Origin of the sequence: Streptomyces sp. NBC_00259 (assembly GCF_036181745.1) — a bacterium.
GTDB classification, from domain to species: domain Bacteria; phylum Actinomycetota; class Actinomycetes; order Streptomycetales; family Streptomycetaceae; genus Streptomyces; species Streptomyces pratisoli.
On the sequence record NZ_CP108080.1, the window covers coordinates 3490269 to 3682500 of the forward strand.

Consider the following 192232-nt stretch of genomic DNA (forward strand, 5'->3'; position numbering starts at 1 on the left):
CCGGCCGCGCATCGCCGGATCCGTGGCCATCTGGACGGACGAGTTCGCCGTGACGTTGACCGTCAGGCCCATCATGCCGATCGGGACGAGCAGCGCCGCGAAGAGCCAGAAGGACGGCGAGAGCGCGGCCGTGATCTCCAGCGCGCCGAACAGCGCCGCCGCGCCGACCAGCATCCGCAGCCGGGACGAGCCACGGCGGGCGGACAGCAGGGCGCCCGCGAGCGAGCCGACCGCCATCAGCGTGTTGAACATGCCGTACGTACCGGCCCCCGCGTGGAAGACCTTGTCGGCGAACGCGGTCAGCCAGATCGGGAAGTTGAACGCGAACGTACCGATGAAGCCGACGAGCACGATCGGCCAGATCAGCTCGGGCCGCCCGGCGACGTACGTGAGCCCCTCCCGGAGCTGGCCCTTGCCGCGCGGCGCCCGCTCGGTCCTGTGCAGCTCGCTCGTGCGCATCAGCAGCAGTCCGGCGATGGGCGCGAGGAAGGACAGTCCGTTCAGCAGGAACGCCCAGCCGCTGCCGACGGCCGTGATCAGCACACCGGCGACGGCGGGGCCGATCAGTCGCGCCGACTGGAAGTTCGCGGAGTTCAGGCTGACGGCGTTGCGCAGGTGCCGGGGGCCGACCATCTCGGAGACGAAGGCCTGCCGGGTCGGGTTGTCGACGACCGTGACCATGCCGAGCAGGAACGCGATCAGGTAGACGTGCCAGACCTGGATCTGGCCGGAGAGCGTGAGGACGGCGAGCGCGAGCCCGCACATGCCGAGGGCTGCCTGGCTGAAAAGCAGCAGGCGCCGCTTGGGGTAGCGGTCGGCGATGACTCCGCCGTACAGACCGAACAGCAGCATGGGCAGGAACTGCAGGGCGGTGGTGATGCCGACGGCCGCGGAGGAGCCCGTGAGGGACAGGACGAGCCAGTCCTGGGTGATCCGGGCCATCCAGGTGCCCGTGTTGGAGACGATCGCTCCGGTGAAGAACAGACGGTAGTTGCGGACCTTGAGCGAGGAGAACGTCGCCTTGCTCCCGGAGGCCGCGCCGCTCGTCCTGTCGTGGTCGTGGTTGGTGTCGTTGTCGTTGTCGTTGTCGTCAGGTGCGGGTGCGGAGTCTGCTCCGGGTCCCGAACTCAAAAGTGTCGCCTCCTCGGCCGGTCGGTTACAGGTGCGCGAGCTTCTCCAGTACGGGGGCGGCTGCGCGCAGCTTGGCCCAGTCGTCCTCGTCCAGACCCTCGGCGAGGGACGCCAGCCATGCGTTCCGCTTGCGGCGGCTCTCTTCGAGCATGACCTCAGCCTGCTCGGTCTGGCTGACCACCTTCTGCCGGCGGTCGTCGGGATGCGGCTCCAGCCGGACCAGGCCCTTGGCCTCCAGCAGGGCCACGATGCGGGTCATCGACGGCGGCTGGACATGCTCCTTGCGGGCCAGCTCACCGGGGGTGGCGGAGCCGCATCGGGCGAGGGTGCCGAGCACCGACATCTCGGTGGGGCTCAGCGATTCGTCGACGCGCTGGTGCTTCAGGCGTCGGCCCAGCCGCATGACGGCCGAGCGCAGTGCGTTCACGGCGGCGACGTCGTCGCCGTGGGACAGGTCAGGCATGTCTTTAGCGTAACTCATTACCCAGTCTAATTACCACCGGGTTACGGCCGACACGGACGGCTCACCCATATGAGTGAGACGGGCCGGGAAAGTGACGCACCGATCGGTTCCGGCCAGCGACCCTGGCCGACATGGCATCGACAGCATCAGGCGCATCGACAGTGCTCAGCCTGCGCATAGACGGCGAGCTGCTCGACCGGCTCCGGCAGCATGCCGCCAAACGCGGAATGAGCGTCCAGGACTATGTGGTCCGGACGCTCATTCGCGACGACTTCGACGAGCGCTTCAAGGCGGCCGTCGACGAGACGGAGAAGTTCTACGGGCTGACGTGAGCCCGGTGGTCCGCCGCCTCAGGTGAGGCCGAGCGCCGGCATCAGGTGAGGCCCAGCGCCGGCATCAGGTAGTAGAAGACGAAGACCGCCGACACGACGTACATCGCCACGGGCACCTCGCGGCCGCGCCCCGCCGCCAGGCGCAGCGCGCTGAAGGCGATGAAGCCGATACCGATGCCGTTGGTGATCGAGTACGTGAACGGCATCGTCACCATCGCCAGGAACGCCGGAACGGCGATCGTGAAGTCGCTCCAGTCGATGTCCCTGACCGACCCGGCCATGATCAGGAAGCCGACCGCCAGCAGTGCGGGCGTCGCGGCCTGGGACGGCACCATCGTGGCGAGCGGCGTCAGGAACAGCGCCAGCGCGAAGAGCCCGCCCGTGACGACGGAGGCGAGGCCGGTACGGGCTCCCTCGCCGACGCCCGCCGTGGACTCCACGAAGCAGGTGTTGGCGGAGGCCGAGGCGGCACCACCGGCGGCGACCGCGACACCGTCGACGATCAGCACCTTGTTGATGCCGGGGAAGTTGCCCTTGTCGTCCATCAGCTTCGCCTCGTCGCCGACGCCGAGGATCGTGCCCATCGCGTCGAAGAAGCAGGACAGCAGCACGGTGAAGACGAACAGCGAGCCGGCGAGGACACCGACCTTCTCGAAGCCGCCGAAGAGGCTCACCTGGCCCACCAGACCGAAGTCGGGCGTCGCCAGCGGGTTGCCCGGCCACTGCGGGACGGTCAGGCCCCATGCCTGGCCGGGAAGGTTCGCGACCAGCTGGATGACGACGGCCACGACCGTCATCACGACGATCGAGATCAGGATCGCGCCGGGCACCTTGCGGACGATCAGCGCGAGGGTGAGCAGCGTGCCGAGGACGAAGACCAGGACCGGCCAGCCGGAGAGATGGCCGGTGAGGCCGAGCTGGAGCGGGACGGTGGTGTGGGCGGCGTCCGGGATGCGGGAGACGAAGCCGGAGTCGACGAGGCCGATCAGCATGATGAAGAGGCCGATGCCGATCGCGATGCCCTTGCGCAGGCCGAGCGGCACGGCGTTCATGACGCGTTCGCGCAGGCCCGTCGCGACGAGCAGCATCACGACGAAGCCGGCGAGGACCACCATGCCCATCGCGTCCGGCCAGCTCATCCGCGGGGCGAGCTGGAGGGCGACGACGGTGTTCACGCCGAGGCCGGCCGCCAGGGCGATCGGGACGTTGCCGATGACGCCCATGAGCAGGGTCGAGAAGGCGGCGGTGAGCACGGTCGCGGTGACCAGCTGGCCGCCGTCGAGCTGGTGCCCGTACATGTCCTTCGCGCTGCCGAGGATGATCGGGTTCAGCACGATGATGTACGCCATCGCGAAGAAGGTGGCGAAGCCGCCGCGGATCTCCCGGGCGAGCGAGGAGCCGCGCTCGGAGATCTTGAAGTAGCGGTCGAGCCGGTCGAAGGCGCGAGGACCGGAGTCCGGCTGCTGCGGCTTCTGGGCGTCCGCAGGAGCGGCGGCCGTGGGGGGCATGCGAGACCTCGTCGGAGTGGTTCGGGGTGATTTGTCCCCGGCTTCTTGGACGTTCATACGACGGAAACCGGACGGACGCAAACCGCTTCAGTATGAACGTATGACCGGAAGATCGGTATCTCCGCGCGTAGATGCCCGTGACGGAGGGGGCGCGGGAGGCGTGTGGGCCCCCGCCTACACTGACCGCATGGCGAAGTGGACCCCCAAGCACGAGGCACCCGAGCCCCTGGAGGGGCCGGTCGTCGGCACCATCGTCGGCGGCACGATCCTCTGGTTCGTCCTCTTCCTGGTCCAGATCCCCTTCTACGCCTGGTTCACCGAGCGCGGGCTGGGCTGGTGGGTGTGGACGTGCCTGGCCGGTGCGGGCCTGGGTCTGCTGGGCATCTGGTACGTCCGTAAGCGGGACGCGGCGATCAAGCGCGCGCAGGCGGAACCCGGCGCGGAGTAGCTGGAGCAGCCGGACAGTCGCTCAGCCGGACGGGCGAGCAGCCGGACAGCCGGGCAGGCGAGCCGCCGGACAGCCGGACAGCCGCCGACGAGGTTCCGACCCGGAGGTCTCCCCGACGTTCACCCGGCTCGGGGGGTGGACGACCCGCGTCCGCCGTACCGTCGAAGTCATGACTCAGCGGTCGGAGATGGGCAGCGACGGACCCGAGCACCGCGGCGGGGCGACCATCGACGCGGGCGCGGAGCTCGATCCCGTCCATCCCGTGGCGCCGCCCGTACGGCACCGGCCCGCAGGGCTCAGCGCCGCGGAGGTCGCCGAGCGGATCGCGCGGGGCGAGGTCAACGACGTGCCCCTGCGCAGCAGCCGGTCGACCGTCGACATCGTCCGGGGCAACGTCTTCACCCGCTTCAACGCGATCATCGGCGTGCTGTGGGTGATCATGTTCTTCGTCGCGCCGTTCCAGGACACCTTGTTCGGCTTCGTGATCCTCGCGAACACCGGCATCGGCATCATCCAGGAGCTCCGCGCCAAGAAGACGCTCGACGGACTCGCCGTCATCGGCGAGGCGAAACCCACCGTCCGGCGCGACGGGGCCTCCGGCGAGGTTTCGACATCCGAGATCGTGCTGGGTGATCTGATCGAGCTCGGGCCGGGCGACAAGGTCGTCGTCGACGGCGAGGTCGCCGAGGCGGACAGCCTGGAGGTCGACGAGTCGCTGCTGACCGGTGAGGCCGACCCGGTGGTGAAGAAGCGCGGCGACAGGATGATGTCCGGCAGCTTCGTCGTCGCGGGCGGCGGCGCGTTCACGGCCACCAAGGTCGGCCGGGAGGCGTACGCGGCGCAGCTCGCCGAGGAGGCCTCCCGTTTCACGCTCGTCCACTCCGAGCTGCGCTCCGGCATCTCCACGATCCTCAAGTACGTGACGTGGATGATGATCCCGACCGCCCTCGGCCTGATCATCAGCCAGCTGGTGGTGAAGGGCGACAACTTCAAGGACTCGGTCGCCCGCACCGTCGGCGGCATCGTGCCGATGATCCCCGAGGGCCTCGTCCTGCTCACCTCCGTCGCCTTCGCGATCGGTGTCATCCGGCTCGGCCGCCAGCAGTGCCTCGTCCAGGAGCTGCCCGCGATCGAGGGCCTGGCCCGGGTCGACGTCGTCTGTCTCGACAAGACCGGAACGCTCACCGAGGGCGGCATGGACGTCACCGAGCTGCGCATGGTCGACGGCAGCGACGAGTCGTACGTACGCAAGGTGCTCGGCGCGCTCGGCGAGTCCGACCCCCGGCCGAACGCCTCATTGCAGGCGATCATCGAGGCCTACCCGGACAGCGAGGAGTGGCGCTGCACCGAGTCGCTGCCGTTCTCGTCGGCCCGCAAGTACAGCGGCGCCGCCTTCAGCGAGGGCGACGGGCAGAGCTCGACCTGGCTGCTCGGCGCGCCGGACGTGCTGCTGCCGCCCGGCGACACCGCCCTCGGCGAGGTCGACCGCCTCAACGAGCAGGGGCTGCGGGTGCTGCTGCTCGCCAGGGCCGCGGCCGAGCTCGACGCCCCCGACGTGGCCGCGGGTGCCCGGCCCGCCGCTCTGGTCGTCCTGGAGCAGCGGCTGCGCCCGGACGCCTCGGACACCCTGCGCTACTTCGAGGAGCAGGACGTCGCGGCGAAGGTCATCTCGGGCGACAACGCGGTGTCGGTGAGCGCGGTGGCCGGGAAGCTGGGCCTGCCCGGCGCGGCGGACACCGTGGACGCCCGCAAGCTCCCCACGGAGCGGGAGGCGATGGCCGCGGAGCTGGACGCCAACGCGGTGTTCGGCAGGGTCAGCCCACAGCAGAAGCGGGACATGGTCGGCGCGCTCCAGTCACGTGGCCACACGGTCGCGATGACGGGCGACGGCGTCAACGACGTGCTCGCTCTCAAGGACGCCGACATCGGTGTCTCCATGGGCTCGGGCTCCGAGGCGACCAAGGCCGTCGCCCAGATCGTGCTGCTCAACAACAGCTTCGCCACCCTGCCGTCGGTGGTGGGCGAAGGCCGCCGGGTCATCGGCAACATCACGCGCGTCGCGACGCTGTTCCTGACGAAGACGGTCTACTCGGTACTGCTGGCGGTCCTGGTCGTCTGCGCGCAGGTCGAGTACCCGTTCCTGCCGCGTCATCTGACCCTGCTGTCGACGCTGACCATCGGTATCCCGGCCTTCTTCCTGGCGCTCGCCCCCAACAAGGAGCGCGCCAAGCCCCACTTCGTACGCCGTGTCATGCGGTACGCGATCCCCGGCGGGATCGTCGCGTCGGCGGGCACCTTCCTGACGTACATGCTGGCCCGCTCCCACTACAGCGGCGCCGGCGCCCTGGCCGCCGAGACCAGCGCGGCGACGCTGACCCTCTTCCTGGTCGCCATGTGGGTCCTGGCGATCGTCGCCCGGCCCTACACGTGGTGGCGGGTCGGGCTGGTCGCGGCGATGGGTCTGGCCTTCCTGGTGGTGCTGGTCGTGCCGTGGCTGCAGGACTTCTTCGCGCTGAAGCTGGTGGGTACGACGATGCCGTGGGCGGCGGTCGCGATCGCCGCGGTGGCGGCGGCGGTGCTGGAGTTCGCGTGGCGGTGGGTGGACCGCAAGTTCCCCGCATGACTCCCCTGTTCGAGGGGAACACGTGAAGGTTTACTCTTCACCGAAACAGCGGTCGCTGTGACCCGTGGCGCGGCGAGCGCCCGGGGTGGGGAGGGGAGTTCCACACAGCATGCGGCACAACTGGACAGGGCGAAGAACCACAGGGGGAATGCTGACGGCAGCGCTCATGGCTGCCGCCGTCCTCCTGGCACCGGGCGAGAGCCTGGCGGCGGACGGTGCGGCGACCACGCCGCCCGCGCCGACGGCCGGAGCGCCGGCGGACCAGCCGGCTCAGGGGGTGGCGCTCGCGACCGGTGAGCGGGTCGAACTGGTCAAGGGCAAGGGCGCCGGAGCGCCCGGCTTCCGCGTCGTACCGAAGCGGGCCGGCGAGCAGCCCGGACGTTACGCGTTCAGCAAGGTGGACGGCAGGCTCCAGGTGCGGCCCGTCGGCCTGAAGAAGCCGGTGGGGGCCACGACGGTCACCACGGGAGCGGCACCGAAGTCCGCCCCGGCGCGGTCCGCGCGGGCGGCCTCCGCCGCGTACTCCGTGCGGATCCAGCTCGCCGGCACGGACCACTTCGGGCCCATCATCCACGTCTGGGACCGTAAGACGTGGACGTACCACGACGTCGCCGAGGAGCAGTGGGACTCCTTCGGAACGGTGTCGCTGCCGCCGGGCGACTACGTCACGATCGGGATGTTCAGCAACTGGCGGCAGCCGACCCACCTGCTCACCAAGACCTTCACCGTGAAGGACCGCGGCCTGACGGTGTCGCTCGACGCGAGCACCGCCAAGGAGACGGGCATCACCACCGACGACCCCACCGCCCGGCGGGCGAGCGCCGCCGTGTGGATCCGGGTCCCGAACGGGGGCATCGCCGGCTTCATGGGCGGTTGGGGCGAGAAGGTGTACGTGACGCCGATCTCGCTGCCCGGCGTCTCCCTGCGGGTGCACGACGTGCTGGTGAAGGACGGCACTTCGGAGAACAACCCGAGCCCGTACCGCTACGACCTCTTCCACAGCTTCGACGGCACCGTGCCGGCGAACCCCACGCGCCTCGTGCGGACGGCCGACCTGGCCAAGACGGTCACCACGGTGCGTTCCCAGGGCAGGGACACCCTCGGCCACCTCTCCACCACCGTGGACACGGGCCAGCCCGATGACGGCGTCTACGTGGGCTCCCCGATCCGGGTGCCGGCCACCGTCACCGAGTACGTGACCCCGGGCCGCCCGTTCTCCCGGCTGGTGGCGACCGGCAGGCACCAGCTGTTCGCCCCGACCCGCACCCTGGCCAAGGGCACCCAGGCCGGGGAGACGCTGGGCATCGCCCCGTTCGCGGGCAGGGGGGACGAGTTGTCCTCGATCCACCGCCTGGGCTCCACGTTCCAGATCTACGATCCCCGCGCCTTCAGCGACGGGGCGGGCAACCACGGCTCGGACCACACGTCGGCCACCCAGGACATGGTGCTGAGCGCGAACGGCACGATCCTCGCCGAGGTGAAGGGCCTGGGCTACCCGGAGGTCTGGCACGCGACCACCGGCGCCCCCACCCAGCGGGCCGGCTACCGGCTGGTGCAGACGGTCCACCGCACCGCGGACTACGCACGGCTGAGCCACCGCCAGACCACCGAGTGGACGTTCTTCTCCAGCGGGTCCCAGTCGCGCTGGGAGGAAGTGCCCCTGGTGGACGCCGCTGTGCGCGTCGACGGCCTCGACACGCGCAACGCCGCGGGCGCCTCGCCCGTCACCGTGACGGCGACCGCCGACTCACGACTCGTCTCGGCGACGGCGACCGTCACCGGCCTGGAGTACTCGGCCGACGACGGCGGAACATGGACGGCGCTGCCCGTTCCCGGCACCGGCGACACGGCCTCGGCCGAAGTCACCGTGCCGCAGGGCGCCCGGTTCGTCTCCCTCCGGGTGACCGCGAAGGACACCGAGGGCTCGACCGTCCGGCGCACGGTGGAGCGTGCCTTCGCCGGCCCCGTCCCCACCGCCGACGAGACCGTCGGCGCCGTCACCGTCACCGACGTGTCGGTCAACGGCGGACGGGTCGTCGCTCCCCCGGTGGGCGACTACGCCGACTACCCGGCCCGGTTCACCGTCTCCGACCCGTCGGGCATCGCGGACACCTTCCTGTACCTGTACCGCGGCTCGTACGCCCGGCCGGACGGTGTCATCACCGGGTGGAAGCCGCAGTGCACCCAGGTGAACGCGACCACCTCCACCTGCGAGACGACCATCAGCATCGACGCACGCCGGACCCTCGGCCGCAACGATCTGTCCGGTGAGTGGAAGGTCGCGATCGGGGCCCGCTCCCTCGACGGCCGCAGCTTCACCGAGCGCAGCGCCGTCGGCTCCGCGCTCGTCCTGCGCCAGAGCCGCGTCACGATGACCGCACCGGCCCAGGCCACCAAGGGCAAGCTGTTCGCCGTCCAGGGCATCGCGGGCCTCGTCGACTGGTCGACCGGCCGCTGGAACGCGCTGAAGGGCCGGCCGGTGCAGCTCGAGTACCGCAAGCCGGGCGTCACGGCCTGGACCGTGGCCGCGAAGGTGACCGCCGACGCGTCCGGCATCGTCAAGGCCACTCCCAAGGCCGAGTTCGACGCCAACTGGCGGTGGCTGATGCCGCGCACGGGCGAGATCGGGGCCGCGGCCTCACCGGTCTTCTTCGTCGACGTGCGCTAGCACCCGCCGGCACCGTGCGAGAGGGGCGCCGGTCTTCGTGACCGGCGCCCCTCTTCGTCTGCCGTGCCTCAGTCGAACCAGCGGTCCCGCGCCAGTTCCTCCGTACGGGACGGGTCCTCCAGCAGTGCCGCGACCTCGAAGCGCCGTGGCCACTGGCCCGCCGCCCAGGCGAGTCCGGCGGCGACGCCTTCGACCGTGGCGGCGTGGATGACTCCGTCGGGGGTGCGGCGCCAGTCGAGTTCGACGCCGCCGGCGAGGAGTTCCTCGTGCTCGACGTACGAGGCCGGGGTCGCCGGGCCCAGCAGGGCGTGCACCGAGGAGGGCACCTCGTGCTCCTCGCCGACCGTCGTCACCTCCGCCTGGACCGCCTCGCTCAGCCGCCCGACCTGGAGCAGGTCGGCCAGGTCCGCCGCCCGAACCGGGGAGACCGGCAGCAGCGGACGGTCCGCGGTCAGCGGGAGCAGGTCGGGGGCGTCCGCGACGAGCGCGTCCGAGGCGTCCACGACCCGCACCTCGCCGTCGACGACCGCGCGCAGTTCGTCCGGGAGCGTCACCTGCTCCGGGTCCAGGTCGGCCAGCGCGGTGTAGAGGGCGTGCAGCTGGGATGCGGTGACCGGGCGCTCCGGGTCGGCGAGCCGGCCCAGCAGCTCGGCCGCGCCGCCGGGCTCGTCGAGGAGCGCGGCGACGGAGGTCCGTACGCCGAGCGCGTGGAGCACCTGCTCGTCCTCGAAGCCGGTCGCGTCGGCCGAGTCGTACAGGCCGACCAGCAGCGGATCCCCGCCGGAGGCCCGCAGCCCCGCCGGCCGGCGGCCGCCCAGCACGGGGTGGTCGCGCAGCCACCACGCCGTGTAGGGGCGCACGGTGTCGGTCGTGCCGTCGGGCAGCAGCACCCGTACGGTCTGGGTGAGGGCGTCCCGCAGCGGCGGCTGCGCCAGCAGCGCGAGCGCCTGCGGCCACGCCTCGTCGTCGACGAGGTCCAGATCGCGTACGGCGACGATCTCCGTCGCCACCGGCGGCACCGGGGTGTCCGGCAGCCGGTCCAGGACGTCCTCGCACCACACGTCGACCGCGTCCAGCAGTCCGGCGTCGTCGGGTTCGGCGAAGTCCCCGTCGCGGGGATCCAGTTCGTCGGGGTCGAGGACGACGTCGGTGGCGCGGACGAGGGCGAAGTTCGCCAGCACGCCGCAGGCGGCGAGCGGCTGCTCGCCCCAGCGCTCGGCCAGTTCCGCGTCGACGAGGGCGAGCTCACCCTCACGCATGACCGACGCGAAGGGGCTGCCGGGCAGCACGAGTTCGCCGGCGGGCGCGGGCTCGCCGTCCTCGTCGGGCAGCGCGAGCGCGCCCAGCCACGGCTCGTCGCCCGGCTCCAGACCCGCGTCGCGGACCAGGGCGAGGACGATCTCCGCCAGCTCCTCGCTGTCGGGCGCGTCCTCCTCCCACAGCATGTCGCCGTCCTCCATCGACGCGGCGACGGCGGCCCGCACCTGCGGGGTCGTCAGCACCGCGCGGGGGGTCGCGGGCAGCGCGCCCAGCTTCTCCAGCAGCGGGTGGGCGGCGTCCGGGTGGGCGACCTTCAGCCCGAACCGGGCGAGCCCGTCCGGGGTTTCCGAGGTCGGCAGCAGCACCTGGCGCGGGCCGATGGTGGTACGGGCCGCGCCGCGGCGGGGCCGGAGCTCCTCGTCGTCCTCCGCGGCCGGCGCCTCGGCGGCCTCGGCGCCCCTGCCCGCGAGCGGGACCGGCAGACCGGACAGCCGCTCGGGGTCCACGCCCGCGAGGCTGTCGTAGAGCCGCCACCACCACGCCGGGTCGCGCTCGATCCCGGCGAGCCGGTCGATCGCCTCGGTCAGCGGAACCCGTGCGACACCGAGCGTCCGCAGCTCCACCCGGCGCTCCAGACCCGCGGGCAGCAGCGTCGGCAGGACGTCCGCGAGGACGCGTACGGTCTCGGCGCCCGCGCCCTCGACGACCTCGGCCTCCAGAGGCCGCAGCGCCACCAGGTCCTCCGAGGGGGCGGCCGGGGCGAGGAACGCGATGCGCGGCAGCAGCTCCAGGATCGCCGCGCGCAGCGCGCCGTCCAGTTCGCCCTTGCCGAGCGGCCCCGGGACCAGGTCGATGGTGCCGGTGCTGACCGGGTGCCAGTCACGGAGCAGTTCGGCGTACGCCTCGGCCGCGCGCCGCACCAGGAAGTCGGTGAGCGGGCCGGGCGCGGGGTGGCGGCGGGCGGTGTCCAGCGGCAGCGACGCGATCAGCAGCGCGGGCACGCCGAGGGGTTCGTCCGTCGGGGTGGGCGCGTGGACGACGGGCGCGGTCGCCGGGTACACGGGCAGGCCCTCGGTGTCGACGGGCACGGCCCAGGTCACGGTCCAGTGCGGCCGCAGCCGCTCCTCGACCGGGCGGTCGGCGAGCAGCGCGGGCTCGACGGGCCCGTGGTGGGTGACGGTGCGCCAGCGGCTCAGGCCACGGGCGGTGTCGTCGACGTGGACGTGGTCGCCGTGCTGCGAGCGGCGCAGGGTCCGTACCCCGTCCGGGGTCTCCACGACGATCTCGCTGATTCCCGGCAGGGTCAGCAGCAGGGCGTCGTCGATGCCGGCGAGCAGCCGCTCGACCAGGTCCTGGGCGGTGCCGTCGCGCAGCGGCAGGATCACCACGGTGTCGTAGCCGTCGGGTGCGGTGCCCTCGGCGGGCAGCGGCAGCCGCAGCAGCGGTACGTGGCCGTCGCGGCGGCGCAGCTCGTCGCCGAGGCCGGGGCCGGCCTGCGCGGCCTGCTCGGCGAGTCCGCGTGCCTCGGCCAGCGACCACCGGACGCCGCCGTGCCGGCCGACCACGGCGGGCTCGTCGCTCACGGCGAGCACCGCGGCGAATCCGACGCCGAACCGGCCGACGGCGCCCTGGTCGTGATCGCGCTTGGCGGAGGCCCGCAGCGTCGACAGCGACTCGACGCCGGCGGCGTCGAGCGGGGCGCCGGTGTTGGCGGCGACGAAGGTGCCCTGCTGGAGGGTGAGACGCAGCCGGCCGGGGACACCGGCGCGCGCGGCGGCGTCGGCGGCGTTCTGGGCGAGCTCGACGATCACGCGGTCGCGGTAGCCGCCGAGGGCGAGGTCCTCCTCGGCGTTGGCGTCCTCCCGGAAGCGGGCGGGGCTGGCGCCCCAGGCGTCGAGCACTCCACGCCGCAGCCGCGCCGTCCCGAACGGGTCGGCCCCCTCGGTCGTCCTGACGCTCACGCCTGTCTCCGCTCTGAAGTCCCTGTTACCGGTGTACCGCTGAACGGCGGTCCGCGCCGCCCGCCGCCGCCCCGTCGAGCGCCGCGCGCGGTCGCTCACCGTGCGGCCCGAAGGTACCGCGTACGGCGGCGGTGGCTGCTCCCCGCCTCCCCCGCACGGGCTGGAAAAAGCCCTCCGGTATCAAGGTGCGGGCTCGCCTAGGGGACCCGGCGGCAGGCGACCGGTGGGCGGCACCGGAGGCCCGGTTCTCGCTGCGCAGCGCCCTGTCCCACGAAGGAAGACGGGCGTACGAAGGCCCGCGTCCGAAGGCCCGCGTCCGAAGAGCGGCGTACGAAGAGCGGCGTACGAAGAGCGGCGTACGAAGACCGGCGCACGAAAGCGGGCCCGCACCCCAGGGGCGCGGGCCCTGCCGCCTGCTACGAATGTCCGAGGTCGTCCGACGACGCCGTGTCCACATGGTCCGGGACCGAGCCGCTGTCCGGCGCGGGCCGGAGCGGGAACTCGTCCGGCCGCATCGAGTCGAGCACCGGCGGCGCCGGCCGGGGCGGCTTCGGCATGACCGCCGCCTCCGAGTGCCCTCCGCACCCGTACGCCAGCGACACCACGTTCCCGTCCGCGGGCGAGAACTCGTTCGCGCACACCCCGAAGGCCTGCTTCAGCGAGCCCGCGAGCGGCACCAGGAACCCGCACGTCACGCACGAGGCGGGCGCCGCCTGCGCCATCGGGGTCTTCGCCCCGTACGACTCCTCCCAGCGGTCCGCCGCGACATGCAGCCCGTACCGGGACAGGACCCGCGCCCTGCGCATCCCCAGTTCCTCCGCCAGCGACGCGATCGCGCCCCGCGACGGCGCGCGCGTCACGATCTCCGCGTCCTCCGCGTCGACGCGGTCGGCCATCTCCTCCGACACCGCGGAGTTCGGCGGCGGGGCGTCCTCGCCCGTGTAGCCGGGCTCCAGACGCAGGTCCTCCGCCTCCGTGGGCAGCAGGTCACCGGGGCCCATGTCGCCCGGACGCAGCCGCTCGCTCCACGGCACCCACTCCGGCGCCAGCAGCGCGTCGGGGCCCGGCAGCAGCACGGTCTCGTCGACGGTGATCACCTTCGCGCGGGACGCGCGAGCGACGGTGACCGCCCAGCGCCAGCCCCGGTACCCGGGCTCCTGGCACTCGAAGAAGTGGGTGACGACCCGGTCGCCCTCGGACACGAGCGAGACATGCTCGCCCACCACCCCCGGCGCCGCCGCCTCTTCGGCGGCCGCGCGCGCGAGGTCTACCGCCTCGGCGCACTGACGGTCAGGGGTACGGCTTCGCGTCGTCGCAGCACTCACAGGTCTCGCTTCTCTCCTACGCCGTCTCACGGGTGCGCCGGCCGATTCGCGATGTAACGGGCGGCGGGCGGAGCGGACCAGAGGGCCGCATCGACGTCCGCGCCCGGGCAATCCGTCTCGGGCACACCTAACATCACCCATTCTGCGGGATGACGAAGAGGCGCGCGGCCGAGAACTACCGCCGGTGGCGCGCTACGCACGCTACCCCCTCCGTGGCGCCCCGCCCACCTGCCCGTCCGAATCCCGGTTCGGGTCGGAGGTCCGTAGGGCACTATGACGACGTGACAGCCGCGAGGTCGTCCGGCGTTTCCGGGCCGCTGAGCAGGGCGTGGCGCGCGACCGGCCGCGCCCTGCACCTGCCGTTCACCGGCGCGGCACGAGGCATTCGCCGGGCGACCCACGCACACGGCGCCGGCGAATCCGGGCTCGGAAAACTCATCGAGCTGCACGCCGTCAACGGCGCCGGCGACGTGATGATCACCGTCGCGCTCGCATCCACCGTCTTCTTCTCCGTCCCCACCGACGAGGCGCGCGGGCGGGTCGCGCTCTACCTCGCGATCACGATGGCCCCGTTCGCTCTTCTGGCCCCCGTGATCGGGCCGCTCCTGGACCACATCCCGCACGGCCGCCGCGCCGCGATGGCGGGCACGATGACGGCCCGCGCGGTGCTGGCGCTGACCATGTCGGGCGCGGTCGCGACGGGCGGCCTCGAGCTGTATCCGGCCGCGCTCGGCGTACTGGTGTGCTCGAAGGCGTACGGGGTGATCCGCAGCGCGGTCGTCCCGCGTCTGCTCCCCCCGCGCTTCGCCCTCGTGAAGGCGAACTCCCGGGTGACGCTCGCCGGGCTGGTCGCCACCGGGATCGCCGCGCCGGTCGGCGCCGCGCTGCAGCAGATCGGTCCCGAGTGGCCGCTGTACGGGGCGTGCGCGATCTTCACGGCCGGCACGTTCCTGGCGCTCAGCATGCCGCACAAGGTCGACTCGGCGAAGGGCGAGCGCAAGGCGCACATGCTGACCCACGGCGAGCGCAGGCCGAGCCTGCGCACGGTGGGCCCGTCGGTCCTGCACGGGCTGCAGGCGAACGCGGCGCACCGCATGCTCTCCGGGTTCCTGATCTTCTTCCTGGCGTTCCTGCTGCGGGTCCATCCCCTGGCCGGGCAGAGCGCCGCCGCGTCGCTGGTGATGGTGGGCGTCGCCGCGGGCATCGGCAACGCGTGCGGCACGGCGATCGGGGCGTGGGTACGGCACCGCCCGCCGGAGGTGATCGTGGCCACGGGTCTGACGCTCGCCCTGTCGGCCGCGGTGCTCGCGGCCGTGTTCTTCAGCCCGCTGATGGTGGCGGTGCTGGGCGCGGTCGCCGGACTGTCGCAGGCCCTGTCCAAGCTGTCCCTGGACGCGATGATCCAGCGGGACGTCCCCGAGGCGGTGCGGACGTCGGCGTTCGCCCGTTCGGAGACGCTGCTCCAGATGTCGTGGGTGGTGGGCGGCGCGATCGGGATCGCCCTGCCGCTGAACGGCGTCCTGGGCATGTCGGTCGCGGCGGTCATCCTCGCGACGGGCGCCGTGCTGGCCCTTCGCGGCCTCCTGGTGGCCTCGCGCCGCAGCACGACGACCACGGAGCGGACGACCGTGGCGCCCCGGGTCCGCTGATCGGGGCCCGGGCCGGGACCGGTGCGGTGGTGTGCGGGGCCATCGGGGCGCCACGCCGCACCCCCGCGATGCGGGATCGCGGGGGCCCGATAGCCTTCGGGCCATGACCGTTGCGTTCCTCACCGGCAAGCACCGCCGGGCCGCCGCCGCCCTCGGTGCCGTGTCCGCCGGCCTCCTCGTACTCTCCGCCTGCGACAAGCCGACCCCGCTCGCGACCGTGACGGTCGGGACGACCTCGGTGCACACCGAAGCCGCCTGCTACAACGACGGCGCCGCGATCAGGGAGTCGCTGATCCAGGGCTGCCTCAACGAGAAGGCCGAGAAGTCCATCACGGTCGCGGCCGACGACAAGGTCCGCTTCGGTGTCGACCCCGAGATCGCCGAGAACGGCTGGACGATCTTCATCGGCGGCCAGCGCGCCGAGCAGGAGCCGTACCACAAGACGTACCGGACGATCCCGGCCAGCGCGTTCTTCACCAGCCCGACGACCGGGGAGCCCTCCAGCTCCGCGCAGGTCTCCGTCGTGGAGACGACGGGCAAGAAGCTGACCGGCATCTGGCACTTCAAGCTGCTGAAGGACTGACCGGACCGAACCGGGCCCAGCCATGCGCGTACTCGTCGTGACCGCGGTGCCGGCGGAGGCCGACTCCGTCGTCGCCGGTCTCTCCGCCGACGGCCCGTCCCCCGCGCACTCCCTTCCGGGCGGCCTCACCCTGCGCCGCTGTGCGGGCGCGGAGGTGACGGTGGACGTCCTGGCGGGGGGCGTGGGCCCGGCCGCGGCGGCCGCGGCGACAGCGACGGCGCTGACGGCCTCGGCGACGGCGACGGGCCCCGCCTACGACCTCGTCGTCTCCGCCGGGATCGGCGGGGGCTTCGCGGGGACCGCCCCGCTCGGCTCGCTCGTCGTCGCGGACGCGATCGTCGCCGCCGACCTGGGCGCGCAGACCCCCGACGGCCATCTCGCCGTCGAACAGCTCGGCTTCGGGCGCTCCACGCACGTCCCCGCTCCCCTCTCGGAGCGGATCGCCAAGGCTCTGGACGCGGTGCACGGTCCTGTCCTGACCGTGTCCACCGTCACCGGCACCGCCTCCCGCGCCGCCGAGCTGACCGCTCGTCACCCACGGGCCGCCGCCGAGGCGATGGAGGGCTTCGGGGTCGCCGAGGCCGCCACCGCGCACGGCGTGCCCGTCGTCGAGATCCGTGCCGTGTCCAACGCCGTCGGCCCGCGCGACCGGGCCGCCTGGCGCATCGGCGAGGCCCTGGACGCACTGCGGAACGCGTTCCGGCTGCTGAGCCCCGTACTCGAGGAGGAGGCCCGATGACCAAGGTCAAGATCGCCTACTCGCCCTGCCCCAACGACACGTTCGTCTTCGACGCCTGGGCGCACGACCGGGTCCCGGGCGCGCCCCGTCTCGATGTCACGTTCGCGGACATCGACATCACCAACGGCATGGCGGAGCGCGGCGAGTTCGACGTGCTGAAGGTGTCGTACGCCGTCCTGCCGTACGTCCTCGACCGCTACACGCTGCTGCCCTGCGGCGGGGCGCTGGGGCGCGGCTGCGGCCCGCTCGTGCTCACGCGCGAGCCGGGCGTGGACCTGACGGGCGCGACGGTCGCCGTGCCGAGCGAGAAGTCGACCGCGTATCTGCTGTTCCGGCTGTGGGCGGCGGACGTGCTGCCGGACGGGGTGGGCCGGATCGTCGTGCTCCCGTTCCACGAGATCATGCCGGCGGTCCGGGACGGCAAGGTGGACGCCGGACTCGTCATCCACGAGGCGCGATTCACGTATCAGAACTACGGGCTGCACTGCCTCGCGGACATGGGCGAGCACTGGGAGTCGACGACGGGCCTGCCGATCCCGCTCGGCGCCATCATCGCCAGGCGCTCGCTGGGCGAGGAGGTGCTGACCCGTCTCGCCGAGTCCGCACGGACGTCCGTGCGCATGGCCTGGGACGACCCGGCGGCGTCCCGCCCGTACGTGATGGAACACGCCCAGGAGATGGACCCGGCGGTGGCCGACCAGCACATCGGGCTCTACGTCAACGAGTTCACGGCCGCCCTCGGTGAGGACGGCTACGCGGCGGTGCGCGGACTGCTCACGCGCGCCGCGGCGGAGGGTCTGGTCCCGGCGCTCGGACCGGAAGCGCTGAAGTTCCCCTGAAGAGTTCGCTGAAGCCGCAGGATTCCCCGGACTCCCCGGACTCCCCGGACTCCCCGGACCTCCTGACTGCCTGACTCCCTGACACACGTCGCGGCCGGGGGCGGATGCCGCCCCCGGCCGCGACGTACGTCGAGCCTGCGCCCTGCCGGGCTAGACGTCGAGCTGGTCGGCGACCGCGCGCAGCAGGCCCGCGATCTTCTTGCCGTGGACCTTGTCCGGGTAGCGACCGCGCTCCAGCTGCGGCGTGATGTTCTCCAGGAGCGTCGTCAGATCCTGCACGATCGACGCCAGCTCGTCCGGCTTACGACGCTGCGCGGCGGCCACGGAGGGGGTCGGGTCGAGGACCGTCACCGAAAGTGCCTGGTCACCGCGCTGGCCCGCTACGACGCCGAACTCGACCCGCTGGCCGGGCTTCAGGCTGTCGACTCCGTCAGGAAGCACCGACGAGTGGACGAAGACGTCGCCGCCGTCGTCGCGGGAGAGAAAGCCGAAGCCCTTCTCGCTGTTGAACCACTTGACCTTGCCGGTAGGCACGTCTGTCCTCGTCCTCGTACTCGTCGGGAATTGCGAAAAAAACTGGTCCGGAAAGCAAAAACTGCTCTGGATAGCACTGCAGCGGGTCCACCGACCCGCCACCACCCAAGGCTAATGGTCCAAGGGCCCCTGACAAGACGTCCCCGGTGGTTCCTACGCGCTGGGAACTACCCTGGTCGGGTGACTCATGAAACCCAAGCGAATTCGGCCGCTCCCGGCGACGGGCTCGTCCGCGTCGGCGCGATCGTCTTCATCATCGGCGCCGTGGCCACTCTGGTCACCGTGGCCCCACTGTTCCTCGGTACGGAGCCGTTCCCGACCGTCGCCTATCTCGTCAGCATGCTCATGGGCGTCGGCTTCCTGATCGCGGGAGCGGGGGTGCTCCGGTCGATCGCGGCGCAGCGCCGTCAGGCGCGCTCCTCGGCGGCCCCGTCGGCCTAGCCGGCGGCGTTCGCGTCGGCGTACTCGGCGAGCCAGGCCGGGAACGCGGTGAGGTCCGGCAGGACCACGTCCGCCCCCGCCTCACGCAGCTCCCGCTCGTCGCACGGCCCGGTCGGTACGGCGACGGACAGCGCCCCGGCGGTACGGGCCCCGCGCACATCGCCGATGTGGTCGCCGACGTACACCCGCGCGTCGTGCTCGCGCAGCGCCTCCGCCTTGGCCTCGGCCCACAGCCAGCCGATGACCTCGTCCGGCTCCAGGCCGAGGTGGACGAGGTGCATCTTGGCGTTCGGCTCGTGCTTGGCCGTGACGACGACGGCGCGGCCGCCGAGCGCGTGGACGGCGGCGATGGCCTCACGGGCGCCGGGCATCGCGGGCGTCGGCGGGATCGCGTACGCGGGGTACAGCTCGCGGTAGCGGTCGGCGACCTCCTGGATCCGGTCGTCAGGGAACCAGTGCGCGAGCTCCTGCTCCAGCGGCGGCCCGAGCCGGGTGACCGCGAGGTCGGCGTCTATCCGGACACCGGTCTCGGCGGCGAGGGCCTGGTAGGCGGCCCGGATGCCGGGACGCGAGTCGATCAGGGTCATGTCGAGGTCGAAGCCGACCGTGAACGGTCGCGGGAGCGGTCGCGTCAGGGGTTCCGGAGCCATGCAGGCCATTGTGCCTGTGGGCGGACGGCGGCCGGAGGGAGGCCGGAGAAGGGCCGGAAGGTGCCGAGGAGCACCGGAAGGGGTGCCGGAGGAGCAGCGGAAGGTGCCGGAGGAGGACCGGAAAGGGGCCGGTAGGGGGCCGGGTGGGTGCCGTCGGGCGTACCGGAACCGGTGCTTACACTTAGCCGAGCCTTACCAACCTCCTGATGGGTTTCGATGTCAGCCGCCGCTCCCAGAACCAGACGCGTGCTCGCGGTCGCGGCGGCCGCCGTGGCGCTGCTCGTCGCGGTGCTGCTCAGTCTCGCCGTCGGGGCGCGCCCCATCGCGCCGTCCGCGGTGTTCGACGCCCTGCTGCACGGCGGAACAAGTGATTCCGCCGAGGTCGTGCGTCAGCTGCGGCTGCCGCGCACGCTCATCGGCCTGATGGTCGGCGCCTCGCTGGCACTCGCCGGCACGGTGCTGCAGGGCCTGACCCGCAACCCGATCGCCGATCCCGGGATCCTCGGCATCAGCCAGGGCGCGTCGGTGGGGGTGGTCCTCGCGATCGCCTTCGCAGGTGTGCACACCCTCCTGGGCCATGTCTGGTTCGCCTTCGCGGGCGCGGCGCTCGCGTCGGTCGCGGTGTACGCGATCGGCTCCAGCGGCCGGGGCGGGGCGACGCCGGTGAAGCTGGCGCTGGGCGGCGCGGCGATCAACGCGCTGCTGGTGTCGGTGACCATGGCCGTACTGACGACGAAGGCCGCCGCGCTCGACGAGTTCCGCTTCTGGCAGGTCGGCGCCCTCGGCGGCCGTGACGCGGAGATCGCCGTTCAACTCCTGCCCTTCCTGCTGCTCGGCACGGTGCTCGTGGTGTCCGTCGCCCGCGGACTCGACGCGCTGGCCCTCGGCGAGGACGTGGCGAAGGGCCTCGGCCGGCGCGTCGCGGCGGTACGCGTCGTCGGCGGCATCGGCGCCACGATCCTCACCGGCGCGGGCGTCGCCGCGGCCGGCCCGATCGCCTTCATCGGTCTGGCGGTCCCGCACATCGCCCGCGCGATCGTCGGCACCGACCACCGCTGGGTGCTTCCGCTCGCCGCGCTCATCGGGCCCGTGATGCTCCTCGTGTCCGACGTCGCCGGACGCGTCCTGTTCCCCCCGAGCGAGGTCCCGGCGGGTGTGATGACCGCCCTGATCGGTGTCCCGTTCCTGGTCGCCCTGATCCGCCGGAAGACGGTCCCCGCGTGAGCCCGGCCACGGTGCGGCGACGACGAGGAGAGCATGCGATGACCGTCGAGGCAGTGGCCCGGCGCGGTGTGCGGCCGGCCGGGTACAGCCGGGTGCGGGCCGGGCGGGGCACGTTCCTCGTGCACCGGCGGGCCGCCGGTGTCGCCGTGGCGCTGACCGTGGTGCTCGCGGGCGTGTGTGTCGCGTACCTCTGCTTCGGCGAGAGCTTCGTCGCGCCCACCGAGGTCGTGAAGGTGCTCCTCGGGCAGCCGTCCGCCGAGGAGTTGGTCGTCGGCACGCTGCGGCTGCCGCGCCTGGTCGTCGGGCTGCTCGTCGGCGCGGCCTTCGGGGTCGCCGGGGCGCTCATCCAGACCGTCGCCCGCAATCCCCTCGCCAGCCCGGACATCATCGGCATCAGCCAGGGTGCGAGCGCGGTCACCGTCGCCGCGCTGACCTTCGGCGTCACCTCGTACGCCGTCCTGCCGTACCTGTCCGTCGCGGGCGGCATCGCGGCCGCCGCGCTCGTGTACGTGTTCGCCTGGCGCGGCGGACTCCACGCGACCCGCTTCGTCCTCGTCGGCATCGGCTTCGCCATCGCCCTGCGCTCGGTCACGAGCCTTTTCATGACCAAGGGCGACTATCTCGTGGCCCAGCAGGCCCAGATCTGGATGACCGGATCCCTCAACGGCCGCGGCTGGGACGAGGCCGCGCCCCTCGGCTGGACGCTCCTCGTCCTGGTCCCGGGCGTGCTGTGGGCCTCGCGGGCCATGCGGAACGTGGCCCTCGACGACCACACCGCCACCGCGCTGGGCGTACGGCTCGGGCGGGTACGTCTCGGCCTCGTCCTCCTCGGCGTCCTCCTCGCCTCCGTCGCGACGGGCGCCGCGGGCCCGGTCGACTTCGTCGCGCTGCTGGCGCCGCAGCTCGCCCGCCGGACGACCCGTACCGCGCAGATCCCGCTGCTCTGTTCCGCGCTGCTGGGCGCGGTCATCGTCGTACTCGCCGATCTGCTGGCGCGGCGCCTGCTGGCACCGACCGAACTGCCCGTGGGCGTGCTGACGGCCGCCGTCGGCGCCCCCTACCTGGTCTGGCTGATCGTCCGCGGCCGCACCGGCCGTACCGCTGGAGGGAACGCATGAGCAGGCTGACGGCCCGTGAGCTGACGCTCGCCTACGAGGACCGCACGGTCGTCCACGAGCTCGACCTGGCCGTTCCCGACGGCCGGGTGACCGTCATCGTCGGCCCGAACGCCTGCGGTAAGTCGACGACCCTGCGCGCCCTCGGCCGGCTGCTGAAGCCGAAGGGCGGCGCGGTGCTGCTGGACGGCACGGAGCTGGCCCGTATCCCGACGAAGCGGATCGCGCAGCGGATCGGGCTGCTGCCGCAGTCGCCGGTCGCACCCGAGGCGATCACCGTCGCCGACCTGGTCTCGCGCGGCCGGCAGCCGCACCAGGCCTGGTGGAAGCAGTGGTCGGACGAGGACGAGCGGGCCGTCACGGACGCGATGGAGCGCACGGACGTCACCGCGCTCGCGGACCGGCCGGTGGACGAGCTGTCGGGTGGTCAGCGGCAGCGCGTGTGGATCGCGATGGCGCTGGCGCAGGAGACGGATCTGCTGCTGCTCGACGAGCCGACGACGTTCCTGGACATCGCGCACCAGGTGGAGGTCCTCGATCTGGTGCGCCAGCTCAACCACGAGCGCGGCCGGACGGTCGTCGCCGTGCTGCACGACCTCAACCAGGCCGCCCGGTACGCCGATCACCTCGTCGCCATGAAGGAAGGCCGCATCGTCGCCGAGGGTCACCCGTCGGACGTCGTCACCGCCGAACTGGTCCGGGAGGTCTTCGGCCTCGCGTCGGTCGTCGTCCCCGACCCGGTGACGGGGTCACCACTGGTGGTTCCCGGAGCGCCCTGGCAGGCGCCGGCAGCCGGCCCGGCCGCCGTGCCCGCCCAGGCGGACGGGGCCCGCGCCGCGGGCACCGTGTGATCCTGCGGGCCCCGCCGCACGACGCCGCGCAGCCCCTGCCCGACTCCGGACGTCACTGACCGACGCCAGGCATTCCTGCCCGACTCCGGACGTCCTGAGCCCCTCCGGGTGCCCCTGCCCGACTCCGGACGTCCCTGAGCGACTCCGGGTGTTCCTGGCGACCGGATGGTCCTGGCCGACGCCGGGTGCCCCTGCCCGACTGCGGACCTCCTGAGCGACTCCGGACGTCCCTGACCGACTCCGGGTGTTCCTGGCGACCGGATGGTCCTGGCCGACGCCGGGTGCCCCTGCCCGACTGCGGACCTCCTGAGCGACTCCGGACGTCCCTGACCGACGCCGGGTGTTGCTGGCGGCCGGATGGTCCTGACGAGGTGGTCACCAGCGTGGTGGCCGCCTTCGCCATGGGTCACCTCCGGCGCGCGCGCCAGATCAGGAACAGCGCCGACGCCACCGCCGCCGCCCGCACCGCCCACGGCCATGTCCCCGCCAGCGCCTCGCCCATCGCTTCCCCGCCCGGCGCGATCGGGTCGCCCCAGCGGCCGTCGAGGCGGCCCCAGAGCCAGACCGCGGCGGTCAGGGCGACGAGGCCGGGGAGGCCGAGGACCGCCCATTTCGCTTCGGTGCGCGAGAGCGCCCGGGTGGCGTAGGCGAGGAGCCAGCCGCCGGCCAGGGCGATCAGTGAGCCGAGGATCGCGCCGACGGCCAGGAGCGTGGCGGCGAACAGCGGCATCGGATGGCCGAGCGACACGCGGGCGGCCGCTTTCCCGGCCGCAGGATCCGGAGCCGTCCCGGCCGCGGGGTCGGGGGCCGCGGGCCCACCGCGACGGGACCGCAGGCGCCACCGGCGCCGTGAACCGTCAGGCTCTCCCCCGGCCTTCGCCGCCTTGTCGGCGTCCTTGGCCGCGGCGTCACCCGGCCGCGGAGGCGTCAGCAGGTCCGGGATCTCCACCCCGCCGACGAACCCGCCGACGGACCCGCCGACGAATCCTCCGACGCGCTCGCCCGGCTCCTGGCCGGTCCGCTCGATCCGCCACCAGTCCGGCTCCGGTGCCGTGTCGCCCAGGAGGTCGTCGCCGGCGGCGGCACCGGACCGCTGCTCCGGGACGGACGCGGCCGTCGCGTCGGAGCCGAAACCGGAGCCGGAACCGGAGCCTGAGCCGGAAGCGCCCTCGGGGCCGGTGGCCGCGTCGTCCACCACCTCGTCCGGCGACCCCAGCCGGCCCAGGATGCGCTGGACGGCCGCGGGGCTGTCGGTGCCGTACTTGGCGCGCTGCCGGTCGATCTCGTTCCGCAGCGACGACACGAGCTGCATCCTGGTCCCGGAGGGCAGCTGGCGTTGCTGGGCCAGGTCGCCGACCCGGCTCAGGTAGTCGAAGACAAGCTGATCGCTCTCGATCCCCACGGTGCCCCTCCACAGCGCGCCCGTACCGCCGCCCGGTCCTGACGTTAGCGCCTGGGCAGGGGCTAACGTGGGGCGGATGGGGACCGGTGAGCTCGATCGGGAGGCGCACGTGCCCGCAGGACCATCCGCGGAGACGTCCGCGCGTACGGACGCACATGCCTCCGCCAGTACGGCCGAAGGCACGGGCGGCCGCGCGGCCGGCGCGTCGCCCCGCACACTGGCCGAGGCGCTGCGCTCACGCGGCGACGAAGGTCTCGCCGCGCTGCTGCGCGCCCGCCCCGATCTGCTGTCCCCGGTCCCGAACGACCTGACGCAGCTCGCCACCCGCGCCGGCACCCGCGCCTCCGTCGTACGGGCGCTGGAACGGCTCGACCGGTTCACGCTGCAGACCGCCCAGGCAGTGGCCGTGGCGGTCGAGCCGGCGTCGTACGGGACGGTCCTCGCCCTGCTGGGCGGCGACGACGGCGACCCGGCGGTCGAGGCCGCGCTGCCCCGTGCGCTCGGCGTGCTGCGCGAGCAGGCGCTGATCTGGGGCGACGACGACCGGCTGCGGCTGGTGCGCACGGCGCGCGAGCTGCTCGCCCCTTCTCCCCAGCATCCGTCGGCGACCGGGCTCGGGCCGACGGTGGCGGAGACGACGTCCGGGATGTCGCCGGGCCGGCTGCAGGAGATCCTCGGCGCGGTGGGGCTGACGTCCACCCATGACCCCGTGTCCGCGGTGGCGGCGCTGACCTCGCTGTTCACCGACCGGGAGCGGATGACGGCGCTGCTGGACACGGCTCCGCCGGACGCTCTGGCGGTGCTGGACCGGCTGGTGTGGGGGCCGCCGTACGGAGAGGTCACGGCGGATCCCGCGCCGCCGGTGCGATGGCTCCGGGACCACGGGCTGCTGCTGCCCACGTCGCTGCGCACGGTCGTGCTGCCGCGCGAGGCCGCGCTGCATCTGCGCGGTGGGCGTGCGCACCGCGAGACGGAGCCGGTGCCGCCGGAGGTCCGGGTCGCGGCCGAATACCGTCCACAGGTTGTGGACAGTACGGCGGCGGGTCAGGCGCACACCGCGCTCGCGACCGTCGAGGAGCTGCTGAAGGGCTGGCAGACGGGCGGGCCCGCGGTGCTGAGGGCGGGCGGGCTCAGCGTCCGCGACCTCAAGCGCACGGCGGCGGCGCTGAACGTCTCCGAGGAGATCGCCGCGTTCTGGATCGAACTGGCCTACGCGGCCGGGCTGCTGGCCTCGGACGGCGAGGCGGACGAACGGTTCGCGCCGACGCCCGCGTACGACGAGTGGCTCGACCTGCCCGCGCCCGCGCGCTGGACGGCGCTGGTCACGGCGTGGCTGACCGCGACGCGGACGGCGGGTCTGGTCGGCGGCCAGGACACCAAGGGCCGTACGCTCGCGGCGCTCGGCCCGGACCTGGACCGCGGCGCCGCGCCCGAGGTCCGTCACCGGGTGCTGACCCTGCTCGCCGATCTGCCCTGGGGCGCGGCCCCGGTCCAGGACTCCCTCCTCGCCCGCCTCCGCTGGGAACGACCCGTCCGCACCCCGTCCCCCGCCGCCCCGGGGGCGCCCGACACCCCCGACCTACGCTCCCGCATCGCCGCCTGGACCCTCACCGAGGCCGAACTCCTCGGCCTCACGGGCCGCGGCGCGCTCTGCACAGCGGCCCGCACCCTGCTGGCGGCCCCACCGGCCCCTCCGGCCCCTCCGACGCCGTCCCCGGCGGACGGGCGCGGGCGCACCGAGGCCGGCCCCGGGTCCGCCGAACCCGCGGGCCCCTCCGGCTCGCCCTCGCAGTCCCTCGCGGCGAGCACCGCCGCCGCGTCGGCGACCGGCGGCGTGGTGCCTCACAGCCCGGCCGAGCTCGCCGCGCGGGCCGCGCTCGCCGCGGCCGTGATCGCGCCGATGCTGCCCGAGCCGCTCGACCACGTCCTGCTCCAGGCCGACCTCACGGCCGTCGCGCCCGGCCCCCTGGAGCGGCCGCTGGCGGAGGCCCTCGGCGTGCTGGCGGACGTGGAGTCGAAGGGTGGCGCGACGGTGTACCGGTTTACGCCGGGGTCCGTACGGCGGGCGCTGGATGCCGGGCAGGCGGCGACGGACGTGCACGCGTTCCTGGCCAGGCACAGCCGTACCCCCGTCCCGCAGCCGCTCAGCTATCTCATCGACGACGTGGCGCGAAAGCACGGCCATCTCCGTATCGGCGCCGCCTCCGCCTACGTACGCTGCGACGACGACGCACTGCTGGACGAGATCCTCGCCGACCGGCGCTCGCACGGGCTGCGCATGCGCCGTCTCGCGCCCACCGTGCTGGCCGCCCAGGCCGACCCGGCGACGCTGCTCGACGGGCTGCGGGCCATGGGGTACGCGCCGGCCGCCGAGTCGGCCGAGGGCGATGTGCTCATCACCCGCGCCGACGCCCACCGCACCCCGCACCGCACCCCGCCCGTTCCCGTCCCCGACGGGCCGCCGCTCCCGGACGACACGCTGCTCGGCGCCGCCGTGAAGGCGATCCGGGCGGGCGACAAGGCCGCCACGGCCGTACGCAAACCCGCACCGCACACGGCCGAGGGCGCGCTGCCCCGCACCACCCCCGCCGAGACCCTCGCCACCGTGCAGGCCGCCGCCCTCACCGGCTCCGCGATCTGGATCGGCTACGTCAACGCCGACGGCGCCGCCAGCCAGCGCGTCATCGCACCGATCCGCGTCGAGGGCGGCTTCGTCACCGCGTACGACCACACGGCCGACGAGGTCCGCACGTACCCGCTCCACCGCATCACCGGCGTCGCCGAACTCGCCGAACCGGCGTAGCCCGCGTCGTAGGCGGCGTAGGCCGAAGGAGCGCCGTCAGGGCCTACGGGCGAAACATGCGGGCGCAGCCCGCTGATCTGAGCGCCCGGCCCGAACCACGGCGGTGTGGCCGAGGCCACCCGGCCACACCGCCCGATGAGGCAAACTGGACGTTTGGCTGCACGGGACGGCCCGGGGCCCGCACCCGACCCGCACGGGATCGCCCCAGGCCCGTCCGGGCCCCGCACCGGAGCCACGAGGAAAGGGCACACGCGTGAACGGACCGCTCATCGTCCAGAGCGACAAGACTCTCCTGCTCGAGGTCGACCACGAGCAGGCCGACGCGTGCCGCCGCGCCATCGCCCCGTTCGCGGAGCTGGAGCGCGCCCCCGAGCACATCCACACCTACCGCCTCACCCCCCTCGGCCTCTGGAACGCCCGGGCGGCCGGGCACGACGCCGAGCAGGTCGTGGACGCGCTCGTCGAATTCTCCCGCTACCCCGTCCCGCACGCGCTGCTCGTCGACGTCGCCGAGACGATGGCCCGCTACGGGCGCCTCAGCCTCGTCAAGCACCCCACCCACGGCCTGGTGCTGACCACGACCGACCGTCCGGTCCTGGAGGAGATCCTCCGCTCCAAGAAGGTCCAGCCCCTCGTCGGCGCCCGGCTCGACCCGGACACGGTCGCCGTGCACCCCTCCGAGCGCGGCCAGATCAAGCAGACGCTGCTGAAGCTCGGCTGGCCGGCCGAGGACCACGCCGGTTACGTCGACGGCGAGGCCCACGCCATCGACCTGGACGAGACGAACTGGGCGCTGCGCCCGTACCAGAAGCAGGCCGTGGAGGGCTTCTGGCACGGCGGCTCGGGCGTGGTCGTGCTCCCCTGCGGCGCCGGCAAGACGCTCGTCGGCGCGGGCGCGATGGCACAGGCGAAGGCGACCACCCTGATCCTCGTCACCAACACGGTCTCCGCCCGCCAGTGGAAGCACGAGCTGATCAAGCGCACCTCGCTCACCGAGGAGGAGATCGGTGAGTACAGCGGCGCGAAGAAGGAGATCCGCCCGGTCACCATCGCCACGTACCAGGTGCTGACGACGCGGCGGAAGGGCGTCTACCCGCACCTGGAGCTGTTCGACTCCCGCGACTGGGGTCTGATCGTCTACGACGAGGTGCACCTGCTGCCCGCGCCGGTCTTCAAGTTCACGGCCGATCTGCAGGCCCGCCGCCGGCTGGGCCTGACGGCGACGCTCGTGCGCGAGGACGGCCGCGAGTCGGACGTCTTCTCGCTCATCGGCCCGAAGCGCTTCGACGCGCCGTGGAAGGAGATCGAGGCGCAGGGCTACATCGCGCCCGCCGACTGTGTCGAGGTCCGGGTCAATCTGACCGAGTCCGAGCGGCTGGCGTACGCGACGGCGGAGACCGAGGAGAAGTACCGCTTCTGTGCCACCACGGACACGAAGCGGAGGGTGACGGAGGAGCTCGTACGCAAGCACGCGGGCCAGCAGACCCTGGTCATCGGCCAGTACATCGACCAGCTCGACGAACTGGGCGAGCATCTGCAGGCACCCGTCATCAAGGGCGAGACGCCGAACTCGCAGCGGGAGAAGCTCTTCGACGCGTTCCGCAACGGCGAGATCTCCGTCCTCGTCGTCTCCAAGGTCGCGAACTTCTCGATCGACCTGCCCGAGGCGACGATCGCCATCCAGGTCTCGGGCACGTTCGGCTCCCGCCAGGAGGAGGCCCAGCGCCTCGGCCGCGTCCTGCGCCCGAAGGCGGACGGCCACAAGGCCCACTTCTACTCGGTGGTGGCCCGCGACACCATCGACCAGGACTTCGCGGCACACCGCCAGCGCTTCCTCGCGGAACAGGGATACGCGTACCGGATCATGGACGCGGACGAGCTGATGGCCGACGACTAGGCGGCGACCGGGCTCCGGCCGGTGCCGATCGTGCGCGCCTGCGCGTCCTCACGCCCACACGCCCTCCCGTCCTCGCGTCCTCAGCGCGGGGCGCCCGCGCGGGTGCCGGCCGCTCCCCTGGCCGTTCGCTGGGTCGGGAGCCCGCCGTGGGAGTCCCCGCCGGCGCGGGCCCGTAGCGCCGCGATCACCAGCACCGTCAGCCCCACCGGCGGATACGGCGACGCCAACAGCTGCTGCCACCAGGACAGGTGGAGGTCCAGGTCCCCGTCGTGCGGTACGAGCCACAGACTGCGGGCCAGGAAGACCGCCGTCATCAGCACGGCGGTACGCCGGCGCCCCTCGGCGATCAGGACCGCGATCAGCGGCACGCACCACACCCAGTGGTGGGACCAGCTGATCGGCGAGACCAGCAGCGCGGTGAACGCGACGGCAAGGACACCCCAGCGCTCCGGCGCCCGGCGCGCGGCCCACAGCCCGGCGCCGACGGTGACCAGAACCGCCGCCGTCCACACCGCACCCGGCTCGGTCGTGTGCAGGAGCCGCGCGAACAGCCCCCGCAGCGACTGGTTGTCGACGATCCACGTCTTGCCGACCCGTTCGGTCTCGAAGATCCGCCGGGTCCAGAAGTCGGCGCTGGCCTCCGGGAGGACGAGCGCGCCGAGCAGCACCGTGCCGGCGAAGGAGGCGAGCGCGGTGAGCCCGGCCCGCACCCGTCCGGTGATCAGCAGCAGGACGATGAAGACGGCGGGGGTGAGCTTCACGCCCGCCGCGACGCCGAGCGCGAAGCCCTTGCCGAGCGCGCCGGCCGGCCGGGACAGGTCCCACAGCACCAGACAGACGAGCGCGAGATTGATCTGGCCGAAGACGACGGTCTGGAAGACGGGTTCGAGCCACAGCCCGAGCGCGGTGGCGGCGAGGACGTACGGTGCGGACGCGGTCAGCCCGGCGAAGCGGCAGGAGAGCCGTACGAGCAGGGCGAGCAGCAGGGCGTTCCCGGCGACGAAGACGACCTTGAGCGCGGCGACGGGCAGCCAGGTCGTCGGCACGAAGAGGATCGCGGCGAAGGGCGGATACGTGGCGGGCAGCTGCCACGCGGTGACGGTGAAGCCGTAGAGGTCGGTGCCGTTGGCGACGGCCGCTCCCTCGGCGCGGTAGACGAGGGTGTCGGCCATGGGGATGTGCTGGGCGACGCAGAGGACGGCCAGCGCCACAAAGGACAGGACGAGGGCACCTGTTGCCGCGAGTGATCGAGCGGTCACGGTCCGGTACGGATACGTCACGGCCGCGACCCTAGTCGATCAGCGGCCGCTCATCGGCCGCTCATCGGCCGGACTGCGGGGGCGGGAGCGGATTCGACGAGGCGGATGGCGCGGAGGTGGCCGGAGCCACGGCGGCGTCAGAGGTGCCGGCGGACGCCGGCCTCCTCGCTGTACTCGCCGAGGATCGCGACGCCGAACGCCGTGGTCACGAAGACCTTGACCGCGCGCAGTACGTCGCCGAACCGGTGGGTGTGGTGAGCGGTGGCACCGGTGGCGGTGGCTCCGCGCCCGGGTCCCTGCCCGGCAGCTGGGTTGAGGATGACTGTACTCATGGGTCCAGGATGGGATTGCGGCGTCCGGAACACATCGACCTGGGGGCTGAACACTGATCCGGGACGCGTACGACTTCGGATATACGGCCTCCCCTACGGGACGGACCCGCCCCGCGAGAAACCATTCGCCCGGGCCCGCCGGGCTGACTAGAATCGCCCGTCTTGCCCGCCTCCCTCGTAGGAGTGCCGCCGCCCGGCCGGAAACCGGGCGCGCAGCCATGCCGTACTTCCAACGTACCTTCGGAGGCATCACCGTGCCCGCGCCCGACGTGCCCGCATCCGACCTGTCCGCGTCCGACGCGCCCGCCCTGCGAGACGTGCCCGTGCCCGGCCCGCTCGCCCACGAGCGCGCCCATCTGACCGCCTCACGTGCCGCGCTGCGTGCGATGCGGGAGGACGTCGAGTCGCTCGACATCCGTGACGTCACGGCGAACTGGGTCAACGCCGCGGTTCTGCAGGCCCAGATCGACGAGCGGATCAAGGCCCTGGCCGACCTCGCCCACACCCCGCTGTTCTTCGGACGCCTCGACTACCTGCAGACCACCCAGGAGGGCCGGCGCTTCTACATCGGCCGCCGCCATGTGCACGACGGCGACGGGGACCCAATGGTGATCGACTGGCGGGCGCCGGTCTCGCAGCCGTTCTACCGGGCCTCCCGCAAGGACGCGATGGACGTCGCCCTGCGCCGCCGCTTCGGCTACACGGGCGGCGACCTCACGGCGTACGAGGACGAGCACCTCACCGACCCCACGGAGACGTCCCGGACCAGCAGACTCCTCCAGGCGGAGATCGAACGCCCACGCGTCGGCCCGATGCGGGACATCGTCGCGACGATCCAGCCCGAGCAGGACGAGATCGTACGGTCGGGGCTGTCCGGCACGGTGTGCGTCCAGGGCGGCCCGGGCACCGGGAAGACCGCCGTCGGCCTGCACCGGGTGGCGTACCTGCTGTACGCGCACCGCGAGCGGCTCGCCCGCACCGGCACGCTGGTCATCGGGCCGAACCGGTCCTTCCTCCAGTACATCGAGCAGGTCCTCCCGGCACTGGGCGAGTTGGAGGTCAAGCAGGCGACGGTCGGTGACCTCGTCGCGCATGTCGAGGTGCGCGGGACGGACGAGGCGCCGGCGGCGATCGTCAAGGGCGATGCCCGCATGGCGGAGGTGCTGCGGCGCGCGGTCCGCTCGCACGTGACGCTGCCGACCGAGCCGCTGATGGTCGTCCGCGGTTCGCGGCGCTGGCGGATTCCCGCGTACGAACTGGAGGAGATCGTCCAGGAGTTGCTGGACCGCGACATCCGCTACGGCGCGGCACGCGACGCGCTGCCGCAGCGCCTCGCGCACGCCGTGCTCGTACGCATGGAGCAGTCGGGCGAGGCACCCGACGACCGGGTGCAGGACGCGGTGGCGCGCAACGCGGCGGTGAAGGCGGCGGTGAAGACGATCTGGCCACAGGTCGATCCGGCGAAGCTGGTGCTGCGGCTCCTGTCGGACCCCGACTTCCTGGCCGAGCACGCGGACGGGTTGCTGACGGCCGACGAGCAGAAGGTCGTCCTGTGGGTCAAGCCGCCGCGTTCGGTCCGTACGGCGCTCTGGTCCGCCGCGGACGCGGTGCTGATCGACGAGGCGAACGACCTCGTCGAGCGCACGCACTCGCTCGGCCACGTCGTCCTCGACGAGGCGCAGGACCTGTCGCCGATGCAGTACCGGGCGGTGGGGCGCCGGTGCACGACGGGTTCCGCGACGGTCCTCGGCGACCTCGCCCAGGGGACCACCCCGTGGGCGACGGCGAGTTGGTCCGAGGCGCTGGCCCATCTCGGCAAGCCCGATGCGGCGGTCGAGGAACTGACGGCGGGCTTCCGCGTACCGCGCGAGGTCATCGCCTACGCGTCCCGGCTGCTGCCCCACATGTCACCGGGCCTGGCCGAGGTCCGCTCGGTCCGCGAGTCCCCGGGCTCCCTGGAGCTCCGCCCGTCGGCCGGAGACCACGACGTGGTCACGGCCTGCCTGTCGTCCCTGCGCCACGAGGGCTCCATCGGCCTGATCGCCGCCGACGCCCGCATCCCCGCCCTGGCGTCCGCCCTGGCCGACGCGGGCGTCCCCCACCTCTCGCCCGGCGAGGAGACCACGCCCGACAACCGTCTGACCCTCGTCCCCGCCTCCCTCGCCAAGGGCCTCGAGTACGACTACGTCGTCCTCGACGACCCCGCCTCCGTCGTCACCGCGGAACCCGACGAACGCACCGGCCTCCGCCGCCTCTACGTGGCCCTGACCCGCGCGGTCTCGGGCCTGACGGTGCTCCACTCGTCGCCGCTGCCCTGGCAGTTGGCGTGAGCAGCACCTGACCGGCCCGGCCGCGCGCCAGGACAGAGGGGCCCCGGGCCCGGGGGCCGGGGGCCGGGGGCCGGGGCCCGGTGACCTGGAGTCCCGGGGCACGGGCCTGGAGTCCCGGGGGCCGGGGGCCGGGGCCCGGTGACCTGGAGTCCCGGGGCACGGGCGTGGAGTCCCGGGGGCCGGGGCCGGGTGACCTGGAGTCCCGGGGCACGGGGACCCGGAAGACCCGGGGACCCGGAAAGCCCGCGGACCCGAAAGGCCCGGGGACCCGGAAGACCCGGGGACCCGGAAAGCCCGCGGACCCGAAAGGCCCGGGGACCCGGAAGACCCGCAGCCCGGAAGACTCGCGGGCCCTGGACCGCCGGTCCTCTAGTCGTCGATGGCCGTGCGCCAGGCCCGGACCGCGGCCGCGTCCACCGGGGCCTCCCAGCCGAGGGGGCGCGCCGCGCCGCCGATGTGGAAGGCGTCCAGGCGGGCCGCGCGCAGGGCGGGGAGGTGGTCGAGGCGGAGGCCGCCGCCGATGAGCATGCGGGGTTCGTAGCCGGGCTCGCCCCGGCGGGACGCCTCCGCGAGCAGGACGGGGAGTCCGTCGTCGACACCGGCCGGGCTGCCGGCGGTGAGGTAGGTGTCGAGGCCGGGCACGTCCGCGAGCTGCTTGCGCAGCGCGTCGCGGTCCGCCGCGCGGTCGATCGCGCGGTGGAAGGTCCAGCGGCAGCCCTCCAGCTCCGCGACCAGTCGTTCCACCGTCACGAGGTCGGGGTCGCCGTGCGCGTCGAGGAAGCCGAGGACGAATTCCTCCGCGCCCTCCGCCCGCAGCCCGCGCGCCGCCCCGACCAGCGCCTCGACGTCGCCCGCCGCGAAGCCGTCGGCGTGCCGGAGCATCACCCGCAGCGGGATGTCCACGGCCGCGCGGATGCGGCCGAAGGTCTCGCGGGACGGGGTGAGCCCGTCCGCCGCCATGTCGCTGACCAGCTCGAGGCGGTCGGCTCCGCCGGCCTGCGCGGCGATCGCGTCCTGCGCATCGAGGGCGATCACCTCCAGGAGTGCACGGTTGCTCATGGCCCATCCTTCGCCAGTAGGTCTGCGTCGATACAGGTCTAGTCCAATAACGGGTCCAGACTAGTCCGCATCCATGCCCCCCGCACCCAACCCCCTTGCACCGGATACCGAAGGGGGGTATAGACTCGATACTCGAGGGATACCCCCTGGGGGTACCATGGGATCAGGTAGGGGAACCCACGAGCGACAGGAGCGGCGATCATGACCACGACGACAACCGAACTCGTCATCGGCGGCATGACCTGCGCCTCCTGCGCCGCCCGCATCGAGAAGAAGCTCAACCGCATGGACGGCGTCGAGGCCACCGTCAACTACGCCACGGAGAAGGCCCGGGTCAGCTTTGCCCACGGCATCACCGTCCCGGACCTGATCGCCACCGTCGAGCGCACCGGCTACACCGCCGAACCGACCCCGGAACCGGCCCCGCGGATCCCCGCGCCGGCATCCCCCACGGGCCCCGCACCCGGCGCCGACGTCGACGCCGGTACCGATGTCGATGGCGGTCCCGGCTCCGGTACCGATGCCGTGACGGACACCGACCCCGCCCTCACCGCCCTCCGCCACCGCGTCCTGGTCTCCGCCGCCCTCGCCGCCCCGGTCATCGCGATGGCCATGATCCCGGCCCTGCAGTTCACCAACTGGCAGTGGCTGTCCCTCACCCTCGCCGCCCCCGTCGTCGTCTGGGGCGCGTACCCCTTCCACCGCGCCGCCTGGACCAACGCCCGGCACGGCGCCGCGACCATGGACACGCTGATCTCGCTCGGCACGTCGGCGGCGTTCCTCTGGTCGCTCTGGGCACTGTTCTTCGGCCACGCCGGGATGCCCGGGATGACGCACCCCTTCGAGCTGACCATCGCCCGCAGCGACGGCGCGAGCAACATCTATCTGGAGGCCGCGGCAGGCGTCACCGCCTTCATCCTCGCCGGGCGCTACTTCGAGGCCCGCTCCAAGCGCAAGGCCGGCGCGGCCCTCAAGGCGCTGCTGGAGCTCGGCGCCAAGGAGGTCACCGTCCTGCGCGACGGACACGAAGTCCTCATCCCCACCGGAGAGCTGAGGACCGGTGACCGCTTCCTCGTCCGTCCCGGCGAGAAGGTCGCCACCGACGGCACCGTCGTCGAGGGTTCCTCCGCCGTGGACGCCTCCATGCTCACCGGCGAGTCCGTCCCCGTCGAGGTCGGCGCGGGCGACGCGGTGACCGGTGCGACGCTCAACGCCGGCGGACGGCTCGTCGTCGAGGCCACCCGCGTCGGCGCCGACACCCAGCTCGCCCGGATGGCCCGGATGGTCGAGGACGCGCAGAACGGCAAGGCCGCCGCCCAGCGCCTCGCCGACCGTATCTCCGCCGTGTTCGTCCCGGTCGTGATCGCCCTCGCGCTCGGCACCCTCGGCATCTGGTGGGCCCTCGGCGCGGGCTGGACCGCCGCGTTCACCGCCGCCGTCGCCGTACTGATCATCGCCTGCCCCTGCGCCCTGGGGCTGGCCACGCCGACCGCGCTCATGGTCGGTACGGGCCGCGGTGCCCAGCTCGGCATCCTCATCAAGGGCCCGGAGGTCCTGGAGACGACCCGCACGGCCGACACCGTCGTCCTCGACAAGACCGGCACCGTCACCACCGGCCGGATGACCCTCCTGGCCACCCACACCACGGCCACCACCACCGAGGCCGAAGTCCTGCGTCTGGCAGGCGCCCTGGAGCACGCCTCCGAGCATCCCGTCGCCCGGGCCGTGGCCGCCGGCGCGGCCGGCCGGGTGGGAGCGCTGCCCGCTCCCGAGGACTTCACGAGCGTTCCCGGGCTCGGCGTCCGGGGCGTCGTCGAGGGCCACACCGTCGTCGTGGGCCGTGAGCAGCTGCTCGCCGAGTGGGAGATCACCCTCCCGCCCGCGCTGGAGACCGCGAAGGCCCGGGCCGAGTCCGCGGGCCGCACCGTCATCGCCGTCGCCTGGGACGGCGAGGCCCGCGCGGTCCTCGAGGTCGCCGACGCGGTGAAGGCGACCAGCCGGGAGGCGATCCGCCGGCTCCGCGCCCTCGGGCTCACCCCGATCCTGCTCACCGGCGACAACAAGGCCGTCGCGGCCTCCGTCGCCGCCGAGGTCGGCATCCCCCCGGAGAACGTGATCGCCGAGGTGCTGCCGGAGGGGAAGACCGACGTGATCAAGCACCTCCAGGCGGAGGGCCGCAGTGTCGCCATGGTCGGCGACGGCGTCAACGACGCGGCCGCGCTCGCCCAGGCCGACCTGGGTCTGGCGATGGGCACGGGCACGGACGCCGCGATCGAGGCGGGCGACCTGACGCTCGTACGGGGAGACCTGCGCGCCGCCGCGGACGCCATCCGGCTCTCCCGCCGCACGCTCGGCACGATCCGCTCGAACCTGTTCTGGGCCTTCGCCTACAACGTCGCGGCCCTGCCGCTCGCGGCGGCAGGGCTCCTGAACCCGATGATCGCGGGCGCGGCGATGGCCTTCTCCTCCGTCTTCGTCGTCGGCAACAGCCTGCGTCTGCGGCGCTTCAAGGCGCTGTGAGGCGCGGCAGAGCGCTCTGAGGCTCCGTTCGTTTCAGCCACCCAGACTGCCGCTCCCGAACGCCCCGCCGCTGCGCCTGCCGTGCTGCGGCCGGGCCTCGGGGCCCTTGCCCGTGCTGTGCGACGTGTAGGACTTCAGGTTGTACGGGAGAAGGCGGCTGCCGTCTTCGGGGAAGGCGTCGTCGTCCTCCTCCCGGACCTCCTCGATGTGGTCACGGTGGTCGGCGGCCTTCGGCTGTTCCTCGGGACTCGGCGTGCGCAGCTTGGCCCGCCGCCGCCCGTCCCACCACATCGCGCCGCCCAGGAGGACGATGAGGATGATTCCGAAGGTGAGCGGGCCGATCGCGGCGAGTATCTGGGCCGCGAGCTGGGTCTCCGACCCGCTCTGGGCGATGAGCAGTGCGTTCATGGTGTCTGCCTCCGCAAACGGGGATGACACGCAGGAGGTTTCCATTATCGCCCGCTATGCCCGCTGCGCCAGCACGCACCGGAGGCCGCCCTCTCGCCCGCCCCGCAACCGGACCGCAACCGGACCGCACGCGCGCCGCATCCCCGCCGCACCCCGCGCGCCGGCAGCCCCGCACCCACGCGGGGCATCCCCCGTGGACAATGACCGCATGGCCGACCTCGACATCGACCTCGGTGATCTCCGCGACCGCTGGTGTGCCGCGCTGCTCGCCGTCCGCGAGGACCCCTGCCGGCCGGACCCGTACCCGTACGCCGACCATCTGCTGGCCCGCTGGTCGGAGCCGCAGCGGCGCTATCACACGGTCGGCCATCTGGCCGCGGTCCTCGACCGCGTCGACACCCTCCAGGAGTACGCGGGCAACGCCGACCTCGTCCGCCTCGCGGCCTGGTTCCACGACGCCGTCTATCTCCCCGAGCGCTCCACCAACGAGGAACGCAGCGCCCGCCTCGCCGAGAAGGCGCTGCCCGAGGCCGGGCTGACCCCGCAGGACACCGACGAGGTCGCCCGCCTGGTCCGCCTCACGAAGACCCACGCCGCCGAGGACGACGACAGCAACGGCGTCGTCCTGTGCGACGCGGACCTGGCGGTCCTGGCGTCGGCGCCTGAGGCGTACGCCGCGTACGCCGCCGCCGTCCGCGAGGAGTACTCCTTCGTCCCGGACGCCGCCTTCCGCGAGGGCCGGGCCGACGTCCTCCGCCATTTGCTGGGTCTGCCGCGTCTGTTCCGTACTCCCTACGGGCAGCGGGAGTGGGAGGACGCGGCGCGGCACAACGTGTCGGCGGAGCTGGAGCGCCTCACGGACTGAGCCGCTCGGCGGGGACGGAAAGCGCACCGGGTTGCGCCGGTTGGCGGGCGCTTCGGTTGCCGGGCGGCAGCGCTGAAGCGAGGGTCGCTCGGGGGGAGGTAAAGCCCCGTCAGTCTTCCCCTGGAGCGCTCAATGAGATTCGTCGCGAGAGCGGGCGGCGCGGTCGCCCTGGCTCTGGCCGTCGTGCCGGTCGCACCGGCACAGGCCGCCTCCCCCAGCACCGATGGCAACAACAACCGGATCGCCTGCAACACCGAGGCCCTGAAGAACGCGATCGACAACGCCAACACGAAGCGTGGCGGCACGATCGACCTGGCACACGACTGCCGTTACGTCCTCACCGGCCCCGACCTCCTCGGCGGTGCCAATGGCCTGCCCTTCATCACCACCCCCATCACCCTCCACGGGGGCAAGGGCACCGTCATCGAGCGTTCGACCGCACCCGGTACCGCGCAGTTCCGCATCTTCGAGGTCGCGGGCCCGGCCGGTTTCCTCACCCTCGACGACCTGACCGTCCGCAACGGCCACACCACCGGTGACGGTGGCGCCGTCCTCGTCGACCCGGGCCGCACCCTGCTCCTCAGGTCCGTCACGCTCACGAACAACCGGGCCGACGGTTCCGGCGGCGCCGTCCAGAGCAATGACGGACGGGTCATCCTCCACTCCAGCAAGGTGGACGGAAACACGGCCGGTGACACCGGGGACGGCGGCGGCATCGCGGCGTCGGGCGGCGTCCTGTCCATCGACTCCAGCACCGTCACACGGAACAGGGCAGGCGCCGACGGAGGCGGCATCGCGGCCGGAGACGCCCTCGTCACCATCAGCCGCAGCAACGTCGACCGGAACAGGGCCGGTGCTGAAGGAGGCGGCATCGCGAGCAGCGGCCATCTGACACTTCGCTCCAGCCATGTCGACCGGAACACGGCCGCCGAAGGCGGCGGCATCAGCAACCTCGGCACCGCGAGGATCGAGCACAGCAGCGTCATCGGAAACGTCGCGAGCGGCAACGGCGGCGGCGTTCAGAACGACGGCACCATGACGATCAGCCACGGCAGCATCAACGGGAACACCTCCACGCAGGAGGAGGGCGGCGGGATCCACAACACCGGCGATGTGTGGATCGCCCGGAGTCTCATCAAGGACAACGTCGCCGACGACGAGGGCGGAGGCCTCTGGAACAACGGGTCGGCCACCGCCGAGTCGAGCGACATCATCGGAAACCGGGCCGGGACCACGGGCGGTGGCGTGCACAACGTCGACGGCACCACCGTGCTCACCGACAGCACCGTCGTCAAGAACGAGGCCGCGGACAGCGGCGGCGGCATCTTCGAGGCATCCGGCGAGGTCACGCTCAACCGGACCCGCGTCAAGGAGAACCAGCCCGACAACTGCCGGCCGGTCGGCGCCGTAGCCGGCTGCCTCGACTGACCCGCCCAGGAGGAAGTACGACGGCCCGCCCAGGACTTGTCCGCGAGCCATCCGCTCCGCCGGACAAGTCCTAGGAGGCCGTCCCCGACGGCTCGGCGCCGGCGGGCCTGCGCGTCGCGTCGGCGGGCCTGCGCGTCGCGTTGGCGGTCAGCCGGCGCAGGAGGTCCTGCGCGGTCCTGATCTCCTCGGGGGTCAGGCCCATCGCGTCCCCGATCGCGACCGGGACGTTGCTGATGCGCCGGCGCAGCGCGGCCCCCTCCGGGGTGAGGGCCACTTCCACCGCCCGCTCGTCGTCCGCCCGGCGCTGCCGCTTGAGCAGGCCGTGGGTCTCGAGGCGCTTGATCAGCGGCGTGAGCGTGCCGTAGTCCAGGCGTACGTCCGCAGCTTCCTCAAGAGCGTGGACGGGCCGATCGTGCTCGCCGGCCACTCCTACGGCGGATCCGTGATCAGTGACGCCGCCGCCGGCGACCCCGACGTCAAGGCGCTGGTCTACATCGCCGCCTTCGCCCCCGAGAAGGGCGAGACCCCGGCCGAACTGGGCGAGAAGTTCCCCGGAGCCGCCCTCCCCTCGGCCCTCGACGCCGTGCCCTTCCCGCTCCCCGGCGGCGGCACCGGCACCGACCTCTTCATCGAGGCCGACAAGTTCCACGACGTGTTCGCCGCCGACGTGCCGAGGTCGGTCACCGACCTGGCGGCCGCCACCCAGCGTCCGGTGGCGGAGTCGGTCTTCGGCGAGAAGCCCACCAAGGCCGCCTGGAAGACCATCCCGTCCTGGAACCTGATCGCCACGGAGGACCGCGCCATCACGCCGGACGCCCAGCGCTTCATGGCCGACCGCGCCGACTCGCACACCGTCGAGGTCAAGGCCTCCCACGCCGTCACCGTCTCGAAGCCGGGCGCGGTCACGCGCCTGATCGAGCAGGCGGCCCGCGCCACCGCCCACTGACGCCCGCGCCGCGCCGGAAGCAGGCCCCGGAAGCTGGCCCTACGCTCCCGGTCGGTGCGCCTGGCCGCCGTGCTTCCGCCTCCGCAGCCCCGACTCCGTGAGCCGTCGGACGAGCTCCTTGGAACCGATCTGCACCGCACCCGCGCGCACCGCCTCCTCGTAGCGGTGCGAGGGGATGTCGTAGTGGTCGCGCTCGAAGGCACGCGGCGGGCAGCCGATGGACGCGGCGAAGGTGTGCAGTTCCTCGAAGGACACGTCGCTGACCAGGTGGGACCACATGCGGCCGTGCCCCGGCCAGGTCGGCGGGTCGATGTACACCGTCACGAGAGCCCGCCGACCGGGGCGACGACCACGCCCGCCTTTCCGCACACCCAGTGCGGGTCGGGGCCCAACTCCGGCTCCACGTCCAGCGCGTGCGGCTCGCCCGAGGTGCACACGGGGCACAGGGGCCACCGCCCGTACCGCTCCAGCAGCGCGTCCTGCACGTCCTGGGCGATCAGCCCGGCCACGTATTCGGCGCCCTCCGGCCACTGCTCGACCCACCAGCGGCGCTGTGCGACCGCTTCCTCGACGAGCGAGACCACCTCGGCGTGCGCCACGTCACGGGCGGTGAGGTCCGCGAGTACGAGGGAGCGGGCGGCGTGCAGCGCCTGCTCCAGTGGGTTGACGTCCATACGGTCATTGTCACCCGGATCGGCGCACGCCCACAGGGTCGGCCCCGGTCCCCGGGACAAAGGGGGTTGACCGTTCAAGGAGGGCGAAAATATCTTTCAAGGGTGACCAATGACCTGAAGGATTCTTTCAGCGGCGCGGGTGCCGGAACCGGCGCGGGTCCTGGCCCGGGCACCGGCGGCGACGCCCCACCCGCACCCGCCGCCCTCGCGGCGAAGGTCCGCACGCTCGCGCCCTCCATGACCCGCTCCATGCAGCGGGTCGCCGAAGCCGTCGCGGGCGACCCGGCCGGCTGCGCGGCCCTCACGGTCACCGGCCTCGCCGAACTGACCGGCACCAGCGAGGCCACCGTGGTCCGCACCTCCCGTCTCCTCGGCTACCCCGGCTACCGCGATCTGCGCCTCGCGCTCGCCGGTCTCGCCGCCCAGCAGGAGTCCGGCCGCGCCCCGGCCGTCACCGCCGACATCGCGGTCGACGACCCGATAGCCGACGTCGTCACCAAGCTGGCCCACGACGAGCAGCAGACCCTCGCCGACACCGCCGCCGCCCTCGATACCGTCCAGCTCGGCGCGGCCGTCGCCGCGCTCGCCGGCGCCCGCCGTGTCGACATCTACGGAGTGGGGGCATCCGGCCTGGTCGCCCAGGACCTCGCCCAGAAGCTCCTGCGCATCGGCCTCGTCGCCCACGCCCACAGCGACCCGCATCTCGCCGTCACCAACGCCGTGCAGCTGCGCTCCGGCGATGTGGCGATAGCCATCAGCCACTCCGGCTCCACGGGCGACATCATCGAACCGCTCCGGGTCGCGTTCGACCACGGCGCGACGACCGTCGCGATCACGGGACGCCCCGACGGGCCGGTCTCCCAGTACGCGGACCACATCCTGACCACGTCCACCGCCCGCGAGAGCGAGCTGCGCCCGGCGGCCATGTCCTCGCGCACGAGCCAGCTCCTCGTCGTCGACTGCCTGTTCATCGGCGTCATGCAGCGCACGTACGAGTCCGCCGCGCCCGCCCTCGCCGCCTCGTACGAGGCCCTCGCGCACCGCCACAGCCCACGCACCCGCTGAGCCGCTTCGCCGGGCCACCCCGCTGAGCCACCAGCTGAGCCACTCCGCGGAACGCACCCGCCGAACGCACGCCGAACGAGCCCGCAGAACGCATCCGTCGAACCCACTCGCCGAGCCACCAAGAGAGCCGAGCCGCACCCCATGACATCCACCCCCCAACCCGCCGAGCCGCACCCCACCGGGCTGCGCGCGCAGCTGGAGAGTCTGACCACCGAGGCCTTCCGGCCCGAGCTCGCCGACATCGACCAGCTCCCCACCGACGACATCGCCCGCATCATGAACGGCGAGGACCACACCGTCCCCGGCGCCGTCGCCGCCCGGCTCCCGGCCATCGCCGCGGCGATCGACGCGACCGCCGACCGTATGGCCCGCGGCGGCCGGCTCGTCTACGCGGGCGCCGGCACGGCCGGCCGGCTCGGCGTGCTGGACGCCAGCGAGTGCCCGCCGACGTTCAACACCGGCCCGGACGAGGTCGTCGGCCTGATCGCGGGCGGCCCCTCGGCCATGGTCGAGGCCGTCGAGGGCGCGGAGGACTCCAGGGAACTCGCCGCCGCCGACCTCGACGGGCTCGGCATCACCGCCCTCGACACCGTGGTCGGCATCTCCGCCTCCGGACGCACCCCGTACGCGATCGGCGCCGTCGAGCACGCCCGCGCCCACGGTGCCCTCACGATCGGCCTGTCCTGCAACGCGGACAGCGCCCTCGCCGCGGCCGCGGAGCACGGCATCGAGGTCGTCGTCGGCCCCGAACTCCTCACCGGTTCCACCCGGTTGAAGGCGGGCACGGCCCAGAAGCTCGTCCTCAACATGATCTCGACCATCACGATGATCCGTCTCGGCAAGACCTACGGAAACCTGATGGTCGACGTGCGCGCCTCGAACGAGAAGCTCCGGGCCCGCTCCCACCGCATCGTGTCCCTCGCGACCGGCGCACGGGACGAGGCGATCGAGTCGGCCCTGACGTCGGCGGACGGCGAGGTCAAGACGGCGATCCTGATGCTCCTCGCCGACATCGACGCCCCCACGGCGACAGACCGCCTCAAGCGCACGAACGGCCATCTTCGCGAGGCGCTGCACGGCTGAGCCCGCACCGTCCCCGAAGCCCGGCGCACCGGAGGAACCGGAGGACGGAGGGCCGGCGCACGCGAGGACCGGCGCACGGGAGGGCCAGCGCACGCGAGGGGCCGCGTGCCGGCCGGGAACATGCCGAGGCCCGCGTCCTCGGAGGAACGCGGGCCTCGCACTCACCGTGCGTGTCAGGCGTCGGCACCGGCCTTGCGGCGACGTGCGACGACGACCGCCCCGGCACCGAGCACGAGCGCGACGCCACCCGCGAGGGCGACCTTCGGCATGACGCTGCTCGAACCGGTCGTGGCGAGCGAGCCCGAGGACTCGGAGCCGCCGTTCACCGAGGTCGAGGAGGAACCGCCCTGGGTGGTCGGGGTGTTGGAGTCGCCCTGCTGGCCCTTGGCGTCGTCGACCTTGCCCGGGTTGCTGCCCTTGGTCAGGATCTCGAACTCGTAGTAGTCGACGTCCGGCGTACCGCCGCAGGAGTCGTCCTCGTTCACGTAGTTGCCCGCGACGAAGGCGGCGCCCTGACCCGCCGGGATCTTGGCGTCGACCTTCAGCCGCAGCTTGACGTCGACCGAGGACTTGGCCTTCAGCGAACCGACGAAGAGGCCCATCTCCGGGTCGACGTCCTCCCACGCCGGGTTGGCGGCGGTGGACCACTCCAGGTCCAGGTAGGAGTCGAGCTCCTTGAGGCCCTTGGTGTCGAAGGCGTGCACGGCCGCGTACGGGTACACCTCGGCCATCGGCTTGGAGGTGCCGTTCTTGACGCGCAGCGTGAAGTCGACCGTGGTGCCGCCGACGACCTTCTCCGGCAGGCCCTGGACGACGGTGGTGAACTTGGGCTCGGGGACGCAGTCCTCGCCCTCCTCGCCCTCCTCGCCTTCCTCGGCCTCCGCGTCCGCCAGCGCCTTCTTGGCGGCGTCGAGGTTCGCCTGGGCCGTCTTCTTCGCCTCCTGGGCGAGGTGGAGCTCCCTGCCCGCGGCGACCCGCGCGTCGTCGCGGGCCTTGCCCGCCTCGGCGGCCTTGGTGTCGGCCGCCGTCTTGGCGGCGGCGGCGGTCGCGGCGGACGTCGTGGCCTCGTCGAGCGCCTTCTGCGCCTCGGCCTTCTCCTCGTCGGTGACGGCGGCGTCAAGCTTCGCCTGCGCGTCGACGACGGCCTTGTCGGCCTCGGTCTTGGCGGTGGCGGCGGCCTCGGCGGCCTTCCTCGCCTCCGCGGCGGCGACCGCGAGCGGGTGAGTGTCGCTGAGGACGGCCTCGACGGCCTTCATCGCCGCGTCGACCGCGACGACGCTGTCGTCGTACGCCTTCTGGGCGGCGGCGACGGCGAGCTTCAGCTGCTCGATCGTCGGCTTCTGGTCCTTCTGGGCCTTCTGCTTCTGCGTCTGCGCGGCCGGCTTGTCGTCGGCGAAGGCGGGCGCGGCGGAGAGGAGAACGACCGGCGTGGTCACGGCGGCGGCGACAGCGGTTGCGAGTGCGCGGCGAAGCTTCAAGGTGGACCTTTTCTCGTCGGAGAACATGGCAGAAGAAAGGGGGGTTCGTGCCTGCGGAGTGTTCACGCGGCACGACGTCCTCGGGATCGTACGACCCTGTCGGCAAAGGCCAGAGGCGTTTTTCCGAGCCCCTGACGGGGTCGGTCGAGGCACCCGGCGAACAAACCTCGCGAACAGGTGCAGTTGCCCACGGAGGCCGCACTTTTTCTGTGACCCATGTCATTCGCCGCCGACGACCACGGAACGAACCCCTCCGGGCCTCGCGACCTCGACCGCCCGCACGGCGTCCCGCACGACACGTCCCCGGCCACCGGGCCCGGGGACGTGTCGTGTGTGCAGGGCGGGCGCGCCACCGGGCCGCCCGCCCGCGCGAAGGCTGGCTAAACCGCCCTGACCGCCTGCTCCTTGATCGTCACGCGGCCCTTCCTGATCGTCGCCACCCTCGGCGCCCTCCGTGCCAGCACCGAGTCATGAGTGACCATCACGAACGTCAGCCCGTTCGCCTCCCACAGCCCCTCCAGCAGCTCCATGATCTCGTCGCGCATGGACTCGTCGAGGTTCCCGGTCGGCTCGTCGGCGAGCAGCACCGCCGGACTCTTCACCAGCGCCCGCGCGATCGCGACGCGCTGCTGCTGCCCGCCGGACAGCTCGCCCGGGAGGTGGGCCCGTCGTTCGCCCAGGCCGACCGACACCAGCGCCTCGCCCGCCCGTTCCCGCCGGTCGGCCGCCTTCAGGCCGAGCGGTACGAGCGCGGTCTCCACGTTCTCCTGGGCGGTGAGCGTCGGCACCAGGTTGAAGCTCTGGAAGACGAAGCCGATCTTCTCGGCCCGTACCCGTGTCAGCCGCGCCTCCGGCAGGCTCGCGAGATCGACGCCGTCCAGCACCACCGATCCCTCGCTCGGCCGGTCCAGCCCGCCGAGCATCTGCAGCAGCGTCGACTTGCCGCCGCCGGTCGGGCCCTGGATCACCAGCCGCCCGCCGTCCTCGATGACCAGGTCGACCCCGTCGAGTGCCTGAACGGTGTCCTTGCCGCGCCGATAGCGCTTGGTGACTCCTGAGAGCTCGTACATCGTGATTCAACTCCTGTTGTGCGTAGAGGGGTTCGGCGAAGGGCTACTCGACGCGCCGCAGCGCGTCCGCGGGCCGCAGCCGCGACGCCCGCCAGCCGCCGAACCCGCCCGCGATCAGCCCGCCCATCACCGCGAGCGCGACCGCGAGCCCGATGGTGGTGAGGGAGACGGGCGCGGTGAGCGCGATGTCGAGCGCCTTGGACGCGCTCTGCCGCAGCGGACCGCCCTGACCGGCGCCGCCGATGAAGGTCGGGCCGCCGCCCGGACCGGCACCGCCGCCGTTCGCGGAGGCACCGCCCAACTGCGCGGTGAGCGTCGGGCTGAACGCCGTGATCGCCCACGCGCCCGCCAGTCCGATCCCGATGCCGAGCGCCCCGCCGATGAGCCCGTTGACGAGCGCCTCGCCCGCCACCTGCCCCGTCACCCGGCGGCTCTTCCACCCCAGCGCCTTCAGCGTGCCGAACTCCCGCACCCGCCGGCTCACCGCCGACGACGTCAGCAGTCCGGCCACCAGGAACGCCGCCACCAGCACCACGATCGACAGCCACTTGCCGACGCCCGACGCCAGGTCGGAGGCCGTGGACAGCGACCCCGACACCGTCTGGGCGAGGTCGGCGGACGTCGTGACCGTCGTCCCGGAGATGTTCTTCTGAATCGTCTCCTTGACGGCACCGATCTGCTGCGAGTCGGTCGCCTTCACATAGACCGTCGTGATCTTGTCCTTGGCGTCGGCCAGGGTCTGCGCCTGGGCGAGCGGCAGATAGACGTTGGCGGCCGCGTCCCCGCTGTCCGCCGTCGCGATCCCGATGATGCCGAACGTCGTCCCCGAGATCGTCAGCGTCTTGCCGACCGACAGCTTCTGCTCCTTCGCGTACGCGCTGTCGACGACGGCGACCTTGGCCGCGGTCTCGTTCTCCTTGAACGTACGCCCCGACGTGATGCTCGACGAGGTCAGCGGCCCGAGCCCCTGACGGGCGACGTCCGTCCCGTACACGGAGTACGAGTTGACGTCGAAGTCCGCCCCGCCGCCACGGACCTCGCCGCGTACCTCTCCGCCCGGACCGCCGCCCTGCTTCCCCTGCCCGGGCGCCTGCTCCTCCTGCTTGAACTCGCCGCGCTTGAACTGCCCGTTGACCTTCATGACCCGTACGTTCAGCCCGCCGACGGCGTCCGCGACCCCGTCCTGCCTGCCGACCTGCGCGACCGTCGACGCCGCCAGCGTCTCGAAGCCCTGGACGACGACGATGTCCTGGCTCTGCTGGGCGTCGTCGTCGCCGTCCTTCGCGTCGAACTCGAACCGCGGCCGCTTCACCGTCCCGCCCTCCCCGGCCGGTGCGGCGGCCTTGGTGACGGTCATGTCGGTGCCGAGCCCGTACAGCGACTCCAGCACTTTGCCCTGCGCCTGATTCATCCCGGCCGAGACCGAGTTGACGACGATGACCAGGGCGATTCCGAGGGCGAGCCCCGAGGCGACGACGAGCGCCGCCTTCCTGCGGCGGCGCAGCTCGCGCCTGAGGTAGGTGAGGAACATGCCGCGAAAGCTAGAGGCGCGGTGTGAGGGCGGGTTAAGGCCCGGATGAGAGCCGCATGAGTGTTGCGCGGCACCCGGCCCCGGGCCCCGGGGCCCGGCGCGTTCAGCCGGTCGGCTTCGTCCCGATGACGACGGTGGCGTACAGCTCGTCGCAGGTCGCGACCCTCGGCTCCAGCCCGCTGCGCCCGACGGCTTCGACGGCGTCCGCCGCCTGCCGCTCGCTCGTCTCGAACAGCAGGATCCCGCCGGGGCCCAGCCACTCCCCCGCCTCGCCGGTCACCCGCCGCAGCACGTCCAGCCCGTCCGCGCCTCCGTCGAGCGCGACGCGCGGCTCGTGCACGCGCGCCTCGGCCGGCAGCAGTCCGACCTCCTCGGTCGGTACGTAGGGAACGTTCGCGGCGAGGATGCCGACGCACCCGCGCAACGCCCCGGGCAGCGCGGCGAAGAGGTCCCCTTCGTACACCCGGCCGCCTTCGGGGACGTTGCGCCGCGCGCACCGCACCGCGCCGGGATCGATGTCGGCGGCGTACAGCTCGACCGCGGGGAGCGACGCGGCCAGCGCGGCACCGACCGCCCCCGACCCGCAGCACAGATCGACGGCCACGCCCGCGTCGGGCCGCGCGGCGACGGCCCGACGGACCAGGAACTCGGTACGGCGCCGGGGCACGAACACCCCGTCGTCCACGGCGATGCGCAGCCCGCAGAACTCGGCCCACCCGAGGACGTGTTCCAGCGGATGCCCACCGGCCCGCCGCTCCACCATGGCGGCGAGTTCGTCGCGCGTCCCGGCGGTGGACAGCAGCAAGTCGGCCTCGTCCTCGGCGAAGACACAACCCGCGGCACGGAGCCGGCCGACGACGGCGGAATGATCAGAGGGAAGAAACTCGGAGGGAGAGAACGGAGAGAGCAAAGGGAGCCTTTCGGGATTCCGAACGGGGCTCCCTCGGCCGCCTACGTAAGCGACGCGGAGGCGAGCACCCGACCAGCAACAGCGGTAATGGGTCCCACCTCCTTCGTCCATCCACGCCTGGAGCGGCCACCTTACCCGGCCGGCCGCCCTGATCACGGCGCTCACGGCGCTCACGGCAGCCTTCTCTCCCGGTTCCGCTCCCGCACCCGCGCCCGCAGCAGCTCCGCCGGCGGCGCCGGACTCAGCGCCTCGGGCGGACAGTCCCACTCCCGGCCGCCGCCCGGTGGCCGCAGTTGTACGTACGGACCCTCGCGCCCCATGACGCGGCCGATGCGCCCGTCGCGCGAGTCGATCACGTACTCGCCCCGCCCCGGCTTCACCTGCGGGCCTCGTGCAGCACGGCGGCGAGCCGCAGCGCCGTGTCCAGGTTGCAGCGCCCCAGCTCGATCAGCGGGTACGCCGCCGACCCGCTCGTGAGCGACACGAGGTCCACCCGCAGGGACGGCAGCACCACCCCCATCGATTCGAGCTCGCCCCGCAGCCGGGCCACGACCTCTTCCGCGGCCCGCAGCCGGTCCGCCGATCGGACAAGCGCCATCAGGCACCTCCACTCTGAGTATGCACGTTCCGCACACAGCGTGGTCGGCGGAGCACTAGCCTGACCAGTGTCGACGGCCCAACAACCCCACTTGTGTGTACACGGAGTTGACATTGCCTGGACCGAAGGATCTTGACCCGTCCACGTCCCCCCGGGCTCTTCTCGGCGCAGAGCTGCGCCATGCCCGCGAGAACGCCGGCCTCAGCCAACGGGAGCTCGGCGAACCGCTCTTCGTGAGCGCGTCGTTCATCGGGCAACTGGAGTCGGGTACGCGCAGGATGCTGCCGGACATCGCCCGCAGGATCGACGAGATACTGGGGACGAACGGGTTCTTCGAGCGGAACTGCAAGGCGGCGAACAAGTCGAGGTACCCGGACCACTTCGCCGAGGCGGCGGAGGCGGAGGCCGTCGCGACGACGATCAGGGAGTACGCGCCGCAGCTGATTCCGGGCCTCCTGCAGACGGAGGCGTACGCACGGGCGGTGTTCCGCGCGTATCAGCCGACGGCTCCGGAGGAGACGATCGACGAGCTGGTCGAGGCGAGGCTGGAGCGGGCGCGGATTCTGGAGGATCCAACTGAGCCGTTGTTGTGGACGGTTCTGGACGAGGCGGTGTTACGCCGCGAGGTGGGCGACGGGTCCGTGATGGCGGAGAACTTACGCCACGTCGCGGCGCTGATCCGCCGCCACAGGATCATCGCGCAGGTACTGCCGTTCGGCGCGGGCGCGCACCCGTCCATGGGCGGCGCCCTGAAGCTGATGGCCTTCGCCGACGCACCCCCGCTCGCCTACTTCGAAGGCCCGGGCACGGGGCAGTTGGAGGACGCCCCGGGTGCAGTGACTCACCACGAACTGGCCTACGATCTGGTCGCGGCGAGCGCATTGTCACCGCGGGAATCCCTGGCCTTGATCGAATCGGTGACGGAGGATTACGCGCATGAAGAGCACCGACCCTGAGTGGCGCAAGTCCAGCTACAGCGACGGCAGCGGCGGCAACTGCCTCGAAGTCGCCGACGCCCACCCCGGCGTCGTCCCCGTCCGTGACTCCAAGAACCCCGCCGGCCCGAAGCTCGTGTTCCGGGCGGCCGCCTGGTCCGTGTTCGTCGAGGACGTCAAGAACAGCTGATCGCTGACGGAGTCCGAGGCTTGAGCCTCGGGCTCCGAGCGCTTTGTTCAAGGAATGGGTAACGGGCCTCAACCCACCCACCCTCCCCGTGAGTTGACTATGCGCGATGCATTTGCCACGGAGGGTCACGACGCTCTAGCGTGTCCGGAAAGCGAACAGCCCCCGTCAGGTGCGGTAACACCTGCGGGGGCTTGACCACCGAGATCGAACTAGGACCGATCTGATGGCTGACAGCCAGCTTAGTGCCACGCTCCTCCCCTCGCACGCCACGCCTCACCCAACAGCCAATCCCGGCTACGGAAAGCGGACGGCACCGGGCCAACACCCCCGCACAGCACACGACTTCACGCACCTCCCGCCCCGCGAAGCCGCCATCGCCGCGTACATCGACCGGCTCGCGGACGGGGCCGACATCTCCGTGAAGACGCTGGCCAAGGTGCTCCCGTACGGCCAGTGCGCCTTACGCACCGCGCTGAACCGCATCCAGGCGGCCGGTCATCTGCGGCGCGGACGGGAGCACTTGGCCGGCTCGGGCAGTGCGCGCTGGATCACCCGAACGTGGTGGTCCCGTACCGCGCGCGACGACGCCTGGTGGGCGGCGTTCCGGCGCGGGGACGTACCGGAGGACCGGCCGCGCCCGACCCGTTCACGGGCGATGATCCTGCTCGTCGCGCTCGGGCGCGAGGCGCCCGTGATGTCGCTGTCCGCCGTCGAATGCGCGCAGCTCGCGCCGCTGGTGGAGGAGTGGTTCGCGCGCGGCGCCGCCGAGCGGGACGTCCTGCGCGCGCTCACCACCGGTCTCCCGACCCCGGTCCACCACCCGGCCGCCCTCGCCCGCCGCCGCCTCACCGACAAACTCCCGCCCGAGCCGGCCCCACCGCCCCCACCGCTGCGCATCCTCGAATGCGGCAAGTGCGGCGCCCCTGCCCGCGCCGAGGCCCTCCGCGACGGCGACTGCGCCACCTGCCGGGGCGAACCGGCCCCCGTTCCCCCCTCCGGGCTCACCCCGGCCCAGGTCCGCGCCCGCATGTCCGAGGTCCGCGCCGCGGCGGCCCACCCCGACGAAGGGAATCGCACATGACCGTTCAGCTCATCCGCGCCGGAACCGGGGCACGATGGAGGGAAGGAGGCGACGCCATGACCCCCAGCACCGCCGACCATCCCCAGATGTCGGTCGAGGACTTCGAGCAGCTCGCTCGTCATGCCCCGGAGGGAGTGAAGCTTGAGTTCATCAAGGGAAAGCTGAAGGTCAAGCCGATGCCGGACCAGCTCCACAGGGCCATCGTCATGTGGCTGCTGAGGCAGTGCATGCAGCAACGCCCTGAACTGGATCTCTATCCGGAGATGGATCTGAGGGTGGAGACTTACCGCCAGGGCCGGGCCTACGCGGACGGCGTTCTCGCTCCGGTGGAGCACTTCGTGGGTCACGACGGCATGTGGGCGAACCCGGAAGGCGTCCTCATGGCCGTCGAAGTCACCTCGTACGACTCCGACACCCACGCCCGCGACCGCGTCGAAAAGCGCGCTGCCTACGCGGAAGCCTCGATTCCCGTCTACCTCCCCATCGACCGCGACGACAACACACTGACCGTCTTCAGCGAGCCGGAGAACGGCACCTACCGGCAGCACCCGACCTACAAGTACGGCGACGCCGTCCCCCTCCCCGCCCCCGTCGACATCACGCTCGCCACCGAGAAGCTCAAGGACTACGCCCACTGACCCCGCAGGGACCCGCTTGCCGCCGGGAGCAGGCCCGCGCCTGCCTCCAGTACCGCTTCCGCCTCCTCCGGGACCAGCGTCTCCTCGATGAAGGTGACGGCACGGCGGAGCCCTTCGCCGGTCTGGTACGGGAAGTCCGTGCCGAGCATCAGCCGGCCGGCGCCGAACGACTCGGCGGCCGCCCGCAGCGCCGGCTCGTGGCCGTGGGCGACCGTGTCGTAGTACATCCGGCGCGCGGCGAGGCTCGGCATCTCGGCGGTGTCGGGGGCCTCCCAGGGGACGTGCTGATCGGCGCGCGGCAGCAGCATGGGCAGGGCGCCGCCCAGGTGGGAGTTGACGATCCGCAGTCGCGGGAAGCGGCTGGGGACGCCTTCGAGCATCAGGTGCATCGCGCAGATGGTGTCCTCGGTCGGCGCGCCGACCATCCATCGCATCCGGTTCTCGGCGATGAGCGGCGAGCCCGCGTCCCGCCCCGCGGGGTGCAGGCTGAGCACGGAGCCCCGGTGGTCCAACTCCTCGAACAGGGGCCGGAAAGCGGGGTCCCCGAGGCTCCGCCCGAGCACCGATGTCGTCAGTCCGGCCCCGGCCATCCCGAGTTCGTCGAGCGCCCGCGCAAGCTCCTCGAGGGAGGCGTCCAGGTGCGGCAGCGGCAGCGCGGCGAAGGCGGAGAAGCGTGTGGGCCAGGCGTGTACGACGTCGGCGTAGTGGTTGTTGGCGAGGCGCGCGGCGGTGACCGCTTCGGTCTCGTCCGGGAAGTACGGCGTCTGCGGGGAGACGGACAGGATCTGGTGGTCGATGCCGGCGGCGTCGTTCATCGTGAACCGCGCGTCGAGTTCCGCCGGGCTGTCGCCCGCTCCCAGGCCCCGCTGGGTCGCCGTGTCGTCGCGCCCGTAGGACTCCAGGAGGCGGAGATAGTCCTCGCTCCACAAGTGGGCGTGCACATCGGTCCGCACCTCTTCAGCTTCACGCCGCACCGGCCGCCCCGCAAGAACAGCTCCGGTCGCGCCACAACCGCCCGCGACTAATCAAGTTTGATTAGAGTGGTGGCATGAGTGAGAAGGTCATTCCGATGCTGCCCTGCCACACCATCCAGCCCGTGCTCGACTTCTACACCGCGCTCGGGTTCGAGGTGGCCTTCGTGCAGAAGAGCCCCAACCCGTACGCGGCCGTGACGCGCGGCGACATCGAGCTGCACTTCTTCGGGATGAGGGGCTACGAGCCGGCCGCCTCGTACAGCACCTGTTACGTCCTGACCGACGACGTCGACAACCTGCACACCGCGTTCCGGACCGCGCTCAAGACGGCGTACGGGAAGATCCCCACGCGCGGGCTGCCGCGGCTCGGACCGCTGAAGGACATGTCGTACGGCACACGGCAGTTCCTGATGAGCGATCCGGGCGGCAACTGCATCCGCATCGGGCAGCCGATCAGCGAGGACCAGCACCACCGGCCCGCTCCCAAGGAGACCTTCGCCCGAGCCCTGCATCTCGCGTCGCTGTTCGCGGACTCGAAGGAGGACCTGGCGGGCGCCGCGAAGATCCTCGACCGGGCGCTGGGGCTCGACGACGAGCGGCCCACGCCGGTGGAGCTGCTCCGCCTGCTCGTCCTGCGCGCGGATGTCGCGGGGCGTCTGGACGACCAGGAGACCGCGGCCTCCTCCCTCGCCGAGGCCGGCGCCGCCGAGGCCCGTCTCACCGCCGAGGAGCGGCGGTCGGCCCGGGACGACCTGGAGCGGCTCGCGGAGCTCCGGGGCTGACGCCGGGGCCGAAAAACGCCCGAGGGCGGCACCCCCTGGGAGTGGGGGTGCCGCCCTCGGTTCAGGACGGTTGATCAACCAGCAGGTCGATCAGAAGTCCATGTCACCGCCCGGCATGCCGCCCGGAGCGGCCGCGGAGGCCTTCTCCGGCTTGTCGGCGATGACGGCCTCGGTGGTGAGGAACAGCGCGGCGATGGAGGCCGCGTTCTGCAGGGCGGAGCGGGTGACCTTCGCCGGGTCGATGATGCCCTCGGCGACCAGGTCGACGTACTCGCCGGTCGCGGCGTTCAGGCCGTGACCCGGGGTCAGGTTGCGCACCTTCTCCACCACGACGCCGCCCTCGAGGCCGGCGTTGACGGCGATCTGCTTCAGCGGGGCCTCCAGGGCCAGCTTCACAGCGGCGGCACCGGTGGCCTCGTCGCCCTCGAGCTCGAGCTTCTCGAAGACAGCGGACGCCTGGATGAGAGCCACGCCACCACCGGCGACGATGCCCTCCTCGACGGCCGCCTTCGCGTTGCGAACGGCGTCCTCGATGCGGTGCTTGCGCTCCTTGAGCTCGACCTCGGTCGCGGCGCCGGCCTTGATGACGGCCACGCCGCCGGCCAGCTTCGCGAGGCGCTCCTGGAGCTTCTCGCGGTCGTAGTCCGAGTCGGAGTTCTCGATCTCGGCGCGGATCTGGTTGACGCGACCGGCAACCTGGTCGCTCTCACCGGCACCGTCGACGATCGTGGTCTCGTCCTTGGTGATGACGACCTTGCGGGCGCGGCCGAGCAGGTCCACGCCGGCGTTCTCCAGCTTGAGACCGACCTCCTCGGAGATGACCGTGCCACCGGTGAGGATGGCGATGTCGCCGAGCATGGCCTTGCGGCGGTCACCGAAGCCCGGGGCCTTGACGGCGACGGACTTGAAGGTGCCACGGATCTTGTTGACGACCAGGGTCGACAGGGCCTCGCCCTCGACGTCCTCGGCGATGATCAGCAGCGGCTTGCCCGACTGCATGACCTTCTCCAGCAGCGGGAGCAGGTCCTTCACCGAGGAGATCTTGGAGTTGACGATCAGGATGTACGGGTCCTCGAGCGAGGCCTCCATACGCTCCATGTCGGTGGCGAAGTACGCCGAGATGTAGCCCTTGTCGAAGCGCATGCCCTCGGTGAGCTCGAGCTCCAGACCGAAGGTCTGGGACTCCTCGACGGTGATGACGCCTTCCTTGCCGACCTTGTCCATCGCCTCGGCGATGAGCTCGCCGATCTGGGTGTCGGCGGCGGAGATGGAGGCGGTGGAGGCGATCTGCTCCTTCGTCTCGACCTCCTTCGCCTGGTCGAGCAGGGCGCCGGAGACGGCCTCGACGGCCTTCTCGATGCCGCGCTTCAGGGCCATCGGGTTGGCGCCGGCCGCCACGTTGCGCAGGCCCTCGCGGACCAGCGCCTGGGCGAGGACGGTCGCGGTGGTCGTACCGTCACCGGCGACGTCGTCCGTCTTCTTGGCGACTTCCTTGACCAGCTCGGCGCCGATCTTCTCGTACGGGTCCTCGAGCTCGATCTCCTTGGCGATGGAAACACCATCGTTGGTGATCGTGGGGGCGCCCCACTTCTTCTCGAGGACGACGTTCCGGCCCTTGGGGCCAAGGGTGACCTTGACGGCGTCGGCGAGCTGGTTCATCCCGCGCTCGAGACCGCGCCGTGCCTCCTCGTCGAACGCGATGATCTTGGCCATGTGAAGTGGTCCTCCCGGACTGGGGTGGATTTCTCCGGACCGCGCTGGCGCCCGCGACGGACGGCCTGCATGCCTTGTGGTTCCTTGCCCCACCCGGCCTGCGGGCCTCACCGACCCGGTCCTTAGTTGTCACTCTCACTCGGAGAGTGCTAACGCCAATGATTAGCACTCGACCCCTTCGAGTGCAAGCGGCTTCGAGGAAGCCCCGACGGGCGGCGGGCTCGGCGATCGGACCTCCGGACGCGTCGGAGGGCCCGTACCCAGTGCGGGTACGGGCCCTCCGTCACGTTGCTGCAGTCAGTCGGCGCTCAGCCGGCTGCGCGGACCATGTCCGCCTGCGGCCCCTTCTGGCCCTGCGAGATCTCGAACTCGACTCGCTGACCCTCCTCCAGGGTGCGGTAACCGTCCATCTGGATCGCGCTGTAGTGGACGAAAACATCCGCACCACCGTCGACCGCGATGAAGCCGTACCCCTTCTCCGCGTTGAACCACTTGACGGTGCCCTGAGCCATGCCTAACTCCCCTATTACTGGCCCTTGCACAGGACCGCACCTCGCGGACCCGGGTCAGACCTCACCCACGATGTGTGGCGTGGATGTGCGCCGGAACGCGTCGACCGCGGCTGAATGTATCTGTCCAACTGCCCTCTGCAACAGGTCAATCGGACGAGAATTCCGGGCAGGACCGAAAGGACGATTTACGAGGATTACGAGCATTCCCGGGCAAGTCGGGCCGGGCAAAGCACACTTAACGTGCATCAAGCTCGAACACTTTGGCTGCTTCTTATCGCGGGCGCGCGCATTCTCATATGCGCCTGGCACAAGCAGCGGAGGAGGCTTCCCCAACTCTACCGCGCTCAACCATGCAGAATTGCCCCCTCCACGGAGCTTGCGGAGGGGGCAATTCTGCTTACGGAAAGTGAGGATCAGCCGCCGGCGACGGCCGGGATGATCGAAATGCCGGCGCCGTCCGGCGTCGCCGTCTCCAGCCCCTGCTCGAAACGCACGTCGTCGTCGTTGACGTACACGTTCACGAAGCGGCGCAGCTTGCCCTGGTCGTCCAGGACCCGGGCCGCGATGCCCGTGTGGTTCTGCTCCAGGTCGGCGATCACCTCGGCGAGGGTCGCCCCCTCGGCCGCGACCTCGGCCCGGCCACCCGTGTAGGTGCGGAGGATGGTGGGGATGCGGACGTTGACGCTCATGCGAGACCAGCCTCTCGGAAGGAGTCCAGGTTGGGGCGGATGACCGCGGACATACCCGTCGTGGGCGCCACCGCGTCGAGGGTCTTGAGGCCGTCACCCGTGTTGATGACGACCGTGGTGAGGCACGGGTCGATGGCACCGGACTCGATCAGCTTCTTCGCCACACCGAGGGTGGTGCCGCCCGCGGTCTCGGTGAAGACGCCCTCCGTGCGGGCCAGCAGCTTGATCGCGTCCACGATCTGCTCGTCGGTGACGTCCTCGACGGCGCCGCCGGTGCGGCGGCAGATGTCCAGGACGTACGGGCCGTCCGCCGGGTTGCCGATCGCCAGGGACTTGGCGATGGTGTCGGGCTTCTGCGGCCTGACCACGTCGTGGCCGGCCTTGAAGGCCACGGACACCGGGGAGCAGCCCTCGGCCTGGGCGCCGAAGATCTTGTAGGGCTTGTCCTCGACGAGGCCGATCTTGATCAGCTCCTGCAGACCCTTGTCGATCTTGGTCAGCTGGGAGCCGGAGGCGATCGGGATGACGATCTGGTCGGGGATGCGCCAGCCGAGCTGCTCGCAGATCTCGTACGCGAGCGTCTTGGATCCCTCGCCGTAGTACGGGCGGAGATTGACGTTGACGAAGCCCCAGCCCTCGCCCGCCGGGTCGCCGATGAGCTCGGAGCAGAAGCGGTTGACGTCGTCGTAGTTGCCCTCGATGCCGACGAGCTCGCCGCCGTAGACCGCGGCCATGACGACCTTGCCCTGCTCCAGGTCGTGCGGGATGAACACACAGGAGCGGAATCCGGCGCGGGCGGCCGCGGCGCCGACGGCGCCCGCCAGGTTGCCGGTGGAGGAGCAGGAGAGGGTGGTGAAGCCGAAGGCGCGGGCGGCCTCCAGGGCCTGGGCGACGACGCGGTCCTTGAAGGAATGCGTCGGGTTCCCGGAGTCGTCCTTGACGAAGAGCTTGCCCGGCTCGACGCCCAGCTCGCGGGCGAGGTTGTCGGCCTGGACGAGCTGGGTCCAGCCCGGGTTCAGGTTCGGCTTGCTCGCCACGTCGGCGGGGACGGGGAGCAGCGGGGCGTAGCGCCAGATGTTCGCCGGGCCGCTCTCGATCTGCTTGCGCAGCGTCTCGGGGTCGCCGCTCGGCAGGTCGTACGCGACTTCGAGCGGCCCGAAACAGATCTCGCAGGCGAAGATCGGGCCGAGGGCGAACCGCTCGCCGCACTCGCGGCAGGAGAGCCCGGAGGCGGGGCCCAGATCGACGGTGCCGGAGGTGTCGGCAGAATCATTGGTGGTGGCAACAGTCTGCGCAGCCATGGAGGCGAGGCCCTTTCTCCTCATCTTCCCCGCGGCGCATCTCGCCGCGAGACGGAATTGGCACCTTCCCTAGCCGTGAGCCTCGCGCGCGACGTGATGACGTGCGCCGAGAACGGCTGGAGGGTTGCCGGGGCTTCAACGGGCCGTATCCCTCTGCCCCTCTGGATGAGCGGTATTCGATTGTGTCCGCGCGACGACCCCGACATACGACGGCCGTCCGCGTTGTTCAAGACTGTAACCGAACCCCCGGACGCTTGAGATGGTCGTCCGATCCGCGAGATGGAGATCACGTGCTGGAAGAGGTGGAGCGCTGGCTCGCCCGGCGGTCCTGGTCGGTGACGGACCGGCCACTGGACCAGCTGCTCGCCGCCAAGCAGAACACCACGGTCAGCGTGGTGCTCCCGGCCCTGAACGAGGAGGCGACGGTCGGGGAGATCGTCGCCGTGATCCGCCGTGAGCTGATGACGGACGCGGTGCCGCTCGTGGACGAGCTGGTGGTGATCGACTCGGGGTCCACGGACCGCACCGCCGAGGTGGCGGCGCGCGCCGGGGCGCGGGTGGTGCACCGGGACGCGATCCTCCCCCGTGTACCGGCCGTGGCCGGCAAGGGCGAGGTGCTGTGGCGCTCACTGCTGGTGACGAGCGGCGACATCGTCTGTTACGTGGACGCGGACCTGCGGGAGTTCTCCGCGGACTTCGTCTCCGGGATCGTCGGCCCGCTGCTGACCGATCCCGGGGTGCAGTTCGTGAAGGCGATGTACGACCGGCCGCTGGCCGGGACCCCGGGCCAGGGGGGCAGGGTGACCGAGCTGGTGGCGCGGCCGCTGCTCAATCTGCACTGGCCGCAGCTGGCGGGCTTCGTCCAGCCGCTCGGCGGTGAGTACGCGGGGCGGCGCTCGCTGCTGGAGCGGCTGCCGTTCCCGGTCGGGTACGGGGTGGAGCTCGGCCTGCTGGTGGACGCGCTGCACACGGTGGGCCTGGACGCGCTGGCGCAGGTGGACGTGGGGGAGCGGCTGCACCGCCACCAGGACGGGCAGGCGCTGGGCCGGATGGCGGCGGCGATCTACCGCACCGCGCAACTGCGGCTGTCCCGCGGCCATTTGGTGCGTCCTGCGCTGACCCAGTTCGAGCGGGGCGAGGCCGGTTTCGTCCCGCGTACGCATCCGGTGGACACGGAGGAGCGGCCACCGATGGCGGAGGTCGCGGAGTACGCGGCAAGGGCCGGGCGGCGTAAGCGGCGGGACACGGGCGCGGCGTAACCGGGTACAGCCGGACACATTGTCTACATTTCGGACTTATGGGCTATGTGAGATCTACGGGCGCTCGGCGCCGGCATTCCAGGTTGCCCCGTCTCTTCGGGGCCCTGACGGTCGTCGCGGCCGTCACCACGGTCTCGACCGGTCCGGCCGTCGCCGGCACCGCGTCCCCCGCGTCCCCCGTGTCCCCCGAGTCCCCTGTCTCCACCTTCCAGAAGCGTTACGCCGCCTCGGTCTACGGTGACTTCACCACCATCGGCAACACGGTCCTGGGCTGCCCCGCGGACCCCCGCGACGCGGCGGCCCGGTGCACGACGGCGACCTCCGGGACGGGCGCCGCCGCCGGCACCGGCGGAGCACCGCTGGAAGAGTTCGAGATGCGGCGGCTCGACACCGCCCGGATGTCGTCCGGCCACGGGTCCAGCACCGGCCGGATCACCGTGCCGCCACGCGCCCGCGTCACCTACGCCCGGCTCTTCTGGGGCGGCAACGACGGCACGTACCGCGCCCCGAACGGCATCCTGCTGAACAGCTGCGACGGCTCCGGATCCGTCGCGCGCCCCTCCCCCGGCGACCCGCTGAAGTCCGTGCCCTCGATCCGTGTCGACCGGAACAAGCCGGTCGGGGTCATCGCCGAGAACCTGGTCAGGGACCCGGACTCGGCACCGGGAGCGCACTACTACACCGGCGAGGCCGATGTCACCGGCGCCTTCGCCCGCGTCGTGGGCACCGGCAAACCGCTGACCGTCGCGGTCGGCGGCGTCTGGGCCCCGGCCGGCCGGGGCTGCGCCGCGGGCTGGTCCCTCTCGGTCGTCTACGCGTACGACGCCCCGGACGCGCGCTTCGCACCCGAGCGGCGCACCGTCCAGATCTACGGCGGACACGCCCTGCAGCGCCCCGGCGCCCCCGCCACCACCGTCCCCGCCAACGGCTTCCACCGCTCCGCCGGGCAGATCCGCGCGTCCGTCACGGCCTACGGCGGCGACCGCAACCGCACGGGCGACCGCTTCCGCGTCGACGGCCGCGACATGACCGGCCCCGACACCGGCCGCGCCGACAACTTCTTCGCGGGCGTCGCCCGGGGCGCGGCCGCCCCGGGGCTGCGCGACAACCTCAGCATCGACGCCAAGGACTTCGCCCTCCCGGACGACGCGATCCGGCCCGGCGCCCGCTCCGCCACGCTCTCCTTCGAGACGGACGGCGACAGCTACGTACCGTCGGCGCTCGCCCTGTCCGTACCGGTCCCCGACCTGGAGATCACCAAGTCGGCGTCGGCGGAGTCGGTCGCCCCCGGAGGCACCGTCACCTTCACCATCACGGCGAAGAACACCGGCCGGCGGGACTACCCGGGCGTCCGGTTCACCGACGATCTCGCCGACACCCTCGACGACGCCGTCTACGACGGCAACGCCACGGCCAGCCTCGGCACGGTCGGCTACGCCGAGCCCGTGCTGTCGTACTCCGGCGACATCCCGGCCGGGAAGACGGCGACCATCACGTACTCGGTCACCGTGGACGGCTCGGACGGTGCGAGCGCCGCGGCGGGAGGCAACGGCCGGCTCGGCAGCAACCTCTCCGTGGCGTCGCCGCGTTCCAACTGCGGTACGGGCAGCGCCGACGCGCTGTGCTCGGTGGCACCCGTGGTCGAGGAGGCCGCGGAGCTGGAGGGATCGCAGGCGGACCTCGACGAGGAGAGCCACGACGACAGCCTGGAACAGGGCCGGGAGGACGAGCCGGAGCAGGGCGGCGACGCCGGCGAGGACGGTGACGACCGCGCCGCGGGCGGCAGGCACGGCAGCACGGGTGTGATGGCCGCGACGGGCCACGACAGCGAGCGCCTCTGGCTGCTCGGCGGCGTCGCCCTGGCACTCTCGGCGGCCGGCGCCATCGCGCTCGCGGCGACCCGCGACCGCGGCAACCACTGATCGGGTGAGGGTGCGGCCGGTCTCCGCCGACGGAGACCGGCCGTACGTTTGAGCGGTTCCAGGAAGGGCTAGGTTCGCGACATGGTCTCTGAGAACGCAGCCTTCGAGCACGCCGTCTCCGAGCACGCCGCACGAGTACTCGTCGCCTCCAACCGCGGCCCCGTCTCGTACGCCTTCCGCGAGGACGGCACGCTCGACGCCAGGCGCGGCGGCGGGGGCCTGGTGTCCGGGCTGTCCGCCATCGGCCCCGAAACGGACGCCCTGTGGGTGTGCTCGGCACTCGGCGAGGGGGACCGTGAGGCGGTGCGGCGCGGCATCGGCGAGCCGGGCGTGCGGATGCTCGACATCGACGCCGTCGTGCACGCGGACGCGTACAACGGCATCGCCAACTCGGTGCTGTGGTTCGTCCACCACATGCTCTACCAGACGCCGCTGGAGCCGGTCTTCGACGCCGAGTTCCGGCGCCAGTGGGTGGCGTACGAGGCGTACAACCAGGCGTTCGCACAGGCGCTGGCGGAGTCCGCGGCCCCCGAAGCGGCCGTGCTGGTGCAGGACTACCACCTGGCCCTGGTGCCGGGGATGCTCCGGGACCTCCGGCCCGACCTGCGGATCGGCCACTTCTCGCACACGCCGTGGGCGCCTCCTGAGTACTTCCGGATGCTGCCGGACGACATCGCCGAGCAGCTGCTGCTCGGGATGCTCGGGGCGAGCAGGCTGGGTTTCCTGACGCAGCGCTGGCTGGGCGCCTTCCAGAGCTGCTGCCGGCAGGTCCTCACGGACTACGACATCGACGGCCACTGGCCCAAGGACGGATCGCCCAGCCTCGACTTCCGGCTGCCCGGGCACCGCCGCAGGCGGACCGAGCTCGGGGTGCACGGGCTCGGCGCGGACGCCGACTTCCTGCGGGAGCGGTCCCGGCGGCCGGACGTGGACGAGCGGATGGCGGCCCTGCGCGAACAGATCGGCGGCGAGGAGCGCGGGCCCGGCCGGCGCCGGACGATCGTGCGGGTGGACCGTACCGAGCTGTCGAAGAACATCGTGCGCGGACTGCTGGCGTACCGGACGCTGCTCGACGAACACCCGGAGTGGCGCGAGCGGGTCGTGCACATCGCCTTCGCGTACCCGTCGCGGCAGGACCTCGCCGTCTACCGCGACTACACGGCGGAGGTCTCCAGGGTCGCGGAGGAGATCAACGCCCGGTACGGCACGCCGGGCTGGACGCCGGTGCTCCTGCACGTCAAGGACGACTTCGCGCGCTCACTGGCGGCGTACCGGCTGGCGGACGTCGCGCTCGTCAACCCCATCCGGGACGGGATGAACCTCGTCGCCAAGGAGATCCCGGTCGTCTCGGAGGCGGGCTGCGCGCTGGTGCTGTCGCGGGAGGCGGGCGCGTACGCGGAGCTGCGCGACGACGCGCTGGTGGTGAACCCGTACGACGTCTCGGGCACGGCCGACGCCCTGTACCACGCGCTCGCGATGCCGGACGCCGAACGGGCGGAGCGCAGCAAGCGCCTGTCCGCGGCGGCGACCGCGCTGCCGCCCCAGCAGTGGTTCCTGGACCAGCTGCACGCCCTGGAGTCGCTCGACGAGGGCGGGCGGCCCGGCTGACGCGCGAACGCCCTGCGGCCGGAGCGCGCGCTATTGGTCGGACACGACCTGGGAGCGGCGCTTGATCGCGGCGGCGAGGCCGGCGAGGAAGCCGACGACGCCGGCGGGGCCGGGGAGCAGCAGGTCGGCACGTTCGGCGAGGTCCGGGACCTCGGAGCTGCCGCTGCACAGGAGCAGTCCCGGCACCCCGTCCGAGCGGAGCTTGTCGACCGCGGCGAACGCGGCGAGGTCGCCGAGGTCGTCGCCCGCGTAGACGACTGCCGCGGCCTTCGTCTCGCGTACGTACTCGGCGAGCGCGATGCCCTTGTCGATGCCGGGCGGGCGCACCTCCAGGACCAGCCGGCCCGGCTCCACGATCAGGCCGTGGCGGGCGGCGAGGTCGGCGATCGGCCCGCGCAGTGCCTCGAACGCGGCCTGCGGGTCCTCGGCGCGGCGCGTGTGCACGGCGACCGCGCGGCCCTTCTCCTCGATCCAGGTGCCCTGCCAGGCGCCCATCGCGTCGAGCAGACCCGGCAGCTCGGCCCGCACGGCGGCGACGCCGGGATGCTCGGGCTGGGCGTGCACGGTGCCGCTGACGGCGTCCCACCGCTCGGCGCCGTAGTGGCCGAGTACGACGAGGTGTTCGAGCCCTGCGACACCGGCGAAGCCGCCGTACCGCACGGCGACCCCCGCGGGCCGGCCCGTCACGACGGCGACGGACGCGACGAGCGGTGCCAGTTCGGCGAGCACCGGCACGGCTGCGGGGTGTGCCCTGGCCTGCTCCGGGTCCGACACGATCTCCGCGAGTGTCCCGTCGAAGTCGAGTGCGACCACGCTGTCCCCGGGGCGATCGAGAATCGCGGTGAGACCGTCCCGGCCGGCGGCGGTGGCCGGCTCCGGCAGTGCGTCCGAGTAGCTGCCCATACCCCGACCCTATCGACGCGGCCCCGCCTCAGCCACGGCGCGCGGCGACGCCGGAACGCGCCGCGTCAGCGCCGCTCGCGCTGCGCCTCGCGGACGCGCCGCAGGCGGTTCACCGTGACCGGGTCGTGGGCGAGGGCGCGCGGATCGTCCAGGAGGGCGTTCAGGAGCTGGTAGTAGCGGGTCGGGGAGATCCCGAGGTCCTCCCGTATCGCCCGCTCCTTGGCGCCGGGACCGGGCCAGGACGCGCGCTCGACGGCGAGGACGGCGCGGTCCTGTTCGGAGAGTTGGTCGGTCATATCAGCAACATAACGGCCCACCCGGACAGCGACCGACGCCTCCACCCGGATGAACCTCCCACCGGATCGCCCGGACCCGGGCCTGCCCGGTACCGGCACGGTCCGCTCCGGCACCGTCCGGGTCCGGCACGATCCGCGTCCGGCACGGGCGGGGTCCAGCGGGGCGCGGGGCGCACCGCGCCCCGGAGCCTACTTCGACGCGTCCACCTCGATCTCGGCCTTCGCCGCGTCGTTCGCGATCCGGTTCAGCACCACCGCCGGGCTTCCGTCCGGCGCGACCGCCTTGCCTATGTTCTGCTTCACGCTCGCGCTGACCTTCGCCCACGACATCTCGCCGGACGGGTACAGCTCGGACGTCGGCAGCGCCGCGAGGAACTCCCACAGGTCCTTGTGCTTCGTGTCCGCCGCCATCGTCTCGCTCGCGCTGACGGTGACCGGCAGGATGTCGTAGCGGTCGGAGAACTCCAGGACGTTCTTGTCGCTGTACGCGAAGTCGAGGAAGCGGCCGATCTCCTTGCGGTGGCCGTGCTGCTTGAACGCCATCATCCAGTCGGCCACACCCATCGACGCCTCGGCCTGGCCCTCGGCGCCGGGCATCGGCACCATCCCGACCTTCACGCCCTTCTTCTCGGCCTGCTGCATCAGCGTGGGGTGGCCGTTGAGCATGCCGACCTCACCCCGCGTGAACGCCTCGAAGGCCTGCGCGCGGTCCAGCTTGCCCGGCGGGACCGGGCCCGTGAGGCCCGGGGTGACGAGCTTCTCCTTCAGCCAGCTGAACGTCCGGATGTTCTGCTCGGAGTCGATCTGGTACTCGCCGCCGTTGCGGTCGCGGTAGCCACCGCCTCCGCTCAGCAGCCAGATCATGGTCTCGGCCTGGGACTCCTCGGAGCCGAGCGGCAGCGCGAAGGGGTACGTCACCCCGCGCGCCTTCAGCTTCTGTGCGGCGACGCGCAGTTCCTGCCAGGTCTTCGGCGCCTCGACGCCCGCGTCGTCGAAGAGTTCCTCGTTGAAGAACAGCAGGCGCGTGCTGGCCGCGAACGGCAGACCGTACTGGGCGCTCCCGGTCTGGCCCGCCTCGATCAGCATCGGAAGGAAGTTCGCCTGCGTGGGGATCGTGACGAGCTCCTCCACGCGGTACAGCTTGTCCTGGTTCGCATAGTCGGCGTACGCACCGATCTGGGCGATGTCGGGCGCGTTGCCCGCGTCCACCATCTCGGCGACCTTCCGGTCGACGTCCTTCCAGGAGTAGACGTCGACGTCGACCTTGATGCCGGGGTTGCGCGACTCGAAGTCCCGCGCGAGATCGTCCCAGTACGTCCGCGAGGAGTCGGCCGCACCGTTGCCGTAGTCGGCGGCGACGAGCCTGAGGGTCACGCCGTCCGATCCGCCGGTGGTGCCGCAGCCCGCGAGCATCACCGTCATACCGAATGCGGCCCCCGCCGCGACCAGTCCCATGAAGCGCCGCTGCACGACCCGTCCCCAACCCTTGTTCTGTTGATCGTTAAAGGTAGAGGTCTACACCACACCGCTCCTGATTGCGAAACGAACCGGTCATCGCTTTGTATGCGACCGCAACAATCCGGAGTAGTGGACTAGACCTGTCTTGGGTCCGCGCGCGAGACTGTACGCGTGAGACACGTCATCGCCCTCGATGTGGGCGGCACCGGGATGAAGGCCGCCCTCGTCGGGGCGGACGGGACACTGCTGTACGAGGCACGCCGCGCGACCGGCCGGGAGCGCGGTCCCGACGCCGTCGTCGAGACCATCCTCGGCTTCGCCGCGGAGCTGCGCGCGTACGGCGAGGAGCGGTACGGCGAGAGCGCCGCGGCCGCCGGGGTCGCCGTACCGGGCATCGTCGACGCCGAGCAGGGCATCGCCGTGTACGCGGCGAACCTGGGCTGGCGCGACGTCCCCATGCGCGCTCTGCTCGGCGAGCGGCTCGGCGGCGTCCCCGTCGCCCTCGGCCACGACGTACGCACCGGCGGACTCGCCGAAGGCCGCATCGGGGCGGGCCGCGGCGCCGACCGGTTCCTGTTCGTCCCCCTCGGCACCGGGATCGCCGGGGCCATCGGCATCGGCGGCGCGATCGAGGCCGGCGCCCACGGGTACGCGGGCGAGATCGGCCATGTCGTCGTGCGGCCCGGCGGCCCGGAATGCGGCTGCGGACAGCGCGGCTGCCTGGAGACCCTGGCCTCGGCCTCCGCCGTCTCCCGGGCCTGGGCCGCTGCCAGCGGCGACCCCGCCGCGGACGCGGCGGACTGCGCCAAGGCCGTCGCCTCCGGGGACGAGAGCGCCGTACGGGTGTGGCAGGACGCGGTCGACGCGCTCGCCGACGGACTGGTCACCGCGCTCACCCTGCTGGACCCGCGCACCCTGATCATCGGTGGCGGGCTCGCCGAGGCAGGAGAAACCTTGTTCACGCCCCTGCGGGCCGCGGTCGAGGCACGCGTCACCTTCCAGAAACTGCCCGAGATCGTCCCGGCGGCCCTCGGGGACACCGCCGGCTGCCTGGGCGCGGGCCTCCTCGCCTGGGACCTGCTCGACACCCCCGGCAGAGCCGCGGCCCCCGCCGCATCCGAAACACTCACCACGGAGGTAACCGCCTGATGGCCGACCGGATGGTTCTCACGGGCGCCCGGGTGGTGCTGCCCACCGGCGTCGTCGAGAACGGGCGCGTGATCGTCGAAGGCACCCGGATCGCCGGGCACGCCCCCGCCGACGCGCCCTCCGTCGACCTGTCCGGCCACTGGCTGGTCCCCGGCTTCGTGGACATGCACAACCACGGCGGCGGCGGGGCCTCCTTCACCTCCGGCTCGGCCGAGGACGTGCTCACGGGCGTACGCACCCACCACGAGCACGGCACCACCACGATGGTCGCCTCCACCGTGACCGGGGACATGGACTTCCTCACCCGGCGGGCCGGGTTCCTGTCCGAACTGGTCGAGCAGGGCGATCTGGCCGGCATCCACTTCGAGGGCCCCTTCATCTCCCCCTGCCGCAAGGGCGCGCACAGCGAGGAGCTGCTCCGCGATCCCGATCCGGCGCAGGTGCGCAAGCTGATCGACGCCGCCCGCGGTACGGCGAGGATGGTCACGCTCGCCACCGAACTGCCCGGCGGCATCGAGTCCGTACGGATGCTCGCCGAGCGCGGCGTGATCGCGGCGATCGGCCACACCGACGCCACGTACGAGCAGACCGTCGAGGCCATCGACGCGGGCGCCACCGTCGCCACGCACCTGTTCAACGCCATGCCGACCCTCGGGCACCGGGCCCCGGGCCCGATCGCCGCGCTGCTGGAGGACGACCGGATCACCGTCGAGCTGATCAACGACGGAACGCATCTGCACCCGGCGGCGCTGGAGCTGGCGTTCCACCGCGCGGGGGCCGCCCGGGTCGCGTTCATCACGGACGCGATGGACGCGGCGGGCTTCGGCGACGGCGTCTACCACCTGGGTCCGCTGGAGGTCGAGGTCAAGGAAGGCGTCGCCCGGCTGGTGGAGGGCGGCTCGATCGCCGGCTCCACGCTCACCCTGGACACGGCGTTCCGGCGGGCCGCGGCCGTCGACGGGCTGCCGGTCGAGGACATCGTCCAGGCGATCTCCGCCAACCCGGCCCGGCTGCTGGGCGTCGACGACCGGGTCGGCTCGCTGGAAGTCGGCAAGGACGCGGATCTGGTCGTCCTGGACGCCGAGTTCGGGCTCAAGGGCGTGATGCGCAAGGGCGCATGGGTGGTCGAGCCGTAGGAGACCCGGCATGCGCGGGCGGTTGGCCGACGGGGGGCTGGGCCAACCGCCTTCTTTTTGGCATGATCAGGATCCGTCCGGCGAAGACAAGCGCATGTTCAGGGGGTGTCACAGGTGATCCTCACGGTCACGCTGAACGCCGCCCTCGACCTGACGTACCGGGTCCCCGCCCTCCTGCCGCACACCTCTCACCGGGTCTCCGAGGTCATCGAGCGCCCCGGCGGCAAGGGACTGAACGTCGCCCGGGTGCTCGCGGCGATCGGCCACGACACGGTCGTCACCGGCTTCGCCGGCGGCACCACCGGCGAGATCCTGCGCGCACAGCTGGCCGGGCTGCCGGTGCGGGACGCGCTCGTGCCCGTCGCGGGGACCACCCGGCGCACGCTCGCCGTGGTCGACGCGGCGAGCGGTGACACGACCCAGTTCAACGAGCCCGGCCCGACCGTCACGCCCGACGAATGGACGGCGTTCCTCACCTCGTACGAGTCGCTGCTGCGCGACGCCGAAGCCGTCGCGCTGTGCGGCAGCCTCCCGCCGGGCATCCATGTGGGCGCGTACGCGGAGCTGATCCGCCGGGCGCGGGCGGCCGGCGTCCCCGCGCTGCTGGACACCAGCGGCGAGCCGCTGCGCCGCGGTATCGCGGCCCGTCCCGACCTGGTGAAGCCGAACGCGGACGAGCTGGCCCAGCTCACCGGCTCCCGCGAGCCGCTGCGCGCCACCCATGACGCCCGCCGCCGCGGGGCCCGCACGGTGGTCTCCTCGCTCGGCCCGGACGGCATCCTCGCGGCCACCCCCGACGGCACCTGGCAGGCCACCCCGCCGGGCACAGTACTCGGCAACCCGACGGGCGCCGGCGACTCGGCCGTCGCCGGCCTGCTCTCGGGCCTCGTCGAGTCCCTGCCCTGGCCGGACCTGCTCACCCGCGCGGTGGCCCTCGCGACCGCGACGGTCCTCGCGCCGACGGCCGGCGACTTCGACCGGGCGTCCTACGAGGACCTGCTGCCGAGGATCACGGTGACGGAGCACGCCCCGGCGGCATGATCCGCTCGGGGCGTGTTCGGCACTCTCGGGCGATCAGCCGGTCTTGACCTCGAGGTAGTCGAGGATCGCGTCGCACTGGTTGCCCTGCTCGCAGGAGAGCTTGAGCTGGTTCTCCCCCTTCTTCAGGGTGACCGGCGCCCACGTGGTCTGCCAGTTCTTCTCCAGGTTCGGGTCCGAGGAACCGATGAAGTTCTTCAGGCCGATGGGGTTGGTGTTCGCCTTGCCGTTGACGGTGAGCGTCGCGTTGGCGTCCTTGGCCGGAATGGCGTACCGCACGTACAGACGGTAGTTGCCCGCCTTCTCCACGCTCGCGTTCCAGGTCACCGAGGCGCCGACCGCGTTGAAGCCGGTCACATAGGCGCCGTCGGCACCCTGCGCGCCCTTGACGTCCTTCGCCAGTGCGGCCGGCGACCCGAGCTTCAGCGTCGCCGCGTCCTGCTTCGGCAGCTCGGCCGGCTTCTCGTCGGAGCCGTTGGACGCCTCGTCGCTCGGTCCCACCTCGTCGGCGGGTGCGCTGTTGCCCGGGTTGGCCCTGGGGTCGTCCTTGTCGTCGCCGCCGCTGGTCCACAGGGCGGCGCCGATACCGATGACGACCACGGCCACCACGGCGACGGCGCCGATGAGCAGACCCTTGGTGTTGGGCCCGCCGCCACGGCCGCCTCCGCCGCCCTGGGGCAGCGGGACCTGGCGGGTCGGGGCACCGCCGGGGTACGTCTCGGGAGCCGCGTACTGGGGGCTGGGCTGCTGGCCGTAGGGCTGCTGGTGCGGGACCTGGCCGTACGGCTGCTGCGGCGCCTGCGGCTGCCCGTACTGGCGCTCGCCGACGGTTCTGACCTGGTTGTACGACGTCCTGGGCACCCCGGGCTGTGCGGCCGGGCCGGGGTAGCCGTAGCCACCGCCCTGACGGGGAGGTGTGGCGCCCGCCTGCTGCCCGTCCGCATACAGGTAGCCGAACGGATCCTCGTCCTCGGGCGTGCTCGCGCCGTTGTTCCCGGCCGTCATCCCTGGGTCACTCCTATCCATGCTCGCCAGCCGTCGCCGACCGGCCGAGCCTACCCCGTTCGAGTCACTCCAAGGACGGTCCACAGCCCCGGCCGGTTCCCCGCCGCTTCCCGGCCGCCGACTATCCCGCGCGTCTGTGGACCTTGGCCCTGGACCGCTTCTCGATGTACATGCGCTGGTCAGCGGACTGAAGTACCTCTTCTACGGACATACCGCAGACCGCCCAGCCGATTCCGAAGCTCGCTCCGACCCGGACCGCCCGCCCGTCCACCCGGATCGGCGGAATGATCGCGTTCCGCAGGCGTACCGCCAGGTCGGCGGCGTCCGCCGCGGTGAGGCCGTCGGCGAGGACGACGAATTCGTCACCTCCGAGCCGCGCGACCGTGTCCCCGTCGCGCACGCCGGTGGTGAGCCGGCGCGCGACCTCGATGAGGACGGCGTCGCCGGTGTTGTGCCCGAAGCGGTCGTTGATCGACTTGAAGCCGTCGAGGTCGCAGAAGAGGACGGCGAGGCCCTTCGTACCGTCGTCGGCCTCCCCGTCCAGGGCGGGGGCGACGGCGTGCACATGATGGTCGTACGCACTGCCCGGCGTATCGAAGTCGAATCCGTCGGCGCGGAAGCGGGGCTTGCCCTCGCCACCGTCCTCGTAGCCGGGCGGGTAGCCGTTCTCCCCGTATCCGGTGTCGCCGAATCCGTTGCCGCCGTAGCCGTTGTCCCCGTACTCGCCGAAGCCGTTCCCGTCCCCGTACGGGCTCTGGTAGTCCCGGGTGTGCAGCGTCGGGCCGATGGCCTGGCGCGCGCTCTGGGGCCGCTCGCACAGCCGGGCACTGAGCCGCGCGCGCAGCTCCGCGTTGTTGGGCAGGCCGGTCAGCGCGTCATGGCTGGCCCGGTGCGCGAGCTGCAGCTCGTGGCGCTTGCGCTCCTCGATGTCCTCGACGTGCGTGAGCAGGAAGCGGGGACCGTCGGCGGTGTCGGCGACGACGGAGTTGCGCAGCGAGACCCAGAGGTACGTCCCGTCGCGGCGGCCGAGACGCAGCTCGGCCCGGCCGCCCTCGGCGGAGGTGCGCAGCAGGGTGCCGATGTCCTCGGGGTGGACGAGATCGGAGAAGGAGTAGCGGCGCATCGCGGACGCGGGGCGGCCGAGCAGCCGGCACAGGGCGTCGTTCGTGCGCAGCAGGCGGCCGTGCTGGTCCCCGCCCATCTCGGCGATGGCCATGCCGCTCGGCGCGTACTCGAAGGCCTGCCGAAACGACTCCTCACTGGCGCGCAGGGCCTGCTGCTCGCGCTCCAGGCGGACCAGCGCGCGTTGCATGTTCGCTCGGAGCCGGGCGTTGCTGATCGCAATCGCGGACTGCGACGCGTACATCTGGAGCGCCTCCTGGCCCCAGGCGCCGGGTCGGCGGCCGTTGCGCGGCTTGTCGACCGAGATGACACCGAGGAGTTCGCGTCCGCCGCCCGATGCGTACATCGGCGCGTAGAGCCGGTCCTGGGGGTGCCACTCGTCCTCGAAGCGGGGCTCGGGGCCTTCCGTGTACCACTGCGGAACGTCGTCCTCCAGCAGCACCCAGCCCTCGGTGTGCGGTATGAAGCGCAACTCGCCCCAGGCCTCGCCCATCCCGAGGCGGCGCTCCCAGGAGGCGCGGGAGCCGACCCGGCCGGTGATCAGGGCTTCCGCCGCGGTGTTCCCGGCGAAGGCGGCGACGACGAGGTCCCCGTCGGGGCGTACGAGATTGACGCATGCCAGCTCGTACCCGAGCCCGGCCACGATGCCGTCGGCGACGGTCTGCAGCGTGTCCGCCAGGCTTCGGGCCGTGTTGAGGTCCGCCACGACCTGATGCAGCTGCCTCAGGGTCGCAAGACGGACGTACGGCTCCGACTCGGTCTCCATCGCTCGCTCTCCCCGAGACCTCGAACAGCTGACTCCAGGTTTCTCATCGGGCTCTGTCGGTGCACCGTGTTCGGCGCAGTGTTCCCGCCACTGAATCACAGCGAGCTGTCCACCCGGTACACAGGGTCAACAATTCCTCGGCTCTGTGACTCAAGTCACAACAGATGATGAAGAGAGGTACGAGGGCTGTGGGAGCCGTCCATCGCTTCTTGAACGCAAATTCGGCAGACAGCCGTACCGGTCCCGAGTCCTAGGACCTGGATGGTCCCCTGGCCCGATGTGGCCGAGCGGGGGCGCGGCTAGCGTTCCGGTCGTGCCGCAGACGACCCCCGCCCCAAGTGCCGAAGCCATCCTCCATGCTGAGGGGGTGAGCGACGAAGAGTTCCGTGCCGCGATGTCCCGGCTGGCCGCCGGAGTGGTGCTGGTGACGGCCCATGAACCGCCGCTGGCGGAGGACGGCCCGCGCGGCGAGGACGTCGGCATGACCGCGACGGCGTTCATGTCGGTCTCCCTGGACCCGCCGCTCGTCATGGTGAGTCTGCGCAACGGCTCGCGCATGGACGACCTGCTCGCGGAGCAGCCCGTGTGGGGCGCCTCGTTGCTCTCCGAGAACCAGCGGCACATCGCCGGCCGCTTCTCCATGAAGGGCCGCATCAGCGACCGGCTCCTCTTCGAGGACATCGCGTACGCCCGGGGCGAGGTGTGCGGCGCACCGCTCGTCGGCGGGGCGCTGGCGGTCCTGGAATGCCGTACGGAACAGCGCGTGGAGGCGGGCGACCACACTCTCGTGATCGCCCGAGTGCTCAGCGCGGGCCTGCCCGGCCCGGACGGTGGGCCGCTGATGTACTTCCGCGGGCGCTACCGGCACCTGGGCTGACGGACGCACGTCGGCTGGGGGCGATCCCGGCGACGAGGGGTCGGGGGTGAGGTCCGGGGCGAGGCGGCCGGGGCCGGGTCGAGGTCCGGGTGCGAGGTGGCCGGGGGTGCCCGTCCGGGGCTACCAGTCGCGGCCGGTGCGGCCGCGCTTCGTCTGCGCGCGCTGCTTCTTCTCCCGCAGACGGCGCTCGTTGATGCCGCGCGGGATCTTCGTGGGCCGCCGCGGCCGCGGCGGCGGAGCCGTGGCCTCCGCGAGGAGCGCGGCCAGCCGGACCGCCGCCGACTCCCGGTTGCGCCACTGGGAGCGGTGCTCGGACGACCGTACGCTGATCACACCGCCGTTCAGCCGGGACGCGAGGCGCTCCAGCGCACGCGCCTTCCAGACGGGTGGCAGCGACTCCGTCGCCGCGAGGTCGAAGCGGAGCTCGACCTGCGAATCGCTCGTGTTCACATGCTGACCGCCGGGACCCGACGACCGCGAGAAACGCCACATGAGCTCGGCCTCCGGCAGGGAGACCGAGCCTCGGATGAGATAGGGCCCGGACATGTGTCCCATGGTCGCGTCTGTGGGCGATCCGCGTCATGTTCTTTTAGCGGGGAAACGGGGAACCTGGCGGTCCTTCGCCCGCGTTATGCACGGTGACGGTAGCTTCGGGAATCACGAAGCCCGACCGCACTGCACTCGACCAGGAAAGGGACCTCCCCATGGCTGTAAGCCTGTCCAAGGGCGGCAACGTCTCGCTCACCAAGGAGGCACCGGGCCTGACCGCCGTCACGGTGGGCCTCGGCTGGGACGTCCGTAGCACCACCGGCACCGACTTCGACCTCGACGCCTCGGCGATCGCGGTCAACAACGGCGGGAAGGTCGTCTCCGACGGCCACTTCGTCTTCTTCAACAACAAGTCGACGCCGGACCAGTCCATCGTCCACACCGGTGACAACCGCACCGGCGAGGGCGGCGGCGACGACGAGCAGATCAACGTCAACCTGGCGGGTCTCGCTGCCGACGTCGAGAAGATCGTCTTCCCCGTGTCCATCTACGACGCGGAGAACCGCAGCCAGAACTTCGGCCAGGTTCGCAACGCGTACATCCGCATCGTCAACCAGGCCGGCGGCACCGAGATCGCCCGCTACGACCTGAGCGAGGACGCCGCCACGGAGACCGCCATGGTCTTCGGCGAGCTGTACCGCAACGGCGCGGAGTGGAAGTTCCGCGCGGTCGGCCAGGGTTACGCCTCGGGCCTGGTCGGCATCGCCCAGGACTTCGGCGTCAACGTCTGAGTCGACGTCCGGGGTCATCCGGCGTACGTACACCCCGAAGGCCCCGGCCGCCGTCCCGGCCGGGGCCTTCGGCATGGCCGGGGCACCCTGAGCACGGTCGATCGAGGCGCGAGAGCAGGGCCGGGGGCGTGCGCAGGCCGGGGCGCGTGAGCAGGGCCGGGCTATGGCGTCTCTACGGCTTCGCCGGCTTGTCCTCGCCGTACAGCCAGACGTCCCACAGGGCGGTGAGGTCCTTGCCCGACGTCTTCTCGACGAAGGCCACGAAGTCCTCGGTGGAGGCGTTGCCATGGCGATGGGTCCGCGGCCAGTCCTTCAGGAGGGCGAAGAAGGCGTCGTCACCGACGGCCTGGCGGATCTTGTGCAGGACCATCGCACCACGCTCGTACACCGGTTCGCCCAGGAGGTTGTTCACCGGCGGATCGGCGGGCGGGAAGATCCAGTTCCCCTTGTCGGCGAAGGCGTCCTCGAAGTGCTTCTGGGCGGTGACGCCCTCGAAGTCCTCGCCGTACAGCCACTCCGCGTAGGTCGCGAAGCCCTCGTTGAGCCACACGTCCTTCCACGCCTTCGGCGAGACCGAGTTGCCGTACCACTGGTGGGCCGTTTCATGGACGAGGAAGTCCACGTTGAAGGCCCCGACCGGGTACACGGGCCGGGTCTGCGTCTCCAGCGCGTAGTCCGCGTCCCCCTCGCGTTCGACGATCGCTCCGGTGGAGGAGAACGGGTACGGGCCGAAGTTCTCCTGCGCCCAGTCCAGGACTTCGGGGATGCGGGCGCGCGTCTCGTCGCTCTCCTCGGCGACGGTCTTGTCCACGGCCGTGTACACGGGAACGCCCTGCGCGGGGCGGGAGCTCTTGACGTCGTACTCGCCGATGCCGACGGTCGCGAGGTAGCTCGCCATCGGTTCGGCCGAGCGCCAGGCGAAGGAGGTGCGGCTGCCGCCGGCCGCGGGCCGCTGGGACCTCAGCTCTCCGTTGGAGACCGCCGTCAGACCCTTGGGAACGGTGACGGTGATGTCGTACGTCGCCTTGTCGCTGGGGTGGTGGTTGCCGGGGAACCACGCCATCGACCCCTGCGGCTCACCGAGCGCGAAGGCGCCGTCCGCGGTCCTCAGCCAGCCCTCCCTGGAACCGTCGGGATCGGTGAGGGTGGCCGGGCTGCCGGCGTAGCGGACGACGGCCTTGAAGACGCCGCCCTTGCCGAGGCCGTCGCGCGGGCGGACCGTCACCTCGTCACCGTCGCGCTGGACGATGGCCGGGGCACCGTCGACGGTCACGCCCTCGACGTCCAGTCCGTGGAGGTCGAGGTTGAAGGCGCTGAGGTTCTGGGTGGCACGGGCGGTGATGGTCGCGGTGCCGGAGAGCTTGTTCGGCTTCGGCTCGTAGTCGAAGGCGAGGGCGTAGTGCTGGACGTCGTAGCCGCCGTTGCCGAGCTTGGGAAAGTACGGGTCGCGCAGACCGGCCGATCCGGGCGTTCCGGCGACACCGCGGCCGAAGCCGCTTCCCCCGGCGCCGTCGCTGTTCGCCGTGCAGGCCGAGGCCGAGGCCGTGAGCACGGTGAGGGCGGCGACGGACGCCAGGGCACGGAGAAGCAGTCGCTGGTCCACACGGCGATCCTATGTGCGGAATGTCCGACTCCGCCGTGTGCCGCGGTGATCCACCACACAGCGGCAGGAAGACACGGACACCGGGCGACGGCGTGCGGACGCCTGTGACCTGCCCGAACGCCGTGGCCCTGCGCCGCTACCTGGCGAGGGCGGCGACGCCGGCCCGGGCGAACTTCTCGTCGAGGTCACCGCTCGGGGCGCCCGCGACACCGATGCCCGCGATCGGCGCGCCCTTCACCTGGACGGGAGCACCGCCGGCGAGGAACAGCGTGCCCGGGATGTCCTTCAGGTTCGGCGCCTGCTGGAGCCGCCCGGCCAGCTCGGAGGTGGGCGCGTTCCAGGAGACCGCGGTGAACGCCTTGCGCTGCGCGGACTCGTACGACTGCGGGCCCGCGCCGTCGCCGCGCAGGGTGACGACGGTGTTGCCGTTGCGGTCGACGACGGCGACCGTCACCCGCTGGTTCTCGTCCTGCGCGGCCTCCAGCACGGCCCGGGCGGCCTTGACCGCCGCATCGGCGGTCAGGTGCGTGCTCTGGTGGAGGCTGCGGTGCGCGGTGTCGGCCGCGGCCGTGGCGGATGCGGGGGCGGCCGGGGCGGCGGCGTTCGCGGAGACCGCGCCGAAGGTGCCGGCGCCGAGCGCGGCGGCGGCGACGGCGCCGGTCAGGACGCGGGCGCGCAGCGACATCTTCTTCATGGTCTTCCTGCTCTTCCTGTTGCTCGTGTCGTTCGTTTCCTTCATGGGATCGATCCTCGGGCCGAGGACGGCGCCCCACGGTCGACGGAGCGGATGCTTCCGGCATGCCTGACGGACGACGGGCAGGTCAGCCGATCGGCTGATGCGCGCATGGTTCCGCCGGGTCACCATGGGTGCATCCATGCAGGTCAGCGAGGAGTGGTAGACGGTGGAGCAGACCCCCGGGGCAGCCCCTGGGCCGGACCCCGGCGGCCGCGACACGGGCACGCGCGAGCCGGGCACGAGCGACCCCGGGGCGAGCGACCCTGGCACGCGCGACCGGGGCACGAGCGACCCGGGCAGCACGCGCGTCCTCGACGACCACGCACCGGGCAACGGCGAGCCCGGCGGCCGAGACCCCGACACCCGACGGCTCGCGTGGGTCATGCACGCGGCGTTCTTCCTCCTCCTCGGCGCCTCGCTCGTCCGCTATCTGCTGCGGCACGCCTGGGAGGGCCGCTCCCCGTGGATCATCGGCCTGTCGGCCGCGCTCGCCGCGCTGTACGTCCTCGGCCCGGCCCTCGGCTCCCGCGCCACGCCCCGCCGGCTGGTCTGGCTCGGCACCGTCGTCGCCGTCTGGATGGTTCTCGTCGTCCTCGCGCCCAGCTTCGCCTGGTGCGCGGTGCCGCTCTTCTACACCGGCCTGCGCACCCTGCCGCCGCGTGCCGCGCTGGTCCTGGTCGCGCTGCTCACCGCGTTCGTCGTGGCCGCGCAGCTCCAGCTCGCGCACGGCGGCTTCGACCCCAACCTGGTGATCGCCCCGCCCGCCGTCGCCGCCATCGCCACCGCCGTCTTCGTCCACGCCGAACGCCTCGCCGCCCGTCAGCGCGCACTGATCGACGACCTGCTCAGCACGCGACGCGAACTCGCCGCCACCGAACGCCGCGAAGGCACCCTCGCCGAACGCCAGCGGCTCTCCATGGAGATCCACGACACCCTCGCCCAGGGCCTTTCGAGCCAGCAGATGCTGCTCCAGGCCGCCGACCGCACCTGGGACGCGGATCCGGCGACCGCACGCCGCCATGTCCGTACCGCCGAATCGATCGCCGAACGCAATCTCGCCGAGGCCCGCCGCTTCGTCCACGACCTCGCACCCGCCGATCTCGCGGAGGGCGGCGGCCTGGAGCAGGCCCTGCGCGCCCTCGCCGCACGGGAGTCGGCGGGATTCCGGGTCGACGGTGCGCCGGTTCCCCTGCCCGACCGGGTGCAGTCGGCACTCCTGCGCATCGCCCAGGGCGCCCTGGCCAACGTCCGCGAGCACGCCGGAGCCACCTCCGCCGCCCTGACCCTGACCTACCTCGACGACCAGATCGTCCTGGACATCGCGGACGACGGCCGCGGCTTCGAACCCGCGCGCACCCGCGGCGGTGTACGCGGACACGGGCTGCCCGCCATGCGGGCACGCGTCCGGCAGCTCGGCGGCACCCTGACCGTCGAGTCCACGTCCGGCGAGGGCACGGTGCTCTCGGCGGCGGTCCCACTGGACACCCGGGACGCGCGGGACACCCGGGACACGCAAGACACCCGCGCCGTGCTGGACGCCCAGGACACCCGGGAGACGCCATGACCGTAAGGATCCTGCTCTGCGACGACCACGCCGTCGTACGCGCCGGACTCCTCGCCCTGCTCGGCAGCGAACCCGGCATCGAGGTGGTCGGCGAGGCGGGCAGCGGGGAGGAGGCCGTGGCCATGGCCGCGAAGCTCAAGCCGGACGTGGTGCTGATGGACCTCCAGCTGGGCCCCGGCATCGACGGCGCCGAGGCCACCCGCCGGATAGCCGCGCTCCCCGACGCGCGTGCCCATGTGCTCGTCCTCACGACGTACGACACGGACGCGGACATCACCCGCGCCATCGAGGCGGGCGCGACCGGCTATCTGCTGAAGGCCGAACGCCCCGAGGAGCTCTTCGCCGCGATCCACGCCGCCGCACAGGGCCGCACGACCCTCTCACCGCCGGTCGCCGGCCGAGTGATGGACCGCATGCGCGGCGCGGCCCGCCCGGCGCTCACCACACGCGAGCTGGACATCCTGGACCAGCTCTCCCACGGCCTGGGCAACCGCGAGATCGCCCGCGCGCTGTTCATCAGCGAGGCGACGGTGAAGACGCATCTGGGCCGTATCTACGCGAAGTTGGGCGTCGACACGCGGGCGGGCGCGGTGGCCGTGGCGAAGGAGCAGAGGCTGCTTCCGTGAGCCTCCCGGCGGCCGTGGCTCCCCTCCCCACCACATCGGCCAGGAGACCTGCCACAGCGGACGACGCGACACCGGCGCGGGACGGGGACAGCACCGGCGCGGGGCGGCGCCGGCACGGCACCCGCACGCCCGCGACGCGGGCAACGGGCACGCCTCACCACCCGACCCCTCACCACCGGCCTCTCGCCACCTCGCCCCTCACCACCGAATCCCTCGCCACCCGGCCCCTGCCCGGTCCCGTACGACCTGGGCGTACAGGACCGGGCGTACGAGACGCCGTACCGCGCATGACACCATCGACCCGTGCTCGACATCGGCTACTCCCTCTCCCGCCGCTTCCCCGACCCGCCGCAGACCGACTACCGGACCGCGGACGTCCACGCGCTGCGCCACGACCTCTTCTGCGGCGACGTCTACCTCGCGGACACCAAGGCCGACCACGAGGTGTCCACAGCCTGGGGATGGGTGCCGGTGCTCGACTTCGCCTGGGCGCTGTGCGACATCGTGGAGCAGCTCGACCGGGACCCGCTCGGCAGCCGCTCCGCGCAGCCGCAGCACGCCGAGCTGGACTTCACCGAGTCGTCCGACCGCATGCTCTTCGAGCGTCGCTTCGGCTGGGTGGACGTCGAGGCCGACTGGATGCCCGGCGACGAGCCCCCACTCACCTTCAACCACGGCGAACTGCGCCGCGAGGCACGCGACTTCCTGCACGACCTGATCGCCGACCTCACCGACATGCACGACGGCCTCGCCGACAACCCCGTCGTCTGGGACCTGCAGGCCCGCTTCCCCCGCATCCCCTGACACCCCCGGCCGCGGAACCCCGGAGGGCTCCCGGCCGCGGGACCCCGGGGGCCCCGGATCTCAGTCCTCCACCCGCACCCCCAGCTGCGCCGCGAACGCCGGTGCCAGATCCATCAGCTGGGCGGTGCTGATCACCGCCCCGGACAGCCCCTCCATCCCCCTGGCGACCTCCAGCTCCGCCACGTGCCGCAGATCGACGTCCCGCATCCGCACACCGCTGAAGTCGACCTGCCTCAGCGCACAGTCCCGGAACTCCACCCGCTCCAGCTGCGCCGCCCCGAAGTCCGGCTCGGACAGCACGCACCCCTCGAACACCACGTCCTTCAGCCGCGCGTTGCGCAGATTCAGATAGTCGATCTTCCCGCCCCGCACCAGCACCCGCTCCAGCACGGCCCCGTGCAGCTGGACCCCTCCCATGCGCGCGTCGACGACCTCCACGTCCCGCAGCGAGGCGCCCGCGAGATCCGTCCCCACGCCCCGCACCCCCGTCAGCACCGAGTCGATGAACCGCGCGCCCGTCAGCGAGGTCTCGTCCAGCACACAGTCCCGCAGCGCACAGTCCAGGAACCTCGCGCCCGCCCCGTTCTCACCCGCCAGATCCAGCCCCGCCAGCTCCAGACCGTCGTAGTCCCCGTCCGGCTCCAGCCCGCCGCCCCCGAACGGACCCAGCGGCGGCAGCCGCACCTCCGGCCGCCGTGCCGCCGCCACTCCCGTGTTCCTCGCCTTCCGCACCATGCCCCTCATGGTGGCGCACCGCACTGACAACGCCCCGTATGCCCGGAGGGCTTGACCTCAACCTTGCTTGAAGTTGAAGAGTGGGGCCATCAACGCACTTCAGCGCTGAGCACACCGGGAGGGACCATGCACGCCATCCGCCTTCACGCCTTCGGCCCCGCCGAGAACCTCACCTACGAGACCGTCGACGACCCCGAACCCGGCCCCGGCCAGGTCCGGATCGCCGTCGCCGCGGCCGGGGTCCACCTCCTCGACGCCGCCCTCCGCGAAGGCATGCCCGGCCCCTTCCCCGGACCCGCAGAGCTGCCGACCGTCCCCGGCCGCGAAGTCGCCGGCACCGTCGACCGCATCGGCGAAGGCACCGACGAAAGCTGGCTGGGCAAGCGCGTCGTCGCGCATCTCGGCATGGTCCCCGGGGGGTACGCCGAACTCGCCGTCACCGACACCGACCGGCTCCACGAGATCGCCGACCACCTCGACGAGGCCGCCGCCGTAGCCATGATCGGCACCGGCCGCACCACCCTCGGCATCCTCCAGTACACCGATCTGGCCCCGCGGTCCGTCGTGATCGTCCCCGCCGCGGCCGGCGGCATCGGCACCCTCATCGTCCAGTACGCCAAGAACGCCGGCGCCACGGTCATCGGCCTCGCCGGCGGCCCCGCGAAGGTCGCCCACGTCACCGCGAACGGCGCCGACCTCGCCGTCGACTACACGCTCCCCGACTGGCCCGAACACGTCCGCACCTACCTCGGCGAACGCGACCTGCACGCCACCGTCGTCTACGACTCCGTCGGCGGTGACACCGCCCGCGCCGCCGTCGACCTCCTCGGCAAGGGCGGCCGGCACATCGTCTTCGGCTGGTCCAGCCACGGCATCCTCGAAGGCTCCGCGCTCACCTTCACCGACGACGAACTCGCCGAACGCGGCATCGCCTCCGAGTCCGTCCTCGGCCCCGCCATGCTCGAAAAGGCCGGCGGCCTGCGCGCCCTCGAAACCCGCTCCCTCGACGAAGCCACCACGGGCCGCCTCCGCCCCGCCGTCCACCGCTTCCCGCTCGCCGAAGCCGCGTCCGCCCACCGCGCCCTCCAGACACGCGGCACCATCGGCAAGGTCGTCCTGATCCCCTAGCCCCACGACGCCCCATGACGCCCCACGACGCCCCACGAGCAACGAGCGCCTCGTCGGTCGACCGGTACAACTCCTGGACGACGACCGACGGGGTGTTCCCGTCCGGCGCGGACCCCTCCTCACCGCGCCAGAAGCATCCGAGCGATGGCGACCTGTTCCTCCGGCAGCCGCACCGCACCCTCCGACACCCGCCACAGACCGTTCTGCAGCACCCGGCCCACCGTCCACGCCCGCGCCCGCGCCCGGTCCAGGCCCAGCCGCTCCGTCAGCAGATCGAACCGCCACAGCGTGTCGTCCGCGTCGAAACGGTTCCACAGCGCCGGGAACAGCTCGAACCCCGGATCACCCGCCAGCGGCTTCGGATCGATCGACAGCCACGGCTCCCGCTCGGCGGCCAGGACGTTGTCGTAGTGCAGGTCCCAGTGCAGCAACCGGTCCCCGGGCTCCCCCGCCACCTCCCGGACCGCCGCCGCACAGTCCCGCAGCAGCCGCCGCTCCTCCTCATCCTCCAGCGCGGCCACCGCCCCCGGCACCCGCGCCGACATCCGCGCCGCGATGTCCCCCAACCGCCGCAGCCCCACCGGCGGGGCCGGCACCGCCGTCAGACGCGCCAGCAGCTCCCCCAGGATCCGCACCGCCTCCCGGCCGTCCGGCAGCGCCGACAGATGCCGCCCCTCGTCCAGCCGCTCCAGCAGCATCGTCCCCGTACCCGCGTCATGGTCCAGCAGCCGAACCGCCCCGGCCCCGTCCCACACCCGCAGCGCCAGCGGCTCGCCCTCCGTCTCCTCGTCCAGGAGCTGCAGCTTCAGCGCCGCACGCGTCCCGTCGCCCACCCGCACCACCGGCAGCACCAGCGACGCCACCCCGCTCATCGAAGGCCCCGTGACCCGCAGCCCCCATCGCGCCATGAACTCCGCCGCCCGCCCCGGCAGAGCCTCGACGAAGGCGCGCCCCGCCTCCCCGTTGTACTCGATCTGCTTCGCGACCAGCTCGTCCGGAATGTCGACCACCCCCGGATCGTACGACCGCCACTCACCCGCCCCAGCCTGGACAGCCCAACCGCCACCGGTGTACGAACAGCCTCATGACCAGCACGATCAACGGCGGCATCTCCTTCTGGTACGCGGACGACGGCATACCCGCCCCCCGGGAGCCCCTGCCGGGCGACGCGACCGCCGACGTCTGCATCGTCGGCGGCGGATACACCGGGCTGTGGACGGCGTACTACCTCAAGAAGGCCGTCCCCTTCCTCAACATCACCGTCCTCGAAGCCAAGTTCTGCGGATACGGCGCCTCCGGACGCAACGGCGGCTGGCTCTACAACGGCATCGCCGGCCGCGACCGCTATGCCCGCCTCCACGGCCACGACGCCGCCGTACGCCTCCAGCAGGCCATGAACGACACCGTCGCCGAGGTCGTCCGCATCGCCGCCGAAGAGAACATCGACGCCGACATCCACCAGGGCGGCGTCCTCGAAGTCGCCCACAACCCCGCGCAGCTGACCCGTCTCAAGAACTTCCACGCCGCCGAAATCGCCTTCGGCGAGAAGGACCGCGAACTGTACGGCGCCCGCGAGACCGCCGACCGCGTCCGCGTCGCCGGAGCCGTCGGCTCCACCTGGACCCCGCACGGCGCCCGTCTGCACCCGGTGAAACTGCTCAAAGGACTCGCGACGGCCGTCGAGGCACTCGGCGTCACCATCCACGAATCGACCCCCGTCACGGAGATCAAGCCCAAACACGCGATCACCCCGTACGGAACGGTCCGCGCCCCCTACGTCCTGCGCTGCACCGAAGGCTTCACCGCGTCCCTCGCACACCAGCGCCGCACCTGGCTCCCCATGAACTCCTCCATGATCGCCACGGCGCCCCTCCCCGACGACGTCTGGTCACAGATCGGCTGGTCCGGCCGCGAAACCCTCGGCGACATGGCCCACGCCTACATGTACGCCCAGCGCACCGCCGACAACCGCATCGCCCTCGGCGGCCGCGGCATCCCCTACCGCTACGGCTCCCGCACCGACAACGACGGCACCACGCAGGCCGCCACCGTCGACGCCCTGCGCACCGTCCTCACCCGCCTCTTCCCCCAACTCGCCGGAACCGACATCACCCACGCCTGGTCCGGCGTCCTCGGCGTCCCCCGCGACTGGTGCGCCACCGTCACCCTCGACCGCTCGACCGGCCTCGGCTGGGCCGGCGGCTACGTCGGCTCCGGCGTCGCCACCACCAACCTCGCCGCCCGCACCCTGCGCGACCTCATCCAGCAGGACTCCGGCCAGTCCGGTCCCACCGACCTCACCGCCCTCCCGTGGGTCAACCACAAGGTCCGCAAGTGGGAACCCGAGCCCTTCCGCTGGCTCGGCGTCCACACCCTCTACGCGGCCTACCGCACCGCCGACCGCCACGAACTCACGGCCCACACGACCCGCACCAGCCGCATCGCCACCCTCGCGGACAGGATCTCCGGCCGGCACTGACACCCCGGACACACGAACGGCCCCGCGGCATGCTCGCCGCGGGGCCGTTCCTCGTCGTACGCGAAGACCCCCAGCCTTGATCGGCTGGGGGTCTTTTCGCTGGAGCCCCCTGTCGGGTTCGAACCGACGACCCCCGCTTTACAAGTTCGATCTCGCCCCGGCGTGCTGGAGGCCCACCTCGCCTACCGGTGCCACACGTGGCTGCCGGTTGTTGCCGCCGTCCGTGGCCGTTGATGTCAGCATTGGATGTCAGCGGAACAGCTGCTGTACTCCGGAGATGACGAGACAGTTCGCCGAGATCTTGCAGGGCCTGATGGAGAATCGCCGCCTGACCCCAAGGGCTGTCAGTAGGGCGTCAGGCCGTGCCGAATCAACGATTCAGCAGCTGCTATCAGGCAAGGTGCTGCCATCCGTTGAGATAGTTCAGGACATCAGTCCCGTACTGGAAATATCGGCGGCCGACCTGCAAGTAATCGCCGGGCTTCCGGACGAGCCGCCACGAGACCATCCCGCCCCCTACCGGGCTGCGAACGAAATCGGACAGCTTGTTGCAGTGGCGAGCTGGCTCACCCCAGAGAAGGTGGCAGACCTGGTCGAGGTTGCCCGTAGCTACAGGTCAGAGGGCATTGAGTAGCTCACGCCTCTACTCCAGCATGTCAGCACACGGCCGCGCCACGGGGCATGCTGGCGAGGATAGCCGCGTGGATGGTGGAGTCTCACTAGCAGAGTCGCGCCGTCATCAGTCTTGAAAACCGTCGTGGCGGCGACGTCACCGTGGGTTCAAATCCCACACCCACCGCAGGTGAACGGCTCTTGACCAGGTAAATCGGTCAGGGGCCGTTCTCGTGAGCGTTGTCCGCCAGCGACTGCTGTTCCCCGCTGTTTCCCGTCCGAACGGGCACGGGAGGGGCACGTCGACTGGCCATCTCTAGAAGGCGAGCAGCCCGGCGAGCATCAAAGCCGCCACCGCAGAGAAGACCCGCAGCTTCCTCCAGCCCGGTCCCGAAGCCTGGCGGGTCAGCTCCCAGATGCCCACCAGACCGCCACCTAGGCCCAGCGCGCTGCGCAGCAGGAAAACGGTGGTGTGCACAGGGAGCCTCCAGTGACCTTCGAACGGACGGGAAGGCTACCCCTGGTGGCGGTCGCGTGGATGGTCAGCCCCAGTTTGGAAGACGCCGTATGCGGGTGACGGCTGACCTGGCAGTTTGCTGACCTGCGGGGGAGTGCCGTCGTCACTCTGGTTCCCCGTGGTTCCCCGCCCGCCTCCGACCGATCGGGCACGCGTGGGGCACGCGGCACCCGCCAGGAGCGCTTCTCGCGGGATCGAGCATCATGTGCGCATGCTGCTGACCTTCGGTCCCGACCGCCAAACGCGCGAGTTCACCTGCGACTGCTGCAATGCTCCCATCGAGCGAGCGTGGGACTTCATCTATGCCGACGGTGCTCCGCACGCCGTGTACTTCGCGAACTGCTACCACCACACCGACCGCGACCACGATGCCTGGATAGACGTCATCTTCGGGACGTGGGGCGGGGGATCTGACCAGTGGAGTGACCACGTCGCCTTCGCCTGCCGCATCGGTCCGGTGTTGGGGCAGACCACGCCTGCCTCCACGCTTGTGACCGCCGGCCTGGCCCACCCCGATGGCCCGCTCTTCGGGCTCAAGCTCGATCGCGAAGCGGCCTTGCAGCACCCGCAGCTGAACGAGTTCTGGAAGGTGTCGGACTTCATCCTGGAGAACGACCCACTGGTGCGAGGGCACATCTACGGCCACTAGGAGACGAGGTCGGTGGAGCGGCTTTGGGCGGGAGCTGCCATGGGGCGAGAGATCGGGGCCCGTAAGCTTGCCGCGACTCGGGCAGTCTGTGGACCTGCCCGCTAAAGCCCGATGTGGGCCCCGATCTTCGAGGCTCGCCCCATGGTGGCTGCCTAAAGCCGTGGAGCCGACCGGCCCCAGCCACATCGGGCTACCGTCCACTGCATCAGGTGTGCTCGCTCCAGCCGCGCGGCCGGCGGAGCCGGGGCCCGGAGCGGGGCGGAGACAGGAGCGTCGGGGCCCGGCGCTGGAGCCGGGGCCGCGCGCGGCGAGCGGAGCGAGCCGCCTTGATGAAGTAGAGAAACTCTTACCGCGGAGCTTCCTGGGCGGCGTTGTCGCGTCCGGCGCGGAACTCGTCCAGGAGGTCGAAGAACATGTCCAGGGGCTGGATGTCCGCTGCTTCAGCTGCCCGTTCGATCTCGACGGCCCAGCCGAGCGGGCTCGAGTACTGCATGCCGAGCCGAGGCCAAAGCCACTCGCTGAACGGCCCGCAGTGATCGAAGTCCGTCATCGCCGGAGCTCCGTGGATCTCGCAGGCGACGCTGTACCCGTGCAGGATCGACTGAAGGTGCAAGACGGAACGGCCTCGCACGTACACGCCTGGCCGTAGGCGCACGTCGTCAAGGAAGTCGTGCACGTCTTCCAGCTCGCGCAAGGGCCTGGGCTTGGGGAGTCTTGCGCTGCTAGTCATGCCGAAGCCTCCAGCAACCGTTGGCCGTCGTGGCTCCGCACGTGGGGTCCGTGTCCGTCAAGGGCATCGAGCAGGCGGACTGCGTAGACCTCGGCCATCCGCTCGGCGACTTCGTCGGGCGTGAGCCAGTCAACTGCCGTGGACTCCGAAGAGGTTCGCTCGATGCCACCCGAAGGCTTGCACCGGAACACCAAGGCCACGATGCCTCGCGTCATGTTCTTGTAGACCCCGGTCAGCTCGTCGACCTCGACGCGGATGCCGGTCTCTTCCCAGACTTCCCGCGCTACGCCGTCCTCGGGGGCCTCGGTGAGTTCGAGGACGCCACCCGGCAGCTCCCAAGTTCCGTTGTCAGCCCGGCGGATCGCGAGTAGCCGGCCGTCTTCGCGCACGACCGCCCCTGCCACGGACACGGAGTGGAGAGGCGTTGACTTGTGCTGCGGGGAACCCGTACTCATGTACAGGAGCATAGGAGAGTGAGAAGGACTATGGGAACAGCGGTAGGAGGTGGCAGGGCCGTACCTCGGTACGTTCAGATCGCCGACGAGATCGTTCAGCAGATCCGGGCTGGTGTCCTGAAGCCTGGTGACATGGTGCCGAGTGAGTCGGAGCTGGTCGAGCGCTACGGCGTAGCCAGTGGAACGATTCGCAAGGCGATGGTGGAGGTCCGGGCCAGTGGCCTGGTGGAGACCCGCCACGGCAAGGGCTCGATCGTGATGGATCGGCCGCCGGTGCGGCTGCGGTCGTCGGACCGCTTCCGAGCTTCGCATCGTCGTGGCGGCAAGGCTGCCTATCTGGCGGAGTCCGAGCAGTCCGGCGCGACGGCCAAGGTGAGCGTCCTCTACATCGGCCCGATGGAGGCCCCCGAGGAGATCGCGGAACGGCTCGGCGTCGAGGCCGGCGCCCAGGTGCTCGCGCGTCGGCGGCTCTACTTCCGCAACGGGACACCCGTGGAGACGGCTAGCTCATACCTGCCGTGGGACGTGGTCAAGGACATCCCCGAGCTGTTCGGCGAGAACCCGGGCCCCGGGGGCATCTACGCCCGCCTCGAGGATGACGGTCATGTCTTCGCCGAGTTCGTCGAGACCCTCACGGCCCGGCCGGCCTCCAAGGCCGAGGCGTCCGAGTTGGCCCTGAGCCCCGGCGCACCCGTCGTCCACCTCATCCGCAACGCGGTGACCGAAGCGGGCCGCGTCGTCGAGGTCTGCGACACCCTCATGGCCGCTGATCAGTTCGTTTTCCAGTACCGGATCCCTGCCAGCGACTGACGCTCGCTCAACTCCGCACAACCCGCCCGGACTTCTTCGTCCAGGCGGGTTGACTCATGTATAGGAGTCAGGCACTCTTCTTCATGTCACTCATGTACATGAGTGACAGAGTCCAGCACTTCTAGAGGAGTGATCTCTGTGCGTCAGATCCCCGTCGACACCAACGCCGCCACCGTGATGGTGGCCCAGCCCCCGCAGCCCAAGGTGAAGGACCGCCGTACCGGCGAGCGCGCGATGGATGCCGAGACCGGCGCCGCGCTGTCGACCGTGGACGTGATGTTCGCGGCGAACGGTGAGGTGGAGATCCTTTCGGTGACCGTGCCCGAGACCGGCATCTCCGGTGATCTGGCCATGGGCACCCCGGTCGCCCTCACCGGACTGATCGCCCGGCCGTGGGAGAACGAGTTCAACGGCCAGCGCCGTCACGGCATCGCGTTCCGCGCGGTCGCCGTCACGTCGCTCGCAGCCGGTGCCACGAAGCCCAAGGCGGCCTGATCATGTCCTGGCTGACCGCCCTCCTGACGCTGGTCGTCGTCACCGCGGGTCTTCTGCGGTGGCGGCGCCCCGCCTGGTACTGGCTCACCTTCGGGGTCGTCCTGGCCACGCTGCGGGTCCTGGTCCACTACAGCTCGGTCATGGAGGCGTGCGGGCTGACCGTCCCCCCGCCGCGCTGGCGGCTCGCCATCGCCCGGATGGCCAACCGGCCCGCTCCCGAATCGCGTCCGCCGCGCATCCTGCGGCTTCGCCCGACTCGGACGGGTCTCGTCTTACGGCTGGGGCTACGGCCCGGTCAGGACGCCTTCGACGTGGCAGCCGCGTGCGACCGGCTGCGGCATTCGTTCGCGATGTACGGCGTCACGTCCTGCGAACTGCGTTCGGGTGTCGTCGAGTTGCGGATGACCGGCTACGACGTACTCGCCCGGGTGCAGATGCCCGCCAAGGTCGACAACGCCCCGATGCGCGTCCCCGTCGCCCTGCGCGAGGACGGGGCCGTCCACTACCGCGACTACCGCAGCACCCCGCACGCCCTGACCCTCGGCGCCACGAAGTCCGGCAAGTCCGTCTACCAGCGCAACCTGGTCGCCGAACTCGCCGCGCACGAGGTGGCCTTGGTCGGCATCGACTGCAAACAGGGTGTGGAGCTGTTCCCGCTGGCCCGCCGCTTCTCCGCTCTCGCCGACAACCCCGACACCGCCGCCGAACTCCTCGACGCGCTCGTCGCGCACATGGAGGGCGTCTACCAGCTGATCCGGGCCGAACAGCGCATCACCGCAGACGTCCCGGACGCGGAGATCGCCGCCGACATCTGGGACCTGCCCGACCATCTGCGTCCCACTCCGATCGTCCTGCTCGTCGACGAGGTCGCCGAACTCGCCCTGTTCGCCACCAAGGACGAGGAGAAGCGCCGCGACCGGATCATCACCGCGCTCGCGCGGCTCGCCCAGCTCGGCCGCGCTGCCGGCATCTATCTGGAGATCTGCGGACAGCGCTTCGGCTCCGAACTCGGCAAGGGCATCACGATGCTCCGCGCCCAGCTCACCGGCCGCACCGCTCACCGCGTCAACGACGAAACCTCCGCCAACATGGCCTTCGGCGACATCGCACCCGACGCCGTCCTGGCCGCCATCTCCATCCCGACCGAGACCCCCGGCCTCGCCGTCACCGGCGACTCGACCGGCGGCTGGGCCCGCATCCGCACTCCGCACACCTCGATGCGGCAGGCCGTGAACGCCTGCAACCGGCACGCCCACCGCGCCCCCGTGCTGCCCGGCTTCGCCGCCTTCCGGCCCGAACTGCCGCCCACGGTCTCGCTCGTCAAGATCCCGACCCCGACCGAGGCACCCGCCTCCGCCTGATCCACCCGCACCCCGGTCGGCGCGACCGCCTCGCGCCAAGTCCCTACCCCCGCCATGCCCAAAACGCCCTGCAAAGGAGGTGAAGACATGACCCGCTCACTCCGCGTCGACGCCGTCCTGGTGCAAGCCGTGATCGCCGGGGCCCTGTCCTTCGCCCACCTGCACGACCTCGCCGCCGCTGCCGGGCAGACCGGATGGAAGGCATGGGCCTACCCGGTCAGTGTCGACCTGCTCCTGGTCGCCGCCTGGCGTCGGCTGCGCAACGACGGACCCTCCCGGCTCGCCTGGTGCTGGTTCCTCATCGCACTGGTCGCCTCGCTCGGCGCGAACGTCGCCACCGCCGGGTTCCTCGACCTCCAGCACCCGCCCGCGTGGCTGCGCTTCGGCATCGCCGGATGGCCCGCACTCGCCTTCCTCGGCGGCACACTCCTCGCCCACTCACCGGCCGCGGTCGACCGTGACCCCGAACCCGAGCCGACCGAGAGTCTGCCGGCCGAACCGGCCCCCGCCGCTGAGCCTGCCCCCGTCGAGCCCTCGGAGCCTGCCCCGGCCCTGCCCGCAGCCCCCGAGCCCGCTCCCGAACCGGCTCCCGCCGTCCCGGCCGCGCTGGTCGACCACGCCCGCAAGGTCGCCGCCGACCACCGCGCCCGCACCGGTAGCCCGATCGACACCGACACCCTGCGTGCCCGCCTCGGTGTCCCCGCACCGATGGCCGCCGCCATCGCCGTCCAACTCGCTTGAAACGAAAGGAGATCACCACCATGCCCGCCCGCGACCACTTCCACTCCGTGATGCGGATCGGCCCGGTGCAGATCGGCACCCACCGCGACCGGCACGGCCGCACCAAGCACGCCGCCGTCTGCACCGCCGACCGCTGCGGCTGGTCCGCCGACTACGCCAGCCAGTCCGCCGCCCAGCTCGCCGCCCGCACCCACCGCTGCCGCATCACCGACTGACCGGGAGATCACCGCCATGGACGTACCGCTCTGGCTCGCCCTGATCGTCGTCGGCGCCCTCGGCATCAAGCTCATCCGCCCGCCGTGGTGGCTCGTCGCCGTGCTCCTCCTCGGCGGCTACCTCCTCGCCGACAGCCTCCTGGCCCCCGTCATCGACACCGCCGTCAAGTAGCGCACGCAGAAGGGAGAACCAACCATGTTCCGCCCGAAGATCCCCACCATGCCGACACCGACCGGCATCGTCACCCCGCCCGCCGTCGAGCCGACCGCGATCGTCCAGCACACCCCGGCCCCGGCACCCCTCGCACCGCCGGCACCGGCCCGGCCCACGGTCCAGCTGACGCCCGGCACCGCGCTCGCCCTCGTCGGCGGAGGCACCGCCGTCGTGCTCGTCGTCGGCACGGTCCTGGTCTCGATGCTCCTCGCGGTCGCCGTCACCGCGGCCTCGGTCGCCGTCTGCGCGCTCGTCGTCCGCTCGCTGATCGCCACCGAGCACAAGCGCCGCTGACCGGCCTCCGGGGCGGTCTCAACCGCCAAGTATCCGCCGCCCCGGAAGCCGTGCCCCTGCCCGAACCAACCGATCCGGAAGGAACACCCATCATGGCCCAGCCCACGACCGCACCCGTGCGGGTCTGCTCGAACTGCGACGGCTTCCCCACCGTGAGGGTCACCCTCGGCGGCCGCGACCGACACGGCAACCTCCGCACCATCGCCGCCCACTGCCCGACCTGCCACGGCACCGGCACCCAGTCCGCGCGCCGTGCGCTGACGGCACCGGCGGGGAGGTGAGCGCATGAACGAGTCGCTGAACAACCCGCTGGGTATGCAAGCCGCGCTGCTCACTGCCCTGGCCCGCTTGGCCGAGACACACCAGGCCCTGCCGGGTGCCTACATCACCACCAGTGGCATCACTCCCGGTGAGGCTCACGTCCTGCTCGACAGCCCGAGCGAGCTCGAAGCGTGGCGTCAAGCCCTCCACATCGACCCCGCAGACGTGTTGATCACCGAACGCGGCGACGACACAAAGCTGTTGTTCACGGCGCCGCTCGGCAGGATCTCCCTTCGCGTCTACACGGTCTTTGCCCCCGCCGTTTGGGTGGTGAGCGCGTGACCGACACCGCCACCCTGGCGGGCCTGGACCCGGCCACCCTGGGAGACATCCTCCGGGTGGCCGGGTCCCCCGGCTTCGACCGCTGGAAGGACCAGGTGCACCGCACCGGCGGCTGCTCCGACCCGATCCACCTCACCGGCTGGACGCTCGCCAAAGACCGCGTGACCGGTGAGACGCTGCGCCGGTACTCGACCGACACCGAGCCGGACGGACGCCTCCGCGTCGCCTGCGGCAACCGCCGGGCCTCCCGCTGTCCCTCCTGCGCCTACACCTACGCCGGGGACACCTACCACCTGATCCGCGCGGGCCTGGCCGGTGACGAGTCCAAAGACATTCCCGCCACCGTCCGCGACCACGCCCGGGTCTTCGCCACCTTCACCGCGCCGTCGTTCGGCCCGGTGCACAACCGCCCCGACCGCGGCGTCTGCCGCTGCGGCACCCGGCACGCCGAGAACGACCCCGCCCTGGGTACCGCCCTCGACCCGGCCACCTACGACTACGCCGGGACGGTCCTGTTCAACAACCACGCTGGCCAGTTGTGGCAGCGCTTCACCACCCGGCTCCGCCGCGAACTCGCCGCCCGCGCCGGACTCACCCAACGCGACCTGAAAGACGCACTGCGGGTCTCCTACGGCAAGGTCGCCGAGTTCCAGAAGCGCGGCGCGATCCACTTCCACGCCGTGATCCGCCTCGACGGACCGGACGGCCCCGACACGGCACCGCCCTCCTGGGCCACCGTGCAGCTGCTCACCGATGCGATCCGCGCCGCCGTCACCCACTCCTACACCTCGATCACCGTCCCAGCCGCCGGAGACCAGCCCCGCCGGCCTTTCCGCTGGGGCCGCCAGCTCGACATCCGCCCGGTCAAAGCCTTCGGCGACGGCTCCGACATCACCGAGCAGGCTGTCGCCTCCTACGTCGCCAAGTACGCCACCAAGGCCGCCGAGTCGACCGGCAGCCTCGACCGCCGCATCGGGAACCGGGAAGTCCTCCACCTCCTGGACGTGCCCGACCACCCGCGCCGCCTCATCGAGGCCTGCCTCGACCTCGCCCCGCTCTACCCGGACCGGAAGCTGGGCACCTGGGCCCACATGCTCGGCTTCCGCGGCCACTTCTCCACCAAGTCCCGCCGCTACTCCACCACCCTCGGCGCCCTCCGCCAGATCCGCGCCGACTACCGCGCCGCCCAGGAACAAGAAGCCCTCGGCGACCCGGACACCGTGCTCGTCCTCGCCTCATGGGAGTACGCCGGACACGGCCACACCCCCGGCGAATCCGTCCTCGCCGCTTCGATCGCCAGAGACCTCCAGCTCAACCGCGAAACCGCCCGCGAAGCCCTGCAAGACCAACTCGCCCTGGAAGGAGCCACCGCATGACCACCGCCACCGGCGAACTGCTGACCGTGCCCGAGGTCATGGCGCGGCTCAAGCTCGGACGCTCCACGGTCTACGACCTGATCCGGTCGCGCCGACTGACCTCCATCACCATCGGCCGGTCCCGACGCATCCCGGCCGACGCCATACGCGACTTCATCGTCCGAGAGATCGAGGAGGCTGCCTGATGGCGACGCAGCGCAAGCGCAACCCGAACGGCGCGGGCACGATCACCAAGCGCAAGGACGGCCGCTTCCAGGCCGCCGTCTACGTCCTCCAGCCGGACGGCACCCGCGCCCGGAAGTTCGCCTACGGCAAGACCTGGGCGGAGTGCGACGCCAAGCGCCGTGACCTCCTCGACAAGGTGGCGAGCGGCACCCCGGTACCCACTCGGTCGGCCAAGCTCGCCGAGTGGCTGACGTACTGGCTGGACAGCGTGGTCAAGCCGCGCCGCAAGCTCAGCACGTACGACAAGTACGAAGCACATGTGCGCCTCTACCTCGCCCCGATGCTCGGCACGAAGCGGTTGGAGTCCCTGAGCGCTCCCGACGTCCGCCGCTTCCTCCTCCAGCTGGAGAAGAAGACCACCGCGGCGACTGCCAAGGAATCGCATCGCGTCCTGCGTACGGCACTCTCCGCCGCCTGCCGCGAGGAACTGATCACCCGAAACGTGGCGAAGCTCGTGGAGCCTCCACGGCCCACCCCCCGCGAGCTGAGCCCGTGGTCCCTCGACGAGACCTTGACCTTCCTCGCCGAAGCCCGCCGAGACCCGCTGTACGCGGCTTTCGTGCTCGCCATCGCCATGGGCCTGCGCCGTGGAGAGATCGTCGGTCTGCGCTGGCAGGACATCGACTTGGAGAACCGCGTCCTCCTGGTCCGCCAGCAGGTGCAGCGCCGACGCGGGGTGCTCTACAACGACGAGACCAAGGGCCGCCGGTCCCGCGCCGTGCCCCTGCCTGCCATGTGCATCGCTCCCCTGCGCTGGCACCGGATGCGGCAGAGGACGGCGTACGCGGCCGGCGGCATCGGCTGGACTCCTGACAGTTACGTCTTCGCCACCCGCACCGGTCGGCCCATCGAGCCGCGGAACGTGCACCGGTCCTTCGTCCGCGTCAGTGAAGCGGCCGGTCTCCGACTCGTCCGGCTGCACGACGCCCGGCACGGCTGCGCGACTCTGCTCACCGCCGCCGGGGTCGCGCCCCGTGTCGTGATGGAGATCCTCGGCCACAGCCAGATCAGCCTGACCATGGACGTCTACACGCATGTGGTGCAGGACACACAGCGGGAGGCGATCAGCCACATGGACCGGCTGCTCAAGCGGCGGCCCGCCCGTGAGTGACCGCCGCCGTTGATGTCAGCCGTGGATGTCAAAGACCCCCAACCATGACCGGTTGGGGGTCTTCGCCCTTGAGCCCCCTGTCGGGTTCGAACCGACGACCCCCGCTTTACAAGAGCGGTGCTCTGGCCAGCTGAGCTAAGGAGGCGTTGCCGAACGAGTGTAACCGGATCAGCGAGCGCACCGGTCGAAAATTTCATCGCCTTCGGACTGCTGACAGAACCGGAATCGCAAGGTAGCGTCGCCTGCAGTTCACTCAGGTGGACTAGACCCATTCTTCCTTTACTCGGATCGTCCGGCACGTTCCTGCCGGTGAAGGGATTCATCACCCATGGCCACTGTCACTTTCGACAAGGCGACCCGGATCTACCCGGGCTCCACGAAGCCCGCCGTCGACGGGCTCGAGATCGAGATCGAGGACGGCGAGTTCCTCGTCCTCGTCGGCCCCTCCGGCTGCGGCAAGTCCACCTCGCTGCGTATGCTCGCCGGCCTCGAGGACGTCAACGGCGGAGCGATCCGCATCGGTGACCGCGACGTCACCCACCTCCCGCCGAAGGACCGGGACATCGCCATGGTGTTCCAGAACTACGCGCTGTACCCGCACATGTCCGTCGCCGACAACATGGGCTTCGCGCTCAAGATCGCCGGCGTCAGCAAGGCCCTCATCCGGCAGAAGGTCGAGGAGGCGGCGAAGATCCTCGACCTGACCGAGTACCTGGACCGCAAGCCGAAGGCACTGTCCGGTGGTCAGCGGCAGCGCGTGGCGATGGGCCGTGCCATCGTGCGTGAGCCGCAGGTCTTCCTCATGGACGAGCCGCTGTCGAACCTCGACGCGAAGCTCCGTGTCTCGACGCGTACGCAGATCGCGTCGCTGCAGCGCCGTCTCGGCATCACCACCGTGTACGTCACGCACGACCAGGTCGAGGCCATGACGATGGGCGACCGGGTCGCCGTGCTGAAGGACGGTCTGCTGCAGCAGGTCGACTCGCCGCGGAACATGTACGACCGCCCGGCGAACCTGTTCGTCGCGGGCTTCATCGGTTCGCCAGCCATGAACCTGGTCGAGGTGCCGATCACCGACGGTGGTGTGAAGTTCGGCAACAGCGTCGTCCCGGTCAGCCGCGAGGCGCTGTCCGCTGCCGCTGACAAGGGCGACCGGACCGTGACCGTCGGCGTGCGGCCCGAGCACTTCGACGTGGTCGAGCACGGCGGCGCCGCCGCCAAGACGCTGTCGAAGGACACCGAGGACGCCCCGGCCGGCCTGGCCGTGACCGTGAACGTCGTCGAGGAGCTCGGCGCGGACGGCTACGTGTACGGCACGGCCGAGGTCGGCGGCGAGAAGAAGGACCTGGTGGTCCGGGTGAACGGCCGCTCCGTGCCGGACAAGGGCTCGCAGCTGCACGTCGTGCCGCGGCCGGGCGAGACGCACGTGTTCTCGACGTCGACGGGCGAGCGCCTCAGCGACTGACGCCAGGACGGCAGATCGGCCGACCGGGCGGACAGGGCGGTCCGGTTCTCCGGCGCCTGACGTGAACGGCCCCCTTGCGGAAGCAAGGGGGCCGTTCGGCGTTTACGGATGTCGATAAATACCCCGGCATACCGGGCAATTCACATACCCTCGTCAACCTGCGATTCGAAAGAATCCCTCGAACCATCCCTCGCAAGGGTGACTAAATGTCGCCAAATCACTACCGCCCGCTACGCTCGCCCCGTGACCCACACCGCTCGCCGTATCGGCCGCACTCTTGCCCTCGTCCTGCCCGTCGTCCTGGTGCTCTCCGGAACTCTCGCGGTCACCAGCGTCCCGTGGGCAGGGCGCAACACCGAGTCCCAGATGCTCACCGCGTCCACCGCGTCCACCGAGAATGTACCGGTCCGCGCCAAGTCCCGTGCTCCGCAGGACGTTCTGCGCGAGAAGCTGCTGACGGACCTGCAGCAGAAGGACCCGGGCGTCGCGCTCACGAACCTCCAGCGCGCGGTCGAGGGGCGCCCGTCGCTCGCCCGCCACTGCATCGAGATCGCGAGGGACCTCGGGCGCGCCGCCGTGGCCCGTTACGGCCCGACGCGTGCGCAGTCGTTCTCCCGGCCCGTCTGCGACACGTCCTTCGCCGCCGGTGTCTCGCAGCAGGCGCAGGGCAACTGGGGCAGCTGACACGGACGTACGTGACCGGGCGCGCCCGTACGCGAGCCGCACGAGCCGCACGAAGGCGCGCGAGGAGAGCGAGCCCGCACGAGGCGCGCGGGCCACGCACGGCGCGCGACGGTTCGCGGGGGCCCGCATATCGTGCCCGTATGCATACGTATCCGACTCAGGCCGTGGTCCTGGCAGGTGGCCAGGGCTCACGGCTGCGCCCGTACACCGACGACCGGCCCAAGCCGATGGTCGAGATCCCCGGCACGGGGACCCCGATCATCGGCCATCAGCTTTCCTGGCTGGCCGCCGAGGGTGTGACGGACGCCGTGGTCTCCTGCGGTCACCTCGCCGAGGTGCTGCAGGAGTGGCTGGACAGCGCCGTGCTGCCGCTCCGAGTCACGACCGTCGTCGAGGCGGAGCCGCTGGGCCGGGGCGGCGGCCTGAAGTACGCCGCCAGGAGCCTTCCCCACCCCGACCAGCCCTGGTACGCCACGAACGGCGACATCTGGACACGTTTCTCGCTGCGCGAGATGGCCGAGTTCCATGCGGAACGGGATGCCACCGCGACCCTCGCCCTGGCCCGGCCGCGCATTCCGTGGGGCGCCGTGGAGACGGACGAGTTCGGTCATGTTCTGGACTTCATCGAGTCGCCCCCGTCGCCGTATCTCATCAACGCGGGCGTGTACGTCTTCTCTGCGGCCTTCACGCACCTGCTGCCCGACCAGGGCGACCATGAGCGCACGACGTTCCCCCGGCTGGCACGGGAGCGTTCCCTGGCCGGCTTTCCGCTGCCGCAGGGGGCGTACTGGCGGGCGATCGACACGGCCAAGGACCTCACCGAGGCGGCGAAGGAACTCACCGCGCACGGTTCCTGAGTACGGATCCGGACCTCGGGCCCTGACCAACGAGCCCTGGCCAGCAGGCTCTGATCATGCTCGCTGAGCAGACACGACGTCGGGGCGGTCACCGGGCCTCGATGCCCGGTGGCCGCCCCGACCGCCCCGACCGACCGCCTTCGCCCGGATCAGCCCAGGAGGCCGCCGATCGGGTTCCGGTTGCCTCCGCCGGAGCTGCCGCCGCTGCCGCCGCCGGAGCCGCCGTTGTCGGACCCGCCCGTACCGCCGCCTCCGCCGCCGCCCGAGGTGCCCGGCTCGCTGCCGCCTCCGGTCGAGGAGGGGCCTGAGCTGCCGGACGGCGGGTTCACGGGCTCCGACTGGGACGGCGACTGCTGCCCGTCCGTGCCCTGGGACTCGCTCGGCCTGCCCGCCTCACCGACGCTGCCGCTCTCGCTGACCGTTTCGGACGGCTCGGTCCGCTCGGCCGCCGGGCTGCTCGACTCCGTCCTGGACGGCTCGGCGCGCCGCTCCGCCTCGCCGGAGGGGCTGCGGCGGCCCGATTCGCTCGGCAGCGGGGCGCCGGGGAGGTGGTTGGTCGGGTCGACGTTCGGACCGGGGACGGTCACGAGCTCCGTGGACCGTACGGCTCCGCCGAGGATCGAGCCGACCAGCAGGGTCAGTCCGACGACGACGGCGGCGAGGACCCCGCCGCGCCGCAGCACGCGGCGCCGCAGTTCCCACAGTTCGGAACGCGGGCCGAGCTTGCGCCAGGCCTCGCCCGCGAGGCGGCCGTCCACGGAGTAGACGGGGGCGCCGGCGATGATCAGGGGCGACCATGCGGCGAGGTTCATGATGTCCGGTGCGTCGTACACCGGGACGGTCCGCCAGCTGACGGTCATGATCAGCGCGGCGGAGAGCAGTGCGCCGACGACGGCCGCGACGCGCTGCCAGAGGCCGAGGACGGTGAGTACGCCGACGACGACCTGCAGGAAGGCGACGGTGAGGCCGGCGCCCACCGGGTGCGCGAGCGCGAAGTCGCGCAGGGGCTCGGCGAGGGTCCACGGCTCCAGGTTGGTCAGCCACTTGACCATGGAGCCGCGTTCGCCGCCGTCGAAGTAGACGGGGTCGCAGAGCTTGCCCATGCCGGCGTAGATGGAGATGAAGCCGAGGAAGACGCGCAGCGGGAGGAGGACGACGCCGAGGTTCATCCGGCGGCCGGGGTAGTAGGCGTGCCGGACGGCGCCGCCGGGCGCCGCGTGCCGTCCGCCGGTGTCGTCGTGGCCGAAGTGGGTGACTTCCTCGGCCTCTTCGCCGTACGGCTCGTAGGCGTCGTACGCGCCTTCCGCGTGCCGCATCGGGGGCAGCAGGGGTTCCCGGCGGGGGGCGCCGATGACGGGTGTGGGCATGGTGTCGGTGGCTGAGGCCGTGTCGACACGGGGGATGACCTGTGTGGCGGCGCCGCCGTCGTAGCCGCTGCGGTCGTCGAGCCCATTGCGGTCGCCGAACCCATTGCGGTCGTCGTAGCCGCTGCGGTCGCCGAACCCGGCTCCGGAGGTGCGTACGGCCTGCAGGAGACCGGTCGCCCCGGGGTCGCCCGGAGCGGACTTCCCGCTCCATACGACGGGTGCCCGGCGGCGCGCCACGGCGCCGGCGCCGGCCAGGGCGGGGATCCAGGCGGTGTCGGCCAGGTCGCCCCGGACAGGGCGCCTGGTCTGACTCGGGCCGAGCTTCACCCGGAAGCTGGCGTGGTTCACGATGACCTGCGCGGGATCGCAGTTCACCTTGATCGTGCTCAGGAATGGCTGATCGTCGAACCCGGGCCGGGGCGTTCTGGTGTCCACACTCATCTAACCGAGTGACCTGTACTTAGGACACTGCCTTGACGACCCCGAAATGTCCGAGACCCGTCAAGATCGTTACCGCCTCTTCGCGGCCCTCACGGGGCCCGGGCAAGCCCCGAACAAGGCCCCGTGCACCGCATGGGATACGGCGTGCACCGCATGGTTACGGCGTGCACCCCACGCGCTGATCAGCCTCGGCGGCGCGCCGCCTCGTACAGCACCACGCCCGCCGCGACGCCCGCGTTGAGGGACTCGGCGCCGCCCGGCATCGGGATGCGGACGCGGAAGTCGCAGGTCTCTCCGACGAGGCGGGACAGGCCCTTGCCCTCGCTGCCGACGACGATGACGACCGGGCCGCCGAGGGCTTCGAGCTCGCCGACCTCGACCTCGCCGTCCGCCGCGAGGCCGACGACGGTGATGCCCGCCTTCTGGTACGCCTCCAGGGCGCGGGTCAGGTTGGTCGCGCGGGCGACCGGGGTGCGGGCCGCGGTGCCGGCGGAGGTCTTCCAGGCGCCGGCCGTCATGCCTGCCGCACGGCGCTCCGGAACGACCACGCCGTGGCCGCCGAAGGCCGCGACGGAGCGGACGACAGCGCCGAGGTTGCGCGGGTCGGTGACGCCGTCGAGGGCGACGATCAGCGGGTCCTCGCCGTCGTCGAAGGCGGCGGCCGCGAGGTCCTCGGGGTGCGCGTACTCGTACGGCGGGACCTGGAGGACGAGGCCCTGGTGGTTCAGCCCGTTCGTCATCCGGTCCAGCTCGGCGCGCGGCGCCTCCATCAGGTGGATGTTGCCGCGCTGGCCGACGAGCTGGAGCGCCTCGCGCACCCGCTCGTCGTTGTCGATGAACTGCTGGACGTACAGGGTCGTCGCGGGCACACCGTCGCGCAGGGCCTCGAAGACGGGGTTGCGGCCGACGACCATCTCGGACGAGCCCTTGCCGCCGCGGCGGGCGACGGGCCGCCGCTGGGCCTGCTTGGCCTTGGCGTTGGCGACGCGGTTCTTCACATGGCCCTTGCGGGCGGACGCGGGCGGGGTCGGACCCTTGCCCTCGAGGCCGCGGCGCCGATTGCCACCGCTGCCGACCGTCGCGCCCTTCTTGTTGGACGTGCGGCGGTTCCTGCGCTGGCTGTTCCCGGCCATGACTACCTGTTTCCCTGAATCTTCGTGGGTCCCGTGCGGATCTCCGCGGTTCCCGGATGCGTACGTACGTAAGAAAGTGTGCCGCCCGGGAGGCCGGGCGGCACACTGTCGCTGGTCAGCGGGGTCCGAGCGTCCAGCGCGGGCCGTCCGGACCGTCCTCGATGACGAGTCCGGACTGGTTGAGCTGATCGCGGATCGCGTCGGCGGTGGTCCAGTCCTTGCGCGTCCTGGCCGCCTCGCGCTGCTGCAGCACGAGCCGCACCAGTGTGTCGACGACGCCGTGGAGGTCCTCGCCGCGGTCGGCCTCGCCGGCCCAGTGCGGGTCGAGCGGGTCGAGGCCGAGGACGCCGAGCATGGCGCGCACCTCGGCGAGCCGGGCGACGGCCGCTTCCTTGTCGTCGGCGGCGAGTGCCGAGTTGCCCTGGCGGACCGTGGTGTGGACGATCGCAAGCGCCTGCGGGACGCCGAGGTCGTCGTCCATGGCCTCGATGAACGCGGGCGGCAGTTCGGCGGCGGGCTCGACGACGCCCCCCGCCTTCTCGACGACGCGCTGGACGAAGCCCTCGATGCGCGCGAACGCGGACTCCGCCTCGCGCAGGGCCTCCTCGCTGTACTCGATCATCGAGCGGTAGTGCGGGGTGCCCAGGTAGTAGCGCAGGACGATCGGCCGCCAGTGCTTGACCATCTCGCTCACGAGGACCGAATTGCCGAGCGACTTGGACATCTTCTCGCCGCTCATGGTCACCCAGGCGTTGTGCACCCAGTACGACGCGAAGTCGTCGCCGAAGGCCTTGGCCTGGGCGATCTCGTTCTCGTGATGGGGGAAGACCAGGTCCAGGCCGCCACCGTGGATGTCGAAGGCCGTGCCCAGGTACTTGTGGGCCATGGCCGAGCACTCCAGGTGCCAGCCCGGCCGTCCTCGTCCCCAGGGCGTCTCCCACGACGGCTCGCCCGGCCGCTCCGCCTTCCACATGGCGAAGTCGCGCAGGTCGCGCTTGCCGGTCTCGCCGTCGGCGGAGGGCTGGCGCAGATCGTCGATGTCCTGGTTGGAGAGCTGCAGGTAGCCGGGGAAGGAGCGCACGTCGAAGTAGACGTTGCCGTCGGCCTCGTAGGCGTGGCCGCGCTCGATGAGGCCGCGCATCATCTCGACCATCTCGGTGATGTGGCCGGTGGCGCGCGGTTCGTAGGTGGGCGGCAGGCAGCCGAGCGCGTCGTAACCCGCGTTGAACGCGCGCTCGTTCTCGTATCCGATCGACCACCAGGGGCGGTTCTGGTCCTCCGCCTTGGTGATGATCTTGTCGTCGATGTCCGTCACGTTCCGCACGAACGTGACGTCGTAGCCGCGGTACTCGAACCAGCGGCGCATGATGTCGAAGTTGAGTCCCGACCTGATGTGCCCGATGTGCGGGGCGGACTGCACGGTCGCGCCACACAGGTAGATCGAGACGCAGCCCGGCGTGAGCGGGACGAAGTCACGGATCTGCCGGGCGCCGGTGTCGTACAGCCGAATAGTCACCACTCAAGAGTAGTGGGCGCACGACAGTGCCCCACGCCCTTGGGGGCGCGGGGCACTGGATTGTGACCGGCGAGGCCGCGGCAGGGTCAGGCGAGCGCGCCGACGACCTTCCGCGGGGTGATCCGGACGACCACGCGGGCGGCGTCCTTGCCGGACTCCGGGTTGAACTCGGCGTACCTCTTGCCGGTGTACTTCAGGGACAGCTCGTCGATCAGCTCCTGGCCGCCCTCGGAGCTGAGGGTGGCCGTGCCGCGGATCTCGGCGTACGTGTACGGCTCGTCGAAGGGCTGGACGAGCACGGTCGTCCGCGGGTCCCGGCGCAGGTTCTGCTCCTTGCGCCGCCCGACGGTCGTCGAGATCAGTACGTCGTCGCCGTCCCTCTTCGCCCAGACGGGAGACACCTGAGGGCTTCCGTCGGGCTGGATGGTGGCGAGGTTGACGAACACGGGTGTGTCGAGCAGTGCCTTGATCTTGTCGCTGAGAGGGGCGGTCACGGTGCGGTCCTCCTGAACTCGGTGCGCAGGAATTCGTTGACGTCACAACCGCGTCTACCCCACCACGGGGGTCGTAGGGGTCAGGACGCGCGGAAGAGGAGCGCCGTGGCGATCGCGGCCAGTCCTTCGGCCCTACCGGTCAGCCCGAGTCCGTCCGTCGTCGTGCCGGAGACGGAGACCGGTGCGCCGGCCGCCTCGCCCAAGGCCTTCTGGGCCTCGTCGCGGCGCTTGCCGATCTTCGGGCGTACGCCGATGACCTGGACGGCGATGTTGCCGATCTCGAAGCCTTCGGCGCGCACGATCCGGGCGGCCTCGGCGAGCAGGGTCACGCCCGAGGCGCCGGACCACTCGGGGCGGCCGGTGCCGAAGTGGGCGCCGAGATCGCCGATGCCTGCGGCGGAGAAGAGGGCGTCGCAGGCCGCGTGGGCGGCGACGTCGCCGTCGGAGTGGCCGGCGAGGCCGTACTCCTCGCCGTCCCAGAGCAGTCCGGCGCACCACAGCTCACGGCCCTGCTCGAAGGCGTGGACGTCGGTGCCGATTCCGACGAGCGGGAGCGGGTGGCTGGGCGGGTGGCTGCTAGAAGCCATCGTTGGCCCTCCTGCGGGCGAGTACGGCCTCGGCGAGGACGAGGTCCAGCGGGCGGGTCACCTTGAAGGCCTCTTCGTGGCCGGGTACGACCACGACGGGCGCGCCGAGCTGTTCGACCATGCTCGCGTCGTCGGTGACGTCGTCGGTGACCGTCTCGTGGGCGCGTACGAGGGTGTCGCGGTCGAAGCCCTGCGGGGTCTGCACGGCGCGCAGCCTGGCGCGCTCGGGGGTGGCGACGACGGGCTCGGGCTCGCCCTTCCCGCGCGGTTCGACCTGCTTGACGGTGTCGGCGAGCGGCAGGGCGGGGACGACGGCGGGGGCTCCGTCCCGTACGGCCTCGATGACCGCGTCGACGGTGTCGACGGGGACGAGCGGCCGGGCGGCGTCATGGACGAGGACGGTGCCGATCGTCTCGGGGAGCGCTTCGAGGCCGAGGCGTACGGACTCCTGCCGGGTGTCGCCGCCGGGGACGACCAGGTAGTCGGTCCGCTCGGGCAGGGCGTGCGCGTCGAGCAGGTTCTTGACCTCGGGGGCGCCGTCGGGCGGGGCCACCACGACGACGAGCGAGACGGCACGGGAGGCCGCCATGGCGCGTACGGCGTGGATCAGCATGGGGGTGCCGTTGAGGGCGCGGAGCGCCTTGGGGGCGCCAGGGCCGAGCCGTACGCCCCGGCCGGCCGCGGGGATCACCACGGCGGTGCGGCCGGTGCGTGTCTGTTCTGACATCGGTTCCACTCCGGAAGGATCGGGGACCGCCCCGAATTGACATGGCCAGGTTTGTATCGTCCGCCGATGTGGGTATGGCCAGAACGTGCCGGGCGCGACGCCTTGACCGGACCCTTCCGTGACGACCGGTTGAGCCGGCTGCGTCAATGACGCCAGCTGCGTGAGCTGCCCGGGCCCGGCACACCAGCAGGGTTCGTCGGGGGACGGTGGGACGTACGGGACGTACGTGAGGGGCTTGGGGAAGGTACGGCGAGGAGCGCCGTGGGCGCGGCGAACATGCCGCAGTGCCCGGCGACTCAACCTTCCAGCTGGTCAGCGGGCACCGCGGCATTCAGTTCTGCACCGTGGGCGCAAGCCTGACGTCGGAGTCCTGTGCGTCAGGGTCCCGCATCAGGACGCTGTGCCAGAACGCCGCGTCAGGACGCGAGGACCTCGTCGAGCAGGGCCTCGGCCTTGTCCTCGTTGGTGTTCTCCGCGAGAGCGAGCTCGCTCACCAGAATCTGGCGAGCCTTGGCCAGCATGCGCTTCTCTCCTGCGGAGAGACCGCGCTCGCGCTCGCGACGCCACAGGTCACGCACCACTTCGGCGACCTTGATCACATCGCCGGAGGCGAGCTTCTCGAGATTTGCCTTGTAGCGACGGGACCAGTTCGTCGGCTCCTCGGCGTACGGCGCTCGCAGCACGTCGAAGACCCGGTCCAGCCCGTCCTGACCGACCACATCGCGTACGCCAACGAGATCCGCATTGTCCGCCGGCACACGAACCGTCAAGTCGCCCTGGGCGACCTTGAGCACCAAGTAGGTCTTGTCCACGCCTTTGATCTGGCGAGTTTCGATGGCCTCGATCAGCGCGGCCCCGTGATGGGGATAGACCACGGTGTCGCCAACCTTGAACGTCATGTGACAGGTACCCCTTCCGTGGCTATCCAGGGTAACACGAGAACGGCTTCTTCTGAATGGCGTTTTCGCAGGTCAGGGCATATCTCGGGGCTTGACAACAGCAACATGAACGTGCTGCGGGCGACTTCCGGAAGGGGGTATTCGCAGGTCGGAGCGGCTGCACGGGCACCCGGAAAGGTGCACCTTACGCGCACCACAACCCCCGTCCAAGTGGATGAACGTCCCGATTTGCCGGGTTCCCAGCAGTCTACTTCGCCTACTCCGTTCGAGGCTCGGTCACCCGTCCGGCGGGACACGTGAGAAGGAATCCGAAATTGATCACCTGGAGATCACTGGGAGATCACTACGGTCCGGTCCGTGCTTTCCGTGGGGAATGTGCGGCGGCCCACGGAATTGATCATCCGCTTATGTGAACAGCGGGCGAAATCCGGCGGTGCGGAGGGCACGTCGGGGGCGCCGGGGCCGTGTCGGAGGCGGGTCGGGTGCGGGAGCCCGACGAGGGGTCGGTAACCTAAGCGCGCTGACAGACCCCTTAGCCCGTCCGTACGTCCTAGGAGATGCCGCCGCCGTGAGCAGCAGCCTTCGACGCGGCGTCCTCGCCGCGACTGCCCTTGCGATCTCGATCGCCCCGCTCTCCGCATGCGCTGCGGGCAACGACGCGCAGACGCTCGGCGTCAAGCCGGACAACGCCGCCACGACGGTCGGTGACATCCAGATCCAGAACGCGACGGTGATCACGCAGCCCGAGCTGAACGCTCAGGGCCCGGCGGTCGTCTCCGCGACGCTGTTCAACAACGGCCAGCAGCAGCAGACGCTCGACTCCATCACGCTGCCGGGCTCGAACACCGTGGTGAAGCTCGCGCCGGCGACGGGATCGGGGCCGATCACGATTCCGGCGCTCGGCTCGGTCGTCCTGGGCGGCAAGGGCAACGCCTCCGCGCTCATCGACAACAGCAAGGAGGCCGGGAAGAGCGGCGAGGCGCAGAAGATCGTCTTCCGCTTCAGCGAGACCGGTGACGTGCCGATCGAGGCGTTCGTCGTTCCGGCAGCCGGCTTCTACCACGACTACGGCCCGACCGGCGTGCCGAAGCCTCCGGCCGAGAAGCCGGCGGCCAGCCCGTCCGCCCCGGCCGAGGGCGCGCACGGCGACGAGGCCGAAGAGGGCGGCGCCCACGGCGAGGAGAACGGCGGCGAGGCCACCACGACCCCGTCGGACCCCGCCTCGGCGTCCCACGAGGCGGGCCACTGACCCCGCCCGCCCCTCAGCGCTGATCCCGGGCCTCCGCCCGGGCTCCGGCATCGCGAAGGCGGCCCCGCCAGGACTTCCCGGCGGGGCCGCCTTCGTACACGCTCGGGCGTGGTCCGGCCTACGGCTCGAACTTGTAGCCCAGGCCGCGCACCGTCACCAGGTAGCGAGGGGCGCCCGGGTCGGGCTCGATCTTGGCGCGCAGGCGCTTGACGTGGACGTCGAGGGTCTTGGTGTCACCCACGTAGTCCGCGCCCCAGACGCGGTCGATCAGCTGCATACGGGTCAGCACACGGCCCGCGTTGCGCAGCAGCATCTCCAGGAGGTCGAACTCCTTGAGCGGGAGGTCGACCTTTCCGCCGGCGACCGTGACGACATGGCGGTCGACGTCCATGCGCACCGGCCCTGCCTCCAGGGCCGCCGGGGTGACCTCCTCCGGCTCACCGCGGCGGCGCAGGACCGCACGGATGCGGGCGACCAGCTCCCGCGAGGAGAAGGGCTTCGTCACGTAGTCGTCGGCTCCTATCTCCAGGCCGACGACCTTGTCGATCTCGCTGTCCTTGGCGGTCACCATGATGACCGGGACGTTGGACCGGCCGCGCAGCTGGCGGCAGACCTCGGTGCCGGGCAGCCCGGGCAGCATCAGGTCGAGCAGGACGAGGTCGGCTCCGTTGCGCTCGAACTCGTCGAGGCCCTCGGGTCCGGTGGTCGCGATGGCGACCTCGAAGCCCTCTTTGCGGAGCATGTAGGAAAGAGCGTCGCTGAAGGATTCCTCATCCTCGACGACAAGCACTCGGGTCACGGAAGGACCTCCGGGGCAGGCAGTGGTTCGCGTGGTGTGGTCCGGGGATCAGGACCGGGGTGGGAGCCGGATTCGGGGTCAGCGTCCGAACCGGAGTCTGAGTCGGGATGGGAGTGGGGATGGGACTCGGGATCTGCGTCGTACGGTCCGTCGTCGGCGTCGTCGGCGATCTGGATGTGCGTACGGTCCCGGACGGAGCCGGCCTCCGGCAACCGCAGGGTGAAGGTGGAGCCCTGTCCCTCGGTGCTCCACACCGTGACCTCCCCGCCGTGCGAGGCGGCCACGTGCTTGACGATGGCCAGGCCCAGACCCGTACCGCCGGTGGCACGGGAGCGTGCGGGATCGACGCGGTAGAAGCGTTCGAAGATCCGCTCGCGGTCCTTCTCGGAGATGCCGATGCCCTGGTCGGTGACGGCGATCTCGATCTGGTCCCCGCCGGACGCGGGGATGCGGCGTGCGGCTATGCCGACGCGGGTGCGGGCCGGGGAGTAGTTGACGGCGTTCTCGACGAGATTGCCGAGGGCGGCGGCCAGCTGGCCGCGGTTGCCCCAGACATGCAGGTCGGCGGCGCCGCCGGCGGCCATGGTGATCTGTTTCGTGGACGCGGTGTGCCGGGACCGGTCGATGGCCTCGGCGACGAGTTCGTCCACGCGTACGGGCTCGGCGTCCTCCAGCGGGTCGTCGTTCTGCACCCGGGAGAGGTCGATCAGTTCCTGTACGAGGCTGGTGAGCCGGGTCGCCTCGATCTGCATCCGGCCGGCGAAGCGGGTGACCGCCTCGGGGTCGTCCGAGGCGTCCATGACCGCCTCGGAGAGCAGCGAGAGCGCACCGACGGGCGTCTTGAGCTCATGGCTGACATTGGCGACGAAGTCGCGTCGCACCGCTTCGATGCGGCGGGCTTCGGTGAGGTCCTCGACCAGGAGCAGCACGAGGCGGGAGCCGAGGGGCGCGACCCGGGCGGAGACGGCGAGGGCTTCGCCGCGGCCGGTGCCGCGGCGCGGCAGGTCGAGCTCGACCTGCCGTATCTCACCGTCCCGGCGGGTGTCGCGGGCCATGTGCAGCATCGGCTGGACGGCCAGCTTCCCGCCCCTGACCAGGCCCAGCGCATACGCGGCGGAGCTGGCCTTGACCACGGAGTCGCTCTCGTCGAGGACGACCGCGGAGGAGCGGAGCACGGACAGCACGGTGTCGACACCGGGCGGAAGCACGGCGTCCGTATGCAGGGATGTGCGGGTGGGCCTCGCCTGGTCGCGCTCGCTCCAGCGGAACGCCAGCATGGCGATCACGCCGGTGCACACCCCGGCGATCGCAGCCAATGCGGCGACCGCCGCGTTCACGTCCATGCATCCAGGTTATGCGTGTCCGGGGACGCTCTCCCAGCCATCCGGGTGGCAGCTCGAACAGTCGTCGCCCAGAGTTCACCGAGGGGAAGGGAGCGGTTCACTTGGGAGGGAGGATCCGGACGCGTTCCGGACAGAACGTGGGAGCGTGGGGGTCTCAGCCCCACCCGGACCCCCGAACGTATTCAAGAGAGGGAATCCCATGCGGGACGCGTACCACGAGGAACTTGACTCGATCGGCGAGGGCCTTGTCGAGATGGCCCGGCTGGTCGGCTCGGCCATCGGGCGCGCCACGACGGCCATGCTCGACGCCGATCTGAAGCTCGCCGAGAGCGTGATCGCGGCGGACCAGAAGGTCGACGATCTTCAGCACGACCTGGAGGCCCGGGCGATAGCCCTGCTGGCGCGCCAGCAGCCGGTCGCGACGGACCTGCGGATCGTGGTGACCTCGCTGCGGATGAGCGCCGACCTGGAGCGCTCCGGCGACCTGGCCCAGCACGTGGCCAAGCTGGCCCGGCTGCGCTTCCCGGCGCCGGCGGTTCCGCAGGACCTGCACGCCACGATCCTGGAGATGGGACAGCTCGCGCAGCGCCTGATGGCGAAGGCGGCGGAGGTCATCATCACCAAGGACGTCGATCTCGCGCTCCAGCTGGAGAGCGACGACGACGAGATGGACCTGCTGCACCGCACGCTGTTCACGCACCTGATCGACGAGCGCTGGAAGCACGGCATCGAGACGGCGGTCGACGTCACGCTGCTGGGCCGCTACTACGAGCGTTACGCGGACCACGCGGTCGCGGTCGCCAAGCGCGTCGTCTACCTGGTCACGGGTGAGCACGCGGACGAGCTGCAGGCCGAGACGCCGGTCGAGGGCGCGTAACCGGCGCCACCGTGCGCCACCCGGCGGCGGCGCGAAGGCTTGACCTCCGTGCGCCGTTGATGCGCCCGGCGAAGTGGGCATGCAATGGGGAGAGGCGACACAGGTACGCCTTTGAGGAGGATCCCATGGCCGACTCCCCCACGACCGACTCGCGGCAGAAAGCATCGGTCGAAGTGCCGGTCCCGCCCCGTCGGCTTCCGCTGCTCGGCGCCTGCGGCTGCGGCTCGGGCTGCGGCTGCGGCTGCCAGTCGGGCGCGCCGTGCCAGTGCGGTGGCTGCTGCGGCTGAACCAGCCGTGGCGGAAGGGCCCCGTCCACTCTTGGACGGGGCCCTTCCGCGTACCGAAACGATCACGGCCGACGACGAACACGCTCGCACCCGGCGGGTGTTCGCGGATGCCCTGCGGCCGGCCGAGGCTACCTCGCGGAGACGAGGATGACGACGAAGTCGTTGAAGTGCCGGTCGTAGTACGGGTCGTAGTAGCGGTCGTGGTATCCGCCGTAGTACCTGTCGTTGTAGTCGTTGTGGTGGCCGCAATGGCGACCGTCCCCGCCCCGCCAGTCGGAGCAACCGTAATCAGACCTGATCTCGTTCGAGGCGTACGCCCCGGTTGCCGGCAGCACACCCAGCGCGAGCCCTGCGACTCCCGCCGAGAGTGCGGCAACGATCCTGCGGCGCATTCCCATGCACCTCCGACCATTTATCACTTATCGGACTTTCAGGGTATATACAGCGTCCTCTCGCCCCACCGCACTGTCAAAGCAGAGCAACTTCGTCGGGCGCCGCCGCGGCGCGAGCACCGCCGAGGTCGCCGCCCGGCAGAAGTTCGCGGTGGCGCCCTGCCACCACATGCCCGGCCCATCACCCACACGAGTTCGGATTCCCCGCAGTGGGAGCGGAACTCCAACTCCGGTTACACCGGTCCGGGATCATGAACGAGGACGACGAGAAGCCCCGCCCGGACAGGGCTCACGGCGTGAAAATGCCTCCCATCCGCGCCGTACGCGCAGGTGGGAGGCATGATCATCGAATCTACTTCTTCTTGCCCTGGTTCTTGACCGCCTCGATCGCCGCCGCCGCCGCGTCCGGGTCGAGGTAGGTGCCGCCCGGGGTGACCGGCTTGAAGTCGGCGTCCAGTTCGTAGACGAGCGGGATGCCGGTCGGGATGTTGAGGCCCGCGATGTCGGCGTCGGAGATGCCGTCCAGGTGCTTGACCAGGGCGCGCAGGCTGTTGCCGTGGGCGGCGACCAGGACGGTGCGGCCGGCCAGGAGGTCCGGGACGATGCCGTCGTACCAGTACGGGAGCATGCGGACGACGACGTCCTTGAGGCACTCGGTGCGCGGGCGCAGCTCCGGCGGGATCGTCGCGTAGCGGGGGTCGTGCGCCTGGGAGAACTCGCTGTCGTCCGCGAGGACCGGCGGCGGGGTGTCGTAGGAGCGGCGCCACAGCATGAACTGCTCCTCGCCGAACTCGGCGAGGGTCTGCGCCTTGTCCTTGCCCTGCAGCGCGCCGTAGTGGCGCTCGTTCAGCCGCCAGGAACGGTGCACCGGGACCCACAGGCGGTCCGCGGCCTCCAGCGCGAGCTGGGCGGTGCGGATGGCGCGCTTCTGGAGCGAGGTGTGCAGTACGTCGGGGAGCAGGCCGGCGTCCTTGAGCAGCTCACCGCCGCGGACAGCCTCCTTCTCACCCTTCTCGGTGAGGTTGACGTCCACCCAGCCGGTGAACAGGTTCTTCGCGTTCCATTCGCTCTCGCCGTGGCGGAGGAGGATCAGCTTGTACGTCGCGTCGGCCATGGCACCGAGCCTAATAGACGCCCCGCACGCCGAAGATTTCGGCCGACGATTGACGCCCGCAGTCAATTCGCTGGCGCGGCCGAGCACTCCACTTGTAAGTTGCCGCTTGCCAACTCGCCACTTACACCTCGGGGGATGTCCGTATGTCCGCAGCCGCGCTCAGACGCGCCACGAAGGAGAGCGTGTCGGGCCTCCCCCGGGCGTTCTGGTGGCTCTGGGCGAGCACCCTGGTCAATCGTCTCGGTGCGTTCGTCGCCACGTACACGGCCCTCTATCTCACCCTGGAACGCGGCTACTCGGCCTCGTACGCGGGACTCGTCGCCGCCCTCCACGGCCTCGGCGGTGTCGTCTCCTCGCTCGGCGCCGGGGTGATGGCCGACCGGCTGGGACGGCGGCCCACGCTGCTGATCGCGCAGGTCTCCACCGCCCTGTCCGTGGCGTTGCTGGGCTTCATGGAGCACCCGGCGGCGATCGCGGCCGTCGCCTGTCTCGTCGGCATGACGAGCAACGCCTCCCGGCCCGCGGTGCAGGCGATGATGGCGGACATCGTCCGGCCCGAGGACCGGGTGCGGGCCTTCGCGCTCAACTACTGGGCGATCAACCTCGGCTTCGCGATCTCCTCGGCGGCCGCCGGGCTGGTCGCCGAGTACAGCTATCTCGCGGGCTTCCTCGGCGAGGCCGCCCTCACCCTCCTCTGCGCGGTCCTCGTCTTCGTCAAGCTGCCGGAGTCCCGGCCGGAGCGCGACACCGCGGCACGCAGGAGCGACGAGCCGGAGACCGGCCTCGGCACCGTCCTGCGCGACGGGCGGTACATGGGCGTGGTCGGGCTCTCCTTCCTCATCTCGCTCGTCTTCATGCAGGGCTCGGTCGGTCTGCCGGTGGCGATGGGCCTGGACGGCTGGTCCCCCTCGGACTACGGATTCGTCATCGCCGTCAACGGCGTCCTGATCGTCGCCCTGCAGATCCCGGTGACCCGGCTCATCGAGCACCGCGACCCGCAGCGGCTGCTCGTCGTCTCCGCCCTGCTCGCCGGGTACGGCTTCGGCCTCACCGCCTTCGCCGGCTCGCTCGGCGTGTACGCGCTGACCGTCTGCGTCTGGACGCTCGCCGAGATCGTCAACTCCCCCACCCAGATGGGCCTGGTGGTCCGGCTGTCCCCGGTCCACGGCCGCGGCCGCTACCAGGGCGTCTACACGATGTCGTGGTCCGCGGCCGCGCTGATCGCCCCGCTGATGGCCGGTTACGTGATCGACCACTTCGGCGCCGCGTGGCTGTGGGGCTCGTGCGCGGTGATCGGCACGGTGGCGGCGCTGGGCTACTGGCTGCTGATGCGCGCGCTGCCGCCGGCGTCGCCGACGGCCGAGACCCCGTCCCCGGACTCGGCCGTCCCCGCCGCGGCCGAGCCCTCGGAGAGGTCGGAGAAGACCGGGGCGTAGGCCGCCGGCGAGGAGCGGCGCTCAGCGGCCGAGCGCGCGCTGCGCCTCGTACAGGTTCCGGGGCCGTACGGAGCCGGGCGAACCGTACGCCTCCAGCCGTGAGCCGAGCGGCCCGGTGAAGTCCGGTACGTCGATCTGGTCGAACTCCCTGACGGTGGAGATGCCGACGGTCGCGCTGTACGGGGCGACCCCGTCGATGCGTATCAGCCCCGCCCGCTCGTTCGTCACGGTGACGTTCCAGTGCGTGAAGCGCGCCCCGTACAGCGGTCCGGCGCTCGCGTCGCCGCCGTGCCGCCCGTCGTTGTTGACGGTGATCTCGGTCCGTACGTTCGCGAAGGGCATGCCGCGGTGGGTGTCGAAGGTCCCCATCTCCATCACGCCGCGGGACCAGACGTTGTGGCTCGACAGGCCCTCGGTGTTGATGCCGTGCAGCTGGGTGCCGGCCGGGGCGGGCACGGTGCGCCGCTCGATGACGAAGTCCTCGACGAGGTTGTCGTGGGCGCCTTCGCGGCAGAAGTAGGGGTGGTGGGAGCCGCGGCCCGCGACCCGGGTGCGGCGCAGCGTGCACGCGGAGGCGGCGACCAGGCCGAAGCCGTTGTCGACGTGGCGGACGGTGATGTCGTCGGCCCAGCAGTCGTAGGCGCACTGGAAGGTGACGCCGTTGTAGCCCTTGTCGAGCAGATGCGGCGCCTGCGGCGTCTCGACGGCTTCCAGCGTCAGCCCTTCGACCCCGGAACCGGTCAGCGCCTCCACGTGCGTGGCCAGACGGGGATCCCATTCGGGCCGTACGTCGAGCGGCAGCGGCCGCTCCAGCGTGACCCGGCTGCCGTCGACCGCGGTGATACGGACGGGCCATTCGTAGGGGACGTACGAGGTGAGCTTGGTCTTGTCGTCCCAGTGGTACGCCTCGGGGCCCGGGCCGCCGCCCGCCATGTGCTCCAGCAGCGTGTGCCCGGAGTCGTCGGCGAGGCGCAGCAGCACGAGCTGTCCGCGGCGCAGCCGGGAGGCGTCGTCAACGGTGACGGTCCGGTCGCCGCGGCGGGCGGGCCGCACGGCGGCGAGGGTCTCCCACTCGTCGCGCCTGTTGCCGGTCCAGCCCTCGAACGGCCACTCCCTGGCCCTGATGGCGTCGGTCAGGCTCGCGTAACGGCCCTGCGGGCAGAGCCAGATGAGCCCGCCGGCCCAGGACCAGCTGGACTTGTCGCCGCCGTAGCGGCTGCCGTACGGGCCGATGAGCTCGGTGAGGTTCTTCGTCGCCACGAGTTTCGTACGGCCGCTGCCGGCGCCGCGCAGAACGACGTTGCTGTGGCCGATACGGATGACGTCGTCGATGCGGTACGTGCCGGGCGGGATGACGACCGTGCCGCCGCCGCGTTCGCCGGCAGCGGCGACGGCACGGTTGATCGCGGGGGCGGCGTCGGCCGATCCGTCGTTCTTCGCGCCGTGGTCGCGGACGTCCGCCACCACACGGTGCCGGGGAAAGCGGTCCGCGCCGGCGCGCTGTCCCGCGCGACCGACGAACGGGATCTGCGGATGGGTGTACGGGGACCTCGCGAACTCCCGCCAGAGCGCGGAGGTCTGCCGCGGCCGGGAGGAAGAGGTCCCCCGCGGCGCGGCCGAGGCCGCCGCCCCCGTACCGCCGCTCACGGCCACGGCCGCCACGGCTATCGCGCCGCCGAGAAGGCCCCGTCTGGTCAGCTGGTCCATGCGCCCGCCCCCACCTTCCATGGATGTGAACACGGTTCAGGTCTGCGTCGGCCGTGAGCATGCCACGGCCCCTTCCGGGCGCGGAAGAGGGCGTACGGACGGAAACGGAAGGAAGCCGGGGGAAGTTGAGGGACGCTGGGAAGCTAGTCCGTCGCGCGCTGGGTCAGATGAGTGAACGCCTCGAGATTACGGGTGGACTCGCCCCGCGCCACCCGCCATGCGTACTCCTTGCGGATCGCACTCGCGAAACCCAGCTCCAGCAGCGAGTTGAAGCCGCCGTCCGCGGCCTCCAGCACCGTCCCGAGCAGGCGGTCGAGCTCGTCCGCGCCGACGACCGACAGCGGCAGCTTCCCCACGAGATAGACGTCGCCCAGCGGGTCGATCGCGTAGCTCACCCCGTACAGCTTGAGATTGCGCTCCAGCAGCCAGCGGTGGACGCCCGCCTCGTTCTCGTCGGGGTGGCGGATGACGAAGGCGTTCAGGGAGAGCGAGTGCCGGCCGACGATCAGCGAACAGGTCGTCGACAGCTTGCGGGTGCCGGGGAGCGTGACGACGTACGAACCCGGCGCCGGGCTCTCCCACTCCAGTTCGGCGTCCTTGAGGTACGCCTCGATGATCTGCCGTACGTCACCCATGGTGGGAGCGTACGCGACGGCGGTGTTCGTGCATCGCGGCCGTGTACACCTCTGCGGTGGCGGCCGCTGCCGCGTCCCAGCCGAAGCAACGGGCGTGCGCGGCCGCCGCCGCGCCCATCCGGGACGTCAGCTGCGGATCGTCGACGAAGCGGCGCAGCGCCCGGGCGTAGTCCGCCGGGTTGTGGCCCGCCACCAGGAAGCCGGTCCTGCCGTCCCGCACCGCCACCGGAAGGCCGCCGACGGCCGCCGCGACGACGGGGGTGCCGGTCGCCTGCGCTTCTATGGCGACCAGCCCGAACGATTCGCTGTAGGAGGGCATGACCAGCACGGACGCGGCCCGGAACCAGTCCGCGAGCCGGTCCTGCGCGACGGGCGGCCGGAACCGTACGACATCGGCGATGCCCAGCCGGGCCGCCAGCTTCTGCAGGCCCTCCGGCCTGGCGAGCCCGCTGCCGCTCGGCCCGCCCACGATCGGCACGACCAGGCGGGACCGCAGCGAGGGGTCCTGGTCCAGCAGCAGCGCGACCGCCCGCAGCAGTACGTCGGGGGCCTTCAGCGGCTGGATGCGGCCGGCGAAGAGCGGGATGACGGCGTCCTTCGGCAGGCCCAGCCGGGCCCGGGCGGCCGAGCGGCCGTCGGCGACACGGAAGCGGTCCAGGTTCACACCGGGGTGGACGACGGCGACCTTGGCGGGGCGGGCGTCGTAGTGACGGATCAGCTCGCCGGCCTCCTCCGCGGTGTTGGCGATCAGGCGGTCGGCGGCGGCGACGATCTGGGTCTCGCCGATCACCCGGGCCGCGGGCTCGGGGGTGTCGCCGTCCGCGAGCGAGGCGTTCTTGACCTTGGCCATGGTGTGCATGGCGTGGACGAGGGGGACGCCCCAGCGCTCGGCGGCGAGCCAGCCGACATGGCCGGAGAGCCAGTAGTGGGAGTGGACCAGGTCGTAGTGGCCCGGCCGGTGGCCGGCCCAGGCCTGCATCACCCCGTGCGTGAACGCGCACAGCTGGGCCGGCAGGTCCTCCTTGGCCAGGCCCTCGTACGGGCCCGCGTCCACATGCCGGACCAGTACGCCGGGCGCGAGCTCGACGACCGGGGGCAGCCCTCCCGCGGTCGCCCTGGTGAAGATCTCGACCTCTATGCCGATGGCGGCGAGCCGCCGGGCGAGCTCCACGATGTAGACGTTCATGCCGCCCGCGTCGCCGGTGCCCGGCTGGTGCAGGGGCGAGGTGTGCACGCTGAGCATGGCGATACGGCGCGGTTTGCGCTGGTGGCCGGGCAACCGCAACCGGGGCGGCGCCGCCAGGGTGCCGGCGAGCCGGGACACGTACTGGCTCACGTGGACGGTCCTCTCCGCTCTGGTGCACGGGCATGACTCAGCAGAGGGCACCCGCTGCCCTCCGAGGCCCGTCAACAGCGGAACGGTCTCTTTCATTTCCACTTTGCCCAATCATTGCCAAGGTCGTACGCGTGTCACCGGGCGCGGCGACCGGCCCCTCGACCGACACCCGCCACCGGGGCCGAGGTCGTACGCGTGGCCGACCCCTCGACCGACACCCGCCACCGACCCCCTCGCGACGGGCGCGGCGACCGGCCCCGGCAGCGCCCCTTACCCTCGGTTGCATGTCCCCGCGCGCCACCCCGCCCCCGTCCCGCCCCGTGGGCGCGGTGACCCGCGGCACGACCAATCCCAATCGGCTGCGCCGCATGGACCGCTGGATCGCCGCCGTGCAGGGCCCGGAGCTGCGCCGCTCGGCCGCCGCGCCGGTCGCGGTCGACCTCGGGTACGGGGCGGCCCCCTGGACCGCCGTGGAACTGCTCCAGCGGCTGCGCGCCGCGGAACCCCGCACCTCGGTCGTGGGCGTCGAGATCGAACCGGCCCGGGTGGTGGCGGCGCGTCCGTACGAGCGGGACGGGCTGACCTTCGTGCACGGCGGCTTCGAGGTCCCGCTGCCGGACGCCTCCGTACGCCCGACCGTCATCAGAGCGGCGAACGTGCTGCGCCAGTACGACGAGGACCAGGTCGCCGCGGTCTGGCGGCGGCTGTGCGCCCGGCTCGCACCCGGCGGACTGCTGGTCGAGGGCACATGCGACGAGATCGGCCGTCGGCACGTCTGGGTGGCCCTGGGCCCGGAAGGGCCGAGGACCGTGACGTTCGCCACCCGGCTCGGTTCGCTGGAGCGGCCCTCCGACCTCGCCGAACGGCTGCCCAAGGCGCTCATCCACCGCAATGTGCCCGGCGAGCCGGTGCACGCCTTCCTGCGGGACTTCGACCGGGCGTGGGCGGCCGCCGCGCCGTACGCCTCGCTCGGCGCCCGGCAGCGCTGGCTCAGGGCGGTTCGGGACCTGTCCGCCGACTGGCCGCTGGCGGACGCCGCCGCGGACGGGCAACGCCGGTGGCGACAGGGCGAAGTGACGGTGAACTGGTCCGCCCTGGCGCCCAATTCGGGCTGAACGGACAGCGATGAGGGGGACGGGGGAACGCTGCCTGGCCTTTGTTCGTCTGAGACGGGTGAGTGTGATCGCAGCGATGGTCCATCCGCAGGACAGGTGGGGTGCCTGGACGGGTGACAGGCCGGAGCTGCGTCGGACTTGCTCTGTCGCTTTGGCGCGGGTCGTGGCACCATCGCGTCGACAGCCGTAAGTTACTGACGGTAAATCACATTTAAGCGTTGTCTGGCGTTGTCCGGAGGGGGACTTGTGAACCGACGCCGTTGTGCCGCCGCCGCGATCACGGTCGTCTGCGCCGTGACGCTGCTGGTATCGCCGGGGCAGGCATTTGCGGCGCCCGCGCCGCCCGGCCCCCCGAAGAAGAGCCTCGAAGAGGTGCGCAAGGAGCTCGACGAGCTCTATCACAAGGCTTCTTCCGCCACCGACGCGTACAACCTCGCCGAGGAGCAGGCGAAGCAGCAGTCGGACCAGATCGTGCAGCTGGCCAAGGAGATAGTGAAGGGCCAGGCGCGGATCGACGACCTCAAGGACCGCGCGGGCGCCACCGCCCGCGCCCAGTACCGGGGCGGCGGCCTGCCGCCCGAGGCACAGTTCGCGCTCACCGACGACCCCCAGCTCTTCCTCGACGCCGTCGGCCGCATCAATTCGGGCGGCAAGGCGACGAAGGACCTTCTCGGTGAAATGAACCGCACCCAGGCCGACTTGGCGGCGTACAGCCGGGAGGCCAGCACCCAGTGGGCCCGGCTGGAGGCCAACCGGGTCAAGCAGGAGAAGGCCAAGAAGGAGATCAACAAGCAGATCGCCGCGGCGAAGAGCATAGAGAAGCAGCTGCAGAAGGAAGAGCTGGCGCGGCTGCTGAAGCTGGAGCAGGACGCCGCGTACCGCGCCCAGACCGCCTGGCTCGGCTCCGGTGTCCTCAAGGAGATCAACGGCCGCGCGACCGAGCAGGGCAAGGCGGCGGTCGCGTTCGCGACGAAGCAGATCGGCAAGCCGTATGTATGGGGCGCGGAGGGACCGGGGTCGTACGACTGCTCCGGCCTGACCTCGCAGGCTTGGGCGGCGGCGGGGCGCGGCATCCCGCGTACCTCGCAGGAGCAGTGGCGACAGCTGCCGCGCATCGACATCAAGGACATGCGCCCCGGTGATCTGATCATCTACCACGCGGACGCGAGCCATGTGGGGATGTACGTCGGGGACGGCGCCATCGTGCACGCACCGCGCCCGGGGCGGAACGTGACACTGGCGGGTGCGGGATCGATGGCGATTCTCGGGGTCGTACGCCCGGACAAGCAGATGGCCGCAGACCCGGACAATTAGACGGTCGTTCACCCGGCACGTAGGCGGCCGTACACCCGGACAGGTGGGCGGCCGGCGAACGGGCAAGGGACGGCCAGCCAACCGGACAAGTGAGCGGAACCACACCAAACCGGGCGGAGTGAGCCGGGTCACGCGGGAGTTGCGTGACCCGGCTCACCTGCTGCGCGTGACGTTCGTCATCACCCGGACGGCAACTACCTCCCGATGCGCGGCATATGCCATCGACTCTTCCCGGAACGCCATTCCCCCGCACCCCCGGCTACCGCTATGGTCCCGGTCTGGCGGGACGTCGATCGTCGTCCCACCGCGCCCTCGGGGGGAGGGAAGGAAAACACACCGATGCCCGTACCCGTTCCGCGCCAGCGGACCGGCTCACCAGTCGCCGTAGGCACCACCGCAGCAGGACCCACCTCAGGACCCACAGCCGCAGGACCCCTCGCCGCCGGCTCCGTCACGGAGGCCGCCGGCGGTGGCGACCTGACCCTGCTCGTCATCGAGGACGACCCGGCGGGCACCTTCACCGTCCCCGAGCTGCTGGGCGACGCCGGTACGCGCGTCCGCATCCGCACGGCCCGCAACCTCACCGAGGCCGAGCGGCTCCTCACCGACGACGTCCACTGCATCCTCGTCGACCTCGCGCTGCCCGGATCCTCCCGTGACCGCGCGGACGGCGACGAGCTCGCCGTACTGCGCCACGTGCTCCGCATCGCGCCGCGCCACGCCGTGCTCGCGCTGACCGCGGACGCGGACGCCGACCGCGCGGCCGAGGCCGTACGGGTCGGCGCACAGGACTTCCTGCACCGCGACGAGCTGGACGGGCGGCTGCTGAGCCGCGCCATCCGGTACGCCGTCGAGCGCAAGCGCGCCGACAGCACCCAGGTGAAGCTCGCCGAGTCCCGGCTGCGGGCGCAGGAGAACGCCCGGCTGGAGCGCGGCCTGCTGCCCACACCGCTGCTCCAGGGCTCCGACCTGCGGTTCGCGGCCCGCTACCGCCCGGGGCGCTCGCGCGCGCTGCTCGGCGGCGACTTCTACGACACGGTCCGCACGCCGGACGGCACCGTCCACGCGATGATCGGCGACGTCTGCGGCCACGGGCCCGACGAGGCGGCGCTCGGCGTGGAGCTGCGGATCGCGTGGCGGGCGCTGACCTTCGCGGGCCTGTGCGGCGACGAGCTGCTCTCCACGCTTCAGCAGGTGCTGGAGCACGAACGGGAGAGCGAGGAGATCTTCGCGACCCTCTGCACGGTCGACATCGCACCCGACGGCCGGCGCGCGGGCCTGTGCCTGGCCGGGCACCCCTCGCCGCTGATCGCCCGCAAGGGCCGGCCGGCGCAGCTGCTCCCGTACGAGAACGGCGGCCCGGCGCTGGGCCTGCTGCCGCGCGCCCGCTGGCCGCGCCGGCAGGTGGAGCTGGGCCCCGCGTGGAGCCTGATGATGTACACGGACGGCCTCATCGAGGGCCGGACCTCGACCGACGGGGAGCGTCTGGGTCAGGACGGCATGGTCGACATGATCAACCGCCAGCTGACGGCGGGACTGCGCGGCGAGGCGCTGCTGGAGGCCGCCGTGGCGGAGGTGCGCGAGCTGAACGGCGGCGATCTGACGGACGACGTGGCCGTGCTGCTTCTGGACCGGGACCGGGACCGGGCACGCGACTGAGGCCCGGCGAGACGCTGCGGGGCCGGAGCGACTCTGAGGGGTGCTTGCGGGGGGGCCGGTCGGGCGGGTGCTTGCAGGGGTGCCGGTCAGGCGCCTGAGCAAGCTGAGCCGGTTATCGTCCTGGCGCCTGCCGGTTATCGCCCTTTCCTGCTCCTGCCGGTTATCGTCCGCCGTTGTAGGGCCCGTACGGCCCGTCGCTGCTGGAACCGCCCTGTCGGCCGCCGCCGGAGACCTGCCGGAGCGCGGGCCGGACGTCGACCATGAAGACGATCGTGGCGATCAGTCCGGCGATCTGCAGGAAGAGCATCGGTACGAGCAGATTCACGGCGACCGTGATGCCGAGCAGGATCAGCCAGAACATCTTCGTCTGCTTGTCGGCCGCGCGGTACGCGTCCTCACGGGCGAATACGGCGATACCCAGCGCGACCACGGCGAGAATGAGCATCGCCAGGTTGAGCAGCCAGAGAATCGTGCCGAATCCTGCGAGCAACATGCTGAGCACCGCCTAGTGAGTTGAAGCGCGTCACGACCACGCTACGGCCAGGACATGGCCAACGTACCCGGACAACGGGCCGGGAACCCTGAAGGTGCCCGGCCCGTGGGGTGTGAAGGTCCTACTTCGGGGCCTGCGGGGAGGTGGTCTTCTTCGCCGCGGGCTTACGGCCGGCGGGCTTGCGCGCGGCCGGCGGAGCGGGCTTCTTGTCCTCGGCCTTCGCCTCGGTCTTCGCCTCCGCCTTCGGGGCGTCCTGGCCCTTCGGCTCGTCGGCGTTGGGCTCGACGGCGACCGCGATCTCCGCGATCTCCTCGGCGGCCTCGCCGCGCCACGCCTTGACCGTCTGCTCGCCGTGCTCGGCGACCTTCTCGTACGTCTCGCGGGCCCGGACCGCGTACTCGGCGGCGACACCGACGCTCCGCAGCGCCAGGTCCTGCGCGCTCTCGCCGAGCTTCTTCAGGTCGGTGTCCAGGTTCCCGAGCACCTCGGTGACCTTGGCCTGCACGGTGGCCTGGGCCTCCTTGGCCTGAGCGGTCACCTTCGCCTGCACGGCCTTCGGGTCGGTCTCGCGCACGGCATCGATCCGCGCGGGCGCCTCGGCACGCAGCTGCTCGATCAGCGCGGGCACCTTCCGGGCCTGCTGCACGGCGAGGTCGGCCGTACCGGCCGCGAAGTAGAGGGGGGTCGGGTCGGTGAGGGTCTTACGCAGGTCATCAGTGATGGCCATGACTGTGGTCCTCCCGGATCGCAGATTCGTCGGTTCGGTCGTTCAGACTTCGGGTGATGAGGGTTGGTCGGCACCACTTGCTGCGGCCGTGCGGGGGCCGTCCTCGGCGGTGTCCTTATCCGTATCGGCGTCGAAGCCGTTCTCCTTGCGGAAAGACTCGTAGATCTGCAGCAGCACCTGCTTCTGCCGCTCGTTGATCGAGGGATCGGCCAGGATGACGGCCCGCGTCTCCAGCTCGTCCCGCTCCCGCTCGTCCAGAATCCCGGCCCGCACGTAAAGCGTCTCCGCGGAGATCCGCAGCGCCTTGGCGACCTGCTGCAACACCTCCGCGCTCGGCTTGCGCAGCCCGCGCTCGATCTGGCTCAGATACGGATTGGACACCCCGGCGGCATCGGCGAGCTGCCGCAGCGAGAGCTGCGCGCTGCGCCGCTGCTCGCGGAGGTAGTCACCGAGATTGCCGACGTTGAGTGATGCCATGCCACTGATGGTGCAACATCCGCGCTAACTATTGCAAGCAGCTGCTTGCAATAGTGTGCTCCATCACCCGGACGGTCCCTGTGACGGAGCACCGTAGGTATCAGTTGACCAGGACAACCGTCACCGCTCGGCTTGGCGGACTCCCGTGCAGGCAAGGACTGCTGTCCCGGCGCAGCGTAGGTGGCGGATTCTCAGGGCTTCGGAGTTCGACCTCGTGGATTCTCACCCGTTACCGAGGGCGACCAGACGGCAAGGTCCCGCCGGGCAGCGAGACGAAGCGCCATCCTCGCGGTCCTGTGATCTGCCAAGCTTCGAACGACGTGTCGGCCGAACACGTCACATGCGTGCCGCTGTCGAACACCATCCGCAGGACGCCGGACTTGAACGCCACCGCGGACAGGACTTTCGCCCCGAACAGTGGAAGAGCCGCAGCCACGTCCTGGCACCCCGGCGTCAGAGGCAGGCCAGGACTGGTGTGGAGTGACCCTGCCGAGAGCCGAGCCGGCGCTTCCAGCACGACTTCCCACCCTGCGTCGAGGGCGAGCGTCAGCCGAAAGTCGATGCAGACCCTGGCGACACTCAAGCCTCGGAGGTTCAGGACCCAGCGGTCCTCATGCTCGAACGGCTCCACTTCGGTGCTCATCACCGCGCCATGGTCCACTCCATCGCAGGCGCCAAGGGATTTTGCTCCTCCTCGGCGTCACCGAGAACCCGCCCGCGCGCGCCTGTGAGTACTCGGTCCGCTGCCCCGCTCGGCCACAGGGGACTCGCGCCCGTCCCGCCCGCCTCGCTCAACCTGAGCAGGCGTTTCTCACTGCCTGTCGTGGTCCTCGCCGGCTGCCGGTGCGGCGTACGCGAAGTCGTACACGGCGACGTCGGTGACCCGGACGTACCCGATGCGCTGGTAGAGGGCGTTGCTGGTGGGGTTGGCCGCGTTCGTGTACAGCACGACCTCCTTGGCGCCTGCGGCCAGCGCGGCCCGGGTCACCTCGACCGTCACGGCGCCCGCGTAGCCGCGACCACGCAGGTGGGCCGGCGTGTAGACGGGGTCCACCCGGACCTGGCCGCCGACCATCGGGTTCACGCCCGCCATGGAGACGGGCGTGCCGTCCGGGGTCTCCCAGAACGTATAGCGCTTCTCGGCGAAGCGTGTGCCGGACCAGGAAGCGGCGTCGATGGAGACGTCCTCGCCAACGTCCGCGGCGAACTCGCGGCACCAGCGCATGAGGTGCTCATGGTCCTGCTCGCCCAGGAGTCGGCCCCCGCCCGCCGGAACCGGCTCCGGCGGGGTGAGCGTGCCGAGACGGTACAGGTGGAGCCGAACACGAAGCGTCGGCGAAGCACCTGTGTGCCGCTGCCAGGCCTCGGCGAAAGCAGTGGCGGTGCTCTCTTCCGCGGTGACGTAGGGAACGGTGTGCCCGAGGGCGACCAGGTGGGCGGCGAGCACATCGGCCTGCTCGGGAGTGAGAGACGTGACGCTCAGGCCGCGGGCCGGGAAGCGGAGGAAGGTGGCGTGGACCTCGCCCGCTCGCTCCAGTCTGCCGAAGACGGGGGTTCCGGCACCGTGTGCGGCCACCCCCAGTGTGCGTAGCTTCTCGGTCAGTGTCAGCCACGTGGTGTGCAGAACGGGGCGCGAGCGCAGGAACTCCCCTGCTCGGGCGAGGAAGTCGTCGACGTTTTCGGTGAGGTGCCAGTCATCCGGGCGCATGCGTCATGATCTCCGATGCGCTCGCTGCGGGGAATACGAGAGCACGAACACTCGGCGTCCCACTCCATCCGAGGCACCCCGGGTCAGACCTGCGCCCTGCCTCAGCATCAGCGAGACGGGCAGACTGGCCCCATGACCGCATCGGATGCCAAGGCCGACCTTCACTTCTACCTGCAGTCCGCCCGTGACGCCCTGCTGTGGAAGCTCGAAGGGCTCTCGGAGTACGACAGCCGCCGCCCGCTGACGCCGACCGGGACGAACCTCCTGGGGCTGGTGAAGCACGCGGCCAGTGTGGAACTGGGCTACCTCGGCGACACCTTCGGACGGCTGACCGGCGAGCCGACGCCCTGGGTCGAGGACGGCGCGGAGTCCAACGCGGACATGTGGGCCACCGCGGACGAGTCCCGCGAGCAGATCGTGGAGCTCTACCGTCGGGCGTGGGCGCACGCGGACGCGACGATCGACGCGCTCGCGCTGGACACGATCGGCAGGGTGCCGTGGTGGCCCAGCGGCACGGACGAGGTGACGTTGCACCATGCAGTGGTGCGCGTGATCGCTGATACGCACCGCCATGCCGGGCATGCCGACATCCTCCGGGAACTCATGGACGGCGCCGTGGGGATGAGCAAGGGCAACACGAGCATGGTGACGGGCGACGCCGCGTGGTGGGAGGAGTACCGCAGCCGACTGGAACGTGCGGCTCAGGAAGCCGACCGCAACGCGTGACGTCGGTCAGCCCCAGCCGAAGGCCACCTGCGCGCCGCCCGAGCGGCTAAGGCGCCCGCAGCCACTCCGCCAGTGCCGCGAAGTCCACATCCGTGAGGCCGTGGCAGGGATCGACACGATGGAGCAGCGCCCGTCCTCGGTGGTGTGTGGCGACCCAGGCCCGGTCGGTATCCGTGACCTCGTCGTCCACCCACAGGAAGGAACGGCCTGCTGCCCAGTCGACGAGAGGCCGGGTCTTCCAATGGAGTCCGCTCCGTTCTTCCTCATCGGACTCCTCCGGCCAGAGCACCACGGGCAGATCCGGCAGACCGAGCCACGGCGCAACGCACTCGTTCGCATCGTCCATCCACGTGGTCGCCCACACCAGCTCGCATGCCAGCGTCGCCAGTCGCGGTCCGTGCGCCGGATCGATCCTCGCCAGCAGCGGGTTCGCGGCGGCAGCCCGCGGCCCGGAGCCCGAGTGATACGTCGGGTATCCATCGGGATACTGCTGCGGCGTCGCCCCGAACGGAATCAGAGGGCCGTCGACATCGAGAAAGAGAAGCGGCCGCTGCCTTCCGGGACCAGTCACCACTGCACGATAGCCCTGCCTTGCCGACGCGGCAGCCGCCGCATTCCCCCGCGGCCAGCCGGCCCCGGATCAGGTGCGGTCAGCCGGCGCCGGAGCGGGAGGACTCGGGGTTACGGCGCCCGCCGGATCGCTTCTCGCCGTCACTGGAAGGCGCCCTCGCGGAGATTGCGGAAGAACGTCCTTACGTCGCCGACCAGCGATTCCGGCTGCTCCATCGCCGCGAAGTGGCCGCCCCGGTCGTATGTCGTCCACTGCACGATGTTGTTGGTCCGGTCCGCGATGTGCCGCAGGGGGATGAAGTTCTCCTGCGGGAAGTCGGCCACGGCAGTCGGTGTCGTCGACGGCTCGGGCGGGGTGCCCCAGTAGCCGGCGTGCGCCCGCTCGTAGTAGATGCGGGCGGAGGAGCCGGCCGTGCCCGTCAGCCAGTACAGCATCACGTTCGTGAGCATCTGGTCACGGTCGACGGCGTCCTCCGGGCGGTCCGAGGAGTCGGTCCACACCTTGAACTTCTCCACGATCCAGGCAAGTTGACCCACCGGCGAGTCGGTCAGGCCGTACGCCAGGGTCTGCGGGCAGGTGGACTGGATGTCGGCGTAACCCTGGCGGTCGCGGCTCCAGGTGCAGATGCGTTCCCAGGAGGCCAGCATGCGCTCGCGCTCCTCCACGCTCAGTGCTTCCAGCTCCTCCGCACCGGGCTCCTCCGTCGGTGCCGAGTTCGGGAGCAGGTTCAGGTGTACGCCGATGACCTTGTCCGGCCGGATACGGCCCAGCTCGCGGGAGATGGCCGCTCCCCAGTCGCCGCCCTGGACCCCGTACCGCTCGTAGCCGAGTCGCTCCATCAGCCCGGCGAACGCGGCGGCCACGCGCCGGAACTCCCAGCCCGTCTCCGCGGTCGGGCCGGACAGACCGAAGCCGGGGATGCTCGGCAGCACCACGTGGAAGGCGTCGGCAGGGTCGCCTCCATGCGTTCGCGGGTCGGTGAGCGGGCCGACGACGTCGGCGAATTCGACGATCGAGCCCGGCCAGCCGTGGGTCATGAGCAGCGGCGTCGCATCCGGTTCGGGTGAGTGGATGTGGGCGAAGTGGATGTTCGCCCCGTCGATCGTGGTGCTGAACTGCGGCCACTCGTTCAATCCGGCTTCCGCCGCCCGCCAGTCGTACTCGTGCCGCCAGTAGTGCACGAGCTCCTTGAGGTAGTCGCGCGGGACGCCGTACGCCCACCCCACACCGGGCAGCTCGTCGGGCCAGCGGGTGCGGTCGAGGCGCTCGTGGAGATCATCCAGATCGTCCTGGCGGATGTCGATACGGAAGGGGCGGATGCTCTCGTGGCCCAACGTCGTCATACCTGCGGATGCTACGAGGTGTGATCCACAGGCTCACCATTCCGCCGGCGATGCTTGATCCGATCGAGGGGCCGGCCACCTCGCCCGGCTCGTGCCTGCGAACGCAGGGCGTCACACGGCCGCGCGCCCGCAACCGGCGGGCGCCTGTGGGTGACCGCACTGCGGGGGCTACAGTCCTCGGCCGTGACCGGATCGACGGATCGACGGATCGACCCTGATCGGCGAGGCCGGGCCGGTCCTGGAGGCTCAGCACCAGCACCAGCACAGGCATCAGGTCACGTCACGTCACGTCACGTCACGTCACGTCAGGTCGGGTCGGGTCGGGACAAGACAGGAGCAGGAAGCAGAGGAATGACGCAGGTCATCGCTGTCGCCGTCATCACCGTTCTCGCCGTCATCAGCCCCGGCGCGGACTTCGCCATGACCGTACGCAACAGCTACTTGTACGGGAGAACCGCCGGGCTGCTGGCCGCGGTCGGAATATCCCTCGGCGTCCTCGTGCACGTCGCCTACACCATGCTCGGTGTGGGGCTGCTCGTCACGCGGAGCCCGGCCCTCTTCACGGCCATGAAACTGGTCGGGGCGATGTATCTGGTCTACGTCGGCATCAGGACGTTCACCGCGCGCACCCGCCTGGACATCGACCTGTCCGACCGTACCGGGCTCTCCCCGTGGCAGTCGCTCCGTACCGGCTTCCTGACCAATGCGCTCAACCCCAAGACCATGCTCTTCGTGGTCAGCACCTACGCCCAGGTCGTGACCGCCGGCACGCCGGTCGCCCGCCAGATCGGCTACGGGCTGTTCATGTCGGTGGCGCACCTGGCCTGGTTCAGCCTGGCCGCGCTGTTCTTCTCCAACGAGACCCTGCGGGCCAGGATGTTGCGCCGGCAGGCGGTGCTGAACAGGGTGATCGGTTCGGTGCTGGTCGGCCTCGGGGTGGCTCTCGCGCTCACCCCGTCCGCGTGAGGAGGCGCATCTCGTCCTCCGAGAGCCGCAGCGCCCCGGCCGCGACGTTCTCGACGAGGTGGTCGGGATTGCCGGTGCCGGGGATGGCCAGCACGTGCGGGCCGCGCTGGAGGGTCCAGGCCAGGCGGATCTGCGCGGGGGTGGCGCCGTGCGCGCGGGCGACGGAGAGGATCTCCTCGGGCTGCGTGCCGGTGGCGCCGGACTCGCGGCCCGGGCCGGCGACGGCGAAGAACGGGACGAACGCGATGCCCTGTTCACCGCAGGCCCGTACGAACTCGTGGTCCTCGGGCGGCGCTCCGACGGCGTAGGCGTTCTGTACGCACACGACCGGTGCGATGGTCCGGGCCTCGGCGAGCTGGTCGGGGGATACGTTGGAGACGCCGAGGTGGCGTACGAGCCCGGCCTCGCGAAGCTCCGCGAGCGCGCCGAAGTGCTCGGCGATCGAACCGGTCGCCCGGCCCCTCGGGACACGCAGGTTGACGACGTCGAGGTGGTCGCGGCCGAGCTGGCGGAGGTTCTCCTCGACCTGGCCGCGCAGTTGCTCCGGCGAGGCCCACACCCAGTTGCCGGACGGGTCGCGGCCCGGCCAGACCTTGGTGGTGATGACCAGGTCCTCCGCGTACGGGGCCAGGGCGCGGTTGATCAGCTCGTTCGCGGAACGCAGCGGCGAGAAGTAGAACGCGGCGGTGTCGATGTGGTTCACCCCGAGCTCGACCGCGCGGCGCAGGACGCGGACAGCCCGGTCGCGGTCGCTCGGTATGGCGTCGGCGCCGAACGCCTCGCCGCTCTGCGCCAGGCGCATCGCCCCGAATCCAAGGCGGTTGACGGTGAGGTCGCCGAGTTTCCAGGTGCCGGCGGACGCTGCGTCGCCATCGTTGATCGTCCCTGAGGTCATGCCCGGAGTCTGACACGCGGGGCCTGGAGTCCAGAGCCTGACGTCTGGCGTCACTGGCTATCTGGCCTCACTGGCTATCTGGCCGTCACTGGCGGTATGGCCGTGTGGCACCTCGCCGGTCACGCGCCATCGCCACTCCCCTGCTGCCGACCCGCACTTGTCTCACGGTCGGCGGTCAGTTGGTGCCAGTGATGGCCACAACCGTCGGCACGACAGCGCTCCCGGCGGCGCCCGTCCGCGACGGCGAGGAGCGCGATCAGCAGCCGGAAAGCCTTCCTCCGCTCATGCTGCGGGGCGAGAAGGGCGATCTTCCCCACCTGATCCTCGATCCGCCCCCGCACGAGCAGGACCGCGGGCGTATGGGTCGGCCGCAGCCCTGAACGGCGAATGCTTTCCAGGGCTTCCTCGTCCGTGGGGTGAGCCTGGAAGCAGAACTGGGCGAGCAGGTGCAGCGTCGTCGACTGCTCGTCGTCGGGGAGCGACTCGAACCAGGCGACCCCCTGCTCCGTGGGGAGAAGGCCCTGGGCGAGTTCGTTGAGGAACACCTCGGTCTGCGGCCTGTTCATGGACCGGTCTCCTTCCCGCACACGCCCACGCATTGTCCGCCGCGCGCGACTTCCGGCGCATTCGATTTCCGCGACCGGAAATCGGCGTTGCCCGCGGCCTCACGGTCGGGTTAGGTTGAGTACGTGACTGCCGGGTCGGCCATGGGCCACGAACGAGTAGGGCACCCGGCCTCGGAGTGAGTCCGGGGCGGGCGAGAGGCCCGCCTTTTCTGCTTTCGGTGCGTGATGTGATGCCGCACCGCTCTCTGTCTGTTTGTTTCCTTCCCCAACCCGCCTCGTACGGCGGAAATTCGTCATGCCCGAAAACAGAGAAGAAAGCAGAGAATGCCGAACGATTTCAATCAGCAGGTCATCGAGGAGTTCCGTGCCAACCGCGGACGTGTCGGCGGATACTTCGAAGGAGCCCGGCTGCTCCTGCTGACCACCACGGGAGCACGAACCGGCGCTCCGCACACCACCCCTGTCGGCTACCTCCACGACGGTGGTGAGCGGGTGCTCGTCATCGCCTCCGCCGGTGGCTCACCGAAGCATCCGGACTGGTTCCGCAACCTCCTCGCCGACCCCCGCCTCACCGTCGAGGACGGTGTCTTCACGTACGACGCACGGGCCGTCGTCCTCGAGGGAGAGGAGCGCGACCGTGCCTTCGCGCGAGCCGTCGAGGCGGACCCTGGCTGGGGCGAGTACCAGGCTCGTACGGAGCGAGTGATCCCGGTGGTCGCGCTGGAGGCGGTGGAGAGCGGGCCGCCGAACACGAACACGACCTCGATGGGTGAGGCCATCAAGGTGATCCACGACGGCTTCCGACGCGAACTCGCCTTGATCCGCCAGGAGATCATGGACTCCGGGCCCGGGCTCGGCGCCCAGCTCCGGATCAACTGCCTGACCCTTTGCCAGGGGCTGCACAACCACCACACGGGAGAGGACACCGCGCTCTTCCCGTATCTCGCCGCACAGGACGACGAACTCGCCCCGGTACTGGACCGATTGCGCCAGGAGCACGAGAAGATCGCCGCGCTCCTCTCCGATCTCCGTGAGGTCGTCGCGCCGGACGGCACGGCGTACGCAGCGGCGGATGCGTCGGCGCATCAGGCGGGAGACGGCTCGGCGGGCGGCGACGCGGACCCCACGTTCGTACTCGCCGAGGTGGAGCGGCTCACCGAAGAGCTGGAGGCCCATCTCCGGTACGAGGAGGAGGAGTTGATTCCCGCTCTCGATGCCGCGGCACGGTGAGCCCCCGCAAGGTGAGCCCGGCACGGTGAGCCCCGCACGGTGAGCCCGGCGCAAACATGACCCCCGGGTGCGGCGAGCCTGCTATCCACGGGGGATGTCCCGCAGCGAATCCCCGGCTTCACCCTCATGGCGCGCGCCCTTCGCCCGCTACGTCATCGGTCGCGGCGTGTCCACCGCCGGCACCGGTCTCGTGAATGTCGTGCTCGCCTTCGCAGTGCTCCGAACCGGCGGGGACGGGTTCTCCGTCGGACTCGTCCTCGCCTGCTCGGTGCTCACGCAGACACTGCTGATTCCGGTGGGCGGCGTGATCGCGGACCGGGTGGACCGCAGAACCGTCGTGGTCCTCGGCAACGCGGTGCTCGCCGCCGCCCACGGCACCATGGGGCTGCTGCTGCTCCTCGCTCCCGACCGGGTCACGGTGTGGACGTTCGTGGCCGCGGCGGCGACGACGGGCGCAGCGGCCGCTGCCGTCCAGCCCGCCTTCCAGGGACTCATCGTCCAGTTGGTGCCGCCGACGGCGCTCCAGCGGGCCAACGCGGCCCTGCGGCTGGTCCTCAACGTGGCGCGTATCGCCGTACCCGGCCTGGGGGCGATGCTCGGCGCGGTCTTCGGGTACGGGCAGGTGCTGCTCGCCGCGGCGCTGGCGTTCGGCTCGTGCTGCGCCGTCCTCGCCGGGCTGCGGATCAGCACGCCGCCGCGCGCCACGAAGGCCGTACTGGCGGGCGCGCGCGAGGGCTGGGCCGCGTTCCGCAGCCGCCCGTGGATGTGGGGGTACGCACTCTCGGGGGCCGTCGCCGTGCCGCTGTGGCTGGCCGGGTACCAGCTGCTCGGCCCGCTGATCCTGTCCGGCCGGGACGACGGCCAGGGCCACTGGGGCTGGGCGGTCTCGGCGTTCTCCGCCGGCATGGTGCTCGGCTCGCTGATCGCGCTGCGCTGGCGGCCCCACCGGGTGATGCTCGCCTGCGTCCTCGTCCAGTTGCTGTGGCCGCTACCCCTCGCCGTCCTCGCAACGCACCCCGAGCTTCCATGGCTGCTCGTGTCGATGCTGGTCAGCGGCGCGAGCCTGGAACTGGCCGTGGTCTTCTACGAGACGGCCAAGCAGCAGCAGGTCCCGGAGGAGCTGATCGGCCGGATCACCTCCCTGACGATGTTCGGCGAGACCGCGCTCGTACCGCTCGCGTACGTCCTGGCCGGTACCGTCGCCGACCGCATCGGCTCGGGACCCGTCATGTGGATCTGCTGCCTCGGCATTCTCGCCGTCACGGTGGCGCTGCTGCCCGTCCCCGGCATCCGTCGTCTCGGCCGACCGACGGAGTCCAAGGGCGCCACCCACCTCAAGCAACGCGTCACCCGGGCATGACGTAGCGCTGCCGCGGACCGTGCGTCAGCTCCGGTGGCAGCGGCCGGTGGTGGAGTACGTCGAGACGGGAGACGGCCCGGGTCAGGGCCACGTACAGGCGGTGCGGTCCGCGCTCCTCCGCGGCGGCGATGGCGGCCGGTTCGGTCACGACGACGTGGTCGTACTCCAGCCCCTTGGCGAGGGACGCGGCAAGGACGGTGAGACGACCGTCGTCTGCGGCTGCCGTCGCCTCGCCGAGGGCATCGCGGAGCGCGGGTACGTCGGCGTCCGCCGCGATCACGCCCACCGAGCCCTCGCGGGTGAGGGCTGCACGTACCGCGTCGACCGTCGCCGCGACCACATCCGTCACCTCCCGGATCGTCAACTCCCCGTCGCGGCGCAGCGAACGGGCGGGCGGTACGTCGACGGACAGCACGCCGAGCAGCCGGTTGGCCAGCTCGACCACGGCCGCCGGGACTCGGAAGCCGGTGGTCAGCGGCACCACTGCGGCTCGGGGTTTGCCGAGGTGGGCGAGGTGTTCCGGCCAGCTGCGGGCGGCCCAGGGGGTGGTGCCCTGCGCCAGGTCACCGAGGACCGTCAGCGAGCCGAAGGCCGCGCGGCGGGCGATGACGCGGCACTGCATCGGTGAGAGGTCCTGGGCCTCGTCGACGACGATGTGGCTGTATCCGGCAGGTCGTTCGATCAGTCCGGCGAGCTCGTCGAGGAGGACGAGATCGGCGGCCGACCACTTCGCCGACTTCCAGGAGCGGGGCGGCCGGTCCCATCGGATCGCCGTCCGCTCGACCTCGGTGAGGAGTTCCTCCCTGGCGGGCAGGACACCGGTCCCATCGGGCAGGGCGCCGGTCCCATCGTGCAGGGCACCTTTGCCGTCGCCGTCGAGCAGGCCGTCCGGGTCTGTGAGCAGCCCCGCCAGCACCTCCTCCGGCCGCGCTTTCGGCCAGACCTCGTCCACGAACGCCGACACGGCCCGCGACCTGCCGATCCGCTGCGTCCAGCTGCCGCTCGTCGGCCCCGAACGGCGCTCCACCCGGAGCTGCACCGCCCGGACGACACGGGTACGGACGCGTTCCCGCCCGACCGCGTACGGCGGCCCCTCCTCCCGTACGTCGGCGACGATCCGCCGCAACTCGCCGAGCGGGACGCGCCAGCGGTACGAGCCGTCGGGTACGGACAGTTCGGCGTCCGGGGTGACGACGCGGGCGTACAGCGCGCGGTGCAGGACGACCGCCATCCGGGCGTCGTGCTTGACGGCGGCCGCGGCGTCGCTGTCCTGCACGCGCACCGGATGGCGGGCGATCTCGTCCTCGACCGTCGACTGACGGACGTCCATCTCGCCGAGCGCGGGCAGCACTTCGGAGATGTAGGAGAGGAACGTGCGGTTCGGGCCGAGGATCAGCAGTCCACCGCGCCGGATGCGCTGGGGATGGGTGTAGAGGAGATACGCGGCGCGGTGCAGGCCGACGGCCGTCTTGCCGGTACCGGGGGCACCCTGGACGCAGACGGATTCGGCGAGGTCGGAGCGTACGAGCGCATCCTGTTCGGGCTGGATGGTCGCGGCGATGTCGCGCATCGGGCCGACGCGCGGACGCTCGATCTCGCCGGCGACGATGCCGCTCGTGGCCGTGCCGGTGCCTGCGGGGTCTGTGGTGCCCGTGGTGCCGTGGGTGCCGGTGATGGCGCCTTCGGCGGTGCTCGCCCCGGGATCGCCGCGCGTCAGGGGCTCGTCCTCCAGTCCGGTCAGATCCGCGGAGTCACCCTTGCTGTGCGGGGCCCAGCCGAAGCGGCGGCGTACGGCGACGCCCTGAGGGTCGTGTGCGCTCGCCTGGTAGAAGGCCCGTGAGACGGGAGCGCGCCAGTCGATGACGAGGGGCGGAGCCGCCGGGTGCTCGCTGATGCGGCGGCGGCCGATGTGATGGATCTGGCCGTCCTCGTGGTCGAGACGGCCGAAAAAGAGCGGGCTGGGCGGGAGTTCGCGCAGTTCTTTGGCATGACTGCGGAGCTCGTAGCCGAGCGCTTCGGCGTCGGCACCCGAGGCGGAGACGTCCTCGCTGGTGACGACACGCGTGGCGGCGCCTTCGGTCATCGCGGTCAGAGCGGCCCTGCAGAGGTCGTGGTAGTCGCGTTCCTGGCTGAGCGCATGCTCGAGTGACGTCATTCCATCGAGAATAACGTAACTGAGTTACATTTTTTACTTGAACTCAGAAGACCGGGAGCCCTTCCTCAACGAAACCCATCCTCAGGACCGAGCGAGCCCCCTACGCAGCTGACCGAAGGCGAGATCCACGGCGGCCACGGCATCGGCGTACACGTCGTCCGCGCGCTCGCCCGCCGAGATACGGCGCCAGTTCTCCTCGGCCAGCACCCGCAGCACGGCGACGATCTGCCCGGCCGCGAGCCGCGCACCGACACCCGCGCCAAGGGCCGCGGCCAGCGCCTCCTCCGACCTCCCCTGGTACGGGTACAGGCGCGCCACCAGGCTCGGAGTCCCGTACAGCAGCCGGTGAAAGGCGAGCACGTGCGGGTGATCGTTCAACCCGGTCACCGGATCCCGGCGGGCCAGCCCGTCGAGGAGATGACGGCGCAGCGCGTCGAGCGGGGTCTCGTCCTCCGCGCGGGCGGCGACGACGCGCGCGGCCTCATCCTCGTGGTCGGCGAACCGGTGCAGGACGAGGTCCTCCTTCGCCGGGAAGTAGCGGAAGAGGGTCGGCTTGGAGACCTCCGCGGCGGCGGCGACCTCGGCGACGGAAACGGCGTCGAAGCCCTTCTCCAGGAAGAGAGCGATCGCCGCGTCGGAGATCGCCTGGTACGTCCGTCGCTTCTTGCGCTCGCGCAGCCCCAGCTCAGCACTCATGCACCGAGCGTACGCACTGAGGGTCTGGCGCAACTGGTCAGCGGATGACGCAGCGGATCAACGGAGGGCACAGCAGGTCAGCGAACAGCGCAGCCAGCGGGTCAGCGGGGATCCGCCGATCCCTCCCGTCCGCCCTCCTGCGTCGCGATCAGTACCGCCACCCCGTCCAGGATCCGGTCCAGCCCGAAGGTGAACTCGTGGTCGGGCTCGTCCGGCTGGGTCAGCACACCCGAGCCGAGCAGCCTGGCCACGGCCGGATAGCGCTGCGGGTCGGCGAGCCGGGTCAGGGTGTTCACATGGCGGGCGAGGAACTCCTCCTCGCCGCCGCTCGCCGCGACCGCCGCACCGATGTCGCTCATCATCATGGCCTCGCTCCGGACGAAGCCGCCGACCAGCACGATCACCGAGATCTTCTGACCGTCGTCGAGCCCGGTGGACTCCAGCGCCACCATGCCCTGCTCCCACCACGCCACCATGTTGGGGGTCGCCGGCGGGCCGGACACCGGGACGCGCAGCGCCCACAGGTTCCGGTGGAAGACCTCGCGCTGCGCCCACGCCCAGGCGGCGAGCGCCGTACGCCACCCCTCGCCCTGCCGTGTCGGCGGCGGGGTCCCGATGACCGCCTCCTGCATCAGGACGTACAGCTCGTCCTTGGCGGCGACGTACCGGTAGAGCGACATCGTCGAGACGCCGAGCACCTTCGCGACGCGCCCCATCGAGACCGCCGCGAGCCCCTCCTCCGCCGCCAGCCCGACCGCGGCGTCGACGATCCGGCCCAGACTGAGCCCTGGCCTGGGGCCTTTGGAGGGGCGCTCCCGCAGCCCCCACGCGGCCTCGATGCTCGCGGGCAGCCCCGTACCGCTGCCCTTGCCGCTGCCGCTGCCGCCTGATTCGCCGCGCTCGGCCACCGGTCCGCACCTCTGTTCTCCGAAGAACCTTGACGCACATCCTAGTAATGCGTAACCCTTACGCGATAACGCGTATGCCATACGCAGTACATGCAACTCCGAGCTGAGGGGGAACGGCATGACGCCGAGCTCACAGGAGCCGACCGCACGAGAGCCGCGCGCACAGAAGCCAGGCGCAAGGGAGCCAGGCGCACAGGACCCGCACCACCACCCGTCCCGCCCCGCCGTCGAGGCCACCGCCCTCAGGAAGTCGTACGGCGACGTCCGCGTCCTCGACGGCGTCGATCTGCGCGTCGAACGGGGCACCGTCTTCTCGCTCCTCGGCCCCAACGGCGCGGGCAAGACCACCACCATCCGCATCCTCGCGACGCTCACCACCGCGGACGGGGGCCACGCCCGGATCGCCGGCCATGACGTCGTCGCCGAACGGGCCGCCGTACGCAGGGCGATCAGCCTCACCGGTCAGTTCGCGGCGGTCGACGAGATGCAGACCGGCGAGGAGAACCTGCGGATGATGGCCCGCCTCGGCGGCGCCTCACGCGCGGCCGCCCGCCGCCGCGCCGCCGAACTCCTCGAACGCTTCGACCTCACCCCGGCCGCCGGCCGTCTCGCGCGCACCTACTCGGGCGGGATGCGGCGCAGGCTCGACCTCGCCGCCGGCCTCGTCGGCAGCCCCGAGGTGATCTTCCTGGACGAGCCGACGACCGGCCTCGACCCGCGCAGCCGCCAGCAGCTGTGGCAGGTCGTACGGGAGTTGTCGGCGGGCGGGGCCACGGTCTTCCTCACGACGCAGTACCTGGAGGAGGCCGATCAGCTCGCGGACCGCATCGCCGTGATCGACAGCGGTCGGATCGTCGCCGAGGGCACCGCCCACGAGCTCAAGAGCCGGGTCGCGGGTCATCGTCTCGACCTCGTACTCACCAGCCGCGACGCCTACGAACGCCACACCGCCCGCGCGGTCCACCGCTCCCCCGAGACCCTCACCCTCGGCCTCCCGACCGACGGCATCGCGGCCCACGTCCGAGCCCTGCTCGACGAACTCGACCCGGACCGCGGCGACGTGGCCCGCTTCTCCCTGCACACCGCGACGCTCGACGACGTCTTCCTGACCCTCACCCGTACGGCACCGCGCGACGCCACCGCCGAGGAGCCCACCCATGTCTGACGCGCTCACCCTGACCGGCCGCGGCATCCGCCTCAGCAGGCGCAACGTCGATGCCGTCATCACCAGCATGATGCTGCCCGTCATGCTGATGCTGATCTTCGTCTACTTCTTCGGCGGAGCCATCGACACCGGCACGGAGTACGTCACCTACGTCGTCCCCGGCGTCCTGCTGCTGTGTGCGGGATTCGGTGCCTCCACCACCGCCGTGACCGTCAGCGACGACATGAAGGGCGGCATCATCGACCGCTTCCGCTCGCTCGACATCGGCGGCATCCCCATCCTCACCGGCCACGCCGCCGCCAGCACCGCCCGCAACCTCGTCTCGACCGCCCTCGTCCTCGGCGTGGCCTTCGCCATCGGCTTCCGCCCCTCGGCGACACCGGCCGGCTGGCTCGCCGCCGCCGGTGTCCTGCTCGCCTTCATCGTGGCCATCTCCTGGCTCTCGGCGGCGATCGGACTGCTCGCCAAGTCCCCGGAGGCGGCAGGCGGGTTCACGTTCTTCATGATGTTCCTGCCCTACCCGAGCAGCGCGTTCGTCCCGATCGACACGATGCCGAACTGGCTCCACGGCTTCGCGGAACACCAGCCGGTCACCCCGGTGATCGAGTCCCTCCGCGGCCTCCTCCTCGACCAGCCCGTCGGCAACACCCCGTGGATCGCGCTGGCATGGTGCGCGGGGCTGCTGGCCCTGGGAACGGCGGGCGGGTCGCTGCTGTTCAGGCTGCGGACGAGGTGATCCGGCCCCGCGGCGAGCGGTGTTCCCGTCCTGTGGGTCACTGTTCCCGCGGTATCGCCATGGGTAGCCTTGCCTGCGGCAGCGTCGGGGATCAGGGGGGGGGAGTCGCTGTGCCCATCAGGCCGCGCTATCGGCGGGTGTCAGCTCTGCAGCGGCAGTTCTTCAATCGTGAAGGACTGCTCGCGACGTACGACGGGGAGTTACGGGGAGCCTTCGAGAATCCGCGGATCCTGAACCTGGTCGGCGTCGGGGGAATCGGAAAGTCACGCCTGCTGCAGGAACTGCGCTCCCGCACTCCGGACACCTTCCGTACGGCCCGTCTCGACCTGCAGCTTCCGACGTTGCGGCAGCAGGAGGACGCTCTCGCCGTACTGCGCATGGAACTCGGCGCACAGGGCGTGAAGTTCGACCGATTCGACATCGCCTACGCCGTCCTGTGGCAGCGCGTGCATCCCCAGCTGCCGATGGACCGGAAGAACACGCCCTTCGCCGAGGACAGCGAAGTGCTGTCGAAGATACTCGACGACGCCATGGGCCTGCCGGTGTTCGGTACGGCGGCAGGGCTGGTGCGGCTCACGGGCCGGGCGATGGCCAACCGGCAGCGCAGACAGAGGATCCAGTCCGACCCGACGCTCCAGGAACTCGACAGCCTCTCGAACGCGGACCTGGGGCACGCGGTCTCCTACCTGTTCGCCGAAGAGTTGCGGCAGGCGGCCGAGGAGCGGCCGTACGTGCTCTACGTGGACGCCTACGAGGCCATGGTGCCCACCCCGCTGCCGGGCGGCCGCAGTTACGGTTCCGACGCCTGGCTGCGCGATCTGCTCGGGCAGCTCCACGGCGGGCTGACCGTGCTGGCAAGCCGGGAACCCCTTGCCTGGACGGTCTACGACAAGGACTGGGAGGCGGTGATCCGGGAAGAGAAGGTCGACGGGCTCCCGATGACCGCTCGCCTCGAACTGCTCTCCCAGGCGGGCATCACGGAGATCGCACGACAGCGCACGATCGCCGAGGCCAGCGCGGGAGTGCCCTTCTACCTCCATCTCGCCGTGGACACACATGTGCAGAATCCGGCCAGGACGGAGGACGCCGGAACGGCGGAGGAGATCGTCCAGCGGTTCCTGCAGCACGTGGCTCCGGACGAGGTCCGGATCCTGGAACTGCTCAGTGTCGCGCGGACCTTCGACCAAGGGGCGTTCCGTGCCATCGGCCGGCACTTCGACCTTCCCACCAATCTGCTGACCTGGGAGTCGCTCACCTCCTATTCGTTCGCCTACCCGCTGCCCGAGGGCTGGTTCCGGCTGCACCAACTGATGATCGTGGCGCTTCAGCACCACCTCCCGCCCACGGTCACACGCGAGGTCCACGCTGTGCTCCGGAAGTTCTGGGAAGAGCTGGCGGAGCGCGTCGAAGCCGGGGCGGCGCGTTCAGGAGTGACCCGCTCCTCCCCCCTGCGGGAGGCCGTCTACCACGGACTCCATGCGGAGAACATCTCCCCCGAGCAGATCCAGAAGCACGCCGACCGGGCCATCATCATGGGCGGCAGGCAAGCGGTGGACGGCATGGTCAAGGACATCCGGAGCCACCTCGCGGCCCCGGCGGAAACCGACTACGCCGTTGCCGCCCTGCCCGGGATCCGTGACGCCGCCGACTGTCTGGACGCCGAGTCGAAGCTGGAGCTCGGGGACACGAACGCGGCCATGGCGCTGACTCCTGCCCTCGACATGCCTGTCCGCTCGGTCGTCTCGGCACGCCTCGCACTGGCCGGGGCCAACGCGCGCCGGATCGCCGGGGAGAGCAGCCATGCGGCAAGCATCTTCACCCGGGTCTGGGAGGAGCACGCGGGGGAGGCCCGGACCTCCGCCGGGTTGTGTGTCGCGGACATCCGGATGTGGCAGGGCGACTTCGCGGGCGCCTTCGCTCTGGCGGAGGAGGTCCATGACATCTGTGCCCCGCACGAGCACATCATTCGTGGGGACCTGAAGCGCTTGATGCACCTGGGGCACCGCTTCCTGATGGACTTCGGCAGGGCCGCGGAACTCATGGCGCACGCCGAGGAGGAGTACGACGCGATAGGCGCCGTCGTGGGCCTTGCCAACATCAGGACCAACAGGGCCGAGCTGCTGGCGTTCACGGATCCCGAGGCCGCCGTCGTGGAGGCGGGCGCCGCCCTCGACGTCCAGCGGGATCTCGGCGCCCAGCACGAAATCGGAAAGGTGTACACCGCGATGGCCATCGCCCAGCTACGGCTGGGGCAACTGGACCGGGCGGACATGGCCTTCCGCAACGCCAACACCGCTCTCGACCTGGCCGGCTACCGCTCGGGGCGAGCCCGGGCCGACATGTTCCGGGCCTTCCTGCTACTGCGTCGGGGTGAGCGAAGGGCGGCACAGGAGCTGCTGCTCCACTCGGCACGGGAGCTGGAGGCCTGCCAGGTCTATCCTTCGCTGATTCTGACCATTCAACGCGCGGCCGAGCGCACCGGTCTCATCGATCCCGAGCTCACAGCGGCCGCCGAACGCGCTCGTCCCTCACTGCGCCTGCTCGGAGCGCCGCAAGACCTGCACAGCCGCACGGATGATGTTCTGTCGACGCTGCTCGAGGTGACCTCGTGACCTGGCTCAGGCTCTACCAGCAGGCATCGGAGGCGGACGGTGCCGCCGGGTACTACAACCGCAATGTCGGGGTGGACACCCCCGAAGGGAAGGTCAACGTCCGTATCCCCCTGGCGGGGGCGGACATCATGGACGTACGGCTGTGGCGCGAGGAGGAGGTACTCGCCTGCATCAGGCCCTACGTCGACCAGGCGCCCGAGTTGCGCCATGTGTCGGACGAGCCACGGTTCCAGGTCCACCACTTCATCGACGGACGGGTGCTCGACGGCTTCTGCCCGCGCGGACGCTCCGTTCCCGTCCATGTGATGGGCGATGTCGTGGCGCTGATGGACCAGCTGACGCGGATCCCTGAGGAGAAGGTGCCCGGGATCCCCTCCCATTGGCCGGCCTCCGGCGACAGCAGCGGATTCGCCCGGCTGCTGGCCGACCTCACCCGGAGAATCCATCGGGCACATGCCGAGGAATACCGGCACGTCTTCGCCGACTTCGGCATCCCGGAAGAACCGCTGGCAGTCGTCGATGCTTTGTGGGACGGGCTCACGCCCCGGCCGTTCACCGTGCTCCACGCCGACCTGCACCGCAAGAACATGATCGTCCACAACGGTGTCACCTGGTTCCTCGACTGGGAGCTGGCGCTGTGGGGCGATCCGGCGTACGAACTCGCGATCCACTTCCACAAGATGGACTATCCGGACGAGCAGCGGGCCGAGGTGATCCGGCAGTGGCAGGAACGACTGCCGGCACCGTCCACCACCGGACCGCGCGGCGATCTCGACCTGTACATGGCGCACGAGCGCATCAAGTCGGCGATCGTCGACACGATCCGCTACTCCAAGCAGCTCGCAGGCGCGCGCCCCCCGGAGCGCGACGTCCTCCTCACCCGGCTGGCGAAGAAGGTGAACGCCGCCCGCCTGGTGTGGGGATCGTCTCCCGACATCACTCCTGAGCGGGTTGCCACCACGCTCGCCCCCTGGACGGAGACGTAGCCGTGGACCCTGTTGCCCTCTACGAAGAGGCCTGCGCGCGGGAGGGCGAGTCGGGGCACTACAACCGCAACGTCCGGATGGAGGCGGACAGCGGTCCCGTCGTCGTCCGGATGCGTTCCGGTGACCCCGAGGCCATGGATCTCACCCTGTGGTCCGAGGCCGACGTGCTCTCCGCCATCGGCCCTCATGTGCCCGCGGCTCCCCGCCTCCTGCACGCCAGCACCGACCCCGGCTTCCAGATTCACGAGTTCGTGGAGGGCCGGCGCGTCGACGCTCTCTTCCCCGACGGCAAGCCCCTGCCCGAGCCGGTACTGGACAGCATCGAGACTCTCTTCGGCCGGCTGCTGCGGGTACCGGCCCGCGCCCTGCCCGAAGTGCCCGGCGACTGGCCGCACGACGGGGACACGGCAGGCTTCGCCGGACGCCTGTTGGGCCTCGTCCGCGTGATCCGGCGCAGGCACGACGCCACAGCCGGCGGCCTGTACGAGGCTCTCGGCATCCCGGAGGACCCGTGCACTCTGCTCCAGGAGCGGGCGGCCGGTCTGGCCGAGCGGCCCTTCCGGCTGCTGCACGCGGACATCCATCGCAAGAACATGATCCTCGGCCGTCGGGGGCAGGTCGTCTTCCTCGACTGGGAGCTCGCTCTGTGGGGCGATCCCGTGTACGACCTCGGCGACCACCTCCACAAGATGTCCTACTCACCGGCCGAGCGGCATGTGGTGGCCGAGGGCTGGGAGCGCGCGGCACCGAGCGAGTGCCGAACGCAGTGGAGCCGCGACCTCGGCTACTACCTCGCCTACGAGGCGGTGAAGTCGGCCGTCGTGGACACGATCCGCTGGGGACGGCGCATCGCCGCGGAACAGGACCGGGAAGCCCGGTCCACACTGGCCGGGGAACTCGCCGACAAGATCGCCGCGGCCCGGCCCCACTGGACTGCCGGACCGCGGCCGGCACCCGAACCGAGCGACATCGAGTCGGCGGTCGAGCACTGGATGGCCTGAGAACGGCCGCGACGCGGCCGTGGTCCACACCCCCGCGTCAGAAGATGTCCGGGCACCACGGCCGGCGTGGGGTGCGGAAGAGGGTGTCCGCCAGGGCTGCCGTGCCCGGGCGTTCCTCGGTGACACGGCCCAGGGCCTGCAGGCGCAGTACCGATTCGTCGCCCAGGTAGAGGGCGCCCAACTCCCGTACGTCCATGGAGAGGTCGGCCGCGAGGTCGGTCGGGGAACACTCCGCCGCTCCGCCGGGGCGCACGTCCAGCCGGAATCGGCCGGACGCAAGCCCCGCCGGGTCGTGGAGGTCCAGGACCAGCGTGCCGGGGGTGCTGTACGTACGCGCCTCCAGGGCCCGTACGACGTCCAGGATGCGCACCCACAGGGAGTCCGCGTGGGTGACCGTGCGGGCCGCGCGGGGGTCGGGGAGGAAGTGGGGGAGGAGGTCGTCGGGGGCGCGGCAACCGGTCCGCACCGTGGTGACCCAGTCGATCGAGCAGAGGAAGTGCCACAGGGCGCGCTCGGCGGCGGGCGAGGTCGCGATCAGTTTCTCGACGACCGCGGTGTTGTCGGGCTGCCCGGCATCGGTCCAGTGAGGCTCGGCCCGGTAGACGACCAGGCCTTCCACGTTGCCGGCGGCCGAGCGGTACAGCGCGTAGTAGGGCTCCTTCCAGGGCTCGGCACCGACCGGATCCTGGCCCGTGTTGGTCGCCCACCAGTGCTCGTCGCGGTCGGTTGCCCCGGCCTGGCCGGTGCGGAAGCGGTCGTACAGCTCAGGGCCGAGCTTGCGGACCTCCGCGGCGTCGACCAGATCGGTCCGGCCGCCGTCGTCGGGGACCGGCCGGCGGGGGTCGAGGCCGGTGCGGCGGACGTCGATGCTCCACTCGGTGAACCAGGTCGCGGGGCCGAAGCCGTACCGCCCGTAGATCGGGTACTCGGCGGCGACCAGCGTCGAGACGGCCTCGCCGCGCTCCTTCGCGGCCGCGAGATCCGTGGTGATCATCCTGGTGAGCAGGCCGCGGCGGCGGTGCGTCGGGGAGACGGTGACGTTGGAGACGGCGTTCGCCTGCACGACGGCGCCGCCGGGGACCGTGAGTTCCTGGGTGAAGGAACGGTACGTCGCCACGCAGCGGCCACCGTCGAACGCGCCCAGCACCCGGGGCAGGTCGGAGTGTGCCAGCCGGACCGCCGCGTACGCCGGGGTGATCACCGGGGACTGCAGAAAGCCGGTCCTGCACGCGCGCAGCCAGTCGGCGAACTCGGACTCGTTCACGGGACGCACTTCAGGGCGCGCATCGGGGCTCATGGCGCCACGCTATGCGTGACCGTCCCGCCCGTCACGGGAATTTCCGGAACGTGGATCCCGAAGCGGAAGCAGTGCTTCAGAAGGCCGCCCGGATCTCTCCGACCGGCCGGCCGCCACCGTGGACCGGGGCCTCGGCGATGCGTGCCACGACCGGGTCGTCCACGCCAAGACCTTCCAGCAGCCGCGCCAGCACCGGGCCCAGCGCCCGCGTCCCACCGTCGTCGATCTTGAAGGCGAGAGCCCGCCCGTCGGACAGGGCCACCGCCTGGACCGCCTCGGCACCCACCTTCGAGAGCGCGCCCGGCACGGCCCGCATCAGCCAGGTGTCCGGACGGTTCGTCCCGGCGACGTACTCGGGGTGGGCGCGCATCGCATCCGCCACCCGTCGTTCGGCCGAGCCCTCCGGAGCCAGGACGAACAGTCGGTACGCCCGCGCCAGGCCCAGCAGGCTGATCGCCATCAGCGGCGCCCCGCAGCCGTCCGTACCGATCGCGGCGACCGGCTCTGCCGCGGACTCCTCCACGACCGTGCGCGTCAGCAGCTGAAGCGGGTGGGACGGGTCGACGTACGTGTCCAGCTCCCAGCCGTTCAGACGGCACGCCGCCAGCATCGCCGTGTGCTTGCCGGAACAGTTCATGGCGATCCGGCCCCGTCCCCGGCCGGACGCGAGATACCTCTCCGCCTCGGCCGGGTCCAGCGGCAGGGCGGGCGGGGTGCGGAGGTGGTCCGCGGTCAGCCCGTTCTCGGCGAGCATCCTGCGGACCAGCTCGACATGGAACGGCTCGCCCGAGTGACTCGCCGCGGCCAGCGCCAGCCGCTCCCCCGCGAGGTCGAGGCCCGCGCGCAGCACGGCCGCGGCTTGCATCGGCTTGTTCGACGAGCGCGGGAAGAACGGCGCGGCCGGGTCGCCCAGTGCCAGCTCCACGCTGCCGTCCGCCGCCAGGACGACCAGGGAGCCCCGGTGCCGGCCCTCGACGAAGCCGGAGCGTACGACCTCGGCGAGGACCGGGTGGGTCACAGGCACAGGCACAGGCACAGGCACAGGCACAGGCAACGACGCGGACGTCGTCGCGGCCTCGGGCTCGCGCTCGGGCTCGGACGCGGGGACGGGCTCGGACGAGCTGGCGGGCATGCGGCGGCCTTCCGGGACAGGGACCCGCCCCGGAAGCCGTGCCGCCGGAGGCAGCCCGGCCGGAGGCAGCCCCGCCGGAGGGAGCCCGGCCGGAAGCAGCCACGCCCCCGGACGCCGCACCCCGCGCGTCAGGTGAGCAGGTCGTCTACTTGCGCTTCGCCCTCACGGTACCTGCGCGCGATCTCGGCGCTGCAGTCGTCCGCGGTGCGCTGCAACTGCTGGCGCTGCCGCGAGACCTGCTGCTCATAGCCCGCGAGCCGCCCCATCGCCGCGTGCAGTTCGTCGTCCGTGCGCGCGTCCAGGTCGGAGAGCTCCACCTCGGCGAGCATCTCCGCGGCCAGCAGCCGGTACTCCTCGCCGCGCGGCGTGGACAGCGTGACGTGCCGGGCCGAACTGCCGCGCCGCGACGGCGGGTCGGTGAGGATCTGCGAGAGCCGGTCGACGACCGCGGCGTCCGGGCTGGTCAGGCCCGGTCCGCCGGCCGAGGCGGAGAACACGGGCGCGGGCGCCGGCGGTGCCGTACGCCGGGACAGCTCCGCGCGGAGGATGTCGATCCGGCCCTGCAGCAGTCGCCGCACATAGCTGAGGTCCGCCTCGTCACGCTGCGAATCCTTGCGCAGCGCGCGCAGCTCCGGCAGCCGCAGGGTGGCGAGGTCGTGTGTACGGGGCTCGGTGTACGGGGCAGCGGTGCGTTGCGCGGGCGGGCGGACGGCGCCCGTCCCGGAGGCGGAACGGCGGGTCGTCGGTACGGGACCGGGCGACTGCCCGGCGCCAGGAGTGCTCATGCGTGAATCAGTCCCCTCGACCGGTGCATGGGGTCTCCCCGGGCAAGGAGGGCCGAGGGGATGCACCGACTCCGTGCATCGTGCCACTACGGACGGTACCGGTGCAGGCGGTCTGCACCCGTTCAGCCCCCGATAGGTTGGTCTGTATGCGTGCAGTGGTGCAGAGGGTCGACGGCGCGAGCGTCGTGGTGGCCGGTGAGACCGTGGGTGAGATCGTCGGCCAAGGGCTGTGTGTGCTGGTGGGAGTCACCCACGGGGACACGGCGGAGAAGGCGGCGCAGCTCGCCCGCAAGCTGTGGTCGGTGCGGATTCTCGACGGCGAGAAGTCCTGCTCCGACGTGAATGCGCCCTTGCTGGTGATTTCCCAGTTCACTCTCTACGGGGACGCCCGCAAGGGCCGCCGTCCCACGTGGAACGCCGCGGCGCCGGGAGAGATCGCCGAACCGCTCGTCGACGAGGTGGTGGCCCGGCTGCGGGAGCTGGGGGCCCAGGTGGAGACGGGCCGGTTCGGAGCGGACATGCGGGTCTCGCTCACGAACCACGGCCCGTTCACGGTGCTGATCGAGGTGTGAGGCCCTGGGCCGACGGCGCGGGGCGCAGGATGCGACCGGGCCGGGCGTGGCGGCGCTACGGTTCGACCACGACCTCCTGGGCCGCCGCCGTGTCGCCCGCCAGCAGTTCCGCGTCCACCGGCACGTTCCGCTTCACCAGCGCGAGCGCGATCGGGCCCAGCTCGTGGTGGCGGGCGGACGTCGTGATGAAGCCGAGCTGACGCCCTTCCTCGCCGTCCGCGGCCAGGCGTACCGGCGTGCCGTGCCCGGGCAGGTGCACCTCGCTGCCGTCGAGATGCAGAAAGACCAGCCGGCGCGGCGGCTTCCCCAGGTTGTGGACGCGCGCCACGGTCTCCTGGCCCCGGTAGCAGCCCTTCTGGAGGTGCACGGCGCTGCCGATCAGCCCGACCTCGTGCGGGATGGTGCGGTGGTCGGTCTCGAAGCCGAGCCGTGGACGGTGCGCCTCGACGCGCAGCGCCTCGTACGCCAGGACACCGGCCGCGGGGCCGTTGGCCGCGGCGTACGACTCCAGGGCGGCCCGGGGCAGGAAGAGATCACGGCCCTGCGCGGTCTCCCGTACGACCACGCCCTCCGGGGCCTCGGCGATCGAGCCGGCCGGCAGATGCACGACCGCGAACTCGTCCGTACGGTCGGCGACCTCCACCTGGTAGAAGAACTTCATCGACTCCAGGTACGTGAGGAGCGACTCCTGCGTGCCGGGCTCGATGTGCGCCCACACCGTCTCGCCGTCGTCCACGAGATACAGCGCGTGCTCGATGTGGCCGTTCGCGGACAGGATCAAGGCCTCGGTGGCCTCCCCGGCGGGCAGCTCGCTCAGGTGCTGGGTGAGCAGCAGATGCAGCCAGCTGAGCCGGTCGGGGCCCGAGACGGTGATGACGCCGCGGTGCGAGAGGTCGACGAAACCGCTGCCGTCGGCGAGCGCGCGCTGCTCGCGGAACAGGTCGCCGTAGTGCGCGGCGACACCTTCGTCGCGCCCCTCGGCCGGGACAGCGCCGGGCAGGGACAGCAGAGGGCTGATCGTTGAATGTCGCTGCATGGACATAAGCCTACGACTGGCCGGCGGCTGCCTTCCGGGCGCACTGGCCGCACTGGCCGAAGATCGCGAAGTGCTTCATGTCCGTGGTGAACCCGAACTGCTCACGGAGCTCGGCCGTGAAGCCGGCGGCCACGTCGACATCGGCCTCGATCACGTCGCCGCAGTCCCGGCAGACCAGATGGAGATGGTGGTGCCGGTCGGCGAGGTGGTAGGTGGGCGCGCCGTGCCCCAGATGGGCGTGCGAGACCAGGCCCAGCTCCTCCAGCAGCTCCAGCGTCCGGTAGACCGTCGAGATGTTCACCCCGGAAGCGGTCTTGCGCACCTCGACGAGGATGTCGTCGGGGGTCGCGTGCTCCAGGGTGTCGACGGCTTCGAGGACAAGCTGGCGCTGCGGAGTCAGACGGTAGCCGCGCTGCCGCAGGTCGCTCTTCCAGTCGGTGCTCACCACGCGTCCAGTGTAGGCAGCGCGGACGGTCCTGGCCCGGTCCCGGCGGAACACCCGGAAGGTCCGGGGTCGACGACCTGCGTCGACGACCTGCTTGAAGAGGACCTACCTGAAGACGACCTACTTGAAGAACGCGATGCCGTCGTCCGGCAGGTCACCGAGGTCCTTGGCCCATGACTCGACCTGCTCCGGGGTGACGACCTTCTTCAGGTGCGCCGACATGTACGGCCGCAGCGGCACCTCGGGGGTCGCCTTCTCGCCGACCCACATCAGGTCGCCCTTGACGTAGCCGTAGAGCCGCTTGCCTCCCGAGTACGCCGAGGAGGCGGCGGTGCGCGCGACCGCGTCCGTCGCCAGGTCGATCTGCGGCTTCTTGTCGGCGAGGTCGCCGTACCAGATCTCCACGATGCCCTGGTCACGGACCATGACGATCTCGACCTTGCGGTCCTTGTCGATGCGCCAGTAGCCCGACTCGGACTCCAGCGGCCTGACCTTGTTGCCCTCGGAGTCCAGCACCCAGCTGTGCGACACGTACTCGATGAAGTCCCGGCCGTCGTGGCTGAAGGTCACGGACTGGCCGAAGTTGCACTTCTCCGAGCCGGGGAAGTCGGACACACCCGCGCCCTCCCACGTGCCCAGGAGAAAGGCGAGGGGAACGAGGTCGGGATTGAGGTCGGACGGGATCTCGATCATGAGTGGCTCTGTCGATCTGTGGGAGTCGATCTGCGGAATACGGGCGGTACGGGCGGTACGGGCGGAATACGGGATTAGCGCTGGCCCTGGTACAGCTTCTTCACGGCCAGGCCGGTGAAGGCGAGCACGCCGACACAGACCAGGACCAGCAGAATCTCGAAGAACAGGATCACGGGTACTCCTCGGATGGGCGTGCAGGCTGTACGGGCCGGACCCCAGCTTAGTGGGCGGGGGCCCGGCCCTCTCTGCGAGGTCAGCCCAGGAGCTGGTTCTGCAGGACGACCGTCTGGTGGAAGGGGACGCTCAGGGCCTCGCCCTTCCGGGACTGGAAGATCAGCGCGACGGTGTCGCCGGCCTGGATGTACGCCTGCCGGGTCTGTACGGGCCCGATCGGCTTCGCCTCCGTGTAGACGGAGATCGCCGACTTTCCGACGGCGGGCCCCTCGACGTCCCATCCCTCGTCCAGCTCGGCATCCCCCGGCGCGGCCGCCAGCGCCACATCGGGGGACAGCCCGACCCCGAGCTCGATGCCGGTGAACTCCTCCGCCGTGCCGGCCGAGTCGAACCGGAGGAGATAGACACGGGACGTGGTGCCGTCGGGCATGGTCCAGCCACGGGCGGCGATGTGCCGTACGGCGTAGTCGGTCAGCGCCTGCTCGAGGTCGGGGCGGTGGTCCTTCGCGTACTCCGAGACGTACTGGGCGTTGCTGACCCAGCCGCCGTTCAGCTTCTTGTCCTCGGTGGCCCCCGCCGGGGCGGGAAGCAGCAGTTCACGCAGGTCGGCGTGGTGGATCTCGTGCTGGTTGCCGTCGGTGAAGGGCCGGGGGCTGCCTTCGGGAAGGGCGGGCAGCGAAAGGCGCGGATAGTCCCAGCGGCCGTCGCTCTCGGTGGCGAGGCCCGGAACGTCCGAGCGCTCCATGGCGGCGATCCCGTACGCCGTGCCGGTGCCGAGCCCGCCGCAGACGAGCACGGCGGCGGTCCAGCGCGCGAGGGCACGCAGCACGCGGCGCCGGTCGCGCGGCGGCGCGTCCGTGTCCGTCACCGGCTCCACGGCTTCCGCGCGCTGCTCGGTCTCCACCGCTTCCGCGGGCTGCCCGGTCTCCACCGGCGGCTCGGTCGTCCCGGCGGTCTGCCCGACCCGGGCGCTCTGCTCGGCGCCCTCGGCCTGCTCGATCTGCTCGATCTGCTCGGCCTGATCGGCGCCTTCGGTCTGGCCGCTCTGCCCGACCTTCTCGGTGCCCTCGGTCTGCCCGACCGTCTCGATCTGCTCGGTCATACGTACTCTCCCGGCGAAGCGATGTGATCGAGCTGCTCCTGCACCATGTCGGCGATCGCCGTCTTGTCGAACGGCGCCATGCCCACCGCGTTGACGCTCACCAGCAGCTCGGAGTCGTACGCGAAGCACTGCATCCCGTCGAGGTCCTTCCAGTCCTTGTGCTTCTTGGCCCCGTCCTTCTTCGCCTTCGGACCGACGAAGCAGTCCACGTTCTTGTGGCCCTTGATCTTCGGTCCCTTCGGGAGATCGAGCAGTCCCACCAGTTCCGTCTGGAGCTTGTACGCGTCGCGCACCTGACGCGTGTTCTTCATCCGGGTGATCTCCACGGTGATGACGACGTCCTGCTCGTACGCGCCCCCGCGCTCGGCGAACTCGGTGGCGAACGTGCGGACGGCGATGCCCTGGACCCCGTACTTGTCCACCTGCTTCTCGTAGGCACGGCGTTCGTTGCCGGACAGGCGGCGGCCCCACTCCTTCATCAGGGCGGTCGCCTGCTTGCCGCTCAGCTCGACGTCATTGCCGTACTCCTCGAAGTCGGGGCCGAGACGGTATCCGTCGGGCACCGGCAGCAGCAGCTTGCTGAGCGGGGTGGAGGCCCGACCGCGCCGGGCGTTCTCGGCAGGGTCCTTCGAGGGCTTGCTCTTCGCATCGGCCCATACGGTGGTGGGAACGGTGCGGTCCGCGCCGTCCACCGTCACGACGGTGTACGCGGCGCCACCGCCGACCGCGCCCAGGACGAGCACGGCGGGCAGCACGATTCCGGTCAGTACGGATCTCAAGACAGACGCTCCAGCTGTCGCTCGGCCAGCGATCGGATCTCGTTCTTGCTGATCCGCTTCGTGTCGGTGATGTCGATGTCGACCATCACGTCGCCGCGCTGGAAGATGGCCCGGGCCCGGTAGCTCGGCAGGTAGCCGGCCTCCTCCTTGACGGGGTACAGGTAGTAGCGGCCGTTGCCGCTGCCCTTGAGCAGATCACCGTCGTTTCCGGCGGAGTACTCGAAGCTCATCGGCATGTAGTCCCGCTGGCCCGTGGCGTGCTCCATGGCGTCGCGGCCCGAGTGGAACTGGACGAGCTTGATGTCCGTCACCTTGTGGGCGCCCTGCTCCCAGGCGACGAAGGCGACCCGGCGGATGTCGCGCTGCACGAAGTCCCCGAACATGCCGCCGGCGTTTTGGAAGTGGCTCGCGTATTCCTCGACGTTCAACCAGATGCCGCCAGGCTTTCCGCCCGCGCCCTTGGCCGCACCCTTCGGCCTGGGCAGCAGCAGCTTGCGCAGATCGCCGTCGGTCTTCACCTGACGGTCCTCGGCGGCGCTCAGCGGCTCGGGCTCCCGGCCCTTGGGCAGCGGCTCGGCCGGATAGCCGAGTCCCGGCTGGTTGAGGGCGGGCAGCGGCGTCGGCGCACGGTCCGCCTGGACCTTGAAGCCGACGGCCGTTCCCGCACTGGCGCCGATCACCGCGGCGACGGCGAGAACCAGCGCGGTACGCCCACGGAGCCGCGCGGGCCTCGCCGGCTCGGGCGCCCCCGCGGGCTCCGGCTCGGGCTCCGGCTCGGGCAGTACCGCGCCGTCGGCCGGTGCCGCGTTCTCGGGCGATACCGCGCTGTCAGCCGGTACCGCGCTCTCGGGCGGTACCGCGTTCTCGGCCGCCATCGGCTCCGGCTGTGTTCTGTGCAGTTCCAAAAGGGTCCCCCCACGAGACCTGGAGGCGCGGATTCCGTTATCCGTGCTCACAGCACTGACCCTCGACCCGCGACCTGGGTTGTAGCTGCGCCGATTACAGTTCGGCATATGGCGAAGAAGCTCGTGATCAAGGTGACTGCCGGGGCCGACGCCCCCGAACGCTGCTCACAGGCCTTCACGGTCGCGGCCGTCGGCGTGGCCAGCGGTGTGGAGGTCTCCCTCTGGCTGACCGGCGAGTCGTCCTGGTTCGCGCTGCCGGGCCGGGCTGCGGAGTTCGAGCTTCCGCACGCCGCTCCGCTGCCGGACCTGATCGAGTCGATCCTGGCCGCGGGAAAGATCACCCTCTGCACGCAGTGCGCGGCACGGCGCGAGATCACGGAGAAGGACGTGATCGACGGCGTACGGATCGCGGGCGCCCAGGTCTTCGTCAGCGAGGCGATGGCGGACGGCACCCAGGCGCTCGTCTACTGACGCTCCACCGCCGACCCCGGTGCGCGGTCACTGACGCGGGCCCGAGCCCGATCCCGAGCCCGGCTTCCGCTTCCCGTCCAGCTCGTCCCACCACGCGTCGGACTGCGGGTCACCGGAGGGGTCGTCCCACCACCGGTCCTCGGGGCCGCGCCGGTTCGCCACCACCGCCGCGAGCGGTGGGATCACCATGGCGACGACGCACATCCCGACGGCGACCGGAACCGACCACAGCCGCACGAAGGCCCAGGCGGAGACGAAGAGGACCAGGCATCCGCCCATGAGCAGGAAGTAGGCGTGACGGCGCCGCGCGTACATGACTCAAGCGTATGTCGCGGCGCCGGTAACGGCACGAAGGGCCGCACCCCGGTCCAGTGGCGTCCAACCCCCGGGGGTGCGGCCCTTCGGCCGGTCGAAGAGTGCCGTCAGACGGCGATGGCCACCTCGGAGAGGCCACCGGTCTGGGCGACGACCGTACGGTCCGCCGTCCCACCGGGGACGAGGGCGCGCACGGTCCACGTGCCCTCGGCCGCGTAGAAGCGGAACTGTCCGGTCGCCGAGGTCGGGACCTCGGCGGTGAACTCGCCGGTCGAGTCCAGCAGACGCACGTAACCGGTGACGGGCTCGCCGTCGCGGGTCACCTGGCCCTGGATGGTGGTCTCACCGGGCTTGATCGTCGAGGCGTCGGGGCCGCCGGCCTGCGCTCCACACATGTCTTTCCGTCCTTACGGTCGAGGGGTCCGGAGGTCCCGGGACTTACTTGTTCGCGCCGAGCTCGATCGGCACGCCGACGAGGGAGCCGTACTCGGTCCACGAGCCGTCGTAGTTCTTGACGTTCTCGACGCCGAGCAGCTCGTGCAGGACGAACCAGGTCAGCGCGGAGCGCTCACCGATGCGGCAGTAGGCGACGGTGTCCTTCGACAGGTCGACCTGCTCCTCGGCGTAGAGCGCCTTGAGCTCGTCGTCCGACTTGAAGGTGCCGTCGTCGTTGGCGTTCTTCGACCACGGGATGTTGCGCGCGGTCGGGATGTGGCCGGGACGCTGCGACTGCTCCTGCGGCAGGTGGGCCGGGGCGAGCAGCTTGCCGCTGAACTCGTCGGGCGAACGGACGTCGACCAGGTTCTGGTTGCCGATCGCGGCGACGGCGTCGTCGCGGAAGGCGCGGATGGACGTGTCCTGGGCCTTGGCCTTGTAGTCGGTGGCCGGGCGCTGCGGGACGTCGGCGCCGTCGACCAGGTCGCGGGAGTCGAGCTCCCACTTCTTGCGGCCGCCGTCGAGGAGCTTCACGTCCTGGTGGCCGTAGAGCTTGAAGTACCAGTAGGCGTAGGACGCGAACCAGTTGTTGTTGCCGCCGTAGAGCACGACCGTGTCGTCGTTGGCGATGCCCTTCGCGGACAGCAGCTTCTCGAAGCCGGCCTGGTCCACGAAGTCACGGCGGACCGGGTCCTGGAGGTCCTTCTTCCAGTCGATCCGGACGGCGCTCTTGATGTGGTTCTTGTCGTAGGCCGAGGTGTCCTCGTCGACCTCGACGACGACGACCTTCGGGTCGTCCAGGTGGGCCTCGACCCAGTCGGCGTCTACCAGGACGTCGCTGCGGCTCATGCTGTTCTCCTCCGGGGCAGTGTGCGGCGGGTGGTGCGCGAAAGCAGGTTGCGGTGCAGGTACGCCGAAACGGCGCGAAGACACGCGGGTGGCCATGGCCGGAAGGGGCTCGGATGGCCCGGGGACACGGAAACCGACGGAGGCCGGGCTTCCGCTCAGATGGCGCGACAGAGCATGGCGGCGACGCGGCACAGGTCTACTGCCCGCCGCTTCGTGAGGTCCGCCTGTCGCTGCTTCATGGGGTCGATCGTAGGGACGACCGGGCGGCCATGTCACCGGCGTGTCGCATCCTGAGACGCGATCGTCCGAAATGTGGGACGCATGGCCGGAACGGGCCCGGTGGGACCGAGCGACGGAGACCTGCCGCCCCACTCGTATCTGCGGACCGGACACGACCGTCTCAGTATCCGGCCACACCGCGCTGACCGCAGGGGTACGAGCCCACCAGGGGCATGAGCCCGGGAGGGGATTCGGCCCGGCAGTGGCGTCAGCCCGGCCAGGGGCACCAGTCCGGCAGGGACATCTACCCGGCCAGGCGAGCCAGGGGCGTCAGCCCGCCAGGAGGGTCAGCCCGCCAGCGGAACGTCCGTACCCGCGACCGTGATGACGAGGCCCTTCTCGTCCGCCTGGACCTTCTGCAGCTTCATGCCCTCCGGCAGACCGCTGAGCTTCCGGTCGAAGTCGGTCTTCTCGCGGATCATGTCCTCCAGCCGCGGTATGCCTTCCCCGGGCACCTTGTCCGCACGCACGCGGATCGTGCCACCGTCGACCAGGCTGACCGTGGAGACGACACTGCGCGAGAGCGAGCGGCCGAGGAGGTCGACCGTGCCGGTCACCTTCAGCTTGCCGTTCCCGCCGTACGCGACGGTGACGTCCTCGTCGGCCGCCTTGGTGAGGTCGGCGTACGAGATACGGGCGGTGCCGGTCGCGGTCGCGGCCGTGGCGCTGGAGTAGTTGCTGCCCAGGCGCACGTTGTGGAGGGCCGCGGACAGCTCGGTGATGACGACCCTGCGCCCGTTGGCGCTCGTCTCGATGTCGCGGACGGTCACGTCGACGCGATCGAGCTCCTTGCCCACGACCTGGGTCAGGAAGGGAAAGCCCTCGATCGCCACCTCGGTCGCACCGGACAGGCCCTGGCGGGCCTTGATCTTCTCCGCGGCCTCCGACTCGGCGTAGTTGAGCAGGAGCCGGTCGGCGGCGACGAAGAGCCCGCCGAGGATGACGACGGTGATCAGCAGAATTCGCAGTGCGCGCATGACTCGGTGTTCCCCCACCCCTGTCTCGGCCCTCCCGGATCGGAACGGCCTGAATGATCGACGTTCGGCGGCACGCTATTGGTTCCCGCCGGTCCGGGCCAGGGCATCACCGTCCGTACCCGACCGGAACACGGCTCCGGTCAGTGGGTCACAGGGCCAGATGCTCACGGATCGCGGGGTCAGATCAGTGCGCGGCCCAGCAGATAGACGGCGGGGACCGCGGCCGTGAGCGGAAGCGCGACGCCGGCCGTCATATGGACGAACCGGGACGGGTAGTCGTAGCTGGCCACCCGCAGGCCCACGAGCGCGCACACCCCGGCCCCGAGCCCCAGCAGCGCGCCCTGCGAGCCCACCCCGGTGGCCCCGCCCGCCGCGATGCCCGCGCCGGCGGCGGCCAGCAGCGCGACCACGACCGACGCCGCACCCGGCAGCGGCAGCGCCCGCGCGAGCACCGCCGCCGCGACCGACGCGCCCGCGACGGCCACCGCCTCCGGGGCGACGGCGAGGTAGCCGGCCGCGACGATCGTCAGCGCGGCCGAGGCGACCGTCGCCATCAGGCCGTACATCCGCTCGTCGGCGGAGGCGTGGCTGCGCAGCTGCAGCACGACGGTGAGCAGCACCCAGACGCCGAGGGTGCCGATGATCACGGCCGGGGCGTGTCCGGAGCCCGTGGCGAGCAGGACGGCGTCCGCGGCGAGGCCGCCGGCGAACGCGAGGGCGATGCCCTGGCGGGCGGGCCACATGCCGTTCAGCCGGAACCAGCCGGCGGCGGTGAGGCCCTGGAGCGCGATGAGCGGGATCAGCAGGAGGTACGGCGAGGCGCCCGCGGTCGCCGCGAGCAGCAGACCGATCACGGCCGTCAGCCCCGCGGGCTGCATCCCGGGCGGGATGATCGGCGAGCGCCCTTCCGCGCGGGCACGCTGCGCGTCGGTGATCCGTGCGTTGCCCAGGGTGGTGGGGGCGCTGTACGCGGGTTCACCGGCCGCCTGGGGCTCACCGGCCGCCGGCGGCGCGCTCGCGGCCCCGTGCCCGGCGATCCCCTGCCCGGCGATCCCCGGCTCGTACGCGGCGGACGCGGCGGCGGGAGCGGCCGGTGAGCCGGGAGCGACGGGCACCTCCGGCGGCAGCGCGTACGCCCTCGCCGAAGGGTCCTGCGGCGGCAGATACGTCGTGTCCGTGGCGCCCGGGTGGTACGGGGCGTGCTGCACGGGCTCGGCCACCGGCTCGACCGTCGGCTGGTACTGGGTGTCCCAGGTCTGGCCCTCCCACGTCTGGGTGACGTTGGGGTCCTGGTGGTTCCGCTGCCCGTACGGATCCTGCGGGCCGAACGGATCCTGCGGGCCGTACGAGTCCTGCGGGCCGTACGGATACTGCTGATCGCTGCTCATGCTGTGCGGTTCACCCTCCTGCGAACGGCGGGAGCACCTCGACCGTGCCGCCCTCGGCAAGCCGTACGGTCTCATGGCCACGGGTCCCGACGGGGTCACCGTCGACGAGGAACGAACACCGCCGGAGTACGCGGACGAGTTCGCCCGGGTGCCTCTCACGGGCGGCGTCCAGCGCTTCGGCCAGGTTCTCCGCGGCGTACGGCTCCTCGGCCACCCCCGCGGCGGCCTTGGCCGCGGCCCAGTAGCGGATGGTTCCCGCTGCCATCGCGGCACTCCTCTCTCCGGCTCGTCGACTGTCCATGATGGGCTATGCGCGGGCGAGCCAGTCCGCGAGGCGCCCCAGAAGGCCGTCGTCCGCGGCGTTCTCGGCGTGCCCCATGCCCGGTTCCAGCCACAACTCGCACGGGCCGGCGGCGGCCAGCATCCGCGGATGGTCCAGCGGGAAGTACGCATCGCGGTCACCGTGGACGATCAGCAGCGGGGTCGGCGCGATCAGCGGGACGGCCTCGACCGGCGAGAGCGGGACGGGGTCCCAGTCCTTGTGGTGGATACGGGTCCGCAGGCCGTAGCGCCCGACCAGCCGCCCGACGGGCCGGGTGACGACCCAGTGGAGCCGCCGCATGGGCGCCGTACCTTGGTAGTACCAGCGGGCAGGCGCGCTGACGGCAGCGACCGCGTCGGTGTGTGCGTCCCGTGCGCCACGTACATCCCGTGCCTCACGCACGCCACGCGCGTCATGCACGTCCAGTACGCCGCGTACGCCGCGTACGTCCCGTGCACCCGTACGCCCCTCGTGCTCCGGCGTGTGCTCCCCCGCCCGCTGCGCCGCGGCCCCGCCGTACAGCGCCGCATGCCGCAGCACCACCGATCCGCCCATCGAGAAGCCCACCGTGACGACCCGTCCGTACCCCAGCGAACGCGCCCAGGCGACGGCCGCGGCCAGGTCCAGCACCTCGCGGTCGCCGACCGTCGAGTGCCCGCCGGACCTGCCGTGGCCGCGGAAGGAGAAGGTGACGACCCCTGCCCGGCCGGCGAACACCCCCGCCGCGCGGCGCACCGCGGGACGGTCGACCGAACCGGTGAATCCGTGCGCGACGACGATCGCCAGATCGGTCTCCCCGGCCGTACAGGGCTGGTGCAGCGCCTCGATGCGCACGCCGTCGGAGGTCCTGAGGGTTGCGCGTCGAGGTCCGTCAGTGATCGAGGAAACATCCACATGGTGACATCGACCCTCTACGACAGAGCTCATGTGGGCTATTGTGCTGGGCAGAGGATCCGGGCGACGCAGCCCCCGGGTCCTTTTGTGTTTCCAGTCCGTTGTTACAGACAGGTGAACGAAACGATCGCGGAACCCCGGGGCGCGGGGGCCGCGGCCGGGCAAGAGGCAGTGCCGCAGACGTCCTCGCAGGGACCGAGGAGGAACCGACGTTATGGGCGAGCGAACCGTGCACGACCGAGAGACCACGAACCAGGCAGGGACAGCGGCCCGGGCAGGTGGGTCGCGATGAGTTCTCTGCTGCTCCTCACCAATGCCCTCCAGCCCTCCACGGAGGTGCTCCCCGCCCTCGGCCTGCTGCTGCACAACGTACGGGTGGCACCCGCCGAGGGCCCGGCCCTGGTCGACACCCCGGGCGCCGAGGTGATCCTGGTCGACGGCAGGCGCGACCTCCCGCAGGTACGCAGCCTCTGCCAGCTGCTCCGCTCCACCGGGCCCGGCTGTCCGCTGATCCTCGTCGTCACCGAGGGCGGTCTCGCGGCCGTCACCGCCGACTGGGGCATCGACGACGTGCTGCTGGACACGGCAGGACCCGCCGAGGTCGAGGCCAGGCTCCGGCTCGCCATGGGCCGGCAGCAGCTCACCTCGGACGACTCGCCGATGGAGATCCGCAACGGTGATCTGTCGGTCGACGAGGCCACGTACAGCGCGAAGCTGAAGGGGCGGGTCCTGGACCTGACCTTCAAGGAGTTCGAGCTGCTGAAGTACCTGGCCCAGCACCCCGGCCGGGTCTTCACCAGGGCCCAGCTGCTGCAGGAGGTCTGGGGCTACGACTACTTCGGCGGTACGCGCACGGTCGACGTCCACGTGCGGCGGCTGCGCGCCAAGCTCGGCCCCGAGCACGAGTCCCTGATCGGGACCGTGCGGAACGTGGGATACCGCTTCGTCACGCCGGAGAAGGGCGACCGCTCGGAGAACTCGGCGGCGGCGAAGGCGAAGAAGGCGGCCGAGGAATCCGTCCCCCGTGCGGAGGACTCGGCCGACGACATGACCGAGACCATCGAAGCTGCTGTACGCCCTGCCCAGAGGTAGGTCACCACGCGTAGACTGCGCGCGTGGCCAAGGTGACGCGGGACGATGTAGCGCGACTGGCGGGTACGTCGACCGCTGTGGTGAGTTACGTCATCAACAACGGACCCCGGCCGGTCGCCCCGGCCACGCGCGAGCGGGTACTCGCCGCGATCAAGGAGCTGGGCTACCGGCCCGACCGGGTCGCGCAGGCGATGGCCTCGCGGCGTACGGACCTCATAGGCATGATCGTGCCGGACGCCCGCCAGCCGTTCTTCGCGGAGATGGCGCACGCGGTGGAACGGGCGGCGGCGGACCGCGGAAAGATGGTCCTCGTCGGCAATTCGGACTACCGCGACGAGCGCGAGGTCCACTATCTGCGGGCCTTCCTCGGCATGCGCGTCGCCGGGCTGATCCTCGTCAGCCAGGGTCCGAGCGAGCGTGCGGCGGCGGAGATCGAGGCGTGGGACGCTCGGGTGGTGCTGCTGCACGAGCGGCCCGAGGCGATCGACGACGTCGCGGTCGTGACGGACGACATCGGCGGGGCGCAGCTCGCGACCCGGCATCTCCTGGAGCACGGACATCCGTACGTCGCGTGCCTGGGCGGCGTCGAGGAGACCCCGGTGGTGGGCGACCCGGTGGCCGACCACGTCGAGGGCTGGCGGCGGGCGATGCTGGAGTCCGGGCGGTCGACGGAGGGCCGGCTGTTCGAGGCGCCGTACAACCGCTACGACGCGTATCTCGTGGCGCTGAAGATCCTGTCCGGCCCGGACCGGCCGCCGGCGATCTTCTGCGCGACGGACGACCAGGCGATCGGTGTGCTGCGGGCCGCGCGCGAGCTGCGGATCGATGTGCCGGGTGAGCTGGCGGTGGCGGGCTTCGACGACGTCAAGGAAGCCGGACTGACCGACCCGCCGCTGACGACGATCGCCTCCGACCGGCCGGCGATGGCGCGCGCGGCGGTGGATCTGGTGCTGGACGACGGGCTGCGGGTGGTCGGCTCACGGCGCGAGCGGGTGAAGCAGTTCCCCTCGGCCCTGATCGTCCGCCGCTCCTGCGGCTGCCACGGCTGACCTCACCGTCCTGACCCCACCGTCCTGACCCCACCGCCTGACCCCACCGCCTGACCCCACCGCCTGACCTCACCGCCTGACCCGAAGGCGCGGCACCCCGGCCTTACATGGGGCATACATGCTTCTGTCGGGCTTCTCAGGCCGTCCTCAGCGTGCTCTCATCTACGGCCCCGAGAGTCGTCACCATGACGGACCACTACCGCAACAGCGGCGACGAGGGCACGCAGCACACCCACCAGTACCCGTACGCGGGGTTCGGGGACGGGGCGTACCCGCCGCCGCCCCCGCACGCACCGGCACCCGCCGCACCCGTGCCCGCCGCGCCCGCGAACGCTCCCGCGCACGCCGCGCGTGCCAAGCGGCCCGTCGCGTTGATCGCGGCCGTCGCGATCATCGCCGCGGCCGTCGGCGGCGGGGCGGCCACGCTGGTGGAGCGGTTCGCCGGGGGCGGTTCGACCGGCGGAGCGGCCGGCGTCGACGGGACCACGGTGTCGCAGAGCAGCAAGGGCACCGTCGCCGGTGTCGCCCAGGCCGTCTCCCCCAGCATCGTGGAGATCAACGCCTCCTCCACCTCGGGCGAGTCCACCGGCTCCGGCGTGATCATCACCCGGGACGGTGAGATCGTCACCAACAACCACGTCATCGCAGGCGCCGACACCGTCAAGGTCAGGCTCAGCGACGGCAAGACGTACACCGCGGACGTCGTCGGCACCGACCCCGACAAGGACCTCGCTCTGATCAAGCTGAGGAGCGCGAGCGGTCTGAAGGCCGCCGCTCTCGGTGACTCCGGCCGCGTCGAGGTCGGTGACGAGGTCGTCGCGATCGGCTCGCCCGAGGGCCTCACCGGCACCGTGACCAGCGGAATCATCTCGGCGCTCGACCGGGACGTGACCGTCGCCAAGGACGAGGGACGCCAGCGGCAGCAGGACCCGCGGCAGGGCTGGCCCTTCGAGTTCGGCGGTCAGGAGTTCAACGGGGACACCGGCGACTCCAAGACCACGTACAAGGCCATCCAGACGGACGCCTCGCTCAACCCCGGCAACTCCGGCGGTGCGCTGATCAACATGAACGGCGAGATCATCGGCATCAACTCGGCCATGTACTCGCCGAGTTCCTCGGGCGGATCCACAGCGGGCAGCGTCGGCCTCGGCTTCGCCATCCCGATCGACACCGTCAAGGCCGATCTCGACAGCCTCCGCTCCGGCGGCGAGAACTGACCGGGCGCCGATCCGTGGACCGGGCGTACGACCGACCGCGTGCGAGGCTGGGGCCATGACGACCGCACCCGGTGAAGGCGACCGCGAACGCATCCTCATCGTCGACGACGAACCCGCCGTACGCGAGGCGCTGCAGCGCAGCCTCGCCTTCGAGGGGTACGCCACCGAGGTCGCGGCCGACGGCTTCGACGCCCTCGCCAAGGTGGAGTCGTACGCGCCCGACCTCGTCGTCCTCGACATCCAGATGCCGCGCATGGACGGCCTGACCGCGGCCCGGCGGCTGCGCTCCCTCGGCTCCACCCTGCCGGTCCTGATGCTCACCGCCCGTGACACCGTCGGCGACCGGGTGACCGGTCTCGACGCCGGGGCGGACGACTATCTGGTCAAGCCGTTCGAGCTGGACGAGCTGTTCGCGCGGATCAGGGCGCTGCTGCGGCGCAGCTCGTACGCCTCGGCGGCGGGCACGGACCGTGAGGACTCCGGCGACGTGCTGTCGTTCGCCGATCTGCGGATGGACCTGGCGACCCGCGAGGTCACGCGCGGGCCGCGCCGGGTCGAGCTGACCCGTACCGAGTTCACGCTGCTGGAGCTGTTCCTGGCGCACCCGCGGCAGGTGCTGACCCGCGAGCAGATCCTCAAGACCGTCTGGGGCTTCGACTTCGAGCCGAGCTCCAACTCGCTGGACGTGTACGTCATGTATCTGCGCCGCAAGACGGAGGCGGCCGGGGAGCCGCGTCTGGTGCACACCGTCCGCGGGGTCGGCTACGCGCTGCGGGAGGGATCGCCGGAGTGATCCACAGATTCCGGGCGCTGCCGCTGCGGTCGCGGCTGGCGCTGCTGACGGCGACCGCCGTGGCCGTGGCGGTGGCCGCCGTCGCCGTCACCTGCTGGCTGCTGGCCCGCGCCCAGCTCCACAACGAACTCGACACCTCGCTGCGCAACACGAGCGCCCCGCTCGGCACGGTGCGCCAGGCCGTGTCCGCGTGCCGCACGACGGGCAGCGAGCCCTCCGGGGCCGGCAGGGGCTTCGCCTATGTCCAGGTCGTCTATCCCGACGGCACGCGCTGTGTGGCGCCGGACGCCCAGCCCGTGCGGGTCGGGGCGGAGGACGTGGCCGTCGCCCGGGGCACCGAGGCGTACGCCCTCCACAGCAGTACGACCGACTCGGGCGCGGACGTCCGGGTGCACACCGAGCAGATGGCGGTGCCGGTGCCCGGCGCGCCCGGCGGGACGGTGACCGTCATGGTCGCCCGCCCGCTGTACGAGATCGACACCGCCCTGAACCGCCTCGCGCTCCTGCTCACCTTCCTCGCCGGCGCCGGTGTCGTCGCCGCCGGGGCCGCCGGACTGTGGGTGGCCCGCACCGGTCTGAAGCCCGTCGACCGGCTCACCGACGCCGTCGAGCACGTCGCCCGCACCGAGGACCTGACCGTACGGATCCCGGTGGAGGGCGAGGACGAGATCGCCCGGCTGTCGCGCTCCTTCAACCAGATGACCGCCGCGCTCGCCTCGTCCCGGGACCGTCAGGCACAGCTGATCGCCGACGCCGGCCATGAGCTGCGCACACCGCTGACCTCGCTGCGGACGAACATCGAGCTGCTGGTGCGCAGCGAGCAGACCGGCCGTGCCCTCCCGCCCGAGGACCGGACCGCGCTGCTGGCCTCGGTCAAGGCACAGATGTCCGAGCTGGCCGTGCTGATCGGCGATCTGCAGGAGCTGTCACGGCCGGACAGCGCGACGCCCGGACCGGTCCAGGTCGTCGCGCTGCACGACGTCGTGCGGACGGCGCTGGAGCGGGCCAGGCTGCGCGGCCCGGAGCTGGCGATCACCGCCGAACTGCGGCCCTGGTACGTACGGGCCGAGCCGGCCGCGCTGGAACGGGCGGTGGTGAACGTGCTGGACAACGCCGTGAAGTTCTCGCCCCCGCGCGGGGCGGTGGAGGTGCTGCTGGACCGTGGTGTGCTGACGGTGCGCGACCACGGCCCCGGGGTGCCGCCGGAGGAACTCCCGTACGTCTTCGAGCGGTTCTGGCGCTCCCAGTCCGCCCGCGCGCTGCCCGGCTCCGGCCTCGGTCTGTCGATCGTGGCCAGGACCGTGCACCAGGCGGGCGGCACGGTGGAGCTGCGTCCGGCCGAGGGCGGCGGCACCGTCGCGGTGGTCAGCCTGCCGGGGGCGCCTGCGCCACCGCCCGTACCGCCGTCAGTTGTGCCGGATGAGCGAGTCGACCAGGCCTGAGCGGGTGTTGGGGAAGTCCATCGGCACGATGCCGAGGCCCTTCCAGCCGCTCGCCGTGCCGTCCAGGAAGCCGTGGACGCGCGGATTGAGGTTGTCGGAGTTCCAGCGCGGCGGCAGCGACGCGGAGGTGCTGACGAAGTTGATGAAGAGCTTGCCGGGCTGCTCGGTGGCCTTGCGGAAGTGGGCCTCGATCCTCGGGTACTTGTCCCACGGCGCGGCGTTCCAGTCGTCCTGGAGGTCGAAGACCCCGCCGTCCCACCACTTCACTCCGGGCAGTCCGCCGTTGTCGGCGATGAGGACGACCTTGCCGCGCGCCTGGCCGAGGGCCGGGAGGGCGTCGCCGATGTGGAACAGCGAGCGCCAGCCCCGGTTGTCGAGGTAGTCGTCGAAGATGCTCCGGAAGGTGGCGTCGCCGTCCGAGGAGTACTCCTGCTTGACCCGCATCAGCACGGTCTCGGAGGGGTGGGCGGCCAGGAAGTCGCGGCAGGCGATGAGCACGTCGCCGAACATCATGTTCTGGAAGGCGGGGCCGTGGTGGATCGCGAACGAGCCTCCGGTGACCCGGCACCGGACGTCGAGGAAGCGGATGCCGTAGTTCAGCTGGTCGGCGATCGTCGTGTTCTGGCACTCGGCCCAGGGTCCGCCGAAGCGGGCTCCCGAGTCATGGGTGCCGGGAATGGTGAGCGAACCCAGCGTCCGGCCGCCGTCGATGCCGCTCATCCAGTCCTGGGTGCCCAGCGCCCGTCGCTGCGCCGCCGTGGCCGTGCCCGGTGCGCCGATGAGAACGGACGCGGAGACGACCGCCGCGCCCGTGAGGAAACCACGTCTGGTCAAGGACATGTGCTGTCTCCTTCGTCGACCGCCGCGATGTGGGGGGTCGCGGTCGGCAGACGGGATGATTGCAGACATGCCCATGACACAGAACGTCTTGCGCGGAAACTGGAAACAACTGAGGGGCGGCGGGCCGACGGCCCACCACCCCTCAGTCGCACCACCCGTTACTTGACGACCGTGATCCGGCCGGTGGCCGGCGGCGCCAGCGGGGCGCCCGCGCTGGAGTGCGCGGCGAAGTAGGCGTTGAGCATGTCCAGGTCGGACGCGCCCACCAGCTTGTTCTTGTGCTCCTTCAGGACCGCGAAGCCGTCGCCGCCGCCCGAGAGGAACTCGTTCATCGCGACCCGGTAGGTCTTCGCCGGGTCGATCGCCTCACCGTTCAGCTTCACCGAGCCGACGACGATCCGGTCGGCGCCGGTCTTCGTCATGTCCAGGGTGTAGGTGAAGCCCTTCGACACCTGCAGGATCTTCGGGGCGGCCTGGTTCGAGCCGCTGACCTGCTGCTGCAGCGCGGTGACCAGCTGGGCACCGGTGAGGTCGACCGCCGTCATCATGTTGGTGAACGGCTGCACCGTGAAGGCCTCGCCGTACGTCACGACACCGTCGCCCTCACCGCCCGAGGCGGCGCGGACCAGGCCCGCGCGGATACCGCCCGGGTTCATCAGGGCGAGCTGCGCGCCGCCCTTGTCGGCCGGGGCCATGCCTTCGAGCTGCGCGTCCGCGATCAGGTTGCCGATCGGCTTCTCGGGGGACTCGAAGGGGTTCTCTATGTCGGCGGAGATGTACCCGACGGGCCGGTTGGCGATCGGCGCGGCCAGCGTGTTCCAGCGGTCGATGAGCTGGGTCATGTCCGCGGCCTTCGGCACGTCACGGGTGACGACGTGGTTGGCGGAGGCGACGGACGTCCGCACGATGTCGCGGGTGCGACGGTCGTACGTGAGCGTCGTGTCGGTGTACAGCTTGCCGAACGAGGCGGCCGAGGTGACCGTGCGCGGCTTGCCGGACGGGTCCGGGATCGTGCACGCGTACGCCTGGTGGGTGTGGCCGGTGACCAGGGCGTCGACCTGCGGGCTGACCTTCTTGGCGATGTCGACGATCGGGCCGGAGATGCCGTCGCCGGGGCCGGGGCTGTCGCAGTTGTAGTTGTACGAGCCCGAGGCCGGCGCACCGCCCTCGTGCAGGAGCGCGACGATCGACTTCACGCCCTTGCGCTCCAGCACCTTGGTGTACTTGTTGATCGTCTCGATCTCGTCACCGAACTTCAGGCCCTTGATGCCCTCGGCGCTGACGATGTCCGGCGTGCCCTCCAGGGTGACGCCGATGAAGCCGATCTTCACCCCGTTCCGCTCCCAGACGAAGTACGGGTCCAGGACCGGCCGGCCCGACTTCTCGTTCGTCACGTTGGCCGCGAGGTACGGGAAGTCCGCGCCGCGGAACTTCTTGGGCTTGCCGTCGGCCTTCTTCTCGTAGCAGCCGTCGACCGGATGGCAGCCGCCGTTCTGGAGCCGGGCGAGCTCCTTGGCGCCCTCGTCGAACTCGTGGTTGCCGACGGAGGTCACGTCGAGCTTCAGCTTGTTCAGCGCCTCGACGGTCGGCTCGTCGTGGAAGAGGCCGGAGAGCATCGGCGAGGCGCCGACCATGTCACCGGCAGCGGCGGTGATGGAGTACCTGTTGCCCTTGCGGGCCTCGCGCAGATGCGTGGCGAGGTACTCGGCGCCGCCCGCGTCGATGGTCCGCGTGGTGCCGTCCTCGTTGGTGTGGGTGACCCTGCCCGCCGAACCGGCCGGCGGCTGCAGATTGCCGTGCAGGTCGTTGAAGGACAGCAGCTGTACGTCGACGGTGCGGCCGTAGCCGTGTCCGTGTCCGTGTCCGTTCCCATGGCCGTGTCCGTTGCCGTGCGCCTGGGCTCCGGCGGGCATCGCGGCGACCAGTGCGCCGACGGTGGTCAGTCCGGCGGCGACCGCGAGTACGCGGCGGCGCTTCTGATGCGATGTCGCTGACATCTGTCCCCTTGTCAGTTCAGCGTGACGACTGTTCTCAGCCGTGCAGCCTAGAGTCAACGCGCGTAGCACGACAGGGGATCCCGGGTTACGAGCTGGTATCCGATCGGGTGCGGCCCGGCGCCGTACCCTCGTCGTATGACTGACGCAGCCCCCGCCCTCGAGCCCGGCCGGCAGATCCAGACGCTCGACGAGCTCACCCCCGAGCTGGCCGACGACGTCCTCCGCCTGCTGACCGTCGCCGCCCGTACCGACGGCATGCAGGCCGTCTCCGAGCAGGGCAGGCTCTATCTGCGCCATGGGCAACGCGAGGGTGTGCGCCACTTCCTGCTCACCGTCGCCGGGGACCTTCGCGGGTACGCCCAACTGGAGGACACCGACCCCGTGGAGGCCCCGGCGGCCGAGCTGGTCGTCCACCCGGGCCACCGCGGCCGCGGCCACGGCCGGGCCCTCGGCAACGCGCTGCTCGGCGCGTCCGGCAAGCGGCTGCGCGTCTGGGCCCACGGCGGCAAGTCCGCGGCCCGCCATCTGGCGCAGGTCCTCGGGCTGACGCTCTTCCGCGAACTGCGCCAGCTGCGCCGCTCGTTGAGCCCGCTCGACCTTCCGGACCCGGTGCTGCCGGACGGGGTCACCGTCCGGGCGTTCCTGCCCGGCCAGGACGACGCCGCCTGGCTCACGGTCAACGCGGCCGCCTTCGCCCACCACCCCGAGCAGGGCTCGATCACCCAGCGCGACCTCGACGATCGCAAGGAGGAGCCGTGGTTCGACCCCAAGGGCTTCTTCCTGGCCGAGCGCGAGGGCGAGATCGTCGGCTTCCACTGGACGAAGGAGCACGCGGAGGAGCAGCTCGGTGAGGTGTACGTGATCGGCATCCGCCCCGACGCCCAGGGCACCGGCCTCGGCAAGGCGCTCACCGCGATCGGCCTGCGCCATCTCGCGGCACAGGGCCTGCCGACGGCCATGCTGTACGTCGACGCGGACAACACGGCGGCGCTGCGGGTGTACGAGCGGCTGGGATTCACGACGCACGAGGTGGACCTGATGTACCGCACGGAGACCTGAGCGGCGATCGGCCGGGCAAGGGGCGGTGAGTTCCGCCCCGAGGCAGGGGGCGGTTGACACCGCCCCCTCTCTTGCACCACCCTTTCACTACTTGATTAGTGAAAGGGTGGTGCATGATCGAGTACAGGATCGACCGACGCAGCGGCATCGCCACCTATCTGCAGATCGTTCAGCAGACGAAGCAGGCCCTGCGACTGGGAGTACTGGAGCCCGGCGACCGGCTGCCCACCGCCCGCGAGGTGGTGGAGGCGACCGCCATCAACCCGAACACGGTGCTCAAGGCCTACCGCGAACTGGAGCGCGAAGGGCTCGTCGAGGCCCGGCGCGGCCTCGGCACCTTCGTACGGAGGGGGCTCGGCACCGCCGGAGCCGACTCGCCCCTGCGCGGTGAACTCACCGACTGGGCGCTGCGCGCCCGGGCGGCGGGCCTGGGCCGGGACGACGTGGCGGCGCTCTTCACCGCCGCACTCGACGCGCACTTCGCGGACCACGAGCGGGACCAGCAGGCCGGACCGAACAAGCAGGACAAGCAGATCGAGCCGGACGAGCAGGTACGTAAGCCCGACGAGCAGGTACGTCAGCCGGACGAGCAGGCCGGGCAGAAGCACGAGCAGGGGGACGACACATGAGTGACACCGCCATCGAGGCGGCGGGCCTCGGCAGGAGATTCCGGCGCACCTGGGCACTGCGGGGCTGTTCCTTCCGGCTGCCCGCGGGACGGATCTGCGCCCTCGTCGGCCCCAACGGCGCGGGGAAATCCACCCTGCTGACACTCGCGGCGGGCCTGCTGCGGCCCACCGAGGGCGGCCTGCGGATCCTCGGCACCGACCCCGCGTCCGCGCGCGAGCGGATCGCCTACGTCGGCCAGGACAAGCCGCTCTTCCCCCAGCTCACGGTCGCCGAGACCCTGCGCACGGGCCGCGAACTCAATCCCGGCCACTGGGACGACGCCGTCGCCGAGGAGATCGTGCACGCAGGGGGACTCGACCCGGCCGCCCGCGTCCGCACGCTCTCCGGCGGCCAGCGCACGCGCGTGGCTCTCGCCCTCGCCCTCGGCAAACGCCCCGAACTGCTGCTCCTGGACGAGCCGATGGCCGACCTCGACCCGCTCGGCCGTCACCAGCTCATGGGCAAGCTGATGGCCGATGCCGCCGATCACGGGACCACCGTGGTGATGTCCTCGCACATCCTCTCCGAGCTGGAGAACACCTGCGACTACGTCCTGCTCGTCGCCCACGGCCGCATCCGGCTCGCCGGCGACACCGACGACCTGCTCGCCGCACACACCCTGCTGACGGGCCCGGCCACGGCCGATCTCACCCCGCACACGGTGATCGAGTCCCGCACGACGGGCCGTCAACTGACTGCGCTCATACGCAGGACCGAGCCGGGAGCGGACGTCCCGTCCGGATGGGACGCGGTGGAGCCGACCCTGGAGGAGCTGCTCCTGGCGCACCTGCGCTCCCCGGACGCACCGGCGCTGCTGACCCCGTCAGCCGACCCGACCGCCGGGCCGACCGCCGGCCCGACCGCCGGCCCGACCGCCGAGGGGGCTGCCGTATGAATGAGGAGCGAACGATGACAGAGAACACGACCCTCACGTACGACAGGCCGTCGACCGGCCGCGGAAGCCGCGGCATCGGCCTCCTCAAGGGGCCGGTCCGATCGGTGTGGCTGCTGCACCGCAGGGCGCTGCTGCTCTTCGGCGCCTACCTGGTGCTGTCCGCCGGCTCGCTGGTGTGGCTGCGCTTCATCGCGCCGGGAGAGGAGCTGGGCCCCTGCGGATCGCTCGGGTCGGACCTGCCGCCCTGCGGTCCGCCCCCGCTGGACTCGATGTTCGACTTCGCGGGGAACCTGGGCGCCGTCGCGTTCGCGATCGCGTGGCTGCCTCTGGCGGTGGCCTTCTACGCGGGGGCGGTGCTCGTCGGCGCGGAGCTGGAGCGCGGCACCGCGGGCCTCAGCTGGACACAGTCCGTCACCCCGGGCCGCTGGCTCGCCGCCAAACTGGCCGTCCCCGCCGTGCTGCTCCTCTCCGGCGTCACGGTCCTCTCGCTGCTGTACCGCTGGGTCCGCGGCGCCGGCGCGAAGGCACTGGGCGACCAGTGGTACTTCACCGACGTCTTCCTGGCACTGGGCCCGGCGGTCCTCGCGTACTGCCTGTTCGCTCTCGCCGTCGGCGCGCTCGCCGGACTGCTGGTGCGGCGCGCCCTGCCCGCCGGAGGGCTGGCCTTCGTCGTCACCGCGATCGTGATGCTGTTCGCCGACGGCCGGCGGGACCGGCTGTGGCCGACGGCGGACGTGGTGTGGAGGAATTCACGGGGCGAGCTCCCGAACAGCGCCTTGCAGATGGAGAACGGCCTGGTCGTCGCCGGAAAGCGGGCCGAGCGGTGCTGGGACCCGCAGGTGGCGATGCCGCCCGGCTGTCACTCCGGGTCCGGGATCCGGGAGTGGTACGCCGTCCTCCACCCGTCCTCCCACTTCTGGCCGATCCAGCTGGTCGAGACGGGCATCGTGCTCGCGCTGGCCGCCGCGGCGACGTTCGCGGCCTTCCGGGTCCTGCGCCGGCTGCACGCCTGACGGGCAGGCGACGGGCTCCGGCCTGCGCGGACGTGGTGGACGGGGGTCCCCACGTCCGCGCGGGCGGCCGGGGCCGTCCGTCAGCCACGACCCGGCCCGCCGGGTGCCCCGGGGCGGGCCTCCGGGTACCCACGGCGCGGCGTCCCGCTTGCCCAGGCGTCATGTTCTCGTTACCGGGCATTCAGCGACCCTTGCGACCCTCGGTGAATGCAGCCCGCTGTGCCCCCCGCCCCGCGAAACGGGCGTCCTCTGCCTACCGAGGCCCGCTCCGACGCGCCCGATCACCCCTTCGCGCGGAAGAATGGGTCCATGAGCCAGCAGCCCGCCGAGGTACCGGTCCAGCACGTCCAGCCGTCCGTAGGCTCCATCGCCGCGCACCGGCCCCACACGGTGTCCGCCGCGGTGTCCGACCTGGAGCCCGACATCGACGCCGACCTCGATGCGTACGAGGACGAGACGGAGGGGGCCGAGCTGCCCCAGGGCCGGTTCCTCGACCGTGAGCGCAGCTGGCTCGCCTTCAACGAGCGGGTGCTGGAGCTCGCCGAGGACCCCGCGACACCTCTGCTCGAACGGGCGAACTTCCTCGCGATCTTCGCCTCGAACCTGGACGAGTTCTTCATGGTCCGGGTGGCCGGACTGAAGCGCCGTATCGCGACCGGTGTCGCCACCCGGTCCGCCTCCGGACTGCAGCCTCGCGAGGTCCTGGAACTGATCTGGAACCGCTCGCGGGAACTCATGGCCCGGCACGCCGCCTGCTACCAGCAGGACGTCGCCCCGGCACTCGCCGACGAGGGCATCCACCTCATCCGCTGGCCCGAGCTCACGGAGAAGGAGCAGGCCCGCCTGTTCACCCTCTTCCGCCAGCAGATCTTCCCGGTCCTCACCCCGCTCGCCGTCGACCCGGCCCACCCCTTCCCGTACATCTCGGGCCTCTCGCTGAACCTCGCCGTGGTCGTCCGCAACCCGGTCAGCGGCCACCGCCACTTCGCCCGCGTCAAGGTCCCGCCGCTGCTCTCCCGCTTCCTGGAGGCCTCCCCGCAGCGTTACGTCCCGCTGGAGGACGTCATCGCGGCGCATCTGGAGGAGCTCTTCCCCGGCATGGAGGTGCTCGCGCACCACATGTTCCGGGTGACGAGGAACGAGGACCTCGAGGTCGAGGAGGACGACGCCGAGAACCTGCTCCAGGCCCTGGAGAAGGAGCTGCTGCGCCGCCGCTTCGGCCCGCCGGTGCGCCTGGAGGTCGAGGAGTCCATCGACCCGTACATCCTGGACCTGCTCGTCCGGGAGCTGAAGATCTCCGAGTCCGAGGTCTATCCGCTGCCCGGGCCGCTGGACCTGACCGGACTGTTCGGGATCGTCTCGCAGGACCGGCCCGAGCTGAAGTACCCGAAGTTCGTCGCCGGCACCCACCGCGACCTCGCCGAGGTCGAGTCGGCGTCCGCACCCGACATCTTCGCGGCGCTGCGCGAGCGGGACGTCCTGCTGCACCACCCGTACGACTCGTTCTCGACGTCCGTCCAGGCCTTCCTGGAGCAGGCCGCCGCCGACCCGGACGTCCTCGCGATCAAGCAGACGCTGTACCGGACCTCCGGCAAGTCCCCCATAGTCGACGCGCTGATCGACGCCGCCGAGTCCGGCAAGCAGGTCCTCGTCCTCGTCGAGATCAAGGCCCGTTTCGACGAGCAGGCCAACATCAAGTGGGCGCGCAAGCTGGAGGAGGCGGGCTGCCACGTCGTCTACGGACTGGTCGGCCTGAAGACCCACTGCAAGCTGTCCCTCGTGGTCCGCCAGGAGGGCGAGACCCTGCGCCGCTACTCCCACGTCGGCACCGGCAACTACCACCCGAAGACCGCCCGGCTGTACGAGGACCTCGGTCTGCTCACCGCGGACCCGCAGGTCGGCGCCGACCTCTCCGACCTGTTCAACCGGCTGTCCGGCTACTCGCGCCGCGAGACGTACCGCCGCCTGCTGGTCGCCCCGAAGTCGCTGCGGGACGGTCTGATAGCCCGGATCAACAAGGAAGTCGCCCACCACCACGCGGGCCGCCCCGCGTACGTGCGCATCAAGGTCAACTCGATGGTCGACGAAGCGATCATCGACGCCCTGTACCGCGCGTCGCAGGCCGGTGTGCCCGTGGACATCTGGGTCCGGGGCATCTGCGCGATCCGCCCCGGCGTCACGGGCCTCTCCGAGAACATCCGCGTCCGCTCCATCCTCGGCCGCTTCCTGGAGCACTCCCGGGTCTTCGCCTTCGGCAACGGAGGCGAGCCCGAAGTCTGGCTCGGCAGCGCCGACATGATGCACCGTAACCTCGACCGACGTATCGAGGCGCTCGTCCGGGTCACCGACCCGGCCCACCGCACGGCCCTGACCCGGCTGCTGGAAACCGGCATGTCCGACTCCACGTCGTCCTGGCACCTCGGCCCGGACGGGGAATGGACCCGGCACGCGACGGATCCGGACGGCCAGCCGCTGCGGCACGTACAGGAATCGCTCATTGACGCCCGGAGGCGCCGGCGTGCAAAGCCCTGACCTTCCCCTGGTGCCGCGGGGGGCCGGCGCCGACCAGGTCCTGGCCGGATATCTGCAGGCACGGGCCGGCGACTTCCTCCGCAGTCTGCGGCTGCACGGCGAGAGCGGTGCGGACACGGCGGGCGCGGAGGACGCGGCCCGTTCCCTGCGGCGGGCCGCCCGGCGCATCGGCGGCACCCTCCACACGTTCCGTCCCCTGCTGGACGTGGCCTGGGCGGACCAGCTCCGTACCGAACTCGCCTGGCTCTCCGGCATGCTCGCCGACGAGCACGCGTGCACGGCCCGGCTGGCCCGGCTGCTGGACGCGCTCGCCCGCCTCTCGGGTACGAAGCCGGTGCCCGCGGCGCGGGCCGCGGACGACGAGGCCGCTGCGGAGTCGTCTGTTCCGGCGGGCGGGGCCCTCGGTCCCCGGACGGCCGGACGCGGCGCCCTCACCGTCGGGGCGGCCCGGGCCGGAGCCCTGCTGGAGCGGCAGCTGACGCTCGGACGCACCCGGGCCCACTCCGCGGCGCTGCAGGCGCTCGGGTCCTCACGGTTCCACGCGGTCGCCGACGCCGTCGCGCTGCTGGCCTCCGAGGTGCCGCTCTCCGCGACCACCACCGCGACCACCGCCGCGCCCGGCACCGCGCTCCCGGCTCTGTTCGCGCACGCCGACGTCGCCGAGCGCAGGCTCCTGGAAGCGGTCACGACGCTGCCGCTGGCCCGCGCGGCACACCCGTACAACGCGGAAGCCCTGGTCCACGGCCTGGCCACCGCCTCCGCCGGGGAGGCGCAGGACGCCCCCTGGCACCAGGTGCGCCACCGGCTGCGGCTGCACCGCTACGCCAGGGAAGTGCTGTGCGCCGGCGAGGGCGGCACCGGCCCCGACCCCCGGCTCACCGCCGCGGGCCGCACCCTCGACCGGCACCGGGACGCCGCGGAAGCCGCCGCGGCGGCCGCGGCGGCGGCGCGTACGCCCCGTATCGCCCCGGCGACGGCGTACGCACTCGGGGTCCTCCACGCCGACCAGCGCCATGAGGTCGAGGCCGCCCGCTTCGCCTTCCAGCGGACCTGGCAGGACGTACCCCCCGGGCCGGAGGGCCCCAGAGGAAGACAGACGGTGGCCGCGCCATGAGAACCACTGGAAGCGGCACCGTGCTCGCGGCCGGCTGCGTTCTGTGGCGCCGCGCCCCCCAGGTGGACGACGGCATCGAGATCTGCCTCGTCCACCGCCCCCGGTACGACGACTGGTCGCACCCGAAGGGCAAGCTCAAGCGCGACGAGGACCCGCTGGAGGGGGCCCTGCGCGAGGTCCTGGAGGAGACCGGTCACCACGGCACCCCGGGGCCGGTCCTGCCGACGGTCCACTACCTCGTCGACGGCCGGCCCAAGCAGGTCGACTACTGGGCGGCCGAGGCCGCCTCGCCCGGCGCGTTCGCCGCGGGCAGCGAGGTCGACCGGATCGTCTGGCTGCCGCCGGCCGCGGCCCGCGGCCGGCTCACCGAGCCGCGCGACCGGACCCTTCTCGACGCGCTGATGAAGGCGCTCGACAGGACGCACTGACCCAGGACTCGTTCACGGGCCCGTTCCCCTAGCGGTCACGGGCCCGTTCCCATACCGGCCAGGGGCCCGTTCACGGGCCCGTTCGCACACCGGTTCACGGACCGTTCATGGGCCCGAGGTCACGCGCAGATAAAGGGCGGAACTTCCTTGTCCGGCAGGGTTCACCTTCCGTTCACCACCCTCCGTCGGCGGCTTCACCTGATCTGCCTAATTTCGGGCTTACACGGTGACCGGCACAGAGCCGGGAGCCACCACCCCGACGCACGCCGCCGTGGAACGGTGAGGGCGATCAGAGCCCTCGACCGGGCCGGCGGCTCCTGGAAGGAACACCCGAAAGTGAAGCTTCAGCGCAAGAACGGGCTTCGCGCCACCGCGCTCGGTGCCCTCGTCGTCTCCGGCGCCCTGGTCCTCACGGCGTGCGGCTCGGACGACAACAGCGGAAGCACCGGCGGCTCCGGCGAGAAGACCAGCGCCGCGTCCAACATCAAGTGTGACGGTGCCAAGGGCCAGCTGATGGCGTCCGGCTCCAGCGCGCAGAAGAACGCCATGGACCTGTGGGTCAAGAACTACATGGCCGCGTGCACGGGCGTGGAGATCAACTACAAGTCCTCCTCCTCCGGCGAAGGCATCGTGGCCTTCAACCAGGGTTCGGTCGGCTTCGCCGGCTCGGACTCGGCGCTGAAGCCCGAAGAGGTCGAGGAGTCCAAGAAGATCTGCAAGACCGGCCAGGGCATCAACCTGCCGATGGTCGGTGGCCCGATCGCCATCGGTTACAACCTGCCGGGTGTGGACAAGCTCGTCCTGGACGCCCCCACCATCGCCAAGATCTTCAGCACGAAGATCAAGAAGTGGAACGACGGGGCGATCGCCAAGCTCAACCCGGGCGTCAAGCTCCCGGACACGGCGATCCAGGCCTTCCACCGCTCCGAGGACTCCGGCACCACGCAGAACCTCGGCAAGTACCTCGGCAAGGCCGCCCCGAACGACTGGAAGTTCGAGGCCGAGAAGAAGTGGCCGGCCCCCGGTGGCCAGGCCGCTCAGGGCTCCTCCGGTGTCGCGGCCCAGGTCAAGCAGGTCCCGGGCGCCATCGGCTACTTCGAGCTCTCCTACGCCAAGTCGCAGTCCATCCCGGCGGTCTCCATCGCCACCGGTGCCGCCGCCCCGGCGGAGGCCACGTCCGAGAACGCGTCCAAGGCCATCGCCGCCGCCAAGATCAAGGGCACCGGCAAGGACCTGGCGCTCGACCTCGACTACACCACCAAGGCCGACGGTGCCTACCCGGTCGTCCTGGTGACCTACGAGGTCGTCTGCGACACGGGCAACAAGGCCGACAGCCTGGGCACGGTCAAGTCCTTCCTGACCTACACCGCCTCCGACGAGGGTCAGAAGATCCTCACCGAGGCCGGCTACGCCCCGATCCCGACCGAGATCAACGCCAAGGTCCGCGAGACGGTCAACGGCCTCTCGTAACCCGGCATCCCCGACGGTAAAGGCGGCCGGTCCGGAGCAACATCCCGGACCGGCCTCCCCGCCGTCACCCTCCGGTGCACCGCCGCCAGAGGAACCGCAACCCGCGGATCCTCCAACCCAGACCGGAAAGATCATGGCTTCCACCACACCCATAGAGACACCACCGGCACGTCCGGCCGCCTCTCGTCGCGGCGCCACATCCACCGGCCGCGTGGGCGACAAGGTCTTCCTGGGCCTCTCCCGTGGCTCGGGCATCCTGCTGCTCGTGATCATGGCGTCGATCGCCGTGTTCCTCAGCTACCGCTCAGCGCTCGCGATCTCCAAGGACGAAGGCAACTTCTTCACGACCTTCGACTGGAACCCGGCGGGCAGCCCGCCGGTCTTCGGCATCGCCGTCCTGCTCTTCGGCACGGTCATCAGCTCGATCATCGCGATGGCCATCGCCGTGCCGATCGCCGTCGGCATCGCCCTCTTCATCTCCCACTACGCCCCGCGCAGGCTCGCGGCCCCGCTCGCCTACGTGGTCGACCTGCTGGCCGCCGTGCCCTCGATCATCTACGGCATCTGGGGCGCCCTGTTCCTGGTCCCGTACCTGAACGGGCTGAACCTCTGGCTCGACGAGTACCTGGGCTGGACGTACATCTTCGAGAAGACCGAGGTCGGCGTCGCCCGCTCGCTCTTCACCGTCGGCATCCTGCTCGCGATCATGATCCTTCCGATCGTGACCAGCGTGAGCCGTGAGGTCTTCCTCCAGGTCCCGCGGATGAACGAGGAGGCCGCGCTCGCGCTCGGCGCCACCCGCTGGGAAGTCATCCGCATGTCGGTGCTCCCCTTCGGCCGCTCCGGCGTCATCTCCGCCTCGATGCTCGGCCTCGGCCGCGCGCTCGGCGAGACGATGGCCGTCGCCACCGTGCTCTCCCCGAGCTTCCTGATCTCGCTGCACATCCTGGACCCGGGCGGCGGTACGTTCGCGCAGAACATCGCCGCGAAGTTCGACGAGGCCAACCAGTTCGGCCGGGACGCGCTGATCGCGTCCGGTCTGGTCCTCTTCGTCCTCACCCTGCTGGTCAACGGCGGAGCCCGGCTGATCATCGCGCGCCGCAAGGAGTACTCGGGGGCGAACGCCTGATGAGCGCCGTGCCCACCCGGGAGACGAACCCCGGATCCCCGGCCCGCGCCCCGCAGGCCACCCGCCACCGACGACTTCCCCGCCCCGCGGGCCGAGCCCACGAGAGGAGCGCCTCATGAGCCACGCGACCATCAAGGACACCCGCCCCTCCGGGCAGGCTCCACACCGCAGGAACAGCCTGAGCCGTCGCGGACTGCCGCGCTGGGCCCAGCCCGTCTTCGCGGTCGTGTCCGTCGCGCTCGGCTGCGGCCTCGGCGCCGCCGCCGGCTGGGAGAGCCGCGTCCAGTGGGGCCTCGTCTCGGCCCTGCTGTTCGTCCTCATCGCGTACGTGACCACCTCGATCGTCGAGAACCGGCGCCAGGCCAAGGACCGCCTCGCCACCAGCGTCGTCTGGGTGTGCTTCGTCCTCGCCGTCGTCCCGCTGCTCTCGCTGATCTGGGTCACCGTCAGCCGTGGTGCGAAGGCCTTCGACGGCTACTTCCTCAGCCACTCGATGGCCGGTGTCCCCGGCTTCGAGGCCGGCGGCGGTGTCTACCACGCGCTGATCGGCACCCTGGAGCAGGTCGGTCTCGCGACCGTCATCTCCGTCCCGATCGGCCTGCTGACCGCCGTCTACCTCGTCGAGTACGGCAAGGGCGCGCTGGCCAGGGCAGTGACCTTCTTCGTCGACGTCATGACGGGCATCCCGTCCATCGTCGCCGGCCTCTTCATCCTGTCGATCATGCTGCTGGCCGGGTGGCAGCCGTCCGGATTCATGGGCTCGCTCGCCCTCACGATCCTGATGATCCCGGTCGTGGTCCGGTCCACCGAGGAAATGCTGAAGCTCGTCCCGAACGAGCTGCGCGAGGCGTCCCTCGCACTCGGCGTACCGAAGTGGCGGACGATCATGAAGGTCGTCATCCCGACCGCCGTCGGCGGAATCTCCACCGGTGTGATGCTGGCCATCGCCCGTATCGCCGGTGAGACCGCCCCGATCCTGCTGCTCGTCTTCGGCAGCCAGCTGATCAACACCAACCCGTTCGAAGGCGCCCAGTCGTCGCTCCCCTTCTACATCTGGGAGCAGTACAAGGTCGGCAGCGAGGCGTCGTACGACCGCGCCTGGGCCGCGGCACTCGTGCTGATCGCCTTCGTCATGATCCTCAACCTGGTGGCCCGCGGCATCGCCCGCTGGAAGGCCCCGAAGACCGGCCGCTAAGGCCATCTGGAAGTGATGTGAACCATGGCCAAGCGAATTGACGTCAGCGGCCTGTCGGCCTTCTACGGCTCCCACAAGGCGATCGAGGACATCTCGATGACCGTGGAGCCCCGCTCGGTGACGGCCTTCATCGGCCCCTCCGGCTGCGGCAAGTCCACGTTCCTGCGCACCCTGAACCGGATGCACGAGGTCACCCCCGGTGGCCGCGTCGAGGGCAAGGTGCTCCTGGACGACGAGAACCTGTACGGCTCGCACGTCGACCCGGTCGCGGTGCGCCGCACGGTCGGCATGGTGTTCCAGCGGCCGAACCCGTTCCCGACGATGTCGATCTTCGACAACGTCGCGGCCGGGCTGCGGCTGAACGGCTCGTACCGCAAGAACGAGCTGGCGGACGTCGTCGAGAAGTCCCTCAAGGGCGCGAACCTGTGGAACGAGGTCAAGGACCGCCTCAACAAGCCCGGCTCGGGCCTGTCCGGCGGCCAGCAGCAGCGTCTGTGCATCGCCCGCGCGATCGCGGTCGAGCCGGACGTCCTGCTGATGGACGAGCCCTGCTCCGCGCTGGACCCGATCTCGACGCTCGCGATCGAGGACCTCATCGGTGAGCTGAAGGAGCGCTTCACGATCGTCATCGTGACGCACAACATGCAGCAGGCGGCGCGCGTCTCCGACCGCACGGCGTTCTTCAACCTCTCGGCGGTCGGTCAGCCCGGCAAGCTCATAGAGATCGACGAGACCGAGCGGATCTTCTCCAACCCGTCCGTCCAGGCGACCGAGGACTACATCTCCGGCCGCTTCGGCTGATCGGTCCTCCCCATGGCAGCCCTGCGGTGCTGCATGGCGGTGCCACCGCAAGGCGAAGGGTCGGCCCCCCTCTCGAACGAGAGGGGGGCCGACCCATGTGGTGGTTGAGGAGCAGTCCTGCCGCGGCGGATGGCCGCCGGCGTCGTGATACGGCACCCCGCGTCCCGCGGGCACCACGCCCGGCTCAGCCGAACGCCAGGTTCACGATCCAGAAGCTGAAAGCCGCCACCAGCGCCGCGGCGGGCATCGTGATACCCCATCCCTCGGGGGACGACCCCCGAACCCCCAGCAGCACCACGTCCGACTCAGCCGAACGCCAGATTCACGATCCAGAAGCTGAAGGCGGCCACCAGCGCCGCGGCGGGCATCGTGATGAACCACCCCAGGACGATGTTCTTCGCGACGCCCCACCGCACCGCGTTCACGCGCTTCGTCGCCCCGACACCCATGATCGCGGACGTGATCACATGCGTCGTCGAGATCGGCGCGTGGAACAGGAACGCCGAGCCGAACATGATCGACGCGCCCGTCGTCTCCGCCGCGAAGCCCTGCGGCGGGTCGAGCTCGATGATCTTCCGCCCCAGCGTCCGCATGATGCGCCAGCCACCCGCGTACGTGCCGAGCGACAGCATCACCGCGCAGACGATCTTCACCCACACCGGAATCGGATCGCCGTAGTCCTCGAAATCAGCGATGACCAGGGCCATCACCACGATGCCCATCGTCTTCTGCGCGTCCTGCAGACCATGGCCGAGCGCCATCCCCGCCGCCGACACCGTCTGCGCGATACGGAAGCCGCGCTTCGCCTTCGACGGGCTGGACTTCCGGAAGAGCCACATGATCGCGCACATGACGAGATAGCCCACGCCGAGACCGACTATCGGCGAGACGAACATCGGGATGATGACCTTGTCGACCACCCCGCCCCAGATGACTTCCGTCCCGCCCGCGAGCGCCGCTCCCACCATGCCGCCGAACAGCGCGTGCGAGGACGACGACGGCAGCCCGAAGTACCAGGTGACCAGGTTCCAGATGATCGCGCCGACCAGCGCCGCGAAGAGGATGCCCATACCGCGGTCGCCCTTCGGCGTCTCGATGAGGCCCTCGCTCACGGTCTTGGCGACCCCGCTGCCGAGGAACGCACCGGCGAGGTTCATCACCGCGGCCATCGCCAGCGCGGCGCGCGGCGTCAGCGCCCGGGTCGACACGGACGTCGCGATCGCGTTCGCGGAGTCGTGGAAGCCGTTGGTGTACGTGAAGAAGAGCGCGACCGCGATGGTCACGACCAGCACAAAGGTGTCCACGAAGCTCAGGACTCCTTGACCGCGATGGTCTCCACCGTGTTCGCCACGTGCTCGAAGGCGTCCGCGGCCTCCTCCAGCACATCCACGATCTGCTTGAGCTTCAGCACCTCGATGGCGTCGTACTTACCGTTGAAGAGGTGCGCCAGCAGCTTGCGGTGGATCTGGTCCGCCTGGTTCTCCAGCCGGTTGACCTCGATCCAGTACTCGGTGAGGTTGTCCATGGTCCGCAGGTGCGGCATGGCCTCGGCCGTCAGCTCCGCCGCCCGCGCCAGCACCTCGATCTGCTGCTCGACGCCCTTCGGCAGTTCCTCGACGTTGTAGAGGACGACCAGGTCGACGGCCTCCTCCATGAAGTCCATGATGTCGTCGAGCGACGACGCGAGAGAGTAGATGTCCTCGCGGTCGAAGGGTGTGATGAACGAGGAGTTCAGCTGATGGAAGATCGCGTGGGTAGCGTCGTCCCCGGCGTGCTCCGCTGCCCGCATCCGTTCCGCGATCTCGACCCGGGCGGGACCGTCCGCGCCGAGCAGTTCCATCAGGAGCTTCGAGCCCGTGACGATGTTGTCCGCGGACGCGGCAAACATGTCGTAGAAGCTCGTCTCCCTGGGGGTCAGACGAAATCGCACGTGGGGTCCTCGGGGTGCTGGGTTTCGGTCAGGCCGATGCTAGGCGCATCGTCCGGCCACGGCTAACCGGCGTCCCTCAGTGTCGCCCATCGAACACGGTGATCAGCACGGGGCCCTGCCCGAACCATCAGGGATCGGTACCATATACCCACGAGGGGTATACCGGACAGGTCTGCGGGAGGACGCGATGACGACCACGGAAACGGCCGGCGGACTTCCGGTCACGACCCAGGACGAGCCCGGTCACGACGAGCCCGGTCACGACCAGGGCGTGCACGGCTACCACAAGCAGAAGGACGAGCACCTCAAGCGGCTGCGCCGGATCGAGGGCCAGATCCGCGGGCTGCAGCGCATGGTCGACGAGGACACGTACTGCATCGACATACTCACGCAGGTATCCGCCTCCACCAAGGCGCTGCAGTCCTTCGCGCTGCAGCTCCTGGAGGAGCATCTGCGCCACTGCGTCGCCGACGCCGCGCTCAAGGGCGGGGACGAGATCGACGCGAAGGTCGAGGAAGCGACGAAGGCCATCGCCCGCCTGCTGCGTACATGACCGTCGTCAATCGACGTCGATCGGCGTCGATGGGCGTCAATCGGCGTCGGACGTGCCCACGTGCACGTTGAGCACCTCGTCGATACGGTCCGGGCTGAGCCGCTCCCCGTCCGCGGCCGACGCCGCGATCATCAACTCACCGCACAGCTCGATCTCGGCGAGGGCCAGGTGGTCCTGGACTGTCGGCGTACTGGCGGGAGCCACGTGCGTTCACCTCTTCCGGCCGGTGTCGACTTCCTAGCGTAGGGAGCGGGATACGCACCGCGCATGGCACGTCCGGACCATTTACCGACAGTGCGTTGCCTACATTCGGACCCTGCCCGCGTAGATGTCGGCGGGGTCGGGAAGCCGTACGTCGACAGGACTGCCGAAGCCGTACAGCAGCGTCGTGGACGCGACGTCGACCGTACGCCCCTGGTTGGCGAAGCTGAACTGATGCCGCACCTTGCGCAGCCGCCCCTCGCTGTCGAGATACGCGTCGAACGGCACCGCGTCCTCGGCGAACCCCTTCGCCGCGGCCGACAGCGCACCGCGGGCCTGCGGCGACGCGGCCTTCGCGGCATGCGCGATGTCCGTGGTGCCGCGGTAGTGCGCGACCCGCACCCCGGCGAGCTCCTCATGGCCGACGAACGCCGCGCTGCGCACCCCGCGCAGCAGCTCGGCGGCCGCGGCCGGGTCGGTCGCGCCGCCGGTGACCAGATTGCCGTCCGTCAGCGTCGTCGTATCGACCCTGACCCACTTGTCCGGCGGTACGCCCGCGCCGCGGTCCTTCATATACAGCGCCCCGGGCGCGAGCAGCTCGGTGATCGGCTGGTGCCCGCTGGTGCCGGCCGGATCCTTCGGCAGCACGACGCGCAGCCGGCCCATGGCCCGGCGGAAGTCGTATCCGCCCTCGCCGCGGATGGTGACCCGGGTACCGCCGGCGGCCGTCTCCATGGCGGTGCGCGCCCTGGCCGTACCCGCATCGACCAGGGCGTCGACGGCATGCCGTACGACGAGGACGGGATCCGCGGAGGGGCGGGCATCGGCGACGGCGTCCCCACCGTTCGAACACCCCGCGGTCGCGGCCACACCCACCACGGCGGCAACGGCACACGCGCCGCGCCCGAGCCAGTGCTGCTGCACCACCATCGCCTGTCAACCCCCAACACGCTCGCCGCTGCATCGCATAACGACCGGTACCGTGGAAGGGTGCGCACCTCGGCCCACCACACCACCACCGTCGAACGCGGAGCCTTCGCCCTGGCTCGCTGTACCTGCGGCTGGGCGGGCCCGGCCCGCCGCTCCAGGGACCGCGCGCGAACCGACGCCAGATCCCACGAGTCGACGTCACATCCCGAGGCCTGACACCCGGCAGCACGGCGGCAGCTCATGGCCGTGCCGTCCCGGGGCGCGCTGGGGCGGCACGGGGCCGATCTCGACCCATCACGACCGGGCTCGCAGGCGGGAGCAGGTCGGCATCAGTCCGATGGCCGGTCGGGCACGAGACAGCCAGTTGGCTCGCGGCTACGCCGCCAGGTCGTTCGGGCCGGGCACACCCGGGCGGGTGTCCGAGATGTCCAGCGTCTCGTGGTGGGGCTCACGCGACGCCGCACGGCGCGAGCGTACGAGCCACGCCGCATGGTCCGAGCGCGAGAACGTCGCCACCAGCGGGGTCAGCAGCGCCAGCGCCAGGGGGGCGAGGAGCAGCGCCACGGCCGTGCCGAGGGCGAAGCCGCCGATGACGTCGGTCGGGTAGTGGACGCCCATGTAGACCCGGCAGAAGCCTTCCGCGAGCGCCAGCCCGATCGCGGCGAACCCGAAGCCCCGGTGGGCGACGAAGACCCCGACCGCGATGGCCATCGCCATCGTCGAGTGGTCGCTGACGAAGGAGAAGTCGGTCTTGCCGGCGACGAGGACTTCGAGTCCCTGGTGGTCGACGAACGGCCGCGGCCGCTCCACGAACCCGCGGATCGGAACGTTGACCAGCACCGCGATACCCGCGGCCAGGGGCGCCCAGACCAGCGCCGCGACCGCGCCGACCGAGTCCTCGGAGGTACCGCGCCGGCGCACGGTCCACCAGCACCACAGCACGACGAGGACGAGCGCGAGCATGATTCCGTACTCGCCGACGAACTCCATGACGCGGTCGAACCACGGCGGAGCCGACCGCGCCAGCCCGTTGATGTCGTAGAGCAGGCCGACATCGGGATTCGCCCCGTCACGTGCGAGTCCAGCCATCGCTTGCGGCCCCTTGCCTTCTGTCGCCTGCCGCGGCGCACGCCTCTGTGCGCCGCACTCCCAACCCCCCGTGGTCGGTGCGGTGTATACGCAACTGCTTCGGTCCAGGGAACGACTCGCCCCGCCGGTACGTTCCTCTCTCCACGGAACGATCACGATGACGTTATCGAAGAGTGACACATCGTCGCAGCTCAGGGCCGTGGCTTAACGCAGAGTTCCGGCCATCGCCGACGCGGCGTCAGATTCCGGTCAGGCCGAGGGCGGTGGCGTCGGCAGCGCCGCGGCGCCGTCCTCGGTGACCCTCGTCGCACCGAAGTAGTCGGGGGTGTCGATCTTGTCGAAACGGATGACGGCCCCGGTGTACGGAGCGTTGATCATGTATCCGCCGCCGACGTACAGCCCGACGTGCCGGATCGCCCGTGAGTTGGTCAGGTCGTCGGAGAAGAAGACCAGGTCGCCGGGCAGCAGCTCGTCCCTCGACGGATGCGGCCCCGCGTTGTACTGGTCGTTCGCCACGCGCGGCAGTTCGATCCCGACGGTCCGGTACGCGGCCTGCGTCAGCCCCGAGCAGTCGAACCGCCCGCCCTGCTCCGGCGTTCCGTTCCCGCCCCACAGATACTTCGTGCCGAGCTTCTGCTGTGCGAAGTAGATCGCCCCGGCCGCCTGCCGCGACGGCTCCACCCGCCCGGCCGGCCGTGCGAAGCTCTTCTCCAGCGTCCGGATGACCTTGACGTAGTTCCGCGTCTCCTTGTACGGCGGGACCCCGCCGTACTTGATGACCGCGTACGCCCCCGCGTTGTACGCCGCCAGCATGTTGTCCGTCGGGTCGCCAGGGGCCTTCTTCACGTAACCGGCCAGCTTGCAGTCGTAGGAGGCCGCGGACGGAATCGCGTCGGCCGGGTCCCACACGTCGCGGTCCCCGTCGCCGTCCCCGTCGACGCCGTGCGTCGCCCACGTCCCCGGGATGAACTGCGCGATCCCCTGCGCGGCGGCATGGCTCTGCGCCCGCGGATTCCAGCCACTTTCCTGGTAGAGCTGCGCGGCGAGCAGCGCCGGATTGATGGCCGGGCAGAGATTGCCCCACTTCTGCACCAGTGGCTGGTAGAGCGCCGGAACGGCTCCCCTGGCCAGCGCGACGGCTCCCTTCGCCCCGCCCGCGAGCCCCGCCGCGGCGGAGAACGTGCCGACGACGAGCAACGCGACGAAGCTCAGACAGAGCCCGAAGGCCCCGCCCGCGACCAGCCACGCCTTACGCACCGTCAATCACCTTTCGCCGCAAGGCAGTCCACGTCCACGTCATGGGCCAGTGTAGGTGGGGAGGGCACGGTTCAGGGGGCGGACGACGGGTCGGGGCCGAGGAGGGCTGGTCCTGTTCCGTTACCCGTAGGTAGCGTGTGCCCCATACACCTGTCAGCAGGATCACCGGGAGCGGCCGGGACGATCAGGGGCCGGGAACGGCCGGGACGATCAAGGAGAGGCGGTCCGTCATGACGGAACCCCAGGCGTTCTTCGAGCGGATCTCCGAGAACCACTTCTCGCCCACCGAGCACACCCGCGGCCCGTGGGACGCGGATTCCCAACACGCCGGCCCGCCCGCCGCACTGCTGGGGCGGGCGGTGGAGGAGCGGCCGGGAGCACGGGAGGACATGCGACTCGCGCGGGTGACGTACGAGATCGTCCGCCCGGTGCCCATACGCCCGCTGGAGATGACCACGACCGTGCTGCGCAGCGGCAGGAGCGTGGAGCTCGTCGAGGCCGCCCTCGCGCCCGAGGGCGGGGCACCCGTGATGTTCGCCAGGGCCCTTCGCATCCGTACGCTCGAAGAGCCCGGACCGGCGGTCGCGTCCGGGCCGCAGGTGCCCTCGCCCGGGGAGACCGCCGAGACGCCCTTCTTCGCCGTGCCGTGGGAGGTGGGCTACCACACCTCCATGGACACCCGGTTCACCGAAGGGACGTTCCGCGAGCAGGGGCCGGGCACCTGCTGGATGCGGATGAGGATGCCGCTCGTCGCGGGCGAGGAGATCCGCCCCCTGGACCGCGTCCTGGTGGCCGCCGACTCCGGGAACGGCATCAGCAACGTCCTCGACTTCCGCCGACACGTCTTCGTCAACGCGGACCTGACGGTCCATCTGCACCGCCACCCGGTCGGCGAGTGGGTGTGCGTCGAGGCCCGTACGAGCGTCGACCCTGCCGGGATCGGCCTGGCGGACGCCCGGCTCCATGACGAGAAGGGGCCGATCGGCCGTAGCGCGCAGAGCCTGTTCATCTCGCCTCGCTGAGCCGCACCGGCGACCCCCGGAAGTGGTCTGGACCAGATGCCGTTACGCTGTGTCACGCAGCCAGGAAGGCTGTGAACAACCCCGCCGATGACCAACGGCCGGGCGAGCAGCACAGGAGTAACGAGTGCAGAACCTGCAGAACGTGCAGAACATGGGGACCGATACCAGGACGGCACGCCGCAACGGCGACGCCGGGGGAACTTTCGCCGCGGTGACCGTCATCGCGCTCATCGCCGTGGCCATCGGGCTGCTCGGCTACATGATCGCCATGCGCTGACCCACCCCACCCTCACGCGGGGCGGCACCGGACTCCGGTGCCGCCCCGCGGTTTTGAATCCCCGTCAGCCGTGCGGCCGATTCCGTTTCACGCCCTGAGTGCCACAACGACAGTCATTGCCCGAAGTCACGCTCCGTGATACACAGAGTGACTATACGTGTCCTCACAGCGGCGCCGACCCACGCCGCCGCAGGCCAGAGCGGCCGGATCGGTCATCCGTGCGCGGATCGAGTAAAGAGAGCCGCCAAGTCGGCGCACGCGGACGGTTTCATCAGCGAAGATGGAGCGGTGGCCTGTGCCGTGGGGCAGGGGCGGACAACTACCCAACAGGGGCGGTGAGTTATATGTACCTGGCGGCCGAGAAGGGCGACATCACCACCATCATCGGTGGAATCGCCCCGAACTGGGGGCCTTTCGGAAGCCTCGGGAACGAGGCCCGCGTCATGATCGAGGTCGTGATGGCCGTTGCCATCCTGCTCTGCCTGGGCATCGCGATCTGGGGAGCGGCCAAGCAGCGCATCGGCGCGACGGCCCTCCGGGACACCTTCAGCGCGGAACAGGGCAAGGGCCTGATCGTCGCCGGACTGACCGGCGTCTTCATCATCGGATCACTGGGGACCCTGTTCACCATCGTGTACGGGATGGCCGTCTGACTCCCCGTACCCACCCGTCATCCACCACACCCGACACCACCCGTCCGTCGCGCCCACCGGCAGAGGTTGCGTCTCCCTGATGTCGAGTCACCACACCCCGCCCGCGCGGAGAGCAGCACGGCTACCGTCGTACTACGGCACGGCTTCGCACACGGCTGAGGGGGCGCACGCGGCATGAGCCACGACGACGAGACCGACGGCTACGGCAGCGGCGTCGGAGGCACGGGCCAGACCCGCACCCGTCTCCCCGAAGGCACCGCCGGCGACATCTACGGCGGCGCCCGCCGCCCCAGCCGCAACTCACGCTCCCTCGTCACGCTCGTGGGCGTGGTCGTCCTCCTCATCGCCGCCATCGCCTTCGCGAACCGCGGCGACGGAACGAACTCCCCTAACACCACCGACACGGCCAAGGGCACGGCCCCGACGGCGGCGACGGGGGTGCGCCCGGTGAAGGGGAAGAACGCGGGGGTCCCGGCGGGGTACGCACGGGACGAGCAGGGGGCGCAGAGCGCGGCGGCGAACTATGCGGTGACGCTCGTTTCCGCCGACATGCTCAAGCCCGCACGTAGGGAAGAGATCGTCCGTCAACTGTTCGTCGTCGACAGAGCCGGCGAGCTAGAGGCCAGCTTCGACAAGGCCTACAGCAAGGAGTTCCTGGACAAGGTCGGACTCGACGCGAACGGAAACGCAGCCGAAGGGCTGACCTACGTCTCGCGCACGGCTCCGGTCGGCACCAAGGTCACGCAGTACGCGGACATCACCGCGACGGTGGAGGTCTGGTGCACCGGCGTATTCGGGACCGCGGGTATCGGCTCCACCAATCCGGTGACCAACGACTGGTTCACGATGACGCTCAAGCTGCGATGGTCCGGCGGGGACTGGAAGGTCGAGAGCTTCTCCCAGAAGGAAGGCCCCGCCCCGGTGAACGCGGACCTCACAGCCTCCAACGCCGACGAGATCTCCAAGGCTGTCGAAGAGTTCGGAGGGTTCACCTATGCCCGGTAGCCGGCGTCGTGCGCTTTCTCTCACGGCTGCTCTAGCTGCCGTCCAGACGGCAGCCGTGCTGCTGGCTACGCGAGCCCACGCAGCACCGAGTCCGACACCGTCCCCCTCCGGCAAGGACAACTGCGACCTCATCGTCGGCCCCGCACGCGACTACTGCGAGAACGGCGAACCCGGCGGAGCCTCTCGCCGTAGCCCCTCGCTCAACGACCCCACCTCCTCCCTCGACCCCCTCTCCTCCCTCGCCCGCGGCTGCGCCGACGCCGCCGCCTGGGTCGTCGACACCCTCTCCAAGGCCGTGAAGTCCACCGCCGAGGTGGACTTCACCAACGCCACCTTCCTCGGCCAGTACGCCGTCGTCTTCGCCGCCGCCACCTTCCTCACCCTCCTCCTCTGGCTCCTCGCCGTCGCCAAGCGCGCCATCCGCGGCGTCCCCCTCGCCACCGCCATCTCCGAGGCGATCGGGTTCCTCTGGCTCACCGTCCTCGCCTCCGCCTTCACGCCGCTGATCCTCTACACCCTCGTCTCCGCCACCGACTCGATCACCGACGTGATCGCGCAAGGCACCGGCGGCCAGACCGACGTGTTCTTCGGCAGCTTCAAGGAGGCCCTCCAGAAGGGCGACGACATCGGCGGCGGGCCGATCATGCTGATCGTCGTGTCGCTGGTGACGATCCTCGCCGCGGGCGTCCTCTACCTGGAGCTGTTCCTGCGGGCCGTCCTCCTGTACGTCGGCGCGCTGCTCGGCGTCGTCGTGTACGCGGGGCTCGTGGACAAGAACATGTGGGGGCACGTACGCCGCTGGGCCGGGATCATGATCGCGGTGATCCTGGTCAAGCCGGTCATCGTCATCGTGCTGGGCCTCGCGGGAGCACTGTCCGCCGACGACGGACCGGACTCGTTCTCCGCCGTCGTCACGGGACTCGCCATCATCCTGCTCGCGATCTTCGCCTCCGCGATGATCTACCGTTTCGTTCCCGGCTTCGGTGACGAGATCGCCGCATCCCGCAACAACCGCATCCAGAGCAGCGCGGAGAACAAGGCCGCCGCCGTCATCAGTTCGCCCGCCGCCCTCGTCTCCCAGGGCATCAAGACCCACAGCAGCCGCAACCACCAGCAGGGCGGAACGGGAGGAGGCGGCGGACCCGCGAACGCGGTGTCCGGCGGAGTCGCCGCACACAGCTCACGCGGATCCGCAGCAGGCACCGGAGCGGGGACCGGGGGCGGAGCCGGGGGCGGAGCTGTCCCCTCCGCCGCACCTCCGCCCCGTAGCGGCGGCCCCGGCAGCACCCCGCACAGCCACCGCAGGAACTCAGGCAGCAACGCCGGCACAGGCACAGGAAGCACAGGAGGTGGAGGGCGTTGACGACGCAGTCCCAGCCCATCGCGCCCCGCCGTACGTATCTGATCGGCCGGGCCAGGCCGAACGCGATCGTCGGCAAGAACCGCGAGACCGGCGAGATCGCCCTGATCATCGCCGGCGCGTTCCTCGGCATGATGAGCGGACTGCTGGTCCCGGTCCTGTCCCTGCGGATCGTCCTGCTCATGGGCTTCCCGCTGCTCGCCCTGGCCGCCGTGTACGTCCCGTACAAGCAGCGCACGTTCTACCGCTGGTTCGAGGTCAGCCGCAGCTACAAGCGCTCGCTCCGCCAGGGCACCGGCTACCGCTCCGCCGCCATGGAGGCCGGCACCCGTGTCGACGGCCGCGAGGTCGAGGTCGGCCCACCGCCCGGCATCGGCCGGATCAACTGGCTCGCCGCGCCCTTCGGCCCGGACGAGATCGCCGTACTGCTGCACGCCGACCGCCGTACCGTGACCGCCGCCATCGAGATCGAGGGCCCGGGCGTCGGACTGCGCGACAGCGAGGACCAGGAAGCCCTGGTGGACCGTTTCGGCACGCTGCTCAAGCATGTCGCCAACGGCGACGGCTTCGTGACGCGCCTTCAGATGCTGGCCCGTACGCTGCCGGCCGACCCCGACGCCCACGCGAAGGATGTCGCCCAGCGCGGCGACACACAGTCCCCGGCCTGGCTGCAGCAGTCGTACGACCAGCTCCAGTCGATGGTGTCCACCTCCAGCGAGCAGCACCGCGCCTACCTGGTCGCCTGCATGCACTACACCCGTGAACTCGCCGCCGAGGCCCATACCATGGCCCGCGCCGCCCGCCAGGCGTCCGGGACGAGGAAGCTCGACAAGGACGCCGGCCTCGCCGTCGTCATGGCCCGTGAACTCACCGACATCTGCGCCCGCCTCGCCGAGGCCGACATCCGGGTCCGCCAGCCCCTCGGCCAGGCCCGGCTCGCCTCCCTCGTGCACTCCATGTACGACCCGGACCACCCCATGGACCACATCCAGGCGATGACGAAGCGAAACGCCTGGCCCGCCGAACTCGACGCGGTGGAGCCCACCTACCTCCAGGCCAAGACCCGCGAGTCCGCCACCCGCGCCCCCTGGTGCCACGCCACCGCCTGGGTCAAGGAGTGGCCGATGACCCCCGTCGGCGTCAACTTCCTCGCCCCGCTGCTCGTCCACACCCCGGACGTGATCCGCACCGTCGCGGTCTGCATGGACCTGGAACCCACCGAAGTCGCCATCGAGCGCATGCTGACGGAGAAGACGAACGACGAGGCGGAGGCGAGCCGCGCCGCCAAGATGAACCGTACGGTCGACCCGCGCGACATCGCCGCACACGGCCGGCTCGACCAGCGGGGTGAAGATCTCGCCAGCGGCGCGGCAGGCGTCAATCTTGTCGGGTACATCACTGTGTCGTCGCGTACGCCCGAGGCCCTGGCCAGGGACAAGCGCACGATCAGAGCCTCGGCGGGCAAGTCGTATCTGAAGCTGGAGTGGTGCGACCGCGAGCATCACCGGGCCTTTGTGAACACGCTGCCGTTCGCCACCGGCATCCGCCGATAGCGCGCTGATACGCGCCGACACGCGCCGATAGGGGCCCTGATCCGATGCGAGATCCGCTGTCCGTCCTCACCGAATCCTTCACGTCCTTCCTCTTCGGGAAGGTCGAGACGACCCGGCTGCCCGTGCGTACCTCCACGGGCCAGGCGCAGGCCGTCTACCTGCCGACCGCCGCGCCAGGTCTCGGTGACTCGGGCGTGATCATCGGCCGCGAGGTGTACAGCGGAAAGGGCTACATCTACGACCCGTTCCAGCTCTACGGACAGCAGCTCCCCGCACCCCACTGGCTGGTCCTCGGCGAGTCCGGCAACGGCAAGTCGGCCCTGGAGAAGACGTACGTCCTGCGCCAGCTCCGCTTCCGCGACCGCCAGGTCGTCGTCCTCGACGCACAGGGCGAGGACGGCGTCGGCGAGTGGAACCTCATCGCCCAGGAGCTGGGAATAACCCCCATCCGCCTGGACCCGATGGCCGCCCTGGACGGCGGGATCCGCCTCAACCCCCTCGACCCGTCGATCACCACCACCGGCCAGCTCGCGCTGCTCCGTACGATCATCGAGGTCGCGATGGGCCACGGCCTCGACGAGCGCTCCGGCTTCGCGCTCAAGGTCGCGCACGCCTACGTCAGCGACACCATCACCGACCGGCAGCCCGTCCTCACCGACATCGTCGAGCAACTCCGCCACCCCGAACCCGAGTCGGCGGAGGCGATGAACGTGGACATAGACGATGTACGCGCCTGGGGTCTGGACGTCGCGCTGGTCCTCGACCGGCTCGTCGACGGTGACCTGCGGGGCATGTTCGACGGCCCGACGACCGTCGGCATCGACCTCGACGCGCCGCTCATCGTCTTCGACCTGTCGCACATCGACCGTAACTCGATCGCCATGCCGATCCTCATGGCGATCGTGGGTGTGTGGCTGGAGCACACCTGGATCCGCCCGGACCGCAAGAAGCGCATCTTCCTCGTCGAGGAAGCCTGGCACATCATCAACAGCCCCTTCGTGGCACAGCTCTTCCAGCGGCTGCTGAAGTTCGGTCGCCGGCTCGGCCTGTCGTTCGTGGCGGTGGTCCACCACCTCAGCGACGTCGTCGACGGTGCGGCGGCACGGGAAGCGGCGGCGATCCTCAAGATGGCGTCGACGAGGACGATCTACGCCCAGAAGGCGGACGAGGCACGGGCAACGGGCCGGGTGCTGGGACTGCCCCGATGGGCGGTCGAGATCATCCCCACCCTCACTCCCGGCATCGCGGTGTGGGACGTCAACGGCAACGTCCAGGTCGTCAAACACCTGGTGACCGAGGCGGAGCGGCCGCTGGTCTACACGGACCGGGCGATGACGGAGTCCTCACTGCCCGAGCTCCCCGAAGACGTACGCGCCGCGGATCGGGAGGCGGAGGAACGCGCGGCCCTGATGGAACACCACCAGCAGCAGCACGTGAACCCGTCCTCAGAGTCGACGGTGGCGTGACGTGCGACACGAGCGAGAGCGAGAACGGGGAAGAGAGCGAGGGTACGGCCCCGGTGCGGGACAGGGGCACGTGCGCGGGCGTGAGGAGGCGCGGGGCATCCCGGACGGCCTGCTCATCGGCGTCCTGGGCTTCCTCCTCGGCCTGACCCTGCTGGTCTGGACGGCGACCGGGCTCGCGGGCCTCTTCGCCCACGGTGCCTGGCCGGACGGCGTGACGTTCACGAACACGCCGCTCGCGATGCGCAGCCTCGTCTCCGAACCCCACGACCTGCCCGCCGCCTGGCCCGCCACCCCACCGGCCCAGCTGTCCGGCTACGGCCTCTTCTGGGGCCTGCTCATCGGCCAGTTGATGACCCTGGTCGTCCTGACCATCTTCATCCTCGGCACCCTGGCCCGCTGGCGTGCGGTGCGCGCCTCGCGAAGAGCGGTGAGCGACGTGCCGGCCATGGGCGGCAGCCCCGCGCCTCATCAGCAACCGAACGCCAACGGCAGCAGCCCCGCACCCCAGCCCCTCGTACATATGGAACAGCCCGAGTTCGCCACACAGCCCGGGCAGATGTCCGGTCAGCCGGGGCAGTTGGGTCAGTCGGAGCTGCCCGCTCATGCCGGTCATCCCGCCCAGACCGGCCAGGCCGGTGAACCAGGGCTGAGCGCACCGACCCCCGGGACCCAACAGGCCCTGCCGACCGATCTCGTCGTCCCGGCGCCGCGCCGCCCTCGCATCGTCTACGGAGAGCCGACCGCCCGTCGCCCCTCCACCGTCCAGGCCATCCGGGAAGCCGAGGGACCCGCCCTCGTCGTCACCTCCGACCCGACCGTGTGGGCGGAGACCAAGGACGCCAGGGCCAAGCTCGGTCCTGTCCTGGTCTACGACCCCGGCCATCTCTGTGACACACCCGCACGACTGCACTGGTCACCGACCAGCGGCTGCGAGGACCCGGAGACGGCGGCTTCCCGCGCGACCGCGCTGTTCGCGCCAGTACGCCCGCACTCCCGGCTCGACGCCGCCGTCGCCGACACCGCGGAAACGCTCCTGCGCTGCTGGCTGCACGCCGCCGCGGTGGACGGACGCCCGTTCAAGCAGGTCCACCGCTGGGCACAGGGCAACGGCGCCCATGAGCCCGTACGGATCCTGCGCACCCACGCCAAGGCCGCTTCCGGCCACGCCGGACTTCTCGAATCAGCGCTGACGGCCCACGCCGAACGCCGGGAGATGGCCCAAGAACTGACGGCCCGTACGCTCGGAGTGCTCTCCTCGATCCACATCCGCGAGGCCTGTACCCCGAACCGAGCAGATTCGCTCACCTTGGAATCATTTACGGACGAGGGGGGCACCCTTTATGTGGTGGGTGAACCGATCGAGGACCCTCGTACCCGCCCCGGCGCAATGCCCCTGCTGACCGCCCTCACCACAAGCGTGGTCGAGCACGGCCGCCGCATGGCCGCACGGTCATCCGACGGTCGGCTCGACCCACCACTCGCCCTCGTCCTGGACGACGTAGCCGCCGTGGCTCCGCTCCCCCTGCTCCCGGAGCTGCTGGATTCCGGACAGGACCAGGGACTGCCGACGCTGGTCCTGCTCCGCTCGGAGGAACAGGGCCGCGCCCGCTGGCCCGATCACAGCCTCAGCGGCTGACCTCCCGCCACAGTTCGTACTCCAGCTCCCGCGCCGGCGGATCGGACGGCCGCTCGGACGGCCGTGGCGGTCCCGGCACGGACTCACCGCTCGGCGCGAACCCGAAGCGCCGGTAGAAGGCCGCCGCCCGCGCGTTGTCCTCGTGCACGTACAGCCGTACTCGCTCGATACGGGAGCCGGGCAGCGACCACGACCAGTCGACGGCAGCCCGGAACAGCTCCTTCGTCACTCCGATCCCACGCGCCTCCGGGCGGACGAACACCCCCACCAGATGCGTCTGGTCGACCCGGGCCGCCTCACCGAATCCCACCGCGGCCGCCGGCCGCTCCACGAGCGCGGTCACGGTGCCCACCCAGCGCCCGCCGGACTCCTCCGCGATGAACTGGTTGCCGGCCACACCCGCCGCGGCGTTTCTCGTCCGCTCCCGCCAGAAGTCCGGCGTATGAGCGAGGCCCTGTTCGTAGGTCTCCATGAAGGCGATCGGCGCCGCGGGGTCCTGAAGGGCGGCGAGCCGGATCTCCCGGGCCTTCTCCCACTCGTCGGCGCGCACAGCGCGAATGATGTGCTCCATCCCCTGATCCTGGCGGCACCCACCGCCGACCGCCAAGGGATTTCGCAAGGGCCCTGAAACGCAAAAATGCCTCAACCCCCGGACATGGTCCGGGGGTTGAGGCTCAAAAATTGTTCGGCGGTGTCCTACTCTCCCACAGGGTCCCCCCTGCAGTACCATCGGCGCTGAAAGGCTTAGCTTCCGGGTTCGGAATGTAACCGGGCGTTTCCCTAACGCTATGACCACCGAAACTCTATGAAGATATTTATCGAACCGGCCGACCACGGGGTGGTCTCGGCGTGTTCGTTACTTCAGAACTAACACAGTGGACGCGAGCAACTGAGGACAAGCCCTCGGCCTATTAGTACCGGTCAACTCCACCCATTACTGGGCTTCCATATCCGGCCTATCAACCCAGTCGTCTACTGGGAGCCTTACCCTCTCTAGGAGGTGGGAGTCCTCATCTCGAAGCAGGCTTCCCGCTTAGATGCTTTCAGCGGTTATCCCTCCCGAACGTAGCCAACCAGCCATGCCCTTGGCAGGACAACTGGCACACCAGAGGTTCGTCCGTCCCGGTCCTCTCGTACTAGGGACAGCCCTTCTCAAGACTCCTACGCGCACAGCGGATAGGGACCGAACTGTCTCACGACGTTCTAAACCCAGCTCGCGTACCGCTTTAATGGGCGAACAGCCCAACCCTTGGGACCGACTCCAGCCCCAGGATGCGACGAGCCGACATCGAGGTGCCAAACCATCCCGTCGATATGGACTCTTGGGGAAGATCAGCCTGTTATCCCCGGGGTACCTTTTATCCGTTGAGCGACGGCGCTTCCACAAGCCACCGCCGGATCACTAGTCCCGACTTTCGTCCCTGCTCGACCCGTCGGTCTCACAGTCAAGCTCCCTTGTGCACTTACACTCAACACCTGATTACCAACCAGGCTGAGGGAACCTTTGGGCGCCTCCGTTACTCTTTAGGAGGCAACCGCCCCAGTTAAACTACCCATCAGACACTGTCCCTGATCCGGATCACGGACCCAGGTTAGACATCCAGCACGACCAGAGTGGTATTTCAACGACGACTCCACCCATACTGGCGTATGAGTTTCACAGTCTCCCACCTATCCTACACAAGCCGAACCGAACACCAATATCAAACTGTAGTAAAGGTCCCGGGGTCTTTCCGTCCTGCTGCGCGAAACGAGCATCTTTACTCGTAGTGCAATTTCACCGGGCCTATGGTTGAGACAGTCGAGAAGTCGTTACGCCATTCGTGCAGGTCGGAACTTACCCGACAAGGAATTTCGCTACCTTAGGATGGTTATAGTTACCACCGCCGTTTACTGGCGCTTAAGTTCTCAGCTTCGCCCCACCGAAATGGAGCTAACCGGTCCCCTTAACGTTCCAGCACCGGGCAGGCGTCAGTCCGTATACATCGCCTTACGGCTTCGCACGGACCTGTGTTTTTAGTAAACAGTCGCTTCTCGCTGGTCTCTGCGGCCACCCCCAGCTCAGAGTGCAAGACTCATCACCGGACATGGCCCCCCTTCTCCCGAAGTTACGGGGGCATTTTGCCGAGTTCCTTAACCATAGTTCACCCGAACGCCTCGGTATTCTCTACCTGACCACCTGAGTCGGTTTAGGGTACGGGCCGCCATGAAACTCGCTAGAGGCTTTTCTCGACAGCATAGG

The 192232-nt window shown here is 71.1% G+C and carries 189 protein-coding genes, 2 tRNA genes, 2 rRNA genes, 1 pseudogene and 1 riboswitch (2 of these 195 only partly in view); of the genes and pseudogenes, 100 read left to right on the forward strand and 94 right to left on the reverse strand.

Features of this window, described 5'->3' with window-relative positions:
• A protein-coding gene (locus OG766_RS15495) for an MFS transporter (protein WP_328725586.1) crosses the window boundary here: on the reverse strand, positions 1-1131 show its 5' portion. Its footprint begins 249 nt before the window's first position; only the first 1131 of its 1380 coding nucleotides appear in the window; the start codon lies at positions 1129-1131; the stop codon falls past the left edge of the window.
• A gap of 25 nt (positions 1132-1156) precedes the next feature.
• Positions 1157-1594, reverse strand: a complete 438-nt coding sequence (locus OG766_RS15500) for a MarR family winged helix-turn-helix transcriptional regulator (protein ID WP_266379362.1) — start codon at positions 1592-1594, stop codon at positions 1157-1159.
• A gap of 131 nt (positions 1595-1725) precedes the next feature.
• On the opposite strand from OG766_RS15500, the gene OG766_RS15505 reads away from it, so the two are divergent.
• Positions 1726-1926 (forward strand): ribbon-helix-helix protein, CopG family, encoded by a 201-nt coding sequence (locus OG766_RS15505; protein WP_266379364.1) that lies wholly within the window; start codon positions 1726-1728, stop codon positions 1924-1926.
• 41 nt (positions 1927-1967) lie between these two features.
• Here the strand turns inward: OG766_RS15505 and OG766_RS15510 are convergent, their stop codons facing one another.
• Positions 1968-3434, reverse strand: a complete 1467-nt coding sequence (locus OG766_RS15510) for an NCS2 family permease (protein ID WP_266379367.1) — start codon at positions 3432-3434, stop codon at positions 1968-1970.
• A gap of 187 nt (positions 3435-3621) precedes the next feature.
• Between OG766_RS15510 and OG766_RS15515 the strand changes: the two genes are divergently transcribed.
• The 3 genes from OG766_RS15515 (at position 3622) to OG766_RS15525 (ending at position 9173) form a co-directional block, all read left to right on the forward strand.
• Complete coding sequence (locus OG766_RS15515; protein ID WP_266379370.1) at positions 3622-3882, forward strand: DUF2530 domain-containing protein; 261 nt, start codon at positions 3622-3624, stop codon at positions 3880-3882.
• Between the two features lie 169 nt (positions 3883-4051).
• Positions 4052-6505: an HAD-IC family P-type ATPase gene (locus OG766_RS15520; RefSeq protein ID WP_328725587.1), complete on the forward strand. Its 2454-nt coding sequence runs from the start codon at positions 4052-4054 to the stop codon at positions 6503-6505.
• Positions 6506-6671: 166 nt separating this feature from the next.
• Positions 6672-9173, forward strand: a complete 2502-nt coding sequence (locus tag OG766_RS15525; protein WP_328725588.1) for a hypothetical protein — start codon at positions 6672-6674, stop codon at positions 9171-9173.
• A gap of 68 nt (positions 9174-9241) precedes the next feature.
• Here OG766_RS15525 and OG766_RS15530 read toward each other — a convergent pair whose 3' ends face one another.
• On the reverse strand, positions 9242-12394 hold the full coding sequence (locus OG766_RS15530; protein WP_328725589.1) for a sacsin N-terminal ATP-binding-like domain-containing protein: 3153 nt from the start codon (positions 12392-12394) through the stop codon (positions 9242-9244).
• Positions 12395-12810: 416 nt separating this feature from the next.
• On the reverse strand, positions 12811-13719 hold the full coding sequence (locus OG766_RS15535) for a DUF3027 domain-containing protein (protein ID WP_266379380.1): 909 nt from the start codon (positions 13717-13719) through the stop codon (positions 12811-12813).
• 281 nt (positions 13720-14000) lie between these two features.
• Between OG766_RS15535 and OG766_RS15540 the strand changes: the two genes are divergently transcribed.
• The 4 genes from OG766_RS15540 (at position 14001) to OG766_RS15555 (ending at position 17529) form a co-directional block, all read left to right on the forward strand.
• Entirely contained in the window at positions 14001-15368 is a 1368-nt protein-coding gene (locus tag OG766_RS15540; RefSeq protein ID WP_328725590.1) for an MFS transporter, read from the forward strand.
• A 103-nt stretch (positions 15369-15471) separates the two neighbouring features.
• Complete coding sequence (locus tag OG766_RS15545) at positions 15472-15951, forward strand: DUF2771 domain-containing protein (RefSeq protein WP_266379386.1); 480 nt, start codon at positions 15472-15474, stop codon at positions 15949-15951.
• Between the two features lie 22 nt (positions 15952-15973).
• Entirely contained in the window at positions 15974-16690 is a 717-nt protein-coding gene (locus OG766_RS15550) for a futalosine hydrolase (protein ID WP_266379388.1), read from the forward strand.
• Positions 16687-17529 carry a 1,4-dihydroxy-6-naphthoate synthase gene (locus OG766_RS15555; RefSeq protein ID WP_266379390.1) on the forward strand — a complete coding sequence of 281 codons (843 nt, stop codon included), beginning with the start codon at positions 16687-16689 and terminating at the stop codon, positions 17527-17529. The genes OG766_RS15550 and OG766_RS15555 overlap by 4 nt, the downstream gene beginning before the upstream one ends.
• Positions 17530-17679: 150 nt before the next feature.
• Here the strand turns inward: OG766_RS15555 and OG766_RS15560 are convergent, their stop codons facing one another.
• On the reverse strand, positions 17680-18063 hold the full coding sequence (locus tag OG766_RS15560; protein WP_323137286.1) for a cold-shock protein: 384 nt from the start codon (positions 18061-18063) through the stop codon (positions 17680-17682).
• A gap of 180 nt (positions 18064-18243) precedes the next feature.
• On the opposite strand from OG766_RS15560, the gene OG766_RS15565 reads away from it, so the two are divergent.
• Complete coding sequence (locus tag OG766_RS15565) at positions 18244-18504, forward strand: hypothetical protein (protein WP_266379393.1); 261 nt, start codon at positions 18244-18246, stop codon at positions 18502-18504.
• On the opposite strand, the gene OG766_RS15570 is transcribed toward OG766_RS15565, so the two are convergent.
• Positions 18501-19154 (reverse strand): HAD family hydrolase, encoded by a 654-nt coding sequence (locus OG766_RS15570; protein ID WP_328725591.1) that lies wholly within the window; start codon positions 19152-19154, stop codon positions 18501-18503. The two genes, OG766_RS15565 and OG766_RS15570, sit on opposite strands and share 4 nt — an antisense overlap.
• A 216-nt stretch (positions 19155-19370) precedes the next feature.
• On the opposite strand from OG766_RS15570, the gene OG766_RS15575 reads away from it, so the two are divergent.
• Genes OG766_RS15575 through OG766_RS15585 form a run of 3 tightly spaced genes read left to right on the forward strand, consistent with a single transcriptional unit; the run spans position 19371 to position 22344 of the window.
• Entirely contained in the window at positions 19371-20378 is a 1008-nt protein-coding gene (locus tag OG766_RS15575) for a FecCD family ABC transporter permease (protein ID WP_266379400.1), read from the forward strand.
• A 38-nt stretch (positions 20379-20416) separates the two neighbouring features.
• On the forward strand, positions 20417-21496 hold the full coding sequence (locus OG766_RS15580) for a FecCD family ABC transporter permease (protein ID WP_328725592.1): 1080 nt from the start codon (positions 20417-20419) through the stop codon (positions 21494-21496).
• Positions 21493-22344 carry an ABC transporter ATP-binding protein gene (locus OG766_RS15585; protein WP_266379406.1) on the forward strand — a complete coding sequence of 284 codons (852 nt, stop codon included), beginning with the start codon at positions 21493-21495 and terminating at the stop codon, positions 22342-22344. Before OG766_RS15580 ends, OG766_RS15585 begins: the two co-directional genes overlap by 4 nt.
• Before the next feature lie 406 nt (positions 22345-22750).
• Here OG766_RS15585 and OG766_RS15590 read toward each other — a convergent pair whose 3' ends face one another.
• Positions 22751-23746: a hypothetical protein gene (locus OG766_RS15590; protein ID WP_328725593.1), complete on the reverse strand. Its 996-nt coding sequence runs from the start codon at positions 23744-23746 to the stop codon at positions 22751-22753.
• Between the two features lie 76 nt (positions 23747-23822).
• Between OG766_RS15590 and OG766_RS15595 the strand changes: the two genes are divergently transcribed.
• Both OG766_RS15595 and OG766_RS15600 read left to right on the forward strand, forming a co-directional pair.
• On the forward strand, positions 23823-26549 hold the full coding sequence (locus tag OG766_RS15595; protein WP_328725594.1) for a helicase C-terminal domain-containing protein: 2727 nt from the start codon (positions 23823-23825) through the stop codon (positions 26547-26549).
• Positions 26550-26802: 253 nt separating this feature from the next.
• Positions 26803-28446, forward strand: coding sequence for a DNA repair helicase XPB (locus tag OG766_RS15600; RefSeq protein ID WP_266379414.1), 1644 nt, complete (start codon positions 26803-26805; stop codon positions 28444-28446).
• 80 nt (positions 28447-28526) lie between these two features.
• On the opposite strand, the gene OG766_RS15605 is transcribed toward OG766_RS15600, so the two are convergent.
• Positions 28527-29726, reverse strand: coding sequence for a glycosyltransferase 87 family protein (locus tag OG766_RS15605; RefSeq protein WP_423247054.1), 1200 nt, complete (start codon positions 29724-29726; stop codon positions 28527-28529).
• A gap of 116 nt (positions 29727-29842) precedes the next feature.
• Positions 29843-30037, reverse strand: coding sequence for a hypothetical protein (locus OG766_RS15610; RefSeq protein WP_266379417.1), 195 nt, complete (start codon positions 30035-30037; stop codon positions 29843-29845).
• 386 nt (positions 30038-30423) lie between these two features.
• Here OG766_RS15610 and OG766_RS15615 point away from each other — a divergent pair, with 386 nt between their 5' ends.
• Positions 30424-32367, forward strand: coding sequence for a HelD family protein (locus tag OG766_RS15615; RefSeq protein WP_266384182.1), 1944 nt, complete (start codon positions 30424-30426; stop codon positions 32365-32367).
• 369 nt (positions 32368-32736) lie between these two features.
• Here the strand turns inward: OG766_RS15615 and OG766_RS15620 are convergent, their stop codons facing one another.
• Positions 32737-33426 carry a copper homeostasis protein CutC gene (locus tag OG766_RS15620; protein ID WP_328725595.1) on the reverse strand — a complete coding sequence of 230 codons (690 nt, stop codon included), beginning with the start codon at positions 33424-33426 and terminating at the stop codon, positions 32737-32739.
• 201 nt (positions 33427-33627) lie between these two features.
• Here OG766_RS15620 and OG766_RS15625 point away from each other — a divergent pair, with 201 nt between their 5' ends.
• Positions 33628-35946 (forward strand): heavy metal translocating P-type ATPase, encoded by a 2319-nt coding sequence (locus OG766_RS15625; RefSeq protein ID WP_266379423.1) that lies wholly within the window; start codon positions 33628-33630, stop codon positions 35944-35946.
• A 33-nt stretch (positions 35947-35979) separates the two neighbouring features.
• Here the strand turns inward: OG766_RS15625 and OG766_RS15630 are convergent, their stop codons facing one another.
• Complete coding sequence (locus tag OG766_RS15630; protein ID WP_266379426.1) at positions 35980-36354, reverse strand: DUF6479 family protein; 375 nt, start codon at positions 36352-36354, stop codon at positions 35980-35982.
• A gap of 208 nt (positions 36355-36562) precedes the next feature.
• Between OG766_RS15630 and OG766_RS15635 the strand changes: the two genes are divergently transcribed.
• Together OG766_RS15635 and OG766_RS15640 are read left to right on the forward strand one after the other, a co-directional pair.
• Positions 36563-37219 carry an HD domain-containing protein gene (locus OG766_RS15635; RefSeq protein ID WP_266379429.1) on the forward strand — a complete coding sequence of 219 codons (657 nt, stop codon included), beginning with the start codon at positions 36563-36565 and terminating at the stop codon, positions 37217-37219.
• 132 nt (positions 37220-37351) lie between these two features.
• Positions 37352-38647: a hypothetical protein gene (locus tag OG766_RS15640; RefSeq protein WP_266379431.1), complete on the forward strand. Its 1296-nt coding sequence runs from the start codon at positions 37352-37354 to the stop codon at positions 38645-38647.
• A gap of 70 nt (positions 38648-38717) precedes the next feature.
• On the opposite strand, the gene OG766_RS15645 is transcribed toward OG766_RS15640, so the two are convergent.
• The gene (locus OG766_RS15645) at positions 38718-39074 is read right to left on the reverse strand and encodes a MarR family winged helix-turn-helix transcriptional regulator (protein WP_328725596.1); all 357 of its coding nucleotides are present in this window, start codon (positions 39072-39074) and stop codon (positions 38718-38720) included.
• Between OG766_RS15645 and OG766_RS15650 the strand changes: the two genes are divergently transcribed.
• On the forward strand, positions 39045-39593 hold the full coding sequence (locus tag OG766_RS15650; protein WP_328725597.1) for an alpha/beta hydrolase: 549 nt from the start codon (positions 39045-39047) through the stop codon (positions 39591-39593). The two genes, OG766_RS15645 and OG766_RS15650, sit on opposite strands and share 30 nt — an antisense overlap.
• 39 nt (positions 39594-39632) lie before the next feature.
• On the opposite strand, the gene OG766_RS15655 is transcribed toward OG766_RS15650, so the two are convergent.
• Both OG766_RS15655 and OG766_RS15660 read right to left on the reverse strand, forming a co-directional pair.
• On the reverse strand, positions 39633-39917 hold the full coding sequence (locus OG766_RS15655; protein ID WP_266379437.1) for a DUF4031 domain-containing protein: 285 nt from the start codon (positions 39915-39917) through the stop codon (positions 39633-39635).
• Positions 39914-40267, reverse strand: a complete 354-nt coding sequence (locus OG766_RS15660) for a hypothetical protein (RefSeq protein WP_266379440.1) — start codon at positions 40265-40267, stop codon at positions 39914-39916. The genes OG766_RS15655 and OG766_RS15660 overlap by 4 nt, the downstream gene beginning before the upstream one ends.
• 102 nt (positions 40268-40369) lie before the next feature.
• Here OG766_RS15660 and OG766_RS15665 point away from each other — a divergent pair, with 102 nt between their 5' ends.
• Positions 40370-41332, forward strand: coding sequence for a MurR/RpiR family transcriptional regulator (locus tag OG766_RS15665; protein WP_266379442.1), 963 nt, complete (start codon positions 40370-40372; stop codon positions 41330-41332).
• Between the two features lie 141 nt (positions 41333-41473).
• A complete protein-coding gene (gene murQ, locus OG766_RS15670; protein ID WP_266379445.1) occupies positions 41474-42415 on the forward strand; it encodes an N-acetylmuramic acid 6-phosphate etherase in 942 nt (313 codons plus the stop codon).
• 173 nt (positions 42416-42588) lie between these two features.
• Here the strand turns inward: murQ and OG766_RS15675 are convergent, their stop codons facing one another.
• From OG766_RS15675 to OG766_RS15700, 6 genes are all read right to left on the reverse strand, one after another.
• Positions 42589-43893: a peptidase gene (locus OG766_RS15675; protein ID WP_266379448.1), complete on the reverse strand. Its 1305-nt coding sequence runs from the start codon at positions 43891-43893 to the stop codon at positions 42589-42591.
• Between the two features lie 380 nt (positions 43894-44273).
• Positions 44274-44963, reverse strand: a complete 690-nt coding sequence (locus tag OG766_RS15680) for an ABC transporter ATP-binding protein (RefSeq protein WP_266379450.1) — start codon at positions 44961-44963, stop codon at positions 44274-44276.
• Between the two features lie 43 nt (positions 44964-45006).
• Entirely contained in the window at positions 45007-46494 is a 1488-nt protein-coding gene (locus tag OG766_RS15685; RefSeq protein ID WP_328725598.1) for an ABC transporter permease, read from the reverse strand.
• A gap of 103 nt (positions 46495-46597) precedes the next feature.
• Positions 46598-47404: a putative protein N(5)-glutamine methyltransferase gene (locus OG766_RS15690; protein ID WP_266379456.1), complete on the reverse strand. Its 807-nt coding sequence runs from the start codon at positions 47402-47404 to the stop codon at positions 46598-46600.
• A 170-nt stretch (positions 47405-47574) separates the two neighbouring features.
• On the reverse strand, positions 47575-47784 hold the full coding sequence (locus OG766_RS15695; protein WP_266384510.1) for a hypothetical protein: 210 nt from the start codon (positions 47782-47784) through the stop codon (positions 47575-47577).
• A complete protein-coding gene (locus OG766_RS15700; protein ID WP_328725599.1) occupies positions 47781-48002 on the reverse strand; it encodes a hypothetical protein in 222 nt (73 codons plus the stop codon). Before OG766_RS15700 ends, OG766_RS15695 begins: the two co-directional genes overlap by 4 nt.
• Before the next feature lie 113 nt (positions 48003-48115).
• Between OG766_RS15700 and OG766_RS15705 the strand changes: the two genes are divergently transcribed.
• From OG766_RS15705 to OG766_RS15720, 4 genes are all read left to right on the forward strand, one after another.
• Positions 48116-48958: a helix-turn-helix domain-containing protein gene (locus tag OG766_RS15705; RefSeq protein WP_328725600.1), complete on the forward strand. Its 843-nt coding sequence runs from the start codon at positions 48116-48118 to the stop codon at positions 48956-48958.
• Positions 48939-49127, forward strand: coding sequence for a DUF397 domain-containing protein (locus tag OG766_RS15710; RefSeq protein ID WP_328725601.1), 189 nt, complete (start codon positions 48939-48941; stop codon positions 49125-49127). Before OG766_RS15705 ends, OG766_RS15710 begins: the two co-directional genes overlap by 20 nt.
• A 223-nt stretch (positions 49128-49350) precedes the next feature.
• On the forward strand, positions 49351-50208 hold the full coding sequence (locus OG766_RS15715) for a hypothetical protein (protein WP_328725602.1): 858 nt from the start codon (positions 49351-49353) through the stop codon (positions 50206-50208).
• Between the two features lie 56 nt (positions 50209-50264).
• Complete coding sequence (locus tag OG766_RS15720) at positions 50265-50846, forward strand: Uma2 family endonuclease (RefSeq protein WP_266379468.1); 582 nt, start codon at positions 50265-50267, stop codon at positions 50844-50846.
• On the opposite strand, the gene OG766_RS15725 is transcribed toward OG766_RS15720, so the two are convergent.
• Positions 50834-51799 (reverse strand): amidohydrolase family protein, encoded by a 966-nt coding sequence (locus tag OG766_RS15725; RefSeq protein ID WP_266379471.1) that lies wholly within the window; start codon positions 51797-51799, stop codon positions 50834-50836. The two genes, OG766_RS15720 and OG766_RS15725, sit on opposite strands and share 13 nt — an antisense overlap.
• A 95-nt stretch (positions 51800-51894) precedes the next feature.
• Between OG766_RS15725 and OG766_RS15730 the strand changes: the two genes are divergently transcribed.
• Complete coding sequence (locus OG766_RS15730; RefSeq protein WP_266379474.1) at positions 51895-52602, forward strand: bleomycin resistance protein; 708 nt, start codon at positions 51895-51897, stop codon at positions 52600-52602.
• Between the two features lie 90 nt (positions 52603-52692).
• On the opposite strand, the gene groL is transcribed toward OG766_RS15730, so the two are convergent.
• The 4 genes from groL to thrC form a co-directional block, all read right to left on the reverse strand.
• A complete protein-coding gene (gene groL, locus OG766_RS15735) occupies positions 52693-54315 on the reverse strand; it encodes a chaperonin GroEL (RefSeq protein WP_266379477.1) in 1623 nt (540 codons plus the stop codon).
• Positions 54316-54623: 308 nt separating this feature from the next.
• Positions 54624-54827 carry a cold-shock protein gene (locus OG766_RS15740; RefSeq protein ID WP_030057071.1) on the reverse strand — a complete coding sequence of 68 codons (204 nt, stop codon included), beginning with the start codon at positions 54825-54827 and terminating at the stop codon, positions 54624-54626.
• Positions 54828-55240: 413 nt separating this feature from the next.
• Complete coding sequence (locus tag OG766_RS15745) at positions 55241-55516, reverse strand: MoaD/ThiS family protein (protein WP_266379480.1); 276 nt, start codon at positions 55514-55516, stop codon at positions 55241-55243.
• A complete protein-coding gene (gene thrC, locus OG766_RS15750) occupies positions 55513-56817 on the reverse strand; it encodes a threonine synthase (RefSeq protein WP_328725603.1) in 1305 nt (434 codons plus the stop codon). Before thrC ends, OG766_RS15745 begins: the two co-directional genes overlap by 4 nt.
• Positions 56818-56834: 17 nt before the next feature.
• A riboswitch (SAM riboswitch) is annotated at positions 56835-56989 on the reverse strand.
• 118 nt (positions 56990-57107) lie between these two features.
• Here thrC and OG766_RS15755 point away from each other — a divergent pair.
• The 3 genes from OG766_RS15755 (at position 57108) to OG766_RS15765 (ending at position 61606) form a co-directional block, all read left to right on the forward strand.
• Positions 57108-58076 (forward strand): glucosyl-3-phosphoglycerate synthase, encoded by a 969-nt coding sequence (locus OG766_RS15755; RefSeq protein ID WP_266379486.1) that lies wholly within the window; start codon positions 57108-57110, stop codon positions 58074-58076.
• 83 nt (positions 58077-58159) lie between these two features.
• Complete coding sequence (locus tag OG766_RS15760) at positions 58160-59998, forward strand: DUF7927 domain-containing protein (protein ID WP_266379489.1); 1839 nt, start codon at positions 58160-58162, stop codon at positions 59996-59998.
• A gap of 81 nt (positions 59999-60079) precedes the next feature.
• The gene (locus tag OG766_RS15765; protein ID WP_266379492.1) at positions 60080-61606 is read left to right on the forward strand and encodes an alpha,alpha-trehalose-phosphate synthase (UDP-forming); all 1527 of its coding nucleotides are present in this window, start codon (positions 60080-60082) and stop codon (positions 61604-61606) included.
• 30 nt (positions 61607-61636) lie between these two features.
• On the opposite strand, the gene otsB is transcribed toward OG766_RS15765, so the two are convergent.
• The 3 genes from otsB to OG766_RS15780 all read right to left on the reverse strand — a co-directional run bounded on the left by otsB (position 61637) and on the right by OG766_RS15780 (position 64275).
• Positions 61637-62509 (reverse strand): trehalose-phosphatase, encoded by an 873-nt coding sequence (gene otsB, locus OG766_RS15770; RefSeq protein WP_266379495.1) that lies wholly within the window; start codon positions 62507-62509, stop codon positions 61637-61639.
• Positions 62510-62574: 65 nt separating this feature from the next.
• Positions 62575-62805: a DUF3263 domain-containing protein gene (locus OG766_RS15775; RefSeq protein WP_266379498.1), complete on the reverse strand. Its 231-nt coding sequence runs from the start codon at positions 62803-62805 to the stop codon at positions 62575-62577.
• A 189-nt stretch (positions 62806-62994) separates the two neighbouring features.
• Entirely contained in the window at positions 62995-64275 is a 1281-nt protein-coding gene (locus OG766_RS15780; protein WP_443045500.1) for an ABC transporter substrate-binding protein, read from the reverse strand.
• Positions 64276-64473: 198 nt separating this feature from the next.
• On the opposite strand from OG766_RS15780, the gene OG766_RS15785 reads away from it, so the two are divergent.
• From OG766_RS15785 to OG766_RS15795, 3 genes are all read left to right on the forward strand, one after another.
• Positions 64474-65412: an ROK family protein gene (locus OG766_RS15785; RefSeq protein WP_443045606.1), complete on the forward strand. Its 939-nt coding sequence runs from the start codon at positions 64474-64476 to the stop codon at positions 65410-65412.
• A complete protein-coding gene (gene nagA / locus OG766_RS15790; protein WP_266379507.1) occupies positions 65412-66548 on the forward strand; it encodes an N-acetylglucosamine-6-phosphate deacetylase in 1137 nt (378 codons plus the stop codon). The genes OG766_RS15785 and nagA overlap by 1 nt, the downstream gene beginning before the upstream one ends.
• Before the next feature lie 114 nt (positions 66549-66662).
• Entirely contained in the window at positions 66663-67589 is a 927-nt protein-coding gene (locus OG766_RS15795) for a 1-phosphofructokinase family hexose kinase (RefSeq protein ID WP_328727483.1), read from the forward strand.
• Between the two features lie 33 nt (positions 67590-67622).
• Here the strand turns inward: OG766_RS15795 and OG766_RS15800 are convergent, their stop codons facing one another.
• Positions 67623-68591, reverse strand: a complete 969-nt coding sequence (locus OG766_RS15800; protein ID WP_266379510.1) for a CBM35 domain-containing protein — start codon at positions 68589-68591, stop codon at positions 67623-67625.
• Between the two features lie 121 nt (positions 68592-68712).
• A complete protein-coding gene (gene cdgB, locus OG766_RS15805) occupies positions 68713-70479 on the reverse strand; it encodes a diguanylate cyclase CdgB (protein ID WP_328725605.1) in 1767 nt (588 codons plus the stop codon).
• A gap of 367 nt (positions 70480-70846) precedes the next feature.
• On the opposite strand from cdgB, the gene OG766_RS15810 reads away from it, so the two are divergent.
• The gene (locus OG766_RS15810; protein ID WP_323137288.1) at positions 70847-71356 is read left to right on the forward strand and encodes a flavin reductase family protein; all 510 of its coding nucleotides are present in this window, start codon (positions 70847-70849) and stop codon (positions 71354-71356) included.
• Between the two features lie 120 nt (positions 71357-71476).
• Here the strand turns inward: OG766_RS15810 and arfB are convergent, their stop codons facing one another.
• Positions 71477-71911, reverse strand: coding sequence for an alternative ribosome rescue aminoacyl-tRNA hydrolase ArfB (arfB, locus tag OG766_RS15815; protein WP_266379520.1), 435 nt, complete (start codon positions 71909-71911; stop codon positions 71477-71479).
• Between the two features lie 149 nt (positions 71912-72060).
• Between arfB and OG766_RS15820 the strand changes: the two genes are divergently transcribed.
• Complete coding sequence (locus tag OG766_RS15820; RefSeq protein ID WP_266379522.1) at positions 72061-72636, forward strand: TerD family protein; 576 nt, start codon at positions 72061-72063, stop codon at positions 72634-72636.
• 172 nt (positions 72637-72808) lie between these two features.
• Here the strand turns inward: OG766_RS15820 and OG766_RS15825 are convergent, their stop codons facing one another.
• Both OG766_RS15825 and OG766_RS15830 read right to left on the reverse strand, forming a co-directional pair.
• A complete protein-coding gene (locus OG766_RS15825; protein WP_328725606.1) occupies positions 72809-74239 on the reverse strand; it encodes a M1 family metallopeptidase in 1431 nt (476 codons plus the stop codon).
• Between the two features lie 136 nt (positions 74240-74375).
• Complete coding sequence (locus OG766_RS15830; RefSeq protein WP_328727484.1) at positions 74376-74933, reverse strand: GlcG/HbpS family heme-binding protein; 558 nt, start codon at positions 74931-74933, stop codon at positions 74376-74378.
• Positions 74934-75357: 424 nt separating this feature from the next.
• Here OG766_RS15830 and OG766_RS15835 point away from each other — a divergent pair, with 424 nt between their 5' ends.
• The 3 genes from OG766_RS15835 (at position 75358) to OG766_RS15845 (ending at position 77969) form a co-directional block, all read left to right on the forward strand.
• Positions 75358-76539, forward strand: a complete 1182-nt coding sequence (locus OG766_RS15835; protein ID WP_328727485.1) for a sensor histidine kinase — start codon at positions 75358-75360, stop codon at positions 76537-76539.
• Entirely contained in the window at positions 76536-77165 is a 630-nt protein-coding gene (locus tag OG766_RS15840) for a response regulator transcription factor (RefSeq protein WP_328725607.1), read from the forward strand. The genes OG766_RS15835 and OG766_RS15840 overlap by 4 nt, the downstream gene beginning before the upstream one ends.
• A 303-nt stretch (positions 77166-77468) precedes the next feature.
• Positions 77469-77969 (forward strand): hypothetical protein, encoded by a 501-nt coding sequence (locus tag OG766_RS15845; protein ID WP_266379529.1) that lies wholly within the window; start codon positions 77469-77471, stop codon positions 77967-77969.
• Between the two features lie 60 nt (positions 77970-78029).
• Here the strand turns inward: OG766_RS15845 and OG766_RS15850 are convergent, their stop codons facing one another.
• The gene (locus tag OG766_RS15850) at positions 78030-78704 is read right to left on the reverse strand and encodes a pentapeptide repeat-containing protein (RefSeq protein WP_266379532.1); all 675 of its coding nucleotides are present in this window, start codon (positions 78702-78704) and stop codon (positions 78030-78032) included.
• A gap of 126 nt (positions 78705-78830) precedes the next feature.
• Here OG766_RS15850 and OG766_RS15855 point away from each other — a divergent pair, with 126 nt between their 5' ends.
• Positions 78831-79832: a zinc-binding dehydrogenase gene (locus tag OG766_RS15855; protein ID WP_328725608.1), complete on the forward strand. Its 1002-nt coding sequence runs from the start codon at positions 78831-78833 to the stop codon at positions 79830-79832.
• A 119-nt stretch (positions 79833-79951) separates the two neighbouring features.
• Here OG766_RS15855 and OG766_RS15860 read toward each other — a convergent pair whose 3' ends face one another.
• The gene (locus OG766_RS15860) at positions 79952-80842 is read right to left on the reverse strand and encodes an aminoglycoside phosphotransferase family protein (RefSeq protein ID WP_266379538.1); all 891 of its coding nucleotides are present in this window, start codon (positions 80840-80842) and stop codon (positions 79952-79954) included.
• Between the two features lie 74 nt (positions 80843-80916).
• Here OG766_RS15860 and OG766_RS15865 point away from each other — a divergent pair, with 74 nt between their 5' ends.
• From OG766_RS15865 to OG766_RS15875, 3 genes are all read left to right on the forward strand, one after another.
• The gene (locus OG766_RS15865) at positions 80917-82311 is read left to right on the forward strand and encodes an NAD(P)/FAD-dependent oxidoreductase (RefSeq protein WP_328725609.1); all 1395 of its coding nucleotides are present in this window, start codon (positions 80917-80919) and stop codon (positions 82309-82311) included.
• A gap of 277 nt (positions 82312-82588) precedes the next feature.
• On the forward strand, positions 82589-82945 hold the full coding sequence (locus OG766_RS15870; RefSeq protein WP_328725610.1) for a helix-turn-helix domain-containing protein: 357 nt from the start codon (positions 82589-82591) through the stop codon (positions 82943-82945).
• 73 nt (positions 82946-83018) lie between these two features.
• Positions 83019-83110, forward strand: a tRNA-Ser gene (locus tag OG766_RS15875).
• Positions 83111-83239: 129 nt separating this feature from the next.
• Here the strand turns inward: OG766_RS15875 and OG766_RS15880 are convergent.
• A complete protein-coding gene (locus OG766_RS15880; protein WP_328725611.1) occupies positions 83240-83401 on the reverse strand; it encodes a hypothetical protein in 162 nt (53 codons plus the stop codon).
• A 250-nt stretch (positions 83402-83651) separates the two neighbouring features.
• Here OG766_RS15880 and OG766_RS15885 point away from each other — a divergent pair, with 250 nt between their 5' ends.
• Positions 83652-84089, forward strand: a complete 438-nt coding sequence (locus OG766_RS15885) for a hypothetical protein (RefSeq protein ID WP_328725612.1) — start codon at positions 83652-83654, stop codon at positions 84087-84089.
• 346 nt (positions 84090-84435) lie between these two features.
• Here the strand turns inward: OG766_RS15885 and OG766_RS15890 are convergent, their stop codons facing one another.
• Both OG766_RS15890 and OG766_RS15895 read right to left on the reverse strand, forming a co-directional pair.
• A complete protein-coding gene (locus OG766_RS15890) occupies positions 84436-84639 on the reverse strand; it encodes a hypothetical protein (protein ID WP_328725613.1) in 204 nt (67 codons plus the stop codon).
• Between the two features lie 176 nt (positions 84640-84815).
• A complete protein-coding gene (locus OG766_RS15895) occupies positions 84816-85286 on the reverse strand; it encodes an NUDIX hydrolase (RefSeq protein ID WP_328725614.1) in 471 nt (156 codons plus the stop codon).
• 18 nt (positions 85287-85304) lie between these two features.
• Between OG766_RS15895 and OG766_RS15900 the strand changes: the two genes are divergently transcribed.
• The 12 genes from OG766_RS15900 (at position 85305) to OG766_RS15955 (ending at position 92719) form a co-directional block, all read left to right on the forward strand.
• Positions 85305-86084 (forward strand): GntR family transcriptional regulator, encoded by a 780-nt coding sequence (locus OG766_RS15900; RefSeq protein ID WP_328725615.1) that lies wholly within the window; start codon positions 85305-85307, stop codon positions 86082-86084.
• 138 nt (positions 86085-86222) lie between these two features.
• Positions 86223-86579, forward strand: coding sequence for an SCO3933 family regulatory protein (locus OG766_RS15905; protein WP_242338505.1), 357 nt, complete (start codon positions 86223-86225; stop codon positions 86577-86579).
• 2 nt (positions 86580-86581) lie between these two features.
• A complete protein-coding gene (locus OG766_RS15910) occupies positions 86582-87940 on the forward strand; it encodes an FtsK/SpoIIIE domain-containing protein (protein ID WP_328725616.1) in 1359 nt (452 codons plus the stop codon).
• Positions 87941-88027: 87 nt separating this feature from the next.
• Complete coding sequence (locus OG766_RS15915) at positions 88028-88681, forward strand: DUF2637 domain-containing protein (protein ID WP_328725617.1); 654 nt, start codon at positions 88028-88030, stop codon at positions 88679-88681.
• A 20-nt stretch (positions 88682-88701) separates the two neighbouring features.
• Positions 88702-88896 (forward strand): mobile element transfer protein, encoded by a 195-nt coding sequence (locus OG766_RS15920; RefSeq protein WP_328725618.1) that lies wholly within the window; start codon positions 88702-88704, stop codon positions 88894-88896.
• A gap of 16 nt (positions 88897-88912) precedes the next feature.
• Positions 88913-89068, forward strand: a complete 156-nt coding sequence (locus OG766_RS15925) for a hypothetical protein (RefSeq protein ID WP_262006109.1) — start codon at positions 88913-88915, stop codon at positions 89066-89068.
• A 24-nt stretch (positions 89069-89092) separates the two neighbouring features.
• The gene (locus OG766_RS15930) at positions 89093-89404 is read left to right on the forward strand and encodes a SpdD-like protein (protein ID WP_328725619.1); all 312 of its coding nucleotides are present in this window, start codon (positions 89093-89095) and stop codon (positions 89402-89404) included.
• A 92-nt stretch (positions 89405-89496) separates the two neighbouring features.
• Positions 89497-89685, forward strand: a complete 189-nt coding sequence (locus tag OG766_RS15935; protein ID WP_328725620.1) for a hypothetical protein — start codon at positions 89497-89499, stop codon at positions 89683-89685.
• A gap of 4 nt (positions 89686-89689) precedes the next feature.
• Positions 89690-90007 carry a hypothetical protein gene (locus OG766_RS15940; protein WP_328725621.1) on the forward strand — a complete coding sequence of 106 codons (318 nt, stop codon included), beginning with the start codon at positions 89690-89692 and terminating at the stop codon, positions 90005-90007.
• Entirely contained in the window at positions 90004-91383 is a 1380-nt protein-coding gene (repSA, locus tag OG766_RS15945) for a replication initiator protein RepSA (RefSeq protein ID WP_328725622.1), read from the forward strand. Before OG766_RS15940 ends, repSA begins: the two co-directional genes overlap by 4 nt.
• On the forward strand, positions 91380-91568 hold the full coding sequence (locus OG766_RS15950; protein WP_328725623.1) for a helix-turn-helix domain-containing protein: 189 nt from the start codon (positions 91380-91382) through the stop codon (positions 91566-91568). The genes repSA and OG766_RS15950 overlap by 4 nt, the downstream gene beginning before the upstream one ends.
• A complete protein-coding gene (locus OG766_RS15955) occupies positions 91568-92719 on the forward strand; it encodes a tyrosine-type recombinase/integrase (RefSeq protein ID WP_328725624.1) in 1152 nt (383 codons plus the stop codon). The genes OG766_RS15950 and OG766_RS15955 overlap by 1 nt, the downstream gene beginning before the upstream one ends.
• A 71-nt stretch (positions 92720-92790) precedes the next feature.
• On the opposite strand, the gene OG766_RS15960 is transcribed toward OG766_RS15955, so the two are convergent.
• Positions 92791-92864, reverse strand: a tRNA-Thr gene (locus OG766_RS15960).
• A gap of 183 nt (positions 92865-93047) precedes the next feature.
• Here OG766_RS15960 and OG766_RS15965 point away from each other — a divergent pair.
• From OG766_RS15965 to OG766_RS15975, 3 genes are all read left to right on the forward strand, one after another.
• Positions 93048-94184, forward strand: coding sequence for an ABC transporter ATP-binding protein (locus OG766_RS15965; protein ID WP_266379544.1), 1137 nt, complete (start codon positions 93048-93050; stop codon positions 94182-94184).
• Positions 94185-94427: 243 nt separating this feature from the next.
• Positions 94428-94868: a hypothetical protein gene (locus OG766_RS15970; protein ID WP_266379547.1), complete on the forward strand. Its 441-nt coding sequence runs from the start codon at positions 94428-94430 to the stop codon at positions 94866-94868.
• Between the two features lie 140 nt (positions 94869-95008).
• A complete protein-coding gene (locus OG766_RS15975) occupies positions 95009-95725 on the forward strand; it encodes a nucleotidyltransferase family protein (protein ID WP_266379550.1) in 717 nt (238 codons plus the stop codon).
• Between the two features lie 149 nt (positions 95726-95874).
• Here OG766_RS15975 and OG766_RS15980 read toward each other — a convergent pair whose 3' ends face one another.
• From OG766_RS15980 to OG766_RS16010, 7 genes are all read right to left on the reverse strand, one after another.
• Entirely contained in the window at positions 95875-97533 is a 1659-nt protein-coding gene (locus tag OG766_RS15980) for a DoxX family membrane protein (RefSeq protein ID WP_328725625.1), read from the reverse strand.
• A gap of 182 nt (positions 97534-97715) precedes the next feature.
• Positions 97716-98666, reverse strand: a complete 951-nt coding sequence (rlmB, locus tag OG766_RS15985; protein WP_266379556.1) for a 23S rRNA (guanosine(2251)-2'-O)-methyltransferase RlmB — start codon at positions 98664-98666, stop codon at positions 97716-97718.
• 115 nt (positions 98667-98781) lie between these two features.
• On the reverse strand, positions 98782-100182 hold the full coding sequence (cysS, locus tag OG766_RS15990) for a cysteine--tRNA ligase (RefSeq protein WP_266379559.1): 1401 nt from the start codon (positions 100180-100182) through the stop codon (positions 98782-98784).
• An 86-nt stretch (positions 100183-100268) separates the two neighbouring features.
• A complete protein-coding gene (locus OG766_RS15995) occupies positions 100269-100676 on the reverse strand; it encodes a PPOX class F420-dependent oxidoreductase (RefSeq protein WP_266379562.1) in 408 nt (135 codons plus the stop codon).
• Between the two features lie 80 nt (positions 100677-100756).
• Positions 100757-101263, reverse strand: coding sequence for a 2-C-methyl-D-erythritol 2,4-cyclodiphosphate synthase (ispF, locus tag OG766_RS16000; RefSeq protein WP_266379565.1), 507 nt, complete (start codon positions 101261-101263; stop codon positions 100757-100759).
• On the reverse strand, positions 101253-101990 hold the full coding sequence (gene ispD / locus OG766_RS16005; protein WP_328725626.1) for a 2-C-methyl-D-erythritol 4-phosphate cytidylyltransferase: 738 nt from the start codon (positions 101988-101990) through the stop codon (positions 101253-101255). Before ispD ends, ispF begins: the two co-directional genes overlap by 11 nt.
• Positions 101991-102406: 416 nt before the next feature.
• Entirely contained in the window at positions 102407-102889 is a 483-nt protein-coding gene (locus OG766_RS16010; protein ID WP_017945956.1) for a CarD family transcriptional regulator, read from the reverse strand.
• A 568-nt stretch (positions 102890-103457) separates the two neighbouring features.
• Between OG766_RS16010 and OG766_RS16015 the strand changes: the two genes are divergently transcribed.
• Positions 103458-104138, forward strand: coding sequence for a DUF461 domain-containing protein (locus OG766_RS16015; protein ID WP_266379570.1), 681 nt, complete (start codon positions 103458-103460; stop codon positions 104136-104138).
• Positions 104139-104256: 118 nt separating this feature from the next.
• Here OG766_RS16015 and OG766_RS16020 read toward each other — a convergent pair whose 3' ends face one another.
• Together OG766_RS16020 and OG766_RS16025 are read right to left on the reverse strand one after the other, a co-directional pair.
• Positions 104257-104937 (reverse strand): response regulator transcription factor, encoded by a 681-nt coding sequence (locus tag OG766_RS16020; RefSeq protein ID WP_266379574.1) that lies wholly within the window; start codon positions 104935-104937, stop codon positions 104257-104259.
• Positions 104934-106280, reverse strand: a complete 1347-nt coding sequence (locus tag OG766_RS16025; protein WP_266379577.1) for a sensor histidine kinase — start codon at positions 106278-106280, stop codon at positions 104934-104936. The genes OG766_RS16020 and OG766_RS16025 overlap by 4 nt, the downstream gene beginning before the upstream one ends.
• Before the next feature lie 199 nt (positions 106281-106479).
• On the opposite strand from OG766_RS16025, the gene phoU reads away from it, so the two are divergent.
• Both phoU and OG766_RS16035 read left to right on the forward strand, forming a co-directional pair.
• Positions 106480-107157: a phosphate signaling complex protein PhoU gene (phoU, locus tag OG766_RS16030; protein WP_266379580.1), complete on the forward strand. Its 678-nt coding sequence runs from the start codon at positions 106480-106482 to the stop codon at positions 107155-107157.
• A gap of 125 nt (positions 107158-107282) precedes the next feature.
• Positions 107283-107444, forward strand: a complete 162-nt coding sequence (locus OG766_RS16035; RefSeq protein WP_266379583.1) for a hypothetical protein — start codon at positions 107283-107285, stop codon at positions 107442-107444.
• Positions 107445-107572: 128 nt separating this feature from the next.
• Here the strand turns inward: OG766_RS16035 and OG766_RS16040 are convergent, their stop codons facing one another.
• Both OG766_RS16040 and OG766_RS16045 read right to left on the reverse strand, forming a co-directional pair.
• Positions 107573-107836 carry a hypothetical protein gene (locus tag OG766_RS16040; protein WP_266379587.1) on the reverse strand — a complete coding sequence of 88 codons (264 nt, stop codon included), beginning with the start codon at positions 107834-107836 and terminating at the stop codon, positions 107573-107575.
• Positions 107837-108188: 352 nt separating this feature from the next.
• Positions 108189-108950 carry a phosphoglyceromutase gene (locus OG766_RS16045; RefSeq protein WP_266379590.1) on the reverse strand — a complete coding sequence of 254 codons (762 nt, stop codon included), beginning with the start codon at positions 108948-108950 and terminating at the stop codon, positions 108189-108191.
• Between the two features lie 143 nt (positions 108951-109093).
• On the opposite strand from OG766_RS16045, the gene OG766_RS16050 reads away from it, so the two are divergent.
• Complete coding sequence (locus OG766_RS16050; protein ID WP_328725627.1) at positions 109094-110386, forward strand: MDR family MFS transporter; 1293 nt, start codon at positions 109094-109096, stop codon at positions 110384-110386.
• Positions 110387-110407: 21 nt separating this feature from the next.
• Here the strand turns inward: OG766_RS16050 and OG766_RS16055 are convergent, their stop codons facing one another.
• From OG766_RS16055 to mshA, 3 genes are all read right to left on the reverse strand, one after another.
• Positions 110408-112093 carry a glycosyl hydrolase family 28-related protein gene (locus OG766_RS16055; RefSeq protein WP_266379593.1) on the reverse strand — a complete coding sequence of 562 codons (1686 nt, stop codon included), beginning with the start codon at positions 112091-112093 and terminating at the stop codon, positions 110408-110410.
• Positions 112094-112236: 143 nt separating this feature from the next.
• Positions 112237-112728: a YbjN domain-containing protein gene (locus OG766_RS16060; RefSeq protein WP_266379596.1), complete on the reverse strand. Its 492-nt coding sequence runs from the start codon at positions 112726-112728 to the stop codon at positions 112237-112239.
• Entirely contained in the window at positions 112721-114064 is a 1344-nt protein-coding gene (gene mshA / locus OG766_RS16065) for a D-inositol-3-phosphate glycosyltransferase (protein ID WP_266379598.1), read from the reverse strand. The genes OG766_RS16060 and mshA overlap by 8 nt, the downstream gene beginning before the upstream one ends.
• Before the next feature lie 284 nt (positions 114065-114348).
• On the opposite strand from mshA, the gene OG766_RS16070 reads away from it, so the two are divergent.
• From OG766_RS16070 to OG766_RS16080, 3 genes are all read left to right on the forward strand, one after another.
• Positions 114349-115179 (forward strand): class I SAM-dependent methyltransferase, encoded by an 831-nt coding sequence (locus tag OG766_RS16070; RefSeq protein ID WP_266379601.1) that lies wholly within the window; start codon positions 114349-114351, stop codon positions 115177-115179.
• A gap of 246 nt (positions 115180-115425) precedes the next feature.
• On the forward strand, positions 115426-116493 hold the full coding sequence (locus OG766_RS16075; RefSeq protein ID WP_328725628.1) for a C40 family peptidase: 1068 nt from the start codon (positions 115426-115428) through the stop codon (positions 116491-116493).
• A gap of 339 nt (positions 116494-116832) precedes the next feature.
• Positions 116833-118152, forward strand: coding sequence for a PP2C family protein-serine/threonine phosphatase (locus tag OG766_RS16080; protein WP_266379607.1), 1320 nt, complete (start codon positions 116833-116835; stop codon positions 118150-118152).
• Positions 118153-118312: 160 nt separating this feature from the next.
• Here the strand turns inward: OG766_RS16080 and OG766_RS16085 are convergent, their stop codons facing one another.
• From OG766_RS16085 to OG766_RS16105, 5 genes are all read right to left on the reverse strand, one after another.
• Positions 118313-118645: a DUF2516 family protein gene (locus OG766_RS16085; protein ID WP_266379610.1), complete on the reverse strand. Its 333-nt coding sequence runs from the start codon at positions 118643-118645 to the stop codon at positions 118313-118315.
• Between the two features lie 121 nt (positions 118646-118766).
• Entirely contained in the window at positions 118767-119372 is a 606-nt protein-coding gene (locus tag OG766_RS16090; protein ID WP_266379613.1) for a hypothetical protein, read from the reverse strand.
• A 42-nt stretch (positions 119373-119414) separates the two neighbouring features.
• Entirely contained in the window at positions 119415-119849 is a 435-nt protein-coding gene (locus OG766_RS16095) for a helix-turn-helix domain-containing protein (RefSeq protein WP_266379616.1), read from the reverse strand.
• 229 nt (positions 119850-120078) lie between these two features.
• A complete protein-coding gene (locus OG766_RS16100) occupies positions 120079-120492 on the reverse strand; it encodes a DUF6188 family protein (protein ID WP_328725629.1) in 414 nt (137 codons plus the stop codon).
• A gap of 168 nt (positions 120493-120660) precedes the next feature.
• Entirely contained in the window at positions 120661-121557 is an 897-nt protein-coding gene (locus OG766_RS16105) for a GNAT family N-acetyltransferase (RefSeq protein WP_328725630.1), read from the reverse strand.
• 132 nt (positions 121558-121689) lie between these two features.
• Here OG766_RS16105 and OG766_RS16110 point away from each other — a divergent pair, with 132 nt between their 5' ends.
• Positions 121690-122283: a DinB family protein gene (locus tag OG766_RS16110; protein WP_328725631.1), complete on the forward strand. Its 594-nt coding sequence runs from the start codon at positions 121690-121692 to the stop codon at positions 122281-122283.
• A gap of 46 nt (positions 122284-122329) precedes the next feature.
• On the opposite strand, the gene OG766_RS16115 is transcribed toward OG766_RS16110, so the two are convergent.
• Both OG766_RS16115 and OG766_RS16120 read right to left on the reverse strand, forming a co-directional pair.
• Positions 122330-122854 (reverse strand): HAD domain-containing protein, encoded by a 525-nt coding sequence (locus OG766_RS16115; RefSeq protein ID WP_328725632.1) that lies wholly within the window; start codon positions 122852-122854, stop codon positions 122330-122332.
• 140 nt (positions 122855-122994) lie between these two features.
• On the reverse strand, positions 122995-124197 hold the full coding sequence (locus OG766_RS16120) for an epoxide hydrolase family protein (RefSeq protein WP_266379644.1): 1203 nt from the start codon (positions 124195-124197) through the stop codon (positions 122995-122997).
• Between the two features lie 351 nt (positions 124198-124548).
• Between OG766_RS16120 and OG766_RS16125 the strand changes: the two genes are divergently transcribed.
• Entirely contained in the window at positions 124549-125163 is a 615-nt protein-coding gene (locus OG766_RS16125) for a LysE family translocator (protein WP_328725633.1), read from the forward strand.
• On the opposite strand, the gene OG766_RS16130 is transcribed toward OG766_RS16125, so the two are convergent.
• Complete coding sequence (locus OG766_RS16130; RefSeq protein ID WP_328725634.1) at positions 125147-126058, reverse strand: oxidoreductase; 912 nt, start codon at positions 126056-126058, stop codon at positions 125147-125149. The genes OG766_RS16125 and OG766_RS16130 overlap by 17 nt on opposite strands.
• 119 nt (positions 126059-126177) lie before the next feature.
• Positions 126178-126624, reverse strand: a complete 447-nt coding sequence (locus OG766_RS16135) for a DUF5958 family protein (RefSeq protein ID WP_328725635.1) — start codon at positions 126622-126624, stop codon at positions 126178-126180.
• Between the two features lie 324 nt (positions 126625-126948).
• Between OG766_RS16135 and OG766_RS16140 the strand changes: the two genes are divergently transcribed.
• Both OG766_RS16140 and OG766_RS16145 read left to right on the forward strand, forming a co-directional pair.
• Entirely contained in the window at positions 126949-127854 is a 906-nt protein-coding gene (locus OG766_RS16140; protein WP_328725636.1) for a nitroreductase/quinone reductase family protein, read from the forward strand.
• A gap of 94 nt (positions 127855-127948) precedes the next feature.
• On the forward strand, positions 127949-129214 hold the full coding sequence (locus OG766_RS16145) for an MFS transporter (RefSeq protein ID WP_328725637.1): 1266 nt from the start codon (positions 127949-127951) through the stop codon (positions 129212-129214).
• Here OG766_RS16145 and OG766_RS16150 read toward each other — a convergent pair.
• From OG766_RS16150 to OG766_RS16160, 3 genes are all read right to left on the reverse strand, one after another.
• Positions 129201-131369, reverse strand: coding sequence for a HelD family protein (locus OG766_RS16150; protein ID WP_328725638.1), 2169 nt, complete (start codon positions 131367-131369; stop codon positions 129201-129203). The genes OG766_RS16145 and OG766_RS16150 overlap by 14 nt on opposite strands.
• Positions 131370-131450: 81 nt before the next feature.
• On the reverse strand, positions 131451-132065 hold the full coding sequence (locus OG766_RS16155; RefSeq protein ID WP_328725639.1) for a TetR family transcriptional regulator: 615 nt from the start codon (positions 132063-132065) through the stop codon (positions 131451-131453).
• A gap of 101 nt (positions 132066-132166) precedes the next feature.
• Positions 132167-132973, reverse strand: coding sequence for a TetR/AcrR family transcriptional regulator (locus OG766_RS16160; RefSeq protein ID WP_328725640.1), 807 nt, complete (start codon positions 132971-132973; stop codon positions 132167-132169).
• A gap of 118 nt (positions 132974-133091) precedes the next feature.
• On the opposite strand from OG766_RS16160, the gene OG766_RS16165 reads away from it, so the two are divergent.
• From OG766_RS16165 to OG766_RS16185, 5 genes are all read left to right on the forward strand, one after another.
• Entirely contained in the window at positions 133092-134138 is a 1047-nt protein-coding gene (locus OG766_RS16165) for an ATP-binding cassette domain-containing protein (protein WP_328725641.1), read from the forward strand.
• A complete protein-coding gene (locus OG766_RS16170) occupies positions 134131-134874 on the forward strand; it encodes an ABC transporter permease (protein WP_266379662.1) in 744 nt (247 codons plus the stop codon). Before OG766_RS16165 ends, OG766_RS16170 begins: the two co-directional genes overlap by 8 nt.
• Before the next feature lie 110 nt (positions 134875-134984).
• Positions 134985-137486 (forward strand): hypothetical protein, encoded by a 2502-nt coding sequence (locus tag OG766_RS16175; protein WP_266379663.1) that lies wholly within the window; start codon positions 134985-134987, stop codon positions 137484-137486.
• On the forward strand, positions 137483-138472 hold the full coding sequence (locus OG766_RS16180) for a phosphotransferase family protein (protein WP_266379665.1): 990 nt from the start codon (positions 137483-137485) through the stop codon (positions 138470-138472). Before OG766_RS16175 ends, OG766_RS16180 begins: the two co-directional genes overlap by 4 nt.
• A 2-nt stretch (positions 138473-138474) precedes the next feature.
• Positions 138475-139473, forward strand: coding sequence for an aminoglycoside phosphotransferase family protein (locus OG766_RS16185; protein ID WP_328725642.1), 999 nt, complete (start codon positions 138475-138477; stop codon positions 139471-139473).
• A 37-nt stretch (positions 139474-139510) separates the two neighbouring features.
• Here OG766_RS16185 and OG766_RS16190 read toward each other — a convergent pair whose 3' ends face one another.
• The 3 genes from OG766_RS16190 to OG766_RS16200 all read right to left on the reverse strand — a co-directional run bounded on the left by OG766_RS16190 (position 139511) and on the right by OG766_RS16200 (position 142687).
• The gene (locus OG766_RS16190; RefSeq protein WP_328725643.1) at positions 139511-140770 is read right to left on the reverse strand and encodes a GNAT family N-acetyltransferase; all 1260 of its coding nucleotides are present in this window, start codon (positions 140768-140770) and stop codon (positions 139511-139513) included.
• A gap of 76 nt (positions 140771-140846) precedes the next feature.
• A complete protein-coding gene (locus OG766_RS16195) occupies positions 140847-141902 on the reverse strand; it encodes an asparaginase (protein ID WP_328725644.1) in 1056 nt (351 codons plus the stop codon).
• A 128-nt stretch (positions 141903-142030) separates the two neighbouring features.
• Positions 142031-142687 (reverse strand): RsiG family protein, encoded by a 657-nt coding sequence (locus OG766_RS16200; RefSeq protein WP_266379671.1) that lies wholly within the window; start codon positions 142685-142687, stop codon positions 142031-142033.
• Positions 142688-142833: 146 nt separating this feature from the next.
• On the opposite strand from OG766_RS16200, the gene dtd reads away from it, so the two are divergent.
• Positions 142834-143259, forward strand: a complete 426-nt coding sequence (dtd, locus tag OG766_RS16205) for a D-aminoacyl-tRNA deacylase (RefSeq protein WP_266379673.1) — start codon at positions 142834-142836, stop codon at positions 143257-143259.
• Between the two features lie 55 nt (positions 143260-143314).
• Here dtd and ygfZ read toward each other — a convergent pair whose 3' ends face one another.
• From ygfZ to OG766_RS16235, 6 genes are all read right to left on the reverse strand, one after another.
• On the reverse strand, positions 143315-144295 hold the full coding sequence (gene ygfZ, locus OG766_RS16210) for a CAF17-like 4Fe-4S cluster assembly/insertion protein YgfZ (protein ID WP_266379676.1): 981 nt from the start codon (positions 144293-144295) through the stop codon (positions 143315-143317).
• A 10-nt stretch (positions 144296-144305) separates the two neighbouring features.
• A complete protein-coding gene (locus OG766_RS16215; RefSeq protein WP_266379679.1) occupies positions 144306-144743 on the reverse strand; it encodes a Fur family transcriptional regulator in 438 nt (145 codons plus the stop codon).
• Between the two features lie 117 nt (positions 144744-144860).
• Positions 144861-145433, reverse strand: a complete 573-nt coding sequence (locus tag OG766_RS16220; protein ID WP_266379682.1) for an FABP family protein — start codon at positions 145431-145433, stop codon at positions 144861-144863.
• Between the two features lie 253 nt (positions 145434-145686).
• Positions 145687-146709: a hypothetical protein gene (locus OG766_RS16225; RefSeq protein WP_328725645.1), complete on the reverse strand. Its 1023-nt coding sequence runs from the start codon at positions 146707-146709 to the stop codon at positions 145687-145689.
• On the reverse strand, positions 146706-147488 hold the full coding sequence (locus OG766_RS16230; RefSeq protein WP_266379688.1) for a hypothetical protein: 783 nt from the start codon (positions 147486-147488) through the stop codon (positions 146706-146708). The genes OG766_RS16225 and OG766_RS16230 overlap by 4 nt, the downstream gene beginning before the upstream one ends.
• On the reverse strand, positions 147485-148393 hold the full coding sequence (locus tag OG766_RS16235; RefSeq protein ID WP_266379696.1) for a hypothetical protein: 909 nt from the start codon (positions 148391-148393) through the stop codon (positions 147485-147487). Before OG766_RS16235 ends, OG766_RS16230 begins: the two co-directional genes overlap by 4 nt.
• Positions 148394-148501: 108 nt before the next feature.
• Here OG766_RS16235 and OG766_RS16240 point away from each other — a divergent pair, with 108 nt between their 5' ends.
• Positions 148502-148864, forward strand: coding sequence for a DsrE family protein (locus OG766_RS16240; protein ID WP_266379697.1), 363 nt, complete (start codon positions 148502-148504; stop codon positions 148862-148864).
• A 27-nt stretch (positions 148865-148891) separates the two neighbouring features.
• Here the strand turns inward: OG766_RS16240 and OG766_RS16245 are convergent, their stop codons facing one another.
• The 8 genes from OG766_RS16245 to OG766_RS16275 form a co-directional block, all read right to left on the reverse strand.
• The gene (locus OG766_RS16245; RefSeq protein WP_266379698.1) at positions 148892-149179 is read right to left on the reverse strand and encodes a DUF3099 domain-containing protein; all 288 of its coding nucleotides are present in this window, start codon (positions 149177-149179) and stop codon (positions 148892-148894) included.
• 107 nt (positions 149180-149286) lie between these two features.
• A complete protein-coding gene (locus OG766_RS16250; RefSeq protein WP_005315529.1) occupies positions 149287-149574 on the reverse strand; it encodes a DUF1416 domain-containing protein in 288 nt (95 codons plus the stop codon).
• A 43-nt stretch (positions 149575-149617) separates the two neighbouring features.
• Positions 149618-150463, reverse strand: a complete 846-nt coding sequence (locus tag OG766_RS16255; protein ID WP_266379700.1) for a sulfurtransferase — start codon at positions 150461-150463, stop codon at positions 149618-149620.
• A gap of 155 nt (positions 150464-150618) precedes the next feature.
• Positions 150619-150702, reverse strand: a complete 84-nt coding sequence (locus tag OG766_RS36740; RefSeq protein WP_353961732.1) for a putative leader peptide — start codon at positions 150700-150702, stop codon at positions 150619-150621.
• Positions 150703-151029: 327 nt separating this feature from the next.
• Positions 151030-151719, reverse strand: coding sequence for an LmeA family phospholipid-binding protein (locus tag OG766_RS16260; protein ID WP_266379702.1), 690 nt, complete (start codon positions 151717-151719; stop codon positions 151030-151032).
• A gap of 179 nt (positions 151720-151898) precedes the next feature.
• Positions 151899-153107 carry a hypothetical protein gene (locus OG766_RS16265; protein WP_328725646.1) on the reverse strand — a complete coding sequence of 403 codons (1209 nt, stop codon included), beginning with the start codon at positions 153105-153107 and terminating at the stop codon, positions 151899-151901.
• Positions 153108-153117: 10 nt separating this feature from the next.
• A complete protein-coding gene (locus OG766_RS16270) occupies positions 153118-153372 on the reverse strand; it encodes a MoaD/ThiS family protein (protein ID WP_266379706.1) in 255 nt (84 codons plus the stop codon).
• A 42-nt stretch (positions 153373-153414) separates the two neighbouring features.
• Positions 153415-154356 (reverse strand): alpha/beta hydrolase, encoded by a 942-nt coding sequence (locus OG766_RS16275; protein WP_266379708.1) that lies wholly within the window; start codon positions 154354-154356, stop codon positions 153415-153417.
• A 255-nt stretch (positions 154357-154611) separates the two neighbouring features.
• On the opposite strand from OG766_RS16275, the gene OG766_RS16280 reads away from it, so the two are divergent.
• The 5 genes from OG766_RS16280 (at position 154612) to OG766_RS16300 (ending at position 159916) form a co-directional block, all read left to right on the forward strand.
• On the forward strand, positions 154612-155415 hold the full coding sequence (locus OG766_RS16280) for a winged helix-turn-helix transcriptional regulator (RefSeq protein ID WP_266379710.1): 804 nt from the start codon (positions 154612-154614) through the stop codon (positions 155413-155415).
• Positions 155416-155438: 23 nt separating this feature from the next.
• Entirely contained in the window at positions 155439-156464 is a 1026-nt protein-coding gene (locus OG766_RS16285; protein ID WP_266379712.1) for a LacI family DNA-binding transcriptional regulator, read from the forward strand.
• Positions 156465-156649: 185 nt separating this feature from the next.
• A complete protein-coding gene (locus tag OG766_RS16290) occupies positions 156650-157681 on the forward strand; it encodes a S1C family serine protease (protein ID WP_328725647.1) in 1032 nt (343 codons plus the stop codon).
• A gap of 55 nt (positions 157682-157736) precedes the next feature.
• Positions 157737-158474, forward strand: a complete 738-nt coding sequence (locus OG766_RS16295) for a response regulator transcription factor (RefSeq protein WP_328725648.1) — start codon at positions 157737-157739, stop codon at positions 158472-158474.
• Entirely contained in the window at positions 158471-159916 is a 1446-nt protein-coding gene (locus tag OG766_RS16300) for a sensor histidine kinase (RefSeq protein ID WP_266379721.1), read from the forward strand. The genes OG766_RS16295 and OG766_RS16300 overlap by 4 nt, the downstream gene beginning before the upstream one ends.
• Here OG766_RS16300 and OG766_RS16305 read toward each other — a convergent pair.
• Both OG766_RS16305 and OG766_RS16310 read right to left on the reverse strand, forming a co-directional pair.
• The gene (locus tag OG766_RS16305) at positions 159881-160756 is read right to left on the reverse strand and encodes a phosphatidylinositol-specific phospholipase C (RefSeq protein WP_266379724.1); all 876 of its coding nucleotides are present in this window, start codon (positions 160754-160756) and stop codon (positions 159881-159883) included. The genes OG766_RS16300 and OG766_RS16305 overlap by 36 nt on opposite strands.
• 158 nt (positions 160757-160914) lie before the next feature.
• Positions 160915-162753, reverse strand: coding sequence for a bifunctional metallophosphatase/5'-nucleotidase (locus OG766_RS16310; protein ID WP_266379727.1), 1839 nt, complete (start codon positions 162751-162753; stop codon positions 160915-160917).
• Between the two features lie 135 nt (positions 162754-162888).
• Between OG766_RS16310 and mshD the strand changes: the two genes are divergently transcribed.
• The 11 genes and pseudogenes from mshD to pstB all read left to right on the forward strand — a co-directional run bounded on the left by mshD (position 162889) and on the right by pstB (position 175058).
• Positions 162889-163812 (forward strand): mycothiol synthase, encoded by a 924-nt coding sequence (gene mshD / locus OG766_RS16315; RefSeq protein ID WP_266379729.1) that lies wholly within the window; start codon positions 162889-162891, stop codon positions 163810-163812.
• Between the two features lie 113 nt (positions 163813-163925).
• Positions 163926-164315 (forward strand): annotated as a pseudogene (locus OG766_RS16320) (GntR family transcriptional regulator); the annotation flags it as partial.
• Between the two features lie 122 nt (positions 164316-164437).
• Positions 164438-165376, forward strand: a complete 939-nt coding sequence (locus OG766_RS16325) for an ATP-binding cassette domain-containing protein (RefSeq protein ID WP_328725649.1) — start codon at positions 164438-164440, stop codon at positions 165374-165376.
• A 14-nt stretch (positions 165377-165390) separates the two neighbouring features.
• Positions 165391-166389 (forward strand): ABC transporter permease, encoded by a 999-nt coding sequence (locus OG766_RS16330; protein WP_328725650.1) that lies wholly within the window; start codon positions 165391-165393, stop codon positions 166387-166389.
• A 309-nt stretch (positions 166390-166698) separates the two neighbouring features.
• Entirely contained in the window at positions 166699-168921 is a 2223-nt protein-coding gene (locus tag OG766_RS16335; RefSeq protein ID WP_266379736.1) for an RNA degradosome polyphosphate kinase, read from the forward strand.
• On the forward strand, positions 168908-170035 hold the full coding sequence (locus OG766_RS16340) for a CHAD domain-containing protein (RefSeq protein ID WP_266379738.1): 1128 nt from the start codon (positions 168908-168910) through the stop codon (positions 170033-170035). Before OG766_RS16335 ends, OG766_RS16340 begins: the two co-directional genes overlap by 14 nt.
• Complete coding sequence (locus tag OG766_RS16345) at positions 170032-170463, forward strand: NUDIX hydrolase (protein WP_266379740.1); 432 nt, start codon at positions 170032-170034, stop codon at positions 170461-170463. The genes OG766_RS16340 and OG766_RS16345 overlap by 4 nt, the downstream gene beginning before the upstream one ends.
• 336 nt (positions 170464-170799) lie before the next feature.
• Positions 170800-171933 carry a phosphate ABC transporter substrate-binding protein PstS gene (gene pstS, locus OG766_RS16350; RefSeq protein WP_266379742.1) on the forward strand — a complete coding sequence of 378 codons (1134 nt, stop codon included), beginning with the start codon at positions 170800-170802 and terminating at the stop codon, positions 171931-171933.
• A gap of 133 nt (positions 171934-172066) precedes the next feature.
• Complete coding sequence (gene pstC, locus OG766_RS16355; protein ID WP_266379745.1) at positions 172067-173062, forward strand: phosphate ABC transporter permease subunit PstC; 996 nt, start codon at positions 172067-172069, stop codon at positions 173060-173062.
• A 115-nt stretch (positions 173063-173177) separates the two neighbouring features.
• The gene (gene pstA, locus OG766_RS16360) at positions 173178-174257 is read left to right on the forward strand and encodes a phosphate ABC transporter permease PstA (protein ID WP_266379748.1); all 1080 of its coding nucleotides are present in this window, start codon (positions 173178-173180) and stop codon (positions 174255-174257) included.
• A 24-nt stretch (positions 174258-174281) separates the two neighbouring features.
• Positions 174282-175058: a phosphate ABC transporter ATP-binding protein PstB gene (pstB, locus tag OG766_RS16365; protein ID WP_266379751.1), complete on the forward strand. Its 777-nt coding sequence runs from the start codon at positions 174282-174284 to the stop codon at positions 175056-175058.
• A gap of 305 nt (positions 175059-175363) precedes the next feature.
• On the opposite strand, the gene OG766_RS16370 is transcribed toward pstB, so the two are convergent.
• Both OG766_RS16370 and OG766_RS16375 read right to left on the reverse strand, forming a co-directional pair.
• The gene (locus tag OG766_RS16370; RefSeq protein WP_328725651.1) at positions 175364-176362 is read right to left on the reverse strand and encodes an inorganic phosphate transporter; all 999 of its coding nucleotides are present in this window, start codon (positions 176360-176362) and stop codon (positions 175364-175366) included.
• A gap of 5 nt (positions 176363-176367) precedes the next feature.
• The gene (locus tag OG766_RS16375) at positions 176368-176988 is read right to left on the reverse strand and encodes a DUF47 domain-containing protein (protein ID WP_266379756.1); all 621 of its coding nucleotides are present in this window, start codon (positions 176986-176988) and stop codon (positions 176368-176370) included.
• A 187-nt stretch (positions 176989-177175) separates the two neighbouring features.
• Between OG766_RS16375 and OG766_RS16380 the strand changes: the two genes are divergently transcribed.
• Positions 177176-177541: a metal-sensitive transcriptional regulator gene (locus tag OG766_RS16380; protein ID WP_328725652.1), complete on the forward strand. Its 366-nt coding sequence runs from the start codon at positions 177176-177178 to the stop codon at positions 177539-177541.
• Between the two features lie 36 nt (positions 177542-177577).
• Here OG766_RS16380 and OG766_RS16385 read toward each other — a convergent pair whose 3' ends face one another.
• From OG766_RS16385 to OG766_RS16400, 4 genes are all read right to left on the reverse strand, one after another.
• Positions 177578-177745, reverse strand: a complete 168-nt coding sequence (locus OG766_RS16385) for a hypothetical protein (RefSeq protein WP_266379761.1) — start codon at positions 177743-177745, stop codon at positions 177578-177580.
• A 99-nt stretch (positions 177746-177844) separates the two neighbouring features.
• Positions 177845-178672, reverse strand: coding sequence for a hypothetical protein (locus tag OG766_RS16390; RefSeq protein WP_266379764.1), 828 nt, complete (start codon positions 178670-178672; stop codon positions 177845-177847).
• 375 nt (positions 178673-179047) lie between these two features.
• On the reverse strand, positions 179048-179761 hold the full coding sequence (locus OG766_RS16395) for a phosphatase PAP2 family protein (RefSeq protein ID WP_266379767.1): 714 nt from the start codon (positions 179759-179761) through the stop codon (positions 179048-179050).
• 249 nt (positions 179762-180010) lie between these two features.
• A complete protein-coding gene (locus tag OG766_RS16400) occupies positions 180011-181018 on the reverse strand; it encodes a C40 family peptidase (protein ID WP_328725653.1) in 1008 nt (335 codons plus the stop codon).
• 230 nt (positions 181019-181248) lie between these two features.
• Here OG766_RS16400 and OG766_RS16405 point away from each other — a divergent pair, with 230 nt between their 5' ends.
• The 8 genes from OG766_RS16405 to OG766_RS16440 all read left to right on the forward strand — a co-directional run bounded on the left by OG766_RS16405 (position 181249) and on the right by OG766_RS16440 (position 189990).
• Positions 181249-182040 (forward strand): thioesterase family protein, encoded by a 792-nt coding sequence (locus OG766_RS16405; RefSeq protein ID WP_266379772.1) that lies wholly within the window; start codon positions 181249-181251, stop codon positions 182038-182040.
• Positions 182041-182164: 124 nt separating this feature from the next.
• Entirely contained in the window at positions 182165-182317 is a 153-nt protein-coding gene (locus tag OG766_RS16410) for a hypothetical protein (protein ID WP_328725654.1), read from the forward strand.
• A 344-nt stretch (positions 182318-182661) separates the two neighbouring features.
• Complete coding sequence (locus OG766_RS16415; protein ID WP_017945892.1) at positions 182662-182970, forward strand: hypothetical protein; 309 nt, start codon at positions 182662-182664, stop codon at positions 182968-182970.
• Positions 182971-183144: 174 nt separating this feature from the next.
• Positions 183145-183975, forward strand: coding sequence for a hypothetical protein (locus tag OG766_RS16420; RefSeq protein WP_328725655.1), 831 nt, complete (start codon positions 183145-183147; stop codon positions 183973-183975).
• The gene (locus OG766_RS16425; protein WP_328725656.1) at positions 183965-185338 is read left to right on the forward strand and encodes a hypothetical protein; all 1374 of its coding nucleotides are present in this window, start codon (positions 183965-183967) and stop codon (positions 185336-185338) included. Before OG766_RS16420 ends, OG766_RS16425 begins: the two co-directional genes overlap by 11 nt.
• Entirely contained in the window at positions 185335-186888 is a 1554-nt protein-coding gene (locus OG766_RS16430) for an SCO6880 family protein (protein ID WP_266379779.1), read from the forward strand. Before OG766_RS16425 ends, OG766_RS16430 begins: the two co-directional genes overlap by 4 nt.
• A gap of 44 nt (positions 186889-186932) precedes the next feature.
• Positions 186933-188354, forward strand: a complete 1422-nt coding sequence (locus OG766_RS16435) for an ATP-binding protein (protein ID WP_328725657.1) — start codon at positions 186933-186935, stop codon at positions 188352-188354.
• Positions 188355-188424: 70 nt separating this feature from the next.
• Positions 188425-189990, forward strand: a complete 1566-nt coding sequence (locus tag OG766_RS16440) for a type VI secretion protein (RefSeq protein WP_266379784.1) — start codon at positions 188425-188427, stop codon at positions 189988-189990.
• On the opposite strand, the gene OG766_RS16445 is transcribed toward OG766_RS16440, so the two are convergent.
• The 3 genes from OG766_RS16445 to OG766_RS16455 all read right to left on the reverse strand — a co-directional run.
• The gene (locus OG766_RS16445; protein ID WP_266379786.1) at positions 189980-190561 is read right to left on the reverse strand and encodes a GNAT family N-acetyltransferase; all 582 of its coding nucleotides are present in this window, start codon (positions 190559-190561) and stop codon (positions 189980-189982) included. The genes OG766_RS16440 and OG766_RS16445 overlap by 11 nt on opposite strands.
• Before the next feature lie 112 nt (positions 190562-190673).
• Positions 190674-190790, reverse strand: a 5S ribosomal RNA gene (rrf, locus tag OG766_RS16450).
• 91 nt (positions 190791-190881) lie between these two features.
• Positions 190882-192232, reverse strand: a 23S ribosomal RNA gene (locus OG766_RS16455) (it continues 1775 nt past the right edge of the window).

Excerpts from the sequence above, each read along its gene's own strand:
- OG766_RS15500 (WP_266379362.1), bottom strand. The coding sequence starts at position 1,594 with ATGCCTGACCTGTCCCACGGCGACGACGTCGCCGCCGTGAACGCACTG.
- OG766_RS15505 (WP_266379364.1), top strand. The coding sequence starts at position 1,726 with ATGGCATCGACAGCATCAGGCGCATCGACAGTGCTCAGCCTGCGCATA.
- OG766_RS15510 (WP_266379367.1), bottom strand. The coding sequence starts at position 3,434 with ATGCCCCCCACGGCCGCCGCTCCTGCGGACGCCCAGAAGCCGCAGCAG.
- OG766_RS15515 (WP_266379370.1), top strand. The coding sequence starts at position 3,622 with ATGGCGAAGTGGACCCCCAAGCACGAGGCACCCGAGCCCCTGGAGGGG.
- OG766_RS15520 (WP_328725587.1), top strand. The coding sequence starts at position 4,052 with ATGACTCAGCGGTCGGAGATGGGCAGCGACGGACCCGAGCACCGCGGC.
- OG766_RS15525 (WP_328725588.1), top strand. The coding sequence starts at position 6,672 with ATGGCTGCCGCCGTCCTCCTGGCACCGGGCGAGAGCCTGGCGGCGGAC.
- OG766_RS15545 (WP_266379386.1), top strand. The coding sequence starts at position 15,472 with ATGACCGTTGCGTTCCTCACCGGCAAGCACCGCCGGGCCGCCGCCGCC.
- OG766_RS15550 (WP_266379388.1), top strand. The coding sequence starts at position 15,974 with ATGCGCGTACTCGTCGTGACCGCGGTGCCGGCGGAGGCCGACTCCGTC.
- OG766_RS15555 (WP_266379390.1), top strand. The coding sequence starts at position 16,687 with ATGACCAAGGTCAAGATCGCCTACTCGCCCTGCCCCAACGACACGTTC.
- OG766_RS15570 (WP_328725591.1), bottom strand. The coding sequence starts at position 19,154 with ATGGCTCCGGAACCCCTGACGCGACCGCTCCCGCGACCGTTCACGGTC.
- OG766_RS15575 (WP_266379400.1), top strand. The coding sequence starts at position 19,371 with ATGTCAGCCGCCGCTCCCAGAACCAGACGCGTGCTCGCGGTCGCGGCG.
- OG766_RS15580 (WP_328725592.1), top strand. The coding sequence starts at position 20,417 with ATGACCGTCGAGGCAGTGGCCCGGCGCGGTGTGCGGCCGGCCGGGTAC.
- OG766_RS15585 (WP_266379406.1), top strand. The coding sequence starts at position 21,493 with ATGAGCAGGCTGACGGCCCGTGAGCTGACGCTCGCCTACGAGGACCGC.
- OG766_RS15595 (WP_328725594.1), top strand. The coding sequence starts at position 23,823 with ATGGGGACCGGTGAGCTCGATCGGGAGGCGCACGTGCCCGCAGGACCA.
- OG766_RS15610 (WP_266379417.1), bottom strand. The coding sequence starts at position 30,037 with ATGAGTACAGTCATCCTCAACCCAGCTGCCGGGCAGGGACCCGGGCGC.
- OG766_RS15615 (WP_266384182.1), top strand. The coding sequence starts at position 30,424 with ATGCGGGAGGACGTCGAGTCGCTCGACATCCGTGACGTCACGGCGAAC.
- OG766_RS15620 (WP_328725595.1), bottom strand. The coding sequence starts at position 33,426 with ATGAGCAACCGTGCACTCCTGGAGGTGATCGCCCTCGATGCGCAGGAC.
- OG766_RS15625 (WP_266379423.1), top strand. The coding sequence starts at position 33,628 with ATGACCACGACGACAACCGAACTCGTCATCGGCGGCATGACCTGCGCC.
- OG766_RS15630 (WP_266379426.1), bottom strand. The coding sequence starts at position 36,354 with ATGAACGCACTGCTCATCGCCCAGAGCGGGTCGGAGACCCAGCTCGCG.
- OG766_RS15635 (WP_266379429.1), top strand. The coding sequence starts at position 36,563 with ATGGCCGACCTCGACATCGACCTCGGTGATCTCCGCGACCGCTGGTGT.
- OG766_RS15640 (WP_266379431.1), top strand. The coding sequence starts at position 37,352 with ATGAGATTCGTCGCGAGAGCGGGCGGCGCGGTCGCCCTGGCTCTGGCC.
- OG766_RS15660 (WP_266379440.1), bottom strand. The coding sequence starts at position 40,267 with ATGGACGTCAACCCACTGGAGCAGGCGCTGCACGCCGCCCGCTCCCTC.
- murQ (WP_266379445.1), top strand. The coding sequence starts at position 41,474 with ATGACATCCACCCCCCAACCCGCCGAGCCGCACCCCACCGGGCTGCGC.
- OG766_RS15680 (WP_266379450.1), bottom strand. The coding sequence starts at position 44,963 with ATGTACGAGCTCTCAGGAGTCACCAAGCGCTATCGGCGCGGCAAGGAC.
- OG766_RS15685 (WP_328725598.1), bottom strand. The coding sequence starts at position 46,494 with ATGTTCCTCACCTACCTCAGGCGCGAGCTGCGCCGCCGCAGGAAGGCG.
- OG766_RS15700 (WP_328725599.1), bottom strand. The coding sequence starts at position 48,002 with ATGGCGCTTGTCCGATCGGCGGACCGGCTGCGGGCCGCGGAAGAGGTC.
- OG766_RS15710 (WP_328725601.1), top strand. The coding sequence starts at position 48,939 with ATGAAGAGCACCGACCCTGAGTGGCGCAAGTCCAGCTACAGCGACGGC.
- OG766_RS15715 (WP_328725602.1), top strand. The coding sequence starts at position 49,351 with ATGGCTGACAGCCAGCTTAGTGCCACGCTCCTCCCCTCGCACGCCACG.
- OG766_RS15720 (WP_266379468.1), top strand. The coding sequence starts at position 50,265 with ATGACCCCCAGCACCGCCGACCATCCCCAGATGTCGGTCGAGGACTTC.
- OG766_RS15730 (WP_266379474.1), top strand. The coding sequence starts at position 51,895 with ATGAGTGAGAAGGTCATTCCGATGCTGCCCTGCCACACCATCCAGCCC.
- groL (WP_266379477.1), bottom strand. The coding sequence starts at position 54,315 with ATGGCCAAGATCATCGCGTTCGACGAGGAGGCACGGCGCGGTCTCGAG.
- OG766_RS15740 (WP_030057071.1), bottom strand. The coding sequence starts at position 54,827 with ATGGCTCAGGGCACCGTCAAGTGGTTCAACGCGGAGAAGGGGTACGGC.
- OG766_RS15745 (WP_266379480.1), bottom strand. The coding sequence starts at position 55,516 with ATGAGCGTCAACGTCCGCATCCCCACCATCCTCCGCACCTACACGGGT.
- thrC (WP_328725603.1), bottom strand. The coding sequence starts at position 56,817 with ATGGCTGCGCAGACTGTTGCCACCACCAATGATTCTGCCGACACCTCC.
- OG766_RS15765 (WP_266379492.1), top strand. The coding sequence starts at position 60,080 with ATGGTCTCTGAGAACGCAGCCTTCGAGCACGCCGTCTCCGAGCACGCC.
- otsB (WP_266379495.1), bottom strand. The coding sequence starts at position 62,509 with ATGGGCAGCTACTCGGACGCACTGCCGGAGCCGGCCACCGCCGCCGGC.
- OG766_RS15775 (WP_266379498.1), bottom strand. The coding sequence starts at position 62,805 with ATGACCGACCAACTCTCCGAACAGGACCGCGCCGTCCTCGCCGTCGAG.
- OG766_RS15785 (WP_443045606.1), top strand. The coding sequence starts at position 64,474 with ATGAAGGCCGCCCTCGTCGGGGCGGACGGGACACTGCTGTACGAGGCA.
- nagA (WP_266379507.1), top strand. The coding sequence starts at position 65,412 with ATGGCCGACCGGATGGTTCTCACGGGCGCCCGGGTGGTGCTGCCCACC.
- OG766_RS15800 (WP_266379510.1), bottom strand. The coding sequence starts at position 68,591 with ATGACGGCCGGGAACAACGGCGCGAGCACGCCCGAGGACGAGGATCCG.
- cdgB (WP_328725605.1), bottom strand. The coding sequence starts at position 70,479 with ATGGAGACCGAGTCGGAGCCGTACGTCCGTCTTGCGACCCTGAGGCAG.
- arfB (WP_266379520.1), bottom strand. The coding sequence starts at position 71,911 with ATGGGACACATGTCCGGGCCCTATCTCATCCGAGGCTCGGTCTCCCTG.
- OG766_RS15820 (WP_266379522.1), top strand. The coding sequence starts at position 72,061 with ATGGCTGTAAGCCTGTCCAAGGGCGGCAACGTCTCGCTCACCAAGGAG.
- OG766_RS15830 (WP_328727484.1), bottom strand. The coding sequence starts at position 74,933 with ATGAAGAAGATGTCGCTGCGCGCCCGCGTCCTGACCGGCGCCGTCGCC.
- OG766_RS15835 (WP_328727485.1), top strand. The coding sequence starts at position 75,358 with ATGCACGCGGCGTTCTTCCTCCTCCTCGGCGCCTCGCTCGTCCGCTAT.
- OG766_RS15840 (WP_328725607.1), top strand. The coding sequence starts at position 76,536 with ATGACCGTAAGGATCCTGCTCTGCGACGACCACGCCGTCGTACGCGCC.
- OG766_RS15850 (WP_266379532.1), bottom strand. The coding sequence starts at position 78,704 with ATGGTGCGGAAGGCGAGGAACACGGGAGTGGCGGCGGCACGGCGGCCG.
- OG766_RS15855 (WP_328725608.1), top strand. The coding sequence starts at position 78,831 with ATGCACGCCATCCGCCTTCACGCCTTCGGCCCCGCCGAGAACCTCACC.
- OG766_RS15865 (WP_328725609.1), top strand. The coding sequence starts at position 80,917 with ATGACCAGCACGATCAACGGCGGCATCTCCTTCTGGTACGCGGACGAC.
- OG766_RS15870 (WP_328725610.1), top strand. The coding sequence starts at position 82,589 with ATGACGAGACAGTTCGCCGAGATCTTGCAGGGCCTGATGGAGAATCGC.
- OG766_RS15885 (WP_328725612.1), top strand. The coding sequence starts at position 83,652 with ATGCTGCTGACCTTCGGTCCCGACCGCCAAACGCGCGAGTTCACCTGC.
- OG766_RS15890 (WP_328725613.1), bottom strand. The coding sequence starts at position 84,639 with ATGACGGACTTCGATCACTGCGGGCCGTTCAGCGAGTGGCTTTGGCCT.
- OG766_RS15895 (WP_328725614.1), bottom strand. The coding sequence starts at position 85,286 with ATGCTCCTGTACATGAGTACGGGTTCCCCGCAGCACAAGTCAACGCCT.
- OG766_RS15900 (WP_328725615.1), top strand. The coding sequence starts at position 85,305 with ATGGGAACAGCGGTAGGAGGTGGCAGGGCCGTACCTCGGTACGTTCAG.
- OG766_RS15910 (WP_328725616.1), top strand. The coding sequence starts at position 86,582 with ATGTCCTGGCTGACCGCCCTCCTGACGCTGGTCGTCGTCACCGCGGGT.
- OG766_RS15915 (WP_328725617.1), top strand. The coding sequence starts at position 88,028 with ATGACCCGCTCACTCCGCGTCGACGCCGTCCTGGTGCAAGCCGTGATC.
- OG766_RS15920 (WP_328725618.1), top strand. The coding sequence starts at position 88,702 with ATGCCCGCCCGCGACCACTTCCACTCCGTGATGCGGATCGGCCCGGTG.
- OG766_RS15925 (WP_262006109.1), top strand. The coding sequence starts at position 88,913 with ATGGACGTACCGCTCTGGCTCGCCCTGATCGTCGTCGGCGCCCTCGGC.
- OG766_RS15930 (WP_328725619.1), top strand. The coding sequence starts at position 89,093 with ATGTTCCGCCCGAAGATCCCCACCATGCCGACACCGACCGGCATCGTC.
- OG766_RS15935 (WP_328725620.1), top strand. The coding sequence starts at position 89,497 with ATGGCCCAGCCCACGACCGCACCCGTGCGGGTCTGCTCGAACTGCGAC.
- OG766_RS15940 (WP_328725621.1), top strand. The coding sequence starts at position 89,690 with ATGAACGAGTCGCTGAACAACCCGCTGGGTATGCAAGCCGCGCTGCTC.
- OG766_RS15950 (WP_328725623.1), top strand. The coding sequence starts at position 91,380 with ATGACCACCGCCACCGGCGAACTGCTGACCGTGCCCGAGGTCATGGCG.
- OG766_RS15955 (WP_328725624.1), top strand. The coding sequence starts at position 91,568 with ATGGCGACGCAGCGCAAGCGCAACCCGAACGGCGCGGGCACGATCACC.
- OG766_RS15965 (WP_266379544.1), top strand. The coding sequence starts at position 93,048 with ATGGCCACTGTCACTTTCGACAAGGCGACCCGGATCTACCCGGGCTCC.
- OG766_RS15975 (WP_266379550.1), top strand. The coding sequence starts at position 95,009 with ATGCATACGTATCCGACTCAGGCCGTGGTCCTGGCAGGTGGCCAGGGC.
- OG766_RS15980 (WP_328725625.1), bottom strand. The coding sequence starts at position 97,533 with ATGAGTGTGGACACCAGAACGCCCCGGCCCGGGTTCGACGATCAGCCA.
- rlmB (WP_266379556.1), bottom strand. The coding sequence starts at position 98,666 with ATGGCCGGGAACAGCCAGCGCAGGAACCGCCGCACGTCCAACAAGAAG.
- ispF (WP_266379565.1), bottom strand. The coding sequence starts at position 101,263 with ATGGCTTCTAGCAGCCACCCGCCCAGCCACCCGCTCCCGCTCGTCGGA.
- ispD (WP_328725626.1), bottom strand. The coding sequence starts at position 101,990 with ATGTCAGAACAGACACGCACCGGCCGCACCGCCGTGGTGATCCCCGCG.
- OG766_RS16010 (WP_017945956.1), bottom strand. The coding sequence starts at position 102,889 with ATGACGTTCAAGGTTGGCGACACCGTGGTCTATCCCCATCACGGGGCC.
- OG766_RS16025 (WP_266379577.1), bottom strand. The coding sequence starts at position 106,280 with ATGGACGTGAACGCGGCGGTCGCCGCATTGGCTGCGATCGCCGGGGTG.
- phoU (WP_266379580.1), top strand. The coding sequence starts at position 106,480 with ATGCGGGACGCGTACCACGAGGAACTTGACTCGATCGGCGAGGGCCTT.
- OG766_RS16035 (WP_266379583.1), top strand. The coding sequence starts at position 107,283 with ATGGCCGACTCCCCCACGACCGACTCGCGGCAGAAAGCATCGGTCGAA.
- OG766_RS16040 (WP_266379587.1), bottom strand. The coding sequence starts at position 107,836 with ATGCGCCGCAGGATCGTTGCCGCACTCTCGGCGGGAGTCGCAGGGCTC.
- OG766_RS16045 (WP_266379590.1), bottom strand. The coding sequence starts at position 108,950 with ATGGCCGACGCGACGTACAAGCTGATCCTCCTCCGCCACGGCGAGAGC.
- OG766_RS16050 (WP_328725627.1), top strand. The coding sequence starts at position 109,094 with ATGTCCGCAGCCGCGCTCAGACGCGCCACGAAGGAGAGCGTGTCGGGC.
- OG766_RS16055 (WP_266379593.1), bottom strand. The coding sequence starts at position 112,093 with ATGGACCAGCTGACCAGACGGGGCCTTCTCGGCGGCGCGATAGCCGTG.
- OG766_RS16060 (WP_266379596.1), bottom strand. The coding sequence starts at position 112,728 with ATGGGTGACGTACGGCAGATCATCGAGGCGTACCTCAAGGACGCCGAA.
- OG766_RS16070 (WP_266379601.1), top strand. The coding sequence starts at position 114,349 with ATGTCCCCGCGCGCCACCCCGCCCCCGTCCCGCCCCGTGGGCGCGGTG.
- OG766_RS16080 (WP_266379607.1), top strand. The coding sequence starts at position 116,833 with ATGCCCGTACCCGTTCCGCGCCAGCGGACCGGCTCACCAGTCGCCGTA.
- OG766_RS16085 (WP_266379610.1), bottom strand. The coding sequence starts at position 118,645 with ATGTTGCTCGCAGGATTCGGCACGATTCTCTGGCTGCTCAACCTGGCG.
- OG766_RS16090 (WP_266379613.1), bottom strand. The coding sequence starts at position 119,372 with ATGGCCATCACTGATGACCTGCGTAAGACCCTCACCGACCCGACCCCC.
- OG766_RS16095 (WP_266379616.1), bottom strand. The coding sequence starts at position 119,849 with ATGGCATCACTCAACGTCGGCAATCTCGGTGACTACCTCCGCGAGCAG.
- OG766_RS16100 (WP_328725629.1), bottom strand. The coding sequence starts at position 120,492 with ATGAGCACCGAAGTGGAGCCGTTCGAGCATGAGGACCGCTGGGTCCTG.
- OG766_RS16105 (WP_328725630.1), bottom strand. The coding sequence starts at position 121,557 with ATGCGCCCGGATGACTGGCACCTCACCGAAAACGTCGACGACTTCCTC.
- OG766_RS16110 (WP_328725631.1), top strand. The coding sequence starts at position 121,690 with ATGACCGCATCGGATGCCAAGGCCGACCTTCACTTCTACCTGCAGTCC.
- OG766_RS16120 (WP_266379644.1), bottom strand. The coding sequence starts at position 124,197 with ATGACGACGTTGGGCCACGAGAGCATCCGCCCCTTCCGTATCGACATC.
- OG766_RS16125 (WP_328725633.1), top strand. The coding sequence starts at position 124,549 with ATGACGCAGGTCATCGCTGTCGCCGTCATCACCGTTCTCGCCGTCATC.
- OG766_RS16130 (WP_328725634.1), bottom strand. The coding sequence starts at position 126,058 with ATGACCTCAGGGACGATCAACGATGGCGACGCAGCGTCCGCCGGCACC.
- OG766_RS16135 (WP_328725635.1), bottom strand. The coding sequence starts at position 126,624 with ATGAACAGGCCGCAGACCGAGGTGTTCCTCAACGAACTCGCCCAGGGC.
- OG766_RS16140 (WP_328725636.1), top strand. The coding sequence starts at position 126,949 with ATGCCGAACGATTTCAATCAGCAGGTCATCGAGGAGTTCCGTGCCAAC.
- OG766_RS16145 (WP_328725637.1), top strand. The coding sequence starts at position 127,949 with ATGTCCCGCAGCGAATCCCCGGCTTCACCCTCATGGCGCGCGCCCTTC.
- OG766_RS16150 (WP_328725638.1), bottom strand. The coding sequence starts at position 131,369 with ATGACGTCACTCGAGCATGCGCTCAGCCAGGAACGCGACTACCACGAC.
- OG766_RS16155 (WP_328725639.1), bottom strand. The coding sequence starts at position 132,065 with ATGAGTGCTGAGCTGGGGCTGCGCGAGCGCAAGAAGCGACGGACGTAC.
- OG766_RS16165 (WP_328725641.1), top strand. The coding sequence starts at position 133,092 with ATGACGCCGAGCTCACAGGAGCCGACCGCACGAGAGCCGCGCGCACAG.
- OG766_RS16170 (WP_266379662.1), top strand. The coding sequence starts at position 134,131 with ATGTCTGACGCGCTCACCCTGACCGGCCGCGGCATCCGCCTCAGCAGG.
- OG766_RS16190 (WP_328725643.1), bottom strand. The coding sequence starts at position 140,770 with ATGAGCCCCGATGCGCGCCCTGAAGTGCGTCCCGTGAACGAGTCCGAG.
- OG766_RS16195 (WP_328725644.1), bottom strand. The coding sequence starts at position 141,902 with ATGCCCGCCAGCTCGTCCGAGCCCGTCCCCGCGTCCGAGCCCGAGCGC.
- OG766_RS16200 (WP_266379671.1), bottom strand. The coding sequence starts at position 142,687 with ATGAGCACTCCTGGCGCCGGGCAGTCGCCCGGTCCCGTACCGACGACC.
- dtd (WP_266379673.1), top strand. The coding sequence starts at position 142,834 with ATGCGTGCAGTGGTGCAGAGGGTCGACGGCGCGAGCGTCGTGGTGGCC.
- ygfZ (WP_266379676.1), bottom strand. The coding sequence starts at position 144,295 with ATGCAGCGACATTCAACGATCAGCCCTCTGCTGTCCCTGCCCGGCGCT.
- OG766_RS16220 (WP_266379682.1), bottom strand. The coding sequence starts at position 145,433 with ATGATCGAGATCCCGTCCGACCTCAATCCCGACCTCGTTCCCCTCGCC.
- OG766_RS16225 (WP_328725645.1), bottom strand. The coding sequence starts at position 146,709 with ATGACCGAGCAGATCGAGACGGTCGGGCAGACCGAGGGCACCGAGAAG.
- OG766_RS16240 (WP_266379697.1), top strand. The coding sequence starts at position 148,502 with ATGGCGAAGAAGCTCGTGATCAAGGTGACTGCCGGGGCCGACGCCCCC.
- OG766_RS16245 (WP_266379698.1), bottom strand. The coding sequence starts at position 149,179 with ATGTACGCGCGGCGCCGTCACGCCTACTTCCTGCTCATGGGCGGATGC.
- OG766_RS16250 (WP_005315529.1), bottom strand. The coding sequence starts at position 149,574 with ATGTGTGGAGCGCAGGCCGGCGGCCCCGACGCCTCGACGATCAAGCCC.
- OG766_RS16255 (WP_266379700.1), bottom strand. The coding sequence starts at position 150,463 with ATGAGCCGCAGCGACGTCCTGGTAGACGCCGACTGGGTCGAGGCCCAC.
- OG766_RS36740 (WP_353961732.1), bottom strand. The coding sequence starts at position 150,702 with ATGAAGCAGCGACAGGCGGACCTCACGAAGCGGCGGGCAGTAGACCTG.
- OG766_RS16260 (WP_266379702.1), bottom strand. The coding sequence starts at position 151,719 with ATGCGCGCACTGCGAATTCTGCTGATCACCGTCGTCATCCTCGGCGGG.
- OG766_RS16265 (WP_328725646.1), bottom strand. The coding sequence starts at position 153,107 with ATGAGCAGCGATCAGCAGTATCCGTACGGCCCGCAGGACTCGTACGGC.
- OG766_RS16270 (WP_266379706.1), bottom strand. The coding sequence starts at position 153,372 with ATGGCAGCGGGAACCATCCGCTACTGGGCCGCGGCCAAGGCCGCCGCG.
- OG766_RS16275 (WP_266379708.1), bottom strand. The coding sequence starts at position 154,356 with ATGAGCTCTGTCGTAGAGGGTCGATGTCACCATGTGGATGTTTCCTCG.
- OG766_RS16280 (WP_266379710.1), top strand. The coding sequence starts at position 154,612 with ATGAGTTCTCTGCTGCTCCTCACCAATGCCCTCCAGCCCTCCACGGAG.
- OG766_RS16290 (WP_328725647.1), top strand. The coding sequence starts at position 156,650 with ATGACGGACCACTACCGCAACAGCGGCGACGAGGGCACGCAGCACACC.
- OG766_RS16295 (WP_328725648.1), top strand. The coding sequence starts at position 157,737 with ATGACGACCGCACCCGGTGAAGGCGACCGCGAACGCATCCTCATCGTC.
- OG766_RS16305 (WP_266379724.1), bottom strand. The coding sequence starts at position 160,756 with ATGTCCTTGACCAGACGTGGTTTCCTCACGGGCGCGGCGGTCGTCTCC.
- OG766_RS16310 (WP_266379727.1), bottom strand. The coding sequence starts at position 162,753 with ATGTCAGCGACATCGCATCAGAAGCGCCGCCGCGTACTCGCGGTCGCC.
- mshD (WP_266379729.1), top strand. The coding sequence starts at position 162,889 with ATGACTGACGCAGCCCCCGCCCTCGAGCCCGGCCGGCAGATCCAGACG.
- OG766_RS16325 (WP_328725649.1), top strand. The coding sequence starts at position 164,438 with ATGAGTGACACCGCCATCGAGGCGGCGGGCCTCGGCAGGAGATTCCGG.
- OG766_RS16330 (WP_328725650.1), top strand. The coding sequence starts at position 165,391 with ATGACAGAGAACACGACCCTCACGTACGACAGGCCGTCGACCGGCCGC.
- OG766_RS16335 (WP_266379736.1), top strand. The coding sequence starts at position 166,699 with ATGAGCCAGCAGCCCGCCGAGGTACCGGTCCAGCACGTCCAGCCGTCC.
- OG766_RS16345 (WP_266379740.1), top strand. The coding sequence starts at position 170,032 with ATGAGAACCACTGGAAGCGGCACCGTGCTCGCGGCCGGCTGCGTTCTG.
- pstC (WP_266379745.1), top strand. The coding sequence starts at position 172,067 with ATGGCTTCCACCACACCCATAGAGACACCACCGGCACGTCCGGCCGCC.
- pstA (WP_266379748.1), top strand. The coding sequence starts at position 173,178 with ATGAGCCACGCGACCATCAAGGACACCCGCCCCTCCGGGCAGGCTCCA.
- pstB (WP_266379751.1), top strand. The coding sequence starts at position 174,282 with ATGGCCAAGCGAATTGACGTCAGCGGCCTGTCGGCCTTCTACGGCTCC.
- OG766_RS16380 (WP_328725652.1), top strand. The coding sequence starts at position 177,176 with ATGACGACCACGGAAACGGCCGGCGGACTTCCGGTCACGACCCAGGAC.
- OG766_RS16390 (WP_266379764.1), bottom strand. The coding sequence starts at position 178,672 with ATGGTGGTGCAGCAGCACTGGCTCGGGCGCGGCGCGTGTGCCGTTGCC.
- OG766_RS16395 (WP_266379767.1), bottom strand. The coding sequence starts at position 179,761 with ATGGCTGGACTCGCACGTGACGGGGCGAATCCCGATGTCGGCCTGCTC.
- OG766_RS16405 (WP_266379772.1), top strand. The coding sequence starts at position 181,249 with ATGACGGAACCCCAGGCGTTCTTCGAGCGGATCTCCGAGAACCACTTC.
- OG766_RS16415 (WP_017945892.1), top strand. The coding sequence starts at position 182,662 with ATGTACCTGGCGGCCGAGAAGGGCGACATCACCACCATCATCGGTGGA.
- OG766_RS16420 (WP_328725655.1), top strand. The coding sequence starts at position 183,145 with ATGAGCCACGACGACGAGACCGACGGCTACGGCAGCGGCGTCGGAGGC.
- OG766_RS16425 (WP_328725656.1), top strand. The coding sequence starts at position 183,965 with ATGCCCGGTAGCCGGCGTCGTGCGCTTTCTCTCACGGCTGCTCTAGCT.
- OG766_RS16435 (WP_328725657.1), top strand. The coding sequence starts at position 186,933 with ATGCGAGATCCGCTGTCCGTCCTCACCGAATCCTTCACGTCCTTCCTC.
- OG766_RS16445 (WP_266379786.1), bottom strand. The coding sequence starts at position 190,561 with ATGGAGCACATCATTCGCGCTGTGCGCGCCGACGAGTGGGAGAAGGCC.